Here is a 230,686-nt window from a genome sequence, read left to right as displayed (position 1 = left end):
CTGGTGCGTCACGCCATGTTTGGTATGGCGAATGCGCCAAATGGTACGGGGTATAAGTACTTCCATACCGCGCCTTACGGCATTGCGGCGAAGTCCGGGACATCCCAGGTCTTCAGCCTGAAGCAGAACCAGGTGTATAACGCCAAGATGATCCCCACGCGGCTGCGTGACCATATTTTCTATACCGCTTTTGCACCCTTTGATGCGCCGAAAGTGGCGGTGGCGTTAATTCTGGAAAACGGAGGAAGCGAAGGGGTGACGGCGGCTCCGCTGATGCGCAATATCCTTGACCACATCTTCCTGCCGCCGGCAACGGACCCACCAATACAAACGGCGCAGAAAAATTAGCGAGCGATTGGCCTGTAGGGTGCGGCCTTCAGGCCGCCCGTCGCAGCGAACGCTGTTATTTAACGGAAAAAGACCCGATTACGGCCATGGTTCTTGGCATCGTATAACGCGGCATCGGCATTGTTATACAGGGTTTCAAAATCGGAACCCGGCTTGCCATAGCTCACGCCGAGGCTGGCTGTCACCAACTGCCCTGGCAGTACCGCCAGCGGTGAAGCATTAAGGGATGCGTGAATTGCGCCCGCCACGATCACCGCATCTGAGAGGCGATAGTGGGGCAGCAGTACGGTAAACTCTTCGCCACCAATGCGGCCAATGCTGGCATCTTCCGGGCAGTGGTTCTGAATACGTGATACCAGTCCACAAATCACTTTATCGCCCATCGGATGGCCGAACTCGTCGTTGATCTTCTTGAAGTGATCAATATCCAAAATGATCAGCGCCGCCGGGCCATTGCTCAATGTATTGGTAATACGCTGAATGATGGCACCGCGGTTCCACACCGCCGTCAACGGGTCGTGAGTGGCTTTGTACTCCAGCTCTTGCGCCAACTGCTGCAACTGCTCATTAACGCGGTTGAGTTCTCGCTCGGCGCGATCGCTGCGTGAGATCATGCGATAGGTTTCACGCATCAGGCGCTGATAATGGCGATTCACCATTTGCAGCGCATCACGGTAATCTTCCGCGCTCAGCGCGCTTTGTGCCGCAACATCTTGTGAACGAGTCAGTACCTCGCTCTCTTCGCGAAACAGCTCGTTCAGGTCCATCATGACGCCATTTCCGCTCGCAGATTGACCTGCAAATCGGTGAAGTCCAGCGCCAGCTCCTGACCGAACTCTTCAGAGACATCATCTTCTTCATCGAAGAACCAGTTCAGTTCAACCGTCTGGCCTTTTTGCGCCAACTGGTTAAACAGGTCGAACAGGCTGAACAGCATCTTGGTGCTGGAGCTGTTGAAGTAGCGCAGTGCGATGTTCACCTCGACCTGGCCGCCTTGCTCGGGCTGCCAGTTTTCCAGGGCATCCAGCAGGGGGCGATAAAAGGCCGCGGCATTCTCGGGCCAGGACTCGCCGCGCAGAGCGAACTGGCTGGTTTCGAAATCAAAATTGACCTCGGGGGTGCTTTCTGTGGCAGCAATAAAAAGGTTTTGCATAGCAAAATCAATCCTGGTGAATGGTGGCTTTCAGCCAAAACGTGGCGTAACCGCTGGACTCCAACGGACGCAGTTCATACTCCAGCGGTTCGCTGACGTCACGTGCCAACGTCAGTAAACCTATGTTGGCCCCTTTGCTTGTCGCAGGGCTCTCAGCACGCAGACCTACCCGGTATGCCTGTTTGATCTCTTCATTACTCATCGTGCGCAGCAAATCCAGCCAGTAACGCAACTGCTCGCAGGCGACTTCATCCACCTGGTTGCTGCTCTCCAGCACATAGTTGTCACCCTCAACGTGCAGGGTAACGGTGCCAAAGCGAAAATCCTGTTCGGCATAACTCATGCTGCGACTGTCCTGCGAGTAGCGCAGGATGTTCTGTACGATTTCAACAAAACTGGAGAACAAGCGGCGTCGGACTTTGACGGGCGCTTGCTGGTTCTCCAAAAAGACCTTGATCACCTCGCCCATGGCGGTGATGTTCTGCGGCGAGAAAAAGCCTGTATAGTGCAGCGCAACACTTCTGGGCGGCACGTTGCTAAGGGTTGAACCTGAGTTCATACGGTGCTCATTAATAACGGAAGCCAAACCAGGTGACGTCATCGCGTCGCGGCTGGTTGCCTTGCCAGTTGAGAAATTCCCGCTCAAATGTCGCTGATAGCTCAGCCATCGGCAGGGTTTGATATTGTGAAACCAGCGTCTGAATGCGCTTTTTGCCAAACATAATATGACGTTCGCCGCCGGGCTGATCGGTGACGCCATCGGTCATCACCAGCAGCATGTCGCCGGGGCTGAGCGTGCGTTGATGCTGAGGCCAGACATAATCCTGCGGCGTATCGGTATAACCCACCCCCACACGATCGGCCTTCAACGATTCCGCATCGCCCTCGGCAGGGTGCAGCAGCGCATGCATACGTGCACTGGACCAGCTGAGTTGATGTTGTTGCGTATCGAGGCGCAGCGCGATGGCATCACAGCCGTCATTGGATAAAGACGTTTGCTGTGAGGCATTGAGCTGACCTAAGGTTTGCTTGATATGTCGATTCAACGATTGCAGCAGATCGGACGGTGCACGACGATTTTTCTGTAAGGCGTTTTCCAATGCCGATTGCAGGATCACCGTCATAAAGGCACCCGGAATGCCGTGGCCGGTACAGTCGGCAATCAATGCCAGCCAGCCCTGTTCATCCTGATGAAACGCATAGTAATCGCCGCCCACGCCATCGCGCGGCTGCCAGTGCAGGCACCAGTCGTTAAGCTGCTGTGCCATTTGCTGTTTAGAACGGTCGAGCATCGCGTCCTGAATCACGCGTGCATAGTCAATACTCTGCAAAATCTGCTGATGCTGCTGCGCCTGCAAATCCGAGACGGTGCGGATCAGATCGATACCCAAACCGATGCCGATATAGCGGCCTTGTTCAGTGAGAATGAAGCCATCGGTAACCGATTTATCGCCGCTGGCCACCACCTGTTGTGCCACTTGATCAAGCTCGGTATCGGCATCAATCACCAGTGGCTCTTTATCCATAAAGGCGATGCAGCTTTTGCGGTCGTAGAGTTCGCGGAAGAAGGGGCGCGTCATCTGCGACAGGAATATATGGCGGTTAATCATGCCGAACGGCGTGCCGTTTTCGACCACCGGCAGACCAATCAAATCTTTATGTTCAGTAAACAACGCCATCACCGCGGTATTGTCGATGGCTGGACTCACAAACGGGACTTCAATGCACAGCGAACGCGCACGGGAGCGGCTCGACAAGGAGGCTAATCCTGCGCGTAAATCAGGCAACTGCATGGGAGTATTCTGGCGTTGGTTAGGAATTATCCTAGATTACTGCAATGCTATGACAGTTTTATGTCATCGCACGTGTCGAGGGCGGCGCGATTCCTCGCGCCGCTGAGATTTATTGCTCGTCTTTCAATGCCTCAGCCACATGGCTGATTGCGCGTACCACTTCACTGGAGCTGCCGCGAATCTCTGAAATCACGCCACCGGCTTCTTTAGCGAGAACGACACCATGATCGGCGCGTTTCAGGTTCGATTCGATGCCTTTCAGCGCTTTTTCCGCCAGCATATGGTTCTGCTGCACCATGTTCTCAATCTCGGTGGTTGCGCGGTTAATGTTAGCTGCCAGGGTACGCACCTCGTTAGCGACCACGGCAAAGCTACGACCATGCTGACCGGCGCGAGCGGCTTCCACCGCTGCGTTGAGCGCTAACAGGTTGGTTTGATCGGCAATACGACGGATGCTCTCGACAATCGCACCGATGCGATCGGAAGACTCGCTCAGATTGTTGATATCACCGGAGATGCCATGCAGTTCACCCGCCAATTCATTGATGGTCTGCACGCTGTTTTCGATCACCGTGGCACCGAGTCGGGTACTTTCGCTGGTTTGCAGCGCGGTTTGATAGGCCTGCTGCGCGGCCTCACGCTCCAGTTGGTTCTTCTCGACTTGCGCGGTGACATCGGTGGCAAACTTCACCACTTTGTAGAGTTCGCCGGCTTCATTAAATACCGGGTTGTAAGTCGCACGGAGCCACACGGTGCGACCCAGCTTATTTACGCGCTCAAACTGTCCTGAGATGTATTCGCCTTGGTTCAGTTTGTGCCAGAAGCGGCGATACTCTTCACTGTGACGCATCTCAGGCGGACAGAACTGGCTGTGGTGTACGCCGACCACCTCACTGGCGCGATAGCCCATGGTTTTGAGGAAGTTGTCATTGGTCATCAACACTTCGCCTTTAAGGTTGAAGGCGATAACCGCCATCGAACGCTCAATGGCGGTGGTCATGGCGCGCTGTTCTTGTGCATCAATGATGCGTGCGGTGATATCACTCGCCAGCTTCACAATCTTGATCACCCGACCGCTGCGATCCTGCACCGGCACGTAGTTGGCTTCGAGCCAGATCGGGCGGCTGTGTTTTGCCACGCGCAGGAATTTATCGCTGAAGCCTTCGCCGCGATTTAAGCGGCGCCAGAAGTCGCGATATTGCGGCGAGTGAATCAAATCCTCTGTACAGAACATGCTGTGATGCTGGCCGACAATTTCCGCCAGCGTATAACCCATGCGCTCAAGGAACAGCTCATTAGCGCTGATAATCTTGCCTTCCGGTGTAAATTCGATCATGGCAATCGCATCCTGCAACGAGTTGAGCGTTGCGCTGCTATTGCCGCGTTTCTGCCACGCAAGACGCGACAGGATTCCCGACGTAATAGTGCTAAACATGGTGGACCTTATAATTGGTATTTGTCGTCAAATCGGTTATCGGCGGGTGCGGTTAAAAATTCACCGCTAAAGTTGGTAGTTGCACAATTTTTTTACCGGATGGTCTGAAGGTTGCTGTAAAAGCCAGCAGTTAGCGGTTTTTTGCAGAAAAGCGTTTGACGGTGCGGCCTGAGTAGGGTTTAATGCGCCCCGTTGCCCGGATAGCTCAGTCGGTAGAGCAGGGGATTGAAAATCCCCGTGTCCGTGGTTCGATTCCGCGTCCGGGCACCAACATTCTGAAAACCCAGCCTTATGGCTGGGTTTTTGCTTTTGTAAGAACGTGAAACTTAATGAGCTAAGTTGACTATGCAATAGGGCGTTCGTTCCATGCATCTGAATACTGAATGTTGCCATCCATAATGCGCCAGGTGATTTTTTCATATTGCATGCTGACACTTTCCGAGTGATTCATTTTATCGTTGCCCGACAGTTTTACATTGGGTACAGCACAATGAACGCCGGTGATTTTCACGTTTTCCAGTAGCACCGTGTAATAACAAACCTCCTGTCCAGCATCACTGATGTTGTAGAAGCGAATTTCAGCACTCTTCAACGTTTGGCCGGTTGCTGCTGCCTTGTAGAGATATGGCGTAGAGCTATCAACTTCCTTTTCAATTCGCATCGAAGAGTGTTGGCGCGTACCAGTGATTTTACCGGCAGCGGTGTCTACTGGCAGGTTAATACCGTGGCTTAACCCAAAATCTCAATGCTACCTTCACGTTCGTGCACATCAACAGATCCTCTAATGTCCGCGGCACCATCATCTTTGAGCCACATGTAGGGAGGGATTGGCATTTAATTTTTCCTTAGTTTTTTTAATAACTTCATTGTTAATATGTAAGTTACAGTGGTGATTGAAAAAACAGATATAACGGAGATATAAAAGTAAAGATCATAGAAATTATCGGCCCCGATTTCCCCTTTGCCATAAATAAATTTGGCAATGTGAGTCGCTAAACTATGATCAAACCATTCTTCAGGGCTGCCAAGGGTACGTCCGACGATCAATGACATGATGAAATATAAAATGACTTTCGATGTTTTACGGACAAGTGTTGTTATGACCACTGGCAATGACCTCAATCCAACCTCGCGCCATCAGCGATTTCATACAGGGAACTGGCATCGGTGCGGTCGGTATCTCATTTTTTAACGGAGGGCGGTATGTTAAGTGTTTTTATCCATGGTCATAATAGAAAGTGAATTTGAACATCTCAATAATTTATAATGATTACATTACGTAAGGAGTTTATGTCGAAATGAAATGTTGTCAGGTATTCCTCTCATTGTTTTAATCTTTTAATCCATTGAATGCCATTTGTTGTTTGTATATCTTTTGCGGGTTGATGTAAATCAATGCGCGAAACTTATAACTCTCTTTATCTGGCGATAATCAACTATTTCACATCCCGCCTGAAATACATGATCGCGAGACAGGAGTGCTATTTTTTAAACTAACAAATGGATGCGTTACCATGTCTAAAATCATTAAATTAACAACCGTTGCGGCTATCGTGGCTTTCCTGTCTGGATGTACTGGCAGTGTCTCTAATAAGGCAAAAAACTGCGATTATGACTACCTGCTCCATCCGGCTATTTCAATTTCAAAAGTGATCGGTGGTTGTGGCCCTGTCGATAAATAACCGACACCGTGTTTTTGCGTTGATAGTCGATTGGTGGAAATAAATTATAGATCCAACTGAATCGCCTCTATCTCGCCCTCCTGCTGCGCCGGAACCGCGCAGCAGATCAACACTTCGTTCTCTGCCACTTTGGCACTTGGTCGCGTTTTATAGGTTACGGCACCTTTAAGCAGTCGGGTTTTGCAACTGCCGCAGTGACCCTCGCGACAGCTGTACTCCGGGCTCAGTCCGCGCGCTTCAGCCAATTCCAGCAGTGATCCGCTTTGCGGGGTCCAGCGAGCTTCTTTTAAAGACTTCATAAATTTGATTGGCACGGCGCTGTTTGCCACGGGCGGCAATAGCGTTGCAGGCTCTGCGCTATCAGTGTGGCGCACCAGTGATGACGGCCCAAAAGCCTCGGCGTGAATACGCTGGTCGGCAATGTTGTAGCTGCGCAGCCCGTCATACAGCGCCTGCGTGAACTGCGGCGGGCCGCACAAATAAAAGTCGTAATCGTTGAACGGCAGCACCTGCGAGAGCAGGGCCATATCAATGCGTCCGGCAACATCGTAATCAAAACCCGCTTCTGCATCCTCGGTGTGACTCAGCACGCGTATCAGGCTGAACCCACCTTGCGCAGCCGCCAGCAGCGTATCTAACTCGCGCGCAAAAGGGCGTTCAGTTTTGTTGCGTGCCGACTGGATAAAGTAAGTGGGGCGCATGCGCTGTTTGCGGCGTCCTTCAAAAACCAGATGGCGCAGCATCGCCAGCATCGGTGTGATGCCAACGCCTGCCGCCAGCAGAACCGCCGGACGCGTCTCGCTGGCATCAAGGGTGAAATCTCCGGCAGGGGCGCGGGTTTCAAGGCGATCGCCCACCTGCAGATAATCGTGCAGGTAGCTTGAGACCACACCATCGCGCTTCACACTGATGCGGTAAAAACCATCCGATGGCGCGACCGACAAGGTGTAGTGGCGAATCAGCGGTTTCTCTGTGTCGGGCAAGGTCACGCGAATCGGCAGATGCTGCCCGGCCAGATGTGGCAATAAACCCGCGCCATCATCCGGCATTAAATGAAAGGATCGAATCGAGGCGCTCTCATCGACAATTTTCGTCACTTTGAATGGCCGCCAGCGCTGGGCCAGCTCGCTGGCGCGTAACTGGTTGGCGGCAGATTGCCAGTCGCCGGTCATCTCGGAGGCAGGAGAAATACCCTCTGGCTCGCTGTGCCAGCGCAAAGCCAGCGCCGCCCGACGGCGCACAATGCGGCGAGCGCGAAAGGTCCATAGCCGCTCGGCACCCTGGAAAGCGGCAATTTCTGGCGAATCAAGGATGACGCGGGCCTCGCCGGTCATTTGCAGCGTGTCGCCACTTTGATAATTCACAAACAGCAGCCCGGCTTTACCATTCTGGTGGATATTACCGAGCGTGGAGAAGAACAGGTTACCGTTAAAATCGGGGATGGTCAGCAGGCCATCGTCATCGACCCGCACAAAGCCCGGTTTGCCGCCGCGATGTGAGGCATCCACTTGCTGGTTCGCGTAAGTGGCAACGTAAAACGTATCGGCGGTGGCGATGGTGGTGCGAGCCTCCGCATCCAGTGCGTTCAACTCTTCAACATCACCGGCGGAAGGCTCGTCAGGCTGGAGAGCAAAACGATAATCACGCAGTTGGATGTAACGCGGGCAGTTACCAAAACTCTGTTTGACCTGTACCCGAAGTCCTCCGCCGATGGTGCTCAATACGCCATTCATGCGGTTACGGCGGCGGGTATGCAATTCTATGCCGAGCAGACCAACCGATGCGCCATCCGTGATGCCCGCCGCAGCTGGATCGCGGGCGTCCGGCTGCGCTTCAATATCCAGCGTGGTGGCGTTGGGCGAGAAAATAAAACCGGGTTGACCTTCCAACAGCGTGGCCCAGGCATCGCCTTGTGCATCGATGCTGCCCAGCACGATAAACGGCAGCTGTGCATAGAAGTCGCGATGCTGATCGGGCATGAAATCGCGAATGACACGCTGGCCGACCTCGGCCATGCGCTCCGCTACACCTGCCTGCTGTTGCAGAGCTATTTCACCTGCATGCCAAACCGAACGTTTCTCGCCCATGATGACTCACTCACGCAATGCTGCGCAGACCGGCAGCCGTTTGAGGAAAGGGGACAAAACCGGGTAACGCTTCGATGCGGCGTAGCAGCGCATTGACCGCCGGATAACCGGACAGATCCACATTGCCCTCCGGTGCACCGATGAGATAGCTGTACTGCGCAACGTCCGCTACAGTGGGATGATCGCCGACCAGCCAGTCGCGTCCGGTCAGATGCTGCTCCATCAGCGCCAAAATCGCATGCGCGCGGGCGATGACTTCATCCGGGTTAAAGGGGCGGCCAAATACGGTGATCAAGCGCGCTGCGCAAGGGCCGTAAGCCAGTTCGCCCGCTGCTACCGATAACCAGCGCTGCACCTGCGTGGCTCCCAATGCATCTTCTGGCAGCCATTCGTGGCGGCCCGATTTCTTCGCCAGATAGACCAAGATGGCGTTGGAGTCGGAGATATAAACACCTTCATCTTCCAGTACCGGCACCTGGCCGAACGGGTTCATGGCGAGAAAAGCAGGCGTTTTGTGTTCGCCGCCTTTGAGATCCACATCGATGACCTCATGTGGCAAGCCAAGCAGTGACAGGAACAGGCGCGCACGATGCGCATGGCCAGAGAGTGGGAAGTGGTAGAGTTTCATCAGCGGTATCCTTTAGTGGTGGTCGGGGCGATCCCGAACCTTGTCTAAAGGTTGTCACAGCCTGTGGCACGGCAGAATAGCCGGGTTTGCAAAGTCATTATTGCGGAAACTGGAAGAATGGGGATGTGATGAGAGGCGGCCTGATGGCCGCCCTAGAGATACGTTATGATACCACCGGGTTGCCGGCCACAGCCTGCGCCTGCTGTTCGCTTTGCTGCTCTTCGCGATGTTTCAGGCGATCCCAGATGCGGAAGAACGGATAGTAGATCACCATTGAGATCGCCAGATTCACCACCTGCAGCACCGTACCGGAGAGATGGCCGCCGGTGGCTAAATAGCCACTGACAAAAATCGGTGTGGTAAACGGCAGGGCGATCCCGGCGGGTGGCGCGACCAGTCCGGTGGTCATTGCCGCCCAGGAAACAATCACCAGCACCACAGGCGTCAGGATAAACGGCAGGAACAGGTAGGGGTTCATCACCAACGGAATACCAAACACCAGTGGCTCGCTGATGTTGAACAGGGCTGCCGGTCCGGCAATTTTACCCAGCTGCTTCATCTGGCGACTGCGCGAACGGATCAGCATGAAAATCACCAACCCCAATAGCGCCCCGGTGCCGCCGGGTGCAATCCACAAATCATAAAACTGCTGCGTGAAGATGTGCGGAATCGGCTGGTTATGCTGAAACGCCTCAAGGTTCTCGCTCATGTTGGAGAGCCAGACCGGCTGGATAAACACCAACACAATGGCATCGCCATGCAGGCCCAGGGTCCAGAGGATGCCAATCAGCAGCACCGAGAAAATCATGCCCGGCAGCGTGCCGCCCACGTGATGCATCGGCAGCCCAATCACGGTGGCGATCAGATTATTAATATCGCCAAAAGGTGAGGCTTCCACGGCCAGACGGATCAGCAGTACCACCGCCAGCACACAGAAACCCGGCACCAGCGCGAGGAAGGATTTCGCCACCGCAGGGGGAACGCCTTCTGGCATCTTGATCACCAGATTGCGGCTGTGGACAAAGCGATAGATCTCCGTCGACATCAACGCAATCACAATCGCCACGAACAAGCCCTGGCTACCAATCATCGAGATCGGCAGTACGCCAGTCACCAGCTGTGCGGGCGCATTTTCAACCGGGGCGAACAGCGTCTGCTGTGGAATCGTCATCACAAAGGCGACTAAAGCCATCGCTCCACTGGTCAATGGGTCCAGCGTGCGGTACTTCTCCGCCAGCCGATAGGCGATACCAAAGCTGGAGATCAGCGCCATGATGTCGTAAGTGGCGCGCACCGGATAAAGCAGTTTGTTGCGCCAGCTATCACCAAACAGATCCGCCATCAGATGGCCCCATGCCGGGATGGGCAAGTAAGCAAAGATCAGGAAGAAGCTGCCAATCAGCATGAAGGGCATGTTGAGAATGATGCCGTCGCGCACTGAGAGCACATGCTTCTGGCCAGCGACTTTCAGCGCTGCGGGCAACACATAACGTTCAATAAAAGTTCGGTTGGACACAGGGCCTCCTCAGGCTCAATGGCGCAACAATGTGGTGGGCGTCCTGAAGGACGCCCCTGCAAGAGCTGGGTGCAAAAATGTTGTAGGGGCGCGCTTTAGTTCGCCCGCATCACAGCGATCACTGTGCCGTGAACTGCGGTAACCACGGCTTATTCAACGTCAACACCTCTGCCAGCAGGGCTTCCGCCGTGGCAACATCACCGACTAAGGGATTGCCCAACAGCGCCAGCAGCGCCTGATGGCGATCGCCGTGCACTGCCGCTTCGATGGTGAGGCGTTCAAAGGCTTTAATTTGCTGCGTCAGGCCATTCATCAGCGGTGGCAGTTCTCCAAACATCAGCGGATGCGCGCCTTGGGCATCCACCAGGCAGTTGACCTCCACCACCGCATCATCTGGAAGGCCATGGATCGCGCCGTTATTACGGCAGTTCACCACCAGATTCTTGCCGCTGTTGTTATGAATCGCACTGATCAACTCGACCGCCACTTCCGAGTAATAAGCGCCGCCACGGAAACTGAGCTGCTCCGGTTTGTGCGCCAGATGCGGGTCGGCATACAGCTCAAACAGCTCGGCTTCCACCTTCATCACTTGTTCTGCGCGCGTGCCTTCATGGCCGTTTTGCGCTTTTTGCTGCTCTTCGGCCAGCATCTGGGGTGTCTGCCAGTAGTAGCGATGATAAGGGCAGGGAATGGCGTTGAGCGCACGCAGGAACGTCGGCGACCACGGCATATCCTTGATATTGTTCATGGTGAGCGACTGGCCGTCACAGAGTTGTTCAATCACCTGAGCAGTGACATCTTCACCACGACAGGTGACCTGATGCACCCACACCAGATGGTTTAGCCCGGCAAAGCGCAGTTGCACCTCATCCCGCGACGCGTTGAGCATGCCAGCAATCATATGATGCATATTCACCGGCACGTTACACAGTCCGATAATTTTGGCGTTGCTGTAGCGCGATACCGCTTCCGTCACGATGCCCGCGGGATTGGTGAAGTTGATGATAAAGGCATCGGGAGCCAGCTCTTCCACTTTACGCGCGATATTCAGCATCACCGGAATGGTGCGCAGAGCCTTGGCAAAACCGCCGACGCCGGTGGTCTCCTGGCCAAGACGCCCATATTTCAGGCCCAGGCGTTCATCGGCGGCACGCGCTGCCAGTTGGCCTACGCGCAATTGTGTCAGTACAAAGCGGGCACCGCGAATGGCATCGTCGAGTTCAAAATGCACGCTGACTTTGACCTGCTCTAATCCGCTCTTCTGCAGCATCCGGCGCGTGAGATCGGCGATGATATTCACCTTCTCGCGTCCCGATTCCACATCCACCAACGCCAGCTCCGTGACCGGCAGTTGTGCGTAACGATTGATAATCCCTTCAACCAGCTCCGGTGAGTAGCTGCTGCCACCACCAATAATCGCCATCTTAAGCATTGGTTCCTCCTGCCGCAGTACGGCGGTAGAGTTCTATGATTTCGCCCGCCAGATCCTGAATCAGCATGGCGTTCATCAAGTGATCCTGGGCATGTACCAAAATCAGGGTGACCGTGAGTTTGCCGCTGCCTTCATCAAGGCTAATTAACGCGGTTTGCTGCTGGTGCGCGCCGTTGATGCTCGCTTTCGCAGAGGCTAATTGCTGTTCAGCGGCAGCAAACTGGCCCTCACGCGCCAGTCGCAGTGCGCTAAGTGCTGCACTGCGGGCTGCTCCAGCCTGAACCAGCAGCAACATGATTTGCTCTTCAAAATCGATAACCACGTCTTCGGACATGCAGAATCCCCCACAGCACAGGGCCGTGTTTCAATCAGTAGAGTTGGGTAAAACGGGTGAGTTAAGCGGTGTGCAACGCCAGGGCTTTTTCCAGCACCTGTTCGCCACGCATCATGCCGTAATCCATCATGTCGATGACGGCGACAGCTTTACCCTGCGGCGTCGCGATGGCGGTTAGCCGGGCAGCTTCAAACTGCACCTGTGGGCCGAGCAGCACCACATCGGCATCGGGCAGGATGCGTTCGAATTCCGCCACTGGAACGGCTTTGATATCAATCACCAGTCCGCGGCCCTGAGCGGCACTCTGCATTTTGTTGACCAGCATGCTGGTGGACATCCCTGCTGCACAGCAAAGTACGATACGCATATGATTTCCTCCTGTGATTTGTCGGGGTCATTTAAGACCTGTCTCAGCGATGCTGTAAATACCCTCCGGGCAGACGATTTTCTGATGAATGGATATTTAATTGATTTAAATCAATGTGTTATTAATATGTTTGTTGTGAAAATATTTTTCACGAGTGTGATCGGTGCTGTAATTTATCGTTAACAAACGTTGTTTAAAGCATGATTTAGACTTAAAACGATGAAAAAAAACTCACATTGAAAAATATTTTCATGCATGATGAGTGTTCGCAATTTGAGGATGTGGTGAGCGAATGGATATTGTCTGGCAACTGCGACAGCAGTCGGCACGGGTGGATGCACCGGAATCTAAGCTGGCGCGTTTTATTCTGGATAACCTGCACGTCAGCGCGCAGGCCACAATGGAAAGTCTGGCGACCCAAGCGGGCGTCAGTCCTGAAGTGCTGCGCCGTTTTGCCGCCTCTGCTGGCTGTCGCGATCTGGATGATTTTCTGCATCAGGTACGCAAAGCGGGTCAGCAGCAGGAAGGTGCGTTTATTGAGGTGATCCGCCAGCGCCAGCCGTCGCTGAGCCAGCAGGAAAATCGTGTCGCGTTAGCGATCCTCAACGATATGGCGTTTGCTGCATCTGCTACGATTGAGCAACTGGCCGGGCGTGCTGAAGTCAGCGCCGCCACCATCACCCGATTTGCGCGTTCTGTGGGTTGTGAAGATATCCGTGATTTGCGCATGCGACTGGCGCGTGCCAGTTCGGTGCCAGCAACGCGGGGTGAGCAAGGCATTCCGCAGCTGGAGGCGATTCACCAGGCACTGGCACAGCAGTGGTCGCTGGCTGAAGAGGCGACTTGGGAGCGGGCCGCACTCGCGCTACGTAAAGCCCGAAGTGTGTTATTGATTGGGGCCGCAGGACAGACAACACCGCTGGCAGCAGAAGTTCATCAGCGACTGACGACGGCAGGACTGGCACTGGCATGGATTCAGGACGATAACCTGCTGCGCATGACGCTGAGCCGCTTACAGCCGGACGATTTACTGCTGATCCTCGCGCCAGATACGGTGAACAGCAGCGTGCTGAGTGCAGTGCATCATGCCCACATCCAGAAAGCAGCGGTCATTGCGATCTGCCCGACCATACTGGATCTGGCGAGTCAGGCTGATATTTGGCTGCCGCTGCCGGAGAATCCGAGCGCGCGCAGCTATGGCATTCTCTGCGCGCTCGATCGGCTGGAAGCGGCACTGACACCTTAGTAGTCTTTAAATTTCAGATATGGGTATGCTGCTATGTTTCCGCAGCATCCTAACGATACTCAACAATTATCGTGGCTGTGGCGTTGATAGTGCCAAGACTGATTGAACCCGTGCTAATTCTGACCAGCACTGCACTAAGCGCTGGTTGCGTAGGATAGACAAAATCTATCCAGTTATTTATCGCTAACCTTGTACCGTTGCTCTTTATTTCAATGGCTAAATTATTTTTGTTAGTGCTTAACAAGCTTGCGTTGAAAGCTGCGCCCGTACCCGCGACTTGAAGTTTCAGCAAATTTGATGTGCCTGCAGGGCAATCCACCGTGTAAGGGAGCGGTTTCTCGTGATTAATCCCATTAATGCTGCCAGGTAATATCCCACTGCCGAAATTCACAAAAATATCTCGCCCTCCATTTATCGTACACGGGGGGCTAAGAACTTTGCCTCGTATCGTCACGCCCACGGAGAAGGCGTGAGAAAAAAGAGGGTATAAGAAGAAAAATGCAGACATTGCGCTGAAGCAATATAAGATAACTTTTTTTCTGCTATTCATAATTCAACCTGAAATTAATATTGGCAGAAAAACTTCCTGCTTGTAGCTCTCCTCTTGTGCGCTCGGCTGTCACGTAATAAAGAATGACATCGTCACCGGGGGAAAGTAATACGGGTTTTCCTGTTTGACCGAGTATCACGTTATTGCGTTGAGCGTCTTTGATGCGCAACCCTATTCCTTTTACACCCTCTGCTCTGGCTAATTGTGGATTCGTTGGCTCACCGATCCCCGTAAATGTGAATGAAACAGCAGGCTGATGAGCGCTCCAGGCAACATTGTTGTTTTCAATGTATTGGCTCGATGATGTTCGCAGGCAATCGTGTAAATAGAGTGGAACCGGAACCAACACGCTATGGTCGCCCACGTTTTTTAAATCAGCTGTCGCGGTATTCCCTAAATTGACTGACTGGTCTGCAGAAGCCATATTTAAACGACAGGCACTTTCCGTTAATGTGCCGTAGACATGCAGCACACCAAAATGACTTTCCCTTGAGTCCTCTTCTGAAGCTGCTGAGACAACGGTAGAGCATAAGGCAGCAGCGACAAGCACGCAGGTATTTATTTTAGCCCAACCTGTGATGCTGAGATGCTTAATCACTTTATGATTCCCAATGAGAATATTTTTCATAGTTCAACTCTTGCTGCTATCAACACTGCAGGTTTCAGCCTGGCATTTAAACGTTAACGGCGGTTGTCCACCATAGTCATTGACGTACACTAAAACAGGATGAGATCCCAAGGCTGCTGCACTGCCTCCTAAAGTTTGTTGCCCATGAGGGGCAATCATCATGGCTTCAAATCCGTTAATCACAGTACCTTCTTTTTTAGCACTTGCGCCAATTAAGGTGACGTAATAAGGCGTTGGATTGATGACAGTGTATTTATCACCGTTTCTTTTTAACGTGATCTTTTCCTGGAAGGGAGCAGCATGCTGAGCCGAAGCAGCATCGGCCAGCGCTGCTGGTCGATAGAACAGTTTAATGCGTGTCTGCAGTGCAATTTGCAACACGTTCGGCTTATCACTTTTAGGTGGAATTTCTCTCAGATTAAAATAAAACAGAGATTCCCGATCCTGCGGTAATTTTTTAAACGCTTCGGTGGTGACCAACGCCTGAACTTTGACCTGGCTATCCGCCTTAGGTTCTATGCGTTGTATTGGCGGAACGACAATAAAGGGGCTGTTGGCCTCCAGTTTTTTATCATTTTCATCCTCTAGCCAGCCTTGCGCCAGGTATGGTAATTGGTCGTTTTTATTACCCACGGTCAAACTCACGGATTTTTCAGCACCAGGGTAGATAATGCGGGTTCGGTCAAGGGAGATGGCAGCAAAGGAAGAGGGTACCGTCAGTCCCAGAGCTGAAATAATGACGACCTTTTTCAACGTTTCTTTATTCATACTTAACATTCTCACGTAGTTAATTACTTTTTTTATTTTCATACTTGCGTGAGTATTTACACGCAGGGTAATAGCAAATTGGCTGTCATGTCGGATGGGATGACTTGGGGCAGCGTGATTTGACACTGCTCCTCATTGTTCCAGCGTAATTTCATTGACTCACCCGGCTGAATACCGCTGAGGTAAACCGTTCCGCCATCATTAATGATTCCCGTTTCCTGATTATTTTTATTTAAGACGCTGGCGCCAAAGGGTGGAGCTGAACCATCGGCTAATCTCACTACGGCGATGGCTTTTTCACCGGCAATAACGTCAAAGCGGCGATATCCAATGGCCCCTTCCGTTAGTGTTCCCTGAACAATAGAATTCGTTGCCTCCATGTTGTCAGCTAATTTATCGACATTAATACGCACGCTGTTTCGGTAATAACTGCTGACATCCGCAATAATGGCTTTGCCGGATTGATTGGTTTTTATCGTGTGGCCAGTACCTGATACAGGAACGCCAGCAACATCATCTGTATCGATTAACATGCGTGTTCCTCCCGCCAGACTGGTGCCGTGTAGCGCTGATCCGGAAGGCGTGATGGTTGCTCCACCTTGAGCTGAGAACCCCAGCGCATGATATTGGCCTTCACGATAACTGGCTGAAGTGCTTAATTGTGCGAGCGAATTCTTGTGCGTGTAATAGCCACTGATATCAGTGCTTCGGTTAGCGACGCCGGCATTAATTTGATAGGCATCCTCCTCACTGATACGGCTGTAATAACTGGCATTGTTGAGCGTATTTCCTTTGGTATAAGAACCGTTGTAACTCGCTGTGCCCGCTTTCCCCCAGGGAAGCGACAGCGACATATACATACCATTATCATTTATTTGATTAAATTTATTATGATAAGCAGTCAGCGATAAATTAACGTTTTTGAACTTTAAAATATCGAGATTATGTGACAGCGAAAGGTCATAGCGATTGCTGGCATCCTGATTCCAGTAAGTTTGATGATTGTAATTGAAATAAGTTGAGAGGTTCAGCGACTCAAATTGTTGATTTAAAGAGAGGGTGTACATCTCTTTATTGCGTCCAGAGTTGGTCTCTCCTTTACGATCATTGAGATAATCCCCCATTGAGCGAAAACCGTTGTCTGAGAATCGATAGCCCGCAAAGCTGATTTGACTACCCGATTCTTCAAACCGCTTGGCATAGCTGACCCGCCAGGCGTTACCCCGCTGCGTTTCCTGCTGGGAGAGTTTTGCATTGGACATCGTGACGTCCGTTGACAGGGCACCAAGCCAGTATAAGTCGCGGCCGATACCCAGAGAGTGGGCATAATATTCCCCGCCGCCCATTCCCCCGCCGTAAAGCGACCAGCCATTGGTAATGCCCCATGAAAACTCCCCGGTAGCAAACAGGGGACCTTCCACGTTATGCGCTAAATTTGAAGGCTTGCCCACTGCAGTTTTATAGCGAAATTGCCCCGGGCGCGTCAGATAGGGAATGGTGGCGGTGTTGACCTGAAACTGCTGAACTTCGCCATCTTGCTCTTCGATGCGTACATCCAGATTGCCTGATACCGCACTGTCTAAATCCTGAATGCGATAGGGACCCGCGGGAACCTGTACTTCTTTTATGATTCTCCCTTGCTGGCTGATAATCACTTTCGCATTACTTTTTGCCACACCGCTAATTTCAGGTGCATAGCCACGAAGATTGGGCGGCAGCATGTTGTCATCAGACATGAGGTTGATGCCGGTATAGCGAAAGGTGTCGAAAATCGAGGAGGAGAGATAGTCCTCGCCCAGGCTCAATTTTGCGCCCATTTTTCGTAGGGCGCGGTAGCCATAGAAACGGCTCCAGTCCCAGCTATTAGCTGCTGCGGTTTGCTGATTATCGTAGCGGCCTTGCCAATCGGCGCGCACTCGCCAGGCATCAAAATTAACGCCTGCGGTTCCGTTGCCCGATACGGTGTTGCTACTGTTGTTCTGCTGCGCCAGTTGCTTAAGACTTTGTGCATTCAGATTGTAGTCAAACAACATGCCTGATATCCCATCTTCCCACAGCGCGGGTGGGTCCCAGTTTGGGTTAGTGTAAGTGAGGTAGGCTTGCGGAATGCTGACATACAGCGTCGATTTCCCCAGATCGGTTCTCGTGGTCATGCCCTCAAGGCTGGCAAAATTCAGGCACTCTTCGTTATGCCACCAGGTGAGGCGTGACTGGACATCTTCTTTTAATCCTATGAGTGGCATCATAGCCGGCGTGATACAGGCAAGCGTTTCGTCCCCACTCTGTTCGGCAGGGTAAAAATGAATAGGGCGTTCAGGTAACGATCGGCTGTTAAGGTTGATCGATAGCGTATAGGTGCCTGGTAAAATAAAACCTTTACGGGAAAACTGACTGAGATCGATATTCTCACGATCGGTGATATCCAATACGTCAGTATTAAACTGGATTTCAGCCGAGACAGATTTATTTGTTGTCACCGCAAGGGAAATTATCGCCATAAAGACGATGGAGATAAGGGGGACTATATGGTGAGAAAAGAATAACAACACAGTCTGATACCCTATTAATTATAATCAATTCTAAAACGGAGGATTAACTGCACGTTGCCTGGTTTTATTATTTCTTGATTGCCTGCGAGATTCAGCGAATAATTGAAACGCATGTCATTCTCCAGTCGTCTGTCTGGAAGATGTTTGCCAGGTGAGGCGATGTTATCATCCCGATCTCTTATCATGACAACGACACCTGTTGCCGAACCGATATTTTTAAAATGGCCGGCATCTTCTTCTGCTTCGAACATGATTCTGAAAGTATTATTTTTTCTTCCCTGCTCTTCATTTTCCTGTAATGAACAATCGGCCAGGTGAATGGAGAAATCATGTCTTGGTCCCACACTTTCCTTGATGATATAGCCCACTGGGTGGTTACCAATATTCAGGGTTTGATCGGGGGTGCCGAGTTCAATCGTGCAGGGGGAGTTCACTATTGATCCAGTGATATTGATACGCCCGATTTCTGATTCGTTCGCCTTAGTGCTGGTGCTGTGTGTAGTCAGAGAAAAAATAAATAATGTGGCTACCCAATAAGATGAATTCAAACGCATCCCGTTCATTTGCGTACCCAAAAATTTATTAAGATGAAAAGACCTGCGGCAAAACGGCCGCAGGTAAACAGGGCATCGGTTATGACCGATGAATAATTAGTTGTAGCTCAGTACGAAATTCGCTGGAACCTGGAAGGTGCCCGGACGAATGGTTGCCGCCGCACCGCCGCCTTTGACGTTGGCAGTAAAGACAAGGGTATTATTGCCGTTGCCAACCTGCTGTCCGGTTGTCGGTGTGTTGACTTTCACTTTCTCACCATCAATGGTGAAGATCTGAATGGAAGCGCCACCCGCAAGACCGCCCGTCAACGCCAGGCTTTCAGGGTCATAGGAAGAGGTCGCGCCACTAAAGCGGGTAGAGACCTTATCCAACGTGCCCGGAGTGGCAATAACACAGTCTTGCAGCTCAATAGTGAAACGCTGCGGTGTGGAGCTGCCGGTATTGCCATCCTGAGCCAGTACAACATTGGAAATAGCACCCAGTGCAACGGTCTGATCTAATGAACCCGGTGCGATGGAGCAGGCTGAATCAATAATTGAGCCGGTGAAGGTCACTTTACCGGTATTAGCATAGACAGAGGAAACAGAAAACAGGCTTAACATAGACAGGGCTAAAATACACTTTTTCATTTAATATCTTCCATTGAGTTATATCTCCATGCTTGATAAAAACATGGTGTGTTCTGGTTTTGTTTCGACGAGCAGGTAATCATCACCTTTGTTTTTCGTCTGATACCAGTATTTGCACTTTTTTTCAGGTGCTCGGTTACCAAGCTGCAGGGGGACAGCATGATATAATGCACATCGCCATTTTTTAATTTGGTTGGCGTCTGTGTGAGATATTATGGGTGTGAGCGGATGTTGATAGGAATCAGATTTACTTGGTGTTTATGTAGTATATGAATGGGGTGTTTGTCAGGGGAGTATTACAATGGAAATGACTATCTTCCACGGAAGTAAGGAATAAAATATTAATGCTTAAATTCTATTAGTGCAATAGGTAAAAACTTTGCTCATGATGTGATCGTAGAAGTGTGAACTGAAGCTTATTTATTGAACTCTCGATATATAATGAATGCTCACAATTTCACGGCTCACCTGACGTGACCTAAACGTGGTCATTCAGCCCGCGCACAAACCCACGCGCGGGCATAACGCACTAGCGGCTTAACACCTGCGCCCCCGCGTTTTTCTCCAGGCGCCTCACGTCAAACAATGACAGCAGCACCAGCATGGCCACGCCAGCAAAGGCAATGTGGATATCACTTTGTTCGATGTGGGTATGTTCCTGCCACAGCATCGAACCGCGCAGGAACAGGGCTGCCAGCGCGACGCCCGCACTCATACTGAACTGGAAGAAAATGCTGAACACCACGGATGCATCGCTCATTTTTGTTTGAGGGACATCCGCGAAGCCTAAGCTGTTGTAACAGCTGAATTGCAGTGACCGCGATAGCCCGCCGATAAACAGAATCGCAGCTATGGCGAAGTAGCCGAGTGAAGGGCTGAGCAGTAAACAGCCCAGCATCGCCGCCAGACTGATGAAGCCATTCACCATCAATACCTGACGAAAACCAAAGCGCTTCATCAGCCAGGTGGTGGCGGGTTTCATGGCCAGATTGCCGGCAAACACCCACAGCACCATGCCGCCGGCCTGTGCGGCGCTCCAGCCAAAGCCAAGTTGGAATAACAACGGCAGCAAAAAAGGCACCGCGTTAATCGAGGCACGAAACAGTGAACCTCCTACCACGGCGTTACGGAAGGTATTAATGGTAAGCGCGCTAAAGGGGAGCAACGGTTGCGGGTGGCGGAAGCTGTGGCGATAAGCCAGTACGCTGCTCAGTACACCCAGCAGTAGCAGCGGAATGCCAATAGTAAGATGCATCTGTCCAAGGGCTTCCAGCGCGATGATCAACGAGGTGCAAGCGGTTGCCGTGAGAACAAAACCGCACACATCAAAGGGGCGCGGCTGTTCTGTTTTAAACTGCGGCACCAGATAGCCAGTGGCGATTATCGCCAAAATACCCAGCGGGATATTCAGCCAGAATATCCACGGCCAGTGGCCGTAAGTCACAATCAAACCGCCCAGCGGCGGGCCGAGAACAGGAGCAATCAGTCCCGGCCAGGTAATAAAGGCAATGGTTTTGACCATGTCTCTCTTCTCGGTCACGCGGAGCACCACCATACGTCCCACCGGCACCATCATCGCACCACCGATTCCCTGCAAGATCCGGCTCAGCGTGAACATCGGTAACGTGTCGCTCATGCCGCACATCACCGATGCCAGCGTGAAGATGAGAATGGCGCTGGCAAATACGGTGCGTGCACCATAGCGTTCTGCCAGCCAGCCGCTCATTGGGATGCCCACCGCGACAGCCAAGAGGTAAGCGCTGACACCCACATTCAACGCCACCGGGCTGGCCGCAAAGTCACGTGCCATTTGCGGTATTGCGGTGGTGATGACGGTGGCATCAAGGTTTTCCATAAAGAAGGTCACCGCCACCAGTAGCGCCAGCATCATGGTGCGATGGGCCTGAGGTGGGTCTTCACTGCCTGAGTAGGTCATACGCTATCCTGCGAAAACTGAAGAGTAGAACGACTGTTCATGAAAAGCGGGGGTGATGCAAATCGAAATGTTAATAGATTATGAAAAGACGCCGGGCGTGGTTAGCCCGGCGAGAAATATAGCATTTGATGAGCAGAGCGTGTTTAGGCGGTCTCGGCCACCGTCGCCTTCGCCTCAATAAACTGCACTACCGCCCGTGTGACCTCAGCGGTATTGGCCGTTCCCCCCACATCCGGCGTCAAAATCCCTTTCGCACACACATATTCGATGCCTTCCATAATCAGCGCGGCGGCGTTGCGTTCACCGAGATGTTCCAGCATCTGCACCGCAGTCCAGAAGGTGGCAATCGGGTTGGCGATGCCCTTGCCAGTGATATCAAACGCCGAGCCGTGGATCGGTTCAAACATCGAGGGGAAACGACGTTCTGGATCGATATTGGCGGTTGGTGCCACGCCCAGACTGCCCGCCAGCGCACCCGCCAGATCGGAAAGAATATCGGCGTGTAGATTAGTGGCGACGATGGTATCCAGCGACTGCGGATGCAGCGTCATGCGGTGCGTCATGGCATCGACCAGCATTTTGTCCCACTGCACATCCGGAAACTCCAGCGCCACTTCAGCGGCAATCTCATCCCACATCACCATGCCGTGACGCTGGGCGTTGGATTTGGTCACTACCGTCAGCAACTTACGTGGACGAGACTGTGCCAGCTTAAAGGCATAACGCATGATGCGTGTGACGCCGACGCGGGTGAAAATCGCCACTTCGGTGCCGACTTCTTCCGGTAAACCCCGGTGCGCACGGCCGCCGTTGCCGGAGTATTCGCCCTCTGAGTTTTCACGCACGATGACCCAGTCCAGATCGCCCGGACCGCGATTGCGCAGCGGCGAGGTGACGCCCGGCAGGATTTTGGTCGGACGCACGTTGGCGTACTGGTCAAAGCCCTGACAAATCGGCAGGCGCAGGCCCCACAGCGTGATGTGATCCGGCACATCCGGCGCGCCCACGGCACCGAAGTAAATCGCGTCGAATTTTTTCAGCGTGTTCAGGCCGTCTTCCGGCATCATCACGCCATGTTTTTTGTAGTAGTCCGAGCCCCAGTCAAAGGTCTGCACATCAAACTGCAGCTGCTCATCGTGACGTGTCAGCGCCTGTAACACCTCGACTCCGGCGGAGATCACTTCCGGGCCGATACCGTCTGCCGGGATGGCGGCAATTTTGTAGTTACGCATGTTGTTTCTCCAGTTGCTTAATGTGTTTGGGGGATCTCAGCCGTCTCGGGTTTATTCGAGCGGGCAGAAAGAATCAGGACAACGAGGGCAGAGAGCGCCAGCAAGCCAGCGACAAAATAGAGCCCCCAGGTGTAGCTGCCGGTCTGCTGGCGGATGACGCCAATCATCATCGGGCCGACAAAGCCGCCCAGGTTGCCGATAGAGTTGATGGTGGCGATGCCCGCAGCCGCAGCCGGGCCGCTGAGGAACAGCGTCGGCATACTCCACAGCGGCGGTTTTGATGCGCTGATGCCAACCGTCACCAGCGTCAGGGCGACAATCACCGCAAACAGCGTGCTGACGTTCCCGGCGTAAATCAGTCCTGCCGCTGCCAGCAAGCAGGCGCCAATCACATGCCAGCTGCGCTCCCTGGTGCGGTCTGAATGGCGTGCCCACAGGATCATGCCAATCACCCCGATTACCGCCGGGAAGGCGTTCAGGAAACCAATCTCCAGCGAGGAGGCACCGAAGCTTTTGATGATCTGTGGTGACCAGATGCCGAGCGTGTACAACCCGGCGGAGGTACCGAAGTAGACCAACGCCAGGGCCAGCACGCGTTTATCCGCCAGTCCGCGCCAGACGCTGCTGTGGCCCTGGGCTGCGGCACGCGTGCGCTCTTCCGCCTGCATGGTGTTTTGCAGCCACTCGCGCTCCTCATCAGTCAGCCATTTGGCTTTGGCCGGGCGGTCAGTGAGGAAGAACAGCACCACGACGCCGAGCACCAGCGCGGGAATGGCCTCCAGTACAAACATCCATTGCCAGCCCGCGTAACCTAGGAAACCATGCATCTCCAGCAGAGCAGCCGAGATCGGCGATCCCAGTGCGGTGGAAAGCGGGGCGGCCGCCATAAAGATGGCTGTCACCTGCGCGCGTCGGGCGGCCGGGAACCAGTAGCTGAGATACAGAATGATGCCGGGGAAGAAACCGGCCTCCGCAACGCCGAGCAGAAAACGCAGGGTGTAGAAGCTGGTGGTGCCCTGCACAAAGGCCATGCAGCCAGAGACTAAGCCCCAGGTGATCATGACGCGGGCGATCCAGATACGCGCCCCGACTTTATGCAGAATTAAATTGGAGGGCACTTCGAACAGGAAATAACCGAGGAAAAAGATGCCCGCACCCAAACCAAATACCGTGGGTGAGAAACCTAAATCCTGATTCATGGTTAACGCGGCAAAACCGATATTGACGCGATCGAGAAAAGCGATGAAGTAGAGCAGCATGATGAAGGGCACAATGCGTAACGTCACTTTACGCATCACCCTTTTTTCGAGGTGAGAGTTCATATTAAAGTGCTCCAGATTGTGTAGGGTGGTGTTATTTTTTTGTAATCGAGTTCAGTATGCAGTTTTGCCTTGGCGGATCATTAAGCGTGGATTATATAAAGTATTTGAATAATCGAACGGCGAGGGAAATGTGGATATAAATCAACTGCGTTGTTTAGTGGCGGTGGGTAAAGAACTCCATTTCGGGCGCGCAGCCCAAAGAATGGAAATGATGCCTGCGTCACTTTCTCGCTTCATTCGATTACTGGAAGAAGACCTAGGCGTGCGGTTATTGAACCGTTCGACGCGCAATGTTTCACTCACGGCGGAAGGTGCGATCTTTTTTGACGAAGCCAGCAAACTTATCGATCAATTTGACGCGCTGGCGCTGCGTTTTAAAGTGGGATTAAAAGATGATCGCCGCACATTGCGTATTGGCGCGATTGATAGCGCCGCGCGCGGATTAGTGCCTGCATTATTGAATTTATTTGTGCCGCTACATCCCAACAGCGATATTCATATTATTGAAGATAAAACTATCAACCTGATCCCGAAATTAAAATCAGGCTGGCTGGATATGATTATTATTCGTGCCCCACAGGTAATGGATGCCTCGCTGGCGATGCGTTTTATCACCCGAGAAAGCTGCGTACTGGCGGTGCCGTTGCAGCATCCGCTGGCGGGGCGAGTACAAGTCAGCGTTGAGGATTTCCAACATGAGGCGATGATCATTCCCGACCGACGCACGCGCCCGCACAGCCACGATCTCACCATGAGTTTGTTTAAACAGGCCGGATTAACGCCACATATTGCCCAGTTCGCCGAAGAGAAGCAGACCATTTTGAGCCTGGTGTCCGCAGGTTTGGGCCTCGCGGTGGTGCCCGCGTCTTATCGCACCATGAACAGTGACAGCGTCAGCTATATCGCGCTGACATTACCTGAACAAATCAAAGGCCTGCCACTGAGCATTGCCTGGCAAAAGGGCAATGAGGATGATTATCTGCGTGAGATGCTGCGCCTGTTGCATGACAACAAACGCGAACTCACGGAAAAACTGTAATGAGCGATTAACTAAATTCTGATTCCGGCGGGCAGTTCTCGCGAATGTAAATATTGAACGGAGTGTAGCCGCCAGGATTTTTATCACTCTCGACGCGATTAAAATGCACCGCAATAATCTCCAGTGCACGTCGCGCTTCTTCATGCGGATTTTGATCGATAATCACATCAATAACCCCCTCACGTAACATTCGACGTCGCTCAGTAGTGAGTTCATGGGTAATTAAGACCACCTGCTGCTCAAGTTTGAGGGATTTTATTGCCTGAGTAATATTGGTATTGCCCGCCGAGACGTTATAAATACCGCGGATATTTGGATTATTTTGCAATGCCCGCCGTACCACTTCACCGGCACGGGTTTGATCCTCGCCACTTTCCAGCGTTTCGCTGATGGCATACTGCGGAAAACGCTCACGCAGTACCGAGCGGAAACCCATCTCACGCTCTTCATGACCAATCATATGCTGCATACCCAGCACCACTAAAACCTCACCGCCCTGGCTACCGCAAAAACGGCCAATAAGTTCACCAGCAGCACGTCCCATCTGACGATTATCTGGCCCTACATAGGCGATACGCCCGCTGGTAGGGATGTCGGTCACCAGCGTCACCACCGGGGTATTGCCTGAAATCTGGCGCAGTGCTTCCGCGACATCCGGATCGTTGGGGCACACCACAATCATCGCGTCATTGACTGCCGCAATCTGGTGAATTTGCTTAATGGTGCCCTGCGGATTGGCCAGATTGAGGTAGTGGATAAAGCAGTTAAGGCGCATGTCGGACAGGGTCGCGCCAATGTCGGCGAAAGCATTACGCAGACCGCGATAAAAGGGATTCTTGGGCGACTGCATCAGCACCGCCACGCGCAGCATTGGCAAATAACCGCGAAACAATACGCGGTCCACATTGAGCTTATTGGCCCACTCCAGCACTTTGGCTTCCCTGGCCGGAGAAACGCCGCCGCGTCGATTCATCACCCGATCGACGGTACTTAAACTGACGCCCGCAGCGGCAGCGATTTGATCCAACGTGGTTTTTTTGATGTCAGTCACAATAAAGCCCCGATTTGAAGGGAAGCCCTCATTGTATGAATGTTTACCGCCAATTCAGCGATTGATCAATATATCCGCATCACTTAATTTTTAATTCGTGAGGTGTGTGGGATTTATTAATGAGTGTGGCTGAGGTTTAAAAATAAAAGGGCGGTGAGACCATCCTGTTTAATTAAGTTCATTCGATATAAATAACGTAAATAACCAAACAACCATCAATCCTTTTATTTAAGGAGTCAAAAATGACGCAATTAACCGGCATTGCGCTACTCGGCGCGGGCCGCATGGCAAAAGTGCATGCTGCGGCCATTCGCCAGGCCGGCGGGCAGATCGTTGCGGTGTACGATCCCGTCAGCGCGGCAGCCGATGCAATGGCCGCAGAAACCGGTGCGGCGGTGGCATCCAGTGCCGCGGCGGCGATCGGTCATCCTGAGGTCACTGCCGTGGTGATTGCCACTTCTTCAGACACTCACGTGGAACTGATCATCGCGGCGGTCAATGCCGGTATACCGGTGCTGTGCGAAAAACCCATTGCCAGTAGCTTAACCGAGGCGCGGCGCTGCATTGAAATCATCGGCAGCGAGGCCGCTCAGCAGGTATTCCTCGGCTTCAATCGCCGCTTCGATCGCGGCCATGCTTCGGTGCGCGAGGCGGTGCAGGCGGGTGAGATTGGTCGTCTGGAGCAACTCACCCTTACCAGCCGCGATCCGTTTCCGCCGCCGCTGGAATACATTCCCCGTTCAGGCGGCCTGTTCCGCGACATGATGATCCACGATTTCGACATGGCGCGCGGCATTGTCGGCAAAGAGTTTGTCAGCATCACCGCGCATGGATCGTCGATTATCGATCCTGAAATCGGTCGACTGGGGGATGTGGACACCGCCAGCGTCACGTTACTGGCAGAAGATGGCACCCTCGTCACTATCCTCAACTCCCGCCGCTGCAGCTATGGCTTTGATCAGCGCATCGAGGCGTTTGGCTCGCAGGGCATGGTGATGTCCGATAACCCACGGCAGTCAGGCTTCACCCGCTACACGCCAGAAGCCCCCGGCTGTGCCGCACCGATCCTTGAGTTCTTTATGGAGCGCTACGGGCCGAGCTACATCGAAGAGATGCGCTTATTCCTTGAATGCGCACGCAGTGGCACACCGATGCCGGTCAATGCGCTGGATGGCATGAAGGCCGCGCTGTTGGCAGAAGCCGCCACCGCATCACTCAAACTGGGCAAAACACTTCATCTCACCGGATTAGATCAGGAGTTCCCTCATGCATAACACCGTAGGCCGTCATGCGAATACCATTGCCATCGTGACTGGTGGCGCCCAGGGCGTGGGGTTTGCTATCGCACGTCAACTGGTACTGGAAGGGTGCACGCGTCTGGTGCTCGCTGGGCGCGATGCCGAAAAAGGCGCACGGGCCAGTGCCGAGCTGGCTGAGCTGGGTGCCAGGGCGCAGTTCGTGGCGTTGGATTTGCAGGATGTCGAAGCCTGTCTGGCACTCACGGAGAAAGCTGTCACCACTTTTGGTGATGTGAATGTGCTGGTCAACGCCGCTGCATTGGGCGCACGGGGCACGCTGGTGGATACACCGCTCGCACTCTGGGATCAAATGTTTAATACCAATGCGCGTGCACCGTTCTTTTTGATGCAGGGCTTTGTGCGCCATCGGCTGGCGCAGGGAGGCAGCGGGGCGATCGTCAATATTCTGTCGCAGTGTGCGCACTGTGGGCAATCCTATCTGGCGCCTTACTCGGCGTCTAAAGGAGCGCTGGCAACCTTGACCAAAAACGTCGCCAATGCCTATTGCGGTAACCGTATTCGTTGTAACGCCATTTTACCCGGCTGGATGGACACGCCTGGCGAAGATCTCACTCAGCGGAAGTACCACGCTGCCACCGATGGCTGGCTGGAACGTGCTGAAGCATCGCGACCGATGGGGCAGCTTTGTAAACCGCAGCAGTTGGCGGGGCTTGCCAGCTATCTGCTGAGTCATGAAGCCGGTGTGATGACCGGTGCCTTGATCGATTACGACCAGAATGTTGCCGGTGCCTATCCAGAGTGATCTGGGCACTGATTCTGTCCCTTGGTTACCCATAAAAATAAGGTCAGATTATGCAATTCAAAAAACACTTTACCGCGCTGGCGCTGCTGTGCGCGTTACCCGTGAGCGTGATGGCGAAAGATCTCAGCATCGGCGTCAGCATGGATCATTTCGATGATAATTTTCAGACCATCCTGCGCCAGGCCATGGCCAGCAAAATGAAGCAGCTCGGCGATGTGAAAGGGCAGTTTGAAGATGCCAAAGGCGATTCCGCACAGCAGTTGCAGCAGGTTGAATCCTTTATTGGTCAAGGTATGGACGCCATTATCGTCACTCCCACGGACACTCAAGCGATGAAGCCGATTATTGCCCTGGCTCAGAGAGCCAAAGTGCCGTTGGTGTTTGTTAACCGCCGACCCGAAACCCCGTTGAGTGATGGCATGGCGTATGTGGGCTCCGATCCGCGCCTCGCAGGAAAAATGCAGATGGATGCGTTGGCGAAACAGATGGGCGATAAAGGCAACGTGATGATTCTGATGGGGAATCTCTCTGGTGAAGATACCCGTGAACGCACCAAAGGTGTGGAGGAGGTGATTGCACAGCATCCTGGCATGAAAGTGCTGGATAAGCAGTCGGCCCTGTTTTTCCGCAAAGAGGCGAATGATGTCACCACCAACTGGCTGCTCACCGGTCAGGACATCAACGCCATCGTTGCCAATAACGATGAGATGGCGATTGGGGCCATTCTGGCGTTGAAGCAGGCGGGCGCGAAGAACGTGCAGGTGGCGGGCATTGATGGCACGCCAGATGCGTTACAGTTTATCAAAAGCGGCGACATGCGTCTGACGGTGTTCCAGGACGCCAAAGGTCAGGGCGATGGCGCAGTGCAATCGGCGATCGGTCTGGTGAAAGGCGAGAAGGTGGCGAAGGATACCTTTATACCTTATCAGCTGATTACCAAAGACAATGTCAGCCAGTTTGCCAACAGTAATACGCGATAAAGCTGCTGCCGTGTGATTTGACCTGGTCGCCATCAATGGCGACCCAACAGAGTACGCAGGGTATGCCTGTGTATTACCCATTCCCGTAAGGAGCGCATTGATGCGCACCTGGCGAAAACTGGCTCTACGCCGCCCAGAGTGGCTAATTCTCATCACTCTCTCTATGATGGATTTTTTCCCGCATGATTGTCGGGAACGATCAATGACTTAGGGAAGTAATCACGCGATGACCCTGTTAAACGACCTCGATTTGCGCCAGCTGGAAGCCTTCTCGGCGGTGATCTCTGCGGGTAGCGTCACGGCAGCCGCCAAAGCGCTGAACCGCTCGCAGCCTGCGGTCTCCCGCTTGATCCAGGAACTGGAGCAGTCGCTGGGTTATCCGCTGTTTATCCGCAACGGCCCACGCATCCATCCGTCCGAAGAGGCGCTGCAACTGCATCAATATGTGCAAAAAGCTTTGCTGTCGTTGCAGCAGATCCGCCTGCGCGCGCAGGAGATTGCGCATCAGCAGCATCGACCGCTCAGTATTGCGGCCACGCCCGCCCTGGCTGCCGGTTTACTGCCGCAGGCGTTAGCGGCCCTGAATCTGCAGAACAAAGTACAAATCCTCAGTGAATCCGCAGAAAAAACCGCCCACGCGGTGATCACCGCAGAGGCCGATATTGGGCTGTGCAGCTTGCCGCTGGAGCACCATGCTGTGGAGTTACACTGGATTGGGCAGTCGCAGTGCGTGATTGCGCTACCCGAAGAGGATGAACTGGCGGCGCAGGAAACGTTATCCCTCAGCCAGCTGGCAGGTCGCCGTTTAATCGCTCCGTGGAGCCCGCAACGTCTGCGCGGACGCTATGAAAAAGCGCTGAAGAAGGTGAAAGCACCGCTGTTGGAAACCATCGAAACCAACTCTTCGGCGAATATTCTTGGCTGCGTGCGCGCGGGATTGGGCGTGGCGATCCTTGAACCGGTAACGGGTTGGGGGATGCCACTGGCTGGCGTGGCGATCCGTCCGATTGAGGAAGACATTCCCTACTTCTTTGGCGTGATTACGCCGCAAGGGCGTCAGATTTCCAGTGCCGCACTGGCGCTGGTGGAGGCGCTGGCAGAGGCTGCGACCCAGCTTCTGCCGGGCTTTGAACGTCTGCCTGCCAGTGAACATCCGCGCATTATGCGGGTGATTAACCAGAACGGATAACCGCGGTCACCATAAAGGGTGGCCCTACATGCTCTCTGTAGGGTGCACCTTTATGCGCACCGTCTCGCACAATCCCTTTATTTTCAACGCTTATAACTTTTCCGGCATAAGATATAAGAAATCCATTGGTCAAATCCTGAGCGCACTTCTTGACTCCGATTTAGGGCAAGAGGATTATGCGAAAACTTAGTTCTTATTATGCGTATTTATGATTGTTAGCTATCCATTATGCGATTTACAGATAATTAAAAGGGTCGCTTCATCAACGCATTTTAACCGTTTTCGCTCGCTCTCATGGCGATCGCTGACACCAGGGAAATCTCTCTATGACTTATGCCGCTAAAGGTCTTGCCGCGCTGGAAGCCCAGCTACAACAGGATCTGGAGTTTCTGGAACTGCCTGCCAAATCCTGGGTACCGGAACGCACCTATCTGAGTGCACCGGTGCGCGATGTGGTGGTGATTGGTGCAGGTATGTGCGGGCTGGCGGCACTGGCTAAATTACAATTCACCGGCATCAGTAATGTGGTGGCGTATGACGCCGCACCCGCTGGGCTGGAAGGTCCGTGGATCACCTTTGCGCGCATGGAAACTCTGCGCTCACCGAAAACCCTGCACGGCCCGGCTCTCGGCTTGGCTCAACTGACCTTCCGCGCCTGGTTTACCGCGCAGTGGGGCCAAGAGGCATGGCAGGAACTGGACAAAATCCCTAAAGCACAGTGGATGGATTACCTGGTTTGGTATCGCAAGGTGCTGAATCTGCCAGTGCAAAACAACGTGCGCGTGAGCAATATCGCACAGGCAGGCGATTTAATTGCGCTGGATCTGGACGGTGCGGAAACCGGCCGGGTGTACACGCGCCGTTTAGTGCTGGCCACAGGGCGTTCTGGCCTCGGCGGCTTTGCCGTGCCCGATTTCCTGCAAGGCATCGATCGCCAATTCTGGGCGCACTCCGCAGATGACATCGATTTTGCCGCCTTGCAGGGTAAACGTATTGCGGTAATTGGTGCAGGCGCTTCATCGATGGATAACGCCGCCACGGCGCTGGAGCAAGGCGCAGGTGCGGTGGATCTGCTGATTCGCCGCAAAGAAATGCCGCGTATCAACAAGATGACCGGTATCGGTAGCCAGGGCGTGGTGCACGGTATGCACCAGCTGCCGGATGCGTGGAAATGGAAGTTCGTCGATTACACCGCCGCCACGCAAACGCCGCCACCACGTTCTTCAACCTTGCGCGTATCGCGTCACGAAAATGCGCGTTTCTTCCTCGATTGCGGCATCAACGCTGTCAAACAGGAAGAGAATGGCCTGCTCATCGAAACCACACAAGGGGCGCTGCGTTACGACTATCTGATTGCCGCCACCGGTTTCACTAACGATTTCCACGGTCGCCCGGAATTTGCGGCTATCGCACCGCATATCCGCAGCTGGTCTGATGGTCGCTATCAGCCAGAAATGGGGAACGCGCGTCACAGCATGCTGGAAGCGCCCGACCTCGGCCCATCATTCGAGTTTCGTGAACTGTCGCCAGGCGCCTGCCCGATGCTGGCCCATATCCACTGCTTTAACGATGCCGCGATGCTGACGCACGGCAAAGTCTCCGGCGATATTCCGGCGGTGAGCGCCGGTGCCGACCGTCTGGTGCGCGGGATCACTGCCTCGCTGTTTGCCGAAGACGTGGAGCAGCACTACGCCAACTTACAAGCTTTTGACACCCCTGAACTGCAGGGCGATGAATGGGTGGACTCAACCCCCTTACTCAAACAGGAGAACGCGTTGTGAGCGACGCTATTGATCAAGCAGCCGGATTAACACCAGAAGATGCGTTGTATCAAACGCGCCGCCTGCGCCCCGAATTTGTTGCGGGTGCAGAAGCGTGCCGTGTGTCAGTACTCACGCCAGAAGACGATCAGGGTCTGCCTGCGGATCTGCGTCTGGCGCTGGCACAGCGTATGGCGGTGCTGAATTACGATGCGCCGCTGCAACGCGATTATCAGGCACAGCTGGCGGCATTAAACCCGTCTGAAGCTCTGCTGGCGCTGGCCTCGGGTTGCGCCGTAGCGGAAGAGCCGCTGGCGACCATTGCTCGGCATGCCGACATGGTGACGCAGCAGCCGATTCAGGCTACCGAGCAGCATATCCGTCTGCTGGAGCTGGCCGGTTTGAGCAATCCGCAAATCGTCGCGCTCTCTGAACTGATTGCCTTTGTTAACTTCCAGACGCGCGTCGCGGCTGGCTTACGTCTGCTGAGGTCTGCATGATTCCGTCGGTTAATCTCAAGCCTTTGCACTGGCATCCGTACATTCAGCCTGTGGACGTCGAGCAGGCAACGCCAGCCCAGCTGGATGCGATGAAGGTGACGCCATCCAACAAGAAGATCTCTGAGTACGTACGCACGCTGGTGCACGATCCCGAGAGCTATACCGCGCGTACCGGGCTGTTCAACGCGATTATGTATGTTGAAGGCGGTCTCGATCGTGCCGATCGTGAACTGGGCGCGTTGGGTGCATCAATCGTTAACGGTTGCCGCTATTGCGCCGTGGTGCATGCGCGCCGTCATGCGCAACTGGCCGACAGTGACGCGGTGGTCAGTGCCATCTATTTTGATAGAGCGGATGTGTTAGGTGAACGTGATGCGGCGATCTACCACTTTGCTCGCCGTTTATCGGTCACGCCATCAGAAGCCATGCCGGAAGATGTGGCGGCACTGCGCGCGGTCGGCATGAACGATCAGGAGATTATCGATCTGATCCACGCCATTGCCATTTTCGGCTGGGCCAACCGTCTGATGCATGTGCTTGGCCATGCTGACCTGAACAAATAGGGGCTGCACCGGATGTTAGAACTCAACAATATTACGCTCTCTTACGGCAGTAATCCGATCCTGAAAGGTGTCGATCTGTCGGTAAAACGCGGCGATGTGGTGTCGATCATCGGGCCAAGCGGCACCGGGAAAACCACGCTGCTACGCTGCATTAACTATCTGGCCAAGCCCTCTGCGGGCACCATCCAGCTGGATCAGATCCGTATGGATTACCAGTCGCCAGATAAAGCGGCGATCCAGGCGATCCGTTTACGTACCGCCATGGTGTTTCAGCAATTCAACGTGTTCAAAAACATGACGGTGCTGGAAAACGTCATGGATCCACTGATCGTGATCCAGCGTAAAACCAAACAGCAAGCGCGCGATATTGCCGTGCAGGAACTGGAACGTGTGGGCTTGGGTGCCAAGCTCGATCACTATCCGTCGCAGCTGTCTGGCGGCCAGTTACAGCGTACCGGTATCGCACGTGCTCTGGCGGTACGTCCGGATGTGATGCTGTTTGATGAACCGACCTCATCTCTCGATCCAGAGCTGGTGGGGGAAGTGCTGAAAGTGATTAAAGATGTGGCGTCTTCTGGCATTACCTCGCTGCTGGTGACGCACGAGATGCAGTTCGCGAAAAGCATTTCAAATCGCATTGTGTTTATGGATCAAGGTGTGGTGGCTGCGCAGGGCAGTCCGACAGAGATGTTTGATAACCCAACCCTGCCGCGCCTTGCACAGTTCCTCAATAGTGAACGAGCATTCTAATAATTAAAGGAATCAAAGACATGCCTGCAATCAAAACCACATTACGTCGCCTGGCCGCGCCTGGCATCATCGCTTTAGCCCTGATCAGCGGTAACAGCTTCGCTGACGCGGTCCGTACCATCAAAATTGCCACCGCAGCAGAATCCAAACCGCTCTCCTGGGGTGCGATTGGTCACGAACCTGAGGGCTACGAGCCAGACGTGCTGAAAGCCATCAACGCTAAACTGCCGCAGTACAAATTTGTCATGGAAGGCGCGGCAGACATCGCGCAGGAAACCGGTCTGGTGACCGGCAAGTACGACATGGCGACCGGCGGTTACTACAAAGCGCCTGCACGCAGCAAACAGTTCCTGATCCCAGATGCGCCGATTGGTGCCAGCCTGATGAAGATCTACAGCCGCAGCGACAGCAGCATCAACAGTATGAAAGATCTGGTCGGCAAGAATATCGTGCCGGTGACCGCAGGCGGTGGCGTGTATAAGTTCGTCACCCAGTGGCAGCAGGACAACCCGAACGACAAAATCACCATCAAAGCTTCCAGTGCTGGCGTGCCTTACCCGGATCGCCTGAAAGAAGTGCAGAACGGTAAATACGATGCGCTGATCTTGCCTTCAAACCTGGGTGAGCAGACGGTGATCGACAACCAGAAACTGGCGATCAAAGCCAGTGAGCCAGTGGTGATCAACAACACCTATGTGTTGATCCACCGTTCTGCTGAAAACCAGGCTCTGAACGATGATGTGAACAAAGCGCTGAAAGAACTGAAAGACGACGGCACGCTGGATAAGCTGGCGCAGAAGTGGTTCGGCGAAGAAGTGACGAAATACATGAAGTAACAGATTCACTGCGTCCGGTGTTGAGCCGGGCGCATGCTGTCCTTTTTAGCAGGAGTGTTTCACCGTGAATCTATCCTCCATGATTCCTGAACTGTTGTCGGCGCTGCCTTTGACGCTTGGCATCATGTTTGTCGCGATGATTGCCGGGTTCTTTCTGGCGCTGATCGCCACGGTTTTCCGCGTGCGCCGCATCCCAGTGATCAGCCAACTGGCCGATCTCTATGTTTCCTACGCGCGCAGCGTCCCGGTAGTGTTACAGCTGTTTGTAGCCTTTTACGGTATGCCGCTGATCACCGATAACTTTGGCTTTGGCGACTTCTTTACCGCCAACGTGGCGGCGATGATCGGCCTGAGCCTGTATCACGGCGGCTATCTGTCGGAAGTGATGCGCCCGGCGTACCTCGCCGTGGAACGGGGCCAGCACGATGCCACCGACAGCCTTGGCTACAGCTTCCGTCAGAAAATGCTGCGTGTGATTGGGCCACAAGCGGTGCACTTTGCACTGCCCGGCTACGGCAATGCGATTATCTATCTGATTCATAACGTGGCACTGGTGATGTACATCGGGGCGGCGGATGTGATGGCGACCGCGCATTTAATTATGGAACGCGATTATAACCAGTATCAGTTCGGCACCTATCTGGTGTTGGCGGTACTTTACTCACTGCTGTGCGGTGTGGCCTGGTTGATCATTCGTTTCTTCGAACAACGTCATGCGAAGTACAGCTCGAAGTCTGCGGCGCGCGTGAAGTTCACCACCAGCGTCTGAGTAGGGGAGAAAAACCATGTTTGATGCTGAGGTTTTGCTGCCGGACTTCTGGAGCATTCTCGATGCTGTGCCGGTGACGCTGCTGATGGCGGTGACGGTCTTTATCTGTTCGACGCTGCTCGGCGGTTTGTTCGCGTTTATTGAACATCGCCGTATTCCGGTGCTGCGTCAGTTAGTCATCACTTACAAAATCGCCTTCAAAGGCGTACCGATGGTGGTGGTGATTTTCCTCGCCTATTACGGCTTGCCACCGGCGCTGCACTTTGTTGCCACGCTGTTTGGTGTTGAGGTCAATGCCCATTCACTGCCGAACTGGGTGATCATCATTGTGGCGCTGAGTGCCTGCGTAGCGGCATTCCAGGCCGAGGTGTGGAAAGGGGCGCTGAACTCGTTTGACAGTGGGCAATCCGATGCGGCCTTATCGCTGGGTTACAGCGGCGGTCAGCTGTTCCGTCGGGTGATGTTCCCACAGATTATCGTGGCGGCGATCCCTGATTTAGCCAATGCCTTCATGGTGATCATGAAAGCGCTGTCGCTGGCGTTTGCCATCGAAGTGGTGGATATCTTTGCTCAGGCGCAGCTCACCGCCGCACTGAATTTCTACTACCTCGAAGCCTTCCTGATCGCAGTGGTGTTCTACATGGTGATTGCTTATGTGGTGACCAAGATCGCCGATAAGATCGAGGCAGCACTGCGCGTGCGCACCTGAGTGTTGTGTTACTGACACGAAAACGGCAGCCCAATGTGGCTGCCGTTTTTTTTGGATAATGAACACTCCTTGCTTTCATTTTGCAAGTGACTTGCAAAATGAAAGTGACTTTGCGACAGTATTCCGCATCAAATCTCCTGCGGAATACCCCTCATGAAAAACGAACCGCTTTACCATATGCCTTGCCCTATCGCCCGCAGTCTGGGTCGCGTCGGAGATGGCTGGAGCATGCTGATCATGCGCGACGCGCTGGCTGGCTTTACCCGCTTTGACGAGTTCCAGAAAAGCAGCGGCGTTGCGCCGAACATCCTGTCGCGTCGCCTGAAAGAGTTGGTGGAAGATGGTCTGCTGGAGAAGGTGTGCTATAGCACCACACCAGCGCGTTACGAATATCATCTGACTCACGCCGGACGTGATTTGCGCGGCGTGATTCTGGCGCTGGCCGAGTGGGGCAGCACGCACTTTTCGCCGGAAGGGCGTCAGATGCAGCTGGTGGAAACCGCCACCCAGCGCCCGGTGAAACTGCAACTGGTCGATAGCGAGAATGGCCAGCCGCTGACGCTGGAAAAATACCAAATGGTGCCGGGTCCGGCAGCGGTGCCAATGATGCACTATCGCCATGACTATCTGCAGAAAAAACGCGCCGGTGATACCACGCAGAAATTCACACCGCCTGCGCTGGCAGAGAAGCAATCATGACACTCACGCGCAAAAAATCGGCGCTGCTGTTAGCGCTGACGCTGGGTGGCGTGGCACTGGCAGGCTATGGCTATTACTGGTGGCATACGGCGCGCTTTATGCCCTCGACTGACGATGCCTACGTCGGCGCGGATATCAGCGCGATCTCGGCGAAAGTCCCGGGTTATATTCACACGCTGGCGGTGCAGGACAACGCCAGGGTGAAAAAGGGCGATCTGCTGGTGCAACTGGATAACCGGGATTATCTGGCGGCGCTGGATCAGGCGGCGGGTGAAGTCGCCGCACAGCAAGCCGCGTTGAGTGATATCGCGGCGACGCGCCAGTTGCAGCTCGCCACCATTGCCGGAACGCACGCTTCATTGTTGGCGGCACAGGCGGTGACGCAGAAAACCACCTCGGATCAACGTCGTTACAGTGCGCTGGCAAGCAGCTCAGCGGTGTCGCAACAGATTCGCGACCATGCGCAATCGGATTACCATCAGGCAATAGCCGAAGAGAGCAAAAGCCGCGCCGATACCAGCGTTGCCGAGCGCCAGTTGCAGGTATTAGACGCACGCGAGCAGCAGGCGAAGGCGGCGTTAGTGCAAGCCCAGGCGGGGCTGGCGATGGCGAAGCTCAATCTTGAGTACACGGAAATCCGCGCCCCTTTTGATGGCGTGGTCGGTAATCGTCGCGCGTGGTCAGGCTCCTATGTCAGCAGCGGTACGCAACTGCTGTCGCTGGTGCCGGCACAGGGATTGTGGATCGATGCCAATTTCAAAGAGAGCCAGCTGGCGGATATGCGCCCCGGACAGGCGGCCCGCATTGTGGCGGATGTCTTACCCGGCCGCACGTTCAACGGCCATGTCGGCAGTTTGTCACCGGCCACCGGCTCGCGCTTCAGCATTCTTCCGGCGGAAAACGCCACGGGCAACTTCACTAAGATCGTCCAGCGCGTGCCGGTGCGTATTGTGTTGGATGGCGATGCGGCTGTTCTCGGCCTGCTGCGTCCGGGTTTATCCGTCACGGTGACGGTTGATGAGAGAAACATGCGATGAGCAGCGTGGCTGCGCCGCTGATGACCTCGGCAGAGATGCCGGTAAGCAAGAAGGTGTTCGCCTTCGCCACCATGTGCATCGGTATGTTTATTGCCCTGCTGGATATCCAGATTGTTTCGGCATCGCTGCGGGATATTGGCGGCGGATTATCAGCCGGCGATGATGAAACCGTGTGGGTGCAAACCAGCTATCTGATCGCGGAGATCATCATTATTCCGCTCTCCGGTTGGCTGGCGAGCGTGATGTCAACGCGCTGGCTGTTTGCTGCCTCGGCCTGCGGCTTTACGCTGATGAGCCTGCTGTGCGCCTGGGCGTGGAACATCCAGAGCATGATCGCCTTCCGTGCCTTACAGGGGCTGGCGGGCGGATCGATGATCCCACTGGTCTTCACCACCGCCTTTGCGTTTTTTCACGGCAAGCAACGGGTGATCGCCGCCGCCACCGTGGGCGCACTGGCCTCGTTAGCGCCAACGCTGGGGCCAACGGTCGGCGGATGGATTACCGATAACTTAAGCTGGCACTGGCTGTTTTACATCAACATCATTCCCGGCATTTACATCACTATTGCCGTGCCGCTGTTGGTCAGGATCGACGCGCCTAACCGCGAACTGCTGCGCGGCGCGGATTACTTCAGCATTGTGTTGTTGGCACTGTCGCTGGGGTGTCTGGAATATACGTTAGAAGAGGGCCCGCGCTGGGGCTGGTTTGACGACAGCACCATTACCACTACCGGCTGGATCGCCTTGGTGTGCGGCGTATTCTTCGTGATCCGCACGCTTAATCATGCGAAGCCGATCATGGATCTGCGGGCGCTGAAAGATCCGGGCTTTACCCTCGGTTGCTATTTCTCGTTTATGGCGGGGGTTGGGATCTTCGCCACCATTTACCTCACGCCGCTGTTTCTCGGCCAGGTACGTGGCTTTAGCGCACTGGAGATCGGGCTGGCGATCTTCTCTACCGGCATCTTTCAGATCTTATCGATCCCCTTCTATGCGTGGCTGGCGAATCGTGTCGATTTGCGCATTTTGCTGGCCTTTGGGCTGATGAGTTTTGGCTTGTCGATGTTTTTCTTTGTGCCCATCACCCATGACTGGGGCGCAAAAGAGCTGCTGTTTCCGCAAGCCTTTCGCGGCATGGCACAGCAGTTTGCCGTGGCGCCCACGGTCACACTGACGCTCGGCAGCTTGCCGCCAGCAAGACTAAAATTAGCCTCAGGACTGTTTAATCTGATGCGCAACCTCGGCGGTGCCATCGGTATCGCATTGTGCGGCACCGTGCTGAACGACCGTACCAATCTGCATTACAGCCGCCTCGCTGACCATCTCAACAGCGCCAGCCTGTCACTCGGTGACTATCTGCAATCGCGTACCGCAGCCCTGATTCTCAACGGATTAAGTCCGGATGCCGCGCACACGGCGGCGCTGCAATCACTGGCTTCACTCACCCTGCGCGAAGCACGGACGCAGGCTTTCTCGGACGCATTCTGGCTAATTATGGTTGGATTTTGTATCGCCGCGCTGCTGGTTCCCTTTATGAAAAAGCCCGCGGCTTAAGGAGTTATCAATGAAACGTATTGTGATTACAGGTATGGGGCTGGTTTCGCCGCTTGGCTGCGGGACCGAAGCCGTATGGCAGTCACTGCTGGCCGGGAAATCCGGTATCAGCGCTTTGCCGGAAGAGATGGTGCAGGATATCAGCTGCAAAATTGCCGGCCAGGTGCCAACGCTGGAGCAAGATCCACAGCATGGTTTCGATCCCGAACGCGTGATCGCGCCGAAAGATCGCAAGAAAATGGATCGCTTTATTGAGTTTGCTTTAGTCGCGGCGCACGAGGCGCTGACGCAAGCCAACTGGTTTCCGCAGGATGAGGCGCTGCGCCAGCGTACCGCCACGGTGATAGCGACCGGAATCGGCGGCTTCAACGAAATCGCTAATGCGGTGGAAACCACCGCCAATCGCGGTCCACGCCGACTGTCGCCTTTCACCATTCCGTCATTCCTCGCCAATCTGGCGGCGGGACATGTGTCGATTGCGCATGGTTTCCGTGGCCCAATTGGGGCGCCGGTCACGGCCTGTGCCGCGGGCGCTCAGGCGATTGGTGATGCGGCACGACTGATCCGCAGCGGAGAGGCGGATATTGCACTATGCGGCGGGACGGAAGCCGCGATCCATCGCGTCAGCCTGGCCGGGTTTGCCGCCGCGAAAGCGATGTCCGGTGGTTTTAACGATCGTCCCGAGCAGGCATCACGACCTTTTGACCGCGATCGCGACGGTTTCGTGATGGGCGAAGGCGCTGGCTTGCTGGTGATTGAGTCGCTGGAGCATGCGCAGGCGCGCGGTGCCACCCCGCTGGCGGAGTTAGTCGGGTATGGCACCAGCGCAGATGCTTACCATCGCACCGCCGGGCCGGAGAGCGGTGAGGGCGCTCGCCGTGCCATGGAAACTGCGCTGGCGCAGGCGGGGATTACCCCTGCAGATGTGCAACACATCAATGCACACGCCACCTCCACGCCAGTAGGTGACAAAGGCGAGCTGGCGGCGATCCGCACGTTGTTTGCCGGTAGCGATGTGGCGATCACCTCGACCAAATCGGCTACTGGGCATCTGCTGGGTGCGGCCGGTGGAGTCGAAGCGATCTTCTCGATCCTGGCTTTACGGGATCAAATTGCGCCACCGACCCTCAATCTGTTGCATCCCGATGAAGCCGCCGCCGGGTTGAATCTGGTGGCGTTAAAACCACAGCCGATGGCGATACAACATGTGCTGTCGAACGGTTTCGGATTTGGCGGCGTGAATGCCAGTTTGCTGTTTAAAGGCTGGGGGTAACGGATAGGTTGGCTAACACTATTCTGCGGTCATCGGGCAGGTCGCCATAAATGGCGACCTTACAAAAACAGTAGGGTGCGCATTTATGCGCACCTGGCTGCTATCAGCGCTTACTCAACGCTTCCCACAATCCCATCAGATAGGTGGTACCCAACGCGCGGTCGTACAGGCCATAACCCGGACGGCCAGTCTCGCCCCAGATAAAGCGGCCGTGATCTGAACGGATGTAGCCATCGAAGCCATTGTCATACATCGACTGCAGCACTTTATACATATCCAGCGAGCCATATTCAGTCGGGTGCGCGCACTCGTAAAAATCTTTATCCTGAATAATCTTGATGTTACGCACATGGGCAAACGGAATGCGTTTGCGGCGCGAGAACTCCGCCAGGATGCCATACACATCGTTCTGCGGATCTTCGGCAATCGAACCGGTACACAGCGTAATACCGTTGGCCTCGGAATCCACCACGTTACAGATCCAATCCAGATCTTCGCGGTTTTTCACAATGCGCGGCAGACCGAAGATCGAATACGGTGGATCGTCAGGATGGATTGCCATCTTCACGCCCACTTCCTCACACACCGGGATCACTGCTTTCAGGAAGTAAGCCAGGTTTTCACGCAGCTTCGCGTCATCGACATCTTTATATTGTGCAAACAGATCCTGCACTTTCGCCAGACGTTCAGGCTCCCAGCCTGGCAGGGCGAAACCGTTGGAGTTACCCAACACCTCTTGCACCACTTCTTCGAGGCTCTTATCGATGCCTTTCTTCTCGAACGCCATGGTGAGTGAGCCATCTGGCAACACATAGTTCATGTCGGTCTTCATCCAGTCAAACACCGGCATGAAGTTGTAGCAGATGACTTTTACGCCCACTTCAGCGAGGTTACGGATGCTCTGCTTATAGTTCTCGATGTACTGATCGCGGCTTGGCAGGCCGATCTTGATGTCATCGTGAATGTTAACGCTTTCGATCACTTCGACGGTCAGACCAGCACCATGCACTTGATCAACCAGCGCTTTAATCTTGTCCTTCGGCCAGGTTTCTCCGACGGGCACATCATAGAGTGCGCCCACCACGCCGCGTACGCCCGGCACCTGGCGAATATATTCCAGCGAAACTTTGTCTTCTTTCGGACCAAACCAACGCATTGTCAGTTGCATAATCTCATCCACCGTTATCGTGTTGCTGCGATAACTGTTAAACTACCATTCTAGTAAACATGATGACAGCATCGTGCACCGAATATCCCTTGATCCGCGTCACAGATCATAATTTCTCCCTCCGTAAGACGTTTTTCGCTGGCTGATGCGCAGTTCGACTACCAGGTTCCAGTAAAGAAAGTTTTGTTCACTGATTTATAGGGATTATTTCGCCGTAACCTCTGAGGTCGGCGCAATTTGCCGCTGCTAATCGGCTTTTCATTTGTTTTATTTACAGAAACTTCCTGGCAGGCAAAATAGCCTTTATTTCCTCTCCGTCATCCATCATGTCCGAAGAAGCGCTGCGTCAGCAGATTCAGAACCTGAAAAAGCATAATGCGCGCTTAAAGCGCATAGCGCATGACGCGCGTAATAAGCTGAGTGCGGCGCTGGATGGAACCGGTTTATGTTTGTGGCAGCTGGATATTCCCAGCGGCAAGCTGGTGATTTTTAATCGTCGCTGGGGCTCCATGCTGGGTTTCCAACCCAAAGAGACCAAAGCGCAATTTGAGGTCTGGCGTGAACGCCTGCACCCCGACGATGCGGATGAGGTGTTGAAAGCCTTTTACGATCATATAGAAGGGCGCGCACCTTACTATGAAGCGCTGCATCGCATGCTGGGTAAGAATGACAAAATTACCTGGGTGCTGGATCGTGGGCGCGTCAGTGAATGGGACGAAGAGGGCAATCCGCTTAAAGTCACCGGCACCCATATCGATATGACTAAAGAGAAGAACTACGAAGCACAGCTCTCCTCTTTGGCTAACCACGATCCGCTGACGGGCCTGACCAACCGCCATGCCTTGCACACGCATTTCAGCAAAATGAAAGCGCAGGGGCCGCTGTGTGTGGCCTTTATCGATCTCGACAACTTCAAGCATGTTAACGACACGCTGGGCCATCGCAGTGGCGATGAGGTATTGATTCAGCTCAGCCAGCGCATCAGCGAGCAGGTACCGCCAAATGTGGTGGTGGGGCGATTGGGCGGTGATGAGTTTGTGCTGTTGATGCCGTTCCTGATCGATTTCCCGAAAGTACGCATCATGATGCAGGCGGTGCTGGATGCGGCGCTGACGCCGTTTGATGTGGATAACGGTCATGCGCAGATTGGCGCGTCAATTGGCGTGGCGGCGGTGCAGCCACATTATAGTTTTGATGAGGCGCTGACGCGCGCCGATGAAGCGATGTACCAGATTAAGAAGAATGGCAAACAGGGGTTTGGACTGGCGGGGTAAGGTTATCACCCCGCACCTCACTTAAAACGCAAAGCAAGAACAGCCCAGCGCACCCCAGAACGCATTGTTATCCGACACCGGCACCGAAGACTGACGCGCGACATCGTGCGAGTGGCTGTGCACGCCACAGGGGCCGCTGCACTGGTGTACTTTAGGCATCATCGCGGCACGGCCATTGGCTTGCGGTGGGGCGCTGCGATAGTGACCCGGCACGGTGACGACCGGTGACCACTCAGGCAAGACCGGCACCGGCGGTGGTGACAGCGGAGAGAAGCCGCCTGCGGCATACACGATTTCGCCATCCACCAGCGTCAACACCGACTCAATACCTTTAATCTCCTCTTCGGGCACGCTGAAGAAATCTTTCGACAGCAACACCAAATCCGCTAACTGTCCGACTTTAATCTCGCCTTTGGCATTCTGCTCGCTGGAGAACCAGGCACTGCCTTTGGTCCACAGCATCAGCGCGGTCTCGCGGTCAATACGGGCATTGTCATCATACAGCTGCATCCCGCCCACGGTGCGCCCAGAAACCAGCCAGTACAGCGCGGTCCACGGGTTATAACTGGCCACGCGTGTGGCATCGGTCCCTAAACCGACCGGGACACCGGCATCCAGCATACGTGCCACCGGTGGAGTCTGTTTAGCCGCCTCTTTGCCATAGCGATCAACAAAGTATTCACCCTGGAACGCCATACGATGCTGCACTGCCAGGCCGCCGCCCAGCGCCTTAACGCGTTCGATGTTGGCTTCGGTAATGGTTTCGGCATGGTCAAAGAACCAGTGCAGGCCGTTAAACGGAATGTCGCGGTTTACTTTCTCGAACACATCCAACATACGACTGATCGATTCGTTATAGGTGGCATGCAGGCGGAACGGCCAGCGATGCTCGACCAGATGGCGCACCACGCGCTCCAGCTCATCTTCCATGCCTGGCGCTAAATCAGGGCGCGGTTCAAGGAAGTCTTCGAAATCGGCCGCCGAGAACACCAGCATTTCGCCCGCGCCGTTGTGGCGCAGGAAGTCGGTGCCCTGGCCCGGTTTCAGCATATCGGTCCACTTCTCAAAATCTTCCAGCTCATGGCCAGGGTTCTGCGTGAAGAGGTTATAGGCGATACGCACCGTCAGCTGCTTTTTGGCATGCAATTCTGAAATCACATCGTAATCATCGGGATAGTTCTGGAAGCCGCCACCTGCATCGATGGCACTGGTCAGGCCGAGGCGGTTCAGCTCGCGCATAAACTGGCGCGTGGAGTTGACCTGCTGTTCCAGCGGCAGTTTCGGGCCTTTCGCCAGCGTCGCATACAGCAACATGGCGTTGGGGCGCGCAATCAGCATCCCGGTCGGATTACCATTGCTGTCGCGCTGGATCTCACCGCCCGGAGGGTTAGGTGTGTCTTTGGTGTAACCCACTACGCGCAGTGCGGCGCGGTTGAGTAAGGCGCGGTCATACAGGTGCAGGATGAAGACCGGGGTGTCTGGCGCTGCGGCATTGATCTCATCCAGCGTCGGCATACGGCGTTCAGCAAACTGGAACTCGCTCCAACCGCCGACTACGCGCACCCATTGTGGTGAAGGGGTACGCAGTGCCTGTTCACGCAACATGCGTAATGCATCCGCTAACGAAGGGACGCCTTCCCAGCGCAGTTCAAGATTGTAGTTCAGGCCACCGCGAATCAGGTGCAGGTGTGAATCGTTGAGGCCCGGAATGCCGGTGCTGCCTTTGGCGTCAATAATCTGGGTATCGCTGCCTGCAAAGCGCATCACTTCCGCTTCGCTGCCGACGGCCAGGAACTTGCCGTCTTTAATCGCCACTGCGCTGGCGAACGGGTTAGCACGATCCACGGTGTGGAATTTGCCGTTGGTAAAAATCAGTGAGGCCGTTGTCATTATCTCTTCTCCAGTTAGATTACGCGTTGCGGCCAATTAGCCACTGTTTTAAAACTCGTGTTACGACAGGCATCCATAAGAACACCACCAGTGCCACTACGCTGGCATCATTTAGCAAGTGGCCCCACAGCGTGCCGTGGGCGGCGGGTAAAACCTGGTTCCAGAACCACGGCACCAGATTGGTAGACGGAAAAATCACCCCCAGCGTCAGTAAGTATTGTTTCCATTTCGCGGGTTTGACCTGGCCTTTTTGCGTCGGGGTAAACCAGAACGCTGCGCCGGGACGCACCTCGATATGTTCTGGCTGCGCCAGCAGGGTTGGCAGATCTTTGATCAGGCTTTTGCGCTGGTCTGATTTCAGCCAGGCGTACAGCTCATCCAGCCCGGTAAAACGAATCAGTACGGTGTAGGCGTTATCGCCGTGTACCGGACGCAGCACATTCACACCAAGGTGCCCTTGAAAGCTCGCGGCCTGCGGCATGATGGTGTCGAGCCACTGCTCATAGCTGGCCTGCTTTTCAGGCAGGATGCTGTGGGTAATCACCAGCGTCACATGGTTGGCCTGCTGTGAATAATTCATAGGTTGTTCCTTAAGTTACTGCTGGTGAAAGTGCTTGCGTCGTTGAGTAAAAAAATACGAAATGAGAGCGTTTATTGATAACGGATAGATTTTGGGTTGTTGTTCAACAATTTTTGGGGAGGGTAAGGAATGCGTTTAAATCTTGAGGCATTGCTGATTTTGGATGCGCTGGATCGCCATGGCACCTTTGCGGCGGCGGCTGCGCGTCTGTTTAAAACCGCGTCTGCGTTGAGCTATACCGTGCAGAAGATGGAGAGCGATCTCAAAATCACGCTGCTCGATCGCTCTGGCCATCGTGCCACATTTACCCCAACGGGTCGGTTGATGCTGGAGAAAGGCCGCACTCTGCTGCGTGCGGTGAATGAGTTAGAACAGCAGGCGCGCTATGTGGAGAGTGGCTGGGAAAGTCAGTTGGTGATCAGCGTCGATGCTTCGCTGCCTTTTCGTATTCTCACGCCGCTGATCGATCAGTTTTATCAGGAGCATCCGCATACCCAACTACAGTTCCGTCAGGATGTGCTTTCCGGCTGCTGGGAAGCGCTCAACTACGGCGATGCGGACATTGTCTTTGGCGCGGTGCAAGAGCCCGCCACGCGCAAAGAGATTGTCTGCCAACCGTTGGGCTGGCTGGAGTATGTTTTCGCCGTGGCACCGGAACATCCGCTGGCCTCTGCGCCGGAACCGCTGCTGCGCGAGCAAATCCGCCAGTATCGAGCGGTTACCGTTCACGACTCCTCACGTCACGGTGCCGGCATTGATCTGCGCGTGTTGGATGAGCAGAAAACCTTGAGCGTGCATGACTTCCCCGCGAAATTGCAGGCGCAGCTCGATGGCTTGGGCTGCGGCTATTTGCCGCTGTACTTGGCAAAACCGCATCTGGAGAGTGGGGCGCTGGTGGCGCGTCAGCTGGATAGCGAGTGCCGTCGTGATATGGCGTATCTGGCGTGGAATGAGAGCGCTTCGGGTAATGCGGCTATTTGGTGGCGCGAGCATTTACTCGCGCTGCCTGGCCTGCAGGAGATCTATTCTCCGGCGTGATGGCGTTTGTTGGTGAGCATAAATGCGCACCCTACGATGTAGGGGCGCCATTTATGGCGACCGTGACGTTATCGCCGCGCGATCGCAACGCTAAATCGCAATATGATGGCTGACCTGCGGGGCATCTTCACCCTGATGGAATTGCAGTACCGCTTGCTGTAGTTCGGCATCGGCGTGGGAAACACGCTGGTGCTGACGCATATGCTCCTGCCATGACTCGACCATAAACCACTCTAACAAGGCTGTCGGGTCATCGGTTTGCTCCATCAATCCCCACGAATAGGCACCATCGCGACGACGAGACTGCGCCAGCTTGTGGATAGCGCGTTTGAATGCTGCGCGGTCTTCCTGTGGCACGCGGTAGCGAATCTGGATCAATACCGGACCATGACGCACATCCACCTCTTCGTGCACCACCGGATCGGCCCAGTGCTGTGCCGGTTGCAGATCTGCTTCTCCAGCGGGCAGTGCCAGACGTTTAAGCAACAGGCCACTGAGCACCAGACCTGCACCGGCAATCAGCAAGGTCGTTGCGAGACCTAACTGCTGAGCAATCAGGCCCCAGGCCAGACTGCCGCCCGCCAGCGTGCCGTTGAAAACCATCAGATAGACCGCTAAGCCACGGCCGCGCACCCAGTCGGGCAATACCGCCTGCGCCACACCGTTCAGGGTGGTGAGCGCGATAATCCAGCCCACGCCCAACACCAGCATCAACAGCAGTGCCAACCACTGCGGCGGGCTCATGGCCAGCGCCAGCATCACCAGCGCACTCAACACCGCAGAGAGCAGCATCAGGCCATCGTTGCTCAGCGTGCTACGTAAACGTGGCAGCAACAGCGCTCCGGCAATCGCACCGCCACCGACCGCCCCCAACAGCAACCCATAAAAGCCTGCGGTGCCGTGCAGCATGGTACGCGCCACTAACGGCAGCAGCGCCCAGATAGCACTGGCAAAGGCGAAATACATTGCTGCGCGCAGCAGGACGCGGTGCAACTCGCGGCTGGCTTTCACATAGCGCAGGCCAGCGCGGAAGGCACCAAAGAAGTGTTCATTCAGCTCGGTTTTCGCTTTCGCCGGGCGTTTCCAATACAGCAAGGCGGCTATAACGAAAAAATAACTCGCCACGTCGGCACCGTAGGCCGCCATAGCGCCTAAACTTGCCAGCAGTAAACCGCCGGTCGCGGGGCCGATTGCGCGGGCAATATTGATGCCCAACGAGTTAAGCGCCACGGCGTTTTTCAGCTCATGGCGCGGTACCAGTTCCGGCACAATCGCCTGCCATGCAGGACCAAAAAGCGCCGCGCCGATGCCGCCAACGAAGGTCAGGCCGATCAGCCACTCGACGGTGAGCCAGTTGTTGTGGGAGAGCAGCAGTAAGGTGCCGCTGACGCTGGCCATCAGCAGCTGCACCACAATCAGCAGGCGGCGGCGGTCAACGATATCGGACAGCACGCCCGCAGGCAGCGCCAGTAAAAATACCGGCAGGGTGGCGGCCGTTTGCATCAACGCCACGGCGGTGGGGTTATCGGATAATCCGGTCACCAGCCAGGCGCTGGCAACGTCGCGAATAAAGCTGCCGGTGTTACCCAGTACCGAGGCGGTCCAGATCAGGGCGAATAGCCCGTATCCGAAGGGAGAGAAGGCACCGCCGCGCGGTGCTGTTGAAGGTTGCTGGCTCATCATCATGTTCCTGTCAGTGTGCGATAGCTGCACCTTACGAAGCCCGAGGTCTGCTTGATAGCGGAAAAAATCGGCCAACTTGTCCAGGCTTTTTTAACAGCGGGACAGGGCAAAAATCTTTGAACAAGTTGTCAAAATCTCTGCTTTAGGTTTTCCCGATAGTTCGATGTAGCTTGATTGGCAGACACAACATCACTCACTTAACGGAGCAAAAAACATGAGCACATTCAAAGCAAAAGACGGCGTTAACCTCTACTACAAAGATTGGGGCAAAGGTCAGCCCGTATTGTTCAGCCACGGTTGGCCGCTGGATGCTGATATGTGGGACAGCCAGCTGAATTTCCTGGCTGAACGTGGCTATCGTGCCATTGCGTTTGACCGTCGCGGCTTTGGTCGCTCAGAGCAGCCTTGGGAAGGTTACGATTACGATACCTTCGCTGATGACATTCATGCGCTGATCGAACATCTGCAGTTAGACGACGTCACGCTGGTGGGCTTCTCAATGGGCGGCGGGGATGTTTCACGCTATATCGGGCGTTACGGCACCGCGAAAGTGAAAGGGCTGGTGCTGCTTGGCGCGGTGACACCGATCTTTGGTAAGACAGATGATCATCCTGAAGGGGTGGAAAAAGCGGTCTTTGACGGCATTAAAGCCGGCTTGTTGAAAGACCGTGCGCAGTTTATCAAAGACTTTGCCACTCCGTTCTACGGCGCCAATGCCGGTCAAACTATCTCGGATGGCGTCATGACGCAGACGCTGAATATTGCGTTGTTGGCTTCACTGAAAGGCACTCTGGATTGTGTCACCGCCTTCTCTGAGACTGATTTCCGTGCAGATATCGCCAAAGTGGATGTGCCTACCCTGGTGATCCACGGCAGTAACGACCAGATCGTGCCGTTTGAAGCCACCGGGAAGCTGGTGCATGAGATGATTAAGGGTTCAGAGTTGAAGGTTTACGAGAATGGCCCGCACGGTTTTGCGGTGACGCATCAGGATCAGTTAAACGACGATTTGCTGGCGTTTTTGCAGCGGTAAGATAGGTCTGCCCTCACCCTAACCCTCTCCCACAAGCGGGAGAGGGGACTGTTTTTAGCGATGATTAAGTAGAACGCAGGCCTTCAGACTCTCTCAATTCATCCCCTCTCCCTGTGGGAGAGGGGACTGCTTTTAGCGATGGTTAAGTAGAACGCAGGCCTTCAGACTCTCTCAATCTATCCCCTCTCCCTGTGGAAGAGGGGACTGCTTTTAGCGATGGTTAAGTAGAACGCAGGCCCTCAAACTCTCTCAATCCATCCCCTCTCCCTGTGGGAGAGGGCCAGGGTGAGGGCATCAGGCCGCACAATCTTAATCCGCCAGCAAATGCCCATACATCGACATCAACCGACGCGTCACGCCGTTGGTCCAGCCGAACCCATCCTGCAGCGGATATTCACCGCCGCCACCTGGACGGGCACGATCGCCGCTGATGTCATATTTCTCCACCAGCTTATGATGCAGCGAATAAAAGTTTTTCACTGTGGTGAGCCAGTTAACGGCAATCTCTGTTGCCAGCGTCTCTTCACCGTAGTGATTCAATCCGACAACCGCCATCCACTGCAACGGCGCCCAGCCGTTGGGTTTATCCCACTGTTCACCGCTTTCTACCATCGACGTCACCAGGCCACCCTGGGTCAACAACAACTGGCGTAACGCCACGGCTTGCAGATGCGCCTGCTCCGGCGTCGCCAGCCCAAGGAACAGCGGTACCACCGCAGCAGCCGTAAAGGCACCAAAGCGTTCATCGCGCCAGTTGTAATCACGGTATACGCCTGCCGTGCCGTCCCACAGATAACGGTGGATAGCTTGTTTGCGCGTATCGGCTTTCTTCTGCCACGCCAGCGCGGTTAACTCTTCGCCTTTGGCATGTGACAGCGTGGAGATCATCAACTCCAGCTTATACAGGAACGCATTGAGATCGACCGGAATAAACTGCGTGGTGCGAATGCTCGCCAGACGATGCGGATCGCGCAGCCAGCGAGACGAATAATCCCATCCCGAGGCGGCTCCCGCTCGCAAATCGCGGTACACCTCATTCGCCGGACGGCTGGATTTGCTGGCGGTTTCCACATCCTCCATCCACGACTCATCACGTGGCGTGTCGCGATCATCCCAGTAGCGATTAAGCAGCGAACCGTCGGGCATGCGCACCACATGGCGATAAGCCTGGTGCGGCATCAGCTCCCCTGCGCCATCCATCCAGAATTGATACTCCTTCATCAACTGGTCGAGATAGCGTTTTGCCCCACGAATCCCGTCTTCCTCGAACAGCTCAACCATCAGAGCAAACACCGGCGGCTGCGAGCGGCTGAGGTAATAGGTTCGGTTACCGTTTGGCACATGGCCGTAATTATCAATTAGCCACGCGAAGTTATCAGCCATGTCGCGCAGCAGATCGTCACGCCCGGCATCAGCGAGGCCGAGCATGCTGAAATAGGAGTCCCAATAATAGGTCTCACCAAAGCGTCCACCTGGCACCACGTAAGGCTTAGGCAGAGGCAGCAAAGAAGAGTGCGGTAAATGCTGCTGCGGCATTTTGGTTAACACCGGCCAGAGTTCATCAATATGTTCCGTCAGCGTTTTGTCCGGATTCGAAACATAGAAACTCTCATTCACCTGCGGTAAATAAAAATGGTCATGCACAAATTTTTCGAGATCAAATTCTGCCGTGCGTTTACGGCGGCGATAGCGGATTAATATATCCAGCGGATCGAATTTTGGCGCGCAGTCGGGGAAGGTTTTGCCATCTGGAAATATACGCGACATTTGTACATGCTCGAACAACTCCATATAGCGATCGGCAGGCGTCAGCGCATCCGGCGCGGGCAGACCTTCAATCAGCTCCGGCTCCGGTTCTGAATCCTGCATTCCTTCGCGGGTAAATTCGTGGGGATCGTATTGATACTCCAGTTCAGCATCATCGCGTCGATCCTCGAAAGCGTTGCGTTGCTGGTTGAATGTATTAATAGCGGCCTCCTGATAAAGTCCCGGTTGCGTAAAGACCAAATTATATCTTGCTGACAAGGCGTGACAACAATGCAAAATATCTATGAACGTAATAAATCTTGTCGATGGATCGGGTTTTTCGGTGAATTTTCAGGGATTACAACGGACTATATTTCAGGAAATGAAAGCGGTGTTTTAAATGAAGGTTTAAATTAGCGTGCAGAATTATCTGTAAATAAGAAAATCGCCATCATAGGGTTTAAAATCGCCATTTTGATTGATCAATTGATGGCAAACGAGGCGGGGGAGGCGGGCTGTCTGATGCCCTCATCCTGCCCCTCTCCCACAGGGAGAGGGGATTGATTGAGAGAGTTATCAGGCCGGCATTTTACTTGAACATCGCAATTAACTGTCCCCTCTCCCACAGGGAGAGGGGATTGATTGAGAGAGTTATCAGGCCGGCATTCTACTTAAACATCGCAACTAACTGTCCCCTCTCCCACAGGGAGAGGGGATTGATTGAGAGAGTTATCAGGCCGGCATTCTACTTAAATATCGCAACTAACTGTCCCCTCTCCCGCTTGTGGGAGAGGGCTAGGGTGAGGGCATCAAACCCGCACCTTACTTCGCCAACGTCGCCTTAATCACATCCGCAAAGGGCGTGGTCGGGCGGCCAATCAGCTTGCTCAGCGTACGGCTGTCGTCAAACAATCCGCCTTTAGCCGCACCGGCATCGGAATCTGCCAGCAGTTCGGCCAAACCTTCTGGCAAACCTGCCCCTTTCAGCGCCGCTTCAAACTCGGCAGGCGGCAGGTTGATGTAATCCACTTGCTCACCAGACTGTTTAGCAATCTCAGCGCTGAATTCAGCCAGGGTGTAGCTGTCGTCGCCAGCCAGTTCGTAAACTTTGCCTGCCTGATCGTCACGGCTGATCACCTCTGCTGCCGCAGCAGCGTAATCTTCGCGTGATGCAGAAGCGATACGGCCTTCACCCACAGAACCAATAAAGGCGTGATGGGCCAAAGCGGGCGCAATGCTGGCGGCGTAGTTTTCGGTGTACCAGCCGTTACGCAGCAGGGCGAACGGCACACCGGATGCTTTCAGCAGGGCTTCGGTCGCGCGATGCTCAACGCCTAAGCCTAGCGGCGATGTATCGGCATGCAGCAGGCTGGTATAAGCGATGAACTTCACACCCGCCGCTTTCGCTGCATCAATCACGGCTTTGTGCTGCGCTTCACGCTGACCGACTTCGCTAGAGGAGATCAGCAGCACTTTTTCCACGCCGCTAAAAGCACTCAGCAATGTTTCTGGTTTGCTGTAATCCGCGGTACGCAGCGTGACGCCTAATGCCTTCAGGTCTGCGGCTTTCTCAGGTGAACGCACCGCCGCAATCACTTCGCTGGCAGGGACTTTTTTCAGTAACTCGTTAATCACTAAACGGCCAAGCTGGCCAGTGGCACCGGTAATTGCAATCATGATGTTTTCCTTCAGTTTGAGCTGGTATGAAAACAGCGTAGGGGATAAACTAACTTTTAGTAAGTACTTACAGATTTGTTAGTTTGAAGAAGGCTGATTAAATGTCTGAAAAACTGAGTAAAAAATTTATTCGCGGCGAGTTGCTGAACGTCAACTGCCCATCGCGTGATGTACTTAAGCGCATTACCAGCCGTTGGAGCGTATTGGTATTATTAGCGCTGCGTGAAGAAACGCTGCGTTTTAGTGAGTTGCGCCGCAAGATTGGTGGCGTGAGTGAACGCATGCTGGCGCAAACGCTGCGCTACATGGAAGAGGACGGATTTATTGAGCGCATTGCTTATGAGGTGGTGCCTCCGCACGTGGAATATCGTTTGACGCCGCTGGGCCATGAAGTGGAAGGTCATGTGATTGGCCTTGCCGACTGGCTGGAGAGCAATGTACACCGCATTGTGAAAGACGCAGAGTCTGTATGATTTAAGGGCTGGCAGAGATGCTGGTCAGCCCCTTCATGTTGCTGAACAGCTTTATAATTGCTTCCGCCGATCCTCCTCACACTTTTTTCGGGCTTTTCAGCACATTGCCCGATCCTCCTCACACTTTCTAAGGAAAAACCAACGGTTACCCGTAACCCCGGTGGCACAGGTTTTCGCCTGTATCTACGTTGTATACAAGCCGCATCCAATTTGAATGTGATGCGTCATGGGGCCGATTACACCACGGCCAGCTTGATAACACCGTTGTCATGAGGTACGTCATGCCGCAGGGACAATCAAAATCTCTCACGCTCGATAAGGTGACCAGCGCACGCAAAACCAATGTGCGCTGGCTGGTGGTCGCCGTTCTGTTTTTTGTTACGCTCATTAACTACGCCGATCGGGCTTCTATCTCGCTGGCCGGGCCCGGCATGGCAAAGGATCTGGGGCTGAATGCCGTGGATATGGGGGTGATCTTCTCGGCTTTTGGTTGGGCTTATGTGCTATTTCAGCTGCCGGGCGGTTGGTTATTGGATCGCTACGGCTCGAAACTGATCTATAGCCTGAGCATCTTTTTCTGGTCGCTGTTTACCCTGATGACTGGACTTGCCGGTTTTGTTACCGGCGCTGCCGCTGTGGTGGTGGTGTTCTGCTTACGCTTTCTGGTGGGGGCTGCGGAATCGCCGTCATTTCCTGCTAACAGCCGCTTAGTGGCGGCCTGGTTTCCGGCTTCAGAGCGCGGCACCGCAGCCGCTATCTTTGCTTCCGCGCAGTACGGTGCCACGGTGTTTTTTGCCCCGCTGATGGGCTGGCTGGCGCATACCTATGGGTGGCATTCCGTTTTTACGGTATTGGGGTTGATTGGTATCGCATTCCTGCCGCTGTTCCGCAAACTGGTACACGATCCGCTTTCACATCCAATGACCAATCAAGCTGAACTGGATCATATGCAGCAAGGTGGCGCGCTGGTGAACATGGACGGCGATAAACACAAGCCACGCCTTATTTGGCTGAAGCAGCTACTCGCCAGCCGCATGATGCTCGGTATCTATCTTGCGCAATATTGTTTAAATGCGATTGGATTCTTTTTCATTACCTGGTTTCCGGTGTATCTGGTGCAAGAAAAGCATATGACCATCATGAAAGCGGGATTTGTCGCGGCGATTCCTGCGGTGTGCGGTTTCCTCGGCGGCATTATGGGAGGCTTCCTGTCGGACATGTTGATTCGTCGGGGGATGTCACTCTCGCTGGCGCGAAAATTACCGATTGTGTGCGGCATGCTGCTGTGCTGTGTAATGGTGCTTTGTAACTACACCGATTCTGAAACTGCAGTGATAGCCATCATGGCGGCCTCATTCCTTGGCAAAGGGATTGGTGGCATGGGATGGACGGTGAATGCTGACACCGCGCCGAAAGAGATCGCCGGATTGTCTGGCAGCGTGCTCAACACCTTTAGCAATGCGTCGAGCATTACTACTCCCATCATCATTGGTTTCATCTTACAGCTCACCGGATCTTTCAACGGTGTGTTGTGGTTTGTTATCGCTCATGCGGTGGCGGTAATCCTTTTCTATCTGTTCATGGTGGGCCGCATCAAACGCTTTGAACTTCGCGATGTTCCTGGAGGCGTGTAATGGAGAGTCCAGGTTATAAACCCTCGTTAAGCGAAATTGCCTATCGCCGCATCAAAGAGATGATTTTGTCTTTAACGCTGCAGCCTGGCAGCTCGCTGACGGAAATGGGGCTGATTGAAGAGCTGGGCATGAGCCGCACCCCGATTCGCGAAGCGCTTTATCGGCTGCAACAGGAACGTTTTGTTGAACTGACACCGCGCAAAGGCTGGTTTGTAAGCGAAATAAAACTACAGGACATTCAGCAATTGTTTGTCATCCGTGAAGCATTAGAGGGAATAGCGACTCGGCAGGCCACGCTCCGCGCACCAGATGATGCGCTGGCCGCCATGGCTGAAAGACTTTCTGTGCTGGAACATCCCCTTCGCTCAGACGAACTTAACGCAGATGATGCTGGCGACGAGATCCACACACTCATTTTTGCCCACGCCGACAATCCTTACATCAGCAGCATCATGACGCTCTATTTGGATCGGCTACAACTGTTCCATGTCATCGCGATGAACCTGCCGGGGCGTAAATGGCAATCCTGGCTGGAGCATCAGCAAATTTTGGCAGCGATGCAGGCGCGTGATGCCGATGCCGCCGAACAGGCTATGCGTCAGCACATTCGCAGCAGTTTACAGAGCATTCTTGAAGGGCTCATGCAGCAGCCCGGTTTTCCTTCTCCCGGCGTGCGACTCACGCCACCGATCTCACAGGAGTAACGATGCGTAAGGCGATTATTTTTGGCGTTGATGGCCTGACAATGCCGCTGTTGCAACGCTACGTGGCGCAAGGGGCATTACCCAACATTGCGCGCATGCTTCAGCAGGGCTCGGCAGCTGAGCTGCTACCTTTTATATCTGCATGGGGTGACGTGAACTGGGTGACTTTTCTTAGCGGCCAAAGCCCAGGCACCAGCTGGATTGGACAGGGTGTGCCGCCCGATAACACCGCCAGTCATAATCTACTGGCGACGTTGCAGAATGCCGATAAGCGAGCGGCACTGGTGCACTTTCCTGAGAGTATGGATGCCGATGGCGATCATTTCAGCTTTGCCCCGTATTGGGGGCGTGCTCAGGCGTGGCCGGGAGAGATATTCCGTCCCATGGGGCATACCACACGACTGGAAGCGCGATTAGGGCAAGGAGGAGCAAAGCAACAAACTCTCGGCTGGCCACCGAAAAGTGCGCTGGCCTATCACAATAAAGGGGCGTGGCAGGCGCTGGAAAAAAATGATGAAGGTTACGTCCTGACGTTACGGGGTGGACACGGAGATTCCTTGGCATTGGCCTTGTCTGTTGAGCAGGAGCGGCCGTTACTGCAACTGGGTGAAGATCGTATTGCACTGCCTGTTGGACAGTGGTCAGCCTGGTTTTCACTTGCTGCTTATGACATTCCCGGTCAGGTACGCTTTTTCTGCGGAGAGTGTGACGACCAGGGCAACATCGAAATCCTGCAAAGCCAAGTCACACGCTTCGATGGATTGAGTGATAACGCCAGTCTCGCCAGTTTGCTGCAGCAGAAATCGCCGTTCTTCAGTAAGTGGGTGGCTAAAGCGGCACCCGACACGCCGTATTTAGCCGCCACCTGGCAAGAGGGAGATGAACAGTCCCAGTGGCTGGTCGATAGCTCGCTGGAACTGACGCAGCGACAGGATTTTACATTATGGGCCACGGTACATCGTTTAGTGGATGAATCGCATCATAACTGTTTGGGTCAGACCGACCCTGATTCACCTTTCTTCGATGCACAGCAAGCAGAGAAGTACGATGCGGTGATGCGCCGAAGTTACCAGATCCTCGATACCAGTATTGGCCGCTTACTCGATGAAACCGACGATGAGACGCTGATTATGCTCGCGTCAGATCATGGCGCGGTACCCAATAGCTACATGTGCGACATCTATCGTTATTTGCAAAAACATGCGCTGGCGGTGCTGGACGAACAGGGCTTGCCGGACATGTCACATTCGCCGCTCTATCTCAAGGCGGAACGAGGTGGGCTGGAGATTTTTGTTAATCATGATGTGGTATCACTGACAGAAATGGATGACATCTGCGCGCGTGCTATCCAGGCACTCAGTAGCTGGCAGGTGCACACCGCAGATGGCGTGCGTAATGCCGTGAGTGTCGCGCTACGGCGTGATGATGCTGTGGCGCTGGGATTTTGGGGCGATTGTGCTGGCGACATTGTGTTTGCCTACAACACCGGTTTTGTCTGGGGCGTCAGCCAAAATGGTGAGGATATTTGCCCGGTTGAAGAGCCGGGGGCCAACCATGGGCCGCAGAAACCCACGGCGGAAACAGCGCTTGGCTCAAACTATGGCGTCATGCTGGTTTATGGTAAAGGCATTCGTCACGGCTACTATCGCAACCGCCAACAACGGGGTCCCTATCGCATGACTGACCCTGCAGCCACGCTTGCGCACTGGCTCGGTTTAAAAACCAGCGATCTTGATGGACGCATCATGAGTGAAATTTTTGACAGCCCGCAGGAGCGACAATCATGAAAATTACCGCGGTAAACACGCATCTGTTGAGTGCCAAACTAAGCCAGCCCTTCGCCTATTCCCGCGCCCGCTACGATACGCGCACCGCCATGCTGGTGGAGATTGTGACTGATCAAGGATTGGTCGGCTGGGGGGAGTGTTATGGTCCAGCGCGGATCACCAAAGCGGTGGTAGAGGAATTGGGGCAAATGCTGATTGGCCAGGATGCTTTGCGCAGTGAATTCCTGTGGCAGGAGTTATACGCAAGATTACGCGATCACGGTCAGAAAGGCGTGGTGATTCAAGGGCTCAGCGGGGTTGATATCGCGCTATGGGATCTGCGCGGAAAATACTTTGGTGTGCCTGCCTATCAATTACTGGGGGGCGCAACCCGTACTCAGGTGCAAGCCTATGCTACCGGATTATATCGTCGTGATAGCGGCGAGCCTCTGCGCTATTTATGCGAAGAAGCAGCAGGTTATGTCGAACAAGGCTTCCAGGCGATGAAACTCAAGGTCGGTTTCGGCGTGCGTGAAGATACCGCGGTCACACGCGCAATTCGTGACACCATTGGCGCAGGCGTTGCCTTAATGATCGATGCCAATCACGCTTATGACGCCGTCGCTGCAATAAGGCTGGGCCGCGAGGTGGAAGAACTGGATATCGGTTGGTTTGAAGAACCGGTGCCACCCGAAGATTTAGCCGGTTATCGTGCGGTTAAAGCGGCGATTGATATCCCCGTTGCCGGGGGGGAGTGCGAATTTACGCGTTATGGTTTCCGTGAAGTTTTAACCCAACAGGCGATGGATATTATCCAGCCTGATATCTGCGCGGCGGGGGGCTTGTCGGAGTGTAAAAAAATAGCCGATATGGCCCAGGCTTTTGGGGTGCGAGTCAATCCTCATGTTTGGGGCAGTGGCATTGGAATCGCGGCATCCTTACAGTGGATGGCCACGGTACCGACGCACACGCCAACATCGCTACAGCCCTTACAACCGCTGTTAGAGTTCGATCAAACTGAACATCCTATTCGGCAGGCGATCATTGCTGAGCCGATAATTCAACAAAACGGCTGGGTGTCCATTCCCGAGGGGCCAGGATTAGGGATTGAGATTAACCGTGACGCGTTGAGGCATTTTGCGGTTTAAAGCTATGAGCTGCAGGGCGGCCTTTAAGCCGCCCGCGACGGGCGTGCCAAGACTCGCCCCTTCAACTCAGTATTTTCACCCGTGCAAATACTTCTCAAACCAACCCAACGTCCGGCTCCACGCCAGCTCGGCTGCGGCTTTGTCATAGCGCGGCGTCGAGTCATTATGAAAGCCGTGATTCACCCCCGGATAAATATAGGCCTCATAAGTTTTATGGTTAGCCTTTAGAGCCGCTTCGTACGCTGGCCAGCCCTCATTGATGCCTTTATCTAAAGCCGCATAGTGCAATAGCAGCGGGGCATTTATGCGCGGCACATCTTCGGCTTTCGGCTGGCGGCCATAGAAGGGCACGGCACAGGCCAGTTCGGGGAAGGCCACGGCCGCCGCGTTGGCGACACCGCCACCGTAGCAGAACCCAGTGATGCCGACTTTGCCGGTGCCTTCTTCGTGATGCATCAGAAAATCGACGGCGGCAAAAAAATCATTCATCAGCTTAGTGGGATCAACTTTCGCCTGAAGGGCGCGGCCCTCTTCGTCATTGCCAGGGTAGCCGCCAACTGAACTCAGGCCATCCGGTGCCAGCGCGATATAGCCGGCTTTTGCTACACGGCGTGCGACATCTTCAATATAGGGATTCAACCCGCGATTTTCGTGCACCACCACCACGGTACCTACTTTGCCGGTGGCGTTGGCGGGGCGCACCAGATAGCCACGCACTTCGCCATGCCCCTGCGGCGATGGGTAATGAATGTATTCGGGTTTGATGGTGGGATCGGTGAACTCGACCTGCTGCGCCAGCGCATAGTTTGGGCTCATGGCGCTGAGTAACGTGGCACCGGTCATACCGGCTATGGTGAATTTGGCGGCAAGCGTGATGAACTCGCGTTTGCTGATCTTGCCGTGTGCGTAGTAGTCGTACAACTCAAGCAGTTCCTGGGGAAAATCCTGTGCGGTAAGACGGGTCATAACCTCTCCTTCGCTGATTAACCGTTTGCTTTGCTGCTTTAAAAAAGCACAGCGGTTTAACACTTGCAAATCCCTTGCCGCAAAGGGTTAAGGCATAACGTGAAGGTATTACTGTTTCGTATGGTGGGGAGCGTACTGCAGATGCGTAGGTCATGGTTTTCTGATGGACAATAATGTGCTCACTACGAGGCGACCTCAGGCAAAACCCTAATTTTTGACGGGGGTTTCACAGTTTAAACGCATCCGATTTGACGCTAAAAAATTAGTCACCTAAGCAATTAATGCTTTTCCCGCTGCGTTACCTTTACTCTTCCTTACGTTAGTAATACGTTTTTGTTATATTTATGTGACGAATCGCGCAAATCCTTCACCTTTATCACTCGATCAAAAAAATCATGCTCAGCCTGAATCTAAAAAAACAGTACATCAACGATCTGGTGGACTGGATAGAGGCAAATCTGACCGACGAGCTTAATATCGATCTGATTACCCTGAAATCTGGTTACTCCAAGTGGCACATGCAACGCATGTTCAAAGAGATGACCGGCCAGACACTGGCGTCCTATACGCGTAAACGTCGCCTGACCATGTCAGCGATGGCGCTGAAATTGACCAGTATGCCGCTCATTGATATTGCCGTGCGCTTTGGCTTTGATAACCAACAAAATTTCACCAGGGTGTTCAAAAGCCACTTCTCCATGACGCCTGGCGCCTATCGTCGCATTCCAGAAATGCTGATGAAGGATTTCCACAGCCGTATCTCCACCCAGCGTTCGTGGGTCAATGCTCGTCTGGCCGAAAAGCCTGAGCTGCAGCTGTGTGGCGAAGTGATTGAGTGGGAGTGTCGCTTTGGCGAATATATCGACCATCACAACCAAGTGGTGGCACAACACACGCGCGATTTTGTCTCCTTTGCCGGTAAGCATGTTAGCCGCGGTTGGTTAGGCTTCCAGTTCAGCCCAGGCGTCAATTCTGCCGATCAGCAGCACATCAGTCTGTTCCAGGCGCTGGAAAGTCAGTATGCCGATGTACTGCCACGCAACGTGCAGAACTGGACCGGGGAAAGCGGGTTGTATGCGGAGATTGATTGGCACGGTACGCCAGAAGAGATCAACGCCTTTACGGCAGAGATTTACTACAACCATCTGCCTGCATTAGGTGTGGCACGTCGTGCAGGCAAAGACCTGCTCAAGCTGGATCTGAAATACAGCACCCCCGATCTGCTACAAGGCACGTTCTACATCCCGGTCTCGACCTGTTAATGCATAAATCGTGCGGTTTACCGTGATTAACCGCACGATTTTATAAAATCATTGCCGTAACTGGCGTAAAATCCTTCATCGAAACCTGATTGGCCGCGTAAAACTCCAGCCGCCACACATCAGGCTGGATAATCACCTGCATTCCCGGTTCGCTCCGAACCTCAAAGTGAAAAAGAAAAAATTATGCGACTTCTACCGTTGTTTCTCATGACAGCGCTTGTGGCGTTTTCCTCGCTGGCAAGTGCACAGATGGCTGAGCCATTCTCACCGCCAGGCGGGCTTCATCCGCACCAATCACACTGCCAGCAGCACGAAATTGTGGGCGACAACCCACTGCCGCAGCACACTCAGGAAGATAACAGTTTCGTTAACTGCACCAACCATCAAGCCTGATTCCTGCCCGATTTAAGCTCTCCACTTCGATCCCACGCCGCATGTTAACGTCGCGGCGCGATTTCTCACGCCAAAACCCCAATAGCATTTTTCGGCATTGCGCTGAAGATATATCATAACTATTCTAACGCCTATCAGATGAGAATGATTTTCGATAACATTTGATTCATGCGCGGACTTCTGACGTCCGGTACGGGGCAAAATTAGGGATAAACAACCAGCATCAGCCAGGCTTGGTTAAATCCAATTTGAAGGCGATGCGCATGCGCTTTTATCCGCACACGCTCAAGGAGATTCACACTTGCGAAACACCACTAACGATCGTGCGCCGCAGCGCGTACGCAATGAATTGCGTTTTCGTCATATTACCGTGGCGAGTAAAACCTTAATCGCCGGCGTTTTCTGGCGTATTGAATTTACCGGCAGCGATCTGGCGGGCTTTAACTCACCATCGTATGACGATCACATCAAAGTGTTTTTCCCGGAAAACGCGGGCAGCGCGCTGGCTCTGCCGCAAATGACCGAAGAGGGCATTGTCTGGCCGGGTGGGGTGCGTCCTGCCGCGCGTGATTACACACCGCTGGCCTTTAACGGTGTTGATTCGCTGACGCTCGACTTCTACATTCATGATGGCGGCGTGGCAAGCAGCTGGGCCAATAATGCGAAACCCGGTGACCAAATCGCCATGGGTGGTCCACGGGGTTCCTGCGTAGTGCCGGTCGACTATGCCTGCCAGATTTATGTCTGTGATGAAACCGGTCTGCCCGCGTTCAAGCGCCGTTACGCTGAAATGCAGGCGCAGCAGATTCATCTGCTGGCGTTTGCCGATGAAAACACCGGGCGAGATTACCTGGGCGACTTGCCAAACGTGCAGGTGACCTGGTTAGGCAGCGGTACGATGCAGGTGGATAATTTGGGCCCGTTGCTTGCGCAACTGGATAAGATCTCGCTGCCATCAGAAGAGTATTTTATCTGGCTGACCGGTGAAGGCGAGGCGGTGAAGCTGCTTAGCGACTACTTCACGCAGCGTCGTGGTGCTCATACCGACTTCGTGCGTGCAGTGGCTTACTGGCATCAGAAATAACTGACTTCACCGCGCCCGCTGCCGCCTGTGTTGAATTTTGCCAGGCGGCAGACTACTATCAACCTCCCTTAATTGACCTCAGGGAAGGCAATGAAACATCAGCGGGATTTTCCATGGCAGTCCGATAATGCACAGCGTGCAATCTGTGCCGGTGCGCGTAAAAAGCGACGAGAAAGGATGCTGGACGCCAGTGATATCCGTTTATTGATGTTGCACTTCCTCGCGAACGGCTCGGCACATGGCTATGAGCTGATCAAGTCGGTCGAAGAGCTGTCGAAAGGTGAGTACTCGCCAAGCCCTGGTATTATCTACCCCAACTTAACGCTACTGGAAGAGATGGATGCGATCCGCGTCGTGGATGCCCATGCGTCTCGTAAAGCCTATGCACTTAACGACGGTGGTCGGGCACTATTAGCCGAGAATGGCGACAATGTTGCGACTATTATTGAGCGCCTGACTTCGTTAGCCATTCTGGTGAATAACCGCAGTATTCCAGAAATGGAACAGGCCATCCATAATATCCGACATACCTTGAATCATCGTCTGGCGCAGGAAAATATTTCGCCTGAAGCGCTGGAGGCGGTGATTAATGCGTTAAATGAAGCCACTGAAAAGATTGCCAGTAGTTAACAGTGTAACAGCGCGATTTATCGCGCTTTTTTATTCTTTTCAGTGTTAATTTCTCTGTATTAAATTAATAAAAATAAAACAACTCAACATGAATTATTACAGCTATACCAAAAAGGTTTAGCTGATAAATATAAACGGTAGTTTTCCCCCTTTTTATTTAGCGCTACTTTTTCTCCATTGCAGTTAACGCGTTTATGGAGAGAAATATGTCTGAAACCAAAACCCCAGCCGTGCACGATCTGCGCTCGGCGATTGCCTTACTGACCGGCATCAAAGGTGAGTTTGTCAGCACTGATACTGAAGTCGCTCCCCACGCTGAGCTTTCAGGTGTTTATCGCTATGTCGGGGCGGGTGGTACGTGCGAACGTCCTACACGCAAAGGCCCGGCGATGATGTTCAATAAGGTGAAAGGCTTCCCGGATGTGCGGGTGGTAACCGGATTGATGTCAACGCGTGAGCGTGTTGGCCATCTGCTTAACTGCCCACCAGAAAAACTCGGCTTCCTGCTGAAAGATTCAGTGCATCATGCCATCGCGCCAGTGGTGACCAGCACCAAGCCAGTTTGTCAGGAAGTGGTGCACTACGCCGAAGATCCTGGCTTTGATCTGCGTACTTTGTTACCCGCACCGACCAACACCGAAGAGGATGCTGGTCCGTATTTCACCATGGGCATGTGCTACGCCTCCGATCCTGACACCCATGAATCCGATATCACCATTCATCGCCTGTGCATTCAAAGCCGTGATGAACTCTCAATGTGGTTAACCCCAGGCCGCCATATTGATGCTTTCCGTGAAAAAGCCGAGCAGGCCGGGAAGCCACTGCCGATCTCCATCAGTATCGGTGTCGATCCCGCGATTGAGATCGCCGCCTGTTTTGAACCGCCGACCACACCACTTGGCTTCAACGAACTCAGCATTGCCGGTGCGCTGCGCGGTTATCCGGTTCAACTGGCCCCTTGCGTGAGCATCAACGAAAAAGCCATTGCTCATGCGGAGATCGTGATTGAAGGTGAACTGCTGCCAAACGTGCGTGTACGGGAAGATCAGAACACCAATACTGGCAAAGCAATGCCGGAATTTCCGGGCTATACCGGCGAAGCCAAAGCCGAGTTGCCGGTAATCAAAGTGAAAGCGGTAACTCACCGTAAACACCCGATCCTGCAAACCACACTGGGCCCCAGTGGTGAACACGTCAGCATGGCGGGTATTCCAACCGAAGCCAGTATTCTCGATATGCTGGATCGTGCGATGCCGGGCCGGGTATTGAACGTCAATGCGCACACTTCCGGTGGGGGCAAGCTGTTGGCGGTGATCCAGTTTAAAAAATCATCGGCGGTGGATGAAGGGCGTCAGCGTCAGGCAGCCCTGATCGCCTTTGCCGCTTTCTCTGAACTCAAGCATGTGATCCTGGTGGATGACGACGTGGATGTGTTCGACACCGACGACATTCTGTGGGCGATGCAGACTCGCTATCAGGGCGATGTCGATACCCTCACCATTCCCGGCGTGCGCTGCCATCCGCTCGATCCTTCCCAGGTGCCGGAATACAGTGCCAGCATCAGCCAGCAGGGTGTGACCTGCAAAACCATTTTTGACTGCACCGTGCCGTGGCATATGAAGGCGCACTTCGAACGGTCGAAGTTCAAAGACGTCGATGTGAAACGTTTTCTTCCCGATTTTGAGTAAGTGAGGTGGCAGTGAGCAGAAGGCGGATTATCGTCGGCATCAGCGGCGCGTCAGGGTTTCAGTACGGCATTAAGGCGTTGCATCTGCTGCGCGATCAAGATGTCGAGGTGCATCTGGTGGTGACCAAGGGCGCAGAAGTGACACGCTCAATGGAAACCCACTGGCAACGGCAGGATGTGGTGGATTTAGCCGATGAGGTTCACAGCATCAGCAACCTGGGGGCTTCTATCTCCAGCGGATCTTTTAAAACGCTCGGGATGTTGATTGCGCCCTGCTCAATGAATTCTCTGGCCTCGATTGCTCATGGGCTGACCAGCAATCTGCTGACGCGGGCAGCCGATGTGATTCTCAAAGAGCGGCGTCGGCTGGTGCTGATGGTGCGTGAAACGCCGCTCAATCTGGCACACATCCGCAATATGCAGGCGGTGACTGAGATGGGCGGCATTATCTACCCACCGGTTCCCGCCTTCTATCAGCAGCCGCAGTCGGTGGATGAGATGGTGCATCACAGCGTGGCGCGCGCCCTTGATCTGTTCGATCTCGACGTGGGCAACCTCAAACGCTGGGGTGAAAATAACAACGATAAGTAAGGAGAAAATTATGGTAGTGGGACCCTTTGTCAACGGCAGTGCCGTGCTGATTGGCGGGCTGGTGGGCGCTTTTCTCGGCACCAAAGTGCCTGAAAGGCTGCGCGTCGCGTTGCCCATGACCTTCGGCCTGTCGTCAATGGGCCTTGGAATTGTGCTGATCGGTAAGATCCACAGTATGCCGGCGGTGATCCTGGCGCTTATCCTTGGAGCCGCCATCGGTGAGCTGGTTTATCTGGAGGAGAAGATCGGCCGGTTGGGAAATCTGGCGAAAGGGCTGGTGAGTCGCTTTCAGAGCCAGCCCGCCGAAGGTGGCCTGAGCGGTGAAGTGTTCACCGAGAAGTATGTGGCGATCATGGTGCTGTTCTGTGCCAGTGGTACCGGCATTATTGGTGCCATGACCGAAGGCATGACGCACGATGCCAACATCCTGCTAGTGAAATCGATCATGGATATCTTCACGGCGGCGATTTTTGCCACGCTGTTAGGGTATGCCGTAGCGGTGATTGCCGTGCCACAGTTGCTGGTACAACTGGTGCTGGCTTCCGCCGCTGTGCTGATTATGCCGCACATTACGGCACCGATGATGAGCGATTTCACGGCGGCTGGCGGGTTTGTGATGCTGGCAGGGGGTTTTCGTATCGCGGGGATTAAATCCTTCCCGGTGGCCAACATGTTACCGGCGTTGGTGCTGGTGATGCCGGTAAGCCACGTGTGGAGCAGCTATATCCATTAAGCTTGCGTTCAGCGCGGTTGGATCGATTTTGTCCATGTTAAAATAAGCGCGAAAGAGGCGTGGAGGCACCATGGATCTGAAACGATTGCACTATTTTTGCACGATAGCGGAACAGGGCTCGATCAGTAAAGCCGCGAAGCTATTGAACATCGCACAACCGCCGTTGGGAAAACGCCTGCAGGAGCTGGAAGAGGAGATCGGTTCTCCCTTATTTACCCGCACACCGCGCGCCATGGTGTTGACTGAGGCGGGCAGTTTTCTCTATCGTCGCGCCTGCGATATTCTCAGCCAGGTCAACAGTTTGCAGCGACAGACAGTGACCATCGCCACCCGTAAACAGCGCCGCGTCACCATCGGTATCTCCTACCTCTATCTGCGCTACTTCACGCCGATCCTGATGGATTATTACCAAAACCGCCCCGACTGGGACATCAACGTCGTGGTGTCTGATTCCAGTCATCTGGAAGCGATGCTGATCGATCACAGTGTGGATATCGCATTGATGCAGATCCCACAGGATCGGCAACCCTGGTTTGTGCGCGAGTTGGAGCCCATTGATACCGTTACCGTGGTCTCAGCACATTACAGTGCCATGCTGGCGGGAAAAACGCTTAATTTCGCCGATCTCAGCGGTATTCCACTGATTTTATTACACCGTATTGGCGGCGAGGGTACCTATGAGATGCTGCGCAATAAGCTGTTCAGCAGCCTGAGTCAGGTCAATATCAGCATCAAGGTGTCGGAACCCCGACTGGTGCTGGAGATGATGGAGCAGGGGTTTGAAGGTGCGGCATTTATGCCACGCTCAGAGTTTGTGCCCAGCCAGCAAGGTAAATACATGGTATGCCCGTTAGCGGAGTCATTTGCCATCTATCATCCCGCGATTGTGACGCTGAGCACCGCGCAGGATCGCCTGCTGTGGCCGGAGGGGGATGGGGCAGAGGGTTAGTCAGTGGCGGTAGCCATAAATGGCGACCCTACAAATGTGTGCTGCGTAATGTAGTGTGCGCATTTATGCGCACCTCGATTAGCCCGGTTTTTTCTTATCCACATGCCCCAGCTCGCGGTCGGGCCAGCAGAAATCGCGCACGCGCTGCTTCAGCGCCGCCGCATCCGGGAATCCGCCTTCCTGTTTACGCTCCCAAATCACCTGACCATCGATACTGATTTCAAACACACCGCCAGTACCCGGTTTCAATGTCACCGCGCTTAAATCTTCAGCAAAAGTATGTAACAACTCCTGCGCCATCCACGCCGATCGCAGCAGCCAGTTGCACTGAGTGCAGTAGTAAATGGTCACAGCCGGTTTTTGCGACATAACATGCCTCTTCTTAATTATTGATTATAAACAAGTTAACAAAATGTGCGGTCTAAGATACATCTTAGTGTAAAGTTTATTGATAATGATTACCAATTGCATTACATTCCTGACGAAATTATTTATTACATAAAATAAGTCCACACATTTTACGGTTTTTTAACGCATATCGCGTTTTTTTGGCGGCAATCCAGTGAGCGAATACTAACAATTAACCAGGTATTTCGCGCATGTCTTCACTCTTTCAGGGAATGACCCAGCAACGTCTGTTTAAAGTTGCCATTTTGTCTTCCGCTATACACGCCGCTTGCAGCTATGCCGCCAGCGATAACACGACACTTGCCCTATCTTCTGACAAAACCACGGCTGCTGAACCCGTTATGACGGTAACTGCGCCGAAACTGGAAAAACAGGCCGGAAGCAAAAGCACCATTACCGCCGCAGATATGCAGCGTGACGGTGGCAACGATTTCGGTACCATCATGCGTTACGAACCGGGCGTCACCGCAACCGGTGCGAGTGGTGGATCTTCAGCGGGTAAAAGCGGCTTCGACCGCGCGGGTTACACCGGCTATAACATCCGTGGTCTGGAGAGCAACCGTGTCGATATCAACGTCGATGGGGTTTCGCTGCCGGATGCGACGGGACGTAGCTATGTCAGCCGCGCCGGTTTAGATACCTTTGGCATTGGCCGTGACTACATCGATCCTTACATGTTTGGTCGCGTGGATATCGATAAAGGCGCCACTTCCGTTGATCAAGCGAATACCGCTATCGGCGGCGCAGTGTCATTCCGTAACAAGACACCAGATGACTACCTGCGCCCAGGCAAAGAGACCTACTTTGGTTATCAGAGTGATTTCGACTCTTCTAACCGTAGCTGGCATAACGGCATCACCGCTGCTGCGGGCGATCAGGAACTGCGCGGTATCTTTGTTTACAGCCGCCGCGATGGTCAGGAAACGCAGAATAACGATGCCAGCCGTGGCGCTTATCCCGCCAACTGGCACTCTGACGCACTGCTGGGCAGCGTGGTGTGGGAGCCAAATGACGCGCACAAAATTACCGGTACCGCAGACTTCTACCACAAAACCAATCACACCCATTACGACAGCTGGGATACCTCCGGCAATACCGTTTATGGCACCGCGCAGCAGCAGAGCGATACCCGTCGCTTTGGCTTGAGCCTGGCGGACGAATACACGCCGTATAACGATTTCATCGACAGCCTGAATACGCGTATCTATTGGCAACACACCGAAGCGCATGACAACACCTACATGCCTTCCAGCGCGTCAGCCTATGAAACGGTTTATTCGGACTACAATACCGACAGCTATGGCTTCGAAACGCGTCTGGCGAAAACCCTGGGCCGCCATGAAATCAGTGCGGGCCTGAATGGTCGTCTGGAAGATACCGAACGTCCATTCCGTCAATCGCCAACGCCAAGTACTTTCAGTGTGATCATGCAGCCAGAAGCGGACAGTCGCAGCTACACGCTGGGCGGTTTCGTGCAGGATAAGATCAACTTTGATCTGGATAGCCACAATCTGGCGGTGATCCCTGGCGTGCGCGTTGCGTATCAGAATACCAAACCGCAGAACCTCAGCAGCTTGACCACCGGCAGCACCGTGCTGACCGAATCTGAAGTTGAAACGCTGTACGGCTCAGGCAACAGCGATACCCAAGTATTGCCGTCACTGGCATTCCAGTATGAGCTGACGCCAAACCTGATGACCTACCTGCAATACAAGCGTGGTGCGCAGTTCCCGAACGCCAGCCAGCTGTATGGTTCATGGAACCTTGGTTCAAGCTACGCGGGCAGCCAGCAGTACGCGCTGATTGGTAATCCGGATCTGAAAACCGAAACCAGTAACAACTTCGAATGGGGCCTGAAAGGGCAGCCGACTGAAGGTGTGGTAATGAACACGGCGGTTTACTATAACGCCTATAAAAACTTCATTGCTTACAACCGTTACACCCGCTCTGGCAGCCCGGAGAAATTCACTAACGTTCCGAGCAACATCTACACCACTTATCAGGCAGAGAACCGCGATAAAGCCTATATCTATGGTGCAGAGTTGAGTGGAAAAGTGAACTTTGGTACCTGGTTTGAGGAAGTGCAGGGCCTGAGCGCGCGCTTCGCCTTTAGCTATAACGAAGGTAAATCCAAATCCAGCTACCTCGGCGACCGCTATGTCGATCTGGAAAGCGTACCACCGATGAAAGCGGTACTGGGTCTGGGTTGGGATGCACCACAGAATGAGTACGGTGCAGCGGTTACCGCGACCTTCGTGAAAGGTAAAAAAGCCACCGCGACCAATCGCCAGAGCTACACCAACACCGGAACTGCACTGACGGATTCCACCACCGATTACGAACGTGTGCCAGGCTACGGCATGGTTGATCTGACGGCGTACTGGCAGGTGATGAAGAACGTCAAGCTGAGCGGTGGCGTGTACAACCTGACAGATCGCAAATATTGGGATTACCTGAGCAGCCGCGAAATGACCAGCGATACTGCGCAAGATCGTAATGATATCGCGCTGGCGACTCAGCCAGGCCGCACCTTCCAGCTCGGTGTGAACGTCGACTTCTAATCACTTTTTCGCCCTGCGTTCGCGCAGGGCCTTTTCATGGAGCAAGAGCAATGAACCCACGTTACGATCACTACCTAGCACTGAAAGGCGAACATCCGAAAAAGTATGCCCGCGATCTGGCGGCATTGATGGGCATTGGCGAAGCGCAGCTGTGTGAAGCGCGCCTCGGCCAGGATGCACAAGCGTTGAAAGCGGATTTCCCGGCATTGCTGAAAGCGCTGGAAGCTGTTGGCGAAACCAAAAGCATCACCCGCAACGAATATGCGGTGCATGAGCAGGTGGGGAAATATGAAAACCTGCACCTCGGCGAACATGCCGGGCTGATTCTTAACCCACGCGCGCTGGATCAACGTCTATTCCCGGCACAATGGCACAGCGCTTTCTTCCTGCGTGAGCAGACCGCGCGCGGTGAGCGTCAAAGCATTCAGATCTTTGACCGCCACGCCGATGCGGTGCTTAAAATCTACACCACGGATAACACCGACATGGCGGCATGGGATGCGCTGATCGCCGAATTCAGCGTAGAAACCGCTGCGGCACTTGATCCGCAACCTGCGGCTGCGCCGGAATATAGCCACGCGATTGATGCCGGAAAAGTGGAAGCCGAATGGCGCGCCATTACCGATGTGCATCAGTTCTTTGGCTTACTGAAGCGTCACAATATTTCTCGCCAGCAGGCGTTCCACGCGGTGCCTGACGATCTGGCGCGCCAGGTGAGTAATGATTCACTGGCCCAGTTGCTGGATCAGGCGCAGCAGGATGGTAACGAAATCATGATCTTTATCGGCAATCGCGGTTGCACGCAGATCTTTACCGGTGCGGTGGAGAAGCTGATGCCGATGGACAACTGGGTCAACATCTTCAACCCAACTTTCACCCTGCATCTGATGGCGGATCACATTGCCGAAAGCTGGGTCACGCGCAAACCGAGTGGTGATGGCTTCGTCACCAGCCTTGAACTCTTTGCTGCTGACGGTACGCAGATCGCACAGCTGTATGGTCAGCGCAGCGAAGGCACACCTGAGCAGGCGCGCTGGCGTGAGCAGGTGACCGCATTAGGAGCCACGGCATGAAACGCTTAACGCTGTTACTGCTGGGCGCGCTGGCGCTGCCGACATGGGCCGCCGAGCGGGTGATTTCGATTGGCGGCGACGTCACGCAAATCATCTATGCGCTCGATGGGCAGGCTGATCTGGTGGCACGCGACAGCACCAGCCAGCATCCGGCGCAGGCCAATAAGCTGCCGGATATTGGCTATATGCGCCAGCTCAACGCCGAAGGCATTCTGGCGCTGAAACCCACGCTGGTGCTGACCAGTGAGCTGGCGAAACCGTCGCTGGTATTGCAGCAGGTTGAGAGCGCGGGCGTGAAAGTGGTGGATGTCACCGGCAAAACCAGCCTTGATGCGATCCCGGAAAAAATCGCCACCATCGGCAAAGCGTTGCATCGCGAAGATGAAGCTAAAGCGCTGATTGAAAAAGTGAATAAGCAGCGTGCGCAGATTCCACAGCAGCCGTTGCCGGTGAAAGTGCTGTTTGTGATGGCGCATGGCGGCATGCGTACCCAGGCGGCAGGAAACCAAACTGGCGCAGATGCCGCCATTCGCAGTGCCGGTCTGGTCAACGCCATGGCCGCTATCCCGCATTATCAGCAACTGTCGCAGGAAGGGGTAGTGGCAGCGGCACCCGAACTGGTGGTGGTCGGTGAAGATGGCCTGCGCACGCTGGGTGGCGAGGATAAAATCTGGTCGCTGCCGGGGCTGGCGCTGACGCCTGCGGGTCAGCATCATGCGCTGCTGGTGGTGGACGAGATGGCACTGCTGAGCTTTGGCCTCGACACGCCAGAGACTATCGTCAAGCTGCGCAAAGCCGCCGAAGCGGTAAAGCATGACTAATGCCGCCGTGATGCGCTGGCTGCTATTGATGGGCATCAGCATGGTGGTTTGCATGCTGATGGCCGCCAATTTCGGCGCGATGCCGCTCTCGATGCGCACCCTGTTTCATGCACCGCTCAGCGATATGGCGTGGCAGATTTGGCTCAATATTCGTCTTCCGCGAGTGCTGTTGGCGGTGCTGCTCGGTATGGCGCTGGCGGTATCCGGTGCGGTGATGCAGGGTTTGTTCCGCAACCCGTTGGCCGATCCTGGTTTGCTGGGTATCAGCAGTGGAGCCGGGCTGGCGGTGGCCGTGTCGATTGTGGTGCCGCTGAGCTTACCGCCGCTGCTGGCGCTGTGGTTACCCTCGATTGCGGCATTTATTGGCAGCCTGATCGTCACGCTGCTGATCTTCAGTTTTAGCCGCCTGGCGTTGGGAAATCTGTCACGTTTACTGCTGATTGGTATCGCGATTAATGCCCTGTGCGGTGCGGCAGTCGGGGTGCTTTCCTGGCTCAGTAATGATCAACAGCTGCGCCAGCTGGCGCTGTGGGGCATGGGCAGTTTGAGCGCCGCGCAATGGCCGAGTCTGGCGGTGTGTGCGGTACTGATCCTTCCTACGCTGATTGCCATTCAGACCCGTGCTCGCCGTCTTAACCTGCTGCAACTTGGTGAGGAAGATGCGCACTACATGGGGATTGATGTGAAGCGCACCCAGCGCGAGTTGCTGGTGATGAGCGCACTGCTGGTGGGCACGGCGGTGTCGGTTAGCGGAATTATCGGCTTTGTCGGGTTAGTGGTACCCCACGTGATGCGTTTCTGCGTCGGTAGCGATCATCGCTGGATGTTGCCTGGCTCAGCGTTAGCCGGTGCCATTCTGTTGCTCTTGGCGGATACGCTGGCGCGTACTGTGGTAATCCCCGCAGAGATGCCAGTGGGTTTACTCACCAGTTTACTGGGTGGTCCATGGTTTCTCTGGCTGATTTTGCGCCAGCAAAGGGGGATGAATGAGTGATGCCATGCAGGCTCGCGGCCTGCGTTTTAGCCATGGTGCGCGTGCGCTGATTGATGATGTCTCCGTCACCTTCGCGCCAGGCGAGATGATCGCCCTGATTGGCCCAAACGGCGCGGGCAAATCCACCTTACTGCGTCTGCTGACCGGGTTTCTGACGCCTGATGCGGGGGAGTGTTGGTTGGGCGATCGTCCGTTGAGTGAGTGGCCGCGTGAGCCATTGGCGCAACGTCGCGCGGTAATGCGTCAGCAAAACAGCGTGACTTTCCCGCTGCCTGCCGAAGAGGTGGTGGCGATGGGGCGTGCGCCCTGGCCTGCCAGCAAATCCAAAGCGGTGATTGAGGAAGTGATGCAGATTACCGGCAGCCTTGAGCTGGCAAAGCGTGATTATCGCTCGCTTTCGGGTGGGGAGCAGCAGCGCGTACAGCTGGCGCGGGTACTGGCGCAGTTGTGGCACGATGATGGCCCGCGTGGCTGGCTGTTTCTGGATGAGCCGACCTCGGCGCTGGATCTGTTTTGGCAGCAGTACAGTTTACGTCTGCTGCATAAATTGACGCGTAACGGGCGCTTCAGCGTCTGTACCGTGCTGCACGATCTCAATCTGGCTTCGCTGTGGTCTGATCGTATTTTGTTGCTGCATCAGGGCAAGCTAGTGGCGCAGGGCGCGCCGCAAGAGGTGATGACAGAAAGCACGCTGACGCGCTGGTATCAGGCGGACCTGCACGTGGTGATGCCGCAAGAGCAGGGAAGGCCGCAGATTCAGTTGCGGGCGTAATGCAATCCAGGTACGCATAAATGCGCACCCTACAATGTAGGGGCGCCATTTATGGCGACCAAAGGTTAGCGACAATCCACAATCAATCGGCCGCGTACTTCACCTGCCAGCAGCGCTTCGGCACCTTCACGCGCTTCACTCAACGGGATCACTTTGGTTAACTGCTCCAGCAGTGCGCCATCCACCAACTCTGCCAGTCGCTGCCACGCCTGCTGGCGCAACGGCTTGGCACACATCACGCTATCGACACCGGCCAGCACCACACCGCGCAGAATGAACGGAGCCACGCTGGTGGGCAGATCCAGACCTTGCGCCATGCCGCACGCTGCGACTGCGCCATCGCGTTTTATACCTGCCAGCACATTGGCCAGCGTATGGCTGCCAACGCTATCAATCGCTGCAGCCCAACGCTCTTTCGCCAGTGGTTTACCCGGCGCGCTCAGTTCGCCGCGATCGATGATCGAGGTCGCTCCTAGGGTATTGATCAGGTAATCACTGTCGCTGGCGCGGCCGCTGGAGGCCACGACCTCATAGCCTAAGCGCGACAGCAGGCTGACGCTAAAACTGCCCACACCACCGCTGGCCCCCGTCACCAAAACGGGACCGTGCTGCGGCGTGATGCCCTGTTTTTCCAGTGCCAGCACGCACAGCATGGCGGTGAAACCTGCGGTGCCAATCGCCATGGTTTGCAGCGGGCTCAGTGCCGCCGGAACTTTTACCAGCCAGTCACCCGAGACGCTGGCCTTCTGCGCCAGACCGCCCCAGTGCTTTTCACCCACGCCCCAGCCAGTGAGCAGAGCGACATCATCTTGCTGCCATTCTGGATGGCGGCTGTTGATCACGCGACCGACAAAATCGATACCGGGCACCATTGGAAACTGGCGCACAATCGGCCCTTTATTGCAGATGGCCAGTGCGTCTTTGTAGTTGAGTGTGGAGTAGCTGACTTCGAGGGTGACATCCTGATCGGGTAACTGTTTTTCTGAGAGATCCTGCAGGGATGTGCGATATCCCTGTTCATCATTTTCAATGACCAATGCCTTGAACATGCAGCCTCCGGCTGGTTGAGGAAAGTTACTGGCATCTTACGCCTCTCAAATAAGGGAACAACAGGCTTCTGGTAATACCTTGCATAAATTTTCATAACACAAAGATATTTAAGCGTTTTTATCATGAATCGATCTGATAATGCATTATTAATCAAATGGTTATATATTGTTGATTATGCGTAGAAATCTCTTTGCACGGGTTGTTCCAGTAAAAAAAAGATGCCATCATTGCGCCCCAGTTCATTACCTTCCGCCTGACCACTGAGGACGCTGCCATGCTCGTAACACTGCGCATTCGCTATCCGCGTTTCTCCGTCATCTGTTGTTCGCAATTCTCGCTCACCATGCGGTGAGGCCAGCTTAACGCGCTATGCTTTTGGACATGACTAAAGACAGACGCGATCTGACTTTACTGATGTCTATCGGTTGTGGTGGTTGAACCGCCCGAAGTGACGTTATTCGCCGGGGAAATTTCCTCATTGCTGTGCCACTGGCACCCACTCATCCTTCATTACGGGGATTTGTGTTATGAATCCATTGAAAATCGCTGCCAGCGTAGCGGTAGCACCAAGCCTCAGCCTGAACACTGCACGTGATGTGGTGACGCTGGACAATACTGATTTTACGGATGTGGCGGCGGTTGTCGTCTCACTGGCGGATACGCGCAGCGGCGTGTTAACGCTGTTGCGCCAGACCGGCTTTAATTTGCCGGTGTTTGTGGCTAACGCGTTCGATGAAGAAGTGCTAAAACTGCCGGGCGTGACCGGCGAAATCAATGGCGCTGAGGAAGAGTGGGAGGCGCTGGAAGACGCCGCGCAAGCCTATGAATCTGACCTGCTGCCGCCATTCTTCGATACGCTCACCCGCTATGTCGATATGCAGAACAGCACCTTTGCTTGCCCTGGCCATCAGGGCGGTGCATTTTTCCGCAAACATCCGGCGGGCCGTCAGTTCTATGAATTCTATGGCGAGAACGTCTTCCGTTCCGATATGTGCAACGCCGACGTTAAATTGGGTGATTTGCTGATCCATGAAGGATCGGCCAAAGATGCGCAGAAGTTTGCCGCCAAAGTCTTTAACGCCGACAAAACCTACTTCGTGCTGAATGGCACCTCCAGCGCCAACAAAGTGGTGACCAACGCCATGCTGACCCGTGGCGACCTGGTGTTGTTCGACCGTAACAACCACAAATCCAACCATCACGGTGCGCTGATTCAGGCGGGAGCCACGCCAGTGTATCTGGAAGCGGCCCGCAACCCGTTTGGCTTTATTGGTGGCATTGATGCGCACTGCTTCGATGAGGCTTATCTGCGTGAGCAGGTACAAAAAGTGGCGCCGCATCGTGCCAAAGATCAGCGTCCGTTCCGTCTGGCTATCATCCAGCTCGGCACCTACGACGGCACGGTGTATAACGCGCGCCAGGTAGTGGACCGCATCGGCCACCTGTGTGATTACATCCTGTTTGACTCCGCGTGGCTGGGCTACGAGCAGTTTATTCCGTTGATGGCAGGCTGCTCGCCGCTGACGCTGGAACTCAACGAAAACGATCCCGGCATTTTTGTTACGCAGTCGGTGCATAAGCAGCTGGCGGGTTTCTCTCAGACTTCGCAGATTCACAAAAAAGACAACCACATCCGCGGGCAGAAACGCTTCTGTCCGCATAAGCGTTTGAACAATGCCTTTATGCTGCACGCCTCAACCAGCCCGTTCTATCCGCTGTTTGCCGCTCTGGATATCAACGCCAAAATGCACCAAGGCGATGCGGGGCGCAGCATGTGGCATGATTGCGTCACCCATGGCATTGATGCGCGCAAAGCGATTCTGGAACGCTGTGAGATGATTCAACCATTCCTGCCAGAGAAAGTGCATGGCAAACTGTGGCAATCCGCCGAAACCGACGCGATTGCTGCCGATCCTGCCTACTTTAGCTTTGAACCGGGCGCGAAATGGCACGGATTCGCGGGTTACGATGAGGGGCAATATTTAGTCGATCCCTGCAAGCTGCTGCTGACCACACCAGGCATTGATGCCGCCAGCGGTGAGTACACCAGCTTTGGTATTCCAGCGACCATCCTGGCGAACTATCTGCGTGAAAACGGCATAGTGCCGGAGAAGTGCGACCTCAACTCCATCTTGTTCCTGCTGACCCCAGCGGAGAATACCGAGAAGATGGCACACCTGGTGGCGATGCTGGAGCAGTTCGAAAACCATGTGAAAGAAGATGCGCTGCTGGCGGAAGTGCTGCCGAGTGTTTATCGCAAGAATATCGATCGCTACAAAGGCTACACGTTGCGCCGCCTGTGCCAGGAAATGCACGATCTTTACGTCAGCTACGATGTGAAAGATCTGCAGAAGGCGATGTTCCGTGAGGCGTGCTTCCCGAAAGTGGAAGTGAACCCGCAGGATGCGCATCAGGCTTATATTCGAGGCGAAGTTGAGCTGGTGCCGATTGCCAAAGCAGAAGGGCGCATTGCAGCTGAAGGCGCCTTGCCATATCCACCAGGCGTGCTCTGTGTGGTGCCGGGTGAAGTGTGGGGCGGGGCGGTGCAACGCTATTTCCTCGCGCTGGAAGAGGGGATCAATCTGTTGCCTGGCTTCTCACCGGAGCTGCAAGGGGTTTACACCGAGGAAGATGAGAGCGGTCGTAAGCATCTGGTAGCGAATATGATGGTGTAATCGGTGCGGTTGATTACCCTCACCCTAACCCTCTCCCGCAAGCGGGAGAGGGGACTGTATAGAGCAGAGATTGTTGGGGTGGTGCACATATTACCTAAGTGCTGGATCGGCCCCCTCTCCCGCAAGCGGGAGAGGGGACTGTATAGAGCAGAGATTGTTGGGATGGTGCACATATTACCTAAGTGCTGGATCGGCCCCTTCTCCCGCTGGCGGGAGAAGGTTGGGATGAGGGCCACAACCCACTCCGTTAATACCGGTGATAACTGCGCTGCGCCTGGCTCACTTTATACAGATAACGGCGAGATTCGGCTGACGGATGGTTGGTGGTCAGCGTCTGATAAACTTGGCTCGGCGACATGCCGTTGATGGCTGAGAAGGCGCGATCCTTATCACTGGAGAAGACGCGCAATACGCTTCCCGCACCGCCGTTGTAAGCGGTAATCACCGCATAACGACGTGACAGCGGATCCTGAATCCCACCTAAATAACTCTTCTGCAGCAGCGACAGATACGCGGTACCGGCATCAATGTTATTGGCTGGGTCCAGCAGATAGCTGCGGCTCGGTTTGCCCCATTTCCCTTTCATACGGAACACATCCACCCCGGCCGTATGCTGAACCACCTGCATTAAGCCCAGTGCGTCAGAGTTGCTCACCGCATAGGGGTTGAAGCTCGATTCAGTCTGCATAATCGCCAGAATCAAGGAGGCATCAACGCCATACTCTTCAGCCGCTTTACGTACCAGCGGCAGGTATTTGTGCGCACGTTTATCGAGGTGGTTCGGCACCATTGGAATGGTGACAGACCAGATCACATGCAGGCCTGAGGTACGTTTTTGCAGCTTGTTCTGAATCAGGTAATCCGCAAAGCTGGCGGCACGGCCCTGCCAGCGAATCGGTTGGCCGGTGTTATCCAGCACCTGGCCGTAAAGCAGCGGCTCTTTACTGATCTGGATATCGTTGGCATCGGAGTAGAGATCAACATTACCCGGGTCGTCACCGATTAATAGCGTGGTGATGATCGCCTGGCGCAAGCTGGCCATTGGATCGGTACCGGCGATGGTCTCAATGGTGATGCTACCGCTGTCGAAGTTGATGTGACTGCGGGTGTAATAGCTGTCGCTGTATTTGACGTAATCTTTCGGTCCGGCGATCAGAACCTCATTGATTCCCCAAATATTTTCAATGTTGGCGGCAAACTGCCCCATCAGAATATCGAAACCGTTGGTGTCCTTAACCCACTCTTCATGATACTGCGATTGTTTTTGTCCGGAGCAGGAAACCAAAAGTGGTGCAATCACCAACAGGGCTATCAGTTTTTTATTCATTGTAAATGCGTGCCTGATTCGAAAAAGAGGGCCTCAAAGGGAGGCCCTGAACGGTTATTTTTCTGGCGGGGTGAAACCTTCGATGTGCACATCTTTGCCTTCGAACAGGAAATTGATCATCTCCTTCTCCAGCACTTTGCGATCTTCCGGGTTCATCATGTTAAGCTTCTTCTCGTTGATCAACATGGTCTGCTTGGACATCCACTGCTGCCAGGCTTCTTTAGAAATCTCGTTATAGATGCGCTTGCCAATCTCACCAGGATAGAGCTGAAAGTCCTGACCTTCAGCGTCGCGTTGCAGAAACGTACAAAAAATGGTGCGGCTCATTACTCTTCCTCTTCGATCATGCTTGAACGCAGTGATAACTGCTGGGGATGGCGCAGTTCATGCAGTAAGCGCTCAACCGGCGCTGCCAATCCCACTGACGGTGGTTGCGCTAAGTTATACCAGAGACCGCTCGCTTCATCCATCAGCGACCCGGCAGAAGGCCACGCCAGCCACATAGGCACAATATCTAAGTGGAAATGGCTAAAGGTGTGACGAAATGCCGTTAACTGCTGGGGTTTGGCATGAATACTGCGCTCGGCGAGCCAGTCAGTTAGCGCTTGCTCACTGGTAAACTGCGGGAAGCAGAACAAGCCGCCCCACAGGCCTACTGGCGGGCGCTGTTCGAGGAACACCTCGTCACCATGCTGAATCATCAGGAACCAGCCACTGCGCTCTGGAATGGTCACTTTGGGTTTCTTGCCCGGATACTCAGGCCAGCTGCTGTTGGCGTAAGCCACACAGCCATTGCTCAATGGGCAAATTTCACACTTAGGGCGTGAGCGAGTGCACACTAACGCGCCAAGATCCATCATCGCCTGGTTGAACTGACTGACCCCTTCAGCGGGCGTTACCTCTTCACTGATCTGCCACAAACGTTTCTCAACGTCTTTTTTCCCCGGCCAGCCGCCCACGGCATAGCAGCGCGCCAGCACGCGTTTAACGTTGCCATCCAGAATCGGGAAATGCAGGCCAAGCGACAGTGACAGCACGGCTCCTGCGGTAGAGCGCCCCACGCCAGGCAGTGCGGCGACATCATCAAAATTGCGCGGGAATTCACCACCGTGCTTATCGACCACTTGTTTCGCCGCTTTATGTAAATTGCGCGCACGGGCGTAGTAACCGAGACCGGTCCACAGGTGCAGGACTTCATCCAGCGGTGCCGCAGCCAGATCGGCGATCGTCGGGAAGCGCGCCATAAAGCGTTCAAAGTAGGGGATAACGGTGGCAACTTGCGTCTGCTGCAGCATCACTTCAGAGAGCCACACCTTATAAGGTGTCTTCTCTTGCTGCCACGGCAGAGTTTTACGGCCAAAGCGGTGATACCACTCCAGCACCTGTTGCGCGAACTGCGGCGCTTGCATCATTAGAAGGAAATTTTCCGTGTTTACTCTACAATCAGGCAGGAATTCCAGCACAGAGACATCGGGGTGTAAACCGGAAGATTGCAAAGGCTTGCTTCTGCTATCTAACTTTGCATAATGCCCGTTTCCCAGAATAGGCTAACCAGCAGGCTTCAACATGATAAATGACGTCATCACCCCAGAATTTGATGAGAACGGGCGGCCATTACGCCGTATCCGCAGTTTTGTGCGTCGCCAGGGGCGCTTAACCAAGGGACAGCAGCTGGCACTCGATAATTACTGGCCGGAGATGGGCGTCGAGTTTCAGCAGGAGCCGCTGGATATGGTGGCGCTGTTTGGCCGCGAAGCCCCAGTCGTGCTTGAGATTGGTTTTGGCATGGGCGCCTCGCTGGTGACCATGGCGCAGAACAATCCCCATCAGAACTTCCTCGGCCTGGAAGTGCATGCGCCGGGGGTCGGTGCGTGTCTGGCCTCGGCCAAAGAGGCGGGCGTGGAGAATCTGCGCGTGATGTGCCACGACGCCGTCGAAGTGCTGCAGCAGATGATCCCGGATAACTCGCTGCGTATGGTACAGCTGTTCTTCCCGGACCCGTGGCATAAAGCGCGCCACAACAAACGTCGCATTGTGCAGGTACCTTTTGCCGAGCTGGTGATGCGCAAGCTGAAGCTGGGCGGCGTCTTCCATATGGCAACGGACTGGGAAGATTATGCGACGCACATGCTGGAAATCATGAGCAGCGTGGACGGGTATAAAAACCTGTCAGAAAGTCACGATTACGTGCCGCGTCCTGAAACGCGTCCGTTAACCAAATTTGAGCAGCGCGGGCAGCGATTGGGCCACGGCGTATGGGATCTGATGTTTGAGAGGGTGAAATAATGGCCGTACAGCGTAGCCGTCGTTTACGTAAAAAATTGCATATTGATGAGTTTCAGGAGTTAGGCTTCTCGGTTGCCTGGCGTTTTGCCGAAGGCACCACTGAAGAGCAGATTGATGCCACTCTGGATCAGTTCATCACTGAAGTGATTGATCCTAATGGCCTGGCCTACGATGGCAGCGGTTATCTGGTGTGGGAAGGTCTGGTTTGCCTGCAGGAAACCGGCAAATGCACCGATGAGCACCGCGAATTAGTGCGTAAGTGGCTGGAAGCCCGCAACCTGACAGACGTTCAGGTGACTGAACTCTTTGACGTTTGGTGGGACTAAGTTATTTATTAGTCTGAGATCTCGCTTCAGGCTAGCTCACTTGCGCACTGGGCACCGGGCAGTGCTCGTAACCCTCACGTACTCATGTACGCTCCGGTTACTGTGCGCTGGCCGTCACCCAATTCGCTGCGCCGCCGACGCCTGACCTGCTTTCACTGCAAAGGCGTTGGCGGCTTTTATTTAAGGAAGATTTCATGGTTCGTAAGGCTCTTCTTACCGCACTGTTGCTGGCCGCAGCGACGCAGGCGCAGGCTGATTATCAGTGCAGCGTTAATCCTCAGGATGATGTGATTATCAAACCCCAGAGCGTGCAGGTGGTGGGCACCAACGGTAACCTCGAAATCTCTCCGCAGGGTGATGTGACCTTTAACGGTCAGAAAGCCAATGTTGATAATGCGACACGCCAGAAAGCCATTGATTACCAGAGTGCGTTACGCCGTGATTTACCTTGGGTCGATAACGGTGCTTCTACGCGTCTGGAGCGCAGCCGTATTGCGCTGGATAAAGTGATTGTGGAAAAGCTCGGGGCGAACAGCAACGTGCGTAATCGCCTCACCACTCTGGATGGTCAGCTGAAACAGCAGATGAACCGCATTATTGAGCATCGTCCCGATGGTTTGACCTTCCACCATCAGGCGATTGATCAAGTGCGCGCAGACGGCGAAAAGCTGGTGCAGAGCACGCTCGGCGGCATAATGCAGGATAGCCTGAACGAGATGGGCAGCAGCCAGGCGGCGAGCGGTAGCAATCCATTGCAGGCGATTATGGGCAATTTGGGTGGCTTGCAGCAGGCGGTTCAGGCGGAGTGGAAGAATCAGGAACAAGATTTCCAGAACTTCGGGCACGAGGTGTGTAACCGGGTGACGGATCTGGAAGGCCAACGCAAAGCACTGACGCAGAGCGTTAAAGGTTAAAAAACGTAGCGACGCGATCAATCGCGCCGCTACGTTTCAATCATTACTCGCTTTTGGCTTCTTCTGCTGTCGCTTTGTTGCTGGCGACATAGTTGTAAATAACCAGCAAGGCGAAGCAGCCGGTGATGATCATCATGATCATCCCTTTATCCAGGTAGCGGGCCATATTACCGAGGATAATGCCGGTGACGCCAAAATCGGTGTCGGAGAAGGTGGTATTGGTCAGCCCAATCGCACCCAGAACCGGCAACAGCGCCACTGGCAGGAAGGTGATGAGGATACCGTGCGCAAAAGCACCCAGCATCGCGCCGCGTTTCCCGCCGGTCGCATTACCAAACACGCCCGCCGTAGCACCACAGAAGAAGTGCGGCACCACACCTGGCAAAATCAGCACCCAGTGCAGTTGTCCGAGGAAGAACAGCCCGACCAGTCCACCAACGAAGCTGGAGATAAAGCCCACCAGTACCGCATTAGGTGCATACGGGAAGACGATTGGGCAATCCAGAGCCGGGCGTGCATTCGGCACCAGTTTTTCCGAGAAGCCGGTGAAGGCCGGGACGATTTCCGCCAGAATTAAGCGCACACCCTGCAGGATAATAAACACACCCGCTGCAAAGGTAATCGCCTGCACGAACGAGTACACCAGATAGTTCTGGCCATGGCTAAACTGACTCTCTACATATTCCCGGCCAGCAGACACCGACAGAATAAAGTAAATAATCATCATCGTCAGTGAGATGGAGATGGTGCTGTCACGCAAAAAACTGAGGTTTTTTGGCATGTTCATTTCTTCAGTGGATTTCGAACCTTTACCCACTAATGAACCAATCCAACCTGACAGCACGTATCCCACGGTTCCGGTATGTGCTAACGCAACCTGGTCGTGGCCGATGATTTTACGCATATGAGGTTGCGCGATGGCCGGGAAGATCGCCATCAGCATGCCGAGTGTGAGCGAGCCGGTATAAATCAGCTGCACACCTTCGAAACCTGCCACCGACAAAATAATGGCAATCATACAGGCCATATAGAACGTCACGTGGCCTGAAAGATAGATGTATTTCAGGCGGGTGAAGCGCGCCACAATGATATTGGCCACCATACCAAACGCCATAATCAGCGTGGTGGGTGCGCCGTACTTCTCTAAAGCAATGGAAACCATCGCCTCATTGTTTGGAATGATTCCCTGTACATCAAAAGCGTGTTTGAAGATATCGCCGAGCGGGGTTAACGAACCCACCAACACCGTTGCGCCACCTGCCAACACCAGAAAACCCAGGATAGTTTTTACCGTGCCCTTGATGATGTCCGGGAACGGTTTTCTTTGTGCAATCAGTCCAAACATCGCCACCAAACCAACCAGAATGGAGGGGACTTTCAGCACGTCGACAACTACCAGTAAAAGGTTTTGTATAAACATAATAACCTCAGCGTAGGTTGAGAGGGTTATTTATTGAAATAAGTACGAACTTTTTGCTCAATCTCTTTCAGATCAATGATGTTATTAATGATGATCACTTTGTCTTCTGGAAGATTGGCGCTATAGGCAATGTCTTTTGCCATCACAAATACATCTGCTACATCAGGCGTCACGGAACCCAAATCGGAATGCTCGACGTCGGCGGTGACATCAATCATTTTCAGCACTTTTTTGATGTTCATTTCCATCATGAAGCTGCTTCCCAGGCCGGAGCCACAAACTGCCATTATTTTCATCGTTGACCTCGTTGATTTTTAAAGGGAATGATTAATTGTCTGATAACAAATGGGTGCTGAGTTCAGCCTGATTGGTGCTGCTGAAAATCTGTGCCATTTTTTCCTCATCGGAAAGGACTTCAGCCAGCTGAGAAATCATTTCGATATGGCTGTTGCTGTCCGGCGCGGAGAACATAAAAAGGATGTCTACCGGGTCGTTTTCATCCGCATCAAAAGAGACACCCTGCGCCAGCTTGAGCACGGATAAGGCCAGTTTTTTGGCCCCTTGCTCTGGCCGGGCGTGCGGCATGGCGATGCGCGGCGCAATCACAAAGTAGGGACCAATCTCCAGCTTCTGCTGGATGATGGTGTCAATGTAGTCCTGCGTAATCGCCCCTTCCTGCAGCAAAGGACGTCCTGCAACCTCAATCGCCTGTTGCCAGTTTGAGACGTTATCGAGGTACTGAATTTTTTCTTCATTCAGCCATTTAGCGAGATGCGCCATGGTGATCTCCTGAAGTCAATGTGACTGAAGTTGTCATCATTTTCATGATGAGATGTACAGTCATGTTTGAATGAAATTCCCTGGTATTGGTGGTGTTTTTAATTGTCAGTCTGGCTTCTCTGTGCTGACGAGAAGCTTTATTTCCTTAACTTACTAATAATTATTGTTATTAGTTAAGAGAGTTAAAAACTCATGAGTTAAAGATGTCTAGTCATCTCGATAATGCTCCTCGACCTGTACAGATACAATATGTAATATTGAAATCTGGCTGGACAGGTTGCTATTGAATGCAAAAGCGTTAACTGGATCACATCCATAAGCGGTGGAGGTGGCGCAATGAAAATAAATTCAGGCATACGTGTTGAGTCACCGAGCGCAACTTTGCACTCGCACACTTATTGGGAAGCATGTTGATGGCCGATGGCATTACCGAGAAGCAAAAAGAGGTGGTCGATTACCTCCTGCAAAAAATCAAAGATGACGGGCTGCTGCCGGGTGACAAACTGGACACCGAAATTGCTATTGCCAAAAACATCGGTATCACGCGGGCAACGGTGCGCGAAGCCACGCGCATTCTCATTGAGCAGCAGCGCATTTATCGGGTGAAGGGCTCGGGGCTGTTCGTCGGCTCGACCGGAAAAAGCGATCACGTTGGCCGATTCCACGCATTGTCCCCCTTTGATTTTCAGGCGCAAAAGAAAGGGTATAAAGGGGTTCGAAAAGTCATCACCGTCAGCATCATGCAAGTCCCTACCGCTGACATGGCTCAGGCATTGCGCATCAAACCTAACGATCAAATTTATAAAGTGGTGCGTCTGATGAGCTTCGACGATATTCCGGTGGCGCTGGAATATAACCACTTTCCGGTCAGCATGTTTAGCAGCATGGAATTCAGCAAGCTGGAAATATCCAAATACTCCTACATTGAGCAGATCACCGGTAAGAAGGTGCAGCGCAGGGAACAGCATTTAAATGCCATCAATGTGACGGATGAAGAACAGATTAGGTTGCTGAATTTCAATCAGAATGGGGCGGCGTTAGAGATCTATGAAACGGTCTATCTTGATGATGGCGCACCTTGTGAGGTGAACATCGCCATTATTAATACGCAGTTGCTGCAGCTCAGACAAAATACCGAAAGGCCATAACGAATGACCCAGTATTCACTGGGCCATCCGCATATCATTACTTATCTTCAGGCAGGAACAGCTCTAACAGAGAGTTCAGGAACAGCTTCCCTTTCTCTGTGATTTGCCAGTGTTCCGCGGTTTCATCCACAAAACCGGCGGCAATCGCCTGGTCTATCTGTCGGCGAATCTCCTGCTCATCCAGCCCGGTATAGCGGCGGAATTCGGCGCGCGGTGCCGCTTCCAGCAAGCGGAATCGGTTCATGAAGAATTCAAATGCTTTATCTTCGTTCTCGACGTCGTGCTGCTTATCGAGGTAGTTACCCTTCATAAATCCGCGTGGATGGCGGGTTTTCACCGTGCGCACAATCCGACCGTCCGGCTGCGTGAGCTTGCCATGAGCGCCACAGCCAATGCCGAGGTAGTCACCGAAGCGCCAATAGTTGAGATTGTGTTCGCAGCGATAGCCCGGTTTGGCATAAGCCGAGGTTTCATATTGCTGATAGCCAGCGGCGCTCAGCAACTGATGACCTTGCTCAAAGATGTCCCACAGCGCATCGTCATCGGGCAGTTTCGGCGGACGCGAGCTAAACAGCGTGTTGGGCTCTATGGTCAGCTGATACCACGACAGATGCGGCGGATTGAGCGCAATCGCCTGGCGCAAATCATCCAGCGCTTCTTCCAGAGACTGATCCGGCAAGCCGTGCATCAGGTCGAGGTTGAAACTGCGCAGGCCCAGCCCTGCCGCCAAATGCGCCGCGCGGATCGCTTCTTCGGGTCCGTGAATACGACCCAGACGCTCCAGCTTCTGTGGACTAAAACTTTGCACGCCAATCGAAATACGGTTGATGCCGGCTTTCTGGTAACCACTGAAACGATCCGCTTCAACGGTGCCCGGATTGGCTTCCATGGTGATTTCGGCATCGGCTGCTAACGGCAGGCGCGCACGCACGCCATCCATCAGCATCTGCATCGCATTGCTGCTCAGCAGGCTCGGAGTGCCGCCACCAATAAAGATGGTGCGCACTTCACGTCCGGCGGTGAGCGGCAAATCCTGTTCGAGATCGCTGAGCAGGTGCTGCACATACTCGATGTGCGGCACCTCGCCTTTTAACGCGTGAGAGTTGAAATCACAGTATGGACACTTCTGCACACACCACGGAATGTGGATGTAGAGGCTTAACGGAGGTAACTCAGGCATTGCGCATCGCTTCCAACAACAGCGTCAATGCTTTGCCACGATGAGAAACGGCACGCTTCTCATCTTTCGTCAGCTCACCGGCGGTTTTGCCCAGTTCCGGCACGTAGAAAATCGGGTCATAGCCGAAGCCGCCTTCACCAGCCGCCGCACGGGTAATCTCGCCCGCCCAGCTACCGTGAAACACCAGCGGTGTCGGGTCCGCCGCGTGGCGCACGTACACCAGCACGCAGTGAAACTGCGCCTGGCGTTGGCCATCTGGCACATTTTCCAGCGCGACCAGCAGTTTTTCCAGATTCTGCTGATCGCTGGCGTCGAGGCCGGCGTAGCGTGCAGAGTAGATGCCCGGCGCACCGCCGAGTGCATCCACCGCCAGACCGGAGTCATCGGCAATCGCGGGCAGGCCAGTAATCTGAGCCGCATGGCGTGCTTTCAGGATGGCATTTTCAATGAAGGTCAGGCCGGTTTCTTCCGCTGACTCCACGCCCAACTCGGTTTGCGCCACGATATCCAGGCCAAAAGCCGCTAATAAATCGGCCAGTTCACGAACTTTGCCCGGATTACCGGTGGCGAGTACAACTTTTTGCATAACAGTTCCAGATTAACGAATTACAGCAGGTACCAAAGGCCTGGGAACAGGTCCATGCCGAGGAAATTCAGCGCGTACAGCACCAGAATCACAATCATGGCAGAGAAATCGATGCCGCCCATGGCAGGCATAATACGGCGAATCGGTGCCATCAGCGGCTCAGTCAACTGAATCAACACGTAATCAATCGGGCCGCGACCCTGGCTGATCCAGCTCATCAGTGAACGGATGATGATGACCCAGAACACCAGATATCCGGCAGATTTTACTAATGACAACAAGCCCACCAGCAGGTTGGTCGGGTCAACGGAGAACACCCCGACCTGAATCAGCAGCAGCACCGGATATTTAAGCGTCGTCAGGACAAACGCCAACACCAGTGAGGCGGTATCAATCGGGCCCAGCGCCGGTAACACGCGGCGCAGCGGCTTAATGATTGGCTGAGTAATCTTCACCACAAACTGTGACAGCGGGTTATAGAAGTCACAGCGTGACCACTGCATCCAGATACGCAGCAGCAGTACCATCACGTACAGGTCGATCAGCGTTTTGACTAAAAACGTCATTGTTAACATGAGGTTCCTCAATTATTGTTGTGAAGGTCGCGCATAATCCCGCGCGCCAAAAACGGCGGTGCCAATGCGCACCATGGTGCTGCCAGCGGCGATTGCCGCATCCATGTCGTCGCTCATTCCCAGAGAAAGCGTATCGACGTCAGGGTAATCCTGTTTGAGGGCGTGAAACGCGCTCGCCATCTGCTGGCAGACGGCCAACTGACGATCATAGTCTGATTCTGGTGCCGGAATTGCCATCAATCCCCGCAAGCGCAAATGCGGCAGTGCCGCGATCTGCTGAGCCAGCTCTGAAACGGCCTCCAGCATGATGCCAGATTTGCTGTTCTCGTCACTGATATTTACCTGAATTAACACGTTAAGCGGTGGCAGCGCAGCCGGACGCTGGTCGTTAAGACGCTGTGCAATACGCAGGCGGTCAACGGTGTGGCACCAGGCAAAGTTTTCCGCCACCAGGCGACTCTTATTGGATTGTAGCGGCCCGATAAAGTGCCATTGCAGATCAGGATGTGCGGCCAGCTCAGCCACTTTTTCAACCCCTTCCTGCACGTAATTTTCACCGAAGGCGAACTGCCCGGCAGCGATAGCATCTGCGACGGCGCTCGCAGGTTTGGTTTTGCTCACTGCAAGCAGGGTAATTTCTTCTGGCGCGCGACCGCAACGTGCGGCAGCAGCGGCGATGCGCTCACGCACTTGCTGTAAGTTGTGCTCAATGGAAGTCATAGTCAGGAGAAGTTAAATGGATTTGGATGAAGTAGTGGCCCTTAGTGTAAAGCATAACGCCGCCGATCTGCACCTTTGCAGCGGACATTTGCCACACTGGCGACGACAAGGCGTACTGGAGCCGATTCCCCAGCAGGGCGAACTGACTGCTGGCTGGCTGGATGCGTTTATCGAGCAGTGGATGAGTGGTGTGCAACAAGAAGAGTTGGAAGAGTATGGACACGTCGATTTCGCCATCACGCTTGAAAGCGGAGTAAGGCTGCGCGCCAATATGTTTATGCAGCGACAGGGCTTATCGCTGGCTCTGCGGTTGATTGCCAGCCGAGCGCCCGATATCACCAGCCTGCAGCTTCCTGACGTGGTGCACTCACTGCTGCAGCTGGAAGAAGGGCTGATTTTAATTACCGGAGCCACCGGGAGTGGCAAATCCACCACGCTTGCGGCGATGGTGGATGCCCTCAACCGCGAACAAGCGCGTCACATCATTACGCTGGAAGACCCGATTGAGTTTGTGCATCACAGCCAACGCTCGCTGATTCAGCAACGGGAAGTCGGTACGCACACCGCCTCGTTTCAACAGGCGTTGAAAGCGGCGCTGCGTGAAGACCCGGATGTGATTCTGTTAGGGGAGTTGCGCGACAGTGAAACGATTCGTCTGGCGCTGACCGCTGCTGAGACCGGGCATCTGGTGTTGGCAACCTTGCATACGCGCGGAGCGACACAGGCGGTGGATCGGCTTGTTGATGTGTTTCCTGCAGAAGAGAAGAATCTGGTGCGTACCCAACTGGCGGGGAGCCTGAAAGCGGTGCTGGCGCAGCGACTGGTGCCAGCCATCGAGGGCGGGCGAATAGGGCTGTTTGAGGTGCTGGTGGCGACGCCTGCGGTGGTGAATTTGATTCGTGAAGGGAAAATGCATCAGCTACCCGGCGTGCTGCAAACCGGCGCGCAATCGGGTATGCAGACCTTTGCGCAAAGCGAACAGGCACGGCGGCAGGCGGGGTTGATTTAGATGGGGATGGTCGTCATGAATGGTGTAATGCCGCTCAGTTAAGCATTAATTTGCATATGTAAGCAGGTGCGCATGAATGCGCACCCTACGTAAAACGCGTCAATGCATTGTAGGGGGCGCATTTATGCGCACTGAGTCCATTAATGCGTACCGAGTTTTGGCTCAATGTGTATCGAACCAATCTTCCAGAATAATCACTGCTGATTGTGAATCGACCTGACCTTTTTGCAGGGCACGAAAACCGCCACGTTCGAACAGGTCGGCGCGGGCTTCTACGGTGCTCAGTCGCTCGTCCTGCAGTTCAACGCGCACACCGAAGCGGCCATGCAAACGGTTGGCGAACTTGCGCGCACGCACCGTCAACGGCTGTTCGGTGCCATCCATATTCAGCGGTAAACCCACCACCACATAATCTGGCTGCCACTCTTTCAACAGTTTCTCAATCAGATTCCAGTCTGGAGTGCCATCCTGCGCTTTAAGCGCCGTCAACGCGCGTGCGGTGCCGGTCAGCTGCTGGCCCACGGCAACGCCAATGCTTTTGGTGCCAAAATCAAATCCCAGCAGAGTTTCACTGGCCATCAGGCGTGTCCTGCATCGCTGGTCATATTGTGGATATCCACACCCATGCTGCGCGCGGCTTCACGCCAGCGTTCGGCAATCGGCGTCTGGAACAGAATGTTGCTGTTAGCAGGCGTGGTCAGCCAGGCATTTTCCAGCAGCTCGTTTTCCAGTTGATCCTTCTCCCAGGCACAGTATCCCAACGCCACCAGCACGTTGTCTGGCTGCGATGACGTTCCTATGGCTTCCAGCACATCACGCGATGTGGTGATCACGGTGTTATCGGAAATACGGATGCTGGAGGAGTAAACTTTCTGGGCAGAGTGCAGGATAAAGCCACGATCTTCCGCCAGCGGACCACCGGAAAATACCGGCTTGTCCAGTTTGATGGCAGGATCGCGATCGGTCGCGCTGATTTTGAGCTTCTTCAGAATGCCTTCGACAGTCAGATTTTCCATTGGCTTATTCACGATCAAGCCCATGGCACCGTCCTCATTGTGCTCGCAGATATACACCACCGAGCGTTTGAAGAGCGGATCCTGCAGCGACGGCATCGCAATCAAAAAATGGTGCTGTAAATTCATTATCACTTGTATACCAAAAATAACCGGCGTAGCCGCAGCCACGTCGGTTTTGGGTTCTCACGGCGCTTACACGCCGTTGACATCAGCCCAGGCGTTTCTCGATGGCATCCATCAGCATGCCAGTAATCGAAATCGGGAAAGCCGCTTCGATTTCTCGCACGCAGGTTGGGCTGGTAACGTTAACTTCGGTGAGTTTATCACCAATGATGTCCAGTCCGACAAAAATCAGCCCTTTGGCTTTCAGAGTGGGGCCGACACGACGGGCAATTTCCCAGTCGCTGTCACTTAATGGGCGCGCTTCACCACGGCCACCCGCAGCAAGGTTACCACGGGTTTCGCCGCCTTGCGGAATACGCGCCAGGCAATATGGCACCGGTTCGCCATCCACCACCAATACACGCTTATCGCCGTCTTTAATGGCAGGCAGATAGTTCTGCGCCATGCAGAAGTTCTGGCCGTGGTTGGTCAGGGTTTCGGTGATCACGCCAAAGTTAGGATCGTCCTGCTTCACGCGGAAAATTGATGCGCCGCCCATGCCATCTAATGGCTTGAGGATCACATCACCGTGCTCCTGCCAGAAAGCGCGCAGCTGCTCTTTATTGCGCGTCACCAGCGTATCAGGCGTCAGATCGGCAAACCAGGCGGTGTAGAGCTTCTCATTACAGTCACGCAGGCTCTGCGGTTTGTTGACGATCAGCGTACCTTGCTCTTCCGCACGTTCCAGTAAGTAGGTTGCATAGATGAATTCGGTGTCGAACGGCGGATCTTTACGCATCAGTACCACGTTCAGGTCAGCCAGCGGGATCACCTGCTCGCTGCCAAACTCGTACCATTTATCGTAGTTCTGCTCGACGCTCAGCAGACGCGTGCGGGCATAGGTCACACCGCCACGCAGGGAGAGATCGCCCATCTCCATGTAATGAATTTCGTAACCACGGCGCTGTGCTTCCAGCAACATGGCGAAGCTGGTGTCTTTTTTAATGTTGATGGACGAAATTGGGTCCATAACGATGCCAAGCTTAATCATTATTCTCTCCTGAAAGGGGGACTGCCCGTCATACTTCAAGCCGCAGGTGCGTTGGCTGCCTTCACTCACCCAAGTCACATACTGGTGTATGCTCCCAGGGATTCGTTCAGTTGCCGCCTTCCCGCAACATGAATTATTTAGGGCAGCCAATTAAATTAAATTATCGCTTAACCCAGGTCGCCAAACCTCACCTGAAGTGCCGTAATAGCGGTGAGAGCCGTGGTTTCGGTGCGCAGCACGCGCGGACCGAGCAGGATATCGGTGAAACCCCGCTGTGCGGTCATGGCAATTTCATCAGCAGACAAGCCACCTTCTGGCCCAATCAGCAGACGAACACGCTCCACAGGTTGCGGCAGCGTGTTGATGCTGTGGCTGGCACGCGGATGCAGATTCAACTTCAGACCGCTGTCTTCCTCGGCGCACCACGCCTCTAATGTCATCGCTTCGCGGATTTCTGGCACACGATTACGGCCGCACTGCTCACAGGCGGCAATAGCGATTTTCTGCCATTGCTGAATCTTCTTCGCCAGCCGTTCGGCATCCAGCTTTACGCCGCAGCGCTCAGAAAACAAGGGTGTAATCACGTTCACACCGAGTTCGATCGATTTCTGGATGGTGAATTCCATTTTCTCACCGCGCGACATCACCTGTCCGAGGTGTAAATGGAGTGGCGATTCACGGTCATCAGACTGACTGGCAAGGATGCTTACTTTTACACGCTTTTTATCCGCTTGGGTGATTTCAGCGCGAAAAGTCAGATTACTGCCATCAAACAGCTCAATTTGTTGACCGGCGGTCATGCGCAGCACGCGCCCGACGTGGTTAGCGGCGTCTTCATCAAGGAAGACTTCGCTGTTAACTTCAAGAGATTCGGGATGATAAATGCGAGGTATACGCATGCGGTTCCTGCCAGCGTTATGCCGTGTCATTGGACACGGCGCAATCGGAAAAAAAGCTAGTGTAGGGTAGCGCTTTTAGCGCTGGCAAGCCTGTTGTACATAGGGGTTGTGATTTCCCTGTACCTGCGCAATGCGGTTATCGCGCTCGCACTCCCACTTTGTCACTGGGTATTGCTTGTTCCAGGCAGTGAACAGCTGGGTTTGCTGGCGTGATAAACGCAGCTGATACTGGTCACGCATATAGAAGTAGGTTCGGGCAATGGCGCCGCGTGCACGCTCCGGCGGCTGTGCCAGCTTCTGTTTAAAATCGATCTTCATTGAGCACTGACCATATTGCGGGTCGCCGCCGTTCCACTGGCTGTACTGGAAGTTATTGCGATCGCCATTCACTTCGCCAATCGCCGGTTGCAGGTTATGCAAATCGCTCTCGATGCGGCGGTAATCGGCATCTTTACTGCAGTTCTTACGCCCTCCGTTTTGCCAGCACTGGCGCTGGTGACCGAACTCCCATGCGGGCATCACATGTTCCCACTCAATGCGATCGGCGCGATTGGCATTTTTGCGCACGTTGTAGCCGCAGCTGTTGAGATCGGGCACGCCTTTCTTACCGTGCCAGCTGATTTTACAGCCGCAGTAAAAATCAGCCGGGGCATCCGCATTGATCTGCGCGGCGACGACTTTGGCCTGTTGAAAGTTGTTCTGATGGTAGTTGGAGAAACTCAGGCTGAATGCACTGATGGGGGCGACTAATAAGGAGAGTAACAACAGCGTTTTGCGAGACATATTCCAAAAATTAACCTGGTGCGGAAAAAGGCGGCAGGGTAACAGAATGGCAGGGGAGGGGATATCAGATTTGCGGACTAACGTGCTGTAAATTCACCGGGTTGCAACAGCGTACCGCACTGCACGCAACGATATTCGCTCTCACCGCGCAGCACGCGGTTATGACGACGTACCGTGAGCTGATGTTGCTGACAGCCGCAGCGATAGGGGAAGGTGTTACTGCGCACTGAGGCGATTTCGAACTTGTGCGTACGGCGCGCTGGCACTCCGAGCACGCTTTCCATCATCCATTTCCACTCTTTGCCATGCGGCGGCACGCGACCAAAGGTTTTCCATACCAGCAGGTGAGCCAGTTCGTGCGGTACGACTTCATCGATAAAGGGCTGCTGGTTTTCCAGCAATAAAACCGGGTTGAGGCGGATTTCCCATTTCTCCAGCCAGGCGGTGCCCGCAGCGGTTCCGCGCTGCTGATAAACCAGCTTGGGCTCGTCAAAGTGACGTTCCAGCTTTTCATTGGCGAGCTGCAAAAAGTGGCGCAGTGAGCGCATTACAGCTTGCTGGAGTGCGATGGGGATGCGAGGAATTTTCATGTTGGGAGGATAAGGGGTTGTTATCGCCGAATCAACTGAGCGCGATTTATCGCATAAAAAAGGGCCGCCATCCGGCAGCCCTTGTTCAGCTCAATCAGCCTTATTTCTGGCCGATATCACGCAGTTTTTTACCTGACATCAGGTTACGCTCAATGTGCTCCAGCGACACGCCTTTGGTTTCTGGAATCAGCGCCACGGTCAGCAGGATAAAGAACACGTTCAGGCCTGCATACACCCAGAAGGTCGGTGCATTGCCCAAGGTGTTCAGCATGGTCAGGAAGGTGGCACCGACAATCATGTTCGCGATCCAGTTAGTCGCGGTAGAGACGGTAATACCAAAATCGCGACCTTTCAGCGGCTGAATTTCAGAACACAGTACCCAGATCAGCGGGCCAGCAGACATCGCAAAACCAACGATGAACATCAGCAGCATCGCTACCGCGAAGTACTGTGCAGCAGCCGAGTTGATGCCGATGTGCAGCATGGTCCCGAGGATGCCCATACCCGCCGCCATGACGATAAAGCCCAGCACCAGCGTCGGTTTACGACCCCAGCGATCCACCAGACCGATGGCGATAAAGGTGGCTAACACGTTCACCAGACCCACAATCACCGTGCCCCACATTTGCTGCGTGGTGTTGGCGAAGCCCGCAATCTCAAAGATTTTCGGCGCGTAGTACATGATGACGTTCATACCGGTGAACTGCTGCATCACCTGCAGCAATACGCCGAGGAACACCGCACGGCGGAAGTTGCCGTTGCTCTGGAACAGCTGCCAGCCAGACTGTTTGATCTTCAGGCTTTCACGAATTTCATCCAGCTCACGTTTGGCCTGCTCGCTGGTGTCACGCAAACGCGCTAACACGCGTTCTGCGCTGCGGAAATCGCCTTTCGCCGCCAGCCAGCGCGGGCTGTTTGGCAGGAAGAACACACCCACCAGCAGCAGAATCGCCGGGATGGTGATTACGCCCAGCATCCAGCGCCATGCGCCTGCATCGCTGAAGGCGGTATCAGACAGATAGGCCGCCAGAATACCGATGGTGATCATCAGCTGGTATAGCGAAATCATGCTGCCACGGATTTTTTCTGGCGCGATTTCAGACAAGTACAGCGGTGCGGTGTAAGACGCGACGCCCACGGCCAGGCCGAGAACCACACGTGCCGCAATCAGCATCTCAGGATTCGTTGCCATGGCAGACCACAGCGAACCGATGACGAACAGGATGGCACCCGCCATCAGGCTCTTTTTACGACCGAGATGAGAAGACATCCAGCCGCTACCCACAGCACCGACGGCAGCACCAAACATCATGGAGCTGACAATCCACTCTTGCTGGTGTGCGGTGACGTTGAAATCTTTTGCGATGAAGGGCAGGGCACCAGCAATCACGCCGATATCCAGGCCAAACAGCAGGCCGGCCAGAGCCGCTAAGAAGCAGACAAACAAGGTCATCATCTTGTTCGATGTTCTGCTCTTATGAGTATTACCAGGCATAATGCCTCCGAAGTTTAACTATCATTGTTTTTATCAATGTTATGAAACCTGCCGACGGAAAAAAGTGAGAGCGATCACATCAGTGTAATCGGTTACACACGCTGAAACCCTGCAATCCAGCATTTTCCGCCTGAAATAGTTACGTAACCAGTAAGGTATAGCACCCTTTAAGTTTCTGACATCACTCTAAATATCGGCTATCAGACGACGCTGAAAATAACGCATTTTAATCCGAATAACTACGCTGAAAATTCTCTAAATAACCGAAAATAAAAGAATTTCAAAATGTAATCGTTAACATAATGTTGTGAATGGGCGCAAAAAAAAAGCCCGCACAATGTACGGGCATCTCTTCAACCTCTCCGGTGGGAGAGGGAATGTTCTGATTACAGGCCAGCCGCTTCGCGCAGTTGAGCCGCTTTATCAGTCTGCTCCCACGGGAAGTGCTCACGACCAAAGTGACCGTAAGCGGCAGTCTCTTTGTAGATTGGCTTCAGCAGATCCATCATCTGAATCAGACCGTATGGACGCAGGTCGAAGAACTCGCGCACCAGCAGGGTCAGCTGTTCGGTAGAGACTTTCTCAGTACCGAAGGTTTCCACCATGATGGAGGTCGGCTCAGCAACGCCAATCGCGTAAGACACCTGAATTTCGCAACGATCGGCCAGGCCTGCAGCAACGATATTTTTCGCGACATAACGCGCAGCGTAAGCGGCTGAACGGTCAACTTTCGATGGATCTTTACCTGAGAAAGCACCGCCACCGTGACGTGCCATACCGCCGTAGGTATCAACAATGATTTTACGGCCAGTCAGACCGCAGTCACCCATTGGACCACCGATAACAAAACGGCCAGTTGGGTTGATGTGATATTTAGTGCTGGCGTTGACCCACTCAGCAGGCAGAACCGGCTTGATGATCTCTTCCATCACCGCTTCACGCAGATCGGCGGTGGTCACCTCTTCAGCGTGCTGAGTTGACAGCACCACGGCATCGATACCGACAATTTTGCCGCCATCGTACTGGAAGGTGATCTGGCTTTTCGCATCCGGGCGCAACCATGGCAGTGAGCCATTTTTACGCACTTCAGCCTGGCGCTGCACCAGACGGTGTGCGTAGGTTACCGGTGCTGGCATCAGCACGTCGGTTTCGTTGGTCGCATAACCAAACATCAGGCCCTGGTCGCCTGCGCCCTGCTCCAGCGGATCGCTACGGTCAACACCCTGGTTGATGTCAGGAGACTGCTTACCAATTGCACTCAGTACGGCGCAAGAGTTCGCATCAAAGCCCATATCGGAATGGACATAACCGATTTCACGTACGGTATTACGGGTGATCTCTTCGATATCAACCCATGCGCTGGTGGTGATTTCACCGCCAACCAGCACCATACCGGTCTTCACGTAAGTTTCGCAGGCCACGCGTGCTTTTGGATCCTGTTCGAGGATCGCATCCAGCACCGCATCGGAAATTTGGTCTGCAATTTTATCAGGATGTCCTTCTGATACGGACTCAGATGTAAATAGGTGTTTAGCCATTCTGTTCTTTACCTTACAAATGGTTTGAATTCGACTGCATAGCGTAAGTGGACCAGGCCGACTCGACGCCCCTTCAGGCAAAGCCGCGAGCAGTAGGGAGTGTTGATATATGTCATCGACACCGCCTGGATGTTAACCAGTTTAGATGGAAAACCATCTGGACGGCTATTCTAGGTTACTCAGTGAGCACTTTTCCAGTGCTTTTTCAGATACCGCACGTTTACGCAAGCGACTCAGTGGAATAAATTCCTGACACCTTCCACAGATTCCAGACAAAGATTTTGCATTTTTACCTGTCAGGCTGTATAAAACGCGGCTGCTTCCCCAATCCAGTTCTGTTCTTTTCTCTCGTCGATGTTTTGTGTGTTGTGGTCATTATCCCGACACGAGCGCCGGCTAAGCTATTCCCACATTCCCGTTGCTGTGTTTCACTCGACATGCGTCTTGAAAATTACTGGCTTTACGGCCGGTTTTTTACTGACGTCGGCGCAGTGTTTTACACTTAGAGTCAGCAACGTACTGGGTTACCCGATACCCGGAGTTCAGTAGGATGGGGAAATGTTTACCCGGAATGACCACAGCAAAACCCGGCAACTGTTTAATTTTTCAACGGAAAATTGAGGTTCGTGATGTCTGACGACATGAAGAATATCAAGGGTTCGTCAGCTGGCGAACAGGGTGTACTCCGCTCAATGCAGGAGGTGGCGATGAACGATCAGGAAGCGAGCAGAATGCTGCGTACCTACAATATTGCCTGGTGGGGTAATAACTATTATGACGTCAACGAGCTGGGGCACATCAGCGTGTGCCCCGATCCGGACCAACCGGAAGTGCGCGTTGACTTGGCTAAGCTGGTAAAAGAGCGCGAAGCCGATGGCCAGCGTTTGCCTGCGTTGTTCTGCTTCCCGCAGATTTTGCAGCACCGCCTGCGTTCGATTAACGCCGCTTTTAAACGCGCACGTGAATCTTACGGCTATAAAGGTGACTATTTCCTGGTTTACCCGATTAAGGTGAACCAGCATAAACGTGTTATCGAATCCCTGGTCAACTCGGGGGAGCCGCTGGGTCTGGAAGCCGGTTCTAAAGCCGAGCTGATGGCCGTGCTGGCACACGCCGGTAAAACCCGTTCGGTGATCGTCTGTAACGGCTACAAAGACCGTGAATACATTCGTCTGGCGCTGATTGGTGAAAAGCTCGGTCACAAGGTTTACCTGGTGATCGAGAAGATGACTGAAGTGCGTCTGGTACTGGAAGAAGCTGAGCGCCTGAACGTGATCCCTCGCCTCGGTATTCGTGCCCGTCTGGCTTCGCAGGGTTCCGGTAAATGGCAGTCAAGCGGCGGCGAAAAATCCAAATTTGGTCTGGCCGCCTCGCAGGTATTGCAGCTGGTGGACATCATGCGCAAAGCGGGCCGCCTCGACAGCCTGCAACTGCTGCATTTCCATCTTGGTTCGCAAATGTCGAACATTCGCGATATCGCCACCGGCGTACGTGAGTCGGCACGCTTTTATGTCGAGTTGGCCAAGCTGGGTGTCAACATCAAGTGTTTCGATGTCGGCGGCGGTTTAGGTGTCGATTACGAGGGCACACGCTCGCAGTCTGATTGCTCAGTTAACTATGGTCTGAACGAATACGCCAATAACGTGATTTGGGCGATTGGTGATGCCTGTGAAGAGCATGGTCTTGAGCATCCAACGGTGATCACTGAATCGGGCCGTGCGGTTACCGCGCACCACACGGTACTGGTTTCCAACATCATTGGTGTAGAGCGCAACGAATTCAGCACGCCTGTGGCGCCGGATGTGGATTCGCCGCGTCCGATTCAAAGCCTGTGGGATACTTGGCAAGAGATGCATGAGCCAAACGTGCGTCGCTCGCTGCGTGAATGGCTGCACGACAGCCAGATGGACTTGTTTGATATCCATACCGGTTACTCTTCCGGTACTTACGATCTGGGCCAGCGTGCCTGGGCAGAGCAGCTTTATCTCAGCATCTGTCACTATATCCAGCAGCATCTTGATCCCAGCAACCGTGCCCACCGTCCGATCATCGACGAGCTGCAGGAGCGTATGGCGGATAAGATTTACGTCAACTTCTCGCTGTTCCAGTCAATGCCGGATGCATGGGGTATCGACCAACTGTTCCCGGTACTGCCGCTGGAAGGACTGAATAAGATTCCTCAGCGTCGTGCCGTGTTGCTTGATATCACCTGTGACTCGGATGGCACCATCGATCACTACGTGGATGGCGACGGTATTGCTACCACCATGCCGATGCCTGAGTACGACATCGATAACCCACCGATGCTTGGCTTCTTTATGGTGGGGGCGTATCAGGAAATCCTCGGCAACATGCACAACCTGTTCGGTGATACCGAAGCAGTCGATGTGTTTGCTTTCCCTGACGGCAGCGTAGAAGTGCAGCTGTCGGATGAAGGCGATACGGTGGCCGATATGCTGCAGTATGTGCAGCTGAACCCGAACGATCTGATGACCCTGTTCCGCGATCAGGTGACGCAGCAAAAGGACATCGATGAAGGTCTTCGTGCTCAGTTCCTTGAAGAGTTCGAAAGTGGGTTATATGGCTACACTTATCTCGAAGATGAGTAAGGTTAACCGCCTCGAAACGGGCCCTTTTTAGGGCCCGTTTTATTTTCCCCCATTTAATTTTCTTATCACCCAGATTTTTTATTTAAAGTGTGATGAACGTCACCCTCAATAAATCTTAACCTGCCCGATTAAACACGCTTTTAAAATGCGTTTATCTATCTCCTTCATTTTTTTAATAAAGCAAAAATGCCGCTGCGCTTTGGCTCGCAATAACCCTGCTTTAACTACTGATTTCTGAAGGATTAGTCTGTCAAACTGTTATGTTTTCTTTGCTATGTATAATCAAAATTTAAACATTAAGATTTTAATAATCTCTAACTGAAACTATATTTTCTGGCGCTTATTGGAATCATGCATTCTGAATGAAATAAAATGCACTTGAGGATAAAAATAAAAAACCAACTTCATTGACTTATTTTTAATGATTTAAAATCAATGAGTTCGTTTTTTCTTTATATGTCAAGGCAGGTCTTAACTTAAATTTTTCTAGGAATTATCTGATCATTTTATGAAACTAAAAGAAATTTACTTTGGTTATTGATAGATTTAAACGATTGAAGAAGCTCCAAAGATTTACTGAAATCTATTTTTCAAAGTGTAAGTTGTACGTTAGGCTTCAGTTAACGTGTTAAGTTTTATCGATGTTTCCCTTACTTCTTACATGAGAAAACCTGACATTTCAGGCGTATCAGCCAGTTGCGGAGGGGGAGGTGAAATGAGCGCTCAACCACAATACATTTTCTTGCTGGAACCCGTTCACAGTATATCCGGCGAGTTGATTGCGTGGGAGTTGTTAACACGTTTTGCAGATGATGCAGATATTAATAATAAACGTAACCCAAACAGGGATGCAGGGTTCTTCAGTCGGCTTCCTGCTGACGAAAAATGGCAGTTATTCCTCCACCAGATCGGAAAACTTATTCAGCTATACCAGAAAGGATTTCAGCAGATCATTAGTGTCAATGTGGATAGAGATATCGTAGCCAGTATTTTCAAAGATACTGAAATACAAGAAAAACTGGTTCAATTAACGCTTATGCGTTTAGAAATATCCGCATTTTTCACCGCGCGATTTAACAGCGCCGATCTCCTGATATTAAAAGGTGTCGCGAAAGTGACACCCGCCCCTTTATGGCTTGATGACTTTGGTCCGGGATATTCCAACCTGACCATGCTTGATAGCGGAATATTTGAAATCGTCAAGATTGACAAAGAATTTTTTTGGCAATTTGGCGACGGTCACATCTTTGACACGCTGCTCAACCACCTCAACGATTTATGCGATGGCGTCATCGTCGAGGGAGTTGAAAACCAGTCGCACATTGACCTGCTGGCACACAAGAAGATTTACGGCATGCAGGGCTATCACTGGGGTAGTGTCTATTTGTCTGATTTTCTTGAAAAATCCTGAAATGGCTCTGGTTGAATCTACTCCGTCGGGGAAGCAAAAATGTCTAAAAATGGGTTTGTCGCATTCCATCTGATTTGTGCTCGCCCAATCGAAAATAAAGACATTACTCCCGTCGTGTTGTTGAGAAATAAACCCGACCCTTTTTTGGGATGGAGGCTTAACAAGGCTCAGCGTGACTTCATCATCAGCCTGTATGAGGTCACCCCAGAGAAAAGGTGAATAATCGCATCGATTATTCGCTATTGAAGCCGGTATCCACGGATGCCGGGCGTTTTTATGGAATTTAATAACTGCGCGGGATTTCAATAACATGAATAATATCTCTATCACTCCTAAAGGTGGGACGGTTGATACAGTCGTTAATGGCAACCAAGTCAATTTAACTGCGCCAAGCGTGGTTAAACTTCACCTTAATCAATCAGATATTAAGTCTTTCACACGCAATGGTAATGATTTAGTTGTCACCACCAAATCTGGTGAAGTTGTTGTAATCCATAACTTTTATACTACAGCTGGCGACAGCGATTTGGTCCTGCAGGACGATAAAGGCGCGCTGTGGTGGGTTGAAGATCCCGGCACTGAAGGTTTCCAGTACGTCAACATTGACACCACTGAAGGGCTGTTAGCTGAAAACACTACCAATGACGGCACTATCGCGGCCTTCGGTATCGGTGGTGCGGCGCTGGCCGGTTTGGGCGCCATGTTTGCTGGCGCGTCAGGCGGTGGCGGCGGCAATGCCGCAGTCAATGATGGCAACACCGGCGGTGGCGATAACGGTGGTGGCAACAATGGCGGGGGTAACAACGGCGGCGGGAATAACGGTGGGGGTGATACCACGGCTCCAGGCACTGTTACCGATCTGGCTATCAGCGACAATGTAGGGCCTTATCAGGGAGCCATCACCGCTGGCTCCGTCACCGATGACAATACCCCAACCTTAAGTGGCAGCGCAGAAGCGGGTGCCACGGTGCGTATTTACGATGGTTCAACTCTACTCGGTTCTGCTGTGGTGGGCGCTGATGGCAAGTGGACCTTCACTTCACCGGCACTGGCGGACGGTTCTCACAGCCTGACGGTGACAGTGACCGATGCCGCTGGCAATACCAGTGCAGCAAGCGACCCGATCAACTTTACCGTGGACACCACCGCGCCAGATGCGGTGAGTGATTTAACGGTCTCAAACAACGCCGGCTCAGTGGTCTTGCCTGTCACTAACGGCGGCTCGACTAACGACACTACGCCACAGCTGAGTGGCAGAGGCGAAGCCGGCAGTATTATTACCATCCGCGATGGTGATACCATTCTCGGAAGCGTCACCGTGGGCAGCAACGGTAGCTGGAGCTTCACCAGCCCTGAGTTGGGCCAAGGTAGCCACACCATCAGCATCACCTCCACCGATGCGGCAGGCAATACCAGTGCAGCCACCACCATCACCTTCACTGTCGATACCGTTGCCCCTGCTGCGGCAACCGATCTCTCGATGACGGGCGATGCCAATGGCACGTCATCAACCGTTCTGAATGGCGGCACCACCAATGACAGCACGCCGACCTTGAGCGGACAGGGTGAGGCAGGATCTGTCGTAAGTGTTTACGACAACAACACACTGATCGGCACCGCCGTGGTGGGTACTGATGGTACCTGGAGCTTTACCACTCCGGCGCTGAGCAATGGTTCACACAGCCTGACGGTAACGCAGACGGATGCGGCAGGAAACGTGGGTCCAGCCAGCTCCGCTTATGACATCACCGTAGACGCAGGTTTACCTCCGGCCACCACCTCGCTGGAAATCACCGACGACTCTGGCAATACCCTTGTGCAATTGAGCAACGGGGACAGCACACATGACAGCACGCCAACTCTGAGTGGCCTGGCCACTGCGGGCGCAGTGATCACGCTTTATAACGGCTCCGAGGTGATTGGCTCTGCCGTTGCTGATAGCAATGGGCAGTGGAGCTTTACGCCAGCAGCACTGGCAGACGGCACTTATAACTTCCACGCTTCTGTCACCGATGCCGATGGCAATGTGACGCAAACGCCAAACATCGCGATTACTATCGATACCCTTGCTCCAGATGCAGCAGGCGGCCTGCAACTCAGTGATAACGACAACGGTACGGTACAGCCGATCGCTTCTGGCGGTGCCACCAACACCACTACGCCGCACTTGAGCGGTACCGCTGAACCGGGTAGCACGGTCACCATCCGTGATGGTGATACCGTGCTCGGTACGGCGACGGTGGGCAGTAATGGCACCTGGGACTTTACATCCCCAACGCTGAGCGAAGGCAGCCACAGCCTGACCACCACGGTGACCGATCCTGCGGGCAATACCAGCCCGGCGACAGATCCGATTACCTTCACCGTGGATACCCAGGCACCAGCGGGTGCCAGTAATCTCGTCGTCAGCGATAATGTTGGCGCGACAACCGGGCCACTGACTGCGGGTGCCACCACTGACGACAGCACTCCAACCCTGAGCGGTAATGCTGAAGCCAACAGCATTGTGAAAGTTTACGATGGCAGCACGCTGCTTGGCAGTGTGGCAACAGATGGTGACGGTAACTGGAGCTTTACCACACCAACCCTGAGCAACGGTGCGCACACATTAAGCGTCACCGTCACCGATGCTGCAGGCAATGTCAGCCCAGCCACCACCGGCTTTGGCCTGACCGTGAATGCCGGCGTACCACCGACCACCAGTACCTTGCAGGTAACAGACGATAGTGGCAGTACGCTGAAAGTTCTGCCGGATGGCTCCAGCACCCATGACAAAACGCCGATTCTGAGCGGTTTGGCTGCGGCTGGGGACATCATTACGCTCTACAACGGCACCACCGTGTTGGGCAGCACCACCGCAGGCGCGGATGGTCAATGGAGCTTTACGCCAGCGTCACTGGCAGACGGAACCTATGCCTTCCAGGCTGTCGCGACTGACAGCACTGGCAATCCAACCAACTCCGTTACCATCAACATCACTATTGATAGCGTTGCGCCAGCGGCGGCAGGCGATCTGCAACTTAGCGACAACAACGGCAGCGCTGTCACGCCTGTGACTTCTGGTGAGACAACCAATGACAACACGCCTGTCCTGAGTGGCACGGCTGAGCCTGGCAGTACCGTTACCGTGCTTGATGGCACCAATGTGCTGGGCAGTGCCACCGTTGGTAGCGATGGTAACTGGACCTTTACCTCTCCGGCCCTGAGTGAGGGCAATCACAGCCTGACCACTACAGTCACCGACGCCGCAGGCAACACCGGACCCGCCTCGTCTCCGATCACCTTCACTGTTGATACCACACCACCGGCGGCGGTGAGTGGCGTCGTGGTGGCAGATAATGTCGGTGATTCGCAGGGCGATCTGAATTCCGGCGATGTGACGGATGACAACACGCCGACGTTGAGTGGCACCGGTGAACCGAATGCCTTGTTGAGTATCTATGACGGTACGACATTGCTGGGCAATGTCACGGTGAATACCGATGGAACCTGGTCCTTCACCACACCAGCACTTAGCAACGGATCGCATAGCTTTACCATTACAGCCACCGATGCGGCAGGAAACGTGGGTCCCGCCAGCCCACCATTTGTGGTCAACATCGAAGCAGGGCTGCCAACAGCTACTACGACGTTGGAAGTCATTGACGATAACGGCAACACCGTTGAGACATTGGCAAATGGCGCCAGCACTAATGATGCCAGTCCAGTGCTGATTGGTGTCACAACGCCTGGCAACATCGTTACGTTGTATGACGGCACGCTATTGCTGGGTAGCACCACGGCTGGCAGCAATGGTCAATGGGCTTATCGAATCAGTGGCTTGAGTGATGGCCCTCACTCACTGCATGGGACCATCACTGACAGCGCTGGCAATGTCACTGATACGCCAACTCTGAACATCACTGTCGATACCGTCGCGCCAGATGCTGCAGGTGATTTGCAACTGACTAACGATGCGGGCAGTACAGCAGTACCTGTGACAACGGGTAGCGTGATCAATGATGCGACGCCGGTGCTGAGCGGCACCGCGGAAGCGGGAAGTGTGGTCATCATACGCGACGGCAACACCGTGCTGGGCAGCGTTACTGTAGGTGATAACGGCAACTGGAGCTTTACCACTCCGGCACTGGGGGAGGGCAATCATAGCCTGACCACAACGGTAACGGATGCTGCCGGCAATGTTAGCCCAGCCACCACACCTATGACTTTCAGCGTAGATACCAGCGCGCCAGCCGCCGTCAGTGGGCTGGTAGTGAGTAATGACGCGGGTGATGCGTTAACGTCGGGGGCAACCTCCGATGACAGCACGCCTACGCTGAGTGGTAATGCGGAAGTGGGCAGTGTCGTCAGTGTCTACGATGGCACCGTGTTACTGGGAACGGCAACGGTTGGCAGCAATGGCAGCTGGACCTTCACACCAGATGCACCATTGACGAATGGTCAGCATAATCTGACCACTACCGTTACCGATGCAGCGGGTAATGTCAGCCCGGCTTCTCCGGCATTTACCGTCAATATTGATGCCGGCGTGCCGACCACTAATGAATTGATCGTGGTTTCGGATGACAGCGGCAGCACCTTTGTTCAACTGGAAAATAACTCCAGCACACACGACAGCACACCGATTATCAGCGGTCTGGCTGGCGCGAACGAACTGATCACCGTCTATAACGGCACCACAGTGTTGGGTACCACAACCTCTGATAGCAGCGGACAGTGGAGCTTTACTCCAGCTACCCTTGCTGACGGCACCTATGCTTTCCATGCTATCGCCACCAATCCAACCACGGGTGCGACGGCGGATACGCCAACCATCACTGTCACTATAGATACGGTTGTTCCTACCGCACCGACCGGTGTTGAATTAACGGACCCGGCAGGTGATCCGATTCCAACCGGCAGCAGCACCAATACCAACACGCCAACCCTGAGTGGTTCTGGTGAACCGGGTGGTACCGTGACCATTTCAGATGGCACGACCGTACTGGGCACCACAACGGTGGATAATGATGGTAACTGGAGCTACACCACACCAACGCTGAGTGATGGTGATCATAGTCTGACATCAACGATCACTGATCCGGCAGGGAACACTGGCCCGGCATCAGCACCGGTAACGGTCAACGTTGATACCCAACCGCCAGCGGCTGCGAGTGGTGTCCAACTGACCAATGATGATGGCACAGCCATCACGGCGGGCGGAACAACCAATGACACCACGCCAACCTTGAGCGGCACAGCGGAACCTGGCAGCACGGTGAACGTGACCGATGGCACTACGCCGCTGGGCACAGCGACCGTTGGCAGTGACGGAACCTGGAGCTTTACGCCAACAGATCCGTTGAGCGAAGGCAGCCACAGTTTGACTACCACGGTGACCGATCCGGCGGGAAATACAGGACCTGCTACCACGGCAGTGATTGTGATTGTCGATACTACAGCGCCAGCGGCAGCCAGCGATCTGCAACTGGGCACCGACCAGTCTGGCACAACGGTTCCTGTTACAGGTGGTGTCACCAATGACACGACACCTGTCTTGAGCGGGCGTGCGGAACCCGGCAGCACGGTAACGGTCTCCGATAATGGTACTGCCCTGGGTTCAGTGGTTGTGGGTAATGACGGCAACTGGAGCTTCACCTCCCCAACATTGGGGGATGGTACTCACAGCCTGACAACGACAGTAACCGATACGGCAGGCAACACCGGCGATGCTTCTACACCGGTCAACTTCACCGTTGATACCAGCATTCCGGCCGCCCCGGGTAATGTTCAGTTAAGCAACGATGAAGGCAGCACCCCCGTGCCTATCACGTCGGGCACACCGACCAATGACAACACCCCAGTGTTGAGTGGAACAGCACCTGAAGGCAGCGTCATCACCGTCACGGACGGTGGCACAGTGCTGGGTACAGTGGTCGTGGGCAGTGGAGGGGAGTGGAGCTTTACCCCTGTAAATCCACTCGGCGAGGGTAATCACAGCATCACGGCTACCGTGACCAGCCCAGCGGGTAACACCAGTGCGCCATCAACGCCGATCGTCGTGAATGTGGATACCACAGCCCCAACCGCAGCATCCGGCCTGCAATTGACCAATGATGGTAGCAACACCCCGATTGCTGATGGCAGCACCACCAATGACACCACGCCAGTGTTGAGTGGTACGGCAGAACCGGGCAGTACTGTCACGGTATTGGATGGCACCACAGTATTGGGCTCGGCAACGGTTGCCAGCAACGGGAGCTGGACATTCACGCCATCCACCCCACTGGCGGCGGGCGATCACAGTCTGACAACCACTGTCACTGATGCGGCGGGCAACCAAGGTCCGGCGTCGGATGCACTGACCTTCACCATCGACACCACGCCACCGCCAGTGGCTGCAGATATCGTACTGAGCAATGACCAAAGTGGTACACCGGTCGCGATCACCAATGGTGCGACCAACGACACCACGCCAGTGCTAAGTGGTACGGCGGAAGTGGGCAGTACCGTCACGGTTCTGGACGGCGATACCGTATTGGGTACCGCATTGGTCGATGGTGATGGCAACTGGACCTTCACCTCACCGGCATTGAGTCAGGGTGAACACAGCCTGACTACCACCGTGACTAACCCGATTGGCAACGTCAGCGATCCGTCTGCGCCTGTCACTTTCACGGTCGATACACAAGCGCCAGACACGGCTACAGGGCTGCAATTCAGCAACGACAGCGGCACACCGATAGCGAGTGGCGGTAGCACTAATGACACCACCCCGACCTTGGGCGGCAGCGCTGAAGCGGGTAGTGTTGTAACCGTTCGCGATGGCAATACCATACTGGGTAGCGCCGCAGTTGATGAGGATGGCATCTGGACCTTTACGCCAGCTACCCCATTAAGCGAGGGTAGCCATAGCCTGACGGTGACGGTGACGGATCCCGCAGGTAACGTCAGTGCGCCAACCAGCGCGGTAGTGGTGATAGTGGATACCACCGCCCCGGATGTTGCTGGCAACCTTCAACTCAGCAATGACAACGGCGGAACCAGCGTGCCGATTGCGAATGAGGGCGCAACAAACGACACCACACCACGCTTGACCGGGACGGCAGATGCCGGTTCGGTGGTGACCATCTATGATGGCAACACAGCAATTGGTTCTGTCTCCGTAGGCAGTAACGGCAGCTGGAGTTTCAACACGCCAACCCTGACTGAGGGTGGGCATAGTCTGACCACCACTGTCACGGATGCGGCAGGTAACATTGGCCCGGCTTCGCCGGCTATCGCCTTCACGGTGGATCTCACACCACCAGCCGTGGCAACCAATGTGGTCCTGAATAATGATGCGGGCAGCACGCCTTCGGCCATTGCTTCAGGAAGTGCCACCAACGATACAACGCCAGTGTTAAGCGGTACGGCAGAGGTCGGCAGCACCATCACTGTTCGCGATGGTACCACCGTGTTGGGTACTGCGATTGCCGGAGTGGGTGGGGCATGGAGTTTCACTACACCGGCATTAAGCCAAGGGGTGCACAGTCTGACGGCTACCGTCACGGATACCGCTGGAAATACCGGCTCACCCACTACGGCCATCAACTTTACTGTCGATACTCAGGCACCGAACCCAGCCACCGGGTTGCAGTTGAGTAATGATTCGAGCGGTACGCCAGTGGCGGTGACCAACGGCACCACTAATGACACCACACCAGTGTTAAGTGGTACGGCTGAAGCCGGCAGCGTGGTCATTGTGTCCGACGGCAGTAATGTGTTGGGCTCGGTCACTGTCGGTACGAATGGTAGTTGGAGCTTCACTTCACCGGTCTTGGGTGAAGGGGCACATAGCCTGACTACCACAGTCACCGATCCAGCAGGTAACGTAAGCGCACCTTCTGCAGCTGTAGCTTTCACCGTGGACACTACGCCACCAGCCGCACCGGGTGCGGTCACGCTGAGCAACAACAACGGCAGTACACAGATACCCATCGCTTCTGGTACTTCCACCAACGACTCTACGCCAATCATGCGTGGAACCGGCGATGTAGGCAGCACCATTACGGTACGTGACGGCACCACTGTGCTGGGTACGGCCATTGTTGGCAGTGACGGCACCTGGCGTTACACGCCATCACCAGCCTTGGCAGAGGGCAGTCACAGCCTGACGGCGACGGAAACCGATCTGGCGGGTAACGTTGGCACGCCATCTACAGCGATTGCTTTCACCGTCGATACGGTTGCGCCAACAGCGGTCACCGATGTGGTAGCGAAGGACGATGCGGGCAATACGCTCACTGGCGTGACCAATGACAGCACCCCAGCGTTGAGTGGCACTGCTGAAGCGAATAGCGTGATCAAGATTTATGACGGCACAACGCTAATCGGTAGCACCACCACCAATGGGCAAGGTGCGTGGAGTTTCACGACGCAAACCCTGTCCGATGGATCGCATACTCTGACCGTGACGGCAACGGATGCCGCTGGCAATGTCAGTACAGCAAGTAACACGGTCTCTATTACTGTGGATACCACTGTACCGGCTGCCCCGGACTTCGTGGTCAACAACAATAATGTGACGCCGGAAGTGACGATTGCTAATGGCGGCTATACCAATGACAACACGCCAGCGTTGAGCGGTACGACGACGGCTAACAGTCTGGTCACTATTTACGATGGTAGTAACGCGATTGGCAGCGTAACCGCCAACGCACAAGGGGTATGGAGCTTCACCACCACAACGTTGCTGGATGGTAGCCATCCGCTCAGCATTACCGTCACCGATGCAGCGGGTAACGTCAGCCCATCCTCTGCGGTAGTGACGGTGAATGTGGATACCGTCGCACCTGACGCGGCTACGGCCGTAACGTTAAACAATAACGAAGGCAATACGCTGGTACCTATCGGATCGGGTGGGATCACCAACGACACCACGCCTGAGTTGACGGGTACGGCAACAGCGGGAAGCATCGTGAAAGTTTACGATGGCACCACCCTCTTAGGGTCAGTTGCGGCTGACGGTGATGGTAGCTGGAACTTTACCACCAATACCTTAACGCAAGGTGCGCACAGTCTGAGTGTCACGGTGAGCGATGCCGCTGGCAACACCAGTGCTAACTCGCCGGCCATTAACTTTACCGTTGATAGTGTGGCGCCGACTGCAGCGACAGGATTGGTGCTCAACAATGACAACGGCAGCACGCCAGTGCCAATCGCCAACAACGGTACGACTAATGACAGCACCCCGGTCCTGAGCGGTTCAGCAGAAGCGAACAGCATTGTTACCATCCTGGATGGGACAACGGTTCTGGGCACCGTGACGGCTAATGCACAAGGAGCCTGGAGCTTCTCACCCACTCTTACCGATGGCATTCATACTCTGAGCGTCACCGTGAAGGATGCGGCAGGCAACACCAGTGGTGCGAGCTCAACCATTACCGTTACCGTGGATACGGTGGCGCCACCAGCGGCAACCAATCTGACGCTGACCAATGATATTGGTGGCGGCTCAGTGAATATCCCTAACGGAGGCTTGACCAACGACAGCACACCAGTACTGAGTGGTTCTGGTCTGGCGGGCAGCATAATAACCATCTCTGATCAGAACGGCGTATTAGGATCGACAACGGTAGGTAGTGGGGGGACCTGGACCTTCACGCCAGCCACGGCTCTGGCGGATGGTACACATACGTTCAGTGTGGTGGCATCAGACACGGCCGGTAACGTGAGTGGCACCAGTACCATCAGTGCCACCATCGATGCCACACCACCGACCACGCCAGCAGGCATCATCATCAGCAATGATGAGGGTGTCATGCCGGTAACGATAGCCGCCAACAGTACCACCAATGACAATACACCGTTCCTGAGCGGCACGGGTGAGGCTGGTAGCATCATCACTATCCTGGATGGCGCTGCGGTGTTGGGTAGTACGGCTGTCGGTAGCAATGGTCAGTGGAGCTTTACGTCCCCCACGTTGCTGGATGGAACACATACCCTTTCTGCCACGGCAAAAGATGCTGCCGGTAACGTCAGCACGGCCTCCACAGCGACGACATTTACTGTGGATACCACCGCGCCAGTGGCCGCTACGCTCACGGTGCAGAATGACAACGGCAGCACGCCAGTCACTGTCCCAAACAACGCGACCACCAACGACAATACGCCGTTGTTGAGTGGCACTGCGGAAGCCGGACGCTTAGTCACCATTTATGACGGCACCACGGTGATTGGCTCAACCGTTGCCACCAGTGGTGGGACCTGGAGCTTCAGTTCACCGGCGTTGACGGATGGTTCGCACACTCTGACTGCCACCGTGACGGATGAAGTCGGTAACGTCAGCTCGCCATCGTCTAACTTCACCGTGCTCATCGACGCAACAGCGCCGCAGCCGGTCAGCGGACTGTTGCTGCAAAATAACAACGGTACGCCAACGACGATTGCCAATGGCGGTACCACCAACGACAACACGCCAGCTATCAGCGGCACGGCTGAAGCCAACAGTATTGTGCGGGTTTACGATGGCACAACGCTGGTGGGATCAGTGCAGGCCGCAGCCAACGGTAGCTGGAGCATCACCACCAGTACCTTGAGTGACGCGACGCATACACTGAACGTCACGGCAACCGATGCGGCCGGAAACGTCAGTTCGCAGGCTTCGGTCACCCTGACCGTCGACACCTCAACACCGGCGGGAGTACTGACATTTGGCGTTTACAATAACGCCAATACCACCGCCTTCCAGGTCGCGAACAACGGTTACACTAACGACAACACGCCAGTATTACGGGGTACAGGTGTCGCGGGGACCACCATTAATCTCTACCAGGATAACGTGCTGATCGGCACCACCATCGTGGCCGAGAACGGTGTGTGGCGCTTCGAAACCAGCACCGTTGCGGATGGTGCTCATGCGTATACGGTATCGGTAACCAATGCGGCGGGCACCACCAGTGCACAGGCCACGCCGATCACTGTGAATGTTGATACTGCACCGCCAAGCGCTATCACGCTTGCCAGCCTGACGGTGACTGACAATGCCGGTACCAGCACGGGTACGCTGGCATCGGGTGCAACAACCGATGACAACACGCCGTCCTTCAGCGGTACCGTGGATGCGGGCAGTACGACTGTCTCAATTTATGACGGCACGACGCTGCTGGGAACGGCAACGGTCACCGGCACGACATGGAGCTTCACGCCGGGAACGGAGCTAAGCAATGGTAGCCATAGCTTCACCTTTACCGTTACGGATGCAGCGGGCAACGTCAGTACGGCGAGCCCAGCCTTCACCTTAGATATTGAAGCGGGCCTGCCACCGGCGACGAGTACGTTGCAAATTACGGATGATAATGGCAGCACCCTCGTCAATTTACCTGATGGTGCGAATACTAATGACAGCACGCCAGTGCTCAGTGGTGCAACCACCGCTGGAAACATCGTTTACATCTATGACGGTACAACGGAGTTAGGCAGTGTCACCGCAGGTGCTAATGGGCAGTGGAGTTTCACTACTGCACAATTGCCAGACGGGCAGCATTCGTTCTCGGTCATTGTTGCTGATTCCACTGGGAACAATGGTGTGCAATCCGATGCCATTGCGATCACCATTGATACCACTGCACCGGTTGCCGTCACTAACCTGGCGGCCGCTAACAACAACGGCAGCACGCCAGTGCCGATCGCCAATAACGGCACCACCAACGACAGTACGCCTCAGCTTACGGGTACGACTGAAGCTAACGGTATCGTCACCATTTACGATGGCAATACAGTTATCGGTTCTACCACCGCAAGTGCAACTGGGGCATGGAGCTTTACCTCTCCTACCCTCAGTCAGGGTGCTCATGCGCTGAGCGTGACAGTCACGGATGTCGCAGGCAATGTGGGCCCGCGTTCTGCTGCCGTCAACCTCACGGTGGATACCGTGGCGCCTAACGCGGCGACGCTGGTGGTCACCAACGATGTCACCAGCACCACGGTGCCAAATGGCGGCTCGACCAACGACAGCACGCCAACCCTGAGCGGTACAGCGGAAGCCAACAGCATTGTCACCATTTACGATGGTACCACTGCGATTGGATCCACCACGGCCACTGGCACGGGGACATGGACCTTCACTCCGGGTACCGCCTTAACGGAGGGCAGCCATGCACTGACCGTGCGTGCCACCGATGCTGCGGGTAATACCAGCGTGGCCTCCAGCACTGCCACGGTGGTTGTGGATACGACGGCACCAAATGCCGTAGCGGGTCTGGCCGCTGCCAATAATAACGGCAGCACGCCAGTGGCCATCGCCAATAACAGCAGTACTAACGACAACACTCCTGCGTTGAGCGGTACCGCGGAAGCGGGCAGCATCGTGAAAATTTACGATGGCAGCACCTTGCTGGGTTCCGTGACCGCAAGCAGCACTGGAGCATGGAGTTACACCTCAAGTACGCTGCTTGATGGCTTGCATACTCTGAACGTGACAGCCACTGATGCCGCGGGCAACGTGAGCCCGAATGCATCTATCACCTTCACGGTGGTGACATCGGCACCGGCAGGCGTGAGCGGTCTGGTGGTTAACGATAACGTGGGTGCCGTGCAGGGCAATGTGGCAAACGGTGGTTCAACCGATGACACCACGCCAACCTTAAGCGGTACGGCAACGGCAGGTAATACGGTTGTTATCAGTGAAGGCACAACCGTGCTTGGTTCGGTTGTGGTCGCAGCCAATGGTACCTGGAGCTTCACCACGGCGGCATTGAGTGAGGGATCCCATCCGCTCAGCGTTACCGTACGTGATGCGGCAGGAAACAGCAGTGCGGCAAGCAACTTCACTGTCGTAGTCGATACGGTTGCGCCTACAACGTCGACGCTGGTCGTCACTAACGACAACACCAGTACCACGGTGCCAAATGGTGGCTCTACCAATGACAATACGCCTACGCTTAGCGGCACGGCTGAAGCCAACGGTATTGTGATCATTCGTGACGGCACCACTGTACTGGGTTCAGTCACGGCAGGCAGCAATGGGGCATGGACCTATACCACCAGTACCTTGACGGAGGGTTCACACCCATTAAGCGTGACGGTCACCGATGCGGCGGGTAATGTCAGTGGTACCACCACGGCCACAGTCATCGTGGATACCACGGCGCCTGTTGCGGTAACTGGCCTGGCGGCAGCCAATAACAACGGCAGCACGCCAGTGGCGATCGCCAATAACGGCAGCACCAATGACAATACGCCTGCGTTGAGCGGCACGGCGGAAGCGGGCAGTACAGTGATTATCCGCGATGGTGCCACTAATATCATTGGTTCGGTGACGGCAGGCAGCAACGGCAGCTGGAGTTTCACCACCCCAACGCTGGCAGATGGCGCGCACACCTTCAACGTCACGGCACGTGATGCTGCAGGTAACGTGAGCCCAACGGCTTCCATCACACTGACGGTGGATACCGCAGCACCAGCACCAGTAGCTAACCTTGTCGTGACTGATGATTTTGGTAGCACGCAAGGGGCATTGGCTAACGGTGCGGTGACGGATGACAACACACCTACTCTGAGCGGTACGGCGGAAGCGAACGCAATTGTCACGATTTACGATGGTACAACAGTGTTGGGTTCAACCACTGCGAGTGGAACTGGGGCGTGGAGCTTCACGACTGCGGCACTGAGTAACGGTACACATCCGTTGAGTGTGACCGTTAAAGATGCTGCTGGTAACGTCAGCACCGCCTCAGCGACGGTTTCCATTACGGTGGATACGGTTGCACCAAACGCTTCTACGCTGGTGATCACCAATGACGTGACAAACACCACGGTACCAAGCGGAGGGACAACTAACGACAGCACGCCAACGTTGAGCGGTGTGGCTGAGGCAGGCAGTAAAGTGTCGATTTATGATGGCACCACGCTGTTGGGCACGGCCACGGCAGGCAGCAATGGGGCCTGGACCTTCACCACGGCTACGCTGGGCCAGGGATCGCATCCGATCAATGTTACCGTCACGGATACGGCAGGTAATGTCAGCGGTACAACGTCCGCAACCGTGACCATTGATACGGTCGCTCCTGTCGCGGTTACCGGACTGGCGGCTGCCAACAACAACGGCAGTACCCCGGTGGCGATTGCGGCGAACAGCAGTACCAACGACAACACACCTCAGCTGACGGGTACGGCGGAAGCAGGCAGCATCGTGAAAGTTTACGATGGCACCTCGCTGCTGGGTTCTGTGACTGCCGGTAGCAATGGCGCATGGAGCTTCACCTCGCCAACGGTGGCGGATGGCAGCCATACCTTCAATGTGACGGCGACAGATGCAGCGGGCAACGTCAGTCCGAATGCTTCCATCACCTTCACTATTGATACGGCCGCCCCGGCTCCGGTGACCAACCTGGTGATCACTGATGATGTGGGTACGATTCAGGGCACCTTGAGCAATGGTTCTTACACCGATGACCGCACGCCAACGCTAAGCGGTACAGCGGAAGCGAACGCCATCGTCACCATTTATGATGGTACAACGGTATTGGGTTCTGTCACCGCGAGCGGTACAGGTGCATGGACCTACACGACGACCAGCCTCAGCAATGGCACCCATCCGTTGAGTGTCACGGTGAAAGATGCGGCTGGCAACGTGAGCAGCGCGTCAGCGACGGTATCGATTATTGTTGATACCGTAGCGCCGACTGCCTCTACGCTGGTGATAACCAATGACGTCACCAATACGACGGTGCCGAGCGGTGGTTCCACCAACGACAGTACGCCAACCTTGAGTGGTACAGCAGAAGCCAACAGCAAAGTGTCGATCTACGACGGCAGTACTTTGCTGGGTACGGCCACCGCTGGCAGCAACGGCGCATGGACCTTCACCACCGGTGTGCTGACGCAAGGCTCGCATCCAATCAGTGTCACTGTGACCGATGCAGCGGGTAACGTCAGCGGCAGCACCTCCGCTACGGTGACCATCGATACTGTGTCGCCAGCAGCAGTCACCAACCTGGTGGCGGCGAACAACAATGGCAGCACGGCGGTGACCATTCCTAATAATGGATCCACCAATGACAGCACGCCATTGCTGACTGGCTCAGGCGAGATTGGCGCGAAAATCAGTGTGTACGATGGCACCACGCTGTTGGGTACCACTACGGTAGGCAGTAACGGGACATGGAGCTTTATCTCCACCACTCTGGCGGATGGCGCGCATACGCTGAACATCACCGCAACGGATGCGGCAGGCAATGTCAGCCCAACGGTCTCCACCACCTTGACCATTGATACTGTGGCGCCGGCACCGGTGACCAATCTGGTGATCACCGATGATGTGGGATCGGTTCAGGGGCCTCTGGCGAACGGTGCGGTAACCGATGACACCACCCCAACCTTGAGCGGCACAGCTGAGGCGAATGCCATTGTTACCATCTATGATGGCACCACGGTGCTCGGCTCTGTCACGGCGAGTAACACCGGGGCCTGGACCTTCACCACGGCGGCGTTAAGTCAGGGTACTCATCCGTTAAGCGTGACAGTGAAAGATGCTGCGGGTAATACCAGCACGGCATCGGCTACTGTGTCGATTACGGTTGATACTACGGCACCGACCGCCTCAACGCTGGTGATCACCAATGATGTCACCAACACCACAGTGCCAAGCGGTGGCTCAACCAATGACAGCACCCCAACACTGAGCGGAACCGCGGAAGCTGGCAGCAAGGTCTCCATTTATGATGGCAGCCTCTTGCTGGGAACCGTGACGGCGGGTAGCAACGGAGCATGGACCTTTACGACAGCGGTCCTCAGCCAAGGCTCACATCCTATCAGCGTCACAGTAACGGATACTGCGGGTAACCTCAGCGGCACGACGTCTGCCACGGTGATCATCGATACGGTGGCTCCAGTAGCCGTGACGAGCCTGGTGGCGGCGAACAACAACGGCAGTACGGCGGTGACTATCCCTAATAACGGGATAACCAACGATAATACGCCATTGTTGAGTGGTAATGGTGAGGTCGGCGCAATTGTCAGAGTCTACGACGGTAGTGCGCTGCTCGGCAGCACCACCGTGGGCAGCAATGGCACCTGGAGCTTGATCTCTACTACGCTGAGCAACGGTACTCACACCATCAACGTGACGCAAACCGATGCGGCGGGCAACGTCAGCCCGACGGCTTCAACCACGCTGACCATTGATACTGTGGCACCTACGGCAACGACGCTGACCATCACTGACGACACCGGCACCACGCCAGTGACGCTGGCGAATGGCGCGTATACCAAAGACACCACGCCAACCTTGAGTGGTACAGCGGAGGTGGGCGCGATTGTCACCATCTACGACGGTGCCACCATTTTGGGTTCAGTGACCGTGGGCAGTGGAGGCACCTGGACGTACACCACCGCTGTTCTGGCGAACGGTGCGCATCCATTGAGCACCACCGTCACGGATGCGGCAGGTAACGTCAGTACCGGTAACACGACGGCCACCGTGAACGTCGATACGGTAGCACCGGTTGCGGTGACTAATCTGGCGATTAACGCCGCGGGCACTACCGTCACGGGTAGCGGTGAAGTGGGGGATACCGTCACGGTCCGTGATGCCAGTGGTAACTCGCTGGGTACGGCGACAGTAGGAGCGGCGGGTACCTGGTCGGTGACCTTGAGCACGGCGCAAACTACCGGAGCCTCGCTGTCGGTTATCCAGACTGACCGCGCAGGTAACGTGTCACCTTCTGCATCGTTGACCGGGGCCATCCGTATTGTGGCAACCAACGATACCAACGAAGTGGATTACAGCACCACCAATGCCACGATAAATAACGGAACCACCAGTGTTTCACACACTGCTCTGGCTAACGTTGGGTTGGGATCGATTGTGAATGCCAGCGTGTTGTCGAATGGTAACGCCTATGTGTTCAGCGTAGGTACTGACGATACACGTACCATCACACTCAATGGTTCTGTCAGCGGTATCAGTCTGATCTCCACTTACTCACTCTACCTGTATGAGCAACAAACCAATGGCACTTGGTTGCTGATCAACACCCGTGGTAGCTATCTGTCTACTGGCCTGATTTCGCTCGGTACGCAAACCGGTGCCAACGTGACCTATACCAATCTGGGCACCGGTACCTATGCGGTGGTGATTGGTTCTAACGTCAGCGTGAGTCTGTTGCCAACCACCACCATCAGTACGGTGTCGGATTACACCACGATGGCGGTGACAGTGGCGGCAACGGTCACGGGCAACCTGCTGACCAATGACACCAGTTCAGTGGCGGGCACTGTTCCGTCCGGCACGCTGGTGACAACGGTTTCGGGTAGCGCAGTCAGCACGACGGCTAACACGGTGATCAATACCACCTACGGCACCTTGACCATCGATTCGCACGGTAACTACACCTATGCGCTGAAAGCAGGGCTGAATATCGATACCTTGCCAACAGCAGACACCTTCACCTACTCGGTGAGGGATGCCAGTGGTGCAGTCACTTCTGCGACATTGACGGTTACCTTGCATAACGGAGCGGCAACGAGCTTGCTGGCAGCCAATAGTCTACTGGCGGAGACCACCTCGACCAGCGAGCACGATGCCAGCGGCAGCATCTACGGTGACTCGACGACGCATACCGGAACCTTGAGCATCACTAATGAACACGGTGATGTCACAACGGTTCACAGTGTGGGTACCACGTCGATTGCGGGTGACTATGGTGTGCTGAGTATTGCAGCCAACGGTAGCTACACCTATACGTTGAATGCAGGGGTTGATGGACAAAGTCTGCTGCATAAAGAGGTGTTCAGTTACACGCTGGCAGCGACAGATGGCACCATTACCACGCACTCGTTCACCATTGACCTGCATCCGACCATCACTGGTACGGCGGGGGCTGACACCATTACCGGCGGTGCCTATAACGACACCATCACTACCGGTGCCGGCGCAGACACCCTGGTGTATCACCTGTTGGCAAGCGCAGACTCCACTGGCGGTAACGGCCACGATACCTGGACCGACTTTAATGTTGCGCAAGGCGACAAAATTGACGTCAGTAACTTGCTAATTGGTTGGAATGATTCCACAAGTAATATTAATGATTTCGTGAAAGTGGATCATACTTCAGATGGCAATACCGTGCTCTCGATTGACCGTGATGGGACAGGTACGGCGTACAGCAGCACTCAACTGGTTACGCTGGAAGGCGTGAACGTTTCACTGGAGGAGCTGCTGCAACAACCGCACCAAAACACCACGGTTTAATAAGACCGGTGACAGGAAGCAGGGAAGCAGTATGGGCGCAGGGATGCGCCCCTTTCTCTTTTTTGACTGGTGGATTATCGATGGATTTGATGCAATCAGGCACTACCACGCGCCGTTATTCTAAGCTCAGCGTCTTCTGTGCTGGCATCGCTTTATTTCATTGTTCACAACTTATGGCTGCCAGTTACGCACTCACTGCAGCAGGTACGATAACTTCAGCAGGCCTGGCGCAACAGCAGCAGGACTTGCCCTCATTAACCGGCGAAGTGGCTGAACCCGCGTTGGCCCACGTCCCGGACTCTCTCACCATTAACCAGGCCGTTCAGCGTGCCATTCAATGGCACCCCGATATTGCAGAAGCAATCGGAAAAATGCTGGAACAGGCTAACCAGGTGGATGTGGCTAAAGCCAAATACTATCCGCAGATTAGCGGTGGGATGAACAACGGCTACACCAACGCCTATACCGAAAAGGGCTTCAGCCCATCATTTGTCTTGTCGGTGTCGCAGATGCTGTACGACTTCGGCAAAGTCAGCAGTTCGGTGCGTTCCGCTGAAGCGGGTGTCGCGATGGAACAAGCCAACGTGCTGGTCAGTATTGATACGGTGGCGCATGACACTGCCTCTGCGCTGGTGGAAGTGCAGGGGTATCAGCAGTTGGTCAAGATTGCTCAACAGCAATTGGATGCGCTAACTAAGATCGGCGATCTGGCGCGTCAGCGTAACGATGAAGGCGCTGCCTCACTCTCTGATGCCACGCAAACCGATGCGCGTATCGAAGGGGCCCGCACTACGCTGATCCAGTATCAAGCCAACCTTGATCGCTGGCGTGCCACGCTGGCGACCTATCTTGGCTGGCCGCTGGTCAAAAAAGTGAATGATGATTTCCCGGTCAACCTCACGCGCGCCTGCGCGGTGGGCAAAGCCGATGACAAACTTAACCCTACCGTGTTATCCGCGTGGGCGCAGGCCAACCAGGCGCAAGCCAAGCTGGATAACGCCAATGCGCAGAATATGCCGACCATCTCACTGGAACCGCAAGTCACGCACTATCTCAACAATCACTACTCTGGCAGTGAAACCCTTGACCGCACCCAATATCAGGCATTTGTAAAAGTCGAGATGCCGATTTATCAGGGCGGGGGGATCACCGCTGCGCGTGACGCCGCTGCCAACGCCTTGCAGGCGGCAAATGCAGCCGTTAACTCGGCCCGCTTAAAAGCGCGCCAGCAGCTGAGTGAATCACAAAGTGCCGCGCTGAGTCTGTCGCAGAGCCTTGCAATCATGGGGCGGCAACAGACGTTGGGTGAGAAAACTCAGCAACTGTATCAGGACCAGTATCTGCAACTCGGCACGCGTCCGCTGCTGGACGTGCTCAACGCCGAGCAGGAAGTGTTCCAGACGCGCTTCACTCTACAGCAAACCATCAGCCAGTTACGATCGTTGCAACTCGACTGCTTATACAGCACCGGGCATATCCGCTCGGCCTTCGCGTTGAATAATCAGCGGATCCAGAATGTGGAGATCCAGCCATGACACAATTGCAAATTCCCGACGCACCCAACGGAGACAGCAGTAATGCAACCGGAGGGGACGTACCGTTAAATGGATGGGCAACGGCGATCATCTTGATTGCCACCCATTACCGCTTGCCTTGTTCACCGGGCATGATCATGGCCGCTGCTGAGTGGCAGGGTAAACAGACGCGTGACAAAGCGTTGCGGCATCTGGCGCGTCAGGCCGGTTTATCGCTGCAACTCTATGAAGAGAACAAATGGGAGATCACCAGTTGGCGTCTGCCGCTGGCGATAGAGTTAACGGATGGTCAGGTTGGGGTCATCACCAGTTTCGATGGTGAAGACGAAGTGCGTGTCCACTTCGCGGGTGACGAACAACCGGCCCCGGTCGCGCTCGAAACATTGTTACCGGAGATTCGCTTTGCGGCGGCGCTGCGTCCGGTCACCGCAGCAAAAGACAGCCGCGTCGATCGTTACTTAGCCACGGTAAAACCCGACTGGCTGCGGCGGTTGGTGCTGCACGACATGCGTCCTTATGCGCACGTCATGCTCGGGTCGTTTTTAATTAACCTGATGGCGCTGGTCGGCATTATCTTCTCGATGCAGGTGTATGACCGTGTTATTCCCGCGCAATCCTATCCCACGCTGTATGTGCTCTATATTGGCGTGATTATCTCGGTGGTGTTTACCTACGTTTTGCGCGTCGGGCGCGATCACGTTACCGACCTGCTGGGTAAACGTGCCGATATGCGCGTTTCAGACCGCGTGTTTGGCCATGCGTTGCGCTTGCGTAACAGCGCGGTGCCTCGCTCCACCGGAACGTTCATCTCGCAGCTGCGTGAGCTGGAATCAATCCGTGAGATGGTGACCTCCACCACCGTTTCCGCGATTGTCGATATGCCGTTCTTCCTGCTGTTTATGTTGGTGATGGCGATTATCGCGCCACAGCTGGCATGGATTGCGCCCATTTCAGTGATCCTGATGATACTGCCCGGTATTTTCAGCCAGAAGAAACTGGCGAAGCTGGCACAGCAGAACCTCAAAGAATCGACGCTGCGTAATGCGGTACTGGTGGAGAGCGTGCAGGGGCTGGAGGATATCAAGCTGATGCAGGCGGAAGACCGTTTTCTGCAACAGTGGAACAGCTACATTCGCATTACCGCGCAGTCCGGCGTTGAGATGCGCAAAGTGATGCACTCTCTGATCAGCTGGGGCGTTACGGTACAGGGGCTGGTATACGCCAGCGTGATCGTTGTTGGCGCGCCGATGGTGATAAACGGGGATATCACCACCGGTGCCATCGTCGCGGCTTCACTACTCTCTTCTCGTATGATTGCGCCAATGGCCACGCTGTGCGGCGTGCTGGCACGCTGGCAACAGGTGAAAGCTGCAAAAGGCAGCCTGGATGCGCTGATGAACTTGCCGGTGGAAAACAGTAAAGATGAAACGCGCATTCACTGCCCGGTGCTGTTTGGTCACTACCAGTTCAACGATGCGATGTTCCGTTACTACACCGATTCCCTCACGGTAGCTCTGCGTATTAAAAGCCTGACGATAAAACCGGGTGAACGCATTGCGGTATTGGGGCGTAACGGTTCCGGTAAATCGACCCTGCTGCAAGCCATGATTGGCGGTATGGATTTAGTGGCGGGCGAACTGCGCCTGGATAACCTGAGCCTGCCACATATTGATGTGGCGGATGTGCGGCGTAACGTGGGCCTGATGACGCAAAATGCGCGTCTGTTCCACGGCACGCTGCGTGAAAACCTGACCATGGGCGCGGCGCATGCCACTGACGATGCCATTTTCGGTGCACTGACGGTGAGTGGCGGGGCTGATTTTATCCGCCGTCTGCCGCTCGGGTTGGATCATCCGGTGATGGAAGGCGGCGTAGGATTATCAGGCGGTCAGCGTCAGTCGCTGCTGCTGGCGCGCATGCTGCTGCGTGACCCCAATATCATCCTGTTGGATGAGCCCACTGCAGCGCTGGACGATCATACCGAGAAAGAGTTTATCGAGCGTCTCGGTGCGTGGCTGAATGGTCGCACTCTGATAGTGGCAACGCACCGTGCGGCGATTCTCGCGCTGGTGGATCGTGTGCTGGTGCTGAAAGATGGGCAACTGGTGATGGACAGCCCGAAAGAGAATGCGCTGCCGCCACCGCGTGCGGGCGGTAATTCACCGGAGGTGCGCCCATGATGAAGCAACTTCCCGGTAAACTGCGGCTGGTGACGGCGGCGGAAGTCGACTCTTCTGACGATCTGTTGGGAGAACTGAAATCAGAAACCCACTACACCGGCGCGGTGCGACTGATCACGATTAGCGCCGCATTGATCCTGGTGTCACTGGTGTGGGCGTGGTTTGGCGTGCTGGATGAAGTCTCGACCGGCACCGGCAAAGTGATCCCCAGCTCGCGTGACCAGGTGCTGCAATCGTTGGAAGGCGGCATCCTGACCGAACTGTATGTGCATGAGGGCGATAAGGTGAAAGCGGGGCAAGTTGTGGCCCGGCTTGATGCCACCCGTTCAGAATCCAACGTGGGTGAAAGTGCTGCGCGCTATCGTGCGGCACTGGCGGCCGCTGCGCGCCTGAATGCTGAGGTGAACGATCAGAAACTAGTCTTCCCCGCCGAGCTGAACAAGTTCCCGGATCTGATCGCCTCGGAAACCCGCTTGTATAAAACCCGCCGCGCCCAACTCACCGATGCCACGGCGCAGTTTAATCAATCGCTGGCCTTGGCCAATAAAGAACTGGCCATCACCCAGCGACTGGCGAAAACCGGTGCAGCCAGTAGTGTCGAGGTGCTGCGCTTGCAACGTGATAAGTCGGATCTGGAGCTGAAGCTGACTGACATGCGCTCGCAATACTATGTGCAGGCGCGTGAGGAGTTAGCCAAAGCCAGCGCTGAAGCGGACAGCCTGGCGCAGACCATCAGAGGGCGTGAGGACACAGTAACGCGCTCAACGATTCGCGCGCCGATGAATGGCATTGTGAAAAACATCAAGGTTTCGACTGTGGGTGGGGTGATCCCGCCAAACGGTGAGTTGATGAATATCGTGCCGTTGAATGACCGCCTGCTGATTGAGGCGCGTCTGTCACCACGCGATATCGCCTTTATCCATCCTGGCCAGCGCGCCGTGGTGAAGATCTCGGCGTATGACTATGCCATTTACGGAGGATTGAACGGCGTGGTGGAGAGCATTTCACCAGATACCATTCAGGACGAGGTTAAACCGGAAATCTACTACTACCGTGTATATATCCGCACTGATAACGACTACGTGCAGAACAAAGCCGGTAAACGCTTCGCGATCAGTCCGGGGATGGTTTCTACGGTGGATATCAAAACCGGTGAGAAGACCATTATGGATTACCTGGTGAAACCGTTTAACAAAGCCAAAGAAGCGATGCGCGAGCGGTAATTGCAGTGAGTCGCACATGATTAAGCCGCTGTTTGTGATGGAAACAGCGGCTTTTTTTATGCTTAAAGATTATGAGATATAAGTTGTTTTTATGTTTGCATCAGAAAGTAAGGACGATGCACAAGTACAGATAAGGCGCGTTATTGACTGTTTAATGGGTGTCATGGGTTACGGAATGAGATGAGCTTATTCTTCGAACTTTTTGGGTAAATTTTAAACATCTCTACACGTATTCTAAGGTCGTGGCAGGCAGGATTTCATTTATTGGAAGCTTTTTGAAATCTTTTGAAAATTTTAGAGCGTTTAAGAGAGAAGTGCTGTGGGTTTGGCTTATTTGTACGATTTAATTTATTTAAATTAGCAAGTAACATCATTTTTAACTGATGTTAGATTGAAAATTAACCACTCGCATACTAAGGATTCAATAAGAATATGCTTAAAATTCTTGTGCCGCCTATTACTGTATGTTACATAGGGTGTCGAATTTCTATCCCTTGCTCACTCCAGATTTTTCCGTGAGCGCCGTAGTGCCAAATAATAAAAAGAGCAGACTTCACTACCCCTTAGCGGACGCTTTTGCTCACGCCTTGGCTTGTTACGCAGCGTGATAAAACCGTCTGGTTACTGATTGCGATAGAAAAGAAACGTTAATACAACTCGTCGTGATGCTTTTAGTGATTTAAAAGTGTGGCGATAGCATTTGCTACAACACCCATGCAAAGGAACTGACATGACCCAGGTGGTAATTCAGGAGCAACAACGCGGCGTTATTGAGCCGGAGTTAATTGAATCCGTACGTCAAACCCTGGCGGAACAAGGCACCGCGCTGCAAAATCTTGCGCAGCAGTTGGATAGCCAGCAATACCAGAATGCTCTGCACCTGATCATGAACTGCAAAGGTCATGTGATCCTGTCCGGGATGGGCAAATCGGGCCATGTTGGACGCAAAATGTCTGCCACCCTGGCTTCAACAGGCACACCCAGCTTCTTTATTCATCCTGCTGAAGCCTTCCATGGCGACCTCGGCATGATCACCCCTTATGACCTACTCATCCTGATCTCTGCCAGTGGCGAAACCGACGAAATCCTCAAGCTGGTACCTTCGCTCAAGAATTTTGGCAACCGCATTGTGGCGATTACCAATAAAGGTGACTCCACGCTGGCTAAAAATGCGGATGCGGTGCTGGAACTCAACATGACGAGTGAAAGCTGCCCGAACAATCTCGCACCAACAACCTCAACGACCTTAACAATGGCGATTGGTGATGCGCTGGCGATTGCCATGATTCACCAACGTAAATTCATGCCTGATGACTTCGCTCGCTATCACCCCGGCGGTTCGCTGGGACGCCGTCTTTTGACGCGCGTAGTGGATGTGATGCAACGCGATGTACCAACAGTGAAAACGGATGCTCCATTCAAAATTGTCATTCAGCGCATCACCAGTGGCTGCCAGGGCATGGTGGTGGTGGAAGATGCAGCGGGAAATCTGGCAGGCATTATTACGGATGGTGATTTACGCCGTTTTATGGAAAAAGAGGATGAGTTAGGCACAGCCACTGCCGAACAAATGATGACGCGTGAGCCGCTGACTTTGCCAGAAGAAACCATGATTTTCGAAGCTGAAGAAAAGATGCAAAAGCATCGTGTTTCTTCGCTTTTAGTGACTGATAAAACAAATAAAATTACCGGGCTAGTGCGAATTTTCGACTAACCGAATATCACTGGGTGTGTCGCGCGGCGAGCCGCAAGTCGTACCTCAATATGTGCCTGAGCACCCAAATAAAAAATTTGATGATAGTTCCATGTTGATGAAAGTGAAGTCCGCCGCATCCACGATGCGTACGCGTTTTTCTGCTGTTTCGCTGGCGGAAATCCAGAAACACCTGGCGAAAATTATCATTTTGCTGCCGATGGCGCTGTTGCTGATCTACCTCGTGATCTTCAGCCAACCGCGCTTTATGAGCGAGTCCAAAGTCGCGATCAAACGTTCGGATGATCTCACCAGCAGCAGCCTGAACTTTGGCTTGTTGTTGGGCGCGTCCAACCCCAGTTCGGCTGAAGATGCACTCTATTTGAAAGAGTACATCAACTCGCCGGACATGCTGGCGGCGCTGGATAAGCAGCTTGATTTCCATGAAGCCTTTAGCCACAGCGGTCTGGATTTTCTCAATCATCTTGGCAAAGAGGAAACCGCTGAACGTTTCCTGCAGTACTACCGTGACCGTATCACTGTGTCTTACGACGATAAGACCGGCCTGCTGGATATACAGACTCAAGGCTTTAGCCCGGAATTCGCGCTGAAGTTTAACCATGCGGTACTCAAAGAGTCCGAGCGCTTTATTAACGAACTCTCGCACCGCATTGCCCGTGATCAGTTGTCGTTTGCTGAAGAAGAGATGCAGAAAGCGCGTACTCGACTGAATGCCAGCAAGGCTGACCTGCTTGCCTATCAGAACAGCAACAACATGCTGGACCCAGAAGCACAGGCACTGGCCGCCACGACCCTGATTAACACCCTGGTGGGGCAAAAAATTCAGATGGAAGCGGACCTGCGTAACCTGCTGACCTATCTGCGTGATGACGCGCCGCAAGTAGTGAGTGCGCAAAACGCCATTAAATCCCTGCAAGCCCAGATTGACGATGAGAAGGGCAAAGTCACCGCACCGCAAGGCCACAAGTTGAACCGTATGGCGGTGGATTTCGAAGAGATTAAATCGAAAGTCGAGTTTGATACCGAGCTGTACAAGCTGGCACTGACTTCGATTGAAAAAACCCGTGTGGAAGCGGCGCGCAAGCTGAAAGTATTGTCGGTGATCAGCTCACCGCAGCAACCGCAGGAATCCACTTTCCCTAATACACCGTATTTGATCGCCTGCTGGTTGCTGGTGTGCTGCTTACTGTTCGGCACGCTGAAACTGCTGTTGGCTGTTATTGAAGATCACCGGGATTAATTGAGTTTGTCATGAAATTATTAAAGTCACTTTTACTGATTGCTGCGTGGCAGGCAGCCTCTGCTAACGCTGCGCTGGATATTAATGCCGATCCCAATCTGACGGGCGCGGCTCCATTGCCAACGTTCCTGACAGGCCAACAAAACCAGACGCAAAACAACAGCGGTTTTGATAACACGCCACCACCGGCGGCACCCGTTGCGATGAGCCGCATGTTCGGCGCGCAGCTGTTTAACGGCACCAGTGCCGATAGCGGCGCCACCGTCGGCTTCAACCCTGGCTACGTGCTTAATCCTGGTGACAGCATTCAGGTGCGTTTGTGGGGGGCTTTCACTTTCGATGGTGCGTTACAGGTTGATCCGAAAGGCAATATCTTCCTGCCCAATGTTGGTCCGGTGCAGGTGGCAGGTGTCAGCAACAGCCAGCTTAATGCGCTGATTACCACCAAGGTAAAGCAGGTGTATCAGGCTAACGTCAGTGTGTATGCCTCACTACTGCAAGCGCAGCCGGTCAAGGTCTACGTCACCGGGTTTGTGCGCAGCCCAGGCTTATATGGCGGTGTGACCTCAGATTCACTGCTCAACTACCTGATCAAAGCGGGTGGCGTTGATCCGGATCGCGGCAGCTACGTGGATATCGTGGTGAAGCGTGGCAACCGCGTCCGCTCCAGCATCAACCTGTATGACTTCCTGCTCAACGGTAAGCTGGGTCTTTCACAGTTCGCCGACGGCGACACCATCGTAGTCGGGCCGCGCCAGCACACTTTTAGCGTTCAGGGGGACGTGTTCAACAGCTATGACTTTGAATTCCGTGACAGCAGCATTCCGGTGACTGAAGCCTTGAGCTGGGCACGTGCCAAACCGGGTGCCACTAACATCACTATCATTCGCCAGCAGGGCTTGCAGAAGCGCAGCGAGTATTACCCAATCAGCTCTGCGCCGGGCCGTATGTTGCAGGATGGCGATACGCTGATTGTCAGCACCGATCGCTATGCGGGCACCATCCAGGTACGCGTAGAAGGGGCACACTCCGGCGAACACGCAATGGTACTGCCGTATGGTTCAAGCATGCGTGCGGTGCTGGCGAAGATTCGTACCAACAGCATGTCTGAGATGAGTGCGATCCAACTTTATCGCCCTTCAGTGGCACAGCGTCAGAAAGAGATGCTGGATCTGTCACTGCAGAAACTGGAAGAAGCCTCGCTCTCTGCTCAGTCTTCTACCAAAGAAGAAGCCAGCCTGCGTATGCAGGAAGCGCAGCTGATCAGCCGCTTTGTGGCGAAGGCACGCACCGTGGTACCGAAGGGCGAGGTGATCCTCAACGAGCAGAACCTCGATTCAATCCTGCTGGAAGATGGCGACGTCATTAATATTCCGCAGAAAACCTCGCTGGTGATGGTGCATGGCGAAGTGCTGTTCCCGAATGCGGTCAGCTGGGAAAAAGGTATGAGCCCGAAAGATTACATCGAGAAGTGCGGCGGTCTGACGCAGAAATCGGGTAACTCCAAAATTGTGGTGATTCGTCAGAACGGTGCTGCTGAGAACGGTGAGGATGTCGATACCCTCAACCCAGGCGATGAGCTGATGGTACTGCCGAAGTACGAATCGAAGAACATCGAAGTGACGCGCGGTATTTCCACCATCCTCTACCAGTTGGCGGTGGGTGCGAAAGTGATTCTGTCGATCTAAGGAATGGATATGAACAAAGCAGTGATTGTTATCCCCGCCCGTTTTGGCTCCTCGCGTCTGCCTGGTAAGCCGTTACTGGATATCGTTGGCAAGCCAATGATCCAGCACGTCTATGAACGTGCGCTGCAAGTGGCGGGTGTGGCGGAAGTGTGGGTCGCGACCGACGACGAGCGCGTCATGCGGGCAGTCGAAAGCTTCGGCGGGAAAGCAATCATGACGCGCAGCGATCATGAATCGGGCACTGACCGTTTAGTCGAAGTGATGCAGAAGGTTTCAGCGGATATCTACATTAATCTGCAGGGTGATGAACCGATGATTCGCTCGCAGGATGTGGCGCATCTGGTGCAAGGAATGTGTGATGATGCCGAGCTGCCTGTGGCAACGCTGTGCCATGCAATAACTGCGGAAGAAGCGCTGGAAGCCAGTACGGTAAAAGTCGTGGTGAACACGCGCCGTGATGCACTTTACTTCAGCCGCTCACCGATTCCTTATCCGCGTAATGCCGATAAAGCACGCTACCTGAAGCACGTCGGCATTTATGCTTATCGCCGTGATGTGTTGCAGAACTACAGCCAACTGCCGGAAGCGATGCCTGAACAGGCTGAATCGCTGGAACAGCTGCGTTTAATGAATGCAGGGATTGCGATTCGTGCATTTGAAGTGGCCGCTACCGGACCGGGTGTTGATACGCCAGCTTGCCTGGAAAAAGTGCGTGAGCTGATGGCACAGGAGCTAACAGAAACCACATGATCGGTATCTTCTCTTCGGGTATTTGGCGCATTCCGCATCTGGAAAACTTTCTGGCACAACCGTGCCAGAAGCTTTCTGCACTGCGCCCGATTCCGCAAGAGATAGATGCTGTTGCAGTGTGGGGCCATCGACCGAGCGCTGCCAAACCGATAGCGCTGTCTCAGGCCGCGGGTAAACCTGTTATTCGTCTGGAAGATGGGTTTATTCGCTCATTGGATCTCGGTGTTAACGGTGCGCCACCACTCTCTATCGTGATTGACGACATCGGCATTTACTACGATGCCAACCAGCCAAGTACGCTGGAGCAGCTAATTCAGGATAAAGCTGGCAATGCCGCTTTAGCTCAGCAGGCGCGTGAGGCGATGCAAACCATCGTCACTGAAGACCTGTCGAAATATAACCAGGCGCCGTCGTTTGTGGCGGGCGAAGCACTGAACCCCGAACTGGTGCTGGTGGTTGACCAGACCTTCAATGATATGTCGGTGACATACGGCAATGCGGGTGCCGATGATTTCGCCGCGATGTTAGATGCCGCCATTAAAGAAAACCCTCAAGCAATAATCTGGGTCAAGGTTCACCCTGATGTCCTGCAAGGCAAGAAAGCGGGTTATTTCGCTTCATTGCAATCGGCGCATCGTGTACATCTGATGGCCGATAATGTCAGCCCTCAATCACTGTTACGCCACGTTTCACGCGTCTATGTGATAACGTCGCAATACGGTTTTGAGGCGCTTATCGCGGGTAAACCCGTCACCTGTTTTGGTCAGCCTTGGTATGCCGGTTGGGGGCTGACTGACGATCGCCATCCTCAATCCGTGCAGCTTGCTGAGCGTCGTGGTTCGGCGTCACTAGTTGAACTGTTCGCTGCGGCCTACCTGCGTTATTGCCGCTATATCGATCCACAATCTGGCGCGGCTACCGATCTGTTCACCGTGTTGCGCTGGATGCAGTTGCAGCGTCGGCACCAGCAGCAGCGAAGCGGTTACTTGTGGGCACCAGGTTTAACATTGTGGAAATCCACCATCCTCAAACCCTTCTTGCGCACCACGGCAAACAGAGTGCGCTTTTCACGCCGCAGTTCTGAAGCTACCGCGTGTGTGGTGTGGGGTGTCAAGGGCGAACAACGCTGGCGTGATGTAGCGAATCAACGTCTGCTGCCAGTATGGCGGATGGAAGATGGCTTCTTGCGGTCCTCTGGTTTGGGATCTGACCTATTACCGCCGCTTTCGCTGGTGCTGGATAAGCGTGGTATCTATTACGATGCGACACGCCCAAGCGATCTCGAAGTGTTGCTAAATCATAGCCAACTGACGCTGGCGCAGCAGTTGCGGGCTGAAAAACTTCAGCAGCGTCTGGTTGAGAGCAAACTCAGCAAATATAACCTTGGCGCAGATTTCAAACTACCCCGCGCAGCACAGGGTAAAACAGTGATTTTGGTGCCGGGCCAGGTTGAAGATGACGCTTCGATTCTTACTGGCACCGTCTCCATAAATACCAACCTGGGATTGCTGCGTACCGTGCGTGAGCGTAACCCAAATGCATTTGTGATTTATAAGCCACATCCAGATGTGCTGGTGGGGAATCGCAAAGGGGATATTCCGGCAGAGCAGGTGCAGCAGTTAGCGGATTATCAGGCGCTGGATGCAGACATTATCCAGTGTATCCAGGTGTCCGATGAGCTACACACACTGACTTCGCTCTCAGGTTTTGAAGCCTTACTGCACGGCAAGAAAGTCTTTTGTTACGGCCTGCCTTTCTATGCGGGTTGGGGAGTGACCACCGATGAACATCGCTGCAAGCGTCGTGACCGCTCACTCTCGTTATTAGACCTGATTTATCAGGCTTTGATTGTTTATCCAAGTTACATCAATCCTCTGCGGCTGGAACCGATAGCGGCTGAAGAAGCGGCTGAGTATCTGATCCAGACTCCGCGGCGACAGATGTTTATTACAAAAAAGAAAGCGGGGCGGATTATCCGTCATTACCGCAAGTTAGTGATGTTTATTAAGGTCAAATTCGGCTGAGCACAGCCGGTTACGGACAATAATGAATAACCATGAAGGTTGAATATGCACAGTAATGCATTGACCGTTTTGCTGTCTGGGAAAAAATACCTGCTATTACAGGGGCCGATGGGACCGTTCTTCAATGATGTGGCTGTATGGCTGGAATCATTGGGACGTGAAGCCGTGAATGTCGTATTCAACGGTGGCGATCGGTTTTACTGTCGCCATCGTGAATATCTGACGTATCAGGAAACGCCGAAAGAGTTTCCTCGTTGGCTGCGTGACACCCATGCAAATTATGACTTCGATACCATTCTGTGTTTCGGGGATTGCCGTCCTTTGCATCTGGCGGCGAGTCGCTGGGCAAAAGCAAAAGGCATTCGTTTTCTGGCATTTGAAGAAGGCTATTTGCGTCCGCACTTTATTACGGTGGAAGAGGGCGGGGTCAACGCACACTCTTCACTGCCACGCGATCCGGAGTTTTATCGTCAGTTGCCTGAAATGCCTGCGAGTCATGTCGAACATCTGAAACCTTCTGCTGCAAAGCGTATTGGCCATGCGACTTGGTACTACCTCGTAGGGTGGCGTCACCGACATGAGTTCTACAAGTACCGTCATCACAAGTCTTTCTCACCATGGTATGAAGCACAGTGCTGGATTCGCGCTTACTGGCGCAAACAGTTGTATGGCGTGATGCAACGCAAGGTGTTGCCGCGTTTACAATCTGAACTTGATCAGCGCTATTACCTGGCGATCTTGCAGGTTTATAACGATAGTCAGATCCGTAATCACAGCCGCTATGAAGATGTACGTGATTATATTAATGACGTGATGTTTTCATTTGCGCGTAAAGCACCAAAAGATAGCCATCTAGTGATCAAGCATCACCCGATGGATCGTGGACACCGCCTGTATGGGCCGCTGATTAAACGCTTAGGGAAAGAGTTTGGTATAAGTGAGCGAGTGATCTATGTGCATGATTTGCCGATGCCGGAGCTGCTGACGCACGCTAAAGCGGTGGTCACGATTAACAGTACGGCGGGGATTTCAGCGCTGATTCACAACAAGCCCCTGAAGGTGATGGGCAATGCCCTTTACGACATCAAAGGATTGACGTATCAAGGGCATTTGCACCAGTTCTGGCAGGCTGGGTTTAAGCCAGATATGAAGCTGTTTAAGCAGTTTAGGGGGTATTTACAACGAAAATCGCAAATAAATCTAGTTTACTATAATGGAAAAAATATATTTGATGAGAATAACATTTTGGAACCGAGTGAAGATAATGGACTTATGGATGACTTTTTTTTAAAAGAAGAGTTGTAATGAAAAGGTTAACTTTATTGGTTAGTACGCTTCTTTTCTCGTTAAATGCCCTTGGTAATCAGTCATGCCTTGATAAAGGTACCATCCTTAGTGGTAGCATCATGCTAAATAAGGATTGTAAAGTTAATGGTACGTTGATTATTAATAAAAAAGACACTGTATTGAATTGTAATGGCGCAACAATAAATGGTTTAAACGAAAATGACTTCGGTATTTTAATTTCAGGGGAGAATTTGTCCAATATTTTGGTTGAGAATTGTAATATCATAAACTTCAATAAAAGTGGCGTTAGAGTAACGTCGGGTGAAAAAGACTTTATCAATGCCGGAAATCATGCTGAAAAATACAGGGTCAGCCCCAAAAAGGTAAAGATAAATAATGTGTATGTAAGAAATATTGGAAGGGTTGGCGTTTATTTTGATGACTATGTATCACAATCAGAATTAGTGAACTCCAGAATAATTAATACTGGTGGTCCTGCGTTATATCTTGAGCATTCATCAAAGGAGAATGTTATAGAGAATAATGTCTTCTCAAGAGATAATGTTGATTTATTTAAGAGACGAGTGCCTGCTGTTGCAATTGACTCTTCTGCGGACAATGTGATTAGATATAATGTTTTTAATTGGTCTGGTGACGGCGTGTATTTATACAAGAACTGTGGTGAGCATTATTCATCAGGAAAGTCAGTTATAAGATGGCAACACGCTGATAATAATTTAATCGAACAAAATACTTTTCAGGGTGGAAAAATAGCGATTTGGATAGCATCCAGGCAATCTAAGAATCTTGCAAAGTGGGATTGCGGTGATAAAAGCATGAGAGGAGAAGGCGTGTATTACCCAGACTTCGCCAATCACAACTATATATTAAAAAATAAAATAATAGATTTTGATTTTGGCATTAGAATAGAAGGAGACAATAATATCGTCAACGGAAATGAATTTCATTCCGTCAAAAGAGAAATAATGATACCGGAATCTAAACGAGGTGAAATCCTTGGTCTGCCACCTGTTGGTAATATTGTTGATAATAAAGAGGAAGCATGGAAAAAATAATATCAGTTTTAAATACTATAACAACAAAATCTGGTGGCTTAACTAAAGTTTCATTAACACGGTGTAAAGCTTTTTTGGATAAAGGAATTGAATCTTTTGTTGTTACCACTGACTATGATGCAAAGTTTAAATCTACGATATCTCAAATGAAGGATGACGGTCGAATAGATAGGCGTGTATCAGTGGTTAATTTATATCTATATTATGCATTTGCTAACTTGTTTAAGTCTGTTGTGGATGATGTGGTATTCCACATGGTATCAAGCTTGCCAGAATTAAAAGGATTAGATAGGGAGATTAATCGCCTTGAAATTAAAAATACAATCATCATTACATACAAGGATGTAAATGGGAAAGTGTTTTTGATTGAAGTTGAAAATGCAGATGGTGAATTTCTTTGGGGGATTTTACAGTTAGAAGGTAGAAATGATTATATTTTCTCCAGCAGAAGTGAATTGCATACATACTGGCTGGAAGAATTATGTAGTGACAATAAGAAAACAGTTTTAATTTCTGACCAACCAATATGTTGTGATGCAGTATTAGCAGTAAAAAATAAAAACGCATTCAGTGTTTTGACAATTCATAATAATCATTTCAGACCTCCTTATACACTAGGTTCTAACGTTAACGATCGATATGGAAATATTCTCTCTGGTATGCCTTTTGCTGATTCGATTGTCATCTTAACCGAAAGGCAGAAAGAGCATATACTTGAGCAATATCAAGATCGTGGGAATTTATTTGTAATTGGGAACCCTTTGACTAAATTTGAACGTCAAGAAAACATCAAGAAAGAAAAATTTAAATGTGTTGCAGTTTGTCGTTTAGTGCCCATGAAAAATATAAAGGAGATGATTGATATCTTCGTAATGGTTCACGGCATTAACGCATCATTTAGTCTTGATGTGTGGGGTTCGGGAGTAATGCAAGAAGAATTAATTGAGTATGTTAAAGAAAAATCAGCTGAGAATTATATTAAATTTATGGGTTATACAGCCACCCCCGATAAAGTTTTATCTCAAGCATCAATAAGTTTAGCTACATCAACATTTGAAGGTTTCGGTGTTAGTTTCGCAGAGTCATTATCGCTTGGTACACCTGTGATTTCTTATAAAACGTTATATGGACCTGAAGAAATAATATCAGATGGCATTGATGGGTATTTAGTTGATAATCAGGAAGATTTTATAGCTAGAGTTATAGAGCTTGGAAATAATGATACTTTAAGAATTAATATGGGTTTGGAAGGTATTAAGAATATGGAGAGGTTCTCGAATGAGGGCATCGTTGATAAATGGCTGGAAATGTTTAGAGATCTCGAAAGGGAAGGAGCGAAAAATAGCCTGCGTAATCTGGAAAATGTAAGTTTCGTTAATTTTAGCTATAACGTGACCGGTAGTGCTTATGGCTGGGTTTATTTAAGCAAGGATGATGTCTTGTCGAATAAATACGTTATGATAGATGGGGCAAACTTACAGGTAATTAAAGTTCATACTGAAAAGAATTTTAAAGGCGAGAGAGTTTCACTTATTGAAGGTGATTACTCTATAGATTCTTTAGAGTTTATTAAGGAAAGGAATGATTATAGATTTAAACTAAGGAAAGGCCAGTTTGTTTATACTGGCGCGCTGGGTATGAAATGTCTCAAGCTTCGAATTGCTAATTAATTTAAGGATATTTTCTTTCTTCTTTGATGTATTTTTTCCTCAGGAACGCCTAGATTCTCAGCAATTAACAAATGTTTATTTGCAGAGTCTAGGTCATTTTTATGCATATAAATGTCAGAAAGAAATAGATGTGAGTATGCAGGTTTTTCACTAATTAAAGTATGTTTTTCGAGGTGAATCAACGCATAATTCAATAAGCCTTTTTTCATTAATGCCCTTGCCAATCTATATCTTGCCCCAGGAAAGTGAGGAGCTATCGCAACAGATTTAGTTAAATATTGTATTGATAAATCAACATGGTTCGTCTCTAGGTAAGAGACGCCAATCATATAATTTACGTATTCATGGTAAAGTATTCTATAGTTGCTTTCACTTATGCTATTGATAATACCTTCCCAGTCCTTTTTAATGAATTTTAGATGCATATTATATATATAACATACTAAATCATTGGCACTGTAATTATCAGTTGATTCAGATATTTTTGTGATTCCGACATCACTTAGCCAGTTATCAATAAAATCCTGGAGGTTGTAATTTTTTTTAATAAAAGGAGGAACCCCATGACCCACACCAGATATAGATATTGACTTTACATTTGGAAGTTTTGAGAGTCTATTGCAAGAATAAAGATCTAAAGCATCGCATTCTCCTGCAATGCTGGTTAGATCAATGTTGCTTTTTTGGATTAATGGATAAAGATCAGCCAGATCTGGAGAATGCACTTTTTTTAATCTTTTGAAACTTCGGCTTCCGGGGGTATGAAGTAATGAATCAAAGCCAAAAGCTAACACAGCTGCATTTAGAAAAGTTCCATATAGGCATGCACCATATCCACCCATGCTCATTCCGACGCAATATACTTTTTTAAATGCATATATAGATATGAGTTCTTTTATAAATTTTATGGTTTCGTCAAGATTTTTTCCTAATGATGGAATACCATTTTGATACCATTCATTTTTACCGTTATTTAACAACAGAAAACTATGATTGCAATTTTTGGCAATGTTATAGAAATCAAACTTACCGTTATCCTTGTCTGTTCCAGAAAAAAATATTACAAGCTTTTCGGTGCATTTCTCATTTTTAATAAATAAATGATTTTTTGAATTTAATTTATTCATCATTTTCCATTTTTAATAAACTTTCAATTTGGTATTGTATTTTATCCTTTTCATAAGGATATAGTGCATAATGATTAAGATAGTAGTCTAAAAATATATCTCGTTTTTCATTTTCAATTTTATAATTGTCACTTTCAATTAAAGATATAAGTTCAATAAAATTAGTCGCTTGACCATATGTACAGCAATCATAATCACTCCTGCCAGTATTTATTACTCTCTTATTATGTAATATGGCTTCTAGACCAACGCCCGAGTTAACGGTAAAAATCAAATTGGCTTTATTTATTAGGTTATGAACGGAGTTTTCTGAGACAATTATTAAACCTTCAAAAGATAATTTATTTATTAACCTCTCCATTGAGGCACTTTTGCAGTAGGGGTGTCTTTTAACTACTAACTTTTCATCTTTATCTTTATAGTATTCAGCAAGCATTTCCAGCAATGAATACCCATCAATATAGGCCAAAGACGCAACGATATCGGTAGTTACCTGTAGAGCCAGAAATACATATGGATAATTAATGCTTGAATCTGCCTCCAAAGTATAATCTGACTGATTATACTTTGATGTGTTATTTTTTATGTAGTTCGTAATAAAATTATCATTGTCTTTGACTTTAGTGGCATCAAAATTATTTTCTGCAATGTGCATCAGTGGTTCTGAAATAGATGAGAATCCTGCAAATCCATTTTTGTCAATGCTGCAACGACCTGAAATGGTAGACTCTTGAATGCTTATCCATCCTGGATTTGTTAAAGGATTAACTGTGTGATATGAAATAACATAAGAATCATAATAGAAGGGATTGCATTTTCTCCAATTCCATTGATTTCTTGGTATTATAACTGCGTTTTTTAAGTCAAACACAACTTCAATTACCGTTTGATAAAAATCTCTAACTGTAGAATAACTTGATTTTTCCTGTGAAGGGTTGCTGAAAATTACAGAAGGCAGGAATAGTTCAACTTTCTTCATAGAAAGATATTTTGGATCATTGAGGTCGATCAATTCTCCATTTAGATAACCTTTGTTGTTGAGGTTCTCATCATTTAATGTTGCAACATTCAAATAATCAAATATTTCATTAGTTCTTTGTTGGGCTGCATTAAGCCATTCAATTACAGAACTACTTACAGCCGACGCCGAGCCTTCATTTCTTGATATAATATTAGCAGCAATCTCCAGCCACCTGCAACGTATTGCGATTTTTGCTTGTTCGGTTGGATTTGTCCCTTTTTTCCCTTTTTTTTGATTTAAAATGGTTTTGACTTTAACTCTCTTTTCAATTATCAAATCATTGATTTCTGGATAATAAACAGAAGCTCTGTTAATAACAGGCAGGAATTTTAATATTGATAAGATGGGGAAGTTCAATACTGCTTTCAAACTTTCAAAGCCATCATTATAAAGTCCGTTGTCAATCTCAAAAGATAGTTTTCTTACGGTGCCATACTCAGGATAAACATTTTGTGCTGCTTTGAAATAATTGTGAGCGATGATTATTTTTTTGTCATTCTGATAGATCTCACCGAGACGCATAAGGATTTTTCTTTCAGAAGGATATTTTTTTTGCAGGTTAGTTAATATTGAGAATGCTTGGTTTATTTTTGATTCCTCGATTAAATCAACCGCATGTTTTATTTCAATATCAAGTTGCCCCTCAGTTTTTTTTGTAATTCTTTTTTCAATCCTTGATTTTAAGGTTGCTGTCGTTTTAATTGAATCTTTAAGATTTAATTTTTTCAATTCAATATGGGCGAATTTATTGTTAGGGAATCTATTTAAAGCCAAGATTAACAAGGGATGGATTTTATCCTCCATGCCAATGTTATTAACTTGAGAGTGCAACGACTTTATAGATCTTAGGGACAAATGCTTAGATACTAAAGTGAACGCCTTTTGAAGTACTATATTTTTAGATAAATAGATAGACAATAAAAATTTATTTCTTAATGGTTCAAGCATATTATGATTCCAGTCTCTTTATCTTGTTTAGCGCTATATTTAGGTTTCTTTTAGTAGCAAGTAATTCTTGGTTCATTTTTCTGATGTATAAGTGTTTTTGTGTTATTTCTTTTTTTTCTTTCCAGAAGGAATTAAGGGAGGAAATTATATTCCCACAAGCATTTTGTGTGTCAGTAAATAATTCATTTCTCATTTCTGAGTAATTTTTTACTAACTCTTCGCTTTTAGATAAAGCATGCTCAACAATTTCGATTAGGTCTGAAGGTTGCTTAACACACAGACCAAATTGTGAGCGCTTAGCAAACTCCAAGCTATGGAAATCTATTTTACCCAAGCCCAGCTTATCATTTAGAGGAATATCCAGCAAGACTATTGGCTTATTGAAATATACAGCATCAAAAATGGCCCCGCTATAATCAGAGATAACCAAATCAGATTTATTGATTAGCTCAAGGACATCATCATTAGCACCATATATTGATATGTTTTCATTACCATCTAAAAGACTTTTCTTCTTCTCAATTAGATCACTGTTATGGTGCAATTTTAGGATAAGATTATATTTTTCAGATAATGAAATTATTCTTTCAATATACAAATCAAGGCTTGATAGCTCGCCCCAAGTGGGAACGTATAGTATAGTTTTCTTTATGTCTTCAGTTTTTTCTGCATTCGTTACAAACTGATAATTTGCCCATTGGTCAAATCTAGGATTCCCTGTGGCCACGCAAGGACAATAGTCCTCGATTTTTTCTCTAGCATAATCTCCATATGCTAAGCATAAATCAGCCAGCGAACGCCATGGACCATAATTATGTGGTTCTTTTGCATAGCCATACTGAATCATTACAATTTTTGTTTTTTTGAAAGTTTCAATTCTAAAGAAGGGTGTTTGGCATATTATTATGTCGAAAATACCATCTAAATCTTGCATCTTGCTCTGCTCCCATATCATCACAGGAGTGGAGTCGTTATCAAAAAATTCCTTATCGAATTCATTAATGTAATTTTTTTTCTTTTCAATTACAAATGTACAGTTATCTATCTTACTTGCCAAATGTTTGATATGAATGAACTGAAATGGATTCCATCCTATGAAGGCAATGCTAGGGATGTTATCCATATTTTTTTATCTCAGCAATAAGTTGTGTTGTAGATACTCCCTCAGTTCTTGGTAAGTAAATAACTTCACATATTTCTTTATAATTATCAAATCGACCTTTCCAATCGTCACCCATAATTAAAATGTCCGCTGAGAATTTTTTTATGTATTCCCCCTTCAAGTCTAAAGATTCTTCTATAAAAACTTCATCAACACATCCCAAAGCGGAAATTATGCTTTTTCTTTCTGATTCTGGATAAACCGGAAATCTCTGTTTTTTTGAAAAATTTAGGGCGTCAGATGATATACCAACAATTAGCCTATCTCCATAAGCCTTAGCTCTCTGCAGGATTTTAATATGACCAATGTGTAAAACATCAAATGTTCCAAAGGTTATGACAGTACGCATTCTTATTCCTTATGATCGTTTTTTAAAGTTTCGTTAATCTTGCTCTGAGTAAAGATACTCATCTATAGCATCATTTACTGACTCATGGACTTTTATACTATTATCTCTTCCTAAATATAATGCGATGTCACAAAATACCCTTAAAGAATTAAGGTTATGAGAAACCATTAAAAAATTAGAATCTGAGAATCGTTCTTTAATGATATTTTCGCATTTTTTTTTGAAGCGTGCATCACCTACAGCTGTGATTTCATCTACCAAATAATAATCAAATTTAAAAGCCATACTTAGACCAAACCCTAAGCGCGATTTCATCCCTGAGGAGTAGGTTTTGATTGGCATGTCAAAATATTTCCCTAATTCGGAGAAACTCTCGACAAATGCGATTTTCTCTCTTAATTCATCCTTCTTAGCATATAGTCTGGAAACAAATTTTACATTTTCTCTGCCAGTTAAACTTCCCTGGAAGCCACCAGAAAGTCCCACCGGCCATGAAATTGTTTTATCTGTAATAATCGAACCACTATCTGGACGGTCAATCCCACCAATCATACGTAGCAATGTTGATTTACCAGCACCGTTACGCCCAATCAATGCCACACTTTTACCACTCGGGATCTCAATATTGAGATCTTTAAAAACATAGTGACGCCCTTGAGGCGTACGGTATGACTTAGTTAGATTTTCGATCTTTATCATGATGTCAGCATTGCCTCTTCACGTGTGCGATACAGAGCCAAGCCGATAAATCCTGTAACCAGTGTGCAGAGTGCCAAATAAGTCAGGCTTACACCTTCACTTACATATCCAGGCATTACTGCCTCACGGCTGAGTTCAACTGCATGAACCAAAGGGTTCCACAACAAATACGGCCAGTAATCTTTTGGAATCGAATGCAGCGGGAACATAATGCAGGAAATGAAATAGAGCGGTTTCAGTAATATCGGCAAGAACTTCTGCGTTTCAGCAAACGTCCTGCCTACCACCATAAAGATCAATCCAATCCCACAGGAAAACAGAATCAGTAAACCCCATGTCGCTACCAGTTGCAGAAGGTTGGCAATTTCAAAGTATTCGCCAGCCATCCAGACTACCAGCATCAGCAAGATATACACCGCTGCATAAATCAATGTTTCCAGTACGGCTCGGGCGATGATGGTGTCGATGGGTTTAACCGGACGGTAATTAAACAGCCCCTGGTTCGCTTCAATCGCACCTACTGAGCGGTTTGTAATATTACTGAAAATAAAGTACGGGATAATGCCGTTCAGCAGAAATACCGGGAACGAGATGTCTGGCATGGTGCGATGCATAATGAAGCCAAATATGCCGAGCAACACCAGCAAGTGTGCAGATGGCTCAAGAATCGCCCAAAAATAGCCCAGGCGAAACTTACCAAATCGGGTGCGTATTTCACGCAAAAACAAAGCCTTAACGGCTGCTTGCTGGACTTCAAATCCACTTCTGGCCATTTCAAAAACTCATTATCATTGGGTTGAATTTGTGCACGCTACCGCCCTTGGCTCAATAGCTACCAATGCGCTGGATACAACGAGGGCGGTGTAGGGGAGAGGGTGGGGTTTTCAAGACGAGAGGGTGTGCTGAATAATTCAGCATGTTTACGCAAATTCAGATTATGAGTTCTGATCAATACGTGGAAATGGTGATGCTAATGCGTTCAATAAGATGCTTTCTTGACGGAATTATTGCACCTGACAGAATCGCCATTCCCTGCTTGTCTGTAAGAATTTCCCTAATTTAGGTGTCGTACGTTACAGAGCATGTCAAAATAATCCTAAACGTTTTACTCTATTAATATTCTGCAAATAATTTGTAAATCCTATTAAACATGCTAATCACATGATTGTTCTCTATCGCATTGATTTTAAGAGTGTTAATGCCGAGATCTTATCTTATTCTTTTGAATCCATACATATTTGCCATCAATTCGGCTAATGAATTTAATAGCGATACAATTCACTATTTTTTACAAAAACTAGTAGTTGCTAGATTCGACACAGCCGATTGCAGATTGCGAGAATCTCCGCGATAATTGCCCACAACAAATCCCTTCCTCGTCGGGCCTAACGACGTGGAGGGGATTTTTTTTGAGTTTTATCTGGCTGCATTCATGTTCCAGATGTGTTGGCTGCTCTCGTTTAGCTCGATCACTGTCTACAGTAAGCACATCGGGTTTCATCTGTTTGCCGCCTTTTTGCAGCATGAATGATTTAAGGTAAAACCTGACTGACTAACCGACTCACGGATCTAAAGAGGACAAGTTATGTATAACACCCTGGGCAATCAGTACGATAACTCCCTGGTTTCCAATGCCTTCGGTTTCATGCGCTTCCCGGTGAACTTCCAGCCTTACGACAGCGATGCTGAGTGGGTGATCACCGGTGTACCTTTCGATGCGGCGACCTCGGGCCGTCCGGGCAGCCGTTTAGGACCCGGCGCGATTCGTCAGATCTCCACTAACCTTGCCTGGGAAGGCTGCCGCTGGCCGTGGGATTTCGATCTGCGTCAGCGTTTGAACGTGGTGGACTGCGGTGATCTGGTTTATGCGTTCGGTGATTCTCAGGATCTCTCAGACAAACTGCAGGCGCACGCTGAGAAGTTGCTGGCGAACGGCAAACGTATGTTGACCTTCGGCGGTGACCACTACGTCACGCTGCCGCTGCTGCGTGCTCACGCCAAGCATTTCGGTAAGATGGCGCTGGTTCACTTTGATGCGCATACCGACACCTACTCTAATGGCCCGACGTTTGACCACGGCACCATGTTCTTCACCGCGCCGAAGGAAGGATTGATCGATCCTAACCACTCAGTGCAGATCGGTATTCGTACCGAGTTTGATAAGAGCCTCGGCTTTAACGTGCTGGATGCGGCGCAGGTTAACGATCGCAGCGTTGACGATATTCTGGCTGAAGTGAAGCGCACCGTGGGTGATTTGCCGGTGTATCTGACCTTTGATATCGACTGCCTCGATCCGGCTCATGCGCCGGGTACTGGTACGCCAGTAATTGGCGGCCTGACCAGCGATAAAGCCACTAAGCTGATTCGTGGTTTGCAGGGCATGAATATTGTGGGAATGGATCTGGTGGAAGTGGCGCCAGGTTACGATCACGCTGACCTGACTTCTCTGGCTGCGGCTACGCTGGCGCTGGATATGCTGCATGTGCAGGCGGCAAATAAAGGTTAAGTGCTCAAGAACTGTCTTTGGGGGCGCCATGGCGCGCCCCTACGAAGTAAAGACCAGCATGAGGATTCAGTGCGGTTTATGGTCAGTAATCGTTATGGATATCGTTGATCGCAGAACGTACCACCAGAATTCCCGTCACAGTTAAAAAGGCGACTGCGCTAATAATGATCGTTGTTAGCATAAGTGGCTCCTGTCAGAGTCTTTGAACCACGCTACATCCTGTTTATGACAGAAATCTTGCTGCTCACGCTAAATCAGAATTATCCATTCAGAATGAGCAAATAGAGGCAAACTTCATTATTCAACTTCATCGCTACGTTTCGGTTTTTCGATCCCCTATGACTGTCTTTCTACTTAGTAGTATCGTCATGAATATGAATGGGTTTATGAAGATATTTAGAATGTGTGATGAGGTGCAAAGGTTTGACTTGCGCGATTAATCTCGCCGCTACAATTCAGTGCGGAGGAGATAAAGAGAGGGAAGGATGAGAGGGAAACTGATGGGGCGTTCCTTTGCCCTCGACGTCCCCGGTTCCTTAATAATCGTCATTGATGTCCTGCGAAGCGGAGCGTATCACCAGATACGCGCCCAGCAGCACAATCGCGATGACGACGGCGATGATGATCAGAATGGTCAGCATAGTATGTGATGCTCCTGTGACTCTCTCTGATGTCGCCTGCTAGCTAGAAAAAACACATTGTAGACCATGCTGAATATGACATGGCCCAGCCTGCTTTGTTCCAACCATTATCACGTTCTGTACATCAACACTTCGACAATTGAATAGTGTCAAATCGTTATCGGCGGTGTGTGGCTATACTTTGGGGCGGTGAGTGAAAATCGCATGCGCTCCGGTTATACACGTTATACACGGGCGCGCCAAGGCACGACCCTACAAAGCACTCAGCTATTTCGTAGGGGAAACAGTTACATAATCTTCGGAGGTCACCATGGGCTTTCTGGATGAATTAGTCGGTTCGCTGGGGAACAGCAACGGTAACGGGCAGGGCAATCAGTTGGGTCAACTGGCAGCTATCTGGACGTGGGTGCAGGAGCAGGGCGGGGTTGAGGTGCTGCTGCAGAAGTTTCAACAGGGTGGGTTGGGTGAAGTGCTGAGTTCATGGATTGGCACAGGCGGCAATCAGCCGGTCGGTGGCGGTGAGATTCAAAATGCCTTTGGCCAGAATGAGCTGCAGTCGTTAGCCGATAAGCTGGGCACCGATGTGAATGGCGCATCGGGTACGCTGGCGGCGCTGTTACCACAGCTGATTGATAAGATGTCGCCACAAGGGCAGTTGGATGAGCAGAGTGTAAATAACAGCCAGATGGATTTGGGATCGATGGTGGACGGGTTGTTTAAGCGGTAACTTTGGGTGGGTGCGGATTGTGGCCCTCATCCTAACCTTCTCCCGCAAGCGGGAGAAGGGACCGTTTTGAGAACGTTGGAGGAGAGGAGCTCCACTTAACCTCCGATATTAAAAACATGTTCTGCTTCCACTCACCGCTCGGACGGCTCCCTCGCCCGCGTGCGGGAGAGGGCTGGGGTGAGGGGAAACCTCATCACTTCCCGTCTTGCGCAATACGGTCGCGGATATGCTGCGCACGTGCGGCGGAATCAGGATGCGAATCAAACATCGAGCTGGTTTGGCCCTGCTGCATTTTCGCCAGCTTCTCGAAACTGGTGGCTAAGCCCAACGGATTGATGCCGCGTTTCTTCATCAGATCGTAAGAGTAGTCATCGGCCTGCGATTCCTGCGTCTGCGAGAACTGCGCGTTAACCAGTTTCTCACTCAGGTCTCCAAGCTGTGACTGTGAAAGCTGGCCAATCACACCACCTACCGATGCCGCGGCGGTACGCGCTGCCGTGGTGGCGTAGGCGACCTGCATCGCTTTGCGCGTGTGGCCTAGCGCCACGTGGCCCATTTCATGGCCGAGCACGCCTTCCACTTCATTATCCGTCATCATATCCATCAATCCGCTGTAGACGCGGATACAGCCGTTCGCCATCGCCCACGCGTTCACATCTTTGGTCAGATAGACTTTGTAGTTGGCCGGAACGCCATTGATGTTATCGCCCAATGCAGCGGCGATTTTGTTCAGGCGCTGCTGGTATTCGCTGTTAGCGGGGGCAACCTGATTGTCTTTGTCCATCTGGGCACAGGACTGGTCGCTCAACTGCTTCACTTGTGAATCATTCAATGTGTAAGCCTGATAAGCCTGCGCGCCCGATTGCAGCAGCGCGTTATTGTCCATCCCTTCGCAGCCGCTCAGCAGCGAAGCGATTCCCACAGCAAGTATGGTGGCTTTGATTTTCATTTAGAGGTCCTTTGCGTAACAAGGTAGAGAAAACAAACACCTGAAATTGAGATCGGTGTTCAAACGCTTTGGTTATAGCCTGCATCTTGTTCACTGGCTAGCAGACAAGCCCCGAATTGCAACCGTTTACCCGCTATTTAGCACGTCGACGCATGTACTTTTGCCCCGATTTTCATGTACATTGATGTGCGACTTTTTTCTCGCTTCGCCTGATAACTGATTAATTACAATAAGTTAAGTGCGGCGGAGCATTAATCCGACCTGGAGTAGAAGATGCCCTCTCGTAAAGAGCTTGCCAACGCCATTCGCGCGTTAAGTATGGATGCAGTACAGAAAGCCAAATCGGGACATCCGGGTGCCCCTATGGGCATGGCGGACATCGCTGAAGTGCTGTGGCGTGATTTCCTGAACCACAATCCGACTAACCCGCTGTGGGCAGATCGTGACCGCTTCGTGCTGTCTAACGGTCATGGCTCCATGCTGATCTATAGCCTGCTGCACCTCACCGGTTACGACCTGCCGATGAGCGAGCTGCAGAACTTCCGTCAGCTGCACTCTAAAACTCCAGGCCACCCGGAATACGGCTACACCGCCGGCGTTGAAACCACCACCGGCCCACTGGGCCAGGGTATCGCTAACGCTGTGGGCTTCGCGATTGCAGAGCGCACGCTGGCTGCACAGTTCAACCGTCCTGGCCATGACATCGTCGATCACAACACCTATGTGTTCATGGGCGACGGCTGCATGATGGAAGGCATCTCACATGAAGTGTGCTCTATCGCCGGTACCCTGAAGCTGGGCAAACTGGTTGCTTTCTATGATGACAACGGCATCTCTATCGACGGTCATGTTGATGGCTGGTTCACCGATGACACTGCGATGCGTTTCGAGTCTTACGGCTGGCACGTGGTGCGTGGCGTAGACGGTCACGATGCAGAAGCGATCAAGAAAGCGGTAGAAGAAGCGAAAGCGGTTACCGACAAACCTTCACTGCTGATGTGCAAAACCATCATCGGTTTCGGTTCACCAAACAAAGCAGGCACCCACGATTCACACGGCGCACCGCTGGGTGATGACGAAATCGCACTGACCCGTAAGCAACTGGGCTGGAACCACGCGCCGTTTGAAATTCCTTCAGACATCTACGCGCAGTGGGATGCCAAAGAAGCTGGCCAGGCAAAAGAATCTGCATGGAATAAGAAGTTTGCCGCGTATGCCGCTGCACATCCTGAACTGGCTGCTGAGTTTACCCGTCGTACTAACAACGAGTTGCCAGCAAACTGGGAAACCGAGTCGCAGAAGTTCATCGAACAGCTGCAGGCTAACCCAGCTAAAATCGCCAGCCGTAAAGCCTCTCAGAATGCTATCGAAGCCTTCGGTAAAATCCTGCCAGAGTACCTGGGTGGATCCGCTGACCTGGCACCAAGCAACCTGACCATGTGGTCTGGCTCTAAGCCGATCAACGAAGATGCTGCCGGTAACTACATCCATTACGGCGTGCGCGAATTCGGTATGACCGCTATTGCGAACGGTATCGCGCTGCACGGTGGTTTCCTGCCGTACACCGCCACCTTCCTGATGTTTGTTGAATACGCGCGTAACGCCGCGCGTATGGCTGCACTGATGAAGATCCGTCAGATCATGGTCTACACCCACGACTCAATCGGTCTGGGCGAAGATGGCCCAACCCACCAGCCGGTTGAGCAGATGGCCAGCCTGCGCGTGACGCCAAACATGAGCCTGTGGCGTCCATGTGACCAGGTTGAATCTGCTGTGGCGTGGAAATACGCGATTGAGCGTGTAGACGGCCCATCAGTGCTGGTGTTCTCGCGTCAGAACCTGGCGCAGCAGGATCGTACTGCTGAGCAGCTGGCTAACGTGGCACGCGGTGGTTATGTGTTGAAAGACAGCGAAGGTACCCCAGAGCTGATCCTGATCGCGACCGGTTCTGAAGTCGAGCTGGCTGTCGCCGCTTACGAGCAACTGACTGGCGAAGGCCGTAAAGTGCGCGTCGTGTCTATGCCATCTACCGATGCCTTCGACAAGCAGGACGCGGCCTACCGTGAGTCTGTGCTGCCGAAAGCGGTTGCTGCACGTGTCGCCATTGAAGCCGGTATCGCCGATTACTGGTTCAAATACACCGGCCTGAACGGCGCTATCGTCGGCATGACCACCTTCGGTGAGTCTGCACCGGCAGAGCTGCTGTTCAAAGAGTTCGGCTTCACCGTAGAGAACGTAGTGAAGACCGCGAAATCGATTCTGTAATCAGTGGTCGCCATGAATGGCGACCATACAGATTCCGATATTGCTAACCGTAGGGTGCGCATTTATGCGCACCTTTATTTTATCCGCCTCTCCCTCTCCCACCTGAAACGCTTCAATTATTCCTGCAGTAATAATTTTTTATCGCGAAATTTGTGACGTAGATCCAATAATCAGCAGCGCAATTGATCGCAATCATTCCTGTTATTCCTTGCATGCTTTATTCTGGCTGAACCGTTTCAGTTGCAATTCGGTGGCATTATTTTGCAACGTTAAGCGGGCAATAATTCCCTGTACAAAACGCAGCGAAACGCTCAAGGTATTTGGCACGTTTTTTTGGGTGTTGTTGCAGGAAGTGAGATGACCATTCGCATCGCAATTAATGGTTTTGGCCGTATCGGACGCAATGTGCTGCGTGCGTTGTATGAAACCGGTCGCCGCGCGGAGATTACCGTGGTGGCCATCAACGAACTGGCGGAAGCCACCGGCATGGCGCATTTGCTGAAGTACGATACCAGCCATGGCCGTTTTGCCTTTGATGTGCGCCAGGAGCGCGATCAACTGTTCGTCGGCGATGACACCATCCGCATTCTGCATCTGGCCGAGATTGATGCGCTGCCGTGGCAGGAATTGAACGTCGATATCGTGCTGGATTGCACCGGTGTCTACGGCAGCCGCGCAGACGGTGAAGCCCATCTGCAAGCGGGCGCGAAGAAAGTGTTGTTCTCGCATCCGGGCGGTAACGATTTGGATGCCACCGTGGTGTTCGGCGTAAACGAACAGGCTCTTAAACAAACTGACCGCATTGTCTCCAACGCATCCTGTACCACCAACTGCATTATCCCGGTGATCAAGTTGCTGGATGACGCCTTCGGCATTGAGTCGGGCACTGTGACCACGATTCACTCGGCGATGCACGACCAACAGGTGATTGACGCCTATCACAGCGATCTGCGTCGTACCCGTGCAGCCAGCCAATCGATCATTCCGGTGGATACGCGTCTTGCTGCTGGCATCACCCGTATTTTTCCGAAATTTAACGATCGTTTTGAAGCCATCGCTGTCCGTGTGCCCACCATCAACGTGACAGCCATTGATTTGAGCGTTTCAGTACGCGAAGCGGTGAAGGCCTGTGAGGTCAATGCGTTGCTGCAAAACGCGTCAGAAGGGGCGTTTCGTGGTATAGTTGACTATACGGAATTACCGTTAGTCTCAGTAGATTTTAACCATGATCCGCACAGTGCCATTGTGGACGGCACACAAACGCGGGTCAGTGGTCACCACCTGATCAAGACCTTGGTCTGGTGTGACAACGAATGGGGCTTTGCTAACCGCATGATCGACACCACGTTAGCAATGGCCGCAAGCGGTTTCAGGTAAGACGCGGACTGCGTCTGGCAAAACTTATGAGAATCAACGAGAGGGTTCACCATGTCTGTAATTAAGATGACCGATCTGGATCTTGCTGGTAAACGTGTTCTGATCCGTGCCGATCTCAACGTGCCAGTAAAAGAAGGGAAAGTGACGTCAGATGCACGTATTCGTGCTTCTCTGCCTACCATCGAAGCGGCGTTGAAACAGGGCGCGAAAGTGATGGTTACCTCTCACCTGGGTCGTCCGACCGAAGGTGAATACAATGAAGAGTTCTCCCTCCTGCCTGTTGTTAACTACCTGAAAGACAAATTGAGCGGCACGACTGTGACCCTGGCCAAAGACTACCTCGACGGCGTTGAAGTCGGCGCGGGTGAGCTGGTGGTGCTGGAAAACGTGCGCTTCAACAAAGGCGAGAAGAAAGACGAAGAGACCCTGTCGAAGAAATATGCCGCCTTGTGCGACGTCTTCGTCATGGATGCCTTCGGTACTGCACACCGCGCGCAGGCTTCTACCCACGGTGTTGGCAAGTTCGCGCCTATCGCGTGTGCCGGTCCGCTGCTGTCAGCTGAGCTGGAAGCGCTGGGTAAAGTGATGAGCAACCCACAGCGCCCACTGGTGGCCGTTGTTGGTGGTTCTAAAGTGTCGACCAAATTCGACGTGCTGCAGTCACTGGTGAAAATCGCGGATACCGTGATCGTCGGTGGCGGTATCGCTAACACCTTCGTGGCTATCGACAACAACGTCGGTAAATCACTGTACGAGCCAGACTTCGTTGAAGCGGCAAAAGGCCTGCGCGATCAGTACGGTATTCCGGTTCCAACCGACTCTCGCGTCGGAACGGAATTCTCTGAAACTGCACCGGCAACCGTGAAAAAGGCTTCCGAAGTAGCAGATAACGAAGAGATTATGGACTTCGGTGACGAAACCGCACTGGCGATGGCAAAACTGCTGAAAGATGCAAAAACCATCCTGTGGAACGGTCCAGTTGGCGTGTTCGAATTCCCGAACTTCCGTAAAGGCACCGAAATCATCGCTAACGCGATTGCAGACAGCGAAGCGTTCTCTGTAGCGGGTGGCGGCGATACTCTGGCAGCGATTGATCTGTTCGGTATCGAAGACAAGATCTCCTACATCTCTACCGGCGGTGGCGCATTCCTCGAATTCGTGGAAGGCAAAAAACTGCCAGCAGTAGCGATGCTGAAAGAGCGCGCTAAGCAGTAATTTTTGGGGGCGGCGCTTCGGCGCCGTCTGAAGGCTTGCCCATCCTGGGCAAAAAATCGACGTCCCTAATGGGATGAACGGTAACGAAACAGGACACAACCATGTCTAAAATTTTTGATTTCGTAAAACCCGGCGTTGTCACTGGTGATGACGTTCAGAAAGTTTTCCAAGTAGCGAAAGAAAACAAATTCGCTCTGCCTGCAGTTAACTGCGTCGGCACGGACTCCATCAACGCGGTACTGGAAGCTGCGGCCAAAGTTAAAGCGCCGGTCATCGTTCAGTTCTCCAATGGTGGTGCTGCCTTCATCGCCGGTAAAGGTTTCAAAACCGATAAGCCACAGGGCGCGGCAATCTTCGGCGCTATCGCCGGTGCGCACCATGTGCATCTGATGGCTGAACAGTACGGCGTGCCAGTGATTCTGCACACCGACCACTGCGCCAAGAAACTGCTGCCGTGGATCGACGGTCTGCTGGATGCCGGTGAAGAGCACTTCAAGAAAACCGGTAAGCCACTGTTCTCTTCTCACATGATTGACCTGTCTGAAGAGTCACTGGAAGAGAACATCGAGATCTCTTCTAAGTACCTGGCGCGCATGGCGAAAATCGACATGACCCTGGAAATCGAACTGGGTTGCACCGGTGGCGAAGAAGACGGCGTGGACAACAGCCACATGGACGCTTCTGCCCTGTACACCCAGCCAGAAGACGTTGATTACGCGTACACTGAGCTGAGCAAAATCAGCCCACGTTTCACCATCGCGGCTTCTTTCGGTAACGTTCACGGCGTGTACAAGCCAGGTAACGTGAAACTGACCCCGACCATCCTGCGTGATTCTCAGGAATACGTGACCAAGAAACACAACCTGCCGCACAACGCGCTGGACTTCGTGTTCCACGGTGGTTCTGGTTCTTCTGCGGCAGAAATCGAAGAGTCTATTGGTTACGGCGTAATCAAGATGAACATCGATACCGATACCCAGTGGGCAACATGGGACGGTATTCTGCAGTACTACAAAAAGAACGAAGACTATCTGCAAGGCCAGCTGGGTAACCCAAATGGCGTAGATAGCCCGAACAAGAAATACTACGACCCACGCGTATGGCTGCGTTCTGCACAGGCTTCAATGGTTGTGCGTCTGGAGCAGGCTTTCAAAGAGCTTAACGCTGTCGACGTGCTGTAATTTTTCCTTACAGTACAAAAAAGGCCCGAAAGGGCCTTTTTTTATGCGTTTAATTCAGAATAGTGAGTAAATTCAGGCCATCTTTGGCGCTTCGTCACATTTTTGTTTACCCTTGTACACGGGAGTGCCGGATTAATTCTGGCCGTTTTTGCATTTTCCTGCGGGAAACTCAACAACAGGGCTAACAAATGGAAGACTTAAATGTCGTTGACGGCATCAATAGTGCCGGCGGCTGGCTGGTACGTAATCAGGCGCTGATTCTGAGCTACGCGGTGAATATCGTTGCCGCAATCATCACCATCATCATCGGTATGTTCATCGCGCGCATTATCTCTAACGCGGTGAATCGTGTACTGCAGGCGCGGCATATTGATGCCACCGTCGCTGACTTTCTCTCTGCACTGGTGCGTTATGGCATCATTGCCTTCACTTTAATTGCCGCCCTGGGGCGCGTCGGGGTGCAAACTGCATCGGTTATTGCTGTGTTGGGTGCCGCCGGTTTGGCCGTGGGTCTGGCACTGCAAGGTTCGCTGTCGAATCTCGCCGCTGGCGTGCTGCTGGTGACCTTCCGTCCGTTTAAAACCGGTGAGTTCGTCGATCTCGGTGGCGTGATGGGTACAGTACAGAACGTGCAGATCTTCTCCACCACCATGAAAAGTGCTGACGGCAAAATCGTTGTAGTGCCAAACGGTAAAATCATTGCCGGTAATATCATCAACTATTCACGCGAACCGATTCGTCGTAATGAGTTCATCATTGGCGTGGCCTACGATGCGGACGTCGATAAGGTGATTGCGCTGTTCCAGGAAGTGGTGGAAGCCGACGAGCGCGTGTTAAAAGATATGGGTATCCAGATCGGTCTGAACGAACTGGCTGCATCATCGCTTAACTTTGTCGTGCGTTGCTGGAGCAAAAGCAGTGACCTGCAGAACGTATACTGGGATCTGATGAAGAACTTCAAGCGCACGCTGGATGCTAACGGCATCGGTATTCCGTACCCGCAGATGGATGTGCATCTGCATCAGGTGAAAAGCGAGCAGCAGGCGGCACGCAGCGAATAGTGCGTCGGGGTTTAACGCTGTAGGTTGTGCGCATGAATGCGCACCCTACAAAAAGCAGCGTTCGCATGAATGCACGCCCTACGAAACAGCGTTCGTGCCATCTAAGGTCGCCATTTATGGCGACCTTATTACTTTCTCTAATGCCCAATTAAATCTTTCAATTTCCTCTAATATCCTCGCGTCACTATACTGCATCGCATTACCTCGTTATTCAGGACTATCGCTGTGTTATCTGTTTACTTACAAGGACTTGCCCTCGGGGCGGCACTCATTCTGCCATTGGGCCCGCAAAACGCGTTCGTGATGAATCAGGGCATTAAACGCCATTACCACTTAATGACGGCAGGGTTGTGCACCCTCAGCGATATTGCGCTGATCTGCGGTGGCATCTTCGGCGGCAGCGCGTTACTGAGTCAGTCGCCGATTCTGCTGATGCTGATCACTTGGGCAGGCGTGGCGTTTCTGCTGTGGTATGGCTGGGGCGCACTGCGCAGTGCCTGGCTGGGCGATGTCACCCTGGGGACTGAGGCGGCGATGAAGCAGGGGCGCTGGCGGATTATTGCCACCATGCTGGCGGTGACCTGGCTCAACCCACATGTCTATCTCGATACCTTTGTGGTGCTGGGTAGTCTGGGCAGTCAGTTGCCTTCAACCGAAGCGCGTCAGTGGTTTGCTCTAGGCACGGTTAGTGCCTCGATTATCTGGTTCTTTGGTCTGGCACTGCTGGCCGCATGGCTGTCACCACGGCTGCGCACGGTGCGCGCGCAGCGCATCATCAACCTGCTGGTGGGCGGCGTGATGTGGTTTATCGCCATCCAACTCGCGCGTCAGGGCATCGCGGCATTCTGATGAAGATGCAGGCCGTACAGTGCGGGCACCGCGCCTGCACTGGCAATCAGTTCTAAGCGTATTTGCCGGAAACTCACGCCTGGCGGCACCGGGTGATGGCAAAGCGAGTGATGGTTATCCTTCACTTCATCTAACAACATTTCATCCAGCCAGAGCCGATAATGCGTGGTGCAGTGCGGCGTCACCGCCTGCGCATGGCCCATCTGCACCGTTTCCATCGCATGATCGAAATCGTTATCGAACATTAGCGTGATTTGCTGCGCTTGTTGCAGCTCATCCCAACGCCAGGTGACGTTCGGCTGCACATCATCCAGTGCCGGAACCCAGCAGTTGGTGTGCTGCTCAGGGCGCAGTTTGCCGTTGAGCAGATAGTCGCGATGCCAGAGTTTCAGCGGCGTTTCCAGCGCGAAGGCTAACAGGATCTGATGCGGAGCACGGCGCGGCAGCCAAAAATCAAACTCATCCACACCGTAATCGCCATCGTTAATCTGGCGGGTGCGTTTGGCGACGCGCGGGTTGAGGCTGTTAAACACCATCATCACCCCCGGCAGGCGTTGACGCGTCAGCGCCACTTCAATCGCAGGATTCTCCTCAAAGGCGATAAACAGATAGCGATCGACATCAGCCCGATAATCAAAACTCAGGCGATAGTTGCCTTGTTCATTCACGGTAATGGTCTGGCTGGCGAGCAGACGGTCGCCGCAGGTATTCGCCGGGTTGTCGCTGGTGAGCAACGAAATCTGCAGTTTCTGAGCCTGTGCCGCACGCAAAGGCAGCGACAGGGCTGGCAGACGCTCGCCCGATTTTAACGGCAGCAGCAGGGCGCAGCGAGACTGTAAGACGTGCCAACCGGCATCGGCGGGCAGGGCGCTCAGTTGCAGCGTGCTGCTGACGTCAATGCGCGCGTCATTAACCGGATTCTCTAACACCTGTCGCGGGATAAATGCACCCTGGCGCAGCAATTGCTGTTGCAGCTGCGGCACACATTGCGGCTGCGCAAGTTGTGCTGGCGTGAGCTGTTGCTGGTGGCAGATGGCGGCGGCACGTCCCACCACTTCGCCCAATACGCCGCAGGTGCACATCACCCGAGCGCTGCCAAAGGCGACATGGGTGGCAGAGATCAAACGGCCGGTCAGCAGCAGGTTATCCAGTGACTGGCTGTAAAGCGCGCGGAACGGAATGGTGTAAGTGCCTTTGCTGTGAAACTGACGGCAGCCGTCGTGCTCGCTGTAGACGCCATCGGCCGGATGCAGGTCAATAGACCAGCCGCCATAGGCCACCGCATCGTAGTGATCGCGCTGTTCGATGATGTCCTGCTGGCACAGCAAAGTATCACCGAGGAAGCGGCGGCTCTCGCGCTTGCCGGGGATCAGGCCCACCCACTCAATGGTCAGCGTATCCGCATCCGGGAATTCACCGGAGTTTTTGATGTAATCCCACACCCCCCAAACGATTTTCCACAGCTCCCATTTAATGGTTTCACTTTCGTGCACCGTATCCAGCCGTCCACCCCATTCCAGCCACCACAGATCGCAGCCGTTAAGATCGGAGGTCAAACGTTTGTAGCGAGGAATGGCAGTGATCTCTTTCAGGGCGAAAGAGGGCGGCACAAAGCGCACGGGCTGCGTGGTGCGTTTGGTGTAGAAGTAAATCGAGTGACCGAGTTTGTGACCGAAATGCTCGCCTGGCGCCATCTTCTCGCCAAACTCCTCCACGGTTTCAGCACCTATGCGGTGCGCCGCACCGGCCAGATAACCCAGCACCCCATCGCCGCTGGCATCGATAAACTGGCTCGCCCGCACGTGATAGCGCGTCTGGTTGATGGCGTTGAAAGCCTGCACCGTATGCAATCGGCGACCTGATTTCTCCACATCGCTCACCACGGTGTTTAGCAGCAGCGTTAAGCCGGGCTGTGCCTGCACGATATCCAGCAGCACCATATCGAACAGCACTGGATTGCCCTCCTTGTTGCGCCACAGGTTCTCCTCCATGATTTCGCCCATGATGCCGCCTTCACGCGCCCAGCGATTGTTGTTGCCCATATGCGAGGTCGCGCCGTTGGCCCACAACCGCACTTCGCTGGAGGCATTCCCGCCCAGCACGGGACGATCCTGAATCAGTACCACCTGAAGCCCGTCACGTGCCGCCGCCAGTGCTGCGCACACGCCCGCCAGACCGCCGCCCGCCACCAGTAAATCGGCCTGGAGCTGTTGTTGTGGGAAGTGGCGCGCATTTTGCGCGGAGAAATTCTGCATCATTTGCTTCCTGTCATGCTGGAGCTAAGATTGGTGTTTTGAGCGCCACAGGGTGAACTATGTCTTCTCAACCCAACCAAAGCCTGATTGATGGGATTCGCTGCCTGCAGTATCTGGTTTCCAGCGATAAAGCCGTGGGCTGCCGTGAACTGGCGCGACAAATGGGAATGAACAGCACACGCGTTAACCGTTTGCTGATGACCATGGCATCGATTGGCCTGACGATTCAGGATGAGCATCGGCGCTACTTGCCCGGTCCGGGTATTCATGCGCTGGCGGCGCAGGCTATCCGTGGTTCTTCGCTGTTTGCTCAGGCACTGCCGCAACTGGAAGTCCACGCGCCGCGCGATATCGTGGTGGCCTTGGGCGTGCTGTGGGAGGATCAGGTGATCTACATCTGGCACTCTGAGCCGGGAGAGCGCACCAATGCCAGCCAGGCACTGGCAGGGTTCCGGATGCTGCCTGCCTGGCAATCGGTGATTGGTGTGTCGCTGCTGGCCGCCGAGAGTGATGAGGCACTGCGCCCGCGTTTCAGTGATGAGCAGTGGGCGCAGATTGCGCCGCTGCTGACGCGCAAACGTGAAGAGAGTTATTTGATCTGGCATCGCGATGACGGGGAAGTGAGTATGGCGCAGCCGATCAACAACAACCGTGCTGCCATCGCCTTTGCCAAAATCTGGCAGGCCGATGACGCTCACCTGCAGCAGCGCTTGAAGCAGTTGCAGGCACTGGCGAAGATTTTGCTCAGCGCGCGCTGACATGCTCAATTTTCCCAACGATAAACAGATAACTGCAGATGCCCATCGCCGCCAGTACGGCGATAAAGCCGAGGGCCGGGGCGAAGTTGTCGCCATCGATTAACGCACCAATCGCGGTGGGCACCACAATTGCGGAGAGCGCTCCGGTAAAGTTGAATACGCCACCGGCGAGGCCAATCAAATGACGTGGCGCCAGTGCGGTGACAAACACCCAGGTAATGGTTGCCAGCCCGTTGCCAAAGAATGCCAGCGACATAAACAGGATGATCAGCGTGGCGTCGTCAGTGTAATTCGCGCCGAGGATAAACAGCGTCAGGAACAGGCCGAGGATCACCGGTAGTTTGCGTGCCACGCTGGCGGACACGCCGCGTCGGATCATGCGGTCGGAGGCAAATCCCGCCAGTAACACGCCACAGAATGCCGCGAAGTAGGGCACCGAGGCGACATAGCCGCTTTTGATAAAGCCCATATGGCGATATTCCACCAGGTATGTGGGGAACCAGGTCAGGAAAAACCAAAAGGTGGCGGAGATGGTGAACTGGCCGATGTAAATCCCCACCAGTTTGCGGCTGCGGAACATCTGCGCCAGATCGCGCCAGTGGGCCTTGGGCTGTTGATGGTTTTTCAGCAGGGCACCGTTGTTGTTTAGATATTTCAGTTCGGCCTCAGACACGCCTTTGTGTTCATGCGGTTCGCGATACAGCAGATACCACACCAGTGCCCAGATCATTCCGGCGATGCCGGTGATCAAAAACAGGCCACGCCAGCCCCATGCATCCTGCACATGAAACAGCAGCGGGGTCATACAGGCGAGGCCGACAAACTGAGCCGACGAATAAATGCCGATGGCGCTGGCACGTTCCTGCTCGGGGAACCAGCTGGAGATCACGCGGTTGTTGGCGGGCATCACCGGGGCTTCAAAGGCACCGACACCCAGCCGCAAGCCAAACAACGCCCCAAAACTGCTGGCCAACGCGTGTAAAGCGGTGATCAACGACCAGGCAAACAGCCCCACGCCATACACCAGACGGGCACCGAGTCGGTCAATAAGAAAGCCGCCGGGAATTTGCAGCGCGGCGTAGATCCAGCCAAATGCGGAGAAGATCAATCCCATCTCCATTGGCGTGAAACGCAGTTCGCCAGCCATTTGCGTGGCTGCCACCGAAAGATTGGTGCGATCCATGTAGTTGATGATGATGTTGATAAACACCAGGCCGAGCATCAGGAAACGCGTGCGCCCTGCGCGGACGCCCACAGCGGTTTGGCTAAGTGGCTGTTCTGTCATTTACAACTCTCCCAGAGGCTAGAATTGTTTCTTTAATAGAAACATCAAGGCGTGCTTTGAGCGAATCTGTCAGCATGGTTTTGCGATCGCGGATACGTTAAAACATCCCTTAATCCGAACTTTTTGGTGATTTCAAACTCAGACCATCACGCATAGTAATGTGTTTTAGGTTTAGCCATAGTGGCGACCTGCAAATTGAACCCTCAAGGAGGACTTTCGTGAAACTGAAAGCACTGGCGCTGGCCGCCTTAATGAGCACGGGCGCTCTGTCCGCCATGGCACAGGCGGGTGAAGTCCCGAATGGCCCACATGTTGTGACTTCAGGACAGGCCAGCGTAGACGCCCGTCCGGATATCGCGACGCTCTCAATCGTGGTGAATGTTTCCTCGAAAGACGCGGCCGATGCGAAAAAGCAAGCGGATGACCGCGTGGCGCAATATTTCGATTTCCTGCAAAAGAACGGTATCGAGAAGAAAGATATTGATGCGGCAAACCTGAGCACGCAACCGGAGTATGACTACACCAAAGAGGGTAAGTCGGTACTGAAAGGCTATCGCGCGGTGCGTCAGGTGCAGGTGACACTGCGCCAGTTGGATAAGCTGAATGAGTTGCTGGATGGTGCGTTGAAGTCCGGCCTGAACGAAATCCGTTCCGTCGAGCTGGGTGTGGCGAATGCGGATAACTACAAAGAGCAGGCACGTAAAGCAGCAATTGCCAATGCAACGCAGCAAGCCAATGCATTAGCCGAAGGCTTTAACGCCAAGTTAGGCCCGGTGTACAGCATCCGCTACCACGTGGCCAACTACCAGCCGATGCCAATGGCCCGCATGTACAAAGCCGCTGCCGCACCAGCGGATACCACCGCGCAGCAGACCTATGAACAGCAGAGCATTCACTTCGATGACCAGGTGGATGTGGTGTTCGAGATTAAGCCGAATACGCCTTGATGTTATCCGGTGCGCATCAATGCGCACCTTACGAATACCGTCGGGTCGCCTTATGGCGACCTTTTTTTACGCCGTCACATCATCCTGGCGTAACACGCGATGACCATGGGCGATCAATGCGTCGGTCACGCTGCGCATCAATCGGCTCTCCGGCGCGAAGCGGTGCCAGTAGAGCATACGGCGCTGATACAGGCCTGGCGTCAAATCCACCAAATCCCCTTGCGTCAGTTCGCGTTCAATCTGCAGGTGCGGGATCATACAGCACACCGAACCCTGACGCGCCAACTGCACAAAGGCCTCTGACGAGTTAACGATGTGGCACGGCACGCTGCCGGGCGACAGGTCAAAGTTCTGCTGTAAAAACGCCTGATGCATATCATCAAGGTGGTCAAACGCCACCGCGGGGGCTTTCAGCAAAGCGGAACGCGTCACGCCATTGGGGAAGTAACGTGCGGCGAAGTCGGGCGAAGCACAGAACAGATAATCCAGCGCACCTAACTGATCCACCAGGCAGCTTGGCAGCGGCTGTGGCTGGATACTCACCGCACCCACCACTTCACCACGACGCAGACGTTCCTGAGTGCGGGTTTCATCTTCTACCTGCAAGTTCAGGCGCACCGGCGAATCCGCCAGCACATCTTTCAGCGCGGGCAGCAGCCAGGTGGCCAGACTGTCGGCGTTGACCGCCAGTGACAGCAATAATGGCGTGCCGCCGCTGTTATCATCACCCAGCCACTCCTCTTCCAGCAGCTCAACCTGATGCAATAACGCCAGCAGTTTCTGCCCTTGTTCTGTCGGACGCGGCGGCACGGTGCGCACCAGCAACGGCTGACCAAATAAATTCTCTAACTGTTTAATGCGCTGAGACACCGCGGACTGCGTGATGCAGAGTTTTTGGGCGGCGCGCTCAAAGCCGCGCTCGCGAATCACAGCATCCAGCGCCTGAAGCGTTCGATAATCCGGGCGTTTCATTTTTTTCTCTCTCGTTCAGGATGGAAAGTACTATGCCACAAAACGGTAATATTGTGCTGCGGTGGTTTTTTGCGGGCTGGCTTCCAAAGGATTAAATCGATGCATCAACAGCCGCGCAATTTTACGACGCCTTGTTTTATACTACGCGCACTTCGATGTCGCACAGGTTTTAAACATATCATGACCCAGGATGAACTGAAAAAAGCAGTAGGTTGGGCAGCGTTGCAGTACGTTGAGCCAGGCACAATTGTGGGCGTTGGCACCGGTTCTACTGCGGCGCATTTTATTGATGCGCTCGGCACCATGAAGGATCAAATTGAAGGCGCGGTTTCCAGCTCGGAAGCCTCGACCGAAAAACTCAAAGCGTTAGGCATCCATATCTTTGACCTCAATGAGGTGGATGAACTGTCGGTTTATGTCGATGGCGCGGATGAAATCAATCCACAGATGCAGATGATCAAAGGCGGCGGTGCCGCGCTGACCCGCGAGAAAATCGTGGCGGCGGTGGCGAAGAAATTCGTCTGCATCGCGGATGCCTCAAAAGAGGTCGATGTGCTGGGCAACTTCCCGTTACCGGTGGAAGTGATCCCGATGGCGCGTTCGTTTGTGGCACGTGAACTGGTCAAGCTGGGCGGCTTGCCTGAGTATCGCCAGAACGTGGTCACGGATAACGGCAACATTATTCTCGACGTGCATAATCTGCGTATTCTTGACCCGATTGCATTGGAAAAAACCATCAATGCGCTGCCTGGCGTGGTGACGGTGGGCCTGTTTGCCGCGCGTGGGGCCGATGTTGCGCTGATCGGCACCGCAGATGGCGTGAAAACCATCACTAATTGATCTGTCCGGCGCGCAGCCCGCGCCGGTTATTTCCATTCGCAAAACATCTTTTCTCGCCAGGGTGAAATTTGGTGACTTATGTCACAAAAGATTCATCAATCGCGGGTTCGTACTTCGCGGAACACGCATGTCACGATTTTGTACGGCATTGTGCTGCCTGAGCGTGGGCGCATGCTGGTGGTGAGGCAATCGTTTGTATTGCTGCGCACGAAATTTTTGATATTTTGGCAGAAGGCTAGCTTATGGTAGTCCTCATTGAATTCAGAATAGGGTCGGGAAATGGCAAAGGTATCACTGGAAAAAGACAAGATTAAGTTCCTGCTGGTGGAAGGCGTTCACCAGAGTGCACTGGATAATCTGCGTGCTGCAGGTTACACCAACATCGAATTCCACAAAGGGGCACTGGATGCGGAGTCGCTGAAGTCCTCGATTCGCGATGCGCACTTCATTGGTATCCGTTCCCGTACCCAACTGACCGAAGAGATTTTTGCGGCAGCTGAAAAGCTGGTGGCTGTAGGTTGCTTCTGTATCGGAACCAACCAGGTTGACCTGGGTGCAGCAGCGAAACGCGGTGTGCCGGTATTCAACGCGCCATTCTCCAACACCCGTTCAGTGGCTGAACTGGTGATTGGTGAAATGTTGCTGATGCTGCGCGGCATTCCTGAAGCCAACGCCAAAGCACACCGTGGTATCTGGAATAAAGTGGCCAACGGCTCTTATGAAGCACGTGGTAAGAAACTGGGTATCATTGGCTACGGTCATATCGGTATGCAGTTGGGCGTGCTGGCAGAAAGCCTGGGTATGCACGTCTTCTTCTACGATATCGAAACTAAACTGCCGCTGGGTAACGCGACTCAGGTGCGTCATCTGTCTGACCTGCTGAATATGAGCGATGTGGTCAGCCTGCACGTGCCAGAAAACCACACCACGCAAAATATGATCGGTGCTGATGAACTGGCGCTGATGAAGCCGGGTTCACTGTTGATCAACGCCGCGCGCGGCACCGTGATTGATATCCCGGCGCTGTGCAATGCGCTGGCGAACAAACATCTGGCAGGCGCGGCTATCGACGTGTTCCCGGTTGAACCTGCGACCAACAGCGATCCGTTCAATTCGCCGCTGTGTGAGTTCGACAACGTGATCCTGACACCACACATTGGTGGTTCTACTCAGGAAGCACAGGAAAATATCGGTCTGGAAGTGTCTGGCAAGCTGGCGAAGTACTCTGACAACGGTTCTACGCTGTCTGCGGTTAACTTCCCGGAAGTATCACTGCCGATGCATGCCGCCAGCGCCAGCCGCTTACTGCACATCCACGAAAACCGTCCAGGTGTGTTGACCGCGATTAACCAGATCTTTGCTGAGCAGGGCATCAACATTGCCGCCCAGTATCTGCAAACATCCCCTCTGATGGGTTATGTGGTTATCGACATTGATGCGGAAGAAGATGTGGCGGATAAAGCGCTGCAACTGATGAAAGCGATTCCGGGCACCATTCGCGCTCGTCTGCTGTACTGATTTGCTGCTATCGGGCGCGCCTTGGCGCGCCCTTTCTAAATCCTACGCGTTATCCCACTGCCACAATTTTGACGGCGTCAAAATGGCGGGCAGCGGCACATCCCACGCAGCTATCGGCAATGCCTCCACGCGCTGGCAATCGTGGGCAATTCCCATCGGTAAAAAGCCATGCTGCTGCCAGTTTTGCAGTGTGCGATCGTAAAATCCGCCCCCCATCCCCAATCGCTGTCCCTGGTGGTCAAATGCCACTAACGGCACCAGCATCACATCTAACTGGTCGAGCGTGGCCATCTGGGTGATATCCAGTGGTGGCTCGGGAATGCGTAATTTGTTGGGATTGAGCGGCGTATCCGGGGTGTAGCGCAGAAACAACAGATTGCCCGGCGCAAAGGGGTGCAGCACTGGCAGGTAAACCTGTTTTTTCTGCTGCCACAGTTTGGCAATCAGTGGGCGAGTGCTGATTTCACCATCCACAGACAAGAACAGTGCGATGCGCTGTGCGTTGGCAATGGGTGCGAAATTGATAGCGTGCTCAGCCAGCAGATCGGCGGCTTGTTCCTGTTGCTCAGACGTGAGATTACGGCGCAGATGGCGCACATGCTGACGAATGTCCTGACGGTCGAGAAGGGAGGGTGCTGACATGATAACCCCGGCAGAGTCGGCTGTTGCCAGCCACTATATCATACCGGGAATTAACAGGTTGGAACTAAGAGAGGATCTCCGAGATGCCGCCGCAGGCTGTAACCCTTGAACCCATGGTTCAAGGTGAACATGCCGTCACAATTATTAGGCTTCTCGGACGGACCGAGCATGCGCACAAATTGTGGATCGTCACATTCTGTTGGTATTAAATATCGGCTCAGGGGACGGGCCCGCTTGCAAACATCTCAGAGAAAATTGACTTCACCGCCACTCTACCACAAGTACCATGAAGTGTTATTCGAATTTAGGGCCCTGGCGATCAGTTATGCGACCTTGCTCAACTAATGCTTGTTCAATCGTCTGCTGCAGCATGCGGATACGTTGTTCCATGTTTGCTGCATAGTCGCGCGTTTTGCCTTTTTCCTGTGCCAGTTCATGGCAGATGTTTAAGGCGGCGATGAACACCAGCTGCTCTGTATTGGTGACTCTAGTGCGAACTTTTAAATCTTGCAACCGTTGATTGAGATCCTCTGCTGCCAGATTCAGCGCTTCTTGCTGTTCAGGCGGACAATTCACTCTCAATGAACGACCAAAAATCTGAATATCTACCGGTTGTGCAGACATGCCACCATCCTAACTGATTACTTCGTTCGCTCTCCCTTACCGTTCAATGGGTTGGGAGGTGCGCAACTATATATACCCGAGTTATAAGTTACAACCCCTTTTCTGGAAACTCAGAGGCACCTGGTGGTAGCATAACACGAACTTATTCTGCCAACGACGACCAAAGCTTATGTCATTACAGAACGCAACTCCTGGTTACAACGCGCTTGCCGCGGCACTCTCACAGCAAGGTGTCGGTATGACACCTGCCGAAATGCACGGATTACTTTCAGGCATTTTGTGCGGTGGCAATCAGGACACCAGCTGGAAAACCCTGGTCCATGACCTCACCAACGAAGGCATGGCGTTTTCGCAAAGCCTGTCTCAGCCTCTGCAGGCGCTGCATGAGAGCCTGGCAAGCACGCTGGAAGACGAAGGATTTATGTTCCAGTTAATGCTGCCAGAGGATGACGACATCACCGTGTTTGATCGAGCAGATGCACTGGCTGGCTGGGTGAATCACTTCCTGCTGGGATTAGGGGTGACGCAGCCCAAGCTGGAAAAAGTGACTGGCGAGACCGGTGAAGCCATTGACGATCTGCGCACTATCGCGCAACTCGGTTATGACGAAGACGAAGATCAGGAAGAGCTGGAGCAGTCACTGGAGGAGGTGATTGAGTATGTGCGCGTGGCAGCGTTGTTGTGCCATGACACCTTCGCGCGCCCGCAAACGCCAACCGCACCTGAAGTTAAAAAGCCTACGTTACACTAAGCGCGTCATTGCGGGCGGTGGTGCCCGTTTCAACAGGGAGTGCAAACATGATTACACTGGAAACTTTCCAGCAACGTCGTCAGGCGCTGATTGCCCGTATGGCGCCTGGCAGTGCCGCTTTGATTTTTGCTGCACCTGAAGTGACGCGCAGCAACGATACCGAATATAACTTCCGCCAAAACAGCGACTTCTGGTATTTCACGGGCTTCAATGAGCCGCAGGCGCTATTGGTACTGATCAAAAGCGACGACACGCATAATCACAGCGTACTGTTTAATCGTGTGCGTGACCTGACGGCGGAGATCTGGTTTGGTCGCCGCCTCGGACAAGACGCCGCCCCCGCGAAGCTGGGTGTGGATCGCGCTTTGCCATGGGATGACATCGGTGAACAGCTGCATCAATTGCTTAACGGCCTGGACGTGGTCTATCACGCCCAGGGTGAATATGCAGAATCCGATCAACTGGTGTTCAGCGCGCTGGAAAAACTGCGCCGTGGATTCCGTCAGAACCTGAGCGCACCGGCCACGGTCACCGACTGGCGTCCGTGGGTGCACGACATGCGCCTGTTTAAAAGCGAAGAAGAGATCGAGATTCTGCGCCGCGCTGGCAAGATCAGCGCGTTGGCACATACCCGCGCGATGCAAACCTGCCGCCCCGGGATGTTCGAATATCAGCTGGAAGGCGAAATTCATCACGAATTCAATCGCCACGGCGCGCGCTTCCCGTCTTACAACACCATTGTCGGCTCGGGTGAAAACGGCTGCATTCTGCATTACACCGAGAACGAAAGTGAAATGCGTGATGGCGATCTGGTGCTGATTGATGCCGGCTGTGAGTTTCACGGTTATGCCGGTGATATCACCCGTACTTTCCCGGTAAACGGCAAATTCACACAGCCACAGCGCGAGATTTATGACATCGTGCTCGCCTCTCTCTACAAAGCACTGTCAATGTTCCGCCCAGGCATCAGCATCCACGACGTTAATGACGAAGTGGTGCATATCATGATCACCGGCCTGGTCGATCTCGGCATTCTTGAAGGCAACATCGATACCTTGTTTGAAGAGCAGGCACATCGTCCCTTCTTCATGCACGGTTTGAGCCACTGGTTGGGGCTGGATGTACATGATGTTGGCCATTACGGCACGCCGAGTCGTGACCGTATTCTGGAGCCGGGCATGGTGTTGACGATTGAACCGGGTCTGTACATTGCGCCCGATGCTAAGGTGCCGGCGCAATATCGCGGCATTGGTATTCGTATCGAAGATGACATCGTGATTACTGCGGACGGCAATGAAAACCTCACTGACAGCGTCGTCAAAGACGCCGATGCGATTGAAGCATTGATGGCGGCGGCACGTCACGCATGAGCATTGTAATTGCAGGTGGCGGCATGACCGGCGCCACCCTGGCATTGGCGATTTCGCACCTTACGCAAGGTCAGCTGCCCGTTACCCTGATCGAACGCAGCCTGCCGGATAGCCGTGCACATCCCGGCTTTGATGGACGCGCGATTGCGCTGGCGGCGGGCACCTGCCAGCAGTTGGCGGATATTGATCTGTGGCGTTCACTCGCCGATTGCGCTACGCCCATCACCGATATTCACGTTTCCGATCGCGGTCATACCGGCTTCGTTCAGTTGCAGGCGGATGATTATCAGCTCCCGGCACTCGGCCATGTAGTGGAGTTATACGATGTGGGACAGCGCCTGTTTCAGCGTCTGAAAACTGCGCCGGGCGTGACGGTGCGTTGTCCGAATTATGTCACCGCGGTATCGCGCAGTGCAGAGTCGGTGCAGGTGACGCTCAACAGTGGCGAACAGCTGGAAGCGGCGTTACTGGTGGCGGCAGACGGTTCTCGTTCGCCGCTGGCAGCCTCTTGCGGTATCACCTGGCAGCGCGATGATTATCAGCAACTGGCGGTGATTGCCAATGTCACCACGCAATTGCCGCATCAGGGGCGCGCGTTTGAGCGCTTTACTCAGCACGGCCCACTGGCGTTGCTGCCGATGTCTGGCAATCGTATGTCGTTAGTGTGGTGCCATCCGGTTGAGGCTGAAGCAGATATTAAACAGTGGGATGATGCTACCTTCCTGCGCACGCTCCAGCAGGCATTTGGCTGGCGGCTGGGGCGTTTTACCCACACCGGTCAGCGCGAAGTTTATCCATTGGCACTACAAACCGCCGAACGTCAGGTTGCACACCGTCTGGCACTGGTGGGCAATGCGGCGCAGACGCTGCATCCTATCGCGGGCCAGGGCTTTAACCTGGGGCTGCGTGATGTGATGTCTTTGGCGGAAACGCTGGCGAGTGCGCATCGTCGTCAGCAAGACGTTGGGAGTTATGGTGTGCTGCACCATTTTGCCGCGCGTCGCCAACCGGATCGGGCCGCGACCATTGGTGTCACCGATGGCCTGGTGCGGCTGTTTGCCAACCGTTATGCGCCCTTAGTGGCGGGAAGAAATCTTGGGCTGGTGGCAATGGACCATCTGCCATGGCTGCGAAACCCACTTGCCGCGCGGACGCTCGGCTGGGTCAAGCGTTAAGCATGAATTAAGGGGCAGCAATGCAAACATTTGATGTGGCCATCGCCGGTGGCGGCATGGTAGGTCTGGCCGTCGCCTGCGGATTGAAGGGCAGTGGTCTGCGTGTTGCCGTGCTGGAAAAAGCACCTGAGCCACAATTTGATCCTGCGAGCGCCGCGTCGATCCGCGTATCGGCGATCAACGCTGCCAGCGAACGTCTGCTGCAAAAACTGGACGTCTGGTCCAGCATCCTCGCGCTGCGTGCCAGTGCTTATCACGGCATGGAAGTGTGGGACCAAGATAGCTTTGGTTCGATCAGTTTTGATGATGAGCAGCAGGGGCTGTCGCACCTTGGTCACATCATTGAAAATGAAGTGATTCACAGCGCGCTATGGCAGCGCGCCAGTCAATGCAGTGATGTCACCTTATTTGCCCCGGCGCAATTGCAGCAGGTGGCATTTGGCGACAATGAAGCTTTTGTCACGTTGCAGGATGGCAGCATGATGAGTGCGCGCTTACTGATTGCCGCAGATGGTGCTAATTCCTGGCTGCGAGATAAAGCGGATATTCCGATCACTTTCTGGGATTACGATCACCATGCCTTGGTGGCGAATATTCGCACCGACATGCCACACGATGCCATTGCGCGACAGGTGTTCCACGGTGACGGCATTCTGGCGTTTCTGCCGATGCAAGACCCGCACCTGTGCTCCATCGTCTGGTCTCTGTCGCCACAGGAAGCGGCGCGGGTACAGTCCATGCCGGAAGCTTTGTTCAATCAGCAACTCTCCGTTGCCTTTGATATGCGCCTCGGGCTTTGCCACGTTGAAAGTGAGCGTAAAACCTTCCCGCTCATGGCGCGCTACGCACGTAATTTTGCCGCACACCGTCTGGCATTGGTTGGCGATGCGGCGCATACCATCCATCCACTGGCGGGGCAGGGTGTGAACCTCGGCTTTATGGATGCCGCGGAACTGATTGGTGAAATTCGCCGTATACACCAGGAAGGTAAAGATATCGGTCAGCATCTGTATCTGCGTCGCTATGAGCGCAGCCGTAAACACAGCGCCGCCATGATGCTGGCAGGGATGCAGGGATTCCGCGAGTTATTTGCCGGCACCCATCCAGCCAAAAAATTGCTGCGTGATGTCGGATTGAAACTGGCCGATACGCTGCCAGGCGTAAAACCGATGATGCTGAAACAGGCAATGGGGCTGAACGATATGCCCAGTTGGATCCGCTAACATCCCCCTTCTGTAGCGGCCTTTGGGCCGCCCTCTGAGCCACGACCTACACTCATTTCATCCCTGTAAGTGGGCCCTTGGGCCGCTTACAGGCGCCCCCCGAACTCCTGATAAAAACGTCTTTGCACCGCGCTGGTGCGCACCTGCACCCAAATTGCGCCTCGTTTGATTTATTCTAATTTCACCCATTAATTCGCATTACTTTATCTCATGCTAATGCTTGCGGGTTGCCGAACCATTTCCCCGGCTCGGGGCGTGCATTCCATTATTTGGCTGGATTAATGTATATGTAATGTATTTTGTGCGTGGTTTATCACAAAAATGCAGTGAATTATGCTGGTTGATATTCGATGCATCCCGGAATGATGGTAGTGTTTCGCCCTCGTTTTCCTTATGGTTAATCGCCGCATTCGGTGGTAACTTCAGCACAAAGAGAACGTTTGCGTCAGCCTCAAAAGGCGACGCAGGCGCGTCACACTCACTTGTTTTCACAGGATGGTTATGACTCAGCAAACGCCTCTATTCGAACAGCATCAGGCATGCGGTGCTCGCATGGTGGACTTCCATGGCTGGATGATGCCACTGCATTACGGTTCACAAATGGATGAGCACCATGTGGTGCGTAACGATGCCGGCATGTTTGATGTTTCCCACATGACCATCGTCGATCTGCGCGGTGCGCGTACGCGCGAATTCCTGCGCTATCTGCTGGCCAATGATGTCGCCAAACTGACCCAGCCCGGCAAAGCCCTGTATACCGGCATGCTGAATGCTTCTGCTGGCGTCATTGATGATTTGATTGTTTACTTTATGACCGAAGACTTTTTCCGTTTGGTGGTGAACTCCGCCACACGTGAGAAAGATTTGGCATGGATTAAGCAGCATGCACAGCCGTTTGGCGTTGAACTCACTGAGCGTGATGATCTGTCGCTGATTGCCGTGCAGGGCCCTAATGCACAGCAGAAAGCCCAGACGTTATTCAGCGATGCACAGCGTCAAGCCGTTGCCGGTATGAAACCTTTCTTCGGGGTACAGGCGGAAAACCTGTTTATCGCCACAACCGGTTATACCGGGGAAGCGGGTTACGAAATCGCCATGCCTAACAGCGAAGCGGCTGATTTCTGGCAGAAACTACTGGCCGCTGGGGTAAAACCTGCGGGTCTGGGCGCGCGCGATACGCTGCGTCTGGAAGCCGGTATGAACCTGTATGGCCAGGAGATGGACGAAGGCGTTTCACCGCTGGCTGCCAACATGGGCTGGACGGTCAGTTGGGAACCCAGCGATCGTGATTTTATCGGCCGTGAAGCCCTTGAATCCCAACGTGCTAAAGGCACTGAAAAGCTGGTTGGATTGATCATGACCGAAAAAGGGGTGCTACGTAACGGCTTGCCGGTGCGCTTCACCGATGAACAAGGTCAGCCGCAGCAGGGTATTATTACCAGTGGTTCCTTCTCCCCGACGCTGGGTTGCAGCATCGCGTTGGCACGTGTGCCAGCAGGCATTGGTGAGCAAGCGATTGTAGAGATCCGCAATCGTGAAATGCCGGTGAAAGTGACTAAACCGATTTTTGTTCGCGCCGGTAAGCCGGTCGCTCAGTAATTTTTTCAGGAGAAATGGCGATGAGCAATGTGCCTAATGAATTGAAATACCGCGATAGCCACGAGTGGGTGCGTAAAGAAGCCGATGGCACCTTTACCGTGGGTATCACCGAACACGCGCAAGAACTGCTGGGCGACATGGTGTTTGTTGACCTGCCCGACGTTGGCGCGACTTTCGCTGCCGGTGACGACTGTGCCGTGGCGGAATCCGTTAAAGCCGCATCCGATATCTATGCCCCACTGAGCGGTGAGATCGTGGCGGTTAACGAAGCCTTAGCTGACGCGCCGGAGCTGGTGAACAGCGAACCCTACGCCGAGGGTTGGCTGTTCCGTATCAAAGCCAGCGACCTGTCAGAACTTGACTCAATGCTCGATGCCGATGCGTACAAAGGCGCCATCGACGAGTAACCGGTAGCCACAGAAGGTGCTGCATTGCGGCACCTTCTTTTTTATCTGCCTGATTTTATGCCGTTTTGTCACCCAGCCCGATTCAGGATTTACTGCAAATGACCCAGACTCTCAGCCAGCTTGAACACAACGGTGCTTTCATTGAGCGCCACATCGGTCCTACCCCCGCGCAGCAGGCCACCATGTTGGAAGCGATTGGTGCCAGTTCGCTGTCATCATTGATCAGCGCGATTGTTCCTGCCGACATCCAACTGCCAGGCCCGCCTGCGGTAGGTGATGCCGCGACCGAGCAGCAAGCGCTGGCAGAGTTGAAAGCCATTGCCAGTCAGAATCAACGTTACAAATCCTGGATCGGCATGGGCTACAGTGCGGTGATCACTCCGCCGGTTATCCTGCGTAACATGCTGGAGAATCCAGGCTGGTACACCGCGTACACCCCTTATCAGCCGGAAGTGTCACAAGGCCGCCTGGAAGCGCTGTTGAATTTCCAGACCCTGACGCTCGATTTAACCGGACTGGATATCGCCTCTGCTTCACTGCTGGACGAAGCCACTGCCGCCGCTGAAGCGATGGCAATGGCAAAGCGCGTCAGCAAACTGAAAAATGCCGGCAAATTCTTTATCGCCGACGATATCCACCCACAAACGCTGGACGTGGTACGTACCCGTGCCGAAACCTTTGGTTTTGAGCTGATCATCGATCGCGCCGACAAAGCGCTGGATCACGACGATCTGTTCGGTGTGTTGCTACAGCAGGTCGGCACCAGCGGTGAAGTACACGATTACCGCGCGCTGATGACTGAGCTGAAAAGCCGCAAAGTGGTGGTCAGCGTTGCCGCTGATTTCATGGCGCTGGTGCAGTTAGAAGCACCGGGCAAGCAGGGCGCGGATATTGTCTTTGGTTCTGCACAGCGTTTTGGTGTGCCGATGGGCTATGGCGGTCCGCACGCGGCCTTCTTTGCCAGCCGTGACGAGCACAAGCGTTCCATGCCGGGCCGCATCATTGGTGTCTCGCGTGATGCAGCAGGCAACACCGCATTGCGTATGGCGATGCAAACCCGTGAGCAGCACATTCGCCGCGAGAAGGCGAACTCCAACATCTGTACTTCACAGGTGCTACTGGCCAACATCGCGGGTCTGTACGCGGTCTATCATGGCCCTGACGGCCTGAAACGCATCGCTTCACGCATCCACCGTTTGACCAGCATTTTGGCCGCCGGTCTGCAAAATGGCGGCCTGAAACTGCGCCACGCCAGCTGGTTCGATACCCTGACCGTTGAAGTGGCTGATAAGGCCGAAGTGCTGAATCGTGCGCTGAGCTTTGGTGTTAACCTGCGTAATGACGTGCTCAACGGCGTAGGCATCACCCTTGATGAAACCACTTCACGTGAAGATGTGCAGGCGCTGTTCGCCATTCTGCTGGGCGATGCGCATGGTCAGGATATTGACGCGCTGGATGCCAGCGTTGCCGCTGAGAACAGTGCCATTCCAGCGGGTATGGTGCGTGAAAGTGCCTTCCTGACCCATCCGGTGTTCAATCGCCATCATAGCGAAACCGAGATGATGCGTTACATGCACAGCCTGGAGAAAAAAGATCTGGCGCTGAATCAGGCGATGATCCCATTGGGCTCATGCACCATGAAACTCAACGCCGCAGCGGAAATGATCCCGATCACCTGGCCTGAATTCGCCGATCTGCATCCGTTCTGCCCAGCCGATCAGGCCTCTGGTTATCTGCAAATGATTGGCCAGCTTTCTCAATGGCTGGTACAACTCACTGGTTACGATGCACTCTGCATGCAGCCGAATTCCGGTGCGCAGGGTGAGTATGCTGGCCTGCTGGCGATTCGTCGCTATCATGAGAGCCGCAACGAAGGTGGACGTAATGTTTGCCTGATCCCAAGTTCTGCTCACGGCACCAACCCTGCATCAGCACAGATGGCGGGTATGGCGGTGGTGGTGGTGGCCTGTGATAAACAAGGCAACATCGACCTGGGCGATCTGCGCGAGAAAGCGGCTCAGGTGGGCGATGAGCTCTCTTGCATCATGGTGACCTATCCTTCGACGCACGGTGTTTACGAAGAAACTATTCGTGAAGTGTGCCAGATCGTGCATCAGTATGGCGGCCAGGTGTACCTCGATGGCGCCAACATGAACGCTCAGGTGGGCATCACTACCCCTGGTTACATCGGTGCAGATGTCTCGCACCTTAACCTGCACAAAACCTTCTGCATTCCGCACGGCGGTGGCGGCCCGGGTATGGGTCCAATCGGCGTGAAAGCGCATCTGGCTCCGTTCGTACCTGGCCACAGCGTCGTGCAAATTGATGGCGTGCTGACGCAACAGGGCGCGGTATCCGCAGCACCGTTTGGAAGCGCCTCAATCTTGCCTATCAGCTGGATGTACATCCGCATGATGGGCGCTGAAGGCCTGAAGCAGGCGAGTTCGGTTGCGATCCTCAATGCCAACTACATTGCCAGCCGTCTGCAATCCGCTTATCCGATCCTGTATGCGGGTCGTGATGGTCGCGTGGCGCACGAATGTATTCTTGATATTCGTCCTTTGAAAGAGCAAACCGGCATCAGCGAGCTGGATATTGCCAAGCGCTTGATCGACTATGGCTTCCATGCGCCGACCATGTCCTTCCCGGTGGCGGGCACGCTGATGGTTGAGCCAACCGAATCGGAAAGCAAAATCGAGCTGGATCGCTTTATTGATGCGATGCTGTCTATCCGCATGGAGATTGACCGCGTGGCTGATGGCGAATGGCCAGCCGATGACAACCCACTGGTGAATGCACCGCACACGCAGATGGAAATCGTCGGCGACTGGACTCACCCCTACACCCGTGAGCTGGCGGTGTTCCCGGCAGGCAGCGCTAACAAATACTGGCCAACAGTTAAGCGTCTGGATGATGTGTTTGGTGACCGTAATGTGTTCTGTTCATGTGTTCCGATGAGCGAATACATTTAGTCGTCATAGTTTGAGCCGCAGCGGCGTTGGCTGCGCGCGTTCACCACACACTTACTGATGTAAGCTCCCTTGGATGAACGCGCTTGCCGCCTTGCTGCAACGCAAACTATTTAGGCTAAACTGCTTCAGTGGAAAAATCCTGAGGGCCGAGAAATCGGCCCTTTTCATTTTGGAGGCATCATGGATCTGGCATTAGTGACTGGCGGTAGCCGGGGTATTGGACGGGCGACGGCGCTTCTGTTGGCGCAGGCAGGCTATCGCGTGGCGGTCAATTATCGCCAGCGTGAAGCTGAGGCTCAGCAAGTAGTAGATGAAATTGCAGCGCAAGGCGGCAGTGCTTTTGCCGTGCAGGCGGATATCGCAGATGAAGCCCAGGTGGTGCGCATGTTCCAGCAGCTTGATCAACAAGATGGCAATTTGCGCGTGCTGGTCAACAATGCCGGAATTTTGTTTACCCAGTGCCGCGTTGAGGATCTCGATGCCGAACGTATTCAACGTGTATTCGCCACTAATGTCACCGGAACCTTTATCTGCTGTCGTGAAGCGGTCAAACGCATGAGCACTGCGCACGGCGGGCAGGGCGGAGCGATTGTTAATGTGTCTTCTGCTGCCTCACGCCTGGGGGCGCCAGGCGAATACGTGGATTACGCGGCGTCTAAAGGTGCGATGGATACACTGACTAAAGGCTTATCACTGGAGGTAGCGGCACAGGGCATTCGCGTCAATAGCGTGCGACCCGGATTGATTTATACCGAGATGCATGCCGATGGCGGTGAACCGGGAAGGGTGGATCGGGTCGCTGGCTCTCTGCCAATGGGGCGCGGCGGTCAAGCCAAAGAAGTCGCCGAGGCGATTCTCTGGCTGGCGAGTGATGCCGCATCCTATGTAACCGGCACCTTTATTGATGCGGCGGGTGGTCGTTAAATTCTGCCCCATAGCCGCAATCCGTTGCGGCGCAATTTATTGCGCGCCTTACAGCTCCGCGCCATTACTCGCAATCACCTGCTGATACCAGGCAAAACTCTTCTTCTTCGAACGGGCAAAATCACCGCTGCCATCATCGTTCTTATTAACATGGATAAAGCCATAACGTTTGTTGTACTGGCCTGTGGTGAACGACACACAATCAATACAACCCCAAGGCGTATAGCCCAGCAGATCCACGCCATCCAGCGCCACGGCTTTCTTCATCTCTTCGATGTGCGCGCGCAGATAATCGATGCGGTAATCATCCTCAATAAACCCGTCGGCATTCGGCTTATCAATCGCACCAAAACCATTCTCAACGATAAACAGCGGCTTTTGATAACGCTCATACAGCGAGTTCAACACATAGCGCAGACCCACGGGATCGATCTGCCAACCCCAGTCAGAGGCTTTCACATGGGGATTCGGCACCACGCCCTCAAAGCCGGTAATTGGGTCGTCCACGCCGCTGGCTTGGGTATTTACCGCGTTGCTCATGTAGTAGCTGAAACCTACATAATCACAGCAACCCTGAAGCAGCGTGTCGGCATCTTCTGGCTGCATCTCAATCTGATAACCTTTGCGCGCCCACTCTTTCAGGGTGTAGGCCGGATAGGCACCGCGCATCTGCACATCGCTGAACACATAGCGTTGATGCATCGATTCCTGCGCCAGCATCACATCATCAGGATGACAAGAGAACGGGTAGACCGGCACCATGGCAATCATGCAGCCAATCTGGAAATTCGGGTTGATTTCGCGGCCACGTTTTACCACTTTGGCGCTGGCAACGAACTGATGGTGCATCACCTGATACATCATCTGCTCAGGCTTTTCGTGCTCGGTAAACACCACGCCAGAGCAGCAATAACCAAACAGCGGATACTGCCAGTTACGCTGGTTATTGATTTCATTGAAGGTCATCCAGTATTTCACTTTGTGCTGATAGCGCGTCATCACGACCTCGCTGAAGTGCACAAAGAAATCGACCACTTTACGGTTGGACCAGCCGCCGTACTCTTTGACCAGGTGATAAGGCATTTCAAAGTGGGAGAGGGTGATCACCGGTTCAATGCCGTGTTTCAGCAGCTCATCGAACAGGTCATCATAGAATTGCAGGCCCGCTTCGTTCGGCTGTTGCTCATCTCCATTCGGGAAGATGCGCGTCCAGGCAATCGAGGTGCGGAAACACTTGAAGCCCATTTCGGCAAACAGTGCGACGTCCTGTTTATAGTGAGAATAGAATTCGACAGCCTGATGATTGGGGTAGTATTTATCGGCCTCAACGCGAGAGGTAATCACGCGATCCACGCCATGTGCACCACCGGTCAGTACATCGGCAATACTGACGCCTTTACCGCCCTGATCCCAACCGCCTTCAACCTGATGTGCGGCAACCGCGCCACCCCAAAGAAACCCTTTCGGTAATTGCAATCCTTCACTCATCGGCATTCCCCATTACACTGTTTGCGAAATAACTCACTGCCTGCAGTGTAACCTGCCAATAATGGAAGTCACGATATAACACCATTAAGAATTAGGTGATTTGTCACAGCTAAAAAACAGGGTGTTTTATACGGCAGTGGCGCGGGAAATATAGCGCCCCAGCGTTTCAAGAATATAGATCACCGGCACTTGCGTGGTGATATTGAGGCGGTCACCCAGTTTCATCTGCGGCATATGATACGAAAGATTGAAGTCCGCCATTTTTGCCAGTGAGCAGCTTTCATGGTTGGTTATCGAAATGATTTTGCATTGATTAAGGCTAAACTGGCTGGCAAAGCGCAGAATTTCTTCAGTCTCGCCCGATACCGACAAAATAATGGCCAGTGCATTTTCGTACGCGCTTTTACTGACCGGATAATAAGGATCGTCAATGTGATGACTGAATTTTCCAATATTAGAAAAGTAGCGCGAACCATATTTACCCAGACTGCCAGACGTACCCGCCCCAATAAAGAAAATATGCTCGGCTTGCATAATCATCTGCGCGGCTTGCGCGATCTGCTGCTCAAACTCATCGTTATGAATACTTTTGAAAAAACTGAGCATCTCACCGACGCCAGACGGCATCAACTCAGGCGCTGTTTGCTCCTGTGCCAGACGAAAACGGATGCGGAATTCTGACCAGCCTTCACAGTGCATTTTGCGGCAGAAACGCAGCACGGTGGTGGTGGAAACCGCTGCCTGAGCGGCCAGCTCGCGAATCGTCATATAACTGACACTTTCCCGATGTTTGATGATGAAGTGGTAAACCTGCATCTCAAGGTCATTCAGGCTGGACAGATCGCGGTGTGAAAACATGCAGGCGGCACTCATCGGCAAAATGAGCGGCCAGTGTAACAGATTGAACGGGCGGCGAGTCGTAACACTCCTACATAGAATTATTTTAGCGTACAGGTGTACTCTGAAAATTTTCCTGGTTACTCTGATGCACAGAAAAAGCACAGCTCTCTCTACATTGTTCAGGAATGAAGCGCATGGCACAGAATCGACTTATCGCTCAGGGCTACTCGTTAGCTGAAGAGATTGCCAACAGCATTAGCCACGGGATTGGCTGTATTTTTGGGGTGGTTGGCTTGGTATTGCTGTTAACGCAAGCCGTTGACATGCGAGCCGATATCACCGCCATCACCAGCTACAGTCTGTATGGCGGCAGCATGATCTTGCTGTTCCTCGCCTCGACGCTCTATCACGCGATTCCGCATCAGAAAGCGAAGCACTGGCTGAAAAAATTCGACCATTGCGCCATCTATTTATTGATTGCGGGCACTTACACACCTTTCCTGCTGGTGGGGCTGAAATCGCCACTGGCGCAAGGGTTGATGGTGGTGATCTGGAGTCTGGCGCTGGCGGGGATCATCTTCAAACTCACCATCGCGCACCGATTTAAAATTCTCTCGCTGGTGACCTATCTCAGCATGGGATGGTTGTCGCTGGTGGTGATTTATCAGCTTGCCACCAAGCTGGCAGCGGGCGGGGTTTGGCTGTTAGCGGCCGGTGGGATTGTCTATTCTCTGGGGGTGATTTTCTACGTCTCGCGCCGTATTCCCTACAACCACGCTATCTGGCATGGCTTTGTATTGGGCGGCAGCGTATTGCACTTCTGCGCGATCTATTTTTATGTGACGTAAGCTGGTCGCCATAAATGGCAACCCTACGACGATCGAGAGTGATATGAGTAGGTTGCGCGATCATGCGCAGCAGCATACATATTCATTTTGGGTTTACTGAGTTGCATGGAGCATAAATGGCGACTCAACAGCGGATGAAGATAGTTGTAGGGTGCGCATTCATGCGCACCTTACATTAGCTTTAATCCACCAACGAATACGGCAACGGCTGAATCGTCAGCTTCCCGCCTTCATCCCCTTCCACACGCAGCACGCTGTCTGGCTCCAGATCGTTGTTCATCACCACTTGCACCCATACGCTGCCATCATCCAGCTGGACGCCGCTCAGCACGGTGCCGGTACGACGCCATTTATCGCCCATCTGCAGCTCCATTGAACCGTCAGCCTGGGGTACTTTGCTGGCGGTGCCCGCCAGCCAGTAAAGGGCGCGCTTGTTAGCACCACGGAATTTCGCACGGGCCACCATCTCCTGACCGGTGTAACAGCCTTTTTTGAAGCTGATCGCGTCAAGGGCTTGCAGGTTAGTGGCCTGCGGAATCAACTGCGCACTGGTCGCGCTTTCGATCACCGGAATGCCCGCTTCAATGTCCAAAGCCAGCCACTGTTGGCTGTCATTAAACTGTGCGGTTCCCGCCAGCTTCTCTTTTAATGATTCTGCCTGCGCTCGGGTGGTCACCAGCAGGAAGCGCTCGGCAGGTTGGGCGAACCACAGCAGCGTGCTGTCATCCTGCTGCACCACCGGCGTTTCAGCATCCGGCAGTACCGGGAACAAGTCCGCCAGTGCGGCGCGTGCCTGGAAGCCCGCGACACCCAGCAGAACGGCTTCGTTATCCGCAGCAATGCTGACTTTGGCGAACACCGCGTATTTCTTCAGCTCGGTGAGCTGCTGCTCATGCAGATTACGGCGCACGATATAGGCATAACCCTCACCGCGATGAAACAGGCGCAGGCTACTCCACATTTTGCCTTTGGCATCACAATGCGCGGCAGGACGATGTTGCGTAGCGTCCATCGCAGCGACATCCAGCGTCAATTGACCTTGCAGATATGACGTACTGTCTTTGCCCTGCACGGCAACCAGCGCCCACTCATCGAGCGACATCAGGGTTAAAGGCAAGCGTGACGCCGCAGCAGGCTGGCGTGGTGGAAGGGTAAAAATCGGCATGTGTGCATCCTGATTAATAACGATAATGCTTCCAATGTTAAAAGAGCAGTGCGGGTTTGCAACCTGTTTACCGAATCTGGCGCACAAATCGCGTGATAACCCTGCAATAGGTGAAACTGCTTTGCGTCATATCGCGCAGCATGAGGCACAGCGCCTGCAGTGTTTTCAAAAAGCAGGTACACTGAGCGCCACTGTTTTCAGCCATGGAAAAATGACACATGGATATTCATGATAAAGCTCGCGTTCAGTGGGCGTGCCGTCGCGGCATGCTGGAGCTGGATGTCTCCATCATGCCGTTCTTTAAGTTCGAGTATGATTCGCTGACCGACACCGACAAGCAGGTGTTTATTGCTCTGCTGAAGAGTGACGATCCTGACCTGTTTAACTGGTTGATGAACCACGGTGAGCCAGCCGATCCTGAGTTCAAACGCATGGTGCAACTGATCCAACAGCGCAACCGTGAACGCGGACCGGTACCAATGTGATTTACAAGCGTCACGCAGCGCTCGAGCGCTAAACGTGACGCTGTTTGTACTGGTCGCTGGCGTGTTGCTGAGCCTCCGTTGGCCTGCCGAATGGCAATGGGGGCAAGTGCCTGTATTGCTGCTCCTTTTGCTGGAGTGCTGGCACAACGAACGACGCCTGATGCAGCGTACCGGTCGTTTAGTGCTGGATGATCAGGGAAACTGGCTGTGGCGTGGAGAGCACTGGCGATTGGCGCGACAAGCGGACTGGCTAGCCTGCGGCGTACTGCTGGAGTTGCGTAATCCGCAAGGCAAACGCTGGCGGCTGTGGTTGATGCATGACAACCTGCCGCCAAACGAATGGCGCACATTGCGCGCCTGCTGTTTGATTCGTGAAGGTATTGCGCCTTAAAGCAGCGCAGCGGTTTCTGTCAGAACCTGTTCACACCACTGTTCAACCCGCTCTTCACTCAATTCGAACTGATTGACATCATCGAGCGCCAGGCCGACAAACTGGGTGCCGTCAGCGGTGAGCGGTTTCTTGCTGGTAAATTCGTAGCCTTCGAGCGGCCAGTAACCGACAAACTGCACGCCCATCGGCTGCAGCAATTCATGCAGCATCCCCAGCGCATCCAGGAACCACTCCGCGTACTCCATCTGGTCGCCCATACCGTACAGCGCCACAATTTTGCCTTGCAGATTCAGCGCGGGCAGCTGTTGCCAGATGGCCTCCCAGTCTTCCTGCAATTCGCCAAAATCCCAGGTTGGAATGCCAAGGATCAGCAAATCGTACTGCTCCATCAACGAGGGATCGTCATCTTTGAGGTTGTGCAGTGTGACTAATTCTTCACCGATAAAGTCGCGAATCTTCTCCGCCGTCATCTCGGTGTAACAGGTACTGGAGCCGTAAAACAGACCGATATTCATGCAATTAATGCTCTGACTGATACTCACTTTGGCGCAATTGTACCAGAAGCAGGTGACTTTCAGGCATAATGAGCACGATTTCACACGCGCTGGAGGGGAACCGTGCAGGACAGCGATCTGATAGAACAGTTTCTGGATGCGCTCTGGATTGAGCGAAATCTGGCGCAAAACACCCTTGCGTCGTATCGCCAGGATCTGCAAACGCTCACCGGCTGGTTACATCATCACGAACGGACGTTAGTGACGTTGGAAGCGCTCGATTTGCAGCAATTTCTCGCCGAACGCGTCGAGGGAGGCTACAAAGCCACCAGCTCTGCACGCACGCTCAGCGCTATACGCCGCCTGTTCCAATATCTTTATCGTGAAAAGCTGCGCAGTGATGACCCCAGCGCGCTGCTTTCTGCACCAAAGCTGCCACAGCGCCTGCCGAAAGATCTCAGTGAAAAACAGGTCGAAAGGCTGTTACAGGCTCCGAGCATCGACGTCCCGCTGGAGCTGCGTGACAAAGCGATGCTGGAACTGCTGTATGCCACCGGCTTGCGCGTGTCGGAGTTAGTCGGGCTCACCATTAGCGATATCAGTTTGCGTCAGGGTGTGGTGCGCGTGATTGGTAAAGGCAACAAAGAACGCCTTGTGCCGTTAGGTGAAGAAGCCATTTACTGGCTGGAGCATTATATGGAGCACGGGCGTCCTTGGCTGCTAAACGGCCAAACGCTGGATGTGATGTTCCCCAGTAACCGCGCGCAACAAATGACCCGGCAGACCTTCTGGCATCGCATCAAGCACTATGCCACTCTGGCAGAGATCGACAGTGAAAAACTGTCGCCGCACGTGCTGCGTCACGCATTTGCCACACATTTACTGAACCACGGCGCGGATTTGCGCGTCGTACAGATGTTGCTGGGCCACAGTGACCTCTCGACAACCCAAATTTATACGCACGTTGCCACCGAGCGCCTGCGTCAGTTACATCAACAGCATCATCCGCGCGCCTGAGCAGCGGCAACAAGGATTAGAGATGAAAAAACAGTTAACGATGCTGGCATTGTTGGTCAGCGCCTTTAGCGGTCTGGCTCATGCCGATGACAGCGCCATTCAGCAAGCTTTGAAAAAACTCGGGCTGCAACAGGTTGAAATCCAGCCATCACCGTTGCCGGGGATGAAAACTGTATTAACCGAAAGTGGCGTACTGTACGTCAGCGAAGACGGTAAGCACATGATCCAGGGGCCACTGTACGATGTCAGCGGTGCACAACCTGTGAACGTCACCAACCAGCTGCTGGACAAAAAAATCAGTGCGCTGGCACCGGAAATGATCGTCTACAAAGCGCCAAAAGAGCAGCATGTGATTACCGTGTTCACCGATATCACCTGTGGCTACTGCCGTAAGCTGCATGAGCAAATGGCGGACTACAACGCGCTGGGCATCACCGTGCGTTACCTGGCTTTCCCGCGTGAAGGGCTGCATGGTCAGGTGGAAAAAGCGATGCGCGCCATTTGGTGCAGTGCCGATCGCAACAAAGCATTTGATGCGGCAATGAAAGGCGATGCCCCGCAAATGGAGGCGTCAGAGACCTGCAAAATCAATCTTGATAAACACTATCAGCTCGGCATCCTCTACGGGATTCAGGGCACGCCTGCGATCCTGACGGATACCGGCGCGATGATCCCTGGCTATCAAGGCCCGCAAGAGCTGAAACAGGTACTTGATGGTCAGAAGCGGGGCGGTTAATTCACAGTGATTCATTCTGTCGAACTGCGTCGGCGTGAAGCCCAGGCCGACGCCAGCTTACCCGATCATTTACCGCCGCTGCTGCGTCGCCTCTATCTGCAACGCGGTGTACAGGACGCCTCCGAACTTGAGCGCGGTGCCAAACATCTGCTGCCATGGCAAACGCTGGGTGGCATTGAACAAGCCGTGACGTTGCTGCATCAGATGCTGGAATCGGGTCGCCGTATTGTGGTGGTGGGGGATTTCGATGCTGATGGTGCCACCAGTACCGCACTCACCGTGCTGGCGCTGCGCAGTCTGGGCGGCAACGTCGATTATCTGGTGCCCAACCGCTTTGAAGATGGTTATGGCCTGAGTCCGGAGGTGGTGGAGCAGGCGCGTGCACGCGGTGCGGAGATGATTCTCACTGTCGATAACGGCATCTCTTCCCATGCTGGCGTCGACACCGCGCATCAACACGGCATTCCGGTGTTGGTCACCGATCACCACTTGCCCGGCGACACGCTGCCACAGGCTGAGGCGATCGTTAACCCCAATCTCAACGACAGTGAATTCCCGTCGCGGTCGCTGGCGGGCGTGGGCGTGGCGTTTTATCTGATGCTGGCGCTGCGGGCCCATTTACGGCAAAAGAACTGGTTTAGCGATGGACGTGCCGAACCCAATCTGGCGGAGTTGCTCGACTTAGTTGCGCTGGGCACCGTGGCTGATGTGGTCCCGCTGGATGCCAACAACCGCATTTTGGTGTGGCAGGGCTTAAGCCGCATCCGTGCCGGGAAATGCCGTGCCGGGATCCGTGCGCTGCTGGAAATTGCTAACCGTGATGCGCGCCAGTTGGCCGCCAGCGATCTCGGTTTTGCCGTGGGGCCTCGCCTGAATGCGGCAGGTCGTCTGGATGATATGTCTGTTGGGGTGGCGCTGCTGCTCACGGAAGATATTGCCCAGGCGCGCATGCTGGCCAACGAACTTGATGCGTTGAACCAAACGCGTAAAGAGATCGAGCAAGGCATGAAAAGTGAGGCGCTGGCGCTGTGCGATGAGCTGGAGCGCCAGCACACGGATTTGCCGCTTGGCCTGGCGTTTTACCATCCCGAGTGGCATCAGGGCGTGGTGGGGATTCTGGCATCACGCTTAAAAGAACGTTTCCATCGCCCGGTGATCGCTTTCGCGCCTGCCGGAGATGGCACCCTGAAAGGCTCAGGCCGTTCAGTTGCTGGCTTGCATTTACGTGATGCGCTGGAACGCCTCGACACGCTCTATCCGGGCATGATGATCAAATTTGGTGGTCACGCCATGGCCGCCGGTCTGTCACTGGAGACCGATAAGTACGATCTGTTCCGTGAACGCTTTGCCGCGCTGATTGACGAGTGGCTGGATGGCGAAGCGTTGCAGGGCGTGATCTGGTCAGATGGTGAACTGCATGCGCAGGAGTTCAGCCTGCACACCGCCGAAATGCTGCGTGAAGCCGGTCCCTGGGGCCAGGCGTTCCCGGAACCGGTATTCGACGGGCAGTTCAAACTGCTGCAGCAGAAGCTGGTGGGGGAGCGTCACCTGAAAGTGATGATTGAACCGCTAGGCGGCGGTCCACTGTTGGACGGCATCGCTTTCAACGTCGATACCGCCCTGTGGCCAGACACCAGCGTGCGCCAGGTGAAACTCGCTTATAAACTGGATATCAATGAGTACCGCGGCAACCGAACGGTGCAGCTGATTATTGACCATATCTGGCCTCAGTAACGGCACAACACATCCAGGTGTGCATAAATGCGCACCCTACAACATGCCCCGGTATCTGTAGGGGCGCCATTTATGGCGACCGAAAACAACCGGGGAGCAATGCTACAAACTGAGCGTGCTTTCGGGTAAACTACCGCGTTACGTTTTATCTCCTATCACCGATTCGTCAAAAAAGACTGAAAAGCCATGTTTGAAATTAATCCGGTCAAAAATCGTATTCAGGACCTCAGCGAGCGCAGCGACGTTCTTAGGGGGTATCTTTGACTATGATGCCAAGAAAGAACGCCTCGAAGAAGTAAACGCCGAGCTGGAACAACCTGACGTCTGGAACGAACCAGAACGTGCTCAGGCGCTGGGCAAAGAACGTGCTTCACTGGAAGCCGTGGTGGAAACCTTAGACCACATGCGTCAAGGCCTGGAAGATGTGCAGGGCTTGCTCGATCTGGCCGTTGAAGCCGACGACGAAGAGACCTTCAACGAAGCCGTTGCTGAACTCGATGCACTCGAAGTGAAACTGGGCGAACTCGAATTCCGCCGCATGTTCTCCGGCGAATATGACAGCGCCGATTGCTACATGGATATCCAGGCCGGTTCTGGCGGCACTGAAGCGCAAGACTGGGCCAGCATGCTGCTGCGCATGTACCTGCGCTGGGCGGAAGCCAAAGGTTATAAAACCGAAATCATTGAAGAGTCAGACGGTGAAGTGGCTGGGACCAAATCCGCCACCATTAAAATCATCGGTGACTACGCGTTTGGCTGGCTGCGCACGGAAACCGGCGTCCATCGCCTGGTGCGTAAGAGTCCGTTTGACTCCGGCGGCCGTCGCCACACCTCATTCAGTTCGGTGTTTATTTACCCGGAAGTGGATGACAACATCGATATCGATATCAATCCAGCCGATCTGCGTATCGACGTTTACCGTGCCTCGGGCGCGGGTGGTCAGCACGTAAACAAAACCGAGTCTGCGGTGCGTATTACCCACTTGCCGACCAACATTGTGGTGCAGTGCCAGAACGACCGTTCACAGCATAAAAACAAAGATCAGGCTTTCAAGCAGTTGCGTGCAAAACTGTACGAATATGAGATGCAGAAGAAAAACGCTGACAAGCAGGCTGCGGAAGATAATAAATCCGATATCGGCTGGGGCAGTCAGATTCGCTCTTACGTGCTCGATGATTCACGTATCAAGGATCTGCGCACCAGCGTAGAGACGCGCAATACTCAAGCGGTGCTGGATGGCGACATCGACCGTTTTATTGAAGCAAGTTTAAAAGCAGGGTTATAAGGAACCGACATGTCTGAACAACAACCGCAGAGCGCTGATGCCGCCCTTGAGTTAAACAACGAACTGAAAGCGCGTCGCGAAAAACTCAGCGCGCTGCGTGAAAAGGGCATCGCGTTTCCCAATGATTTCCGTCGCGATACCACCTCCGATGTGCTGCACGCCAGCTATGACGCCAAAGAAAACGAAGAGCTGGAAGCACTCGGCGTCGAAGTGAGCGTGGCGGGTCGTATGATGACGCGTCGCATCATGGGTAAAGCCTCCTTTGCCACGCTGCAGGATGTCGGTGGCCAGATTCAGATCTACGTTTCACGTGACGATCTGCCAGAAGGCGTTTACAACGAGCAGTTCAAGAAGTGGGATCTCGGGGATATCCTCGGCGCGCGCGGTAAGTTGTTCAAGACCAAAACCGGTGAGCTGTCGATTCACATCACTGAGCTGCGTCTGCTGACTAAAGCATTGCGTCCGCTGCCGGATAAATTCCACGGTCTGGCCGATCAGGAAACCCGTTATCGCCAGCGTTATCTGGATCTGATCTCTAACGACGATTCACGTAACACTTTCAAAGTACGCTCTAAAATCATGGCCGGCATTCGCCAGTTCATGGTTAACCGTGACTTTATGGAAGTGGAAACCCCAATGATGCAGGTGATCCCTGGCGGTGCGTCTGCGCGTCCGTTTATCACCCATCACAATGCGCTCGACATCGATATGTACTTGCGTATTGCGCCAGAGCTGTACCTGAAGCGTCTGGTGGTCGGTGGCTTTGATCGCGTATTCGAGATCAACCGTAACTTCCGTAACGAAGGTATTTCGCCACGTCATAACCCAGAGTTCACCATGATGGAACTCTACATGGCGTATGCGGATTACAAAGATCTGATCGAACTGACCGAAAGCCTGTTCCGTACCCTGGCGCAAGACGTGCTGGGCACCACGGAAGTGCCTTACGGTGACCATACCTTCGATTTCGGTAAGCCGTTTGAGAAGCTCACCATGCGTGAAGCGATCAAAAAGTACCGTCCAGAGACTGACCTGAACGATCTGGAAGACTTTGATAAAGCGGTCGCGATTGCGAAGTCGCTGCACATCAAAGTGGAAAAGAGCTGGGGTCTGGGCCGCGTGGTCACTGAGATCTTCGAAGAGACCGCGGAAGCAAGTCTGATTCAGCCGACCTTCATCACTGAATATCCGGCTGAAGTGTCACCGCTGGCTCGTCGTAACGACGAGAACCCAGAAATCACTGACCGCTTTGAGTTCTTCATTGGCGGCCGTGAAATCGGTAACGGCTTCTCCGAGCTGAACGATGCAGAAGATCAGGCTGAGCGTTTCCTGCAGCAGGTGAATGCCAAAGATGCTGGCGATGACGAAGCGATGTTCTACGACGAAGATTACGTCACCGCACTGGAGCACGGCCTGCCGCCAACTGCAGGTCTGGGTATCGGTATCGACCGTATGGTGATGCTGTTCACCAACAGCCACACCATCCGTGATGTGATCCTGTTCCCAGCGTTGCGTCCTACCGGTAAATAAAACCAGGTTGCCCTCACCCTAACCCTCTCCCACAAGTGGGAGAGGGGACTGTCCGCAGTTATCTCTGATTCCTGTGCGGTTTTCTCCCTCTCCCTGTGGGAGAGGGGACCGTCAGTAGTTCTCTTTGATTGCTGTGCGGTTTTCTCCCTCTCCCTGTGGGAGAGGGCCGGGGTGAGGGCATCAGCACGCACCCTCCTCAAAACCCCCAACAAAATTCCTGATGACAACCCGGCACGCTCTGTGCAGGATAGTTTTTTTATTTTCAGGGAATCACCATGAGTGCAAAAGCGGCAACGTTAGAGGGCCGGATACAACAGCACTGGGATCAACTCTCCAGCCACGAGCAGCGACTGGCCGACGTACTGCTGGCCGCACCGGGTCAGCTGGCGATGAACACCGCCACCGAACTGGCGCAGAGCGCGGGGGTCTCCAAGGCCACCACCACGCGTTTCTTTCGCCATCTGGGCTACGAAAGCTACGAAGCCGCACGCCGCCAGGCACGTGAAATGCAGAGCAGTGGTTCGCCGCTTTATCTGCAAGCCGTACCTACCGCGTCACCGCTTGCCAGCATCATGCAGCAGCATCTGGAGCGAGAAATCGCCAATCTGGTCAACAGCTATCGCACGCTGGACAGCGAACAACTGCAGCAGGCGGTGAGCGCGATTGCACAAGCACGCCGTGTGGTGGTGATGGGCTGGCGTCATAGCCAGACTATCGCACAGCTGATTTACCGCGATCTGGTGCATATCCATGCCGATGTGCGGCTGTTACCTCGTCCCGGTGACTCGCTGGCTGAACACCTCGCTGCGCTCAACAAACAAGACGTGGTGATCTGTGTTGGACTGCGCCGCCGTATGCCCGCGCTGGAAGCGGCGATGAATGCACTGGCAGAGCGTGGCGTGCCGATGCTCTACATCGCGGATGTGCTCTCTGGCAAACCCGCACGCCACGCGCAGTGGGTGGTACGCTGCCACACTGACAGCAGTTTAATCTTCGACAGCACCGCCGCGCTCTCTGGTGTGTGCAATCTACTCTGTTCACTGGTGGCCCGACAAATGGGCAAAACCAGTAATGACCACCTCGCACAAATCGAAGCGTTGCACCAATCCCTCGACGAACTCGAATAACGCCCCATTCTGGCGCATCTTGCGCCAGAGCTTGCCCCAAAAGCGTGCGCGTACGCTTGCGCTCTTTCCTCACATTTCTCCTTCTGTGAAACCGAAGAAATAAAAATTTAGTATAGAGAAACATTTGTTTCTCACTGATTTTATTCAATAAAGACTCAACTGGATCGAGTGTGCTCCTGTGTGGTGAAAAAACTGGCACAAAATATGCTCAGTAGAAAAAGACATTTCACCAACACCAGGGAAACACCATAATGAAAAAAACAGCACTGCTGATCGCCGCACTTCTCTCCGTTGGCACCATGGCACAGGCGCAAGCCGACACCCTGAGTGACATCAAAAGCAGCGGCAAAATCACCGTTGGGATCGATCCAACCTTTCCTCCATACGAATACACCGACGACAAAGGCGAGATCACCGGCTACAGCGTGGCGATCATGCAATCCTTCGCCAAAGATCTCGGCGTGAAAGTTGAGTTTCAAAAAACCGCTTTCAGCGGCATTTTGCCGGGCCTGATCTCCGGCTCGTTCAACGCAGAAGGCTCTTCTCTCAACCTGACGGCTGAACGCGCGAAGAAAGTGCTGTTCACCGTGCCTTACAGCAAAACCGTTAACGGCGTTTTAATGCGTGACGATGCGGCGAAAGCGTTCAGCGGCAAAACCCTGACGCCAGAGAGCCTGTCGGGCCTGCGTGGTGCCGTGAAGACTTCCAGCGTGCCTGAGCAGTTGCTGAAAGGGTTCAATGAGCAGCTGAAGAAAGAGGGCAAAAAACCGATCACCATCATCAACGTGGATTCGCTGGACCAGACCGTCAGCACCCTGATGACCAAACGCGCTGACTTCGTCTATGACGATATCTCGGTGCTGGCGCCGGTAGCGAAAAAATACAGCGGCAAAGTGACACAGGTGGGCGAAGTCGGTCCTTCACAGTGGATGGGTTGGGCTACGCGCAAAGAAGATGGCAGCCTGAACAAAGCCATCAGCGACCACATTCTGGCGATGCAGAAAGACGGTGAGCTGACCAAACTGCAACAGCAGTATCTCGGCACCACCTTTACCGTTCCCGCCAGCGATTTCATTCCTCAGGAGTAATTATGTGCCAGTGCAACCTGACGGTGCCTGCGGGCCATGGCAAAACCTTCCGCGTGCGTAAGGGCCAGTTTATTACCGTGATTGACAGTGAAGGGCAGCAGGCGGCCGATTTTGTCGCGGTGAACGCCGATGACCTGAACGAAAAGCTGTCGCCGGTGCATACCCGTCAGCATCTGCGTTCGCTGTTCTTCAAGCCGGGCGATGCGCTCTGGTCGAGTGAAAACCGTCCGATGCTGCGCATTCTGGCCGACAGCATCGGCATTCACGATGCCAACGTGCCTGCTTGCGATCGCACCCGTTTTAGCGTCGATTTCGGTGTCGAGGGGCACCGCAACTGCGTGGATAACCTGCTGGAAGGCATGAAAGAATTTGGCGTGACGTATTTCTCACTGCCAGAGCCGTTCAACCTGTTCCAGAACGGCCCGGTCACCGCCGATGGTCGTATGGAAGTGACCGATCCCAACAGCAAAGCAGGCGACAGTATTACTTTTGAAGCGCTGTGCGATCTGATCTGTTCTGTCTCGTCCTGCCCGCAGGACATCATTCCGGGCAACGGTTTGCAGGTCACGCCGATTGATATCGTGGTGAGTGACCATTTTCACGCTGAGGAGATGAATCATGCTGTTAATGCGTGAAAGTTTTGAAGATACCGCCGAGCGCACGCTGGCACCGTCGGTCACGGTAAAGCCGGGAAGCGTTGGATCGATAAAGGTGCTGCGCGGCCAGTTGCTGCGTATCACCGCACAGGGCGATGGCGCTGTGGCCTCACTGTTTGGTTTTAGTCTGGCCGATCCGGCGGTATGGCTGTCGGTACATCACACCCGCGTGTTCAGTAACAGCTATCTGTTGGGTTCTGGCATGCGTCTGGTCAACAACCGTCGCCGTCCGATGATGGTACTGGGTAAAGACAGCGTGAAACGTCATGACCTGCTGCTGCCAGCCTCAACCTCGGCGTTTCTTGCCGAGCGTGGCTATCAGGGCGAGGGTTGCCTCGAAGCGGTCAGCGCGGAGCTGGCGCGACTGGGAATGGCGGTGCCGAAGCTACCGGACCCCATCAACCTGTTTATGCACGTCAAGCTGACGCGTGCGGGTGACCTGCTGCCTGAGCCGAACCTGACCAAAGCCGGTGACAGCATCACCTGCCGCGTGGTGATGGATACCCAGTTCATTGTCTCCGCCTGCAATACCGGCATTGAAGGCAACGATCGTCCGGCGCCGCTGCTGCTGTCGGTGGCCGAGAACCTGCACGACTTTAACGCGGAGTAACGCATGGGGCTGGATCAACAGGTAGTGGCCGCGCTGCCGGAACTCGGACACGGCCTGCTGATGACGCTGGTACTGACGGTACTGGCCTCATTAGTCAGCGTGGTGATGGGGCAGCTCGGCTGCTTCCTGCAACTGCGCCGTGCCTGGATCTGGCGTTTCATCGGTCGGTTATATGTCAGCCTGATGCGCGGGACACCGGCCATCGTGCAGCTGTTTGTGGTGTTTTTCACCTTGCCTCGTTTGGGCTTGGGCGGTCAGCCGATGCTGGCCGCGGTGATCGCCATCGGCCTCAACAGCGGTGCCTATGTGGCGGAGATTTTGCGTGTGAACCGCTCGTTAGTGACGCGAGGCCAGCTCGAAGCGGCGCGTACCCTGGGCTTAAGCCGCTTTATGACCTGGTGGTATGTCATCAATCCGCAGGTGATGCGCGCCAGTCTGCCGATGCTGGTCAATGAGTTCACTATTCTGCTGAAAACCACGCCGCTGGCCTCGGTGGTGGCACTCACTGAGTTGACCTATGCCGGGCAAATTGTCATTGCGCGCACCTATGAAGCCACGCAAGTGCTGTTGCTGGTGGCGGCAGGTTATCTGTTGATCGCCATGCCGTTGATTGCCGCTGCACGGCGTCTGGAAGTGAAACGGAGGAGTGCGTAATGGATTGGCAGGCAATTCTTTCATCACTTCCCTCGCTCGGCGATGGTCTGATCGCCACGCTGCAACTGTGTATCGTTGCCGCACTCTGTTCACTGGTCTGGGGTGGACTGATGGCACTGCTGCTGATGCGCGCCTCGCCTTTCTGGCTGCGCTTGCTCAATCTCTACAGCGGGTTAACGCTGGCGTTGCCGCTGCTGGTGGTGATCTATCTGCTCTATTTTGTGCTGCCGGAATACGACATCACGCTGTCATCGCCGGTGGTGGGCGTGCTGGCGCTGACGCTCTATTACGCGCCTTATATCGCGCAGGTGATTCGTGCCGCGATTGAAGCCTTGCCGAAAGGGCAGTGGGAAGCGTGTCGGGTGCTGGGCTTGAGCCGCACGGAGCAGTTGCGCGATGTGGTGCTGCCGCAAACCTTGCCGCAGATGCTGTCACCGCTGGTGGGGCTGATGATCGGGTTGATCAAAGACTCGGCGCTGCTCTCAATCGTCTCGGTGCAGGAGTTTATGTACGCCGCGAAACAGGCGATTTCGGATACCTACGCACCGCTGGAGATCTACCTCACTGTGGCGGTGTGTTACTGGGTGCTCAACAGTCTGATCGACTGGCTGGCGCGCCGCCTTGAATCTCGCATGACGCGCTATCGTCGCGGCATGCAGCATTAATCAGGAGAATATTATGTCGGCTGAATTTCAGCATCGTGAAGTGATCACCATCCCCGCACGCTACGGTAAAGCGGTGCGTTTGAAAAAAGGCGAAGCGGTGCAGGTGATCAACACCCACGGCACCCAGGTGGTGGATTGCTGGGCTTACAACGCGCACGACGTCAGCGAATATATGTGTATGGAAGCCACGCGCGTGTGGAACCAACGGCTGAACCCCAAAGTCGGTGACAGCTTTATCACCAGCCAGCGCCACCCGATTTTGACCTTAGTGGCGGATACTTCACCCGGCGTGCATGACTCTTTTATGGCCGCGTGCGATGCGCGTCGTTATGAGCTGCTGGGCTGTACCGAGTATCACCGCAACTGCCACGATAACCTGTTCGAAGGCATGCGCGAATTGGGCGTGGATTTACCGCACGGTAATCTGGCGTCACTGAATATTTTCATGAATATTCAGGTGCAGCCGGATGGCATCACCCTGAAAACCTTGCCGGTGGTGACCAAGCCAGGCGACTACATTGTGCTGCGCGCCGAGATGGATTGCTTTGTGGCGTTTTCAGCCTGTCCGCAGGATATCGTGAGTATTCAAGGGCAGGGCGATAACACGCCGCGCGATGCCGAGTTGCGCATTCTGACCGCCGGTTTCCCGCAGGTGCAGCTGCAAGGGGCGTGGGTGCCCGCGTAATGCTTGTCAGCCAAGCGACTGACGATAACGCCGTCTGGGGCCGCACCGGGGCTGGCGGTCCTCGCGCCGCTACGCGGTGCCTTCACTTCACTCGTCTGCCTTAACGGACCGGTGCCGATGGAACATCCATGTTCCAGCGCCACCTTTCGCCCGCGTCCTGCGGGCTCTCCTGGCATACTCGCTCAGCTCAGCGCTGCGGATGCCTGCCCCGGTGCGACCCCAGCCAGCTCATTAGCTTCAGTGCGCGTTGTTAAAAAGGGCACATTGCCTGAGGCTCTGACGCCTCTGCTGCCCCCTCAGGGTTATCCGCAGCGCTGAGACTTTTACGTTGGGCCAGGAGCCCCACGCGGGGAGGCGTGGGGCAGTTCGCGGCCGACCATGGATGGTCATCCGCGAACGGTCCGTCCGGCACGACGTGGAAGTCGAAGGTACCGCGTTAGCGGCCCGAGGACGGCCCAGAGGGGGCAGTAGTGGCGGCAGAGCCCGCACAGAAAAGTCAGGCCACTTATCAATAAGCAGCCTGAGTTCCTAACTGACGAGCATTACGCCATTTAGGTGACCTTATTAATGACCGCATAGCTCAGGTGAGAGTGTAAGATCGCACCGAACTCAAGATTTCACTACCCCATCCAGCCACGCCTGAAAGCGCGCATAGGGCACATATAGCGCGACATCTTTGTACAACGTCTTGCCCGTCTTATTGTCATCGATCTGGCTGCTGTAGCCGACAATCACTCCTGCTAAGGTATCGTCGCTGGCGTTATACACTGCACCGCCAGACATGCCTTTCACCACACCCGCATTGGCGGCAACCACCACGCAACTCGGTTTATTCCAGTCATTCGCCAGCGTGGTATTAATCAAATTCTTGCCGCTGGAGGCTACCGGCATGGCAGAGATAAAGCTGTAACCGTAGAGATTCACGTTGTCGCCAATATGGCTGTTGCGGAAGGGCGGGGGTAGGTTGGTTTCGCTGTTTTTGTGATACACCACGGCGATATCGCACTCCGGATGCCAGGCTTTCACCCGGTACATCGAGTATTTCGCGACGTGCGCTGCCGTCAGGCTGTATTCGGGGGTCAAAGGAATGGTGGTGCCCAGCGCACCAATACCCAGCACGGTGGGAATACCGGTCACGGTCATATCGACGCGTTTAGCCGCTTCCGAGCTGTATTCATAATGCCCAACCGAGCAGCCGCTTAAGCAACTTACTGTCAGTGCGATCAGCCATCGCATAGGTCTTTCCCCCTGCATTTTTGACACCACATTACCGGGCAATCCATTGGGGTATCGGCAATGCGCGCGCATCCTTTACTGATTGATTTCTCGCCAAAAGCTGAGCCGCTGTGACAGCGATCACATCTGTATCAAGCGTAGCGCGAAAAGTGCGATCTGTCTCAGTGGTCAGGTGAGGTCACTTTTTCACGTGGGGATAATTGCGTTGCAAGCAAAAATGCCTTGCAGCACACAGGCTGGTTGAGCCGCCAAGGCTGTGCTTTAATCGGAATGTGACGCAGTTCAAATATTATTAAGCGTCAGCTGTAACCGTCCTGCATTCGCAGTGCGGCCCGCCTGCATAATTATTTTAGGAGAGAGTGTTATGCCTGTTGCATTACTGGCGCTGGCGCTGAGTGCGTTCGCCATCGGCACCACGGAGTTCGTCATTATGGGATTACTGCCGGAAGTGGCGGGTGATCTGCAGGTGTCGATTCCTTCAGCAGGATGGCTGATCAGCGGGTACGCGCTGGGTGTGGCCATCGGTGCACCGATCATGGCGCTGTTGACCGCCAAACTGCCGCGTAAACGCACGCTCATTCTGCTGATGATCATCTTCATCATCGGTAACGTACTCTGTGCTCTGGCTTACACCTACAACCTGTTAATGCTGGCGCGCGTGGTGACTGCACTCTGCCATGGAGCCTTCTTCGGTATCGGTTCGGTGGTGGCGGCGAGCCTGGTGGCACCCAGCCGTCAGGCCTCTGCGGTGGCGCTGATGTTCACCGGCCTAACCCTGGCAAACGTGCTGGGCGTGCCGCTTGGTACCTGGTTTGGTCAACTGTTCGGCTGGCGCGCCACCTTCTGGGGCGTCGCGATTATCGGCATCCTCGCCTTTATCGCCTTGATCGTCAGTCTCCCGACCAATAAAGAAGAAAAACCAGTACACCTGGCGAGTGAAGTGAGTGCCCTCGCCAACGGTAAACTGTGGCTTTCATTGCTGATGACGGTGTTCTTCGCGGCTGCGATGTTTGCCCTGTTCAGCTACATTGCGCCGCTGTTGTTGCAGGTGACGGGGATTACCGATCGTGGCGTCAGCTGGACGCTGTTCCTGATTGGTGCGGGCTTAACCGTGGGCAATATTCTGGGCGGTAAACTGGCCGACTGGAAAGTCTCCTTCAGCCTGATCCTGAGCTTTGTGCTGATCGCCGTCTTCTCGCTGCTGTTCAGCTGGACCAGCCATGCACTGTGGCTGGCAGAAATCACCCTGTTCCTGTGGGCGATGGCGACTTTTGCCACCGTGCCAGGTTTGCAGATTAACGTGGTGCGCCACGGTAAAGAGGCACCGAACCTGGTCTCTACTCTGAACATCTCGGCGTTCAACGTCGGGAACGCGCTGGGAGCCTGGGTCGGTGGTGCGGTGATTGATAAAGGTTATGGCCTGACCGCCGTGCCAGTGGCGGCTGCGGCGCTGGCGGTGGTTGGATTGGTCATCTGTCTGATCACCTTCCGCAAGTCGGGCGGGCAGGGCGAAGCGGTACGTGCTTAAACCAGACGATCGGCAATGCGTTGAGTAAAGGTGGCCACCTGCTGCTGCAGGTGGTCGCAGAAGTGATCAACCAACGCTGATGCGGGACGATGTTGCGGCCGCACCAGGCTGACGGTAAACGGCACGGCAACGCTGAAACGACGCATCACTACTCCGCTGTCGGCGTAATCCAGCGCCGTCAGCGGGTTCACAATCGAAATCCCCACTCCCGCCCGCACCATGGCGCACACCGACGCGGCACTGTGCGTCTCCAACACTAAACGTCGCTCAACCTCTTGCTCATGAAACAGCGAATCCAGTAGCTGACGATAGCTGTCACTGCGCGACAGGCTGACGTAATTTTCTCCGTGGAAATCCTGTGGCGTCAGGACGTCACGCTGGCACAACGGATGCTGCGGCGGCAACACGCACACTTCATCGCAGGTCAGCAGCGGCAGGCGCTCGGTGCCTGCAGGCGCGTGTTGGGTTTCGGTCAGGCCGAGATCGTAGCGCTGCGCTGACAGCCACTCTTCCAGCAGCGGTGACTCCTGCGGAATGATGTTCAAACTCACCTGTGGATAGCGTTGCAGGAAAGGTTGCAGCAGCGGTGGCAGCAGTGACTGGGAAAACACGGGCAGACAAGCAATCGACAGTTCGCCCTGACGAAACTGGCGCAGCCCTTCCGCCGCATCCATGATGCGGTCCAGTCCATACCACGAACGCTGCACCTCTTCGTATAGCCGTAAGCCTTGTACCGTCGGCTGTAAACGCCCACGCACTCGCTCAAACAGCTGCAATCCCAACTGTTGTTCCAGCCTTGCCAGCTCGCGGCTGACCGTGGGCTGCGAGGTATGCAGCAGCGTAGCCGCCTGAGTCAGGTTGCCGCTGGTCATCACCGCATGGAAAATTTCGATATGTCGCCAGTTAATTTTTGCCATCTGTTCCTCCGCAGACCCATATCATATTTGTATAGATGTCGCTAAAACAGATATTTTTCTGAATTGATACGCTGTGGCTAAATAGTCGCAAAGACACAGGAGAATTGAGATGCCACGTCCACTGAACAACACTGAAACGGCGCTGACCGCCGCCAACTTACTGCCGCTGGCCCAGCGTTACGCAGGTCCCTTCTGGGCTTACGATGCCGCGATTATCCAGCAGCGTATCGCGCAGCTCAGCGCTTTTGACGTGGTGCGTTTTGCGCAGAAAGCCTGCTCCAACATCCATATTCTGCGTTTGATGCGTGCTGCAGGTGTGAAGGTCGATTCGGTTTCGCTGGGTGAAATTGAGCGCGCGCTGGCTGCTGGTTTCCAGCCGGGTGGCGAGGATATCGTTTTCACCGCAGACGTACTGGATCAGCCGACGCTGGCACGTATCGCCGAACTGAAAGTGCCGGTCAATGCCGGATCGGTGGATATGTTGCATCAACTCGGGGCGGTGTCAGCGGGTCACAAAGTGTGGCTGCGTATCAATCCGGGCTTTGGTCACGGCCACAGCCAGAAAACCAACACCGGCGGTGAGAACAGCAAGCACGGCATCTGGCACAGCGATCTGCCGCTGGCGCTAGCCGCGATTCAGCAGCACGGCTTGAAATTAGTTGGCCTGCATATGCATATCGGTTCCGGCGTGGATTACGGCCACTTGCAGCAGGTGTGTGACGCGATGGTGGATCAGGTGGTGGCTTTTGGTCAGGACCTGGAAGCGATCTCTGCTGGTGGTGGGTTATCGATTCCTTATCGTTTCGGCGAAGAAGCCATTGATACGCAGCACTATTTCGGTTTGTGGAACGGTGCGCGCGAACGTATTGCGGCGCATTTGGGCCATCCGGTGAAACTGGAAATCGAACCCGGCCGTTTCCTGGTCGCAGAGTCAGGTGTGCTGGTGTCACAGGTGCGTGCGGTGAAAGAGATGGGCAGTCGCCACTTTGTGCTGGTGGATGCGGGCTTCAGCGATTTGATGCGTCCGTCGATGTACGGCAGCTATCATCACATTTCCGTGCTGCCAACTGATGGTCGTGCGCTGAGTGATGCGACGGTAGATTCGGTAGTGGCGGGGCCGCTGTGTGAATCGGGTGATGTGTTTACCCAGTTGGAAGGCGGCAAAGTCGAGACACGCGCATTGCCTGCTACCAAAGTGGGAGATTACCTGGTGTTCCACGATACCGGCGCGTACGGGGCATCCATGTCATCTAACTACAACAGCCGCCCGTTGATCCCGGAAGTGCTGTTTGAGAATGGCGTACCGCGTGAAATCCGTCGTGCGCAGACCATTCAGGAGCTGCTGGCGCTGGAGCTGATGTGATCAAGATTGTCGCGCTCAGCGAGGTGCCACATCACGCCAGTCACATCACCGATTGGCTGTGGCAGGCGTTTGGCGAAGGGACCTCGCGCGAGTTTTATCACAGCATTGTGCGTAGTAGCCTGAACGGTGCCGAGTATCCGGTGACCTTTGTGGCACTGGATGGGGATGTGCCTTTGGGCACGGTGGGGTTCTGGCGCTGCGATTTGATCAGCCGTCAGGATCTTTACCCTTGGGCTGCCGCGCTCTATGTCGATGAACATGCGCGCGGTCAGGGATTGAGTGAAGCACTGCAGCAGCATGTGATTGATTTTGCCCGCCAGCGTGGGCATGAGAAGTTATGGCTGTGGTCAACTTTTGGCGGCTACTACGAGCGCTTTGGCTGGGATTATCAGTGTGACGCGCTGGAGTTCCCGGACGTGCGGGTGAAGGTGTATTCGCAGAATTTAGCGTAGAGCGGTAGCGGCGCGATTTATCTCGCGTAGTTGCGTTCATGCCGCTGCAGAAAGATGCGCAATAAATTGCGCCGCTACGGATGGTGCGGCGCTTTTATCTCTTCAACCCGGCCCGCTCACCGAATGTCGTCTCACCAGCGTCGGGCTAAACATATTGGTCACTTCCGGCATTGCTGTGCCGTTGGCTAAAGCCAGCGCCAACTGCGCTGCCTGCTGCGCCATGGTGACAATTGGATAGCGCACCGTGGTCAAACGCGGCCGCACATAGCGTGACACCAGCACATCATCGAAACCAATCAACGACATCTCTTCCGGCACGCGCACGCCGTTGTCGCTCAGTACCGCCAACGCGCCTGCCGCCATCGAATCGTTGTAACAGGCCACGGCGGTAAATTGTTTACCGCGACCTAACAACTCGGTCATCGCCTGCTCGCCGCCAACTTCATCCGGTTCACCCCAGGCCACTAAGCGATCGTTAGACGCCAAACCATGCTCTTTCAGTGCATCGTAATAGCCTTGCAGCCGATCTTCGGAGTCCGAAATCGGGTGGGTGGAGCAGATAAAGGCGATCTGTGAGTGGCCTTGCTGAATCAGATGACGTGTCGCCAGCCAGGCGCCGTAACGGTCATCAAGTGCGATACAGCGTGATTCAAAGCCTTTCAATAAACGGTTCAGCAGCACCATGCCTGGCACCTGCTTCATCAATACTTCTAAATCCGCATCAGGGATTTTCTTGGCGTGTACCACCAAAGCATCGCAGCGGTGGCGCATTAGCTGTTCAATCGCCTGGCGCTCTTTTTGTTCGTTGTGGTAACCGTTACCAATCAGCAGGAAGTTGCCAGTGGCTCCTGCCACTTCATCCACCGCTTTCACCATCGCGCCAAAAAAGGGATCGGAAACGTCACCCACCACCAACCCCAGGGTTTCGGTGGACTGCTGCGCCAGGGCGCGTGCGTTGGCGTTCGGGTGATACTGCAACTGCTCCATTGCCTGAGTCACGGCGAGGCGTGAACTCTCGCTGGCTTTGGGCGAATTATTGATGACGCGGGAAACGGTCGCGACCGACACCCCCGCCATGCGGGCAACATCCTTAATGGTAGCCATGCGGTTACTTGCATCCGGGAAAACGTTTACACATGCCAACAGTGTTACGGAAAACAGTACCTGTAGCAACCCGCGAGAATGCCAGCGCTGTCGCAAAAGCGCGGAAATTAAGGGGATTCAGCCAGGCTTTAGCCCGTCCGCACCCTCATGTTATGCTGCCACTATTATTCACACCTGCCTGCCGGACCCAAAACCATGAAATCACGCGTGCCACACCTGGCGCACTGGGGCGCTTTTACTGCTGTCACCAAAAACGATCGCCTCATTGGCTGCGAACCTTTCTTTGCCGATGCCGATCCTTCGCCGATGCTCAATACCATCCCAGAGCTGGTTTATTCGGATAAACGTATTCGTCAGCCGATGGTGCGCCGTTCGTGGCTCAAATCGCGTGAAAACAGTGACCGTACACTGCGCGGGCGGGAAGATTTTGTGGCGGTGGATTGGGACACCGCGCTGGATCTGGTGGCAGAAGAGAACCGCCGCGTGCGCGATCGCTATGGTGCCTCCGGCATTTTCAACGGCTCGTACGGTTGGTCTTCCGCCGGGCGCGTTAACCACGCCCGTACCCTGATTCGTCGTTTCTATTTCCAGGGCGGCGGTGGGGTTGACCAGCAGGGCAACTACAGCTGGGGGGCCGCGCAGTTCTTCCTGCCCTATGTGATCGGTACATACATGCCGCTCACCGGCCGCGTGACAGACTGGCCTGACGTGGTGGAACACGCCGAAATCTTTATCGCTTTTGGTGGGCTGGCGTTGAAAAATGCCCAAGTCGCGTCCGGCGGAGCAGGGCAACACAGCCTGAAACCGGCGCTTGAACAGCTCACCGCCAAGGGCACGCCGATTATCAACATCAGCCCGATGCGTGATGACTGCCCAACTTTCGTTAATGCAGAGTGGATCCCGATTCGCCCTAACACCGACGTGGCACTGATGCTGGCGCTCGGTTATGAGATCACTCGTCGCCAGGCGGTGGATGAAAGCTTCCTCGCCAGCCACTGCACCGGTTGGCCGCAGCTGCGCGCTTACCTGCTGGGCGAAAGCGATGGCATCGCCAAAACCCCTGCATGGGCCAGCGATATCACCGGCATTCCGGCGGCACGTATTGCGTTGCTGGCGCAGCAGCTGATCGGTAAACGCAGCTTTATTACCTGCTCCTATTCAGTACAGCGCGCCCACCGTGGCGAGCAGCCGTACTGGATGATGATTGCGCTCTCCTCGATGCTCGGTCAGCCTGGTTTGCCAGGCGGCGGTTTCTCCTTTGGTCACGGCTCGATGAACAGCGTCGGCAATCCGCGTCAGGAAGGGCCGGCGCCAATGATGAGCACCGGACCCAATCCGGGCAATCACTCGATTCCGGTGGCGCGTATCAGCGACATGCTACTCAATCCGGGCCAGCCTTACCGCTTCCAGGGTGAGACTTTGCACTATCCGGATATCCATCTGGTGCACTGGGCGGGGGGCAATCCGTTCCATCATCATCAGCAGCTCAACCGCTTAGTCGAAGGCTGGCAGCGCCCGGATACCGTCATCGTGCAGGACATCGTCTGGACGCCAGCGGCGCAGATGGCCGATATCGTGCTGCCCGCCACCACCACGCTGGAGCGTAACGACATTGGCGGTTCATCGCGTGACCGCTTCGTGTTTGCCATGCATCAGGCGATCAAACCTCAGCATCAGGCGCGTAATGACTTCGACATCTTTGCCGATATCGCCGATCGCCTCGGCTATCGCGATGTCTTCACCGAAGGGCGCAATGAGATGCAGTGGATTGAGCACCTGTATCAGCAGTGCGCCGTGGCGCATGCGCGTAAAGACATCCACTTCCCGGAGTTTGGTGAGTTTTGGCAGCGTGGCTTTGTCGAGATCCCGGAAGGCGGCAAGCCCTACGTATTTATGGACGATTTCCGCGCTAACCCGACTCAACACCCGATTCAAACCGCCAGCGGCAAAATTGAGTTGTTCTGCCAGACCATTGCCGACTATCAACTGGATGATTTTGCTGGGCATCCCGAGTGGCGTGAGCCGCAGGAGTGGCTGGGCGCGCCCTTGAGTGAGGAATTCCCGCTGCATATGATCTCCATCCAGCCGTCGGATCGCCTGCACAGCCAGATGGATGCCACCGCCACAGTGCAGGCCAATAAAACCGCCGGACGCGAAACGTTGTATATGCATCCGCAGGATGCGCGTGCGCGGGATATTGCCGATGGTGATGAGATTGAAGTCACCAATACACGAGGACGCATGCTGGCCGGCGTACGTATTACCGACGGCTTAACCCCTGGCGTGGTGATCATCGCCACCGGTGCCTGGTTCGATCCCGGCTTTGGCCGCGCATGGCAGCCATGGGATCGCGCAGGCAACCCGAATGTGCTGACGCTGGACATCGGCACCTCTTCATTGACGCAGGGACCTAACGCCATGAGTTGCCTGGTGCAAATCAAAAAACATTTGATGTGAATGGTGCGCTAACAATCTCACTGCTGGTTACATTTTGCGGGTAACTGTTGCGTTTGAGAGATGGTCTCCTCATCAGCCACCTTGCTAAAGTCAGGGTCCCAGAGGTATTGATGGGTGAACATCAAAAAGTTTTCTTGATTACACCGACCTGCGCAGATGCGCAGGTTTTTTTTGCCCGCACGTTTCGCTAACGAACTGAAACACAGTTTTCCTGTTATCACTCTCAAGCTTTCTTTATAACTGCAGATAACAAGCTTAGATTCACCCTTTTTCGCAGCGGAATGCTATGCCCCCGATTAAAAAATTTCTGGGAAAAGACCAGATAAAAGCCCCATTTAACCCTTTTCGCTTTCGCCTGATTTGTCTGGGTGTCCTTGGCTGCATGGTGCTGCTACTGATTTTCGTCGGTGACCTGCAGCTGATTAAACATCCGATGCTGGAGCATGAAGCCGATCAGCGCTCGCTACGTACTGTCACGCTGCCGACGAACCGCGGCACCTTACTGGATCGTGATGGGCAGGCGCTGGCACTGAGCGTACCCGCGCGCGATATCATTGCCGACCCAATGCGTGTGTTAGAAGCCAACCCTGATTTCACCAGCGCCAAATGGGCCTATCTGGCGGCCGCACTCAGTATGCGACCGGAAGAGATCCGCGAACAAATCACCGCCAACCCGAAAAAGCGCTTCCTCTATCTGGGGCGCAAGATTGAGCTGGGTATTGCCAAAGACATCGCTGAACTGCACCTGAAAGGGATCAGCTCAGTGTACAACGACAGTCGCTTCTACCCGATGAGTGAAGCGGCAGCGCCGTTAATCGGTATCGTGGGTGCTGACAGCAACGGTCTGAACGGACTGGAAAAAGGCTTTGATCACGTGTTGCAGGGGGAACCCGGCAAAGAGGTTTATCGTCAGGATGGCGATGGCCATATTATTTCGATGATCGACTACGATCCGCCTAAGCAGCCGCCCACGGTGCAGCTGAGTATCGATAAATTTGACCAGTTCACGCTCTACAGCAAACTGCGCGATGGCGTGCTGTTGAACAAAGCTGACTCCGGTGCGGCGGTGTTGATCAAAATCGATACCGGAGAAATTTTAGGGATGGCGTCATACCCGTCGTTCAACCCTAACAACTACGAAAACGCCACGCCTGCGCAGATGCGCAACACGGCGATCAATGACAGCTATGAACCAGGTTCCACGGTGAAACCGCTGGTGGTGCTGGAGGGACTGGAGCGCCACTTAATTCGTCCGGACTCGGTGCTGGATACCTCGCCTTATACGGTTAACGGCCATTTGATTCGTGACGTGGGCCATTGGCCTCGCCTCACCGTCACCGGCATCCTGCAGAAATCGAGTGATACCGGAGCGTCCCATATTGCGTTAGCGATGCCCGCCGATGCGCTGGTCAACACCTATCAGGCATTTGGTTTGGGTAAACCGACTGGATTAGGGCTGACTGGCGAAAGCGTGGGCTATTTCCCCGCCCATCGTCAACGCTGGGCCGATATCGAACGCGCAACCTTTGCCTTTGGCTACGGATTGCGTGTAACGCCGCTGCAAATCGCACGTGAGTACGCCACGCTGGGCAGTTATGGCATCTATCGTCCGCTCTCGATTACCAAAGTGACGCCACCGGTGGTGGGCACGCAGGTGGCGAATCCGGTAACGGCGGAAATTGTTGTTCACATGATGGAGAGTGACGTGCTGCCCGGCGGTTCAGGATTGCGTGCTAACGTGCCGGGCTATCGTCTGGCGACCAAAACCGGTACCGCTGAGAAGATGGGGCCGAGTGGCAAATATGATGGCGGCTATGTGAACTACACCGCAGGCGTGGCACCTGCGAGTCATCCGGAGGTGGCGCTGGTGGTGATCGTCAACCATCCTACTGCGGGTGACCACTTCGGGGGAACCGTGGCAGCACCGATCTTCGGCAATATTATGGGGCCGGTGCTGAAGCATATGAACATCGCACCCGATGCGATTTACAACAAGCCACCTTCGGATAAATCTTAGTAAAATCAGGATGTAACTGCACAGTCGTGCTTTTCACACCTCGTTGCATTTCGCCGAACTCGGTTGCGATTTGCGGCTGTTCTCTTTCACTGCTTTCGGCGACGATGGAAGTCCCAGAGGTATTGATGGGTGTGAAGAGCGGCTGCTGCGGCAGCGATACCTGTCTTCAGGTATTCACCCTGTTCTGTTGCACCGACCCACGCAGATGCGTGGGTTTTTTTTGCCTTAAAATTGCCCTTTGCTCAAGCACGCGACGACGTCCTGGAATTGCCATGCAACAGTGCAAGGTCTGCGCTAAAAATGCGCGATGTGCACAAAATTACAGCAGTATCCGCCATCACAGCGCTTAAATTCGTATTGAACAACAGGAATGGATGCCCGTGGGCGCGCCAAGGCACGCCCCTTCCTGTTCGCCGTATTGCCTGTCAGGACGGCCCTTATGTCGCCCGTTTGCAAACAGATAAAAAAATACCAAGCCATATTGCTAGCAATTTAGCTAGTTTGGCATGTCACTTGCTTTATCTCCTGAAGACGCCACTTTTCAGGAGCAAGAAATGTCCATGCCACAACCGATGTGGGAGATTGCCAGCCATCAACGCTATCGCTACAGCGCGATCGATGAAGCCCCATTAACGACTTGGCCGCAGGGCAAATCGCTGGCGTTATATGTCGCGATGAATCTGGAACACTTCTCTTTTGGCTGCCCAGAAGGCGCTCGCCTGTCACAGGCAGCGAATCAACTCGATATTCTTAATTACAGCTGGCGTGATTATGGCAATCGGGTGGGCGGATGGTATCTGGCCGATATGTTTGAGGAATTAGCGATTCCCCCTGCCGTTATCGCCAATACCTCCATCATCGATTACTGCCCGGCACTGCTGAAACGCTGGATGGATCTTCCGGGAAGTGAGCTGATTGCCCACGGGCATACCAATTCACAGCGCCAGGGGGATCTCAGTCAACAAGACGAAAGTGCATTGATCGCCTATTGCCAGACGCGTCTCACTGAATGGCAGGGAAAACCGGTCTCAGGCTGGCTGTCACCGTGGATTTCTGAGAGTCAGCACACGCCAGATCTCTTGCGCCAAAACGGGTTCAGTTACTCGCTGAACTGGGCACATGACGATCGTCCCGTCCCAATGGAAACACAACATGGCGCGCTGTTGTCCGTGCCCTATCCACAGGAGATCAATGATATTCCCACCATTATTCCTAATGGTGCAGATATCGAGACGTTCTGCCGCATGATTGAAGGGCAATTTGCAGAATTAAAAAGACGTTCCCAGCAACGACCGCAGGTGATGGGCATCGCTCTACATCCTTACATCGTCGGGCAACCGTTCCGCCTGCACGTGCTGCGCCAGACGCTAAATAAACTTCTTCATCAATGTGATGACGTCTGGCTGACCACGCCGGGTGAAATCGCGTCGTATTCACGGTAGGCGACCCATTACGGGCGCTGCTTTTCATAACAGGGGACACCACCATGTCGTCAGCGTTACAAGCTGTTCAGGTTGTTAAAGCGTTTCTTGAAGCATCAATGGCGCCCGATCCGGTGCGCGCCGCAAAACTGATGTCGGAATCCGTTCGCATTACCTTCACCGGCAAGCGGGTGATGGCCACGGTTCATGGCGTGACCGAGTTTAATGCCAGCCGCTATCGCTGGGTGAAAAAGCAGTTGGGTGATTTCGACTGGATGGAAAAAAGCCCAGGTCACGTCGTGGTCTATTGCACCGGCACCTTATACGGGGAGTGGCCCGATGGCCGCCACTTCAGCGGTAACCGCTATCTTGACCGCTATGAAGTGATTGATGGACAGATCGTCAAAATGGATGTCTGGAACGACAGCGCGGAATGGATTCTGACACCAGAACTTAACGAAGCGTAATTCACGTATTTAATCGACTTCAGGCTTAGCTACTCAGCATTGGCACGATTCTGGCTAGATTTGCTAGCAATATTTTTAGCATTACATTCGGGAGTAAATGATGAAGCAATTAATCTTGTCGTTGTTTATTGCAGGTGCCTTAGGATGTTCAGTACCTTCGGCCATGGCAGAAAATGTCGTGCGTTGGGCAACGGATGCCGATATTCCAACTCTTGACCCGGATGCCTATGCCTCCACTAAAGCACTGACCTTCCAGAATCATATTTATGAGTCGCTGGTGCAACGCGATAACGATCTGAAAATCGTGCCGTGGCTGGCAACCAGCTGGAAGCAAATCGACGATACCACCTTGCGTTTTACCCTGCGGCAGGGGGTGAAATTCCATAATGGTGATGAGTTGACCGCAGATGATGTGGTGGCATCGATTGCCCGCGTCACCGACCCTGCTTCGGGTATTCGCGCCAACGCCTCCACCATTAAAGACGCTGTTGCCGTTGACAAGTATACGGTCGATGTCCATCTGGTGAAAAAGACCGGCATTGCGATTAATGAGCTGACCGGCGTGATGATCATGGATAAGAAGTGGCTTAGCGAGCACAACGCGCTCAAGCCCACCGACATCAGCCAGGGTACCGAAGGGTACGCGACCAACAACACCAACGGTACTGGACCCTTTATGTTAGAAAGCCGTCAGCGCGACACGCAGATGGTTCTGGTGCGCAATCCACACTGGTGGAACACCACTACCGGCGGCAACATTGACCGTATCATCTTTAAACCCATCGCTTCCGATGCTACGCGCCTCTCTGGGCTACTGGCCGGTGAATACGATTTAGTGACATCCGTACCCTTGCAGGATATTCAGCGCCTGCAAAGCAATCCGGCGGTGGTGATGCAGGTGAGCCCCTCACTGCGCGTTGACTACTTGACGCTCAACATGCGTGACACCCTTAACGCCAGCAACAGCAAGCCCGGCAACCCGCTGAAAGATATTCGCGTGCGTCAGGCGCTTTACATGGCGATCAATCGTGATGCTATCACACAGAAAGTGATGCGTGGGCTGACCAAACCGACCAATAACTATCTTGCCCCGGATATTCCAGGCTATGACGCCAGCGCGGGCGTGGAGATGAAATATGACCCAACTAAAGCCAAAGCACTGCTGGCCGAAGCGGGTTATCCCGATGGCTTCAATCTCAAGTTTGATTGCCCAGAAGGGACCTATATCAATGCGGCGCAATGGTGCCAGGCGGTGCAAAGTTACTGGTCGAAGATTGGCGTGAAAGCGGCGTTGAACGTGCACCCAGCCAGTGTCTACGACCCGATTATTGTCAATGGACGTACCGATGTCGGCGTGCTGGGTTGGGCTAACTTACCGATCATGGACCCCTACAGCGTTGCGGTGCAATTACTGCACACCAGCGACGGTAAAAACCTCGGTACGTTCAACATCCCGCGCTACAGCAACCCAGCCAGTGATGCACTGATTGATGCGTCAGTGGGCGAGTTGGATAACGCCAAGCGCATTGCCATGCTCAGCAAAGCGGTGGGGATGGCCAACAAAGACCTGCCATACCTCCCTATGCACTTTGAACCGACAGTCTGGGCGATGAGTAAGAAACTCACGCTCAAACAGACTCCAGATAACGTGCAGCGCCTGTGGTACGGCACCGTTAGTCAGTAACGTTAGATAGGTGGCGACGCTGTCGCCATCACCAACCCGATGACGTCAGGGGGGTATTCATGGTCTTTCTACTACGCAAACTGCTTCAGGCCGCGATGTTGCTCGCGGGTGTTGCGCTGCTCTCATTTATTTTGTTCCAGTATCTCGGCGATCCCGTCGCCAACATGCTGCCGGAAAGTGCCACGCAAGCCGAACGCCTGGCGCTGCGCACCAGTCTTGGACTGAACGATCCGGTGGTGGTGCAGTTTATGCACTACCTCAACCGCCTGGCGCACGGCAATTTCGGCATCTCCTATTACAACCAGGTCTCGGTGTTTAGCCTGATCATGGAACGTCTCCCTGCCACGTTAGAGTTGGTGTTCGTCTCGGTGGTGATGGCCATGGCGCTGGGTTTTCCGTTGGGCGTGTGGTCTGCCATCAGCCGGAACCGGGTGTTGAAAGAGGGGGTACAAATTCTCTCTCTGATTGGCGTCTCCCTGCCATGGTTCCTCACCGGGATCATCCTGATAATTGTTTTTTCCGTCTGGCTTGGCTGGTTCCCATCAAGCGGGCGCGGTGAGGTGGTGAAGCTGGGCTTTTGGAGTACAGGGCTACTCACCGTATCAGGCTGGAAATCGATTGTATTGCCTTCGCTGTCACTGGGGTTGTCAATGGTGACCATCATCATGCGTTTGGTGCGCACGGAGATGCTGGAAGTGATGCAGTCCGAATACGTTAAGTTTGCGCGTGCGCGCGGCATCGTTAATCGCAGCATCTGGTTCCGACACGCGTTGCGCAATGCATTGCTACCGGTGGTGACGGTGATTGGATTGCAAATTGGCGGACTTATCGCCTTTGCGATTGTCATTGAGACGGTATTTCAGTGGCCAGGTATGGGGCTGTTGCTCATTCAATCGATTAACTTCGTCGATGTGCCGGTACTGGCGGGCTACCTGCTGTTCACTGCGTTAATTTTCATCATAATCAATACGTTAGTTGACGTGCTTTACTATCTGATCGATCCCCGTATGCGAGCGCAATAAAGGCGGCTTCACGTCCACCTGGCATTCCTGTGACGTAACGCAAGACGCCTGAAGAGGAGGCTTTATGATTCACGATGACATTCCCCGCAGCGAACCGCCGCAGGCTACCCGCCGTCAGCGGATCTGGCAGCGGTGGAAAGCGTTTAACGACAGCGATCTCGTCTGGCTGTTTTGGCGCAGCAAAAGCACCGTGGTGGCATTTACGTGCTGTGTATTGATCCTGTTTTGCTCGCTGACCAGTCACTGGATTGCGCCGCACAATGTGTTTGATACCACCACCTTTGACTTGATGGACTCGGAGCTACCGCCCGCCTGGATGAGCGGCGGTGATGCACGCTTCCTGTTTGGTACCGACGTGCAAGGCCGCGATGTGCTGTCGTTAATGCTGTATGGCCTGAATATCTCCTTGGTTATCGGCATCAGTAGCGTAGTGATTTCAGTCGCACTGGGTGTGGCGTTGGGCGTCCTGAGTGGCTACTTTGGCGGCCTGGTGGACACCCTGATTATGCGCTTCGCCGATGCGATGCTCAGTGTGCCGACCATCATGTTCACCTTACTGGTGAGCGGTGTGGCACGTGTCGCCATTCCCAAAGACTGGATTGGGCACTTTGCGCCGGTGATTTTGATTGGTGCGATTGCACTCACGGGTTGGATGCAATATGCACGCACCGTACGCGGGCTCACGTTACTTGAAAAAGGGCGGGAATATGTCATGGCTTCCCGCATCAGTGGTGCAAGCCATCTGCACATCATGTTGGCGCACATCGTCCCTAACGTGATGCGACCAGTGCTGGTAATGGCCACCTTGCATCTGGGGGTAGCGATCCTCACGGAAGCCACGCTCTCTTTCCTCGGCGTGGGCATGCCACCTGACCAGCCTTCACTGGGCACACTGATCAACGAAGGCAATCAATACCTCTTCTCCGGCCAGTGGTGGATTGTGGTGTTCCCCGCCACGCTGCTGGTGATCCTCTCCCTTTCGTTTAATTTACTCGGAGATTGGCTGACTGATGTGCTCAATCCCAAACTGCGTCAGGAGTAAGCCACATGAATGAACCGTTATTACTGGATGTGCGCGGACTTAGCATTGAGTTCCTGCATCGGAAGGGCAATTTGCAGGCGATCCATGATCTGTCGCTGCACATGAAACCGGGTGAAATTCTCGGCATGGTGGGGGAATCGGGTGCCGGTAAATCCCTTACTGGTGCGGCAATCAGCGGTTTACTGCAATCGCCGGGCCGCGTTAAGCAGGGGGAGATCTGGTTCAAAGGCCAGCGTATCGACAATTTGGATGAGGAGCAGCGCCGGGGGCTGCGCGGAAAAGCCATCAGCTGTATTTTTCAGGACCCGCTGACCAGTCTGAACCCGGTGTTGACTATTGGCCAGCAATTAACAGAAACCATCCGCACGCATTTGCCCCTCTCTGCGGGTGACGCGCATGCGCGTGCGGTGGCGTTATTGACGGAAGTCGGGCTGAACAGCCCGGAACAACGCATGGAGCAGTTTCCGCACCAGCTGTCGGGCGGCATGCGACAGCGTGTGGTCATAGCCCTGGCGCTGTGTGTTGATCCCCAACTGGTGATTGCAGACGAACCCACCACCGCGCTGGACGTTTCAGTGCAGGCGCAGGTGCTACGACTGATAAAGCGGCTGTGCCAACAGCATGGCACAGCGGTGATGCTGATTACCCATGATATGGGCGTTGTTGCGGAAGTGTGTTCACGTGTTGCGGTGCTTTACGCGGGGCGGATTGTGGAAACCGGTCCGGTTGAGCAGGTTATCCGCGCGCCGCGTCATCCCTACACCAGAGGGCTGATCGGTTCCATTCCGTCGTTAAAAGAGCGCCATGAGTATCTGACTCAGATTGACGGTGCCATGCCGCGTCTTAATCAGTTACCGATTGGCTGTGCATTCCATCCTCGTTGTCCCAATGTGACGGCGCAATGTCGCAGCCAGCAGCCACCGATGAATCCGCGCGGCAGTGCGGCAATAGCCTGCTTTAATCCAGCTGGAGAGCCATGATGAGTGAAATGTTAACGCCACCCGACATTTTGCATGTGCGTGATTTGCATATCCGTTTCCATCTCGGGCGGGAGAAACGCACGTCGTTGCTGCGCCGAGGGGCGATGCGCACTCTGCATGCGGTAAGAGGGATTAATCTTGATATTCGGCAGGGTGAAACATTCAGTATTGTCGGTGAGTCCGGCTGCGGGAAATCCACCATCGCACGGGCACTGGCCGGGTTATATACACCAACGGCAGGCAGTATTCACTTTGCCTGGCAGGATGCGGCGCAACCTGGCGCAGCTACACAGCAGGGCGCCCAAATGATTTTTCAGGATCCCTACGCCAGCTTAAATCCTCGCTGGCGGGTGGGTCGCTCACTGGCTGAACCGCTGGTTCTCAGCAAAAAAGTGGGTAACACGCGGCAGGCGCGAGAGTATTGCGGTCAATTACTGGAACAGGTTGGGCTGTCGGCTGGCGATCTTGACCGCTATCCCCATGAGTTTTCGGGGGGGCAACGCCAGCGTATCTCGATTGCTCGCGCACTGGCAACGCAGCCGGGTTTCTTAATCTGTGATGAACCGACATCAGCGCTGGATGTGTCTGTGCAAGCGCAGGTGCTGAACCTGATGCGTAATCTGCAAAAGGCACATGGACTTACGACCCTGTTTATTAGCCACAACATGGCCGTTATTGCTCACGTGTCCGATCGCATCGGCGTGATGTATCTCGGTCGCATTGTCGAACAGGGCACGGTTGAGGAGATTTTTTCCCGCCCCAGCCATCCCTACACGCGGTTGCTGATTGCAGCCATTCCACAATTTGATCAACCCGGAAACGAGCGTGAGCCGATTGTGGGTGAAGCGCCCAGTCCGATGAACCCTCCGGCTGGCTGTGCCTTTGCTGCGCGCTGCCCACACTCACAAACGGTGTGCTGCAGCACCGAACCGCCGCTGCACCGTTTTAGTCACAGTCATCAAATTGAGTGTCATTTCCCCGAAAGAGTAAGGGCTGCGATATGAAAGCGTGTTTAGCATCATCAGCAATTCAACCGGTATTGCTGCAACAGGTTCAGCCGTTTAATGAGACACAGCCAATCGATGTGCTGCTGGTTGATGGCGCCATTGCCGCCAAAGGCGCACAGCTGGCCGTCCCCGATCACGCCATGAAACTGGATGCGCGAGGGTATCAATTGTTTCCCGGTTTGGTGGATGGGCACGCGCATCTGGATAAAAGCCTGCTGGGGCGTGATTGGTACGTCAACGATGTGCCACGTAATCTCAGCGACATCATCGCCAATGAGCGCCGCTATCGTCGCGAGCAGCGGCCCGATGCGCAACTGCAATCAGAGCGCGTGACGCGCCGTTGTATAGCCAGCGGCACCTCTTTTATTCGCACCCACGTCGATATCGATAACGAAATTGGTTTAGCAAATCTGGAGGGGGTGTTGGAAACCCGTCGACGTTTGGCGGGTAAAGTGGACATTGAAGTCGTGGCATTTCCGCAGAGCGGCATTCTGCAAAACCCCGGCACGGCGGAACTGCTGGATCAGGCGCTTTATCTGGGGGCTGATTTGATTGGCGGCCTCGATCCTTGCTCCTTTGACCGCGATCCAGTGACGCATCTGACGATTATTTTCGACCTCGCCGTTAAGCACGGGAAGAAGTTGGATATTCACCTGCACGAAAGGGGAGAGTTAGGTGCCTTCAGTCTGGAACTGCTGCTGAGTTTTACCCGTCGCTATCAGATGCAAGATCGCGTCACGCTCAGCCATGGTTTCTGTCTCGGCATGGTCGATGCGGAGCGGCAGCAGCAGTTTGCTGAGCAAATGGCTGAGCTGGGGATCTCTATGGCGACCACGGCACCTTCCGATGTCGAAGTGCCACCCTGGGCACTGCTTGATCGTTACGGAGTGGCACTCTGTGCCGGTAATGATGGTATTCGCGACACGTGGAACCCTTACAGCAGTGGCGACATGGTGCAACGCGCGTTGATGCTGGGGCAGCGCTATCGCTGGCGCAAGGACCAGGAAATTGCCCTGGCAGCGAAAACCATCACCTATGGTGGGGCTGAGGTAATGGCAGTGGAACACTATGGCCTCAGCGTAGGGGACCGGGCAGACGTGGTGCTGATACCAGGCCGCAACATGGTCGAGGCTTTGGTTGAGATGCCGCGCGATCGCAAGGTCTTCAAAGCGGGCCAGTTGATTGCCGAAAACGGGGAGTGCCTGTTCTGATGAGTGATAAAGTCATTCGATTGCGCGCGGCCTGGGTGGTGGGATACCAGGCGGGTGATCACTGTCTGTATGCCAATGGTGAAGTGGTGTATCAAGGCGATCGTATTCTGTTCGTTGGCCATGACTATTCTGGTGCAGTGGATGAGGATAATCACCTCGGTAACAGTGTGCTGGCTCCCGGGTTTATCGATCTTGATGCGTTAGGCGATCTTGATACCACGGTACTGGCGTTTGACAATCAGCCGGGCTGGAAAACCGGCCGGATTGTGGCGCAGGACTGGCAACGCCGCGATCTCTATTCACGCGAACAGCTCAATTTCGCTAAACACTATGCCTATGGCCAGTTACTGCTCAATGGCATTACCAGTTTTGCTCCCATCACCTCAATTCTGTACCGCGCATGGGCGGAAGAGGTGGACGAATACCTCTATGCTGCGGATGTGGTTGAGGAACTGGGCGCGCGCGCGTGGCTCGGTCCGGCATTTATGGCGGGCTATTATGCCAGCGATACGCTGGGCCAGTTCCACTACATCAACAATCGCGATCGTGCTCGTCAGGGACTGGAGGACGCCGTGCGCTTTTATGAGCGTCTCAATGCACGCGGTGTACCGCGTCTTAGCGGCATGCTGGCACCGGACCGTATTGAGGGGGGCGATGACGCCTGGCTACACGAACTCGGTGCGGTGGTGAAGAGTCTGAGTTGCCCAACGCGCCTGCACTGTTGTCAGAGCGAACTGGAAGTACGCGAGATTGCGCGTCGTTATCAGGGGCGCACCTCACTTGAGGTATTGGCGCAATATGGTTTGCTCAATGCGCAGATGTTGCTGCCGCATGGACAGTTTCTTGGCGGTGTTGCTGGCGATGTCAGCGAAGATATTGCGCGTCTGGCTGACTCAGGTGCAACACTGGTTGCCTGTCCGCTGGTTTCGGGCCGGCATGGAAAATACCTTGAGCACTATAAGTCGATTCGTGCGGCAGGCATCAACCTGGCGCTGGGCACCGATACCTGGCCATCTGACATGTTCACTAATATGCAGATGGGGGTAGTGCTGACGCGTGTGGTGACGGGGGATGTGCAAGCTGCCAGTGCAGCAGATTATTACCGTATGGCCACGCTCGGTGGCGCTAAGGCCTTGGGGCGAGAGGATTTAGGTCGTCTCGCTCCGGGTTGTCAGGCGGATATGATCGTCATTTCACTGGATCAACCCGCTTTAGGTCAGATCTTCGATCCTATTACGGCGTTAGTGCTGAATGGCAACGGGCGTGATGTGCAAACCGTGATTGTGGCGGGTAAAACCGTGGTGCGCGATCGTGAGTTGGTGAACAGTCGCTATAGTGTGGCGGAGTTGCACCAGCAGTCGCAGCAGGTGTTCAACCACATTATCTCGACCTATCCCGAGCGCACGGTGGGACATCCGCCCGTCAGCGAAATAGTGAAGCCTGCATTTAATATTGTGACGCGTGAGGAACCCTAAATGCATCAGACCTTTTTACTCACCAATGTACGGCTGGAGTGTGGTTTTACTTGGCAAAATGACCACGTTCAGGGTACGGAATGTGAACTTTTTACCCTCGAAATCGCCGCAGGTCGCATTGTAGCGCGTCACCCGAATACCCACCGCGACACGACATTACCCCATGTGGATGCCGGCGGTATGCTGATGCTGCCAGCCACACGTGATATGCACATTCACCTCGACAAAACATTCTACGGCGGGCCGTGGCGTGCCGCGCGGCCGAACAATGAACAGAACATCGAGGCGATGATCGCACTGGAGCAGCAGTTGCTTCCTACGCTGTTGCCGCACTCCGTCACGCGTGCACAGCAGCTGGTGGCGCTTTTGCAGCAGCATGGCACCACCCGAATCCGTAGCCACTGTAATATCGAACCCACCAGCGGTCTGCGCAGTCTGGAACATTTGCTGCGGGCGCTGGAGTCGCTGCCGGTAACCTGTGACATCGTTGCGTTCCCACAGCATGGCTTATTGCGTCCCGGTGTCGTTCCCTTGATGCGTGAAGCCATGCAGCTGGGTTGCCAATGGGTTGGCGGGCTCGATCCCACGCGTGTTGATGGTGCGATGGAGGCGTCGCTGGATCAGATGCTGGATATTGCATTGGAGGCGGGAAGTGGCGTGGATATGCATTTGCATGAAGGGGCCGAGAGTGGCGTCGCGGCGATTAACTACCTGCTTGATGCGCTGGAACAGGAGCCGCGCCTGCACCAGCGCCTCACACTGAGTCATGCCTATTGCCTCGCGCAGATTAACCCAGCCACGCTGGCGGGATTAGCAGAGCGTATGGCTGCGCTTGGCGTTAGCGTGGCCTCCTGTTTACCGCTTGGAAAAGACACGATGCCGTTACCCGTGCTACAGCAGTATGGGGTGCAATTGATGACCGGCACTGACAGTGTGATTGATCACTGGTCGCCCTTTGGTTCCGGCAGCATGTTACAAAAAGCCAACCTGTGGGCGCAGTTGTACACCCGTGGCAGTGAGTTGGAGCTTAATCGCGCGCTGGGTATTGCGACGGGCGGCATTTTGCCGCTTAGCGCAGAAGGACAGCAGGTGTGGCCTGCCTCTGGCGATGAGGCTGATTTTATCTTGATCTCTGCCAGCTGTTCCGCTGAAGTGGTGGCTCGGTTGCCTGCGGTGGCAGTGGTTTACCATCAGGGAAGCGAGGTCTACCGCGCCTGAATGTTGTATAGTGCGCTTTATTCGAGCAGCGTTCATTGCTCAGGGTGTATGACAAGGAGCCAGGAGTTCTTATGAGTGCCAATCTGACCTTAAAACAGAAAGAGGTCACGCGGATTGTCGCATCGCTCACGATGGCGATTGCGCAGCATAAATTGCGGCCAGGCACTCGCCTGATTGAGGCGCAGATCGTTGAGGCGCTTGAGGCCAATCGCAACCATGTGCAGGCTGCGCTGCAGCGTATGGTGTTGCAGCAAATTGTCACCATCGAGCCGAACATTGGTGCGGCTGTCGCACAACCCTCTGCACGCACCGCACGTGAGATCTTTATTGCGCGTCATGCCATTGAGTCCGCCATTATTGCCTGTATCACGCCGGAAAAAATGCAGGCCTACCGTGCTCAATTGCAAAAACAGCAACACAATGAGCACGAAGCGATTCATCAGCAGGAACGTCGCCGCATCGTCTACGAATTAGGTGAGTTCCACCTGTTGCTCGGCAAAGTGTGCGGGAATGAGGTGCTGGAAAACATCCTCAATAATTTGATGGTGTTGAGCTCGCTCATTGTAATGCTTTACCAACGTAACGAGGCGCCCATCTGCCAGTGCGATGAACATCAGCAAATTATCCGTGAGTTGGAAGCAGGCAATACCCAGCGTGCACAGTTGCTGATGCGTGAACATTTGGTTGAACTGGAACAGCAACTGGATATCAGTGAAGCCTCGCCGAATGCCATGACGCTCACCCAAGCGTTGGCGCAGGATGAAAGCCGCAAGCTTCAGGTTGAGTAATCGCCCCGACGAGCGCACAGAGTGATGTGCGCGCGTGTCGATCCATTTCTGTTGATACGCGAGTTGCTAGCTGCTCACACCTCTTAACCCTCTCTTTACATTTTCCAGTAAACAAAAAAATCCGCACTGCATTAGGCTTATCCCAACGTACCGCGATGCCGCATTCCATTTCGGTTCGCCAGCCCTGGGCCGTGTTGGTAGCACGGTGCTGGGGCGTATTAATTTGTTATTCGTTGAGGACATCAGTGATGCCAAAAACCAAAGACTGCACCCCGAAAGGGGAAGGCCGCTCCTCGGCGTTTCAGTTACGCATTCACCCTGAGTTGCACGAGCAACTGCGCGAAGTCACCGAAGATGACAACATCACCTTGTCATGCTGGTTGAAAGATCTGGCCCGCCGTGAATTGCGCCGCAGAGGGATTGAACCTAAAGGTTAGCGACGAGATTTATCACTTGAATGTAGCGGCGCGATTTATCGCGCGTTGTTCACTCAAGAGACGCGCAATTCATTGCGCCGTTACCGTTGTGCACCAGCGCATAAAAAACCCGCAAAAAGCTAAATTCCACAGCCATTTAAGGCACGAAAGGTTTACCATTTTCCTTTGGAAAATATATTTTACGCAACCTTAACAACCCCGCTTGCTTCCGCTCCCTACAATGCCATTTTGAGTCATTACATTCGTGACTATTTCCCTCCTATCGTTAGAGAAAAACTATGCGCCTGAAACTTCTTTCTGCCAGCGTGGTGTTTTTACTGGCAGCCTGCGACCAGGGCGGAGCTAAGCCCGCTGCAACGTCTACTCCCCAAGTGGGGGTGATCACCCTGAAATCTGAGCCTGTCACTTTAGTCACCCAGTTACCTGGCCGTACCACCGCCGTGCGAACCGCACAGGTGCGTCCTCAGGTCAGTGGCGTCATCCAAAAAATTCTTTTCACTGAAGGTGGAGAAGTGAAAGAGGGGCAGCCGCTGTATCAGATCGATCCGGCCACCTATAAAGCCACCTACGACAAAGCGATGGCGACCTGGCAAAACGATGCCATGGTGGCGAAGCGCTATCAGCCCTTGGCGGCTGCCCATGCAATTAGCCAGCAAACCTACGATGATGCGGTAGCGGCAGAGCGCGAAGCCAAGGCTGATGTCGAAACCGCCAAAGTGAACCTCGATTACACGCTGGTGAAAGCGCCGATTTCGGGTCATATCAGCCGTTCGATTTACACTGCCGGTGCGCTGGTGACCAGTGGGCAGAGTGACTACCTCGCCACCATCACCCAGCTCAACCCGATGTATGTGGATGTCAGTGAGTCAGCCACCGATCTGTTGCGTATGCGCCGGGCGCTGGCGGAAGGCAAGATTGCCAAAGTGGATGACAACACCGCTGCGGTGCGTCTGTCGCTGGAAGATAACAGCCAGTACGATCAGCAGGGCAAACTGGCGTTCTCCGAAGTGAACGTCGATACCACCACCGGCACTGTCGTGCTGCGTGCCGTGTTCCCGAACCCACAAAACGAATTGCTGCCGGGTATGTACGTGCACGCCAGCTTCCCACAGGGTATCCAGCAGCAGGGCATTTTGCTGCCGCCGGAATCGCTGATGCATGACAGCAAAGGCCAGCCCTATGTCTACGTGGTGAAAAGCGATAACACCATCGACCAGCGCACCATCCAGACCGGTGAAATGGTCAAGGGTGAATGGCTGGTGACCGGCGGCCTGAAGGAAGGTGAAAATGTGGTGGTGAACAACTTACAGGGTGTGCGTAGCGGAGTGAAAGTCACCACTACCGCCGCGAACACTAATGACACCCCGCCAGCCAATGCCGTTAGTCTCTCGATGACTGACGCTGCGGCACAATAAGGGGGCGTCATGTCTAAGTTTTTCATTGAACGCCCAATATTCGCGTGGGTCATCGCGATTATTGTGATGCTGGTGGGTGCTATTGCGGCCATCAGCCTGCCCGTTAACCAGTATCCCAATATCTCGCCGCCAGCGGTGTCGATCTCCGTGACCTATCCCGGCGCGAGTGCCGAAACCACGCAAAATACCGTGGTGCAGGTCATCGAGCAGCAGTTAAACGGTCTGGATGGCCTGCGTTATCTTGAGTCGAGCAGCGCCTCGGACGGGAGTGCGCAGATCATTGCCACCTTTAACCAGGGGATCAATCCGGATATCGCGCAGGTGCAGGTGCAGGACCGCGTCTCACTGGCGGAATCACAATTGCCCAGCACGGTAACCGATCAGGGTATCCGTATCCGTAAGTACCAGAAAAACTTCATGATGGTTATCGGGCTGATCTCCAAAGATGGCAAGCTAACCAACGGCGATTTGGCCGACATGCTGGTATCAAAACTGGAAGACCCGATTTCGCGTACCCCTGGCGTCGGCGACTTCATGGTGCTCGGCTCGGAATACGCCATGCGTATCTGGCTCGATCCGGCCAAGTTGTACAAATACAACCTGATGCCGAGCGATGTCTCAACGGCGATTGATAATCAGAACGTGCAGGTCTCCTCCGGTTCACTCGGTGGTTTGCCAACCATTCAGGGCGCGAAAAGCCAGGCGACGATTCTCGGTAAAACCCGCTTCACCACGGTGAAACAGTTTGAGAACGTGCTGCTGAAAGTTAACAGCGATGGTTCGCAGGTACGTCTGAAGGATGTCGCCAGTGTAGCACTCGGGCCGCAGACCTACGGCATTGACGCCACTATGAACGGCAAACCGGCTGCGGGTATTGCCTTGCGCCTCGCCACCGGAGCGAATGAGCTGGATACCGCGAAAGCGGTGCGCCAGACCATTGCCGATCTGAAAGATGCCCTGCCGGATAACGTCGAAATTCAGTATCCGTACGACACTTCTCCGGTGGTCAGTGCTTCGATTGAAGAAGTGGTGAAAACGCTGATCGAAGCGGTCATCCTGGTGTTCTTCGTGATGCTGATCTTCCTGCAAAACCTGCGTGCCACGCTGATCACTACCCTGGTGGTTCCGGTGGTGCTGCTCGGTACCTTTGGCGTGCTGGCGGCATTCGGCTACAGCATCAACACCCTGACGATGTTCGGGATGGTGCTGGCGATAGGCTTGCTGGTGGATGATGCCATCGTGGTGGTGGAAAACGTCGAGCGTGTGATGCACGAAGAGCATCTCGACCCGAAAACCGCCACCATCAAATCGATGCAGCAGATTCAGGGCGCACTGTTTGGTATTGCGCTGGTGCTGTCAGCGGTACTGCTGCCGATGGCGTTCTTCTCCGGGTCTACCGGGGTGATCTATCGTCAATTCTCCATCACCATTGTGTCGGCGATGGCGCTGTCGGTGATCATGGCCTTGATCTTCACCCCTGCGCTCTGCGCCACATTGCTGAAAGCCAGCTCGGCCGAGCATAAAACCACTGGTTTTGCGGGTTGGTTCAACCGCAAGTTTGATAGCGGCGCGATGCACTACACGCGCGGCGTCAGCAAGGTGATTTCCCGTCGCGGCCTGTTCCTGGTGATCTACCTGGTGATCGTCGGCGTGACGGGCTTTTTGTTCACCCGCGTACCCACCACCTTCTTGCCGGGCGAAGATCAGGGGCTGATGATGGTGCAGATGACGCTGCCGGTGAACTCCTCATCACAGCGTACTCAGCAGGTGATCAACGACCTGAATGATTATCTGCAGAAGAACGAAGCCTCCGTGGTCACCACCACCTTTGGTGTGGCGGGCTTTAACTTTGCCGGTCGCGGCCAAAGTAACGCCATGGCCTTTGTGCGTCTGAAAGACTGGAGCGACCGTACCCACAGCGGGCAAAGCGTGCAGGATTTGGCAAACCGGGTGATGGCGCACTTTGCCAACTACAAGAACGCCAAAATCTTCGCCATGGTGCCGCCTGCGGTGATGGAGTTGGGTAACGCCACCGGTTTCGATCTCTATCTGCAGGATACCGGCGCGCATACCCATCAGCAGATGATGGATGCCACCCACCAACTGGTGGATCTGGCCAACAAAGATCCGCATCTGACGCAGGTGCGCATGAATGGACTGGAAGATGAGCCGCAGTATCAACTGGAGATCAATGACGAGCGCGCCAGTGCGCTTGGCCTCAGCATGACCGACATCAACAACACGCTCTCTGTGGCATGGGGATCGAGTTATATCGATCAGTTCATGTACGGTGGCCGTGTGAAAGAGGTCTATCTGATGGGTAAAGCGGACTCACGCGTGACGCCATCCGATCTCAACAAGTGGTACTTCCGCAACAGCAGCGGCACCATGGTGCCATTCTCCGCCTTTGCCTCAGGCAAATGGGTGTATGGCTCGCCGCACTTCGAACGCTTTAACGGCTTAACCTCGGAAGAGATCCTCGGATCCCCTGCACCTGGCCAGAGTACCGGCGAAGCGATGAAGGCGGTTGAGCAGTTAGCGAAACAGCTGCCAAAAGGCTTCCGCGTGCAGTGGTACGGCATCTCTTATGAGGAGCAGGCCTCCGGTAACCAGACCACCCAGCTGTACATCATTTCGATTCTGGTGGTGTTCCTGTGTCTGGCGGCGCTGTACGAGAGCTGGTCGATTCCGTTCTCGGTGATCATGGTGGTGCCGCTGGGCATCCTCGGCACCATCAGTGCGGTGCTGCTGCGTGGTTTGCAGAACGATGTGTTCTTCCAGGTGGGGCTGCTCACCACGGTGGGGCTGGCGGCGAAAAACGCCATCCTGATCGTCGAGTTCGCCAAAGAGCTGCACGAACGTGAAGGTAAAACGTTGGTGGAAGCGGCGGTGGAAGCGGCCAGGCTGCGTATCCGACCGATTATCATGACCTCGATGGCGTTTATTCTCGGCGTGTTGCCGCTGACCATTTCCAACGGGGCTGGGGCCGGTAGCCAGCACTCGATTGGTACGGCGGTAGCGGGCGGGATGATCACCGCGACCTTCCTCGCCATCTTCTTTGTACCGATGTTCTATGTGGTGGTGTCGCAGTTCTTCTACCGTAAGAAAAAAGCATCCGCAGAGGTGACAACTCATGAATCTTAATTCTTTCCGAATGGCGCTGTTACCGCTGGCGATGATGCTGGCGGGTTGTACGCTGGCTCCGCACTACCAGCGTCCGGCGATGCCAGCTGAGACGGTGGGGCATTACGATCAGCCCACGGCGGTGGGCAACGTGGCCGATTTGCCGTGGCAGAACTTCTTCACCGATGCCACGCTGCGTAACCTGATTCAGCTGTCACTCGACAACAACCGCGACTTGCGCGTCGCGGCGTTGAATGTGCAGGAAGCACAACAGAGCGTCACGGTGCAGCGCGCCGCGCTGATGCCATCCATCGATGCCACGGCGAGCCAGACGTCGGCGCATGAACCTGGCAACCTCTACAACACCAAAACCACCGGGCCGGTGACCTATCATGAGCTGAATGCTGGGCTTGGGGTGACATCCTGGGAGCTGGACTTCTTCGGCCGTCTGCAAAGCTTGCGCGATCAGGCGCAAGAGCAGTATCTCTCCACCGCGGCCACCGAGCGCGCCACGCGCATCACGCTGATCTCTGAGGTGGCGACGGCCTGGTTGACGCTGGGCTCTGATAACGATCTGCTGCATCTGGCGCAAAACACCACCAAAAGTCAGCAGGAGTCGTATCGCCTGACGAAACTCAGCTACGACGGCGGCGCCAGCAGCGATCAGGATCTGGCACAGGCAGAGAGTACGGTACGCGCCGCACAAGCAGACGTCGCCAGCTATACGCGCCAGGTGCGTCAGGATGTGGATGCGCTGCGCTTGCTGGTGGGCACCGATTTGCCACCGACGCTGTTGTCGCACGCCACGCTGGATGCCAACTGGCAGTTCCCGGCCACGCCGGCTGGATTACCGTCGGATCTGTTAACGCGTCGTCCTGACATCATGGCGGCGGAACACACGCTGAAAGCGGCGAATGCCAACATTGGTGCCGCGCGCGCAGCGTTCTTCCCGAGCATCACGCTCACCGCATCGGGGGGATCGACCAGCAGCTCACTCGGCAATTTACTCAGTGGCGGCACCGGTGCCTGGTCGTTCGTACCATCAATTAATCTGCCAATTTTTGACGGCGGCAAAAACGAGGCTAACCTCAATATCGCGCATATCGAGAAACACATTGAAATTGCTGATTATGAGAAGGCGATTCAGACCGCGTTTAAAGAGGTGAATGATGCGCTGGCCGGACAGGATACCTGGCAGGATCAGATGACGGCGCTGCAACAGGAAGTCGGCGCGAACCAGCGTGATTACGACTATTCCGAATTGCGTTTTAAGCAAGGCGTAGACAATTATCTCAATGTATTAGTGGCCCAACGATCGCTTTACAGTTCGCAGCAGTCGCTGATTAGCGCGCATCTGGGCCAGTTGAGCCAGAAAATCACCTTGTATAAAGCACTGGGGGGCGGCTGGAAAGCCTGAGAGTCTTAACATTACCCTTACGGTTTCTCCATGGAAATTCCATGGCACTTCAGTCGATAATACGCGCAGTGATGATTTTCCTTTGAAATAATCCCCTGAGATAACAGGGGATTTTCCTTTTTCCTGTTTATCTGAAGAGTCCGATGACAATTAACTCCCCTCGCAAATCGCGTTTCCGCTGGCTTAAATGGCTGCTTATTTTGATTGTGCTTTTGATTGTGGCGGGCGTGGTCTGGCGCGTAGTGGGCGGGCGAGGGGGCATGCCACCAGGAGGCATGCCGCCAGGCGGTGCGCCGGGTGGTAAACATGGTGGTCATCGCGGCGGTGCCGGTGGACCGCCGGGCATGGCAATGATGATGGGCGGCGCCACCCTGGTGCACAGTGGCGTGGCGAGCACTGCCGACGTGCCGGTATACCTCAATGCGCTCGGTACAGTGATCCCTAATGCCAGCGTCACCGTCACCAGCCGCGTGGCCGGTCAACTGGAGAAAGTGTTCTTTACTGAAGGCCAGAAGGTTGCCGCTGGACAACTGCTGGCGCAGATCGATCCGCGTAGCTATCAGGCCACGCTGGCGCAGTATCAGGGCGATCTTAATCAAAATCAGGCGCTGCTGAAAAGCGCGGAACTGACGCTGGCGCGCTACAAAAAGCTGGCAGCACAGGACTCCTTGTCGCGCCAGGATCTTGACACGCAAACCGCCACCGTCGGCCAGTACAAAGGGGCCGTGGCGGCGGACCAGGCGCAGATCGCCAGCGCTAAGCTGGATATCGAATACGCACGTATCACTTCTCCAGTCAGCGGTCGCGTCGGTCTGCGTCTGGTCGATCCGGGCAATATGGTGCAAACCACCGATACCACCGGCATTGTGGTGGTGACTCAGATGCAGCCTGCCGCCGTGACCTTTAGCGTGCCACAAAGCAATATTCCGCAGCTGACTAAAGCGCTGCACAACGGTCAGAGTTTGCCCGCTGTCGCCTTTGACCAGGACAACAGCACCCAACTGGCAGAGGGTGCGGTGCAGTTTATCAGCAACCAAATTGATACCAGCACCGGCACCATTGAGCTGAAAGCGTCATTCCCTAACGAGGATGAGTCGCTGTTTGCTAACCAGTTCGTCAACCTGCGCCTGCAAACCAACGTGCTGAAAAATGCCACGGTGATCCCGGCTCAGGCGCTGCAACTCAGCAGCGATGGCAGCTTTGTGTTTGTGATTGGCAAAGACAACACGGTGACACGTAAAGCGGTCACCACCGGTCCCGCATTTGGCGAGGACCAGCAGGCGATCCTCAAAGGCGTAGAGCCGGGCGATCGTCTGGTCACTGAGGGGATCGATCGTTTGACCAACGGCAGTAAAGTCTCTCTGGCCGATGACAGCAAAACTGCCACAGCGGCCAAAAAATGAATCCGTCTCGTCTCTTTATTCAGCGTCCCGTTGCCACCATTCTGCTGATGGTTGGCGTGCTGATCTCCGGGATCTTTGCCTACAAATTCCTTTCCACCTCGGCGCTGCCGCAGGTGGACTATCCAACCATTCAGGTCACCACGCTCTATCCTGGTGCCAGTCCCGATGTGATGGCGTCTTCCGTCACCTCACCACTGGAGCGCCAACTCGGCCAGATGGCCGGGTTAAGCCAGATGACCTCCACCAGTTCGGGTGGATCGTCGATCATCACCCTCAAGTTCAGCCTCGATTTGTCGCTGGACGTCGCCGAGCAGGAAGTGCAGGCGGCGATTAATGCCGCCAATAACCTGCTGCCAACGGATTTACCGAACCCGCCGACCTACAAGAAGGTCAATCCGGCGGACACGGCAGTGATCACACTGGCGGCCAGCTCTGACAATCTGCCGCTGACGCAGGTGCAGGATCTGGTCAATACCCGCGTGGCGCTCAAGCTGTCGCAAATTAACGGCGTAGGCATGGTGACGCTGGCGGGTGGGCATCAACCGGCGATTCGTGTGCAGATGGACCCCAAAGCGCTGGCGGCACACAACCTGACGCTGGAAGACGTCAACACGTTAATCAGCAACAGTAACGTCAACGGCTCGAAAGGCGGCTTTGATGGCAAATACCATTCAGTCACCATTGATGCCAACGATCAGCTGCGCACCGCCGACGAGTACGGCAATCTGATCATCACTTATCAGAACGGTGCCGCACTGCGCCTGAATGATATCGCGCATATCGAGCAAGGCCCGGAAAACACCTTCCAGTCCGCATGGGCGAACAATAGTCCGGCGATTGTCATCAGCGTACAGCGTCAGCCTGGCGCCAACGTGATTCAGGTGGTGGATGGCATCAAAGCGCAGCTGCCGACCTTGCAGGCGGCACTGCCCGATGGCGTGAAAATGACGATTTTGTCGGACCGCACCCAGACCATTCGCGCCTCGATCAGTGACGTGCAGTTTGAGCTGATGCTGTCGGTGGCGCTGGTGGTGATGGTGACCTTCCTGTTCCTGCGTAACGTGGCGGCGACGCTGATCCCCAGCGTGGCGGTGCCGCTGTCGCTAATTGGTACCTTCGGCGTGATGTATCTGGCCGATTTCAGCCTCAATAACCTGTCACTGATGGCCCTGACCATCGCCACCGGCTTTGTTATCGACGATGCCATCGTGGTGGTGGAAAACATCTCGCGGCGGCTGGAGGAGGGCGAAACGCCGATGCAGGCGGCGCTAAAAGGCTCGCAGCAGATCGGCTTTACCATCATCTCCCTGACGTTCTCGCTGATTGCGGTGCTGATCCCGCTGCTGTTTATGGGCGATGTGGTGGGGCGCTTGTTCCGCGAGTTTGCTATTACCCTGGCGGTATCGATTCTGGTGTCGATGGTGGTGTCACTGACGCTGACGCCGATGCTGTGTGCCTATTTGTTGCAGCACATCCCGGAAGAGAAGCAGTCACGCTTCTCACGTAAAGGCGGGGAGGTGTTCGATAAGCTGGTGCGCGGTTACGATCGCCTGCTCACGGTGGTGTTGAATCACCAAAAGCTGACATTGCTGGTAGCGCTGGCGACCTTTGCACTGACCGCGCTGCTGTACATTGCTATCCCTAAAGGCTTCTTCCCGACGCAGGACACCGGTCTGATTCAGGGCGTGACCGTGGCGTCACAGGATGTCTCGTTCAGCGAGATGTCTAAGCGCCAGCAAGCGCTGGCAAAAGTGATTTTGCAGAACCCGTCGGTGGACAGTTTGTCCTCGACCATTGGTATCGACGGTAGTAATACCAGCCTCAATAGCGGACGCATCCAGATCAACCTTAAGTCGTTTGATGAGCGTGATGATAAAGCCGATGTGGTGATCAAGCAGCTACAGCAGGCGGCAGAGCAGGTGGCAGGCATTCAGCTTTATCTGCAACCGGCACAGGATTTGACGGTGAACGATCAAGTCACCCCGAGCCAGTATCAGTTCACCCTCGATGATGCTGACAGTGAAAATCTGGTGAATTGGACGCCGAAGATGATCGCCGCCTTGCAGAAGCGCCCGGAATTTAATGGTGTGGTCAGCAACCTGCAGGATCAGGGCCGCGTGGCTTATGTGGAGCTCAATCGCGACAAAGCCGCACGCTACGGCATTACGGCATCAGACGTGGATACCGCACTGTACAACAGCTTTGGTCAGCGTCTGGTCTCTACCATCTTTACCCAGGCTAACCAGTATCGCGTGGTGCTGGAAGTGGCACCGCAGTATCAGCAGTCACCGGCATCGTTTGATGATGTGTATTTGCCAGTGACCAGCAGTTCGTCAACCAGCAGCACCACCAGCAGTTCGTCGAGTAGCAGCTCATCCTCCTCATCGACGTCATCGGATAGCAGTACCACGTCGGACACCATCACAACGGGCATGGTGAAACTCACCTCGATCGCCACCATCCACGAACGCACCGGATCGCTAATGCATATGCGCCTGAACCAGTTCCCGGCGGTGATGGTGTCGTTCAATCTCAACAAGGGTTACTCGCTGGAAGATGGGCAGAAAGCCATTGCCGAGGTGACGCAGCAGCTCAATCTGCCATCCAGCATTACGCTGCGCTATCAGGGTGAAACCTCGGCGTTCCAGAGCGCGATGGGCAACACCCTGTGGCTGATTCTGGCGGCGTTGATCACCATGTATGTGGTGTTGGGCATCCTGTATGAGAGCTTTATTCATCCGGTGACGATTCTTTCCACGCTGCCTTCAGCGGCGGTGGGGGCGCTGCTGACGCTGTTGCTGGCGGGTAGCGAATTCAGCCTGATTGCGTTAATCGGGGTGATCCTGCTGATCGGTATCGTGAAAAAGAACGCGATTATGATGATCGACTTCGCGCTGGAGGCCGAAAACAAGCAGGGCATGAGCGCGCGTGATGCGATTCATCAAGCCTGTTTACTGCGTTTCCGCCCGATTCTGATGACCACCATGGCGGCGTTATTGGGTGCACTGCCGCTGATGCTGGCGTCGGGTTCCGGTGCCGAGCTGCGTCAGCCTTTGGGCCTGGTGATTGTCGGCGGGCTGATTGTCAGCCAGGTGCTGACACTGTTCTCTACGCCGGTGATCTACCTGTGGTTTGATGGTATTGCGCAGCGTGGCAAGCGTTATATGCAACGCAAACAGCAGCAGGTGCGGGACGAGCAATGAACTTAACCCGGTTGTTTATCTTTCGCCCGGTCGCCACGCTGCTGCTGACGTTGGCGATCATGCTGCTCGGCGCATTGGGCTATCGGCTGCTGCCGGTGGCTCCACTGCCGCAGGTGGATTTCCCCACCATCATGGTCAGCGCCAGCTTAGCGGGTGCCAGCCCGGAAACCATGGCGGCCACGGTCGCCACGCCGCTGGAACGTTCGCTGGGGCAGATTGCTGGCGTCACGGAGATGACCTCGAGCAGTTCGCAGGGGTCCACCACGGTGATTTTGCAGTTTGACCTCGACCGCGATATCAATGGCGCGGCGCGCGATGTGCAGGCGGCGATCAATGCCGCACGCAGCCTGCTGCCGAGTTCGATGGAATCACTGCCGACCTATCGCAAAGCCAACCCCTCTGATGCGCCGATTGTGATGCTGGCACTGACGTCGGCCACGCGCACGCCGGGTGAACTCTACGACCTCGCGGAGAGTAAAATCGAGCAGGCGATGGGGCAGGTCAAAGGTGTGGGTGAAGTGTCGCTGATGGGCAGTGCGTTGCCTGCGGTGCGCATCGATCTGCAACCGCTCAAGCTGACGCAATACGGTATCTCGCTGGATACGGTGCGCGAAGCGATTGCCAACAGCACCACCAATAAGCCCAAGGGCATTCTGCAAGGCAGCAGCCAGTCATGGGTCGTGGACAGCAATGGTCAGTTAGACAAGGCAGCACAGTATCAGAACCTGATCGTCAGCTATAAAGATGGCAATGCGGTGCGTTTGCATGACGTCGCCACCGTCTACGACTCAGTAGAGGATCAGTATCAGGCGGGCTTCCTCAACTCGATGCCGTCGGTGATGGTAGGCATTAAGCGCCAGGCCGGTGCCAATATGCTCGACACCATTGATGCCATCAAAGCGCAGCTACCGGCGCTGGAGAAGGATCTGCCGGCCGATACCCAACTGAAAGTGGTGGTGGATCGTTCACCCACGGTACGTGAATCCCTTTACGACACCGAAGAAACTTTGCTGATTGCCATGCTGCTGGTGATTGCCGTGGTGTTTGTGTTCCTGCGCAACGTGCAGGCGGTGGTGATCCCGGCGCTGGCGTTGCCGGTGTCGTTGATTGGTACCTGCGCCTTTATGTATCTGCTGGGCTACAGCCTCGATAACCTGTCATTGATGGCGCTGATCATTGCCACCGGCTTTGTGGTGGATGACGCCATCGTGGTGCTGGAGAACATTACCCGCCATATCGAAGAGGGCTTGAGTCCGCTGCGCGCGGCCCTGAAGGGGGCGCAGGAGGTGAGTTTCACCGTGCTCTCGATGACCATGTCATTGGTGGCGGTGTTTATTCCGATCTTGCTGATGGGCAGTATTGTTGGGCGGTTGTTCCGCGAATTTGCCGTGACGCTGACCATCTCGCTGCTGATCTCAATGTTCGTCTCGCTGAGCTTGACGCCGATGCTGTGCGCCCGTCTGCTGAAGCCCAAACCGAAAGTCAGTAAACGCCCGCACCCGCTGTATCAGTTTATTGAAAACCAGTTGAACGCCTTGCTGGCGGCCTATTCGCGCGGTCTGGCCTGGGTGATGGCACACCAGAAGATCACCATGTTCAGCCTGGTGCTGACGGTGCTGCTCAATCTGTTCCTGTTCTCTGTGGTGCAGAAGGGCTTCTTCCCCAACCAGGATACCGGGTTGCTGATGGGCGCACTGCGCGCCGACCAGAATATCTCGTTCCAGGCGATGAAGCCGAAGATGCTGGAGTTCACCAAAATCATCCAGTCCGATCCAGCGGTCGAGAGTGTGATGTCGTCGATGGGCAGCGGTATGTTTGGCTCGCGCAACAGCGCCAACTTCTTTGTGCGCCTGAAAGATTTCAGCGATCGTGATGCCACCGCCACCGAAGTGGCGAACCGCCTGAGTATGAAGACCAGTCATATTGCTGGTGCGCAGATGTTCCTGATGGCCGCGCAGGATTTGCATATCGGTGGACGCAGCGCCAACGCCACCTATCAATACAGCCTGCAGGCGGACGATCTGGATGTGCTGCGTGAGTGGACGCCTAAAGTGCAGGCGGCGCTGGCGGCGATCCCACAGCTTAACAGCGTAGATTCCGACTCACAAACCGGAGGGCAGGAAGTGGTGATCAATATCGATCGCGACCGCGCCCAGCGTCTGGGTGTGAATGTGCAGATGCTGGATACCATGCTCAACAACGCCTTTAGCCAGCGCCAGGTGGCCACCCTCTATCACACGCTGAATCAGTATCACGTGGTGATGTCATTACAGAGCAGCTACACGCGCGATCCGGAGATACTCAAAGAGCTTTACGTGATCAATGACAGCGGCGATCGCGTGCCGCTCTCCGCGTTTGCCAGCTTTGTGGGCGGTAATGCACCGCTGTCGGTAGCGCATCAGGGCCAGTCGGCGACCAGCACGGTGGCGTTTAACCTCAACGATGGCGTGTCACTGGAGCAGGCGCAGGCACTGATCAAACAGGCGATGGCGCAACTCGGCCTGCCATCCACCATTCAGGCTGGCTTCGCGGGTACGGCGGCGGCCTTCGCCCAGCTCACCGCCACCATGCCTTGGCTGATTCTGGCGGCGCTGGCAGCGGTGTATATCGTGCTGGGCGTGCTGTATGAGAGCTATATCCACCCGATTACCATTCTCTCGACGCTGCCGTCGGCGGGGGTGGGCGCACTGCTGCTGTTGCTGCTCACCAACACCCAACTGACGGTGATCGCCCTGATTGGCATCATTCTGCTGATCGGTATCGTGAAGAAGAACGCCATCATGATGATCGATTTCGCGATCCACGCTGAGCGCACCAAAGGCATGTCGCCGCAACAGGCGATCACCCAGGCCTGTTTAATGCGCTTCCGCCCGATCATGATGACCACGCTGGCCGCTTTCTTTGGTGCTTTGCCTTTGGCACTGGGCAGCGGCGGCGATGCCGATTTACGCAGCCCGCTCGGGCTGGCGATTGCCGGCGGTTTGGCGTTGAGCCAGCTGCTGACGCTGTTTACTACGCCAGTGGTTTATCTCTGGCTTGATCGTTTAAGCCGTGCCACCAAACGTCAGTGGCAGCGGTTGCGCCATGTGGAATCCTGATAGATGAAAATGTCTCTGAAATTGACGCCAATCGTGATGGCGCTGCTGTTGGCGGGCTGTGCTGTTGGCCCTGATTATCAACGCCCCACTATGGCGATGCCAACCCACTTCAAAGAGGCCAAAGGCTGGCAACAGGCCACGCCGCAGGATGCGCAAAGCAAGGGGGAATGGTGGCTGGTGTATCACGACGATACCCTCAGCAGTCTGCTGAGCCAGGTGAGCATCTCCAACCAAAACGTGGCCAGTTATGCGGCACAGTACCGTGAAGCCCAGGCGCTGACATCGCAGTCACGCGCCGCGCTGTTCCCTTCGGTGAGTTACGATGCCAGCAGCACCCGCAGCGGCAGCCGTTCCAGCGCCACCGGGCAGCGCAGCGTCAGCAACGCGCACGCCGCCGATCTGAGCGCCAGCTGGGAACTGGATTTGTGGGGCAAACTGCGTCGTACGCTGGAAGAGAACAAAGCCAGCGCCCAGGCGAGTAAGGCCGAGCTGGCGAATATTACGCTCAGCGCCCAATCTGAGCTGGCGCAGGACTACTTCCAGCTGCGTATTCTCGACGAAAAAATTGCCTTGTATCAGCGCAGTATCGACGCCTACCAGCGTTATCTGACGGTGATTCAGAACAAGTACTCAGCGGGCAGTGAATCCCGCGCCACGCTGGCACAGGCGCAGATGCAGTTGGAGAGCGCGCGTGCCACGGCGCAGGATTATCAATGGCAGCGCGCGCAGTCAGAGCACGCCATTGCGCTGCTGCTGGGGCGTGCGCCTGCTGACTTCTCACTGCCGGTGGCGAAGCTGAACGCCACGTTGCCTGCTATCCCAAATAGTCTGCCTTCGGCACTGCTGCAGCGTCGGCCGGATATCGCCTATGCCGAGCGTAACGTCGCGGCCGCCAATGCCGCTGTCGGCGTGGCGATTGCCGGTTATTACCCGGACCTGACGTTAAGTGCCAGCGGCGGTGTCAGTTCGTCGGCGATCAACAGCCTGTTCTCGCTGCCGAATCGCGTCTGGTCGTTGGGGCCAGAGCTGAGTGGCACGCTGCTGGACTTCGGGGCTACTTCCGCCAAGGTGGAGCAGGCGCGTGCCGCCTATGACGCCAGCGTAGCGGATTACCGCCAGTCGGTGCTCACCGCGATGGGCGAAGTGGAAGATTATCTGGTGCAGCTGAATACGCTGCAGGGCGAGATCGCGTCACAGCAGTTAGCCACCACCGCCGCGCAAGAGTCGGCGCGGGTCACGCGCAATCAGTATGATGCCGGGATGATTGATTACCTCGATGTCGCGACCACCGAGAACAGCAGCCTGAGCGAGCAGCAGAGCCTGCTGTCGTTGCAGAGCACACAGTGGGTGAGTAGCGTCGAACTGATCGCCGCGCTGGGCGGTGGCTGGCAGGGGTGATTTTTTTAGAACGGCGTAATCATTCGGCAGGTCGCTATCAATGGCGTTATGTTTGTCTGTTAAGGACTGACGATAACGCCGTCTGGGGCCGCACCGGGGCAGGCGGTCCTCGCGCCGCTACGCGGTGCCTTCACTTCACTCGTCTGCCTTAACGGACCGGTGCCGATGGAACATCCAT

The 230,686-nt window shown here is 53.9% G+C and carries 186 protein-coding genes, 1 tRNA gene, 1 other RNA gene and 2 pseudogenes (1 of these 190 cut by a window edge); 120 read left to right on the top strand and 70 right to left on the bottom strand.

Annotated elements, in window-relative coordinates; genetic code table 11:
• Positions 1–348, top strand: partial view of a peptidoglycan DD-transpeptidase MrdA2 gene (gene mrdA2 / locus QMZ30_RS10020; protein WP_283227253.1) — the end only. Its footprint begins 1,530 nt before the window's first position; only the last 348 of its 1,878 coding nucleotides appear in the window; the start codon falls outside the window, past its left edge; its stop codon occupies positions 346–348.
• Between the two features lie 59 nt (positions 349–407).
• Here mrdA2 and QMZ30_RS10015 read toward each other — a convergent pair whose 3' ends face one another.
• The 5 genes from QMZ30_RS10015 to QMZ30_RS09995 all read right to left on the bottom strand — a co-directional run bounded on the left by QMZ30_RS10015 (position 408) and on the right by QMZ30_RS09995 (position 4,729).
• Complete coding sequence (locus QMZ30_RS10015; RefSeq protein WP_081998037.1) at positions 408–1,118, bottom strand: GGDEF domain-containing protein; 711 nt, start codon at positions 1,116–1,118, stop codon at positions 408–410.
• A complete protein-coding gene (locus QMZ30_RS10010) occupies positions 1,115–1,501 on the bottom strand; it encodes a DUF1987 domain-containing protein (protein ID WP_283227252.1) in 387 nt (128 codons plus the stop codon). The genes QMZ30_RS10015 and QMZ30_RS10010 overlap by 4 nt, the downstream gene beginning before the upstream one ends.
• Before the next feature lie 7 nt (positions 1,502–1,508).
• Complete coding sequence (locus QMZ30_RS10005; protein WP_058968688.1) at positions 1,509–2,060, bottom strand: SiaB family protein kinase; 552 nt, start codon at positions 2,058–2,060, stop codon at positions 1,509–1,511.
• 10 nt (positions 2,061–2,070) lie between these two features.
• The gene (locus QMZ30_RS10000) at positions 2,071–3,294 is read right to left on the bottom strand and encodes a SpoIIE family protein phosphatase (RefSeq protein ID WP_039327059.1); all 1,224 of its coding nucleotides are present in this window, start codon (positions 3,292–3,294) and stop codon (positions 2,071–2,073) included.
• Positions 3,295–3,403: 109 nt separating this feature from the next.
• Positions 3,404–4,729 (bottom strand): methyl-accepting chemotaxis protein, encoded by a 1,326-nt coding sequence (locus QMZ30_RS09995; protein WP_283227251.1) that lies wholly within the window; start codon positions 4,727–4,729, stop codon positions 3,404–3,406.
• 194 nt (positions 4,730–4,923) lie between these two features.
• Between QMZ30_RS09995 and QMZ30_RS09990 the strand changes: the two genes are divergently transcribed.
• Positions 4,924–4,999, top strand: a tRNA-Phe gene (locus QMZ30_RS09990).
• A gap of 73 nt (positions 5,000–5,072) precedes the next feature.
• On the opposite strand, the pseudogene QMZ30_RS09985 reads toward QMZ30_RS09990, so the two are convergent.
• Positions 5,073–5,563, bottom strand: a pseudogene (locus QMZ30_RS09985) (Hcp family type VI secretion system effector).
• Between the two features lie 247 nt (positions 5,564–5,810).
• Positions 5,811–5,903 (bottom strand): annotated as a pseudogene (locus tag QMZ30_RS25875) (DUF2778 domain-containing protein); the annotation flags it as partial.
• A 340-nt stretch (positions 5,904–6,243) separates the two neighbouring features.
• Between QMZ30_RS25875 and QMZ30_RS09980 the strand changes: the two are divergent.
• Complete coding sequence (locus QMZ30_RS09980; protein ID WP_283227250.1) at positions 6,244–6,411, top strand: YhfL family protein; 168 nt, start codon at positions 6,244–6,246, stop codon at positions 6,409–6,411.
• A 44-nt stretch (positions 6,412–6,455) separates the two neighbouring features.
• Here the strand turns inward: QMZ30_RS09980 and QMZ30_RS09975 are convergent, their stop codons facing one another.
• The 6 genes from QMZ30_RS09975 to QMZ30_RS09950 all read right to left on the bottom strand — a co-directional run bounded on the left by QMZ30_RS09975 (position 6,456) and on the right by QMZ30_RS09950 (position 12,775).
• On the bottom strand, positions 6,456–8,498 hold the full coding sequence (locus QMZ30_RS09975; protein ID WP_283227249.1) for a pyridoxamine 5'-phosphate oxidase family protein: 2,043 nt from the start codon (positions 8,496–8,498) through the stop codon (positions 6,456–6,458).
• A gap of 10 nt (positions 8,499–8,508) precedes the next feature.
• Complete coding sequence (locus QMZ30_RS09970) at positions 8,509–9,126, bottom strand: glutathione S-transferase family protein (RefSeq protein WP_283227248.1); 618 nt, start codon at positions 9,124–9,126, stop codon at positions 8,509–8,511.
• A 163-nt stretch (positions 9,127–9,289) separates the two neighbouring features.
• A complete protein-coding gene (celB, locus tag QMZ30_RS09965) occupies positions 9,290–10,642 on the bottom strand; it encodes a PTS cellobiose transporter subunit IIC (RefSeq protein ID WP_283227247.1) in 1,353 nt (450 codons plus the stop codon).
• 118 nt (positions 10,643–10,760) lie between these two features.
• Entirely contained in the window at positions 10,761–12,074 is a 1,314-nt protein-coding gene (locus QMZ30_RS09960; protein WP_283227246.1) for a 6-phospho-beta-glucosidase, read from the bottom strand.
• A complete protein-coding gene (locus QMZ30_RS09955; RefSeq protein ID WP_283227245.1) occupies positions 12,067–12,408 on the bottom strand; it encodes a PTS lactose/cellobiose transporter subunit IIA in 342 nt (113 codons plus the stop codon). The genes QMZ30_RS09960 and QMZ30_RS09955 overlap by 8 nt, the downstream gene beginning before the upstream one ends.
• A gap of 61 nt (positions 12,409–12,469) precedes the next feature.
• On the bottom strand, positions 12,470–12,775 hold the full coding sequence (locus QMZ30_RS09950; protein WP_283227244.1) for a PTS sugar transporter subunit IIB: 306 nt from the start codon (positions 12,773–12,775) through the stop codon (positions 12,470–12,472).
• Between the two features lie 292 nt (positions 12,776–13,067).
• On the opposite strand from QMZ30_RS09950, the gene QMZ30_RS09945 reads away from it, so the two are divergent.
• Positions 13,068–14,021: a MurR/RpiR family transcriptional regulator gene (locus QMZ30_RS09945; RefSeq protein WP_283227243.1), complete on the top strand. Its 954-nt coding sequence runs from the start codon at positions 13,068–13,070 to the stop codon at positions 14,019–14,021.
• Positions 14,022–14,070: 49 nt separating this feature from the next.
• Here the strand turns inward: QMZ30_RS09945 and QMZ30_RS09940 are convergent, their stop codons facing one another.
• The 9 genes from QMZ30_RS09940 to QMZ30_RS09900 all read right to left on the bottom strand — a co-directional run bounded on the left by QMZ30_RS09940 (position 14,071) and on the right by QMZ30_RS09900 (position 24,190).
• Positions 14,071–14,571: a fimbrial protein gene (locus tag QMZ30_RS09940; RefSeq protein WP_283227242.1), complete on the bottom strand. Its 501-nt coding sequence runs from the start codon at positions 14,569–14,571 to the stop codon at positions 14,071–14,073.
• Entirely contained in the window at positions 14,564–15,199 is a 636-nt protein-coding gene (locus QMZ30_RS09935; RefSeq protein ID WP_283227241.1) for a fimbrial protein, read from the bottom strand. Before QMZ30_RS09935 ends, QMZ30_RS09940 begins: the two co-directional genes overlap by 8 nt.
• A gap of 3 nt (positions 15,200–15,202) precedes the next feature.
• On the bottom strand, positions 15,203–15,967 hold the full coding sequence (locus tag QMZ30_RS09930) for a fimbria/pilus periplasmic chaperone (RefSeq protein WP_283227240.1): 765 nt from the start codon (positions 15,965–15,967) through the stop codon (positions 15,203–15,205).
• 56 nt (positions 15,968–16,023) lie between these two features.
• Positions 16,024–18,516, bottom strand: a complete 2,493-nt coding sequence (locus QMZ30_RS09925) for an outer membrane usher protein (protein WP_283227239.1) — start codon at positions 18,514–18,516, stop codon at positions 16,024–16,026.
• A gap of 14 nt (positions 18,517–18,530) precedes the next feature.
• Entirely contained in the window at positions 18,531–19,070 is a 540-nt protein-coding gene (locus QMZ30_RS09920; protein ID WP_283227238.1) for a fimbrial protein, read from the bottom strand.
• A 96-nt stretch (positions 19,071–19,166) separates the two neighbouring features.
• Positions 19,167–19,700 carry a fimbrial protein gene (locus QMZ30_RS09915; RefSeq protein ID WP_283227237.1) on the bottom strand — a complete coding sequence of 178 codons (534 nt, stop codon included), beginning with the start codon at positions 19,698–19,700 and terminating at the stop codon, positions 19,167–19,169.
• A 529-nt stretch (positions 19,701–20,229) separates the two neighbouring features.
• Positions 20,230–21,636 carry an MFS transporter gene (locus QMZ30_RS09910; RefSeq protein ID WP_283227236.1) on the bottom strand — a complete coding sequence of 469 codons (1,407 nt, stop codon included), beginning with the start codon at positions 21,634–21,636 and terminating at the stop codon, positions 20,230–20,232.
• 143 nt (positions 21,637–21,779) lie between these two features.
• Positions 21,780–22,868 carry a tartrate dehydrogenase gene (locus QMZ30_RS09905; protein ID WP_283227235.1) on the bottom strand — a complete coding sequence of 363 codons (1,089 nt, stop codon included), beginning with the start codon at positions 22,866–22,868 and terminating at the stop codon, positions 21,780–21,782.
• 17 nt (positions 22,869–22,885) lie between these two features.
• Entirely contained in the window at positions 22,886–24,190 is a 1,305-nt protein-coding gene (locus tag QMZ30_RS09900; RefSeq protein ID WP_039327106.1) for an MFS transporter, read from the bottom strand.
• 130 nt (positions 24,191–24,320) lie between these two features.
• On the opposite strand from QMZ30_RS09900, the gene QMZ30_RS09895 reads away from it, so the two are divergent.
• Positions 24,321–25,229: a LysR family transcriptional regulator gene (locus QMZ30_RS09895; protein WP_283227234.1), complete on the top strand. Its 909-nt coding sequence runs from the start codon at positions 24,321–24,323 to the stop codon at positions 25,227–25,229.
• Between the two features lie 7 nt (positions 25,230–25,236).
• Here QMZ30_RS09895 and QMZ30_RS09890 read toward each other — a convergent pair whose 3' ends face one another.
• Positions 25,237–26,280, bottom strand: a complete 1,044-nt coding sequence (locus QMZ30_RS09890; protein ID WP_283227233.1) for a LacI family DNA-binding transcriptional regulator — start codon at positions 26,278–26,280, stop codon at positions 25,237–25,239.
• A 242-nt stretch (positions 26,281–26,522) separates the two neighbouring features.
• Here QMZ30_RS09890 and iolG point away from each other — a divergent pair, with 242 nt between their 5' ends.
• The 15 genes from iolG (at position 26,523) to fabF (ending at position 40,959) form a co-directional block, all read left to right on the top strand.
• Positions 26,523–27,554: an inositol 2-dehydrogenase gene (iolG, locus tag QMZ30_RS09885; protein WP_283227232.1), complete on the top strand. Its 1,032-nt coding sequence runs from the start codon at positions 26,523–26,525 to the stop codon at positions 27,552–27,554.
• Positions 27,547–28,341 carry an SDR family oxidoreductase gene (locus QMZ30_RS09880; RefSeq protein ID WP_283227231.1) on the top strand — a complete coding sequence of 265 codons (795 nt, stop codon included), beginning with the start codon at positions 27,547–27,549 and terminating at the stop codon, positions 28,339–28,341. Before iolG ends, QMZ30_RS09880 begins: the two co-directional genes overlap by 8 nt.
• Before the next feature lie 50 nt (positions 28,342–28,391).
• Complete coding sequence (locus tag QMZ30_RS09875) at positions 28,392–29,321, top strand: sugar ABC transporter substrate-binding protein (RefSeq protein WP_283227230.1); 930 nt, start codon at positions 28,392–28,394, stop codon at positions 29,319–29,321.
• A gap of 226 nt (positions 29,322–29,547) precedes the next feature.
• Positions 29,548–30,510, top strand: a complete 963-nt coding sequence (locus QMZ30_RS09870; protein ID WP_283227229.1) for a LysR family transcriptional regulator — start codon at positions 29,548–29,550, stop codon at positions 30,508–30,510.
• Positions 30,511–30,836: 326 nt separating this feature from the next.
• Complete coding sequence (locus QMZ30_RS09865) at positions 30,837–32,291, top strand: NAD(P)-binding domain-containing protein (protein ID WP_283227228.1); 1,455 nt, start codon at positions 30,837–30,839, stop codon at positions 32,289–32,291.
• A complete protein-coding gene (locus tag QMZ30_RS09860; protein ID WP_283227227.1) occupies positions 32,288–32,770 on the top strand; it encodes a CMD domain-containing protein in 483 nt (160 codons plus the stop codon). Before QMZ30_RS09865 ends, QMZ30_RS09860 begins: the two co-directional genes overlap by 4 nt.
• On the top strand, positions 32,767–33,333 hold the full coding sequence (locus QMZ30_RS09855) for a peroxidase-related enzyme (RefSeq protein ID WP_283227226.1): 567 nt from the start codon (positions 32,767–32,769) through the stop codon (positions 33,331–33,333). The genes QMZ30_RS09860 and QMZ30_RS09855 overlap by 4 nt, the downstream gene beginning before the upstream one ends.
• Positions 33,334–33,345: 12 nt before the next feature.
• The gene (locus QMZ30_RS09850) at positions 33,346–34,083 is read left to right on the top strand and encodes an amino acid ABC transporter ATP-binding protein (RefSeq protein WP_283227225.1); all 738 of its coding nucleotides are present in this window, start codon (positions 33,346–33,348) and stop codon (positions 34,081–34,083) included.
• Positions 34,084–34,103: 20 nt separating this feature from the next.
• Entirely contained in the window at positions 34,104–34,919 is an 816-nt protein-coding gene (locus tag QMZ30_RS09845; protein ID WP_283227224.1) for a transporter substrate-binding domain-containing protein, read from the top strand.
• 79 nt (positions 34,920–34,998) lie between these two features.
• Positions 34,999–35,688 carry an amino acid ABC transporter permease gene (locus QMZ30_RS09840; protein WP_197063286.1) on the top strand — a complete coding sequence of 230 codons (690 nt, stop codon included), beginning with the start codon at positions 34,999–35,001 and terminating at the stop codon, positions 35,686–35,688.
• A gap of 16 nt (positions 35,689–35,704) precedes the next feature.
• A complete protein-coding gene (locus QMZ30_RS09835) occupies positions 35,705–36,397 on the top strand; it encodes an amino acid ABC transporter permease (protein WP_034823323.1) in 693 nt (230 codons plus the stop codon).
• A 153-nt stretch (positions 36,398–36,550) separates the two neighbouring features.
• A complete protein-coding gene (locus QMZ30_RS09830) occupies positions 36,551–37,096 on the top strand; it encodes a winged helix-turn-helix transcriptional regulator (RefSeq protein ID WP_283227223.1) in 546 nt (181 codons plus the stop codon).
• Complete coding sequence (locus tag QMZ30_RS09825) at positions 37,093–38,133, top strand: HlyD family secretion protein (RefSeq protein WP_283227222.1); 1,041 nt, start codon at positions 37,093–37,095, stop codon at positions 38,131–38,133. The genes QMZ30_RS09830 and QMZ30_RS09825 overlap by 4 nt, the downstream gene beginning before the upstream one ends.
• Positions 38,130–39,686, top strand: coding sequence for a DHA2 family efflux MFS transporter permease subunit (locus QMZ30_RS09820; RefSeq protein WP_283227221.1), 1,557 nt, complete (start codon positions 38,130–38,132; stop codon positions 39,684–39,686). The genes QMZ30_RS09825 and QMZ30_RS09820 overlap by 4 nt, the downstream gene beginning before the upstream one ends.
• A 10-nt stretch (positions 39,687–39,696) precedes the next feature.
• Positions 39,697–40,959, top strand: a complete 1,263-nt coding sequence (fabF, locus tag QMZ30_RS09815) for a beta-ketoacyl-ACP synthase II (RefSeq protein WP_283227220.1) — start codon at positions 39,697–39,699, stop codon at positions 40,957–40,959.
• A gap of 103 nt (positions 40,960–41,062) precedes the next feature.
• Here fabF and uxuA read toward each other — a convergent pair whose 3' ends face one another.
• Positions 41,063–42,127, bottom strand: coding sequence for a mannonate dehydratase (uxuA, locus tag QMZ30_RS09810; protein ID WP_283227219.1), 1,065 nt, complete (start codon positions 42,125–42,127; stop codon positions 41,063–41,065).
• A 326-nt stretch (positions 42,128–42,453) separates the two neighbouring features.
• On the opposite strand from uxuA, the gene QMZ30_RS09805 reads away from it, so the two are divergent.
• Entirely contained in the window at positions 42,454–43,401 is a 948-nt protein-coding gene (locus QMZ30_RS09805) for a sensor domain-containing diguanylate cyclase (protein WP_039327165.1), read from the top strand.
• Positions 43,402–43,422: 21 nt separating this feature from the next.
• On the opposite strand, the gene QMZ30_RS09800 is transcribed toward QMZ30_RS09805, so the two are convergent.
• Entirely contained in the window at positions 43,423–45,291 is a 1,869-nt protein-coding gene (locus QMZ30_RS09800) for an amidohydrolase (RefSeq protein ID WP_283227218.1), read from the bottom strand.
• Between the two features lie 19 nt (positions 45,292–45,310).
• Positions 45,311–45,871 (bottom strand): antibiotic biosynthesis monooxygenase, encoded by a 561-nt coding sequence (locus tag QMZ30_RS09795; protein WP_283227217.1) that lies wholly within the window; start codon positions 45,869–45,871, stop codon positions 45,311–45,313.
• 129 nt (positions 45,872–46,000) lie between these two features.
• On the opposite strand from QMZ30_RS09795, the gene QMZ30_RS09790 reads away from it, so the two are divergent.
• Positions 46,001–46,909, top strand: a complete 909-nt coding sequence (locus tag QMZ30_RS09790; protein WP_039327171.1) for a LysR family transcriptional regulator — start codon at positions 46,001–46,003, stop codon at positions 46,907–46,909.
• 90 nt (positions 46,910–46,999) lie between these two features.
• Here QMZ30_RS09790 and QMZ30_RS09785 read toward each other — a convergent pair whose 3' ends face one another.
• Positions 47,000–48,589: an MFS transporter gene (locus QMZ30_RS09785; protein ID WP_283227216.1), complete on the bottom strand. Its 1,590-nt coding sequence runs from the start codon at positions 48,587–48,589 to the stop codon at positions 47,000–47,002.
• A 217-nt stretch (positions 48,590–48,806) separates the two neighbouring features.
• On the opposite strand from QMZ30_RS09785, the gene QMZ30_RS09780 reads away from it, so the two are divergent.
• Positions 48,807–49,625, top strand: a complete 819-nt coding sequence (locus QMZ30_RS09780) for an alpha/beta fold hydrolase (RefSeq protein WP_283227215.1) — start codon at positions 48,807–48,809, stop codon at positions 49,623–49,625.
• 309 nt (positions 49,626–49,934) lie between these two features.
• On the opposite strand, the gene treF is transcribed toward QMZ30_RS09780, so the two are convergent.
• Both treF and QMZ30_RS09770 read right to left on the bottom strand, forming a co-directional pair.
• Entirely contained in the window at positions 49,935–51,593 is a 1,659-nt protein-coding gene (treF, locus tag QMZ30_RS09775) for an alpha,alpha-trehalase TreF (RefSeq protein ID WP_052205870.1), read from the bottom strand.
• 600 nt (positions 51,594–52,193) lie between these two features.
• Positions 52,194–53,048 (bottom strand): SDR family oxidoreductase, encoded by an 855-nt coding sequence (locus QMZ30_RS09770; protein ID WP_283227214.1) that lies wholly within the window; start codon positions 53,046–53,048, stop codon positions 52,194–52,196.
• Positions 53,049–53,149: 101 nt separating this feature from the next.
• On the opposite strand from QMZ30_RS09770, the gene QMZ30_RS09765 reads away from it, so the two are divergent.
• The 5 genes from QMZ30_RS09765 to QMZ30_RS09745 all read left to right on the top strand — a co-directional run bounded on the left by QMZ30_RS09765 (position 53,150) and on the right by QMZ30_RS09745 (position 58,773).
• Positions 53,150–53,521, top strand: coding sequence for a winged helix-turn-helix transcriptional regulator (locus QMZ30_RS09765; RefSeq protein WP_283227213.1), 372 nt, complete (start codon positions 53,150–53,152; stop codon positions 53,519–53,521).
• A 281-nt stretch (positions 53,522–53,802) separates the two neighbouring features.
• Positions 53,803–55,155, top strand: a complete 1,353-nt coding sequence (locus QMZ30_RS09760; RefSeq protein ID WP_283227212.1) for an MFS transporter — start codon at positions 53,803–53,805, stop codon at positions 55,153–55,155.
• A complete protein-coding gene (locus QMZ30_RS09755; protein WP_283227211.1) occupies positions 55,155–55,859 on the top strand; it encodes a GntR family transcriptional regulator in 705 nt (234 codons plus the stop codon). The genes QMZ30_RS09760 and QMZ30_RS09755 overlap by 1 nt, the downstream gene beginning before the upstream one ends.
• Positions 55,860–55,861: 2 nt before the next feature.
• A complete protein-coding gene (locus QMZ30_RS09750) occupies positions 55,862–57,646 on the top strand; it encodes an alkaline phosphatase family protein (protein ID WP_283227210.1) in 1,785 nt (594 codons plus the stop codon).
• A complete protein-coding gene (locus QMZ30_RS09745) occupies positions 57,643–58,773 on the top strand; it encodes a mandelate racemase/muconate lactonizing enzyme family protein (protein ID WP_283227209.1) in 1,131 nt (376 codons plus the stop codon). Before QMZ30_RS09750 ends, QMZ30_RS09745 begins: the two co-directional genes overlap by 4 nt.
• Before the next feature lie 75 nt (positions 58,774–58,848).
• On the opposite strand, the gene yghX is transcribed toward QMZ30_RS09745, so the two are convergent.
• A complete protein-coding gene (gene yghX, locus QMZ30_RS09740; RefSeq protein ID WP_283227208.1) occupies positions 58,849–59,739 on the bottom strand; it encodes a YghX family hydrolase in 891 nt (296 codons plus the stop codon).
• 395 nt (positions 59,740–60,134) lie between these two features.
• Here yghX and QMZ30_RS09735 point away from each other — a divergent pair, with 395 nt between their 5' ends.
• The 8 genes from QMZ30_RS09735 (at position 60,135) to QMZ30_RS09700 (ending at position 67,068) form a co-directional block, all read left to right on the top strand.
• On the top strand, positions 60,135–61,001 hold the full coding sequence (locus QMZ30_RS09735) for a helix-turn-helix domain-containing protein (protein ID WP_283227207.1): 867 nt from the start codon (positions 60,135–60,137) through the stop codon (positions 60,999–61,001).
• 207 nt (positions 61,002–61,208) lie between these two features.
• Positions 61,209–61,394 (top strand): hypothetical protein, encoded by a 186-nt coding sequence (locus QMZ30_RS09730; RefSeq protein WP_283227206.1) that lies wholly within the window; start codon positions 61,209–61,211, stop codon positions 61,392–61,394.
• 301 nt (positions 61,395–61,695) lie between these two features.
• Entirely contained in the window at positions 61,696–62,478 is a 783-nt protein-coding gene (locus QMZ30_RS09725) for a siderophore-interacting protein (protein WP_283227205.1), read from the top strand.
• A 90-nt stretch (positions 62,479–62,568) separates the two neighbouring features.
• Entirely contained in the window at positions 62,569–63,108 is a 540-nt protein-coding gene (locus tag QMZ30_RS09720; RefSeq protein WP_283227204.1) for a PadR family transcriptional regulator, read from the top strand.
• Between the two features lie 206 nt (positions 63,109–63,314).
• On the top strand, positions 63,315–64,796 hold the full coding sequence (locus QMZ30_RS09715) for a UbiD family decarboxylase (protein WP_283227203.1): 1,482 nt from the start codon (positions 63,315–63,317) through the stop codon (positions 64,794–64,796).
• Between the two features lie 11 nt (positions 64,797–64,807).
• Positions 64,808–65,386, top strand: coding sequence for a UbiX family flavin prenyltransferase (locus QMZ30_RS09710; protein WP_283227202.1), 579 nt, complete (start codon positions 64,808–64,810; stop codon positions 65,384–65,386).
• A gap of 10 nt (positions 65,387–65,396) precedes the next feature.
• Positions 65,397–66,119 carry a DUF554 domain-containing protein gene (locus tag QMZ30_RS09705; protein WP_283227201.1) on the top strand — a complete coding sequence of 241 codons (723 nt, stop codon included), beginning with the start codon at positions 65,397–65,399 and terminating at the stop codon, positions 66,117–66,119.
• A gap of 70 nt (positions 66,120–66,189) precedes the next feature.
• Positions 66,190–67,068, top strand: coding sequence for a LysR family transcriptional regulator (locus QMZ30_RS09700; protein WP_283227200.1), 879 nt, complete (start codon positions 66,190–66,192; stop codon positions 67,066–67,068).
• 78 nt (positions 67,069–67,146) lie between these two features.
• On the opposite strand, the gene QMZ30_RS09695 is transcribed toward QMZ30_RS09700, so the two are convergent.
• The gene (locus QMZ30_RS09695) at positions 67,147–67,437 is read right to left on the bottom strand and encodes an Rdx family protein (RefSeq protein WP_058969066.1); all 291 of its coding nucleotides are present in this window, start codon (positions 67,435–67,437) and stop codon (positions 67,147–67,149) included.
• Positions 67,438–67,667: 230 nt separating this feature from the next.
• Between QMZ30_RS09695 and QMZ30_RS09690 the strand changes: the two genes are divergently transcribed.
• From QMZ30_RS09690 to QMZ30_RS09670, 5 genes are read left to right on the top strand one after another with little or no spacing between them, the layout of a single operon-like run.
• Positions 67,668–70,037: a TonB-dependent hemoglobin/transferrin/lactoferrin family receptor gene (locus tag QMZ30_RS09690; RefSeq protein ID WP_283227199.1), complete on the top strand. Its 2,370-nt coding sequence runs from the start codon at positions 67,668–67,670 to the stop codon at positions 70,035–70,037.
• 50 nt (positions 70,038–70,087) lie between these two features.
• Positions 70,088–71,110: a hemin-degrading factor gene (locus tag QMZ30_RS09685; protein ID WP_283227198.1), complete on the top strand. Its 1,023-nt coding sequence runs from the start codon at positions 70,088–70,090 to the stop codon at positions 71,108–71,110.
• On the top strand, positions 71,107–71,931 hold the full coding sequence (locus QMZ30_RS09680; RefSeq protein WP_283227197.1) for a heme/hemin ABC transporter substrate-binding protein: 825 nt from the start codon (positions 71,107–71,109) through the stop codon (positions 71,929–71,931). Before QMZ30_RS09685 ends, QMZ30_RS09680 begins: the two co-directional genes overlap by 4 nt.
• Positions 71,924–72,925: a FecCD family ABC transporter permease gene (locus QMZ30_RS09675; protein ID WP_283227196.1), complete on the top strand. Its 1,002-nt coding sequence runs from the start codon at positions 71,924–71,926 to the stop codon at positions 72,923–72,925. The genes QMZ30_RS09680 and QMZ30_RS09675 overlap by 8 nt, the downstream gene beginning before the upstream one ends.
• Positions 72,918–73,697 carry a heme ABC transporter ATP-binding protein gene (locus tag QMZ30_RS09670; RefSeq protein ID WP_283227195.1) on the top strand — a complete coding sequence of 260 codons (780 nt, stop codon included), beginning with the start codon at positions 72,918–72,920 and terminating at the stop codon, positions 73,695–73,697. Before QMZ30_RS09675 ends, QMZ30_RS09670 begins: the two co-directional genes overlap by 8 nt.
• A 65-nt stretch (positions 73,698–73,762) precedes the next feature.
• Here QMZ30_RS09670 and acuI read toward each other — a convergent pair whose 3' ends face one another.
• Positions 73,763–74,746 (bottom strand): acrylyl-CoA reductase (NADPH), encoded by a 984-nt coding sequence (acuI, locus tag QMZ30_RS09665; RefSeq protein WP_283227194.1) that lies wholly within the window; start codon positions 74,744–74,746, stop codon positions 73,763–73,765.
• 528 nt (positions 74,747–75,274) lie between these two features.
• Here acuI and QMZ30_RS09660 point away from each other — a divergent pair.
• Entirely contained in the window at positions 75,275–77,422 is a 2,148-nt protein-coding gene (locus QMZ30_RS09660; RefSeq protein ID WP_283227193.1) for an ornithine decarboxylase, read from the top strand.
• Between the two features lie 247 nt (positions 77,423–77,669).
• On the opposite strand, the gene mltC is transcribed toward QMZ30_RS09660, so the two are convergent.
• The 3 genes from mltC to mutY are packed head-to-tail and all read right to left on the bottom strand — an operon-like array spanning position 77,670 to position 80,161.
• Positions 77,670–78,749, bottom strand: coding sequence for a membrane-bound lytic murein transglycosylase MltC (gene mltC, locus QMZ30_RS09655; protein WP_283227192.1), 1,080 nt, complete (start codon positions 78,747–78,749; stop codon positions 77,670–77,672).
• A gap of 54 nt (positions 78,750–78,803) precedes the next feature.
• Positions 78,804–79,076, bottom strand: coding sequence for an oxidative damage protection protein (locus QMZ30_RS09650; RefSeq protein ID WP_034823278.1), 273 nt, complete (start codon positions 79,074–79,076; stop codon positions 78,804–78,806).
• Positions 79,076–80,161 (bottom strand): A/G-specific adenine glycosylase, encoded by a 1,086-nt coding sequence (gene mutY, locus QMZ30_RS09645; protein WP_283227191.1) that lies wholly within the window; start codon positions 80,159–80,161, stop codon positions 79,076–79,078. Before mutY ends, QMZ30_RS09650 begins: the two co-directional genes overlap by 1 nt.
• Positions 80,162–80,315: 154 nt before the next feature.
• Between mutY and trmB the strand changes: the two genes are divergently transcribed.
• The 3 genes from trmB to QMZ30_RS09630 all read left to right on the top strand — a co-directional run bounded on the left by trmB (position 80,316) and on the right by QMZ30_RS09630 (position 82,275).
• The gene (trmB, locus tag QMZ30_RS09640; RefSeq protein WP_039327249.1) at positions 80,316–81,035 is read left to right on the top strand and encodes a tRNA (guanosine(46)-N7)-methyltransferase TrmB; all 720 of its coding nucleotides are present in this window, start codon (positions 80,316–80,318) and stop codon (positions 81,033–81,035) included.
• Positions 81,035–81,361: a YggL family protein gene (locus tag QMZ30_RS09635; protein ID WP_039327253.1), complete on the top strand. Its 327-nt coding sequence runs from the start codon at positions 81,035–81,037 to the stop codon at positions 81,359–81,361. Before trmB ends, QMZ30_RS09635 begins: the two co-directional genes overlap by 1 nt.
• Positions 81,362–81,555: 194 nt before the next feature.
• Entirely contained in the window at positions 81,556–82,275 is a 720-nt protein-coding gene (locus QMZ30_RS09630) for a YggN family protein (protein ID WP_283227190.1), read from the top strand.
• A gap of 43 nt (positions 82,276–82,318) precedes the next feature.
• Here QMZ30_RS09630 and ulaA read toward each other — a convergent pair whose 3' ends face one another.
• The 3 genes from ulaA to QMZ30_RS09615 are packed head-to-tail and all read right to left on the bottom strand — an operon-like array spanning position 82,319 to position 84,475.
• Positions 82,319–83,695 carry a PTS ascorbate transporter subunit IIC gene (gene ulaA / locus QMZ30_RS09625; protein WP_283227189.1) on the bottom strand — a complete coding sequence of 459 codons (1,377 nt, stop codon included), beginning with the start codon at positions 83,693–83,695 and terminating at the stop codon, positions 82,319–82,321.
• 26 nt (positions 83,696–83,721) lie between these two features.
• Entirely contained in the window at positions 83,722–83,991 is a 270-nt protein-coding gene (locus tag QMZ30_RS09620) for a PTS sugar transporter subunit IIB (protein WP_283227188.1), read from the bottom strand.
• Between the two features lie 31 nt (positions 83,992–84,022).
• Entirely contained in the window at positions 84,023–84,475 is a 453-nt protein-coding gene (locus QMZ30_RS09615; protein WP_283227187.1) for a PTS sugar transporter subunit IIA, read from the bottom strand.
• A 413-nt stretch (positions 84,476–84,888) separates the two neighbouring features.
• Here QMZ30_RS09615 and QMZ30_RS09610 point away from each other — a divergent pair, with 413 nt between their 5' ends.
• Positions 84,889–85,623 (top strand): GntR family transcriptional regulator, encoded by a 735-nt coding sequence (locus tag QMZ30_RS09610; RefSeq protein WP_039327270.1) that lies wholly within the window; start codon positions 84,889–84,891, stop codon positions 85,621–85,623.
• A 37-nt stretch (positions 85,624–85,660) separates the two neighbouring features.
• Here QMZ30_RS09610 and hemW read toward each other — a convergent pair whose 3' ends face one another.
• Genes hemW through QMZ30_RS09590 form a run of 4 tightly spaced genes read right to left on the bottom strand, consistent with a single transcriptional unit; the run spans position 85,661 to position 88,684 of the window.
• A complete protein-coding gene (hemW, locus tag QMZ30_RS09605) occupies positions 85,661–86,803 on the bottom strand; it encodes a radical SAM family heme chaperone HemW (protein ID WP_283227186.1) in 1,143 nt (380 codons plus the stop codon).
• Entirely contained in the window at positions 86,796–87,389 is a 594-nt protein-coding gene (locus QMZ30_RS09600) for an XTP/dITP diphosphatase (RefSeq protein ID WP_058969086.1), read from the bottom strand. The genes hemW and QMZ30_RS09600 overlap by 8 nt, the downstream gene beginning before the upstream one ends.
• Before the next feature lie 20 nt (positions 87,390–87,409).
• Entirely contained in the window at positions 87,410–87,964 is a 555-nt protein-coding gene (locus QMZ30_RS09595; RefSeq protein ID WP_283227185.1) for a YggT family protein, read from the bottom strand.
• A gap of 12 nt (positions 87,965–87,976) precedes the next feature.
• On the bottom strand, positions 87,977–88,684 hold the full coding sequence (locus QMZ30_RS09590; protein WP_282996247.1) for a YggS family pyridoxal phosphate-dependent enzyme: 708 nt from the start codon (positions 88,682–88,684) through the stop codon (positions 87,977–87,979).
• A gap of 16 nt (positions 88,685–88,700) precedes the next feature.
• On the opposite strand from QMZ30_RS09590, the gene QMZ30_RS09585 reads away from it, so the two are divergent.
• Complete coding sequence (locus QMZ30_RS09585) at positions 88,701–89,693, top strand: type IV pilus twitching motility protein PilT (RefSeq protein WP_283227184.1); 993 nt, start codon at positions 88,701–88,703, stop codon at positions 89,691–89,693.
• A gap of 162 nt (positions 89,694–89,855) precedes the next feature.
• Here the strand turns inward: QMZ30_RS09585 and ruvX are convergent, their stop codons facing one another.
• From ruvX to metK, 8 genes are all read right to left on the bottom strand, one after another.
• On the bottom strand, positions 89,856–90,272 hold the full coding sequence (gene ruvX, locus QMZ30_RS09580) for a Holliday junction resolvase RuvX (protein ID WP_058969090.1): 417 nt from the start codon (positions 90,270–90,272) through the stop codon (positions 89,856–89,858).
• On the bottom strand, positions 90,272–90,835 hold the full coding sequence (locus QMZ30_RS09575) for a YqgE/AlgH family protein (protein ID WP_058969092.1): 564 nt from the start codon (positions 90,833–90,835) through the stop codon (positions 90,272–90,274). Before QMZ30_RS09575 ends, ruvX begins: the two co-directional genes overlap by 1 nt.
• 82 nt (positions 90,836–90,917) lie before the next feature.
• Positions 90,918–91,862, bottom strand: coding sequence for a glutathione synthase (gshB, locus tag QMZ30_RS09570; RefSeq protein ID WP_045814700.1), 945 nt, complete (start codon positions 91,860–91,862; stop codon positions 90,918–90,920).
• 167 nt (positions 91,863–92,029) lie between these two features.
• Positions 92,030–92,761, bottom strand: a complete 732-nt coding sequence (rsmE, locus tag QMZ30_RS09565; RefSeq protein WP_283227183.1) for a 16S rRNA (uracil(1498)-N(3))-methyltransferase — start codon at positions 92,759–92,761, stop codon at positions 92,030–92,032.
• Between the two features lie 75 nt (positions 92,762–92,836).
• Positions 92,837–93,544 carry a deoxyribonuclease I gene (gene endA, locus QMZ30_RS09560; protein WP_283227182.1) on the bottom strand — a complete coding sequence of 236 codons (708 nt, stop codon included), beginning with the start codon at positions 93,542–93,544 and terminating at the stop codon, positions 92,837–92,839.
• Between the two features lie 77 nt (positions 93,545–93,621).
• Positions 93,622–94,134 (bottom strand): SprT family zinc-dependent metalloprotease, encoded by a 513-nt coding sequence (locus QMZ30_RS09555; protein ID WP_283227181.1) that lies wholly within the window; start codon positions 94,132–94,134, stop codon positions 93,622–93,624.
• A gap of 100 nt (positions 94,135–94,234) precedes the next feature.
• Positions 94,235–95,629, bottom strand: coding sequence for a sugar porter family MFS transporter (locus QMZ30_RS09550; protein WP_039337080.1), 1,395 nt, complete (start codon positions 95,627–95,629; stop codon positions 94,235–94,237).
• Positions 95,630–96,015: 386 nt separating this feature from the next.
• Entirely contained in the window at positions 96,016–97,167 is a 1,152-nt protein-coding gene (metK, locus tag QMZ30_RS09545; protein ID WP_039337079.1) for a methionine adenosyltransferase, read from the bottom strand.
• Positions 97,168–97,796: 629 nt separating this feature from the next.
• Here metK and speA point away from each other — a divergent pair.
• From speA to QMZ30_RS09475, 14 genes are all read left to right on the top strand, one after another.
• Positions 97,797–99,776 carry a biosynthetic arginine decarboxylase gene (speA, locus tag QMZ30_RS09540; protein WP_071885721.1) on the top strand — a complete coding sequence of 660 codons (1,980 nt, stop codon included), beginning with the start codon at positions 97,797–97,799 and terminating at the stop codon, positions 99,774–99,776.
• Positions 99,777–100,491: 715 nt separating this feature from the next.
• Complete coding sequence (locus QMZ30_RS09535) at positions 100,492–101,187, top strand: EAL domain-containing protein (RefSeq protein WP_283227180.1); 696 nt, start codon at positions 100,492–100,494, stop codon at positions 101,185–101,187.
• A 310-nt stretch (positions 101,188–101,497) separates the two neighbouring features.
• Positions 101,498–119,401: an Ig-like domain-containing protein gene (locus QMZ30_RS09530; protein WP_283227179.1), complete on the top strand. Its 17,904-nt coding sequence runs from the start codon at positions 101,498–101,500 to the stop codon at positions 119,399–119,401.
• Between the two features lie 80 nt (positions 119,402–119,481).
• Complete coding sequence (locus tag QMZ30_RS09525; RefSeq protein WP_283227178.1) at positions 119,482–120,936, top strand: TolC family outer membrane protein; 1,455 nt, start codon at positions 119,482–119,484, stop codon at positions 120,934–120,936.
• Positions 120,933–123,116, top strand: coding sequence for a type I secretion system permease/ATPase (locus tag QMZ30_RS09520; RefSeq protein ID WP_283227177.1), 2,184 nt, complete (start codon positions 120,933–120,935; stop codon positions 123,114–123,116). The genes QMZ30_RS09525 and QMZ30_RS09520 overlap by 4 nt, the downstream gene beginning before the upstream one ends.
• A complete protein-coding gene (locus QMZ30_RS09515) occupies positions 123,116–124,339 on the top strand; it encodes an HlyD family type I secretion periplasmic adaptor subunit (RefSeq protein ID WP_502921473.1) in 1,224 nt (407 codons plus the stop codon). The genes QMZ30_RS09520 and QMZ30_RS09515 overlap by 1 nt, the downstream gene beginning before the upstream one ends.
• A gap of 730 nt (positions 124,340–125,069) precedes the next feature.
• Positions 125,070–126,053 (top strand): KpsF/GutQ family sugar-phosphate isomerase, encoded by a 984-nt coding sequence (locus QMZ30_RS09510; RefSeq protein WP_283227175.1) that lies wholly within the window; start codon positions 125,070–125,072, stop codon positions 126,051–126,053.
• Positions 126,054–126,144: 91 nt separating this feature from the next.
• Positions 126,145–127,293: a capsule biosynthesis protein gene (locus QMZ30_RS09505; RefSeq protein ID WP_283227174.1), complete on the top strand. Its 1,149-nt coding sequence runs from the start codon at positions 126,145–126,147 to the stop codon at positions 127,291–127,293.
• A gap of 11 nt (positions 127,294–127,304) precedes the next feature.
• Positions 127,305–128,981, top strand: a complete 1,677-nt coding sequence (locus QMZ30_RS09500) for a polysaccharide biosynthesis/export family protein (RefSeq protein ID WP_283227173.1) — start codon at positions 127,305–127,307, stop codon at positions 128,979–128,981.
• A 9-nt stretch (positions 128,982–128,990) separates the two neighbouring features.
• Positions 128,991–129,731 (top strand): 3-deoxy-manno-octulosonate cytidylyltransferase, encoded by a 741-nt coding sequence (gene kdsB / locus QMZ30_RS09495; RefSeq protein ID WP_283227172.1) that lies wholly within the window; start codon positions 128,991–128,993, stop codon positions 129,729–129,731.
• Positions 129,728–131,755: a capsule polysaccharide biogenesis protein gene (locus QMZ30_RS09490; RefSeq protein ID WP_283227171.1), complete on the top strand. Its 2,028-nt coding sequence runs from the start codon at positions 129,728–129,730 to the stop codon at positions 131,753–131,755. The genes kdsB and QMZ30_RS09490 overlap by 4 nt, the downstream gene beginning before the upstream one ends.
• A gap of 45 nt (positions 131,756–131,800) precedes the next feature.
• Positions 131,801–133,060, top strand: a complete 1,260-nt coding sequence (locus tag QMZ30_RS09485; protein ID WP_283227170.1) for a capsule polysaccharide biogenesis protein — start codon at positions 131,801–131,803, stop codon at positions 133,058–133,060.
• Positions 133,060–134,118 carry a right-handed parallel beta-helix repeat-containing protein gene (locus QMZ30_RS09480; RefSeq protein ID WP_283227169.1) on the top strand — a complete coding sequence of 353 codons (1,059 nt, stop codon included), beginning with the start codon at positions 133,060–133,062 and terminating at the stop codon, positions 134,116–134,118. The genes QMZ30_RS09485 and QMZ30_RS09480 overlap by 1 nt, the downstream gene beginning before the upstream one ends.
• Positions 134,106–135,788, top strand: coding sequence for a glycosyltransferase (locus QMZ30_RS09475; protein WP_283227168.1), 1,683 nt, complete (start codon positions 134,106–134,108; stop codon positions 135,786–135,788). Before QMZ30_RS09480 ends, QMZ30_RS09475 begins: the two co-directional genes overlap by 13 nt.
• Here QMZ30_RS09475 and QMZ30_RS09470 read toward each other — a convergent pair.
• From QMZ30_RS09470 to QMZ30_RS09445, 6 genes are read right to left on the bottom strand one after another with little or no spacing between them, the layout of a single operon-like run.
• On the bottom strand, positions 135,785–136,915 hold the full coding sequence (locus QMZ30_RS09470; RefSeq protein WP_283227167.1) for a tetratricopeptide repeat protein: 1,131 nt from the start codon (positions 136,913–136,915) through the stop codon (positions 135,785–135,787). The two genes, QMZ30_RS09475 and QMZ30_RS09470, sit on opposite strands and share 4 nt — an antisense overlap.
• Positions 136,908–138,884 (bottom strand): capsular polysaccharide export protein, LipB/KpsS family, encoded by a 1,977-nt coding sequence (locus tag QMZ30_RS09465; RefSeq protein WP_283227166.1) that lies wholly within the window; start codon positions 138,882–138,884, stop codon positions 136,908–136,910. The genes QMZ30_RS09470 and QMZ30_RS09465 overlap by 8 nt, the downstream gene beginning before the upstream one ends.
• Before the next feature lies 1 nt (position 138,885).
• Positions 138,886–140,007, bottom strand: a complete 1,122-nt coding sequence (locus tag QMZ30_RS09460) for a CDP-glycerol glycerophosphotransferase family protein (protein WP_283227165.1) — start codon at positions 140,005–140,007, stop codon at positions 138,886–138,888.
• On the bottom strand, positions 140,000–140,395 hold the full coding sequence (locus QMZ30_RS09455; protein WP_283227164.1) for an FAD synthase family protein: 396 nt from the start codon (positions 140,393–140,395) through the stop codon (positions 140,000–140,002). The genes QMZ30_RS09460 and QMZ30_RS09455 overlap by 8 nt, the downstream gene beginning before the upstream one ends.
• Positions 140,396–140,428: 33 nt before the next feature.
• Positions 140,429–141,094, bottom strand: coding sequence for an ABC transporter ATP-binding protein (locus QMZ30_RS09450; protein WP_283227163.1), 666 nt, complete (start codon positions 141,092–141,094; stop codon positions 140,429–140,431).
• A complete protein-coding gene (locus tag QMZ30_RS09445) occupies positions 141,091–141,867 on the bottom strand; it encodes an ABC transporter permease (protein ID WP_283227162.1) in 777 nt (258 codons plus the stop codon). Before QMZ30_RS09445 ends, QMZ30_RS09450 begins: the two co-directional genes overlap by 4 nt.
• Positions 141,868–142,679: 812 nt before the next feature.
• Here QMZ30_RS09445 and speB point away from each other — a divergent pair.
• Together speB and QMZ30_RS09435 are read left to right on the top strand one after the other, a co-directional pair.
• Positions 142,680–143,600, top strand: coding sequence for an agmatinase (speB, locus tag QMZ30_RS09440; protein ID WP_034823229.1), 921 nt, complete (start codon positions 142,680–142,682; stop codon positions 143,598–143,600).
• Positions 143,601–144,551: 951 nt separating this feature from the next.
• A complete protein-coding gene (locus QMZ30_RS09435; RefSeq protein WP_283227161.1) occupies positions 144,552–144,968 on the top strand; it encodes a YidB family protein in 417 nt (138 codons plus the stop codon).
• 193 nt (positions 144,969–145,161) lie between these two features.
• Here the strand turns inward: QMZ30_RS09435 and loiP are convergent, their stop codons facing one another.
• Positions 145,162–145,917, bottom strand: a complete 756-nt coding sequence (loiP, locus tag QMZ30_RS09430) for a metalloprotease LoiP (RefSeq protein WP_283227160.1) — start codon at positions 145,915–145,917, stop codon at positions 145,162–145,164.
• A gap of 273 nt (positions 145,918–146,190) precedes the next feature.
• Here loiP and tkt point away from each other — a divergent pair, with 273 nt between their 5' ends.
• From tkt to argO, 6 genes are all read left to right on the top strand, one after another.
• Positions 146,191–148,182, top strand: coding sequence for a transketolase (gene tkt, locus QMZ30_RS09425; protein ID WP_283227159.1), 1,992 nt, complete (start codon positions 146,191–146,193; stop codon positions 148,180–148,182).
• Positions 148,183–148,539: 357 nt separating this feature from the next.
• Positions 148,540–149,559 (top strand): erythrose-4-phosphate dehydrogenase, encoded by a 1,020-nt coding sequence (gene epd / locus QMZ30_RS09420; protein WP_039331888.1) that lies wholly within the window; start codon positions 148,540–148,542, stop codon positions 149,557–149,559.
• Positions 149,560–149,610: 51 nt separating this feature from the next.
• Complete coding sequence (pgk, locus tag QMZ30_RS09415; RefSeq protein ID WP_283227158.1) at positions 149,611–150,774, top strand: phosphoglycerate kinase; 1,164 nt, start codon at positions 149,611–149,613, stop codon at positions 150,772–150,774.
• A 101-nt stretch (positions 150,775–150,875) separates the two neighbouring features.
• Positions 150,876–151,955: a class II fructose-bisphosphate aldolase gene (gene fbaA, locus QMZ30_RS09410; RefSeq protein ID WP_034823221.1), complete on the top strand. Its 1,080-nt coding sequence runs from the start codon at positions 150,876–150,878 to the stop codon at positions 151,953–151,955.
• Between the two features lie 188 nt (positions 151,956–152,143).
• Positions 152,144–153,016 (top strand): small-conductance mechanosensitive channel MscS, encoded by an 873-nt coding sequence (mscS, locus tag QMZ30_RS09405; protein WP_283227157.1) that lies wholly within the window; start codon positions 152,144–152,146, stop codon positions 153,014–153,016.
• Between the two features lie 225 nt (positions 153,017–153,241).
• Positions 153,242–153,865: an arginine exporter ArgO gene (argO, locus tag QMZ30_RS09400; RefSeq protein WP_058969147.1), complete on the top strand. Its 624-nt coding sequence runs from the start codon at positions 153,242–153,244 to the stop codon at positions 153,863–153,865.
• Here argO and QMZ30_RS09395 read toward each other — a convergent pair.
• Positions 153,844–156,120: an FAD-dependent oxidoreductase gene (locus tag QMZ30_RS09395; RefSeq protein ID WP_502921472.1), complete on the bottom strand. Its 2,277-nt coding sequence runs from the start codon at positions 156,118–156,120 to the stop codon at positions 153,844–153,846. The two genes, argO and QMZ30_RS09395, sit on opposite strands and share 22 nt — an antisense overlap.
• A gap of 59 nt (positions 156,121–156,179) precedes the next feature.
• On the opposite strand from QMZ30_RS09395, the gene QMZ30_RS09390 reads away from it, so the two are divergent.
• The gene (locus QMZ30_RS09390) at positions 156,180–156,878 is read left to right on the top strand and encodes an IclR family transcriptional regulator (RefSeq protein ID WP_058969151.1); all 699 of its coding nucleotides are present in this window, start codon (positions 156,180–156,182) and stop codon (positions 156,876–156,878) included.
• Here QMZ30_RS09390 and QMZ30_RS09385 read toward each other — a convergent pair.
• Positions 156,865–158,163: an MFS transporter gene (locus tag QMZ30_RS09385; protein ID WP_283227155.1), complete on the bottom strand. Its 1,299-nt coding sequence runs from the start codon at positions 158,161–158,163 to the stop codon at positions 156,865–156,867. The two genes, QMZ30_RS09390 and QMZ30_RS09385, sit on opposite strands and share 14 nt — an antisense overlap.
• 218 nt (positions 158,164–158,381) lie before the next feature.
• Here QMZ30_RS09385 and QMZ30_RS09380 point away from each other — a divergent pair, with 218 nt between their 5' ends.
• On the top strand, positions 158,382–159,110 hold the full coding sequence (locus tag QMZ30_RS09380; protein WP_283227154.1) for an oxidative stress defense protein: 729 nt from the start codon (positions 158,382–158,384) through the stop codon (positions 159,108–159,110).
• Between the two features lie 66 nt (positions 159,111–159,176).
• Here QMZ30_RS09380 and QMZ30_RS09375 read toward each other — a convergent pair whose 3' ends face one another.
• Positions 159,177–160,082, bottom strand: a complete 906-nt coding sequence (locus tag QMZ30_RS09375) for a LysR family transcriptional regulator ArgP (protein ID WP_283227153.1) — start codon at positions 160,080–160,082, stop codon at positions 159,177–159,179.
• Between the two features lie 180 nt (positions 160,083–160,262).
• On the opposite strand from QMZ30_RS09375, the gene rpiA reads away from it, so the two are divergent.
• Both rpiA and serA read left to right on the top strand, forming a co-directional pair.
• Entirely contained in the window at positions 160,263–160,922 is a 660-nt protein-coding gene (rpiA, locus tag QMZ30_RS09370; protein WP_283227152.1) for a ribose-5-phosphate isomerase RpiA, read from the top strand.
• Positions 160,923–161,201: 279 nt separating this feature from the next.
• Complete coding sequence (gene serA, locus QMZ30_RS09365; RefSeq protein WP_039331868.1) at positions 161,202–162,440, top strand: phosphoglycerate dehydrogenase; 1,239 nt, start codon at positions 161,202–161,204, stop codon at positions 162,438–162,440.
• 42 nt (positions 162,441–162,482) lie between these two features.
• On the opposite strand, the gene QMZ30_RS09360 is transcribed toward serA, so the two are convergent.
• From QMZ30_RS09360 to zapA, 3 genes are all read right to left on the bottom strand, one after another.
• Positions 162,483–163,082: a 5-formyltetrahydrofolate cyclo-ligase gene (locus tag QMZ30_RS09360; RefSeq protein ID WP_283227151.1), complete on the bottom strand. Its 600-nt coding sequence runs from the start codon at positions 163,080–163,082 to the stop codon at positions 162,483–162,485.
• A 71-nt stretch (positions 163,083–163,153) separates the two neighbouring features.
• A non-coding RNA gene (gene ssrS, locus QMZ30_RS09355) (6S RNA) lies at positions 163,154–163,337 on the bottom strand.
• 39 nt (positions 163,338–163,376) lie between these two features.
• Positions 163,377–163,706 carry a cell division protein ZapA gene (gene zapA / locus QMZ30_RS09350; protein WP_039331864.1) on the bottom strand — a complete coding sequence of 110 codons (330 nt, stop codon included), beginning with the start codon at positions 163,704–163,706 and terminating at the stop codon, positions 163,377–163,379.
• 169 nt (positions 163,707–163,875) lie between these two features.
• Between zapA and QMZ30_RS09345 the strand changes: the two genes are divergently transcribed.
• The 8 genes from QMZ30_RS09345 (at position 163,876) to QMZ30_RS09310 (ending at position 174,127) form a co-directional block, all read left to right on the top strand.
• The gene (locus QMZ30_RS09345; protein WP_283227150.1) at positions 163,876–164,457 is read left to right on the top strand and encodes a YecA/YgfB family protein; all 582 of its coding nucleotides are present in this window, start codon (positions 163,876–163,878) and stop codon (positions 164,455–164,457) included.
• A gap of 47 nt (positions 164,458–164,504) precedes the next feature.
• Positions 164,505–165,827, top strand: coding sequence for a Xaa-Pro aminopeptidase (gene pepP, locus QMZ30_RS09340; protein ID WP_283227149.1), 1,323 nt, complete (start codon positions 164,505–164,507; stop codon positions 165,825–165,827).
• On the top strand, positions 165,824–167,002 hold the full coding sequence (ubiH, locus tag QMZ30_RS09335; protein ID WP_283227148.1) for a 2-octaprenyl-6-methoxyphenyl hydroxylase: 1,179 nt from the start codon (positions 165,824–165,826) through the stop codon (positions 167,000–167,002). Before pepP ends, ubiH begins: the two co-directional genes overlap by 4 nt.
• 20 nt (positions 167,003–167,022) lie before the next feature.
• Positions 167,023–168,225, top strand: coding sequence for an FAD-dependent 2-octaprenylphenol hydroxylase (ubiI, locus tag QMZ30_RS09330; RefSeq protein ID WP_283227147.1), 1,203 nt, complete (start codon positions 167,023–167,025; stop codon positions 168,223–168,225).
• Between the two features lie 501 nt (positions 168,226–168,726).
• Positions 168,727–169,824 (top strand): glycine cleavage system aminomethyltransferase GcvT, encoded by a 1,098-nt coding sequence (gcvT, locus tag QMZ30_RS09325; protein WP_283227146.1) that lies wholly within the window; start codon positions 168,727–168,729, stop codon positions 169,822–169,824.
• Positions 169,825–169,844: 20 nt separating this feature from the next.
• Positions 169,845–170,231: a glycine cleavage system protein GcvH gene (gcvH, locus tag QMZ30_RS09320; protein ID WP_058973692.1), complete on the top strand. Its 387-nt coding sequence runs from the start codon at positions 169,845–169,847 to the stop codon at positions 170,229–170,231.
• Between the two features lie 98 nt (positions 170,232–170,329).
• On the top strand, positions 170,330–173,203 hold the full coding sequence (gene gcvP, locus QMZ30_RS09315) for an aminomethyl-transferring glycine dehydrogenase (protein WP_283227145.1): 2,874 nt from the start codon (positions 170,330–170,332) through the stop codon (positions 173,201–173,203).
• Between the two features lie 180 nt (positions 173,204–173,383).
• On the top strand, positions 173,384–174,127 hold the full coding sequence (locus QMZ30_RS09310) for an SDR family oxidoreductase (RefSeq protein WP_283227144.1): 744 nt from the start codon (positions 173,384–173,386) through the stop codon (positions 174,125–174,127).
• Positions 174,128–174,175: 48 nt separating this feature from the next.
• On the opposite strand, the gene QMZ30_RS09305 is transcribed toward QMZ30_RS09310, so the two are convergent.
• Both QMZ30_RS09305 and QMZ30_RS09300 read right to left on the bottom strand, forming a co-directional pair.
• Entirely contained in the window at positions 174,176–175,615 is a 1,440-nt protein-coding gene (locus QMZ30_RS09305) for a 6-phospho-beta-glucosidase (protein WP_283227143.1), read from the bottom strand.
• A gap of 126 nt (positions 175,616–175,741) precedes the next feature.
• Positions 175,742–176,473 carry a MurR/RpiR family transcriptional regulator gene (locus QMZ30_RS09300; protein ID WP_283227142.1) on the bottom strand — a complete coding sequence of 244 codons (732 nt, stop codon included), beginning with the start codon at positions 176,471–176,473 and terminating at the stop codon, positions 175,742–175,744.
• A gap of 176 nt (positions 176,474–176,649) precedes the next feature.
• On the opposite strand from QMZ30_RS09300, the gene trhA reads away from it, so the two are divergent.
• Complete coding sequence (gene trhA, locus QMZ30_RS09295) at positions 176,650–177,303, top strand: PAQR family membrane homeostasis protein TrhA (protein ID WP_283227141.1); 654 nt, start codon at positions 176,650–176,652, stop codon at positions 177,301–177,303.
• Between the two features lie 181 nt (positions 177,304–177,484).
• On the opposite strand, the gene ygfZ is transcribed toward trhA, so the two are convergent.
• On the bottom strand, positions 177,485–178,468 hold the full coding sequence (gene ygfZ / locus QMZ30_RS09290; RefSeq protein WP_283227140.1) for a tRNA-modifying protein YgfZ: 984 nt from the start codon (positions 178,466–178,468) through the stop codon (positions 177,485–177,487).
• 218 nt (positions 178,469–178,686) lie between these two features.
• Between ygfZ and sdhE the strand changes: the two genes are divergently transcribed.
• Positions 178,687–178,953, top strand: coding sequence for an FAD assembly factor SdhE (gene sdhE / locus QMZ30_RS09285; protein ID WP_039331837.1), 267 nt, complete (start codon positions 178,687–178,689; stop codon positions 178,951–178,953).
• A 34-nt stretch (positions 178,954–178,987) separates the two neighbouring features.
• The gene (locus QMZ30_RS09280; protein ID WP_283227139.1) at positions 178,988–179,344 is read left to right on the top strand and encodes a protein YgfX; all 357 of its coding nucleotides are present in this window, start codon (positions 178,988–178,990) and stop codon (positions 179,342–179,344) included.
• Here the strand turns inward: QMZ30_RS09280 and fldB are convergent.
• Complete coding sequence (gene fldB, locus QMZ30_RS09275; protein ID WP_039331833.1) at positions 179,341–179,859, bottom strand: flavodoxin FldB; 519 nt, start codon at positions 179,857–179,859, stop codon at positions 179,341–179,343. The two genes, QMZ30_RS09280 and fldB, sit on opposite strands and share 4 nt — an antisense overlap.
• Before the next feature lie 102 nt (positions 179,860–179,961).
• On the opposite strand from fldB, the gene xerD reads away from it, so the two are divergent.
• The 12 genes from xerD (at position 179,962) to QMZ30_RS09215 (ending at position 191,625) form a co-directional block, all read left to right on the top strand.
• On the top strand, positions 179,962–180,855 hold the full coding sequence (gene xerD / locus QMZ30_RS09270) for a site-specific tyrosine recombinase XerD (protein ID WP_283227138.1): 894 nt from the start codon (positions 179,962–179,964) through the stop codon (positions 180,853–180,855).
• Between the two features lie 22 nt (positions 180,856–180,877).
• Entirely contained in the window at positions 180,878–181,591 is a 714-nt protein-coding gene (gene dsbC / locus QMZ30_RS09265; RefSeq protein WP_283227137.1) for a bifunctional protein-disulfide isomerase/oxidoreductase DsbC, read from the top strand.
• A 6-nt stretch (positions 181,592–181,597) separates the two neighbouring features.
• A complete protein-coding gene (recJ, locus tag QMZ30_RS09260; RefSeq protein ID WP_283227136.1) occupies positions 181,598–183,325 on the top strand; it encodes a single-stranded-DNA-specific exonuclease RecJ in 1,728 nt (575 codons plus the stop codon).
• A gap of 186 nt (positions 183,326–183,511) precedes the next feature.
• Positions 183,512–184,610, top strand: a protein-coding gene (gene prfB / locus QMZ30_RS09255; protein ID WP_102135998.1) for a peptide chain release factor 2 whose coding sequence is annotated in 2 segments (ribosomal slippage) — positions 183,512–183,586 and positions 183,588–184,610 — 1,098 coding nt in all. Because the reading frame shifts where the segments join, the coding sequence is not laid out codon by codon here.
• A gap of 9 nt (positions 184,611–184,619) precedes the next feature.
• A complete protein-coding gene (gene lysS, locus QMZ30_RS09250; protein WP_039337247.1) occupies positions 184,620–186,140 on the top strand; it encodes a lysine--tRNA ligase in 1,521 nt (506 codons plus the stop codon).
• Between the two features lie 275 nt (positions 186,141–186,415).
• Positions 186,416–187,267: a MurR/RpiR family transcriptional regulator gene (locus QMZ30_RS09245; RefSeq protein WP_283227135.1), complete on the top strand. Its 852-nt coding sequence runs from the start codon at positions 186,416–186,418 to the stop codon at positions 187,265–187,267.
• Between the two features lie 251 nt (positions 187,268–187,518).
• Positions 187,519–188,355, top strand: a complete 837-nt coding sequence (locus tag QMZ30_RS09240) for a transporter substrate-binding domain-containing protein (RefSeq protein WP_283227134.1) — start codon at positions 187,519–187,521, stop codon at positions 188,353–188,355.
• A gap of 2 nt (positions 188,356–188,357) precedes the next feature.
• Positions 188,358–188,990 (top strand): DUF1989 domain-containing protein, encoded by a 633-nt coding sequence (locus tag QMZ30_RS09235; RefSeq protein WP_058969908.1) that lies wholly within the window; start codon positions 188,358–188,360, stop codon positions 188,988–188,990.
• A complete protein-coding gene (locus tag QMZ30_RS09230) occupies positions 188,974–189,621 on the top strand; it encodes an urea carboxylase-associated family protein (RefSeq protein ID WP_283227133.1) in 648 nt (215 codons plus the stop codon). The genes QMZ30_RS09235 and QMZ30_RS09230 overlap by 17 nt, the downstream gene beginning before the upstream one ends.
• A gap of 3 nt (positions 189,622–189,624) precedes the next feature.
• Positions 189,625–190,275: an amino acid ABC transporter permease gene (locus QMZ30_RS09225; protein ID WP_058969906.1), complete on the top strand. Its 651-nt coding sequence runs from the start codon at positions 189,625–189,627 to the stop codon at positions 190,273–190,275.
• Positions 190,275–190,940, top strand: coding sequence for an amino acid ABC transporter permease (locus QMZ30_RS09220; protein ID WP_283227132.1), 666 nt, complete (start codon positions 190,275–190,277; stop codon positions 190,938–190,940). The genes QMZ30_RS09225 and QMZ30_RS09220 overlap by 1 nt, the downstream gene beginning before the upstream one ends.
• A 13-nt stretch (positions 190,941–190,953) precedes the next feature.
• Complete coding sequence (locus tag QMZ30_RS09215) at positions 190,954–191,625, top strand: DUF1989 domain-containing protein (RefSeq protein ID WP_058969905.1); 672 nt, start codon at positions 190,954–190,956, stop codon at positions 191,623–191,625.
• A 609-nt stretch (positions 191,626–192,234) separates the two neighbouring features.
• On the opposite strand, the gene QMZ30_RS09210 is transcribed toward QMZ30_RS09215, so the two are convergent.
• Complete coding sequence (locus QMZ30_RS09210) at positions 192,235–192,861, bottom strand: hypothetical protein (protein ID WP_058969904.1); 627 nt, start codon at positions 192,859–192,861, stop codon at positions 192,235–192,237.
• Between the two features lie 364 nt (positions 192,862–193,225).
• On the opposite strand from QMZ30_RS09210, the gene QMZ30_RS09205 reads away from it, so the two are divergent.
• Positions 193,226–194,389 (top strand): MFS transporter, encoded by a 1,164-nt coding sequence (locus QMZ30_RS09205; protein WP_039329020.1) that lies wholly within the window; start codon positions 193,226–193,228, stop codon positions 194,387–194,389.
• Here QMZ30_RS09205 and QMZ30_RS09200 read toward each other — a convergent pair.
• Positions 194,386–195,306, bottom strand: coding sequence for a LysR family transcriptional regulator (locus QMZ30_RS09200; protein ID WP_058969902.1), 921 nt, complete (start codon positions 195,304–195,306; stop codon positions 194,386–194,388). The two genes, QMZ30_RS09205 and QMZ30_RS09200, sit on opposite strands and share 4 nt — an antisense overlap.
• Before the next feature lie 109 nt (positions 195,307–195,415).
• On the opposite strand from QMZ30_RS09200, the gene lysA reads away from it, so the two are divergent.
• A complete protein-coding gene (gene lysA, locus QMZ30_RS09195; protein ID WP_283227131.1) occupies positions 195,416–196,669 on the top strand; it encodes a diaminopimelate decarboxylase in 1,254 nt (417 codons plus the stop codon).
• Complete coding sequence (locus tag QMZ30_RS09190; protein ID WP_502921470.1) at positions 196,666–197,121, top strand: GNAT family N-acetyltransferase; 456 nt, start codon at positions 196,666–196,668, stop codon at positions 197,119–197,121. Before lysA ends, QMZ30_RS09190 begins: the two co-directional genes overlap by 4 nt.
• 102 nt (positions 197,122–197,223) lie before the next feature.
• On the opposite strand, the gene galR is transcribed toward QMZ30_RS09190, so the two are convergent.
• A complete protein-coding gene (galR, locus tag QMZ30_RS09185) occupies positions 197,224–198,225 on the bottom strand; it encodes an HTH-type transcriptional regulator GalR (protein ID WP_283227130.1) in 1,002 nt (333 codons plus the stop codon).
• Positions 198,226–198,420: 195 nt separating this feature from the next.
• On the opposite strand from galR, the gene QMZ30_RS09180 reads away from it, so the two are divergent.
• The 21 genes from QMZ30_RS09180 (at position 198,421) to QMZ30_RS09080 (ending at position 230,508) form a co-directional block, all read left to right on the top strand.
• On the top strand, positions 198,421–200,682 hold the full coding sequence (locus QMZ30_RS09180; RefSeq protein ID WP_283227129.1) for a molybdopterin-dependent oxidoreductase: 2,262 nt from the start codon (positions 198,421–198,423) through the stop codon (positions 200,680–200,682).
• A gap of 286 nt (positions 200,683–200,968) precedes the next feature.
• Complete coding sequence (locus tag QMZ30_RS09175) at positions 200,969–202,699, top strand: penicillin-binding transpeptidase domain-containing protein (protein ID WP_283227128.1); 1,731 nt, start codon at positions 200,969–200,971, stop codon at positions 202,697–202,699.
• 554 nt (positions 202,700–203,253) lie between these two features.
• On the top strand, positions 203,254–204,141 hold the full coding sequence (locus QMZ30_RS09170; protein ID WP_283227127.1) for a polysaccharide deacetylase family protein: 888 nt from the start codon (positions 203,254–203,256) through the stop codon (positions 204,139–204,141).
• Between the two features lie 44 nt (positions 204,142–204,185).
• Positions 204,186–204,587 carry a nuclear transport factor 2 family protein gene (locus tag QMZ30_RS09165; protein WP_283227126.1) on the top strand — a complete coding sequence of 134 codons (402 nt, stop codon included), beginning with the start codon at positions 204,186–204,188 and terminating at the stop codon, positions 204,585–204,587.
• A 100-nt stretch (positions 204,588–204,687) separates the two neighbouring features.
• The gene (locus QMZ30_RS09160) at positions 204,688–206,271 is read left to right on the top strand and encodes an ABC transporter substrate-binding protein (protein ID WP_283227316.1); all 1,584 of its coding nucleotides are present in this window, start codon (positions 204,688–204,690) and stop codon (positions 206,269–206,271) included.
• A gap of 59 nt (positions 206,272–206,330) precedes the next feature.
• Entirely contained in the window at positions 206,331–207,293 is a 963-nt protein-coding gene (locus QMZ30_RS09155) for an ABC transporter permease (RefSeq protein ID WP_283227125.1), read from the top strand.
• A 64-nt stretch (positions 207,294–207,357) separates the two neighbouring features.
• Entirely contained in the window at positions 207,358–208,335 is a 978-nt protein-coding gene (locus QMZ30_RS09150) for an ABC transporter permease (protein WP_283227124.1), read from the top strand.
• Positions 208,336–208,340: 5 nt separating this feature from the next.
• Positions 208,341–209,315 (top strand): ABC transporter ATP-binding protein, encoded by a 975-nt coding sequence (locus QMZ30_RS09145; RefSeq protein WP_283227123.1) that lies wholly within the window; start codon positions 208,341–208,343, stop codon positions 209,313–209,315.
• Positions 209,312–210,319, top strand: a complete 1,008-nt coding sequence (locus QMZ30_RS09140) for an ABC transporter ATP-binding protein (protein ID WP_283227122.1) — start codon at positions 209,312–209,314, stop codon at positions 210,317–210,319. The genes QMZ30_RS09145 and QMZ30_RS09140 overlap by 4 nt, the downstream gene beginning before the upstream one ends.
• Complete coding sequence (locus QMZ30_RS09135; protein ID WP_283227121.1) at positions 210,316–211,533, top strand: amidohydrolase; 1,218 nt, start codon at positions 210,316–210,318, stop codon at positions 211,531–211,533. Before QMZ30_RS09140 ends, QMZ30_RS09135 begins: the two co-directional genes overlap by 4 nt.
• Positions 211,533–213,008 (top strand): chlorohydrolase family protein, encoded by a 1,476-nt coding sequence (locus QMZ30_RS09130; RefSeq protein ID WP_283227120.1) that lies wholly within the window; start codon positions 211,533–211,535, stop codon positions 213,006–213,008. The genes QMZ30_RS09135 and QMZ30_RS09130 overlap by 1 nt, the downstream gene beginning before the upstream one ends.
• Positions 213,009–214,226 carry an amidohydrolase gene (locus QMZ30_RS09125; protein WP_283227119.1) on the top strand — a complete coding sequence of 406 codons (1,218 nt, stop codon included), beginning with the start codon at positions 213,009–213,011 and terminating at the stop codon, positions 214,224–214,226.
• Between the two features lie 71 nt (positions 214,227–214,297).
• Entirely contained in the window at positions 214,298–215,014 is a 717-nt protein-coding gene (locus QMZ30_RS09120; RefSeq protein WP_283227118.1) for a GntR family transcriptional regulator, read from the top strand.
• 248 nt (positions 215,015–215,262) lie between these two features.
• Complete coding sequence (locus tag QMZ30_RS09115) at positions 215,263–215,451, top strand: hypothetical protein (protein WP_039329033.1); 189 nt, start codon at positions 215,263–215,265, stop codon at positions 215,449–215,451.
• 278 nt (positions 215,452–215,729) lie between these two features.
• Positions 215,730–216,866, top strand: coding sequence for an efflux RND transporter periplasmic adaptor subunit (locus QMZ30_RS09110; RefSeq protein ID WP_283227117.1), 1,137 nt, complete (start codon positions 215,730–215,732; stop codon positions 216,864–216,866).
• Positions 216,867–216,875: 9 nt separating this feature from the next.
• Positions 216,876–220,010, top strand: coding sequence for an efflux RND transporter permease subunit (locus QMZ30_RS09105; RefSeq protein ID WP_283227116.1), 3,135 nt, complete (start codon positions 216,876–216,878; stop codon positions 220,008–220,010).
• A complete protein-coding gene (locus QMZ30_RS09100) occupies positions 220,000–221,406 on the top strand; it encodes an efflux transporter outer membrane subunit (RefSeq protein WP_283227115.1) in 1,407 nt (468 codons plus the stop codon). The genes QMZ30_RS09105 and QMZ30_RS09100 overlap by 11 nt, the downstream gene beginning before the upstream one ends.
• Positions 221,407–221,549: 143 nt before the next feature.
• On the top strand, positions 221,550–222,809 hold the full coding sequence (locus tag QMZ30_RS09095) for an MdtA/MuxA family multidrug efflux RND transporter periplasmic adaptor subunit (RefSeq protein ID WP_283227114.1): 1,260 nt from the start codon (positions 221,550–221,552) through the stop codon (positions 222,807–222,809).
• On the top strand, positions 222,806–226,012 hold the full coding sequence (locus QMZ30_RS09090) for an efflux RND transporter permease subunit (protein ID WP_283227113.1): 3,207 nt from the start codon (positions 222,806–222,808) through the stop codon (positions 226,010–226,012). Before QMZ30_RS09095 ends, QMZ30_RS09090 begins: the two co-directional genes overlap by 4 nt.
• The gene (locus QMZ30_RS09085; RefSeq protein WP_283227112.1) at positions 226,009–229,110 is read left to right on the top strand and encodes an efflux RND transporter permease subunit; all 3,102 of its coding nucleotides are present in this window, start codon (positions 226,009–226,011) and stop codon (positions 229,108–229,110) included. Before QMZ30_RS09090 ends, QMZ30_RS09085 begins: the two co-directional genes overlap by 4 nt.
• Positions 229,111–229,113: 3 nt before the next feature.
• Complete coding sequence (locus QMZ30_RS09080) at positions 229,114–230,508, top strand: efflux transporter outer membrane subunit (protein ID WP_283227111.1); 1,395 nt, start codon at positions 229,114–229,116, stop codon at positions 230,506–230,508.
• The last annotated feature ends 178 nt before the right edge of the window (positions 230,509–230,686 follow it).

The organism is Pantoea sp. EA-12 (assembly GCF_030053355.1).
Lineage (GTDB): Bacteria > Pseudomonadota > Gammaproteobacteria > Enterobacterales > Enterobacteriaceae > Pantoea > Pantoea vagans_C.
Note: the sequence above shows the minus strand (reverse complement) of the source record. Positions and strands in the feature narration are given on the sequence as shown.

What these genes read in the sequence shown, in the direction of transcription:
- QMZ30_RS09095 (WP_283227114.1), top strand. Translation starts at nt 221,550, where the DNA reads ATGACAATTAACTCCCCTCGCAAATCGCGTTTCCGCTGGCTTAAATGG.
- QMZ30_RS09760 (WP_283227212.1), top strand. Translation starts at nt 53,803, where the DNA reads ATGCCGCAGGGACAATCAAAATCTCTCACGCTCGATAAGGTGACCAGC.
- QMZ30_RS09945 (WP_283227243.1), top strand. Translation starts at nt 13,068, where the DNA reads ATGGATATTGTCTGGCAACTGCGACAGCAGTCGGCACGGGTGGATGCA.
- QMZ30_RS09475 (WP_283227168.1), top strand. Translation starts at nt 134,106, where the DNA reads ATGGAAAAAATAATATCAGTTTTAAATACTATAACAACAAAATCTGGT.
- QMZ30_RS09555 (WP_283227181.1), bottom strand. Translation starts at nt 94,134, where the DNA reads ATGAAAATTCCTCGCATCCCCATCGCACTCCAGCAAGCTGTAATGCGC.
- QMZ30_RS09585 (WP_283227184.1), top strand. Translation starts at nt 88,701, where the DNA reads ATGGATTTGGATGAAGTAGTGGCCCTTAGTGTAAAGCATAACGCCGCC.
- QMZ30_RS09780 (WP_283227215.1), top strand. Translation starts at nt 48,807, where the DNA reads ATGAGCACATTCAAAGCAAAAGACGGCGTTAACCTCTACTACAAAGAT.
- rpiA (WP_283227152.1), top strand. Translation starts at nt 160,263, where the DNA reads ATGACCCAGGATGAACTGAAAAAAGCAGTAGGTTGGGCAGCGTTGCAG.
- QMZ30_RS09345 (WP_283227150.1), top strand. Translation starts at nt 163,876, where the DNA reads ATGTCATTACAGAACGCAACTCCTGGTTACAACGCGCTTGCCGCGGCA.
- kdsB (WP_283227172.1), top strand. Translation starts at nt 128,991, where the DNA reads ATGAACAAAGCAGTGATTGTTATCCCCGCCCGTTTTGGCTCCTCGCGT.
- QMZ30_RS09835 (WP_034823323.1), top strand. Translation starts at nt 35,705, where the DNA reads ATGTTTGATGCTGAGGTTTTGCTGCCGGACTTCTGGAGCATTCTCGAT.
- rsmE (WP_283227183.1), bottom strand. Translation starts at nt 92,761, where the DNA reads ATGCGTATACCTCGCATTTATCATCCCGAATCTCTTGAAGTTAACAGC.
- QMZ30_RS09975 (WP_283227249.1), bottom strand. Translation starts at nt 8,498, where the DNA reads ATGGGCGAGAAACGTTCGGTTTGGCATGCAGGTGAAATAGCTCTGCAA.
- QMZ30_RS09170 (WP_283227127.1), top strand. Translation starts at nt 203,254, where the DNA reads ATGTCCATGCCACAACCGATGTGGGAGATTGCCAGCCATCAACGCTAT.
- QMZ30_RS09795 (WP_283227217.1), bottom strand. Translation starts at nt 45,871, where the DNA reads ATGAATTATTCACAGCAGGCCAACCATGTGACGCTGGTGATTACCCAC.
- pgk (WP_283227158.1), top strand. Translation starts at nt 149,611, where the DNA reads ATGTCTGTAATTAAGATGACCGATCTGGATCTTGCTGGTAAACGTGTT.
- QMZ30_RS09105 (WP_283227116.1), top strand. Translation starts at nt 216,876, where the DNA reads ATGTCTAAGTTTTTCATTGAACGCCCAATATTCGCGTGGGTCATCGCG.
- QMZ30_RS09300 (WP_283227142.1), bottom strand. Translation starts at nt 176,473, where the DNA reads ATGTTTTCACACCGCGATCTGTCCAGCCTGAATGACCTTGAGATGCAG.
- QMZ30_RS09360 (WP_283227151.1), bottom strand. Translation starts at nt 163,082, where the DNA reads ATGTCAGCACCCTCCCTTCTCGACCGTCAGGACATTCGTCAGCATGTG.
- QMZ30_RS09880 (WP_283227231.1), top strand. Translation starts at nt 27,547, where the DNA reads ATGCATAACACCGTAGGCCGTCATGCGAATACCATTGCCATCGTGACT.
- trmB (WP_039327249.1), top strand. Translation starts at nt 80,316, where the DNA reads ATGATAAATGACGTCATCACCCCAGAATTTGATGAGAACGGGCGGCCA.
- QMZ30_RS09385 (WP_283227155.1), bottom strand. Translation starts at nt 158,163, where the DNA reads ATGACAGAACAGCCACTTAGCCAAACCGCTGTGGGCGTCCGCGCAGGG.
- QMZ30_RS09180 (WP_283227129.1), top strand. Translation starts at nt 198,421, where the DNA reads ATGAAATCACGCGTGCCACACCTGGCGCACTGGGGCGCTTTTACTGCT.
- QMZ30_RS09875 (WP_283227230.1), top strand. Translation starts at nt 28,392, where the DNA reads ATGCAATTCAAAAAACACTTTACCGCGCTGGCGCTGCTGTGCGCGTTA.
- lysS (WP_039337247.1), top strand. Translation starts at nt 184,620, where the DNA reads ATGTCTGAACAACAACCGCAGAGCGCTGATGCCGCCCTTGAGTTAAAC.
- QMZ30_RS09500 (WP_283227173.1), top strand. Translation starts at nt 127,305, where the DNA reads ATGAAATTATTAAAGTCACTTTTACTGATTGCTGCGTGGCAGGCAGCC.
- QMZ30_RS10010 (WP_283227252.1), bottom strand. Translation starts at nt 1,501, where the DNA reads ATGCAAAACCTTTTTATTGCTGCCACAGAAAGCACCCCCGAGGTCAAT.
- QMZ30_RS09920 (WP_283227238.1), bottom strand. Translation starts at nt 19,070, where the DNA reads ATGCGTTTGAATTCATCTTATTGGGTAGCCACATTATTTATTTTTTCT.
- QMZ30_RS09910 (WP_283227236.1), bottom strand. Translation starts at nt 21,636, where the DNA reads ATGACCTACTCAGGCAGTGAAGACCCACCTCAGGCCCATCGCACCATG.
- dsbC (WP_283227137.1), top strand. Translation starts at nt 180,878, where the DNA reads ATGAAAAAACAGTTAACGATGCTGGCATTGTTGGTCAGCGCCTTTAGC.
- galR (WP_283227130.1), bottom strand. Translation starts at nt 198,225, where the DNA reads ATGGCTACCATTAAGGATGTTGCCCGCATGGCGGGGGTGTCGGTCGCG.
- QMZ30_RS09670 (WP_283227195.1), top strand. Translation starts at nt 72,918, where the DNA reads ATGAGTGATGCCATGCAGGCTCGCGGCCTGCGTTTTAGCCATGGTGCG.
- QMZ30_RS09755 (WP_283227211.1), top strand. Translation starts at nt 55,155, where the DNA reads ATGGAGAGTCCAGGTTATAAACCCTCGTTAAGCGAAATTGCCTATCGC.
- QMZ30_RS10000 (WP_039327059.1), bottom strand. Translation starts at nt 3,294, where the DNA reads ATGCAGTTGCCTGATTTACGCGCAGGATTAGCCTCCTTGTCGAGCCGC.
- QMZ30_RS09745 (WP_283227209.1), top strand. Translation starts at nt 57,643, where the DNA reads ATGAAAATTACCGCGGTAAACACGCATCTGTTGAGTGCCAAACTAAGC.
- fbaA (WP_034823221.1), top strand. Translation starts at nt 150,876, where the DNA reads ATGTCTAAAATTTTTGATTTCGTAAAACCCGGCGTTGTCACTGGTGAT.
- QMZ30_RS09375 (WP_283227153.1), bottom strand. Translation starts at nt 160,082, where the DNA reads ATGAAACGCCCGGATTATCGAACGCTTCAGGCGCTGGATGCTGTGATT.
- QMZ30_RS09445 (WP_283227162.1), bottom strand. Translation starts at nt 141,867, where the DNA reads ATGGCCAGAAGTGGATTTGAAGTCCAGCAAGCAGCCGTTAAGGCTTTG.
- QMZ30_RS09135 (WP_283227121.1), top strand. Translation starts at nt 210,316, where the DNA reads ATGAAAGCGTGTTTAGCATCATCAGCAATTCAACCGGTATTGCTGCAA.
- QMZ30_RS09590 (WP_282996247.1), bottom strand. Translation starts at nt 88,684, where the DNA reads ATGACTTCCATTGAGCACAACTTACAGCAAGTGCGTGAGCGCATCGCC.
- gcvT (WP_283227146.1), top strand. Translation starts at nt 168,727, where the DNA reads ATGACTCAGCAAACGCCTCTATTCGAACAGCATCAGGCATGCGGTGCT.
- QMZ30_RS09470 (WP_283227167.1), bottom strand. Translation starts at nt 136,915, where the DNA reads ATGAATAAATTAAATTCAAAAAATCATTTATTTATTAAAAATGAGAAA.
- QMZ30_RS09485 (WP_283227170.1), top strand. Translation starts at nt 131,801, where the DNA reads ATGCACAGTAATGCATTGACCGTTTTGCTGTCTGGGAAAAAATACCTG.
- fabF (WP_283227220.1), top strand. Translation starts at nt 39,697, where the DNA reads ATGAAACGTATTGTGATTACAGGTATGGGGCTGGTTTCGCCGCTTGGC.
- QMZ30_RS09610 (WP_039327270.1), top strand. Translation starts at nt 84,889, where the DNA reads ATGGCCGATGGCATTACCGAGAAGCAAAAAGAGGTGGTCGATTACCTC.
- QMZ30_RS09850 (WP_283227225.1), top strand. Translation starts at nt 33,346, where the DNA reads ATGTTAGAACTCAACAATATTACGCTCTCTTACGGCAGTAATCCGATC.
- QMZ30_RS09480 (WP_283227169.1), top strand. Translation starts at nt 133,060, where the DNA reads ATGAAAAGGTTAACTTTATTGGTTAGTACGCTTCTTTTCTCGTTAAAT.
- QMZ30_RS09950 (WP_283227244.1), bottom strand. Translation starts at nt 12,775, where the DNA reads ATGCGTATCGTACTTTGCTGTGCAGCAGGGATGTCCACCAGCATGCTG.
- QMZ30_RS09115 (WP_039329033.1), top strand. Translation starts at nt 215,263, where the DNA reads ATGCCAAAAACCAAAGACTGCACCCCGAAAGGGGAAGGCCGCTCCTCG.
- QMZ30_RS09505 (WP_283227174.1), top strand. Translation starts at nt 126,145, where the DNA reads ATGTTGATGAAAGTGAAGTCCGCCGCATCCACGATGCGTACGCGTTTT.
- QMZ30_RS09790 (WP_039327171.1), top strand. Translation starts at nt 46,001, where the DNA reads ATGCGTTTAAATCTTGAGGCATTGCTGATTTTGGATGCGCTGGATCGC.
- QMZ30_RS09960 (WP_283227246.1), bottom strand. Translation starts at nt 12,074, where the DNA reads ATGCTTAAGATGGCGATTATTGGTGGTGGCAGCAGCTACTCACCGGAG.
- QMZ30_RS09935 (WP_283227241.1), bottom strand. Translation starts at nt 15,199, where the DNA reads ATGAAAAATATTCTCATTGGGAATCATAAAGTGATTAAGCATCTCAGC.
- QMZ30_RS09840 (WP_197063286.1), top strand. Translation starts at nt 34,999, where the DNA reads ATGATTCCTGAACTGTTGTCGGCGCTGCCTTTGACGCTTGGCATCATG.
- QMZ30_RS09110 (WP_283227117.1), top strand. Translation starts at nt 215,730, where the DNA reads ATGCGCCTGAAACTTCTTTCTGCCAGCGTGGTGTTTTTACTGGCAGCC.
- trhA (WP_283227141.1), top strand. Translation starts at nt 176,650, where the DNA reads ATGGCACAGAATCGACTTATCGCTCAGGGCTACTCGTTAGCTGAAGAG.
- ruvX (WP_058969090.1), bottom strand. Translation starts at nt 90,272, where the DNA reads ATGGCCAGTGAAACTCTGCTGGGATTTGATTTTGGCACCAAAAGCATT.
- QMZ30_RS09690 (WP_283227199.1), top strand. Translation starts at nt 67,668, where the DNA reads ATGTCTTCACTCTTTCAGGGAATGACCCAGCAACGTCTGTTTAAAGTT.
- QMZ30_RS09205 (WP_039329020.1), top strand. Translation starts at nt 193,226, where the DNA reads ATGCCTGTTGCATTACTGGCGCTGGCGCTGAGTGCGTTCGCCATCGGC.
- QMZ30_RS09160 (WP_283227316.1), top strand. Translation starts at nt 204,688, where the DNA reads ATGAAGCAATTAATCTTGTCGTTGTTTATTGCAGGTGCCTTAGGATGT.
- QMZ30_RS09630 (WP_283227190.1), top strand. Translation starts at nt 81,556, where the DNA reads ATGGTTCGTAAGGCTCTTCTTACCGCACTGTTGCTGGCCGCAGCGACG.
- QMZ30_RS09080 (WP_283227111.1), top strand. Translation starts at nt 229,114, where the DNA reads ATGAAAATGTCTCTGAAATTGACGCCAATCGTGATGGCGCTGCTGTTG.
- QMZ30_RS09735 (WP_283227207.1), top strand. Translation starts at nt 60,135, where the DNA reads ATGCTCAGCCTGAATCTAAAAAAACAGTACATCAACGATCTGGTGGAC.
- QMZ30_RS09465 (WP_283227166.1), bottom strand. Translation starts at nt 138,884, where the DNA reads ATGCTTGAACCATTAAGAAATAAATTTTTATTGTCTATCTATTTATCT.
- QMZ30_RS09970 (WP_283227248.1), bottom strand. Translation starts at nt 9,126, where the DNA reads ATGAAACTCTACCACTTCCCACTCTCTGGCCATGCGCATCGTGCGCGC.
- QMZ30_RS09825 (WP_283227222.1), top strand. Translation starts at nt 37,093, where the DNA reads ATGACACTCACGCGCAAAAAATCGGCGCTGCTGTTAGCGCTGACGCTG.
- QMZ30_RS09240 (WP_283227134.1), top strand. Translation starts at nt 187,519, where the DNA reads ATGAAAAAAACAGCACTGCTGATCGCCGCACTTCTCTCCGTTGGCACC.
- QMZ30_RS09550 (WP_039337080.1), bottom strand. Translation starts at nt 95,629, where the DNA reads ATGCCTGGTAATACTCATAAGAGCAGAACATCGAACAAGATGATGACC.
- QMZ30_RS09675 (WP_283227196.1), top strand. Translation starts at nt 71,924, where the DNA reads ATGACTAATGCCGCCGTGATGCGCTGGCTGCTATTGATGGGCATCAGC.
- tkt (WP_283227159.1), top strand. Translation starts at nt 146,191, where the DNA reads ATGCCCTCTCGTAAAGAGCTTGCCAACGCCATTCGCGCGTTAAGTATG.
- gcvH (WP_058973692.1), top strand. Translation starts at nt 169,845, where the DNA reads ATGAGCAATGTGCCTAATGAATTGAAATACCGCGATAGCCACGAGTGG.
- QMZ30_RS09855 (WP_283227226.1), top strand. Translation starts at nt 32,767, where the DNA reads ATGATTCCGTCGGTTAATCTCAAGCCTTTGCACTGGCATCCGTACATT.
- yghX (WP_283227208.1), bottom strand. Translation starts at nt 59,739, where the DNA reads ATGACCCGTCTTACCGCACAGGATTTTCCCCAGGAACTGCTTGAGTTG.
- QMZ30_RS09705 (WP_283227201.1), top strand. Translation starts at nt 65,397, where the DNA reads ATGGTAGTGGGACCCTTTGTCAACGGCAGTGCCGTGCTGATTGGCGGG.
- QMZ30_RS09530 (WP_283227179.1), top strand. Translation starts at nt 101,498, where the DNA reads ATGAATAATATCTCTATCACTCCTAAAGGTGGGACGGTTGATACAGTC.
- QMZ30_RS09165 (WP_283227126.1), top strand. Translation starts at nt 204,186, where the DNA reads ATGTCGTCAGCGTTACAAGCTGTTCAGGTTGTTAAAGCGTTTCTTGAA.
- QMZ30_RS09870 (WP_283227229.1), top strand. Translation starts at nt 29,548, where the DNA reads ATGACCCTGTTAAACGACCTCGATTTGCGCCAGCTGGAAGCCTTCTCG.
- QMZ30_RS09525 (WP_283227178.1), top strand. Translation starts at nt 119,482, where the DNA reads ATGGATTTGATGCAATCAGGCACTACCACGCGCCGTTATTCTAAGCTC.
- QMZ30_RS09845 (WP_283227224.1), top strand. Translation starts at nt 34,104, where the DNA reads ATGCCTGCAATCAAAACCACATTACGTCGCCTGGCCGCGCCTGGCATC.
- QMZ30_RS09155 (WP_283227125.1), top strand. Translation starts at nt 206,331, where the DNA reads ATGGTCTTTCTACTACGCAAACTGCTTCAGGCCGCGATGTTGCTCGCG.
- QMZ30_RS09460 (WP_283227165.1), bottom strand. Translation starts at nt 140,007, where the DNA reads ATGGATAACATCCCTAGCATTGCCTTCATAGGATGGAATCCATTTCAG.
- QMZ30_RS09225 (WP_058969906.1), top strand. Translation starts at nt 189,625, where the DNA reads ATGGGGCTGGATCAACAGGTAGTGGCCGCGCTGCCGGAACTCGGACAC.
- endA (WP_283227182.1), bottom strand. Translation starts at nt 93,544, where the DNA reads ATGTCTCGCAAAACGCTGTTGTTACTCTCCTTATTAGTCGCCCCCATC.
- QMZ30_RS09805 (WP_039327165.1), top strand. Translation starts at nt 42,454, where the DNA reads ATGTCCGAAGAAGCGCTGCGTCAGCAGATTCAGAACCTGAAAAAGCAT.
- pepP (WP_283227149.1), top strand. Translation starts at nt 164,505, where the DNA reads ATGATTACACTGGAAACTTTCCAGCAACGTCGTCAGGCGCTGATTGCC.
- QMZ30_RS09615 (WP_283227187.1), bottom strand. Translation starts at nt 84,475, where the DNA reads ATGGCGCATCTCGCTAAATGGCTGAATGAAGAAAAAATTCAGTACCTC.
- mscS (WP_283227157.1), top strand. Translation starts at nt 152,144, where the DNA reads ATGGAAGACTTAAATGTCGTTGACGGCATCAATAGTGCCGGCGGCTGG.
- QMZ30_RS09905 (WP_283227235.1), bottom strand. Translation starts at nt 22,868, where the DNA reads ATGCGTAACTACAAAATTGCCGCCATCCCGGCAGACGGTATCGGCCCG.
- QMZ30_RS09830 (WP_283227223.1), top strand. Translation starts at nt 36,551, where the DNA reads ATGAAAAACGAACCGCTTTACCATATGCCTTGCCCTATCGCCCGCAGT.
- gcvP (WP_283227145.1), top strand. Translation starts at nt 170,330, where the DNA reads ATGACCCAGACTCTCAGCCAGCTTGAACACAACGGTGCTTTCATTGAG.
- QMZ30_RS09230 (WP_283227133.1), top strand. Translation starts at nt 188,974, where the DNA reads ATGCTGTTAATGCGTGAAAGTTTTGAAGATACCGCCGAGCGCACGCTG.
- QMZ30_RS09145 (WP_283227123.1), top strand. Translation starts at nt 208,341, where the DNA reads ATGAATGAACCGTTATTACTGGATGTGCGCGGACTTAGCATTGAGTTC.
- QMZ30_RS09215 (WP_058969905.1), top strand. Translation starts at nt 190,954, where the DNA reads ATGTCGGCTGAATTTCAGCATCGTGAAGTGATCACCATCCCCGCACGC.
- QMZ30_RS09750 (WP_283227210.1), top strand. Translation starts at nt 55,862, where the DNA reads ATGCGTAAGGCGATTATTTTTGGCGTTGATGGCCTGACAATGCCGCTG.
- QMZ30_RS09535 (WP_283227180.1), top strand. Translation starts at nt 100,492, where the DNA reads ATGAGCGCTCAACCACAATACATTTTCTTGCTGGAACCCGTTCACAGT.
- QMZ30_RS09455 (WP_283227164.1), bottom strand. Translation starts at nt 140,395, where the DNA reads ATGCGTACTGTCATAACCTTTGGAACATTTGATGTTTTACACATTGGT.
- zapA (WP_039331864.1), bottom strand. Translation starts at nt 163,706, where the DNA reads ATGTCTGCACAACCGGTAGATATTCAGATTTTTGGTCGTTCATTGAGA.
- lysA (WP_283227131.1), top strand. Translation starts at nt 195,416, where the DNA reads ATGCCACGTCCACTGAACAACACTGAAACGGCGCTGACCGCCGCCAAC.
- QMZ30_RS09210 (WP_058969904.1), bottom strand. Translation starts at nt 192,861, where the DNA reads ATGCGATGGCTGATCGCACTGACAGTAAGTTGCTTAAGCGGCTGCTCG.
- QMZ30_RS09820 (WP_283227221.1), top strand. Translation starts at nt 38,130, where the DNA reads ATGAGCAGCGTGGCTGCGCCGCTGATGACCTCGGCAGAGATGCCGGTA.
- speA (WP_071885721.1), top strand. Translation starts at nt 97,797, where the DNA reads ATGTCTGACGACATGAAGAATATCAAGGGTTCGTCAGCTGGCGAACAG.
- QMZ30_RS09490 (WP_283227171.1), top strand. Translation starts at nt 129,728, where the DNA reads ATGATCGGTATCTTCTCTTCGGGTATTTGGCGCATTCCGCATCTGGAA.
- QMZ30_RS09595 (WP_283227185.1), bottom strand. Translation starts at nt 87,964, where the DNA reads ATGTTAACAATGACGTTTTTAGTCAAAACGCTGATCGACCTGTACGTG.
- QMZ30_RS09125 (WP_283227119.1), top strand. Translation starts at nt 213,009, where the DNA reads ATGCATCAGACCTTTTTACTCACCAATGTACGGCTGGAGTGTGGTTTT.
- QMZ30_RS09900 (WP_039327106.1), bottom strand. Translation starts at nt 24,190, where the DNA reads ATGAACTCTCACCTCGAAAAAAGGGTGATGCGTAAAGTGACGTTACGC.
- epd (WP_039331888.1), top strand. Translation starts at nt 148,540, where the DNA reads ATGACCATTCGCATCGCAATTAATGGTTTTGGCCGTATCGGACGCAAT.
- QMZ30_RS09200 (WP_058969902.1), bottom strand. Translation starts at nt 195,306, where the DNA reads ATGGCAAAAATTAACTGGCGACATATCGAAATTTTCCATGCGGTGATG.
- QMZ30_RS09770 (WP_283227214.1), bottom strand. Translation starts at nt 53,048, where the DNA reads ATGATTGCAATTACCGGTGCCACTGGCCAGCTTGGCCGTTTAGTGATT.
- mltC (WP_283227192.1), bottom strand. Translation starts at nt 78,749, where the DNA reads ATGAATAAAAAACTGATAGCCCTGTTGGTGATTGCACCACTTTTGGTT.
- QMZ30_RS09220 (WP_283227132.1), top strand. Translation starts at nt 190,275, where the DNA reads ATGGATTGGCAGGCAATTCTTTCATCACTTCCCTCGCTCGGCGATGGT.
- ubiH (WP_283227148.1), top strand. Translation starts at nt 165,824, where the DNA reads ATGAGCATTGTAATTGCAGGTGGCGGCATGACCGGCGCCACCCTGGCA.
- QMZ30_RS09090 (WP_283227113.1), top strand. Translation starts at nt 222,806, where the DNA reads ATGAATCCGTCTCGTCTCTTTATTCAGCGTCCCGTTGCCACCATTCTG.
- QMZ30_RS09700 (WP_283227200.1), top strand. Translation starts at nt 66,190, where the DNA reads ATGGATCTGAAACGATTGCACTATTTTTGCACGATAGCGGAACAGGGC.
- ubiI (WP_283227147.1), top strand. Translation starts at nt 167,023, where the DNA reads ATGCAAACATTTGATGTGGCCATCGCCGGTGGCGGCATGGTAGGTCTG.
- ygfZ (WP_283227140.1), bottom strand. Translation starts at nt 178,468, where the DNA reads ATGCCGATTTTTACCCTTCCACCACGCCAGCCTGCTGCGGCGTCACGC.
- QMZ30_RS09680 (WP_283227197.1), top strand. Translation starts at nt 71,107, where the DNA reads ATGAAACGCTTAACGCTGTTACTGCTGGGCGCGCTGGCGCTGCCGACA.
- QMZ30_RS09450 (WP_283227163.1), bottom strand. Translation starts at nt 141,094, where the DNA reads ATGATAAAGATCGAAAATCTAACTAAGTCATACCGTACGCCTCAAGGG.
- QMZ30_RS09175 (WP_283227128.1), top strand. Translation starts at nt 200,969, where the DNA reads ATGCCCCCGATTAAAAAATTTCTGGGAAAAGACCAGATAAAAGCCCCA.
- QMZ30_RS09650 (WP_034823278.1), bottom strand. Translation starts at nt 79,076, where the DNA reads ATGAGCCGCACCATTTTTTGTACGTTTCTGCAACGCGACGCTGAAGGT.
- QMZ30_RS09085 (WP_283227112.1), top strand. Translation starts at nt 226,009, where the DNA reads ATGAACTTAACCCGGTTGTTTATCTTTCGCCCGGTCGCCACGCTGCTG.
- QMZ30_RS09305 (WP_283227143.1), bottom strand. Translation starts at nt 175,615, where the DNA reads ATGAGTGAAGGATTGCAATTACCGAAAGGGTTTCTTTGGGGTGGCGCG.
- QMZ30_RS09730 (WP_283227206.1), top strand. Translation starts at nt 61,209, where the DNA reads ATGACAGCGCTTGTGGCGTTTTCCTCGCTGGCAAGTGCACAGATGGCT.
- gshB (WP_045814700.1), bottom strand. Translation starts at nt 91,862, where the DNA reads ATGATTAAGCTTGGCATCGTTATGGACCCAATTTCGTCCATCAACATT.
- fldB (WP_039331833.1), bottom strand. Translation starts at nt 179,859, where the DNA reads ATGAATATCGGTCTGTTTTACGGCTCCAGTACCTGTTACACCGAGATG.
- QMZ30_RS09510 (WP_283227175.1), top strand. Translation starts at nt 125,070, where the DNA reads ATGACCCAGGTGGTAATTCAGGAGCAACAACGCGGCGTTATTGAGCCG.
- QMZ30_RS09520 (WP_283227177.1), top strand. Translation starts at nt 120,933, where the DNA reads ATGACACAATTGCAAATTCCCGACGCACCCAACGGAGACAGCAGTAAT.
- QMZ30_RS09915 (WP_283227237.1), bottom strand. Translation starts at nt 19,700, where the DNA reads ATGAAAAAGTGTATTTTAGCCCTGTCTATGTTAAGCCTGTTTTCTGTT.
- QMZ30_RS09695 (WP_058969066.1), bottom strand. Translation starts at nt 67,437, where the DNA reads ATGTCGCAAAAACCGGCTGTGACCATTTACTACTGCACTCAGTGCAAC.
- QMZ30_RS09620 (WP_283227188.1), bottom strand. Translation starts at nt 83,991, where the DNA reads ATGAAAATAATGGCAGTTTGTGGCTCCGGCCTGGGAAGCAGCTTCATG.
- QMZ30_RS09715 (WP_283227203.1), top strand. Translation starts at nt 63,315, where the DNA reads ATGTCTGAAACCAAAACCCCAGCCGTGCACGATCTGCGCTCGGCGATT.
- metK (WP_039337079.1), bottom strand. Translation starts at nt 97,167, where the DNA reads ATGGCTAAACACCTATTTACATCTGAGTCCGTATCAGAAGGACATCCT.
- QMZ30_RS09600 (WP_058969086.1), bottom strand. Translation starts at nt 87,389, where the DNA reads ATGCAAAAAGTTGTACTCGCCACCGGTAATCCGGGCAAAGTTCGTGAA.
- QMZ30_RS09390 (WP_058969151.1), top strand. Translation starts at nt 156,180, where the DNA reads ATGTCTTCTCAACCCAACCAAAGCCTGATTGATGGGATTCGCTGCCTG.
- QMZ30_RS09785 (WP_283227216.1), bottom strand. Translation starts at nt 48,589, where the DNA reads ATGAGCCAGCAACCTTCAACAGCACCGCGCGGCGGTGCCTTCTCTCCC.
- sdhE (WP_039331837.1), top strand. Translation starts at nt 178,687, where the DNA reads ATGGATATTCATGATAAAGCTCGCGTTCAGTGGGCGTGCCGTCGCGGC.
- QMZ30_RS09120 (WP_283227118.1), top strand. Translation starts at nt 214,298, where the DNA reads ATGAGTGCCAATCTGACCTTAAAACAGAAAGAGGTCACGCGGATTGTC.
- QMZ30_RS09395 (WP_502921472.1), bottom strand. Translation starts at nt 156,120, where the DNA reads ATGCAGAATTTCTCCGCGCAAAATGCGCGCCACTTCCCACAACAACAG.
- QMZ30_RS09955 (WP_283227245.1), bottom strand. Translation starts at nt 12,408, where the DNA reads ATGTCCGAAGACGTGGTTATCGATTTTGAAGAGCAAATCATGTTGCTG.
- QMZ30_RS09930 (WP_283227240.1), bottom strand. Translation starts at nt 15,967, where the DNA reads ATGAATAAAGAAACGTTGAAAAAGGTCGTCATTATTTCAGCTCTGGGA.
- QMZ30_RS09150 (WP_283227124.1), top strand. Translation starts at nt 207,358, where the DNA reads ATGATTCACGATGACATTCCCCGCAGCGAACCGCCGCAGGCTACCCGC.
- serA (WP_039331868.1), top strand. Translation starts at nt 161,202, where the DNA reads ATGGCAAAGGTATCACTGGAAAAAGACAAGATTAAGTTCCTGCTGGTG.
- QMZ30_RS09685 (WP_283227198.1), top strand. Translation starts at nt 70,088, where the DNA reads ATGAACCCACGTTACGATCACTACCTAGCACTGAAAGGCGAACATCCG.
- QMZ30_RS09720 (WP_283227204.1), top strand. Translation starts at nt 62,569, where the DNA reads ATGAAACATCAGCGGGATTTTCCATGGCAGTCCGATAATGCACAGCGT.
- QMZ30_RS10005 (WP_058968688.1), bottom strand. Translation starts at nt 2,060, where the DNA reads ATGAACTCAGGTTCAACCCTTAGCAACGTGCCGCCCAGAAGTGTTGCG.
- acuI (WP_283227194.1), bottom strand. Translation starts at nt 74,746, where the DNA reads ATGTTCAAGGCATTGGTCATTGAAAATGATGAACAGGGATATCGCACA.
- QMZ30_RS09765 (WP_283227213.1), top strand. Translation starts at nt 53,150, where the DNA reads ATGTCTGAAAAACTGAGTAAAAAATTTATTCGCGGCGAGTTGCTGAAC.
- QMZ30_RS09635 (WP_039327253.1), top strand. Translation starts at nt 81,035, where the DNA reads ATGGCCGTACAGCGTAGCCGTCGTTTACGTAAAAAATTGCATATTGAT.
- QMZ30_RS09435 (WP_283227161.1), top strand. Translation starts at nt 144,552, where the DNA reads ATGGGCTTTCTGGATGAATTAGTCGGTTCGCTGGGGAACAGCAACGGT.
- QMZ30_RS09235 (WP_058969908.1), top strand. Translation starts at nt 188,358, where the DNA reads ATGTGCCAGTGCAACCTGACGGTGCCTGCGGGCCATGGCAAAACCTTC.
- QMZ30_RS09980 (WP_283227250.1), top strand. Translation starts at nt 6,244, where the DNA reads ATGTCTAAAATCATTAAATTAACAACCGTTGCGGCTATCGTGGCTTTC.
- QMZ30_RS09310 (WP_283227144.1), top strand. Translation starts at nt 173,384, where the DNA reads ATGGATCTGGCATTAGTGACTGGCGGTAGCCGGGGTATTGGACGGGCG.
- iolG (WP_283227232.1), top strand. Translation starts at nt 26,523, where the DNA reads ATGACGCAATTAACCGGCATTGCGCTACTCGGCGCGGGCCGCATGGCA.
- QMZ30_RS09865 (WP_283227228.1), top strand. Translation starts at nt 30,837, where the DNA reads ATGACTTATGCCGCTAAAGGTCTTGCCGCGCTGGAAGCCCAGCTACAA.
- QMZ30_RS10015 (WP_081998037.1), bottom strand. Translation starts at nt 1,118, where the DNA reads ATGATGGACCTGAACGAGCTGTTTCGCGAAGAGAGCGAGGTACTGACT.
- QMZ30_RS09660 (WP_283227193.1), top strand. Translation starts at nt 75,275, where the DNA reads ATGAATCCATTGAAAATCGCTGCCAGCGTAGCGGTAGCACCAAGCCTC.
- mutY (WP_283227191.1), bottom strand. Translation starts at nt 80,161, where the DNA reads ATGATGCAAGCGCCGCAGTTCGCGCAACAGGTGCTGGAGTGGTATCAC.
- hemW (WP_283227186.1), bottom strand. Translation starts at nt 86,803, where the DNA reads ATGCCTGAGTTACCTCCGTTAAGCCTCTACATCCACATTCCGTGGTGT.
- loiP (WP_283227160.1), bottom strand. Translation starts at nt 145,917, where the DNA reads ATGAAAATCAAAGCCACCATACTTGCTGTGGGAATCGCTTCGCTGCTG.
- QMZ30_RS09100 (WP_283227115.1), top strand. Translation starts at nt 220,000, where the DNA reads ATGAATCTTAATTCTTTCCGAATGGCGCTGTTACCGCTGGCGATGATG.
- QMZ30_RS09800 (WP_283227218.1), bottom strand. Translation starts at nt 45,291, where the DNA reads ATGACAACGGCCTCACTGATTTTTACCAACGGCAAATTCCACACCGTG.
- QMZ30_RS09995 (WP_283227251.1), bottom strand. Translation starts at nt 4,729, where the DNA reads ATGTTTAGCACTATTACGTCGGGAATCCTGTCGCGTCTTGCGTGGCAG.
- QMZ30_RS09245 (WP_283227135.1), top strand. Translation starts at nt 186,416, where the DNA reads ATGAGTGCAAAAGCGGCAACGTTAGAGGGCCGGATACAACAGCACTGG.
- QMZ30_RS09575 (WP_058969092.1), bottom strand. Translation starts at nt 90,835, where the DNA reads ATGAATTTACAGCACCATTTTTTGATTGCGATGCCGTCGCTGCAGGAT.
- speB (WP_034823229.1), top strand. Translation starts at nt 142,680, where the DNA reads ATGTATAACACCCTGGGCAATCAGTACGATAACTCCCTGGTTTCCAAT.
- QMZ30_RS09515 (WP_502921473.1), top strand. Translation starts at nt 123,116, where the DNA reads ATGAAGCAACTTCCCGGTAAACTGCGGCTGGTGACGGCGGCGGAAGTC.
- QMZ30_RS09130 (WP_283227120.1), top strand. Translation starts at nt 211,533, where the DNA reads ATGAGTGATAAAGTCATTCGATTGCGCGCGGCCTGGGTGGTGGGATAC.
- ulaA (WP_283227189.1), bottom strand. Translation starts at nt 83,695, where the DNA reads ATGTTTATACAAAACCTTTTACTGGTAGTTGTCGACGTGCTGAAAGTC.
- QMZ30_RS09140 (WP_283227122.1), top strand. Translation starts at nt 209,312, where the DNA reads ATGATGAGTGAAATGTTAACGCCACCCGACATTTTGCATGTGCGTGAT.
- uxuA (WP_283227219.1), bottom strand. Translation starts at nt 42,127, where the DNA reads ATGCAACTGACAATGCGTTGGTTTGGTCCGAAAGAAGACAAAGTTTCG.
- QMZ30_RS09940 (WP_283227242.1), bottom strand. Translation starts at nt 14,571, where the DNA reads ATGAATAGCAGAAAAAAAGTTATCTTATATTGCTTCAGCGCAATGTCT.